At 35.0% G+C, this 230,686-nt stretch carries 180 protein-coding genes and 2 tRNA genes (1 of these 182 cut by a window edge); 82 read left to right on the plus strand and 100 right to left on the minus strand.

Translation table 11 applies throughout. From position 1 onward, the window contains the following. Positions 1 to 125: 125 nt before the first annotated feature. Positions 126 to 881, plus strand: a complete 756-nt coding sequence (locus ABID42_RS12955; RefSeq protein ID WP_367284008.1) for a hypothetical protein — start codon at positions 126 to 128, stop codon at positions 879 to 881. Positions 882 to 931: 50 nt separating this feature from the next. Here ABID42_RS12955 and ABID42_RS12960 read toward each other — a convergent pair whose 3' ends face one another. Then, on the minus strand, positions 932 to 4,711 hold the full coding sequence (locus ABID42_RS12960; RefSeq protein ID WP_323260699.1) for a DEAD/DEAH box helicase: 3,780 nt from the start codon (positions 4,709 to 4,711) through the stop codon (positions 932 to 934). Positions 4,712 to 4,856: 145 nt separating this feature from the next. Here ABID42_RS12960 and ABID42_RS12965 point away from each other — a divergent pair, with 145 nt between their 5' ends. The 10 genes from ABID42_RS12965 (at position 4,857) to ABID42_RS13010 (ending at position 15,624) form a co-directional block, all read left to right on the plus strand. Continuing rightward, positions 4,857 to 7,016, plus strand: coding sequence for a ComEC/Rec2 family competence protein (locus ABID42_RS12965; RefSeq protein ID WP_367284009.1), 2,160 nt, complete (start codon positions 4,857 to 4,859; stop codon positions 7,014 to 7,016). A gap of 108 nt (positions 7,017 to 7,124) precedes the next feature. Beyond that, the gene (locus ABID42_RS12970) at positions 7,125 to 9,686 is read left to right on the plus strand and encodes a zinc-dependent metalloprotease (protein WP_367284010.1); all 2,562 of its coding nucleotides are present in this window, start codon (positions 7,125 to 7,127) and stop codon (positions 9,684 to 9,686) included. An 86-nt stretch (positions 9,687 to 9,772) separates the two neighbouring features. Continuing rightward, the gene (locus ABID42_RS12975) at positions 9,773 to 10,681 is read left to right on the plus strand and encodes a DUF72 domain-containing protein (protein WP_367284011.1); all 909 of its coding nucleotides are present in this window, start codon (positions 9,773 to 9,775) and stop codon (positions 10,679 to 10,681) included. A 374-nt stretch (positions 10,682 to 11,055) separates the two neighbouring features. Then, the gene (gene hisH / locus ABID42_RS12980) at positions 11,056 to 11,640 is read left to right on the plus strand and encodes an imidazole glycerol phosphate synthase subunit HisH (RefSeq protein WP_367284012.1); all 585 of its coding nucleotides are present in this window, start codon (positions 11,056 to 11,058) and stop codon (positions 11,638 to 11,640) included. Between the two features lie 83 nt (positions 11,641 to 11,723). Further along, positions 11,724 to 12,086: a four helix bundle protein gene (locus tag ABID42_RS12985; protein ID WP_367284013.1), complete on the plus strand. Its 363-nt coding sequence runs from the start codon at positions 11,724 to 11,726 to the stop codon at positions 12,084 to 12,086. A gap of 100 nt (positions 12,087 to 12,186) precedes the next feature. Further along, entirely contained in the window at positions 12,187 to 12,909 is a 723-nt protein-coding gene (gene hisA, locus ABID42_RS12990) for a 1-(5-phosphoribosyl)-5-[(5-phosphoribosylamino)methylideneamino]imidazole-4-carboxamide isomerase (RefSeq protein ID WP_367284014.1), read from the plus strand. A gap of 176 nt (positions 12,910 to 13,085) precedes the next feature. Further along, positions 13,086 to 13,856, plus strand: a complete 771-nt coding sequence (gene hisF, locus ABID42_RS12995) for an imidazole glycerol phosphate synthase subunit HisF (RefSeq protein WP_323260685.1) — start codon at positions 13,086 to 13,088, stop codon at positions 13,854 to 13,856. A gap of 27 nt (positions 13,857 to 13,883) precedes the next feature. After that, positions 13,884 to 14,483, plus strand: coding sequence for a bifunctional phosphoribosyl-AMP cyclohydrolase/phosphoribosyl-ATP diphosphatase HisIE (gene hisIE, locus ABID42_RS13000; protein ID WP_323260683.1), 600 nt, complete (start codon positions 13,884 to 13,886; stop codon positions 14,481 to 14,483). A 35-nt stretch (positions 14,484 to 14,518) separates the two neighbouring features. After that, the gene (locus tag ABID42_RS13005; RefSeq protein WP_323260681.1) at positions 14,519 to 14,863 is read left to right on the plus strand and encodes a phage holin family protein; all 345 of its coding nucleotides are present in this window, start codon (positions 14,519 to 14,521) and stop codon (positions 14,861 to 14,863) included. Between the two features lie 266 nt (positions 14,864 to 15,129). Next, on the plus strand, positions 15,130 to 15,624 hold the full coding sequence (locus tag ABID42_RS13010; protein WP_323260679.1) for an energy transducer TonB: 495 nt from the start codon (positions 15,130 to 15,132) through the stop codon (positions 15,622 to 15,624). A gap of 1 nt (position 15,625) precedes the next feature. Here the strand turns inward: ABID42_RS13010 and ABID42_RS13015 are convergent, their stop codons facing one another. The 5 genes from ABID42_RS13015 to ABID42_RS13035 all read right to left on the minus strand — a co-directional run bounded on the left by ABID42_RS13015 (position 15,626) and on the right by ABID42_RS13035 (position 21,279). Continuing rightward, positions 15,626 to 16,012, minus strand: coding sequence for a hypothetical protein (locus ABID42_RS13015; protein WP_367284015.1), 387 nt, complete (start codon positions 16,010 to 16,012; stop codon positions 15,626 to 15,628). A gap of 192 nt (positions 16,013 to 16,204) precedes the next feature. Further along, on the minus strand, positions 16,205 to 17,350 hold the full coding sequence (locus ABID42_RS13020; protein WP_367284016.1) for a methionine aminotransferase: 1,146 nt from the start codon (positions 17,348 to 17,350) through the stop codon (positions 16,205 to 16,207). A 160-nt stretch (positions 17,351 to 17,510) separates the two neighbouring features. Then, positions 17,511 to 18,644 (minus strand): N-acetylglucosamine-6-phosphate deacetylase, encoded by a 1,134-nt coding sequence (nagA, locus tag ABID42_RS13025; RefSeq protein ID WP_367284017.1) that lies wholly within the window; start codon positions 18,642 to 18,644, stop codon positions 17,511 to 17,513. 118 nt (positions 18,645 to 18,762) lie between these two features. Next, positions 18,763 to 19,617 carry a YybH family protein gene (locus ABID42_RS13030; RefSeq protein ID WP_367284018.1) on the minus strand — a complete coding sequence of 285 codons (855 nt, stop codon included), beginning with the start codon at positions 19,615 to 19,617 and terminating at the stop codon, positions 18,763 to 18,765. A 3-nt stretch (positions 19,618 to 19,620) separates the two neighbouring features. After that, the gene (locus ABID42_RS13035) at positions 19,621 to 21,279 is read right to left on the minus strand and encodes an amidase family protein (RefSeq protein WP_367284019.1); all 1,659 of its coding nucleotides are present in this window, start codon (positions 21,277 to 21,279) and stop codon (positions 19,621 to 19,623) included. 207 nt (positions 21,280 to 21,486) lie between these two features. On the opposite strand from ABID42_RS13035, the gene ABID42_RS13040 reads away from it, so the two are divergent. Next, positions 21,487 to 21,924, plus strand: a complete 438-nt coding sequence (locus ABID42_RS13040; RefSeq protein ID WP_323260667.1) for a hypothetical protein — start codon at positions 21,487 to 21,489, stop codon at positions 21,922 to 21,924. A 375-nt stretch (positions 21,925 to 22,299) separates the two neighbouring features. Next, positions 22,300 to 22,809: a D-glycero-alpha-D-manno-heptose-1,7-bisphosphate 7-phosphatase gene (locus ABID42_RS13045; RefSeq protein ID WP_323260665.1), complete on the plus strand. Its 510-nt coding sequence runs from the start codon at positions 22,300 to 22,302 to the stop codon at positions 22,807 to 22,809. Positions 22,810 to 22,848: 39 nt separating this feature from the next. On the opposite strand, the gene ABID42_RS13050 is transcribed toward ABID42_RS13045, so the two are convergent. The 3 genes from ABID42_RS13050 to ABID42_RS13060 form a co-directional block, all read right to left on the minus strand. Then, complete coding sequence (locus tag ABID42_RS13050) at positions 22,849 to 25,233, minus strand: ribonuclease R family protein (protein ID WP_367284020.1); 2,385 nt, start codon at positions 25,231 to 25,233, stop codon at positions 22,849 to 22,851. Positions 25,234 to 25,356: 123 nt separating this feature from the next. Beyond that, positions 25,357 to 26,226 (minus strand): transglutaminase family protein, encoded by an 870-nt coding sequence (locus ABID42_RS13055; protein ID WP_367284021.1) that lies wholly within the window; start codon positions 26,224 to 26,226, stop codon positions 25,357 to 25,359. Further along, entirely contained in the window at positions 26,216 to 28,789 is a 2,574-nt protein-coding gene (locus ABID42_RS13060) for a circularly permuted type 2 ATP-grasp protein (RefSeq protein ID WP_367284022.1), read from the minus strand. The genes ABID42_RS13055 and ABID42_RS13060 overlap by 11 nt, the downstream gene beginning before the upstream one ends. Before the next feature lie 273 nt (positions 28,790 to 29,062). Here ABID42_RS13060 and ABID42_RS13065 point away from each other — a divergent pair, with 273 nt between their 5' ends. From ABID42_RS13065 to ABID42_RS13075, 3 genes are read left to right on the plus strand one after another with little or no spacing between them, the layout of a single operon-like run. Then, positions 29,063 to 30,286 (plus strand): AAA family ATPase, encoded by a 1,224-nt coding sequence (locus tag ABID42_RS13065; protein WP_367284023.1) that lies wholly within the window; start codon positions 29,063 to 29,065, stop codon positions 30,284 to 30,286. After that, positions 30,276 to 31,313: a hypothetical protein gene (locus ABID42_RS13070; RefSeq protein WP_367284024.1), complete on the plus strand. Its 1,038-nt coding sequence runs from the start codon at positions 30,276 to 30,278 to the stop codon at positions 31,311 to 31,313. The genes ABID42_RS13065 and ABID42_RS13070 overlap by 11 nt, the downstream gene beginning before the upstream one ends. Then, positions 31,310 to 32,974: a DUF262 domain-containing protein gene (locus tag ABID42_RS13075; protein WP_367284025.1), complete on the plus strand. Its 1,665-nt coding sequence runs from the start codon at positions 31,310 to 31,312 to the stop codon at positions 32,972 to 32,974. The genes ABID42_RS13070 and ABID42_RS13075 overlap by 4 nt, the downstream gene beginning before the upstream one ends. Positions 32,975 to 33,586: 612 nt before the next feature. Here the strand turns inward: ABID42_RS13075 and ABID42_RS13080 are convergent. The 7 genes from ABID42_RS13080 to ABID42_RS13110 form a co-directional block, all read right to left on the minus strand. After that, a complete protein-coding gene (locus ABID42_RS13080; RefSeq protein ID WP_367284026.1) occupies positions 33,587 to 36,895 on the minus strand; it encodes a caspase family protein in 3,309 nt (1,102 codons plus the stop codon). 38 nt (positions 36,896 to 36,933) lie between these two features. Then, positions 36,934 to 38,514 (minus strand): C1 family peptidase, encoded by a 1,581-nt coding sequence (locus tag ABID42_RS13085; protein WP_367284027.1) that lies wholly within the window; start codon positions 38,512 to 38,514, stop codon positions 36,934 to 36,936. Between the two features lie 231 nt (positions 38,515 to 38,745). Next, complete coding sequence (locus tag ABID42_RS13090) at positions 38,746 to 39,132, minus strand: MerC domain-containing protein (RefSeq protein ID WP_323260653.1); 387 nt, start codon at positions 39,130 to 39,132, stop codon at positions 38,746 to 38,748. 179 nt (positions 39,133 to 39,311) lie between these two features. Beyond that, the gene (locus ABID42_RS13095) at positions 39,312 to 40,250 is read right to left on the minus strand and encodes a glycoside hydrolase family 43 protein (protein ID WP_367284028.1); all 939 of its coding nucleotides are present in this window, start codon (positions 40,248 to 40,250) and stop codon (positions 39,312 to 39,314) included. Between the two features lie 24 nt (positions 40,251 to 40,274). Then, positions 40,275 to 40,928 (minus strand): HAD family hydrolase, encoded by a 654-nt coding sequence (locus ABID42_RS13100; RefSeq protein WP_367284029.1) that lies wholly within the window; start codon positions 40,926 to 40,928, stop codon positions 40,275 to 40,277. Between the two features lie 185 nt (positions 40,929 to 41,113). Beyond that, positions 41,114 to 41,242, minus strand: coding sequence for a hypothetical protein (locus ABID42_RS13105; protein WP_323260648.1), 129 nt, complete (start codon positions 41,240 to 41,242; stop codon positions 41,114 to 41,116). A gap of 307 nt (positions 41,243 to 41,549) precedes the next feature. After that, positions 41,550 to 43,031 (minus strand): type III PLP-dependent enzyme domain-containing protein, encoded by a 1,482-nt coding sequence (locus tag ABID42_RS13110; RefSeq protein WP_323260646.1) that lies wholly within the window; start codon positions 43,029 to 43,031, stop codon positions 41,550 to 41,552. A gap of 252 nt (positions 43,032 to 43,283) precedes the next feature. On the opposite strand from ABID42_RS13110, the gene ABID42_RS13115 reads away from it, so the two are divergent. The 3 genes from ABID42_RS13115 (at position 43,284) to ABID42_RS13125 (ending at position 45,739) form a co-directional block, all read left to right on the plus strand. Continuing rightward, positions 43,284 to 44,645, plus strand: coding sequence for a UDP-N-acetylmuramate--L-alanine ligase (locus ABID42_RS13115; RefSeq protein WP_367284030.1), 1,362 nt, complete (start codon positions 43,284 to 43,286; stop codon positions 44,643 to 44,645). A 113-nt stretch (positions 44,646 to 44,758) separates the two neighbouring features. Continuing rightward, on the plus strand, positions 44,759 to 45,538 hold the full coding sequence (gene trpA, locus ABID42_RS13120; RefSeq protein WP_367284031.1) for a tryptophan synthase subunit alpha: 780 nt from the start codon (positions 44,759 to 44,761) through the stop codon (positions 45,536 to 45,538). A 30-nt stretch (positions 45,539 to 45,568) separates the two neighbouring features. After that, positions 45,569 to 45,739, plus strand: a complete 171-nt coding sequence (locus ABID42_RS13125; RefSeq protein ID WP_367284032.1) for a hypothetical protein — start codon at positions 45,569 to 45,571, stop codon at positions 45,737 to 45,739. A gap of 39 nt (positions 45,740 to 45,778) precedes the next feature. Here the strand turns inward: ABID42_RS13125 and ABID42_RS13130 are convergent, their stop codons facing one another. The 3 genes from ABID42_RS13130 to ABID42_RS13140 form a co-directional block, all read right to left on the minus strand. Next, entirely contained in the window at positions 45,779 to 46,792 is a 1,014-nt protein-coding gene (locus tag ABID42_RS13130; RefSeq protein WP_367284033.1) for a hypothetical protein, read from the minus strand. Between the two features lie 267 nt (positions 46,793 to 47,059). Then, positions 47,060 to 47,737, minus strand: coding sequence for a hypothetical protein (locus tag ABID42_RS13135; protein WP_367284034.1), 678 nt, complete (start codon positions 47,735 to 47,737; stop codon positions 47,060 to 47,062). 797 nt (positions 47,738 to 48,534) lie between these two features. After that, positions 48,535 to 52,701 (minus strand): T9SS type B sorting domain-containing protein, encoded by a 4,167-nt coding sequence (locus tag ABID42_RS13140; protein WP_367284035.1) that lies wholly within the window; start codon positions 52,699 to 52,701, stop codon positions 48,535 to 48,537. Positions 52,702 to 53,112: 411 nt separating this feature from the next. Here ABID42_RS13140 and ABID42_RS13145 point away from each other — a divergent pair, with 411 nt between their 5' ends. After that, entirely contained in the window at positions 53,113 to 54,207 is a 1,095-nt protein-coding gene (locus tag ABID42_RS13145) for a PorP/SprF family type IX secretion system membrane protein (RefSeq protein WP_367284036.1), read from the plus strand. Between the two features lie 68 nt (positions 54,208 to 54,275). Here ABID42_RS13145 and ettA read toward each other — a convergent pair whose 3' ends face one another. Continuing rightward, positions 54,276 to 55,946 carry an energy-dependent translational throttle protein EttA gene (gene ettA / locus ABID42_RS13150; protein WP_323260635.1) on the minus strand — a complete coding sequence of 557 codons (1,671 nt, stop codon included), beginning with the start codon at positions 55,944 to 55,946 and terminating at the stop codon, positions 54,276 to 54,278. A 555-nt stretch (positions 55,947 to 56,501) separates the two neighbouring features. On the opposite strand from ettA, the gene ABID42_RS13155 reads away from it, so the two are divergent. Next, positions 56,502 to 57,782, plus strand: a complete 1,281-nt coding sequence (locus tag ABID42_RS13155) for a DUF349 domain-containing protein (protein WP_323260633.1) — start codon at positions 56,502 to 56,504, stop codon at positions 57,780 to 57,782. A 158-nt stretch (positions 57,783 to 57,940) separates the two neighbouring features. On the opposite strand, the gene ABID42_RS13160 is transcribed toward ABID42_RS13155, so the two are convergent. Next, positions 57,941 to 60,982, minus strand: coding sequence for a serine hydrolase domain-containing protein (locus ABID42_RS13160; RefSeq protein WP_367284037.1), 3,042 nt, complete (start codon positions 60,980 to 60,982; stop codon positions 57,941 to 57,943). Between the two features lie 368 nt (positions 60,983 to 61,350). Between ABID42_RS13160 and ABID42_RS13165 the strand changes: the two genes are divergently transcribed. Further along, complete coding sequence (locus tag ABID42_RS13165) at positions 61,351 to 63,366, plus strand: TonB-dependent receptor plug domain-containing protein (RefSeq protein ID WP_367284038.1); 2,016 nt, start codon at positions 61,351 to 61,353, stop codon at positions 63,364 to 63,366. Positions 63,367 to 63,696: 330 nt separating this feature from the next. On the opposite strand, the gene ABID42_RS13170 is transcribed toward ABID42_RS13165, so the two are convergent. Together ABID42_RS13170 and ABID42_RS13175 are read right to left on the minus strand one after the other, a co-directional pair. Beyond that, positions 63,697 to 66,168, minus strand: a complete 2,472-nt coding sequence (locus ABID42_RS13170) for a beta-propeller fold lactonase family protein (RefSeq protein ID WP_367284039.1) — start codon at positions 66,166 to 66,168, stop codon at positions 63,697 to 63,699. Positions 66,169 to 66,418: 250 nt separating this feature from the next. Next, positions 66,419 to 69,643, minus strand: coding sequence for a TonB-dependent receptor (locus ABID42_RS13175; RefSeq protein WP_367284040.1), 3,225 nt, complete (start codon positions 69,641 to 69,643; stop codon positions 66,419 to 66,421). Between the two features lie 328 nt (positions 69,644 to 69,971). On the opposite strand from ABID42_RS13175, the gene ABID42_RS13180 reads away from it, so the two are divergent. Continuing rightward, on the plus strand, positions 69,972 to 70,424 hold the full coding sequence (locus tag ABID42_RS13180) for a hypothetical protein (RefSeq protein ID WP_367284041.1): 453 nt from the start codon (positions 69,972 to 69,974) through the stop codon (positions 70,422 to 70,424). Between the two features lie 384 nt (positions 70,425 to 70,808). Here ABID42_RS13180 and prfB read toward each other — a convergent pair. Beyond that, positions 70,809 to 71,883 (minus strand): peptide chain release factor 2 gene (gene prfB, locus ABID42_RS13185; RefSeq protein WP_323260623.1). Its coding sequence is split into 2 segments (ribosomal slippage): positions 70,809 to 71,822 and positions 71,824 to 71,883, totalling 1,074 coding nucleotides; the frame shifts between segments, so codons are not numbered across the junction. A gap of 167 nt (positions 71,884 to 72,050) precedes the next feature. Beyond that, positions 72,051 to 72,974, minus strand: coding sequence for a class I SAM-dependent methyltransferase (locus ABID42_RS13190; protein ID WP_323260621.1), 924 nt, complete (start codon positions 72,972 to 72,974; stop codon positions 72,051 to 72,053). Positions 72,975 to 73,189: 215 nt separating this feature from the next. Between ABID42_RS13190 and lpdA the strand changes: the two genes are divergently transcribed. The 5 genes from lpdA (at position 73,190) to ABID42_RS13215 (ending at position 77,761) form a co-directional block, all read left to right on the plus strand. Then, the gene (lpdA, locus tag ABID42_RS13195) at positions 73,190 to 74,584 is read left to right on the plus strand and encodes a dihydrolipoyl dehydrogenase (RefSeq protein ID WP_323260619.1); all 1,395 of its coding nucleotides are present in this window, start codon (positions 73,190 to 73,192) and stop codon (positions 74,582 to 74,584) included. Between the two features lie 156 nt (positions 74,585 to 74,740). Next, complete coding sequence (locus tag ABID42_RS13200; protein ID WP_367284042.1) at positions 74,741 to 75,337, plus strand: hypothetical protein; 597 nt, start codon at positions 74,741 to 74,743, stop codon at positions 75,335 to 75,337. A 254-nt stretch (positions 75,338 to 75,591) separates the two neighbouring features. Continuing rightward, entirely contained in the window at positions 75,592 to 76,329 is a 738-nt protein-coding gene (gene lipB / locus ABID42_RS13205) for a lipoyl(octanoyl) transferase LipB (RefSeq protein ID WP_367284043.1), read from the plus strand. 69 nt (positions 76,330 to 76,398) lie between these two features. Beyond that, positions 76,399 to 76,806, plus strand: a complete 408-nt coding sequence (locus tag ABID42_RS13210; protein ID WP_367284044.1) for a hypothetical protein — start codon at positions 76,399 to 76,401, stop codon at positions 76,804 to 76,806. A 232-nt stretch (positions 76,807 to 77,038) separates the two neighbouring features. Further along, positions 77,039 to 77,761, plus strand: a complete 723-nt coding sequence (locus ABID42_RS13215; RefSeq protein WP_367284045.1) for a 3'-5' exonuclease — start codon at positions 77,039 to 77,041, stop codon at positions 77,759 to 77,761. On the opposite strand, the gene ABID42_RS13220 is transcribed toward ABID42_RS13215, so the two are convergent. Further along, positions 77,758 to 78,213: a sterol desaturase family protein gene (locus tag ABID42_RS13220; protein ID WP_367284046.1), complete on the minus strand. Its 456-nt coding sequence runs from the start codon at positions 78,211 to 78,213 to the stop codon at positions 77,758 to 77,760. The genes ABID42_RS13215 and ABID42_RS13220 overlap by 4 nt on opposite strands. A gap of 214 nt (positions 78,214 to 78,427) precedes the next feature. Between ABID42_RS13220 and ABID42_RS13225 the strand changes: the two genes are divergently transcribed. Next, positions 78,428 to 78,922, plus strand: a complete 495-nt coding sequence (locus ABID42_RS13225; RefSeq protein ID WP_367284047.1) for a hypothetical protein — start codon at positions 78,428 to 78,430, stop codon at positions 78,920 to 78,922. A 4-nt stretch (positions 78,923 to 78,926) separates the two neighbouring features. Beyond that, positions 78,927 to 79,415, plus strand: coding sequence for a GAF domain-containing protein (locus ABID42_RS13230; protein WP_367284048.1), 489 nt, complete (start codon positions 78,927 to 78,929; stop codon positions 79,413 to 79,415). Positions 79,416 to 79,423: 8 nt separating this feature from the next. On the opposite strand, the gene ABID42_RS13235 is transcribed toward ABID42_RS13230, so the two are convergent. Beyond that, positions 79,424 to 79,777 (minus strand): YraN family protein, encoded by a 354-nt coding sequence (locus ABID42_RS13235; protein ID WP_367284049.1) that lies wholly within the window; start codon positions 79,775 to 79,777, stop codon positions 79,424 to 79,426. Between the two features lie 85 nt (positions 79,778 to 79,862). After that, entirely contained in the window at positions 79,863 to 82,814 is a 2,952-nt protein-coding gene (locus ABID42_RS13240; RefSeq protein ID WP_367284050.1) for a M16 family metallopeptidase, read from the minus strand. Positions 82,815 to 83,152: 338 nt separating this feature from the next. On the opposite strand from ABID42_RS13240, the gene ABID42_RS13245 reads away from it, so the two are divergent. The 4 genes from ABID42_RS13245 to ABID42_RS13260 all read left to right on the plus strand — a co-directional run bounded on the left by ABID42_RS13245 (position 83,153) and on the right by ABID42_RS13260 (position 88,595). After that, positions 83,153 to 84,532 (plus strand): monooxygenase, encoded by a 1,380-nt coding sequence (locus ABID42_RS13245; protein ID WP_367284051.1) that lies wholly within the window; start codon positions 83,153 to 83,155, stop codon positions 84,530 to 84,532. Between the two features lie 215 nt (positions 84,533 to 84,747). Continuing rightward, entirely contained in the window at positions 84,748 to 86,676 is a 1,929-nt protein-coding gene (locus ABID42_RS13250; protein ID WP_435521477.1) for a KUP/HAK/KT family potassium transporter, read from the plus strand. 23 nt (positions 86,677 to 86,699) lie between these two features. Then, the gene (locus tag ABID42_RS13255; protein WP_367284053.1) at positions 86,700 to 87,761 is read left to right on the plus strand and encodes an NAD-dependent epimerase/dehydratase family protein; all 1,062 of its coding nucleotides are present in this window, start codon (positions 86,700 to 86,702) and stop codon (positions 87,759 to 87,761) included. 168 nt (positions 87,762 to 87,929) lie between these two features. Continuing rightward, entirely contained in the window at positions 87,930 to 88,595 is a 666-nt protein-coding gene (locus tag ABID42_RS13260) for a hypothetical protein (protein WP_367284054.1), read from the plus strand. Here ABID42_RS13260 and ABID42_RS13265 read toward each other — a convergent pair. Beyond that, entirely contained in the window at positions 88,592 to 89,287 is a 696-nt protein-coding gene (locus tag ABID42_RS13265; RefSeq protein WP_367284055.1) for an AlbA family DNA-binding domain-containing protein, read from the minus strand. The two genes, ABID42_RS13260 and ABID42_RS13265, sit on opposite strands and share 4 nt — an antisense overlap. 304 nt (positions 89,288 to 89,591) lie before the next feature. Between ABID42_RS13265 and ABID42_RS13270 the strand changes: the two genes are divergently transcribed. From ABID42_RS13270 to ABID42_RS13280, 3 genes are all read left to right on the plus strand, one after another. Continuing rightward, on the plus strand, positions 89,592 to 90,281 hold the full coding sequence (locus tag ABID42_RS13270; protein ID WP_323260589.1) for a phosphoadenylyl-sulfate reductase: 690 nt from the start codon (positions 89,592 to 89,594) through the stop codon (positions 90,279 to 90,281). Positions 90,282 to 90,427: 146 nt separating this feature from the next. Continuing rightward, positions 90,428 to 91,369, plus strand: a complete 942-nt coding sequence (cysD, locus tag ABID42_RS13275) for a sulfate adenylyltransferase subunit CysD (protein WP_323260587.1) — start codon at positions 90,428 to 90,430, stop codon at positions 91,367 to 91,369. 97 nt (positions 91,370 to 91,466) lie between these two features. After that, positions 91,467 to 92,711, plus strand: a complete 1,245-nt coding sequence (locus ABID42_RS13280; protein ID WP_367284056.1) for a sulfate adenylyltransferase subunit 1 — start codon at positions 91,467 to 91,469, stop codon at positions 92,709 to 92,711. 75 nt (positions 92,712 to 92,786) lie between these two features. Here the strand turns inward: ABID42_RS13280 and ABID42_RS13285 are convergent, their stop codons facing one another. Both ABID42_RS13285 and ABID42_RS13290 read right to left on the minus strand, forming a co-directional pair. After that, positions 92,787 to 93,665, minus strand: coding sequence for a hypothetical protein (locus ABID42_RS13285; RefSeq protein WP_367284057.1), 879 nt, complete (start codon positions 93,663 to 93,665; stop codon positions 92,787 to 92,789). Positions 93,666 to 93,720: 55 nt separating this feature from the next. Next, the gene (locus ABID42_RS13290) at positions 93,721 to 95,289 is read right to left on the minus strand and encodes a P-loop NTPase fold protein (RefSeq protein WP_367284058.1); all 1,569 of its coding nucleotides are present in this window, start codon (positions 95,287 to 95,289) and stop codon (positions 93,721 to 93,723) included. A gap of 518 nt (positions 95,290 to 95,807) precedes the next feature. Here ABID42_RS13290 and ABID42_RS13295 point away from each other — a divergent pair. Continuing rightward, positions 95,808 to 96,512 carry a hypothetical protein gene (locus ABID42_RS13295; RefSeq protein ID WP_367284059.1) on the plus strand — a complete coding sequence of 235 codons (705 nt, stop codon included), beginning with the start codon at positions 95,808 to 95,810 and terminating at the stop codon, positions 96,510 to 96,512. A 188-nt stretch (positions 96,513 to 96,700) separates the two neighbouring features. On the opposite strand, the gene ABID42_RS13300 is transcribed toward ABID42_RS13295, so the two are convergent. Both ABID42_RS13300 and ABID42_RS13305 read right to left on the minus strand, forming a co-directional pair. After that, the gene (locus ABID42_RS13300; RefSeq protein WP_367284060.1) at positions 96,701 to 97,837 is read right to left on the minus strand and encodes a Calx-beta domain-containing protein; all 1,137 of its coding nucleotides are present in this window, start codon (positions 97,835 to 97,837) and stop codon (positions 96,701 to 96,703) included. Between the two features lie 360 nt (positions 97,838 to 98,197). Continuing rightward, on the minus strand, positions 98,198 to 98,659 hold the full coding sequence (locus ABID42_RS13305; protein ID WP_323260573.1) for a GyrI-like domain-containing protein: 462 nt from the start codon (positions 98,657 to 98,659) through the stop codon (positions 98,198 to 98,200). Positions 98,660 to 98,967: 308 nt separating this feature from the next. Between ABID42_RS13305 and ABID42_RS13310 the strand changes: the two genes are divergently transcribed. After that, positions 98,968 to 99,960 carry a YhdH/YhfP family quinone oxidoreductase gene (locus ABID42_RS13310; RefSeq protein ID WP_367284061.1) on the plus strand — a complete coding sequence of 331 codons (993 nt, stop codon included), beginning with the start codon at positions 98,968 to 98,970 and terminating at the stop codon, positions 99,958 to 99,960. A gap of 76 nt (positions 99,961 to 100,036) precedes the next feature. Here the strand turns inward: ABID42_RS13310 and glpK are convergent, their stop codons facing one another. The 5 genes from glpK to gldB all read right to left on the minus strand — a co-directional run bounded on the left by glpK (position 100,037) and on the right by gldB (position 108,963). Continuing rightward, positions 100,037 to 101,527 (minus strand): glycerol kinase GlpK, encoded by a 1,491-nt coding sequence (gene glpK, locus ABID42_RS13315; protein WP_435521478.1) that lies wholly within the window; start codon positions 101,525 to 101,527, stop codon positions 100,037 to 100,039. A 153-nt stretch (positions 101,528 to 101,680) separates the two neighbouring features. Beyond that, entirely contained in the window at positions 101,681 to 104,881 is a 3,201-nt protein-coding gene (locus ABID42_RS13320; RefSeq protein ID WP_367284062.1) for a S41 family peptidase, read from the minus strand. Between the two features lie 549 nt (positions 104,882 to 105,430). Then, positions 105,431 to 105,856, minus strand: coding sequence for a Fur family transcriptional regulator (locus ABID42_RS13325; RefSeq protein ID WP_367284063.1), 426 nt, complete (start codon positions 105,854 to 105,856; stop codon positions 105,431 to 105,433). Next, positions 105,853 to 107,769 (minus strand): ABC transporter ATP-binding protein, encoded by a 1,917-nt coding sequence (locus tag ABID42_RS13330; protein WP_367284064.1) that lies wholly within the window; start codon positions 107,767 to 107,769, stop codon positions 105,853 to 105,855. The genes ABID42_RS13325 and ABID42_RS13330 overlap by 4 nt, the downstream gene beginning before the upstream one ends. Before the next feature lie 159 nt (positions 107,770 to 107,928). After that, positions 107,929 to 108,963 carry a gliding motility lipoprotein GldB gene (gene gldB, locus ABID42_RS13335; RefSeq protein ID WP_367284065.1) on the minus strand — a complete coding sequence of 345 codons (1,035 nt, stop codon included), beginning with the start codon at positions 108,961 to 108,963 and terminating at the stop codon, positions 107,929 to 107,931. Between the two features lie 75 nt (positions 108,964 to 109,038). On the opposite strand from gldB, the gene ABID42_RS13340 reads away from it, so the two are divergent. Then, the gene (locus tag ABID42_RS13340; protein ID WP_367284066.1) at positions 109,039 to 109,803 is read left to right on the plus strand and encodes an outer membrane beta-barrel protein; all 765 of its coding nucleotides are present in this window, start codon (positions 109,039 to 109,041) and stop codon (positions 109,801 to 109,803) included. Here ABID42_RS13340 and ABID42_RS13345 read toward each other — a convergent pair. Beyond that, positions 109,800 to 110,297 (minus strand): SixA phosphatase family protein, encoded by a 498-nt coding sequence (locus ABID42_RS13345; protein ID WP_367284067.1) that lies wholly within the window; start codon positions 110,295 to 110,297, stop codon positions 109,800 to 109,802. The genes ABID42_RS13340 and ABID42_RS13345 overlap by 4 nt on opposite strands. Positions 110,298 to 110,442: 145 nt before the next feature. Beyond that, complete coding sequence (gene sppA / locus ABID42_RS13350; protein WP_367284068.1) at positions 110,443 to 112,218, minus strand: signal peptide peptidase SppA; 1,776 nt, start codon at positions 112,216 to 112,218, stop codon at positions 110,443 to 110,445. A 223-nt stretch (positions 112,219 to 112,441) separates the two neighbouring features. Between sppA and ABID42_RS13355 the strand changes: the two genes are divergently transcribed. Further along, a complete protein-coding gene (locus tag ABID42_RS13355; RefSeq protein ID WP_367284069.1) occupies positions 112,442 to 114,322 on the plus strand; it encodes an ABC-F family ATP-binding cassette domain-containing protein in 1,881 nt (626 codons plus the stop codon). A 156-nt stretch (positions 114,323 to 114,478) separates the two neighbouring features. Here ABID42_RS13355 and ABID42_RS13360 read toward each other — a convergent pair whose 3' ends face one another. The 3 genes from ABID42_RS13360 to hpt form a co-directional block, all read right to left on the minus strand. Then, positions 114,479 to 116,047: a glycerol-3-phosphate dehydrogenase/oxidase gene (locus tag ABID42_RS13360; RefSeq protein WP_367284070.1), complete on the minus strand. Its 1,569-nt coding sequence runs from the start codon at positions 116,045 to 116,047 to the stop codon at positions 114,479 to 114,481. A 332-nt stretch (positions 116,048 to 116,379) separates the two neighbouring features. Beyond that, positions 116,380 to 117,462, minus strand: coding sequence for an alpha/beta hydrolase (locus ABID42_RS13365; protein WP_323260551.1), 1,083 nt, complete (start codon positions 117,460 to 117,462; stop codon positions 116,380 to 116,382). 286 nt (positions 117,463 to 117,748) lie between these two features. Then, entirely contained in the window at positions 117,749 to 118,288 is a 540-nt protein-coding gene (gene hpt, locus ABID42_RS13370) for a hypoxanthine phosphoribosyltransferase (protein ID WP_367284071.1), read from the minus strand. 192 nt (positions 118,289 to 118,480) lie between these two features. Between hpt and ABID42_RS13375 the strand changes: the two genes are divergently transcribed. Further along, positions 118,481 to 119,719, plus strand: coding sequence for a tetratricopeptide repeat protein (locus ABID42_RS13375; RefSeq protein WP_367284072.1), 1,239 nt, complete (start codon positions 118,481 to 118,483; stop codon positions 119,717 to 119,719). A 253-nt stretch (positions 119,720 to 119,972) separates the two neighbouring features. After that, positions 119,973 to 122,909: a DEAD/DEAH box helicase gene (locus ABID42_RS13380; RefSeq protein WP_367284073.1), complete on the plus strand. Its 2,937-nt coding sequence runs from the start codon at positions 119,973 to 119,975 to the stop codon at positions 122,907 to 122,909. Here the strand turns inward: ABID42_RS13380 and ABID42_RS13385 are convergent. Further along, complete coding sequence (locus ABID42_RS13385) at positions 122,901 to 123,164, minus strand: hypothetical protein (RefSeq protein WP_323260544.1); 264 nt, start codon at positions 123,162 to 123,164, stop codon at positions 122,901 to 122,903. The two genes, ABID42_RS13380 and ABID42_RS13385, sit on opposite strands and share 9 nt — an antisense overlap. A 58-nt stretch (positions 123,165 to 123,222) precedes the next feature. Next, positions 123,223 to 123,789, minus strand: coding sequence for a hypothetical protein (locus ABID42_RS13390; RefSeq protein WP_323260541.1), 567 nt, complete (start codon positions 123,787 to 123,789; stop codon positions 123,223 to 123,225). Positions 123,790 to 123,990: 201 nt separating this feature from the next. Here ABID42_RS13390 and uvrA (ABID42_RS13395) point away from each other — a divergent pair, with 201 nt between their 5' ends. Further along, complete coding sequence (gene uvrA / locus ABID42_RS13395) at positions 123,991 to 126,876, plus strand: excinuclease ABC subunit UvrA (RefSeq protein WP_367284074.1); 2,886 nt, start codon at positions 123,991 to 123,993, stop codon at positions 126,874 to 126,876. 45 nt (positions 126,877 to 126,921) lie between these two features. Here uvrA (ABID42_RS13395) and ABID42_RS13400 read toward each other — a convergent pair whose 3' ends face one another. Then, positions 126,922 to 127,194, minus strand: coding sequence for a hypothetical protein (locus tag ABID42_RS13400; RefSeq protein WP_367284075.1), 273 nt, complete (start codon positions 127,192 to 127,194; stop codon positions 126,922 to 126,924). A gap of 152 nt (positions 127,195 to 127,346) precedes the next feature. On the opposite strand from ABID42_RS13400, the gene ABID42_RS13405 reads away from it, so the two are divergent. The 4 genes from ABID42_RS13405 (at position 127,347) to ABID42_RS13420 (ending at position 132,230) form a co-directional block, all read left to right on the plus strand. Next, on the plus strand, positions 127,347 to 128,546 hold the full coding sequence (locus ABID42_RS13405; RefSeq protein ID WP_367284076.1) for an MFS transporter: 1,200 nt from the start codon (positions 127,347 to 127,349) through the stop codon (positions 128,544 to 128,546). 175 nt (positions 128,547 to 128,721) lie between these two features. After that, positions 128,722 to 130,089 carry a sigma-54-dependent transcriptional regulator gene (locus tag ABID42_RS13410; protein WP_367284077.1) on the plus strand — a complete coding sequence of 456 codons (1,368 nt, stop codon included), beginning with the start codon at positions 128,722 to 128,724 and terminating at the stop codon, positions 130,087 to 130,089. Positions 130,090 to 130,153: 64 nt separating this feature from the next. Continuing rightward, positions 130,154 to 131,356 (plus strand): anhydro-N-acetylmuramic acid kinase, encoded by a 1,203-nt coding sequence (locus tag ABID42_RS13415; RefSeq protein WP_367284078.1) that lies wholly within the window; start codon positions 130,154 to 130,156, stop codon positions 131,354 to 131,356. Between the two features lie 166 nt (positions 131,357 to 131,522). Then, on the plus strand, positions 131,523 to 132,230 hold the full coding sequence (locus ABID42_RS13420) for a head GIN domain-containing protein (RefSeq protein ID WP_367284079.1): 708 nt from the start codon (positions 131,523 to 131,525) through the stop codon (positions 132,228 to 132,230). A 57-nt stretch (positions 132,231 to 132,287) separates the two neighbouring features. Here ABID42_RS13420 and ABID42_RS13425 read toward each other — a convergent pair whose 3' ends face one another. Continuing rightward, positions 132,288 to 133,277: a toxin-antitoxin system YwqK family antitoxin gene (locus tag ABID42_RS13425; protein ID WP_367284080.1), complete on the minus strand. Its 990-nt coding sequence runs from the start codon at positions 133,275 to 133,277 to the stop codon at positions 132,288 to 132,290. Positions 133,278 to 133,466: 189 nt separating this feature from the next. Here ABID42_RS13425 and fcl point away from each other — a divergent pair, with 189 nt between their 5' ends. Further along, positions 133,467 to 134,408, plus strand: a complete 942-nt coding sequence (fcl, locus tag ABID42_RS13430; RefSeq protein ID WP_367284081.1) for a GDP-L-fucose synthase — start codon at positions 133,467 to 133,469, stop codon at positions 134,406 to 134,408. Positions 134,409 to 134,470: 62 nt separating this feature from the next. Here fcl and ABID42_RS13435 read toward each other — a convergent pair whose 3' ends face one another. From ABID42_RS13435 to ABID42_RS13445, 3 genes are read right to left on the minus strand one after another with little or no spacing between them, the layout of a single operon-like run. Continuing rightward, positions 134,471 to 135,103 (minus strand): NeuD/PglB/VioB family sugar acetyltransferase, encoded by a 633-nt coding sequence (locus tag ABID42_RS13435; RefSeq protein WP_367284082.1) that lies wholly within the window; start codon positions 135,101 to 135,103, stop codon positions 134,471 to 134,473. Between the two features lie 27 nt (positions 135,104 to 135,130). Continuing rightward, complete coding sequence (locus tag ABID42_RS13440; protein WP_367284083.1) at positions 135,131 to 136,405, minus strand: M14 family zinc carboxypeptidase; 1,275 nt, start codon at positions 136,403 to 136,405, stop codon at positions 135,131 to 135,133. Positions 136,406 to 136,424: 19 nt separating this feature from the next. Continuing rightward, positions 136,425 to 137,663 carry a voltage-gated chloride channel family protein gene (locus ABID42_RS13445; RefSeq protein WP_367284084.1) on the minus strand — a complete coding sequence of 413 codons (1,239 nt, stop codon included), beginning with the start codon at positions 137,661 to 137,663 and terminating at the stop codon, positions 136,425 to 136,427. Between the two features lie 377 nt (positions 137,664 to 138,040). On the opposite strand from ABID42_RS13445, the gene ABID42_RS13450 reads away from it, so the two are divergent. Further along, the gene (locus tag ABID42_RS13450) at positions 138,041 to 138,568 is read left to right on the plus strand and encodes a YceI family protein (RefSeq protein WP_367284085.1); all 528 of its coding nucleotides are present in this window, start codon (positions 138,041 to 138,043) and stop codon (positions 138,566 to 138,568) included. Positions 138,569 to 138,720: 152 nt separating this feature from the next. Beyond that, a complete protein-coding gene (locus tag ABID42_RS13455) occupies positions 138,721 to 139,461 on the plus strand; it encodes a pirin family protein (RefSeq protein WP_367284086.1) in 741 nt (246 codons plus the stop codon). 117 nt (positions 139,462 to 139,578) lie between these two features. Here the strand turns inward: ABID42_RS13455 and ABID42_RS13460 are convergent, their stop codons facing one another. The 4 genes from ABID42_RS13460 to ABID42_RS13475 form a co-directional block, all read right to left on the minus strand. After that, the gene (locus ABID42_RS13460) at positions 139,579 to 141,051 is read right to left on the minus strand and encodes a DUF4301 family protein (RefSeq protein WP_367284087.1); all 1,473 of its coding nucleotides are present in this window, start codon (positions 141,049 to 141,051) and stop codon (positions 139,579 to 139,581) included. An 85-nt stretch (positions 141,052 to 141,136) separates the two neighbouring features. Then, positions 141,137 to 142,393 (minus strand): metal-dependent hydrolase family protein, encoded by a 1,257-nt coding sequence (locus tag ABID42_RS13465; RefSeq protein ID WP_367284088.1) that lies wholly within the window; start codon positions 142,391 to 142,393, stop codon positions 141,137 to 141,139. A gap of 203 nt (positions 142,394 to 142,596) precedes the next feature. After that, positions 142,597 to 143,325 carry an SIMPL domain-containing protein gene (locus ABID42_RS13470; protein ID WP_367284089.1) on the minus strand — a complete coding sequence of 243 codons (729 nt, stop codon included), beginning with the start codon at positions 143,323 to 143,325 and terminating at the stop codon, positions 142,597 to 142,599. A gap of 259 nt (positions 143,326 to 143,584) precedes the next feature. Continuing rightward, positions 143,585 to 144,934, minus strand: coding sequence for a glycoside hydrolase family 88/105 protein (locus ABID42_RS13475; protein ID WP_367284090.1), 1,350 nt, complete (start codon positions 144,932 to 144,934; stop codon positions 143,585 to 143,587). 130 nt (positions 144,935 to 145,064) lie between these two features. Between ABID42_RS13475 and ABID42_RS13480 the strand changes: the two genes are divergently transcribed. The 5 genes from ABID42_RS13480 to ABID42_RS13500 all read left to right on the plus strand — a co-directional run bounded on the left by ABID42_RS13480 (position 145,065) and on the right by ABID42_RS13500 (position 152,901). Beyond that, on the plus strand, positions 145,065 to 147,278 hold the full coding sequence (locus ABID42_RS13480) for an alpha-galactosidase (protein ID WP_367284091.1): 2,214 nt from the start codon (positions 145,065 to 145,067) through the stop codon (positions 147,276 to 147,278). A gap of 203 nt (positions 147,279 to 147,481) precedes the next feature. Next, complete coding sequence (locus ABID42_RS13485) at positions 147,482 to 148,813, plus strand: sensor histidine kinase (RefSeq protein WP_367284092.1); 1,332 nt, start codon at positions 147,482 to 147,484, stop codon at positions 148,811 to 148,813. A gap of 193 nt (positions 148,814 to 149,006) precedes the next feature. After that, a complete protein-coding gene (locus ABID42_RS13490) occupies positions 149,007 to 150,539 on the plus strand; it encodes a M20/M25/M40 family metallo-hydrolase (protein ID WP_367284093.1) in 1,533 nt (510 codons plus the stop codon). Positions 150,540 to 150,872: 333 nt separating this feature from the next. Beyond that, positions 150,873 to 152,102, plus strand: coding sequence for an MFS transporter (locus ABID42_RS13495; protein ID WP_367284094.1), 1,230 nt, complete (start codon positions 150,873 to 150,875; stop codon positions 152,100 to 152,102). Between the two features lie 94 nt (positions 152,103 to 152,196). Continuing rightward, complete coding sequence (locus ABID42_RS13500) at positions 152,197 to 152,901, plus strand: sulfite oxidase-like oxidoreductase (protein WP_367284095.1); 705 nt, start codon at positions 152,197 to 152,199, stop codon at positions 152,899 to 152,901. A gap of 205 nt (positions 152,902 to 153,106) precedes the next feature. Here ABID42_RS13500 and ABID42_RS13505 read toward each other — a convergent pair whose 3' ends face one another. Next, positions 153,107 to 153,685: an NADPH-dependent FMN reductase gene (locus ABID42_RS13505; protein ID WP_323260494.1), complete on the minus strand. Its 579-nt coding sequence runs from the start codon at positions 153,683 to 153,685 to the stop codon at positions 153,107 to 153,109. A gap of 188 nt (positions 153,686 to 153,873) precedes the next feature. Between ABID42_RS13505 and ABID42_RS13510 the strand changes: the two genes are divergently transcribed. From ABID42_RS13510 to ABID42_RS13525, 4 genes are all read left to right on the plus strand, one after another. Further along, positions 153,874 to 154,311: a Dabb family protein gene (locus tag ABID42_RS13510; RefSeq protein ID WP_323260492.1), complete on the plus strand. Its 438-nt coding sequence runs from the start codon at positions 153,874 to 153,876 to the stop codon at positions 154,309 to 154,311. A gap of 158 nt (positions 154,312 to 154,469) precedes the next feature. Then, entirely contained in the window at positions 154,470 to 155,894 is a 1,425-nt protein-coding gene (locus ABID42_RS13515) for an MFS transporter (RefSeq protein WP_323260490.1), read from the plus strand. Positions 155,895 to 155,900: 6 nt separating this feature from the next. Beyond that, the gene (locus ABID42_RS13520; protein WP_367284096.1) at positions 155,901 to 156,692 is read left to right on the plus strand and encodes an alpha/beta fold hydrolase; all 792 of its coding nucleotides are present in this window, start codon (positions 155,901 to 155,903) and stop codon (positions 156,690 to 156,692) included. 117 nt (positions 156,693 to 156,809) lie between these two features. Beyond that, entirely contained in the window at positions 156,810 to 157,895 is a 1,086-nt protein-coding gene (locus ABID42_RS13525; RefSeq protein WP_367284097.1) for a type III polyketide synthase, read from the plus strand. 7 nt (positions 157,896 to 157,902) lie between these two features. Here ABID42_RS13525 and ABID42_RS13530 read toward each other — a convergent pair whose 3' ends face one another. Both ABID42_RS13530 and ABID42_RS13535 read right to left on the minus strand, forming a co-directional pair. Further along, positions 157,903 to 159,294 (minus strand): hypothetical protein, encoded by a 1,392-nt coding sequence (locus ABID42_RS13530; RefSeq protein WP_367284098.1) that lies wholly within the window; start codon positions 159,292 to 159,294, stop codon positions 157,903 to 157,905. A 55-nt stretch (positions 159,295 to 159,349) separates the two neighbouring features. Beyond that, positions 159,350 to 159,901 carry an RNA polymerase sigma factor gene (locus tag ABID42_RS13535; RefSeq protein WP_323260483.1) on the minus strand — a complete coding sequence of 184 codons (552 nt, stop codon included), beginning with the start codon at positions 159,899 to 159,901 and terminating at the stop codon, positions 159,350 to 159,352. A gap of 179 nt (positions 159,902 to 160,080) precedes the next feature. Here ABID42_RS13535 and ABID42_RS13540 point away from each other — a divergent pair, with 179 nt between their 5' ends. Then, the gene (locus ABID42_RS13540; RefSeq protein ID WP_367284099.1) at positions 160,081 to 160,740 is read left to right on the plus strand and encodes a phosphatidylserine decarboxylase family protein; all 660 of its coding nucleotides are present in this window, start codon (positions 160,081 to 160,083) and stop codon (positions 160,738 to 160,740) included. 99 nt (positions 160,741 to 160,839) lie between these two features. After that, positions 160,840 to 162,372 (plus strand): FG-GAP repeat domain-containing protein, encoded by a 1,533-nt coding sequence (locus tag ABID42_RS13545; RefSeq protein WP_367284100.1) that lies wholly within the window; start codon positions 160,840 to 160,842, stop codon positions 162,370 to 162,372. A 79-nt stretch (positions 162,373 to 162,451) separates the two neighbouring features. On the opposite strand, the gene ABID42_RS13550 is transcribed toward ABID42_RS13545, so the two are convergent. From ABID42_RS13550 to ABID42_RS13570, 5 genes are all read right to left on the minus strand, one after another. Beyond that, positions 162,452 to 163,444, minus strand: a complete 993-nt coding sequence (locus tag ABID42_RS13550) for an aspartate-semialdehyde dehydrogenase (RefSeq protein ID WP_367284101.1) — start codon at positions 163,442 to 163,444, stop codon at positions 162,452 to 162,454. A 40-nt stretch (positions 163,445 to 163,484) separates the two neighbouring features. Continuing rightward, positions 163,485 to 163,982 (minus strand): hypothetical protein, encoded by a 498-nt coding sequence (locus ABID42_RS13555; protein WP_367284102.1) that lies wholly within the window; start codon positions 163,980 to 163,982, stop codon positions 163,485 to 163,487. Between the two features lie 201 nt (positions 163,983 to 164,183). Then, entirely contained in the window at positions 164,184 to 164,756 is a 573-nt protein-coding gene (locus ABID42_RS13560) for a 5-formyltetrahydrofolate cyclo-ligase (RefSeq protein ID WP_367284103.1), read from the minus strand. A 168-nt stretch (positions 164,757 to 164,924) separates the two neighbouring features. Beyond that, positions 164,925 to 167,477, minus strand: a complete 2,553-nt coding sequence (locus ABID42_RS13565; RefSeq protein WP_367284104.1) for a M14 family metallopeptidase — start codon at positions 167,475 to 167,477, stop codon at positions 164,925 to 164,927. 197 nt (positions 167,478 to 167,674) lie between these two features. After that, positions 167,675 to 168,067, minus strand: coding sequence for a TraR/DksA family transcriptional regulator (locus ABID42_RS13570; protein ID WP_184130671.1), 393 nt, complete (start codon positions 168,065 to 168,067; stop codon positions 167,675 to 167,677). A gap of 420 nt (positions 168,068 to 168,487) precedes the next feature. Between ABID42_RS13570 and ABID42_RS13575 the strand changes: the two genes are divergently transcribed. Next, the gene (locus tag ABID42_RS13575) at positions 168,488 to 169,762 is read left to right on the plus strand and encodes a Glu/Leu/Phe/Val family dehydrogenase (protein WP_323260467.1); all 1,275 of its coding nucleotides are present in this window, start codon (positions 168,488 to 168,490) and stop codon (positions 169,760 to 169,762) included. Positions 169,763 to 169,809: 47 nt separating this feature from the next. Here ABID42_RS13575 and ABID42_RS13580 read toward each other — a convergent pair whose 3' ends face one another. The 4 genes from ABID42_RS13580 to ABID42_RS13595 all read right to left on the minus strand — a co-directional run bounded on the left by ABID42_RS13580 (position 169,810) and on the right by ABID42_RS13595 (position 172,783). Then, a complete protein-coding gene (locus ABID42_RS13580; RefSeq protein WP_323260465.1) occupies positions 169,810 to 170,574 on the minus strand; it encodes a phosphoglycerol geranylgeranyltransferase in 765 nt (254 codons plus the stop codon). After that, on the minus strand, positions 170,552 to 170,950 hold the full coding sequence (locus tag ABID42_RS13585; RefSeq protein ID WP_367284105.1) for a hypothetical protein: 399 nt from the start codon (positions 170,948 to 170,950) through the stop codon (positions 170,552 to 170,554). Before ABID42_RS13585 ends, ABID42_RS13580 begins: the two co-directional genes overlap by 23 nt. Positions 170,951 to 171,090: 140 nt before the next feature. Beyond that, positions 171,091 to 171,444, minus strand: a complete 354-nt coding sequence (locus ABID42_RS13590; RefSeq protein ID WP_367284106.1) for a phage holin family protein — start codon at positions 171,442 to 171,444, stop codon at positions 171,091 to 171,093. Positions 171,445 to 171,472: 28 nt separating this feature from the next. Continuing rightward, a complete protein-coding gene (locus ABID42_RS13595; RefSeq protein ID WP_367284107.1) occupies positions 171,473 to 172,783 on the minus strand; it encodes an Nramp family divalent metal transporter in 1,311 nt (436 codons plus the stop codon). 247 nt (positions 172,784 to 173,030) lie between these two features. Here ABID42_RS13595 and ABID42_RS13600 point away from each other — a divergent pair, with 247 nt between their 5' ends. Further along, positions 173,031 to 173,696 carry a metal-dependent transcriptional regulator gene (locus ABID42_RS13600; protein ID WP_323260705.1) on the plus strand — a complete coding sequence of 222 codons (666 nt, stop codon included), beginning with the start codon at positions 173,031 to 173,033 and terminating at the stop codon, positions 173,694 to 173,696. Between the two features lie 416 nt (positions 173,697 to 174,112). Here the strand turns inward: ABID42_RS13600 and eutC are convergent, their stop codons facing one another. The 6 genes from eutC to ABID42_RS13630 form a co-directional block, all read right to left on the minus strand. Beyond that, on the minus strand, positions 174,113 to 174,868 hold the full coding sequence (eutC, locus tag ABID42_RS13605; protein ID WP_367284108.1) for an ethanolamine ammonia-lyase subunit EutC: 756 nt from the start codon (positions 174,866 to 174,868) through the stop codon (positions 174,113 to 174,115). A 130-nt stretch (positions 174,869 to 174,998) separates the two neighbouring features. Next, positions 174,999 to 178,145 carry a WD40 repeat domain-containing protein gene (locus ABID42_RS13610; protein WP_367284109.1) on the minus strand — a complete coding sequence of 1,049 codons (3,147 nt, stop codon included), beginning with the start codon at positions 178,143 to 178,145 and terminating at the stop codon, positions 174,999 to 175,001. A gap of 3 nt (positions 178,146 to 178,148) precedes the next feature. Next, positions 178,149 to 178,910: a toll/interleukin-1 receptor domain-containing protein gene (locus ABID42_RS13615; protein WP_367284110.1), complete on the minus strand. Its 762-nt coding sequence runs from the start codon at positions 178,908 to 178,910 to the stop codon at positions 178,149 to 178,151. Between the two features lie 14 nt (positions 178,911 to 178,924). After that, complete coding sequence (locus tag ABID42_RS13620; RefSeq protein ID WP_367284111.1) at positions 178,925 to 179,890, minus strand: hypothetical protein; 966 nt, start codon at positions 179,888 to 179,890, stop codon at positions 178,925 to 178,927. Between the two features lie 2 nt (positions 179,891 to 179,892). Further along, complete coding sequence (locus ABID42_RS13625) at positions 179,893 to 181,119, minus strand: toll/interleukin-1 receptor domain-containing protein (protein WP_367284112.1); 1,227 nt, start codon at positions 181,117 to 181,119, stop codon at positions 179,893 to 179,895. Further along, positions 181,103 to 183,013 carry a toll/interleukin-1 receptor domain-containing protein gene (locus ABID42_RS13630; protein ID WP_367284113.1) on the minus strand — a complete coding sequence of 637 codons (1,911 nt, stop codon included), beginning with the start codon at positions 183,011 to 183,013 and terminating at the stop codon, positions 181,103 to 181,105. Before ABID42_RS13630 ends, ABID42_RS13625 begins: the two co-directional genes overlap by 17 nt. Before the next feature lie 585 nt (positions 183,014 to 183,598). On the opposite strand from ABID42_RS13630, the gene ABID42_RS13635 reads away from it, so the two are divergent. Further along, a complete protein-coding gene (locus ABID42_RS13635) occupies positions 183,599 to 183,772 on the plus strand; it encodes a hypothetical protein (protein ID WP_367284114.1) in 174 nt (57 codons plus the stop codon). Between the two features lie 8 nt (positions 183,773 to 183,780). Here the strand turns inward: ABID42_RS13635 and ABID42_RS13640 are convergent, their stop codons facing one another. After that, complete coding sequence (locus tag ABID42_RS13640; protein ID WP_367284115.1) at positions 183,781 to 183,921, minus strand: hypothetical protein; 141 nt, start codon at positions 183,919 to 183,921, stop codon at positions 183,781 to 183,783. Positions 183,922 to 184,094: 173 nt separating this feature from the next. Between ABID42_RS13640 and ABID42_RS13645 the strand changes: the two genes are divergently transcribed. Further along, positions 184,095 to 184,304 carry a hypothetical protein gene (locus ABID42_RS13645; RefSeq protein WP_367284116.1) on the plus strand — a complete coding sequence of 70 codons (210 nt, stop codon included), beginning with the start codon at positions 184,095 to 184,097 and terminating at the stop codon, positions 184,302 to 184,304. A 116-nt stretch (positions 184,305 to 184,420) separates the two neighbouring features. On the opposite strand, the gene ABID42_RS13650 is transcribed toward ABID42_RS13645, so the two are convergent. Beyond that, the gene (locus tag ABID42_RS13650; RefSeq protein ID WP_367284117.1) at positions 184,421 to 185,797 is read right to left on the minus strand and encodes an ethanolamine ammonia-lyase subunit EutB; all 1,377 of its coding nucleotides are present in this window, start codon (positions 185,795 to 185,797) and stop codon (positions 184,421 to 184,423) included. Between the two features lie 199 nt (positions 185,798 to 185,996). Here ABID42_RS13650 and ABID42_RS13655 point away from each other — a divergent pair, with 199 nt between their 5' ends. From ABID42_RS13655 to ABID42_RS13685, 7 genes are all read left to right on the plus strand, one after another. Next, positions 185,997 to 188,804: a M16 family metallopeptidase gene (locus tag ABID42_RS13655; RefSeq protein WP_367284118.1), complete on the plus strand. Its 2,808-nt coding sequence runs from the start codon at positions 185,997 to 185,999 to the stop codon at positions 188,802 to 188,804. 237 nt (positions 188,805 to 189,041) lie between these two features. Further along, positions 189,042 to 190,322, plus strand: a complete 1,281-nt coding sequence (locus tag ABID42_RS13660) for a hemolysin family protein (protein ID WP_367284119.1) — start codon at positions 189,042 to 189,044, stop codon at positions 190,320 to 190,322. Between the two features lie 181 nt (positions 190,323 to 190,503). Next, positions 190,504 to 193,341, plus strand: a complete 2,838-nt coding sequence (uvrA, locus tag ABID42_RS13665) for an excinuclease ABC subunit UvrA (RefSeq protein ID WP_367284120.1) — start codon at positions 190,504 to 190,506, stop codon at positions 193,339 to 193,341. Positions 193,342 to 193,395: 54 nt separating this feature from the next. Then, on the plus strand, positions 193,396 to 193,680 hold the full coding sequence (locus ABID42_RS13670) for a hypothetical protein (RefSeq protein ID WP_367284121.1): 285 nt from the start codon (positions 193,396 to 193,398) through the stop codon (positions 193,678 to 193,680). An 89-nt stretch (positions 193,681 to 193,769) separates the two neighbouring features. Next, positions 193,770 to 194,654 (plus strand): PPK2 family polyphosphate kinase, encoded by an 885-nt coding sequence (locus ABID42_RS13675; protein ID WP_367284122.1) that lies wholly within the window; start codon positions 193,770 to 193,772, stop codon positions 194,652 to 194,654. 53 nt (positions 194,655 to 194,707) lie between these two features. Beyond that, a complete protein-coding gene (locus ABID42_RS13680; RefSeq protein ID WP_367284123.1) occupies positions 194,708 to 195,427 on the plus strand; it encodes an RluA family pseudouridine synthase in 720 nt (239 codons plus the stop codon). A 28-nt stretch (positions 195,428 to 195,455) separates the two neighbouring features. Then, positions 195,456 to 195,527: transfer RNA gene (locus tag ABID42_RS13685), tRNA-Arg, on the plus strand. A 126-nt stretch (positions 195,528 to 195,653) separates the two neighbouring features. On the opposite strand, the gene ABID42_RS13690 is transcribed toward ABID42_RS13685, so the two are convergent. Next, complete coding sequence (locus ABID42_RS13690) at positions 195,654 to 196,175, minus strand: GNAT family N-acetyltransferase (RefSeq protein WP_367284124.1); 522 nt, start codon at positions 196,173 to 196,175, stop codon at positions 195,654 to 195,656. Then, on the minus strand, positions 196,175 to 196,339 hold the full coding sequence (locus tag ABID42_RS13695; RefSeq protein WP_367284125.1) for a hypothetical protein: 165 nt from the start codon (positions 196,337 to 196,339) through the stop codon (positions 196,175 to 196,177). Before ABID42_RS13695 ends, ABID42_RS13690 begins: the two co-directional genes overlap by 1 nt. A gap of 249 nt (positions 196,340 to 196,588) precedes the next feature. On the opposite strand from ABID42_RS13695, the gene ABID42_RS13700 reads away from it, so the two are divergent. Beyond that, positions 196,589 to 196,777, plus strand: coding sequence for a hypothetical protein (locus ABID42_RS13700; protein WP_367284126.1), 189 nt, complete (start codon positions 196,589 to 196,591; stop codon positions 196,775 to 196,777). Positions 196,778 to 196,877: 100 nt separating this feature from the next. Here ABID42_RS13700 and ABID42_RS13705 read toward each other — a convergent pair whose 3' ends face one another. The 6 genes from ABID42_RS13705 to ABID42_RS13730 all read right to left on the minus strand — a co-directional run bounded on the left by ABID42_RS13705 (position 196,878) and on the right by ABID42_RS13730 (position 202,768). Next, positions 196,878 to 197,498, minus strand: coding sequence for an ABC transporter ATP-binding protein (locus ABID42_RS13705; RefSeq protein WP_367284127.1), 621 nt, complete (start codon positions 197,496 to 197,498; stop codon positions 196,878 to 196,880). Positions 197,499 to 197,573: 75 nt separating this feature from the next. Next, positions 197,574 to 198,350, minus strand: coding sequence for an acyl-ACP--UDP-N-acetylglucosamine O-acyltransferase (gene lpxA / locus ABID42_RS13710; protein ID WP_323260429.1), 777 nt, complete (start codon positions 198,348 to 198,350; stop codon positions 197,574 to 197,576). 38 nt (positions 198,351 to 198,388) lie between these two features. Further along, positions 198,389 to 199,783, minus strand: a complete 1,395-nt coding sequence (locus ABID42_RS13715; RefSeq protein WP_367284128.1) for a bifunctional UDP-3-O-[3-hydroxymyristoyl] N-acetylglucosamine deacetylase/3-hydroxyacyl-ACP dehydratase — start codon at positions 199,781 to 199,783, stop codon at positions 198,389 to 198,391. Next, on the minus strand, positions 199,776 to 200,810 hold the full coding sequence (lpxD, locus tag ABID42_RS13720) for a UDP-3-O-(3-hydroxymyristoyl)glucosamine N-acyltransferase (RefSeq protein WP_367284162.1): 1,035 nt from the start codon (positions 200,808 to 200,810) through the stop codon (positions 199,776 to 199,778). Before lpxD ends, ABID42_RS13715 begins: the two co-directional genes overlap by 8 nt. Positions 200,811 to 200,864: 54 nt before the next feature. Further along, complete coding sequence (locus tag ABID42_RS13725; RefSeq protein WP_367284163.1) at positions 200,865 to 202,097, minus strand: HD domain-containing protein; 1,233 nt, start codon at positions 202,095 to 202,097, stop codon at positions 200,865 to 200,867. A gap of 242 nt (positions 202,098 to 202,339) precedes the next feature. Beyond that, positions 202,340 to 202,768 (minus strand): DUF4890 domain-containing protein, encoded by a 429-nt coding sequence (locus ABID42_RS13730; protein ID WP_367284129.1) that lies wholly within the window; start codon positions 202,766 to 202,768, stop codon positions 202,340 to 202,342. A 135-nt stretch (positions 202,769 to 202,903) separates the two neighbouring features. On the opposite strand from ABID42_RS13730, the gene ABID42_RS13735 reads away from it, so the two are divergent. Further along, positions 202,904 to 202,977 (plus strand) — tRNA-Ile (locus tag ABID42_RS13735). Between the two features lie 100 nt (positions 202,978 to 203,077). Here the strand turns inward: ABID42_RS13735 and ABID42_RS13740 are convergent. The 11 genes from ABID42_RS13740 to ABID42_RS13790 form a co-directional block, all read right to left on the minus strand. Beyond that, complete coding sequence (locus ABID42_RS13740; RefSeq protein WP_367284130.1) at positions 203,078 to 203,509, minus strand: hypothetical protein; 432 nt, start codon at positions 203,507 to 203,509, stop codon at positions 203,078 to 203,080. 146 nt (positions 203,510 to 203,655) lie between these two features. Continuing rightward, the gene (locus tag ABID42_RS13745) at positions 203,656 to 204,711 is read right to left on the minus strand and encodes a hypothetical protein (RefSeq protein ID WP_367284131.1); all 1,056 of its coding nucleotides are present in this window, start codon (positions 204,709 to 204,711) and stop codon (positions 203,656 to 203,658) included. Between the two features lie 75 nt (positions 204,712 to 204,786). After that, positions 204,787 to 205,149: a helix-turn-helix domain-containing protein gene (locus tag ABID42_RS13750; protein WP_367284132.1), complete on the minus strand. Its 363-nt coding sequence runs from the start codon at positions 205,147 to 205,149 to the stop codon at positions 204,787 to 204,789. Beyond that, positions 205,139 to 205,444: a type II toxin-antitoxin system HigB family toxin gene (locus ABID42_RS13755; protein ID WP_367284133.1), complete on the minus strand. Its 306-nt coding sequence runs from the start codon at positions 205,442 to 205,444 to the stop codon at positions 205,139 to 205,141. The genes ABID42_RS13750 and ABID42_RS13755 overlap by 11 nt, the downstream gene beginning before the upstream one ends. A gap of 278 nt (positions 205,445 to 205,722) precedes the next feature. Further along, entirely contained in the window at positions 205,723 to 208,860 is a 3,138-nt protein-coding gene (locus tag ABID42_RS13760) for an efflux RND transporter permease subunit (RefSeq protein ID WP_367284134.1), read from the minus strand. Then, positions 208,861 to 209,163 (minus strand): DUF190 domain-containing protein, encoded by a 303-nt coding sequence (locus ABID42_RS13765; protein WP_323260418.1) that lies wholly within the window; start codon positions 209,161 to 209,163, stop codon positions 208,861 to 208,863. It abuts the gene before it with no gap. 11 nt (positions 209,164 to 209,174) lie between these two features. Then, complete coding sequence (gene mgtE, locus ABID42_RS13770) at positions 209,175 to 210,548, minus strand: magnesium transporter (RefSeq protein ID WP_367284135.1); 1,374 nt, start codon at positions 210,546 to 210,548, stop codon at positions 209,175 to 209,177. A 282-nt stretch (positions 210,549 to 210,830) separates the two neighbouring features. Continuing rightward, positions 210,831 to 211,880 carry an efflux RND transporter periplasmic adaptor subunit gene (locus tag ABID42_RS13775; protein WP_367284136.1) on the minus strand — a complete coding sequence of 350 codons (1,050 nt, stop codon included), beginning with the start codon at positions 211,878 to 211,880 and terminating at the stop codon, positions 210,831 to 210,833. 128 nt (positions 211,881 to 212,008) lie between these two features. Next, complete coding sequence (locus tag ABID42_RS13780) at positions 212,009 to 213,268, minus strand: TolC family protein (protein ID WP_367284137.1); 1,260 nt, start codon at positions 213,266 to 213,268, stop codon at positions 212,009 to 212,011. A gap of 120 nt (positions 213,269 to 213,388) precedes the next feature. Beyond that, the gene (locus tag ABID42_RS13785; protein WP_367284138.1) at positions 213,389 to 214,597 is read right to left on the minus strand and encodes an NADH-quinone oxidoreductase subunit D; all 1,209 of its coding nucleotides are present in this window, start codon (positions 214,595 to 214,597) and stop codon (positions 213,389 to 213,391) included. Between the two features lie 146 nt (positions 214,598 to 214,743). Continuing rightward, positions 214,744 to 215,298: a DUF4833 domain-containing protein gene (locus ABID42_RS13790; RefSeq protein ID WP_323260403.1), complete on the minus strand. Its 555-nt coding sequence runs from the start codon at positions 215,296 to 215,298 to the stop codon at positions 214,744 to 214,746. Positions 215,299 to 215,680: 382 nt separating this feature from the next. On the opposite strand from ABID42_RS13790, the gene ABID42_RS13795 reads away from it, so the two are divergent. Both ABID42_RS13795 and ABID42_RS13800 read left to right on the plus strand, forming a co-directional pair. Continuing rightward, positions 215,681 to 216,361, plus strand: a complete 681-nt coding sequence (locus ABID42_RS13795; RefSeq protein ID WP_367284139.1) for a response regulator transcription factor — start codon at positions 215,681 to 215,683, stop codon at positions 216,359 to 216,361. Next, the gene (locus ABID42_RS13800; protein ID WP_367284140.1) at positions 216,358 to 217,725 is read left to right on the plus strand and encodes a HAMP domain-containing sensor histidine kinase; all 1,368 of its coding nucleotides are present in this window, start codon (positions 216,358 to 216,360) and stop codon (positions 217,723 to 217,725) included. The genes ABID42_RS13795 and ABID42_RS13800 overlap by 4 nt, the downstream gene beginning before the upstream one ends. Before the next feature lie 42 nt (positions 217,726 to 217,767). Here ABID42_RS13800 and ABID42_RS13805 read toward each other — a convergent pair whose 3' ends face one another. Genes ABID42_RS13805 through ABID42_RS13830 form a run of 6 tightly spaced genes read right to left on the minus strand, consistent with a single transcriptional unit; the run spans position 217,768 to position 221,844 of the window. Next, on the minus strand, positions 217,768 to 218,379 hold the full coding sequence (locus ABID42_RS13805; protein ID WP_367284141.1) for a hypothetical protein: 612 nt from the start codon (positions 218,377 to 218,379) through the stop codon (positions 217,768 to 217,770). 15 nt (positions 218,380 to 218,394) lie between these two features. Further along, positions 218,395 to 219,687: an LVIVD repeat-containing protein gene (locus tag ABID42_RS13810; protein ID WP_367284142.1), complete on the minus strand. Its 1,293-nt coding sequence runs from the start codon at positions 219,685 to 219,687 to the stop codon at positions 218,395 to 218,397. Positions 219,688 to 219,736: 49 nt separating this feature from the next. Further along, positions 219,737 to 220,126: a hypothetical protein gene (locus ABID42_RS13815; protein WP_367284143.1), complete on the minus strand. Its 390-nt coding sequence runs from the start codon at positions 220,124 to 220,126 to the stop codon at positions 219,737 to 219,739. 4 nt (positions 220,127 to 220,130) lie between these two features. Continuing rightward, on the minus strand, positions 220,131 to 220,670 hold the full coding sequence (locus ABID42_RS13820; RefSeq protein WP_367284144.1) for a hypothetical protein: 540 nt from the start codon (positions 220,668 to 220,670) through the stop codon (positions 220,131 to 220,133). A gap of 5 nt (positions 220,671 to 220,675) precedes the next feature. Then, a complete protein-coding gene (locus tag ABID42_RS13825) occupies positions 220,676 to 221,311 on the minus strand; it encodes a hypothetical protein (RefSeq protein ID WP_367284145.1) in 636 nt (211 codons plus the stop codon). Positions 221,312 to 221,313: 2 nt separating this feature from the next. Continuing rightward, on the minus strand, positions 221,314 to 221,844 hold the full coding sequence (locus ABID42_RS13830) for an RNA polymerase sigma factor (protein ID WP_367284146.1): 531 nt from the start codon (positions 221,842 to 221,844) through the stop codon (positions 221,314 to 221,316). A gap of 320 nt (positions 221,845 to 222,164) precedes the next feature. On the opposite strand from ABID42_RS13830, the gene gatB reads away from it, so the two are divergent. The 5 genes from gatB to ABID42_RS13855 all read left to right on the plus strand — a co-directional run bounded on the left by gatB (position 222,165) and on the right by ABID42_RS13855 (position 230,335). After that, the gene (gene gatB, locus ABID42_RS13835; RefSeq protein ID WP_367284147.1) at positions 222,165 to 223,622 is read left to right on the plus strand and encodes an Asp-tRNA(Asn)/Glu-tRNA(Gln) amidotransferase subunit GatB; all 1,458 of its coding nucleotides are present in this window, start codon (positions 222,165 to 222,167) and stop codon (positions 223,620 to 223,622) included. A gap of 32 nt (positions 223,623 to 223,654) precedes the next feature. After that, complete coding sequence (locus ABID42_RS13840) at positions 223,655 to 224,794, plus strand: redoxin domain-containing protein (RefSeq protein WP_367284148.1); 1,140 nt, start codon at positions 223,655 to 223,657, stop codon at positions 224,792 to 224,794. Between the two features lie 154 nt (positions 224,795 to 224,948). Further along, on the plus strand, positions 224,949 to 225,749 hold the full coding sequence (proC, locus tag ABID42_RS13845; RefSeq protein ID WP_323260383.1) for a pyrroline-5-carboxylate reductase: 801 nt from the start codon (positions 224,949 to 224,951) through the stop codon (positions 225,747 to 225,749). 361 nt (positions 225,750 to 226,110) lie between these two features. Next, positions 226,111 to 229,542, plus strand: coding sequence for a transglutaminase family protein (locus tag ABID42_RS13850; protein WP_367284149.1), 3,432 nt, complete (start codon positions 226,111 to 226,113; stop codon positions 229,540 to 229,542). Positions 229,543 to 229,642: 100 nt separating this feature from the next. Continuing rightward, complete coding sequence (locus ABID42_RS13855; RefSeq protein WP_367284150.1) at positions 229,643 to 230,335, plus strand: alpha/beta family hydrolase; 693 nt, start codon at positions 229,643 to 229,645, stop codon at positions 230,333 to 230,335. 81 nt (positions 230,336 to 230,416) lie between these two features. Here the strand turns inward: ABID42_RS13855 and ABID42_RS13860 are convergent, their stop codons facing one another. Beyond that, on the minus strand, positions 230,417 to 230,686 hold the final stretch of the coding sequence (locus ABID42_RS13860) for a YifB family Mg chelatase-like AAA ATPase (protein ID WP_367284151.1). It continues 1,269 nt past the right edge of the window; the window shows 270 of its 1,539 coding nt (coding positions 1,270-1,539); its start codon lies beyond the right edge, outside the window — the gene reads right to left on this strand; it ends in the stop codon at positions 230,417 to 230,419.

Raw genomic sequence — 230,686 nt, forward strand, 5'->3', positions numbered from 1 at the left:
TCTTGATAGTAATATCAAGAACCTTTTTGCGTTTGAAAGATATTGGGAAACTTGATTTTGTAAAAGAGAAGAATTATCTTTAAAAGTAAAAAATCTCTACAATGAAAAGAAAACTACACTTAATCATGATATACTTCAGCTATATCATCCTCCCCTGCAATGGATTTGCACAAAAACAATTTAGATATATTGATGGATATTCTATTAATACTTCTTTAGGAATAGCTACTACTATTGGAGAATTAGGTCATTTAGGTACGTTCAATCCTGTCATATCTATTGCAGTTGAGAAAGGAATCTCACAAAAAATCAATCTTATGTTTGAAAGTAATTTTGGAAATTTATCTGGTTATGAAAACGAACCATATTTTTCAAGGTTCAAGTGTGAATTTTTTCAATCAAATCTGTTGGTATCTCTCAATTTAAGTAGGCTTTTTGAGGAAAGTAGAAGAACTTCGATTTTTAGACCTTACTTAGGTATAGGAATGATTTGGTTTCACACAGATGTTTATGATTTAAAATCTGGAGCTTTTTTGAGAACTACAGCTGATGGTACGACTAGACATACTTCAATTTTTCAACAGGCTGGTATTGGTGTTGGTAGCAAAGGAATATATTATACCAGAGAATTAGTAGTTCCGTTTGGTTTTATGACAGAACTTTGGCTTAGTAAACGTCTTTCAACCGTTTTTGACTTGCGCTATTCTTGGATTTATAATGATAAATTAGATGCTACAACTGCTTATAATCTGACTACTCCACATAAAATTGGGGGAGTAAACTCTTATAGTGATACTGCAAATGATGCTTGGATTAATCTTTCGGTAGGCTTGAAGTATAAGTTTGTTTCACTCAGAATTATGAAACAGAGAGGTATTTGATAGAATACTTTCCTAAGCCCATTGTTGAACTTAGGAAAGTGTTAATGAGTTTATGAGAATAAATCTATAATATCGTCTTGTGAAAGTTTCTTCAAGAAACCGTCTTCAGTACTGATTATATCTTTCGCAATATCTCGTTTTTTATCTTGAAGCAATAATATTTTCTCTTCGATAGTGTCTTTACAAATCATTCTATAAGCAAAAACACTCTTTTTCTGCCCAATTCTGTGCGTTCTGTCGATTGCTTGTTGTTCTACTGCTGGATTCCACCAAGGATCAACTAGATAGACGTAATCGGCTTCTGTGAGGTTAATACCAACACCACCTGCTTTTAAACTCATTAAAAATACTCTACAAGTTTCATCATCTTGAAAATGATTTACTCTATCAGCTCTGTCAGTCGTTTTGCCGTCTAAATATTCGTATTTGATATGATGTTTTTCGAGATGTTGTTTGATTAAATCTAGCATTTTTAAGAATTGGCTAAAAATCAAAATCTTATGATTGCCTGCATTCTCTTCAATTTCCCGAATGATTTCCTCAAGTTTGGCAGAGTTGGTATCATACTCTGTATCATCGTTTAGTAGCGCTGGACTATCACAAATCTGGCGAAGTTTTAATAAACCTTCCAAAATTAAGAATGCAGCTTTTTCTCTTCCATCTGTGGACATTTTATCAACCAATTTCTGGCGATAAATTTCACGGAAAGTATCATATACTTTTCGCTGTTTTTTGTCCATTTCACAGTAAATAATACTTTCTGTTTTTTCTGGTAAATCTTTCGCTACTTCCTCTTTGGTTCTTTTCAACATAAAAGGATACACAATTTTTCGTAATTGTGCCGCCTTTTCTTTGTCTTGATTTTTATCAATTGGGTTTGAAAACTCTGCTTTGAAAAACTCTCCGCTTCCCAACAAACCTGGATTGATAAATTCCATTTGAGAATACAAATCAAAAGTATTGTTTTCAACAGGTGTTCCTGTCATCACCAAACGATTCCGTGATTGAAGCAGTTTGACAGCTTTAGAAATCAAAGAATCAGGATTTTTGATTGCCTGAGATTCATCAAGAATAATATAATTGAAATTAAAGGCACGGAAAAGCTCAATATCTGAGCGAACCATTCCGTATGTCGTTAAAATAATGTCGTATTCATGCCAATGTTCGTTAATTTTTTGGCGAGTTCCACCACGATGAACGAACAGTTTTAAATCTGGACAAAATTTAGCTGCTTCAGCTTGCCAGTTGAAAATCAAAGTAGTAGGTAAAACAACAAGATTTACTGCATCAGGTTTACGATTTTGTTGTTCTTGTAAGAAAGTAAGCATTTGAAGCGTTTTCCCAAGCCCCATATCGTCAGCAAGAATTCCACCCCACGAAAATTCATCTAAGAAATTCAACCATTTAAACCCTTCCACTTGATAGTCACGCAATTGTGCATTCATATTTTGCGGTAAAGCAATTTCTGCCATTTCTTTGAAATTCAGCAGTTTTTGCTTTTTCTCGAAAAGTTCTTGCTCGAATTCAAAACTATCAATGTCTTTGCTCAATTCGTCAATTAACGAAAAGTGCATTTTAGAAAGTTGTAATTGGTCACCTTTTACTTTCCCGAGTTTCAGTACATTTTCGTAGCGTTTTAGCCATTCTTCAGGCAACATTCCAAGCGAACCATCTTTTAATTCAACATAGTTTTGTTTCTTTAAAACGGCTTTTTGAATTTCCTTAATGCCAATCAATTGGTCACCAAATTGTACTTCAATTTTCATATCAAACCAGTCGATTCCTGAACCAGCTTTGATATTAAATTCTGCTTTGTGCGGGTTATATCTGAATTTCTTTAAATCTTTAAAGCCCAAAATCGTAATATCATGCGCTTTCATGGCTTCAAAAAACTTGTAAAGCCAACCGTCTTTCAATACATTATTGAAGGACAAGTAAAAGAATGGATATTGACTTTGGTTTTCGAAAGAAGGATGTTGTTCTTTTATGATTTGATAAAAGTTCTTCTCTGCTTCCGTGTTACGATGTTGAATGGTAATTTTCTCGTTTTCAAAATTGATTTTATTCGTTTTTTGATCGTGCGAAAATTCTATTTCATTTTCGTACTCATACATTGGCACGAAAAGTAAATTGCCATCGTCTTCTTTTAAGTAAATTTTTATTTGCTGAAAGCTGCTGTGCTGATGTTCAATTTCATGATTGATTTGTAAATCAACCGTAAATTTTTCGGCTAATGGTAAAACGAAATCTTGAAAGAAACCTGCAAAATTGGTTTTCCTTACTTTGATTACGCCATTTTTGGGAAGATAGCTCAACAAATTGGCTACTTCTGGATTTGCCAATTTATATAAAACATTACCAATGCTTCTAACCCAATAACTGTTTGGATTTGCTAAAGAAGCCAGTTTTGTCTTTTTCTGATTGATGGTCGTAAAACCTTCTAATACGATAAAATCGTCTTCTTCAGATAAGGTAAATGAAGGGAAAATACGTTCTTTGCCAATCGTAATTTCCTCAACATCAATTTGGCTACTCACAAAAGAAGTCTTACTTGTGTGTACTTGTTTATCAGATAAGAGATTGAAAATTCTGTCTAATTTCTTATTGATGTACTCTTCTACGATGGGCAAATCGTTGGCAGAAACTTCGTCACGGTTCAAATAATCATAGAAATATGGCAAACGCAAATCTTTTTTCTTACCAAAAGCTTTTAAACCATCGTCTTTAATGCTGTTGATTAAGCCAATTACTTGGCTGTCGGCATCGGTCAAAACAGGAAAACTATCGAAATCGCTGTCTTTCAACGAACGGATATAAGCCATTTTGCCGTTTGCTCCTGCTTTGTACGAATAAGTATCAATCGCTACGTCATTTACAAATTCTGTTCCTTTAAAACGAAGTACGTAAAGAATTTGACGAAGTTCACGTTCTACATCATCGTTATTAATTAAAAATGAATTTTCGGGCGTTCTGAAAATTCTATTATTGATATTTCTCCAGTTTTGAAATTGACTTAATTTCTGAATACTTTGGTCGAGGCGAAGTAACTGAACCGAGCCGTCTGACTTTAGTTTGAAATCAAATTTATCTTGCAAATCATCTTCTAAAGAAAAACCATATTCTGCCAGTAATTTATCTTTTTCAACAGTATAATCACGCATTCTATCGAATGGATTGTTGGGTCCATAAGTATCACGAATGGCGATTAATGCTCCAATTTTATGAATACAAAGCTGATTTTCGATGTCCTGAGCGCAAGAACATGAAGTAGCCACTTCGCTGTTGAAACGAAGCTTTTCGAATTTTAAATGGAAAGTCTCTTTTTTGTATTCTACATCAACAATAGCAGTGCCATCAATCGCTGAAATAATTTGTACATTTTGAACACTTGCACGATTTTTCCAATCATCTAAACTTGAATGACTTTTCAAAGACCAATCATCGAAAGTACTTATTCTAATTATATGATATGAAGTTGGATATGTTTTCTTTAAAGGAAGCGATTGAATGACGCTTGGTTTGCGAGTAAGTAAATCTTGTTCTAAAAAGAGTAAAGCTGCAACACGGTGTTTGCAAATTCCGCCCCAATCGTAGTCGCATGAACAACTAGAACTTACAATAGCTGTATTCCAATTTTTGATAAGTACTGAATAAAATTTAGAACTAGAATCACTTTTTACTTTAATAGTTGCTTCGCCTTTGTCGGTATAAGATATTTTTTCAAATGTAGTTCCACCTTTTTGGTAAATGATTTTTCCACGAGAAACACTCTGTGGTAAAGCATTTGATTTAAGGTATTTTCTTAATTTTTCTGCAAGGATTATTGACATTTTTCTGAATGCTTTGTTTGAAATCGGCTAATCCGCAAAGATACAGATAATTGAACTGGAAAACTTAATTAAAAGAGAAAAGCTGAATAATTATGTTTTCAAAAATATTTCTTAATTTAGAATTCTATACCTTAAATGGCTCAAGATGAACTACTTCTCTCCGTTTCCATTTGTTCGTTTTACAATTGCCCTGATTTTGGGCATTGTGATTTACAATTTTTTTACTCCTTCCCATCTTCAAGCGATTTTTGTTGTTTGGTTGCTAAGTATTAGCATTTATATCGCTCTGTATATTTTCCGACAACGATTTAAAAACCATTTACTTATAGGTTTTGCAGGTTGTATGGTTTTATTATTAACAGGTTTATTGCGGACTTTCTTGGTAACAGAAAGTAATTTTCCACAGCATTATTCACAGTATGTTACAAAGCTTAGTCATTATGAAGTAATTGTGGATAACTTAGTTGAAGAGAAAGAAAATTCATGGAAATGTGTCGCTGAGATTCGTTCGGTCATTATCAATAATCAAATATTACCAAGTTCTGGAAAAATACATCTCTATTTTGATAATCATACTGTGGAAAAACCAAATTATGGAGATGTCTATTTGATTAAAGGAAATCCACAAGAAATTTCTGCTCCTAAAAATCCAGAAGAATTTGATTATCGGCAATACATGGCTTGGCAAAACATAGCTTTTCAGCAGTTTTGTCCTGCTTCAAAGATTGAAAAAATAGCAAATGAAAAACCAAATTTGATAAAAGCCACTGCATTAAGAACTAATACTGTTGCAGATTCTATTTTCACGACTTTTGTAGAAGGCAAACAAGAATATGGCGTAGCAAATGCCATGATTTTGGGACAAAGAGATGATATTGATAGCGAATTGATGCAGGCGTATTCAGCTGCTGGTGCTATTCATGTGTTGTCGGTTTCGGGTTTACATGTCGGAGTAATTTGTGCTGTATTGGTATTTTTACTTAGTTTTTTGAATAAACGGGGTAAATATGGAAAACTTGTAATGCTACTTATTATTTTAACATTACTTTGGTTTTATGCTTTTATCACAGGATTGTCTTCACCAGTACTTCGTTCTACATTTATGTTTTCGGTGATTTTGATTGCCAAAACCTTTCAGCGAAAAGATAACTCTTATAATACTGTCGCCTTTTCTGCATTCAGTTTATTGTTGATAAATCCTTATTTTTTATTCAATGTTGGTTTTCAATTATCTTATTTAGCAGTTTTTGGAATGATTTACTTTCAGCCCAAACTAAACCCATTGGTTGTGATTGATAAATCTAAAAGTTGGTTTCATTGGCTTGCCGACCGCACTTGGAAAGTAACCACAGTAGCGATTGCTGCACAAATTGCCACTTTCCCGATTACCATCTATTATTTTCATCAATTTCCCAATTACTTTCTATTTGCTAATCCGCTAGTAATTTTACTTTCTTCGGTTGTATTAATGTATGGTTTGGGTTTTGTGATACTTGCTAAAATATTGATGTATTTTAATCTTGAGACAATTCTCTATTTGTTAGGTCAAGGTTTGAAGTTTTCTATTTTCGCACTCAATAAAACAGTACTTTGGTTTGAAGCTTTGCCTTTTGCGATTACTAAGTTTTTGTGGATTTCAAAGGAGGAAATGTATTTGATGTATGCGCTAATTTTTACTTTGATGGTACTATGGAAAACGCAACAATATTATTGGGTAAAAGTAAGCAGTGTAATTGTTTGTGTCTTAATTGCCTTGACAATTACTAAAAAAATAAGACAAATGAATCAAGATTTTTTACTGATTCATTCAATTCCAAAGCATAGTGCATTTTCTGTAGTTAAAAATAAACGAGCGATGTTATTGGCAGATGATTCTTTTTTGAGAAGTAGAAAAGATATTGGTTTTCGGCTGAATAATTTTTGGGCGAAAGCTGGAGTAATTGATACTTTGAAAAGTGATTTGAATCAAAATCAAGCCTTAAAATCATTCGGAGTAATTGCACAAAGTAAAGATTCCGTCACCGTAATTGCTTGGAAAAATAAGACATTTTTATGGATTGGTAAAAATCTGAAAAGAAAAGAATTTGATGCTCAAAATCAGTTTTTTGATTATCTAATTTTAGCGAATAAATCAGTAAGCGATTTAGCACAAATTATAGGCAAAGTCCAATTCAAATATTTAATCATTGATGGTTCGTATTCGGATTGGTATGCTGATAAACTAAGTAATCAAGCGAAACTGTTGGGCTTGAATTGTATTAATTTACGAAAAGAAGGAGCTTATCTAATTACTGATTTTGACTAATTGCTGTCTTTAATAGGTAAAAGATTGCCATTCATCAAAAACTTTTCTGAAATAAAGCTTAATACATTAACTTAGACCGTTTATTTTTTCAACAATTTTTAAATCATCATGCTAAAAACTCAGACTAAAATTGCTCTTTTGGCTTTGTCGTGTTTTACTGTTTCTGTAAACGCACAAGATAAAAAAGGAGATACAAAAGCACCTGCAGCGGCAACACCTGCACCAGCGCCTAAACCAGCCGAAGCTCCAAAATCTGGACCACGACCTTACAAAGAAGTAATTACCGATAAAGCGAAAACTTCAAAAGGACTTTTTACGGTTCATAAAATTGATGAAAAGTTTTTCTTTGAAATTCCTGATTCAATCATGGGCAAAGAAATCATGAGTATTACTCGTTTCGCAAAAGTTGCTACGATTCCGGGTACTTATGGTGGCGAAATGTTGAACCGTCAGGTAATTCGTTTTGAAAAAGCACCTGAAAATAAAGTATTCCTTCGTGCAGTACAGTATATCAATGTTTCTCCAGATTCTGCTGCACCAATTTACAAAGCTGTTAAAAATTCAAATGTTGAGCCAATCGCTCAGGCTTTTGATTTAAAGGCTATCAAAAAAGATTCTATCAGTAAAACAAGTTCATCAGTTATTGAAGTAACGGAATTTTTTAAAGGCGATAATCAGATTTTCTCTTTGCCTCCTTACACAAAAACAACGTATAAACTTACTGCAATTGCTCCTGATCGTTCTTATATTCAGTCGATAAAATCGTATCCAATCAATACGGAAATCAGAACGGTTAAAACTTTCAATGCGATTCCGCCAATGCCAAGTTTTGGTGCGCCAACAATGCCTTCGGTTAATATTCCTGGAGCAGCAGCGGCTGGTGCAGTAACCATTGAGCTTAATACTTCAATGATTTTATTGCCAAGTACGCCGATGAAAAAACGTTATTTTGATAACAGAGTCGGATATTTTGCAAGTGGTTATACGGTATTTGAAGAAGGTGGACAGCGTACAGAAGACCAAACTTTTGCTGTTCGTTGGAGATTAGAGCCTAAAAATGCAGAAGATGCTGCTAAACAAAAAAGAGGAGAATTGATTGAGCCGAAAAAACCAATTGTATATTATATCGACCCAGCTACTCCTGAAAAATGGCGTAAATATTTGAAATTAGGTGTTGACGATTGGCAAAAAGCTTTTGAAGCGGCTGGTTGGAAAAATGCTATTCGTGGAGAAATCTTGACAGAAAAAGATACGACTATCAGTTTAGAAGATGCTCGTTATTCAGCAATTCGTTACTTCGCTTCTGATATTGAAAATGCTTATGGTCCAAACGTAAATGACCCACGTTCTGGCGAAATCTTGGAAAGTCACATCGGTTGGTACCACAACGTAATGAAATTATTGAAAAAATGGTATATGACGCAAGGTGCTGCGGTTGACCCACGTGCTAGAAAAAATAAATTTGATGATGAATTAATGGGCGATTTGATTCGTTTTGTATCATCTCACGAAGTTGGTCACACAATCGGTTTACGTCATAATTATGGTTCAAGCAGTACTGTTCCAGTAGAAAAACTTCGTGACCCAAAATGGATTGCAGAACATGGTCATACGCCTTCAATCATGGATTATGCTCGTTTCAATTATGTAGCTCAACCAGAAGATGGCGTGAAAGATTTGTATCCACGCATTGGTGAATATGATATTTGGGCAATTAAATGGGCATACCAAACATTGGATGGTGCTACGCCAGAAGATGACCAAAAAACATTGAGTAAACAGTATATTCAGGAATTTGCTAAAAATCCAAGAATTTGGTTCGGTACAGAAACTAATCCTTACGACCCACGTACACAAAGTGAATGTTTGGGAGACGACAATATGTTGGCAAGTGATTATGGTATCAAAAACTTGAAAAGAATTGTACCAAATTTAACTGAATGGACTAAAGAAGAAGCACAAGATTTTGATATGCTGACGGAGTCTTATAACGAAATTGTTACGCAATATCGTCGTTATATCGGTCATGTTTCAAAAAATATTGGTGGAGTTTATGAAACACCAAAAACAGCTGACCAACAAGGTGCCGTTTATGAACCAACTCCTAAGAGTGTTCAGAAAAGTGCTGTTTTATGGTTGAATCGTCAGGTTTTTGATACGCCATCTTGGTTATTAGACGAAAAAATTATCACTAAAATTCGTCCAGATTATGGTGTTGATGCAATCAGCCGTATTCAAGAAGCTACTTTGAATAATTTATTTACTTCAGACCGTTTACAACGTTTGGTTGAAATGAATGCTAAAAACCCAGCTTCATATAGTTTGGATGAATTATTTACAGATGTTCGTTCTTCAATTTGGTCGGAAGCTCGTACTCGTAAAGTAACAGATGCTACTCGTAGAAATTTACAGAAAGTATATGTAGAAAGAATGCTTACTATTTTAAATGGTACAGCTGTTGGTGGTCAAGGTGGATTTAGTTTTAGAGGAACTGTCGTTCCTGCACCAGTTGACCCACGTAAAACAGATATTACTTCGGTAACTCGTGGACATTTGTTGGCATTGAAAAGCGAGCTTAAAGCTGCTTTACCTTTAACAACTGATAAAATGACAAAATATCATTTTGAAGATGTATTATTCAGAATCGAAAAAGGTCTTGATCCAAAGTAATTTGTAGTCTGAACTTTGTGTAATAAAAATCCTGTCGGTAACGACAGGATTTTTTTATTACCTTTAAAAGATTAAAATCAAGAAAAATGGATTTCGGAAAACTTCCTATACACGAGTTAAGCAAAGTAGATTTTACTTTACAAGCTGATAATGCCTTTAACACGAAAGTATTATCGGGCATTCCTGTGAAAAAACCAAAAGTAAAAGTCGGTTGTCCAGAATGGGCGAATAAAGATTGGAATGGGAAAATTTATCCGCATAAAGTAAACAAGGGAGATTATTTAAGATTGTATTCAAAGCAATTTGAAACGATAGAATTGAATATTACTCATTATAAAATCCCGAACCAAGATGAAATGAAAGCGTGGAAAGAAGATTCGGCAGATGGTTTTACTTTCAATCCAAAATTTCCACAAGTAATTACTCATGATAATTTATTGCAAAAATCTGATGCCGTCACCAAAGTATTTTGTGAGAGAATTTTTGAATTAGAAGAAAAACTAGGCATTCCATTTTTACAATTAGCGCCTTATTTTATGCCGAAGCATTTTCATATTTTAGAAAAGTATCTGAAAACCTTGCCTACAAATTTGAAAATTGCCGTAGAGTTTCGTCATGAAGATTGGTTTAAAAATGAAAAAATCTGGCAACAGGCATTATCACTTTTACAAAGTTTCGGTCACGGAACGGTGATTACTGATGTTTCTGGTAGAAGAGATGTAGCACATCAAAGTTTGAGTAATAGCATCGCCATGATTCGTTGGACTGGCAACGAACATCCCTCAGATTATCCAAGAATTGATGAATGGATTCAGAAATTAAAAAGTTGGTTTGAAAAAGGAGTAGAGGAGGTTTATGTTTTTGTGCATGTTAACGATAAAGATTGTGTACCAGAATTGGCTTTTTATTGGATTCAGCAGTTTAATCTACATTTTGACTTGAATCTAAAAGAACCTAAATTTTTGCCAAAAGTAGAGCAGATGAGTTTGTTTTAGCTGTGAGTTTTTAGCTACGAGCCATGAGCAAATTGCTATGAGCTTTTTTCTTATCATATCAATAAAATCTCATAGCTCATAGCTCAAAGCTTATAGCTAAAACAAATAATTCTCGTTTTCTCACTAAATACCAAATCTTTACAAAGTAAATTTCAAAATAATAACTATTTTTGCATCATGATTTTCAAAGGCACACATCATAACCATCATTTCGTTTCCTAAACAGGAAAGGCTGATGAGTATTGTGCCAATAGCAACGACACAAGTATTCGATATAAATAGAAGCCTGATTCCTGAAAAGAGTCAGGCTTTTTTAATGCTTAATAGGGGGGGTGACGGTGAATTTCAAATTGTTTTTCTCTTAATTCTAAAAAATGAAAACAGTAATAATCAAATATAACGCAGGAAATGTGCAATCGGTAATGTATGCTTTGGACAGAATTGGCGTAAATTATCTTTGGACTGACGATGAGGCTGAAATTCGTTCGGCAGATAAAGTGATTTTTCCAGGCGTTGGCGAGGCAAGTACTGCGATGGCGTATTTGCGTGAAAAGGGTTTGGATAAAGTAATTCCTTCATTGAAACAACCTGTTTTGGGTACTTGTGTTGGAATGCAACTGATGTGTAAGCATTCGGAAGAAAATGATACTACTTGCATGGGTATTTTTGATATTAACGTAAAACGTTTTGATTCAAGCAATTTCAAAGTACCACACGTAGGTTGGAACAACATTTATAATCTTAAAAGCGAATTGACACAAGGCTTGAAAGAAAGTGCTTTTATGTATTTTGTGCATAGTTATTATGCTGAAATCAGTGCATATACAGTCGCCGAATGTGATTATGTACAACCATTTTCAGCGATGCTTCACAAAGAAAATTTCTACGCCGCCCAATTCCACACCGAAATCAGTGGAAAAGAAGGACAGAAGATTATTGAGAATTTTTTGAAAGTATAGATTTTGAGACTTTAGGACTGGAGGACTTTAGGATTTGAAGACTTGCGGACAGAAGGATGATAATTTTAAAACTTCTTTATTTTATGAGAGGACATAATTTTAGAGAATTGAATGTTTGGAAACAAGCTGTTGCTTTTGTGACTGAAATTTATGTTATCACCAAATTATTTCCTCAAGAAGAGCAGTACGGGTTAACTTCTCAGATTAGAAGAGCCTCGGTTTCTATTCCTTCAAACATTGCTGAAGGTTCAGGAAGAAGTGACAACGATTTTGCCCGTTTTATAGATATGAGTCTTTCATCGGCTTATGAAGTAGAAACTCAATTAATAATAGCTAAGAATTTAGGATATATTTCAGAAGAAGATTTTCAGTTTCTGATTGAAAATCTAAGAAGTATAGAAAATCAATTACATGGTTTATCAAAATATTTAAATAAGACTAAATGACTTTAAGATTTTAGGATTTGAAGACTTTAGGACTTGAGGATAAGTATTTTTACATCGTCCTAAAGTCCTAAAGTCCCAAAGTCCTAAAGTCCCAAAAACAATGATTCAAATTATCCCAGCCATAGATTTAATTGACGGAAAATGTGTTCGTCTTACGCAGGGCGATTATGCTCAGAAAAAAATCTATAACGAAAATCCTTTAGAAGTAGCTAAGTCTTTTGAAGATGCAGGTATTCAGCGTTTGCATTTGGTTGATTTAGACGGTGCAAAACAAAAACGCATCGTCAATCATAAAGTATTAGAATTGTTGGCAAGCAAAACTAATCTTCACATTGATTTTGGTGGAGGAGTACAATCAGATGAAATGATTGAAATTGCTTTTAATTCGGGAGCAAAACAAGTAACTGGCGGAAGTGTAGCGGTAAAAAATCCTGATTTATTTGAAGGATGGTTACAAAACTATGGCGGAGAAAAAATCATTCTCGGAGCGGATGCTCGTGATGAAAAAATAGCCATTTCAGGTTGGGAAGAAGCTACAACTACTTCTGTGTATGATTTTGTAGGAAATTATATCGAAAAAGGAGCGAAGTATGCTATTTCAACTGACGTTGCAAAAGACGGATTATTAGAAGGTCCAAGTTTTCAATTGTATAAAAATCTCCAAGACCAATTTCCAAACTTACAAATTATTGCTAGCGGAGGCGTTTCGGTAATGGATGATATTTTGAAATTAGACGAAATGAATATCTTCGGAGTAATCGTCGGCAAAGCGATTTATGAAGGTAGAATTACTTTAAAACAGATTGCAGATTTACATAAATAGGGACATTGGATGTCGGATTTCAGATGTCGGATTTCGGCAGTTTAAGGAAAATTAAAGTCTCAAAATCTTAAAGTATATAATAGTCTTGATTCTTGTATCTAAAACCTTGTGTCTCAAAATCCTAAAGTCTAAAAAATGGCTGAAAGCTCATCGCTGATAGCCGAAAGCTAAATACAATGCTTACAAAAAGAATAATTCCTTGTCTTGATATAAAAGACGGTCGCACAGTGAAAGGCACAAATTTTGTGAACCTTCGTGATGCTGGCGACCCCGTAGAATTAGGTGCAATTTACGCTGAACAAGGAGCAGACGAGTTAGTGTTTTTGGATATTACGGCAACCGTTGACAACCGCAAAACATTAATTGATTTGGTCAGAAACGTTGCTCGAAATGTCAATATTCCTTTTACCGTAGGTGGAGGAATTTCTTCTATTGAAGACGTTTCTGCTTTGCTCAATGCGGGTGCAGATAAAGTATCAATTAATTCCTCTGCTGTTCGCCGACCAGAATTGATTAATGAATTAGCCTTGCAGTTTGGTTCGCAATGTATTATTGTGGCGATTGATACTCGCTTTGTTGTTACCGAAAATGGTATTTCTGAACATATCGTTCACACACATGGCGGTAGAAAACCCACAGCTTTGCGCACTTTGGCTTGGGCAAAAGAAGTAGAAGAGCGTGGAGCAGGAGAAATTTTGCTGACTTCAATGGATACCGACGGCACGAAAGCTGGTTTTGCCAATGAATTAACTGCAGCAATTTCGGGAAATTCATCAATTCCAATCATTGCTTCGGGCGGAGCAGGAACAATGGAACATTTCAATGAAGTATTCACTGTTGGAAAAGCGGATGCAGGTTTGGCAGCAAGTATTTTCCACTTTAAAGAAATAGACATTATTGAATTAAAAGAGTATTTAAGAGAGAAGGGAATCTCTGTTAGACTATAATTTTTGCGAAAAATTAAAATCAAAAATATGCAAGTAGATTTTGAAAAACAGGGAGGACTAATCCCTGCTGTCATCCAAGATGCTAAGACAGAAAAAGTATTAATGCTTGGTTATATGAACCAAGAAGCTTTGGAAAAAACAGAGCGTGAAGGTGTCGTAACTTTTTTCAGCCGTTCTAAGCAACGTCTCTGGACAAAAGGCGAAACGTCTGATAATTTCTTGCACGTTGTAGAAATTTTGAAAGATTGTGATGAAGATACTTTGTTGATAAAAGTAAATCCAGCTGGCCCAACTTGCCATACTGGTGCAGATACTTGTTGGGGTGAAAAAAATGAACCGGGACAAGCTGGTTGGTTGAATCACCTAAAAGCAGTAATCCGTGATCGTAAAAATAACCCTTCAGAGAAGTCCTATACGGCTAGTTTATTTGAAAAAGGAACAAATAAAATTGCTCAAAAAGTAGGAGAGGAAGCGGTGGAATTAGTGATTGAAGCGATGGATTCGAACGATGAACTGTTTAAAGGAGAAGCAGCTGACTTATTATTTCATTATTTAGTCCTATTAGAACAAAGAGGACTTGATTTTGATGAAATTATTGATGTACTTCGCTCAAGACATTCACGCTAAAAATTAATTACAATTATAGAACAATAATTTGCGAAATGACAAACTTCATTATCAAATATTTAATCATTGCCATCGTGGTTATGTTTGGGTCAAAGTATATTAATGGCATTAGTATCGACGGCTTTCAAACGTCTATTTTGGTGGTATTAGCGATGGGCTTTGCCAATACATTTTTGAAACCTATATTAAAGCTCGTTAGCTTTCCAATTACGGTGCTTTCTTTGGGTTTATTCCTCTTGGTTATCAATGTAATCGTAGTATATATTGTAGATTACTTTATTGATGGCTTTCATGTTAATGGCTTTGTTCCTCCTTTGATTTTTAGTTTTGCTTTATCAATTACTTCAACTGTTTTGGGTTGGTTTTTTGATAAAGACTAAGTATTTTATACTAAATTTTAACGTTGCTAAGTGCTTGTTTTTCAATTATGTATAAATATTTTAATAAAAATTTACACATAATTGAAAAACTAAAAAAAACGATTACATTTGTACTTGTAATTTACCACAAGGTAATTTTTTAAATGTGCTATTTTCTACATGAGTTCAAAGTAGTATTTCATTTTGGTCGTTTGTTCATCATTTTTTCTAAGTAATTGATAGGTGTTACCCTGTTTTTGAATTTATAAAGTCCTAAGTAATAAATAATGAAAAATTTTACACTATTTGGCATCGTCCTTCTATTGGGGATGAATGCTAAAGCACAAAAAAGTACCATTTCGACCAATTCTTTTTCAGAAAAAGATAAAAATCTTATTGCAAGTGTTTTGGAAATACAAAGTCCTGTCAGTAAAAAAGACAAGGAGAAAAATTCCTTTTTCAAAGACATGACAATAGATTTGGATTCAACTTATTACGAAGTAGAATCGCCCGCAATGTTTTCGGAAGGACAGGATGGATTGAATAAATTTATCTATCAAAACTTGGTGCGTCCTAATGATACAAAAGGAGAGACTGTTTTGGTGAGGTTCAAAGTAGAACGCTTTGGTGAAATCTCTAAAATACATGTAATAGATAATAGAATTTCGCCCAAACTAAGTGCTGAGGCAATCAATCTTGTTAAGAAAATGAAAACTTGGATTCCTGCCAAGATACAAGGAATCCCCGTTGCTTCTTTTTATGTTTTACCGATAAAATTCTAATTTACTCTTCGGGCATTCCTCTTTGGAAATTTACTTCAGTTGCCATTCCCATGGCACTGAATCTAACTGCCATCATTTGTGCGTTCGATTTCTTTTTAACGTCCTCACAATGATTACCCGGTTCTAAAAAGTAAATGTAATATTCTTGACTTCGGTCGGCTAATTGCTGAATATCTGGCTTGCCTAAATAATCATCCAAATCGTTTGAACTTACTCCTTTGATTTCTTCTTTCAAAGATTTTAGTTTGTCAACCATTTTCAGCCTTTCGCCTTTACAGCCACCGAAATCATTTTTAAATTTTTCTAAATCTAACCCATCTAATTTTGGCTGTTTTGTGCAAGAAGCACAAGTAATCAATAAGAGTAAAATATAAATTGTATGTTTCATGTTTTTGGAATAAATCTAGTATTTAAGCGTGCAAATTTTAATTAAGTAGTGATTAGTAAATAGTAATTTGTGATTAGAATTGTAAGTTTCTAATTGTCAATTTTTTGCAAAAAAACGTCATTAAATTGTATTGACTACTTATTAAAAGGTTTTATTTATCAATCCAATATCCGAAATCAGACATCCAACATCCTAAAGTTTAGATAGTCTTTCTCCAGCTTTCTCTAAGGTTTCATCATCTTTTGCAAAACAAAATCTTAGAATTTTAAAGTCATTTTTTCGATGATAAAATACCGAAACTGGAATACTTGCTACACCAATTTCCTTCGTTAAGCGAATGGCTAAATCATAATCGTTTTCCACTGTAATTTTTTCATAATTTACACATTGAAAGAAACTGCCTTTTGCTGGCGTAAAGGTAAAGCGAGAATCTTGAATACAAGCCAAGAATTTATCTCGTTTTTCCTGATAGAACTTCGGAATGGAAAGATAGTTTTCTGGTTCTTGCAAGAAATCTGCTAAAGCATATTGAATAGGAGTGACCGTCGAGAATGTTAGCCACTGATGTACTTTCCTGAATTCTTCGCTTAATTGTTTTGGAGCGAGACAATAACCAACTTTCCAGCCCGTAACATGAAATGTTTTTCCGAAAGAACCACAAATAAAACTGCGTTCTTTCAAAACAGGGTTTCGAAGTAAAGACCAATGCGATAATCCATCAAAAATAATGTGTTCATATACTTCATCACCAATCAAGAAAATATTGGTGTCTTTCACAATATCAGCCAAGCGATTCAAATCTTCTTCCGAAAGTACAGTTCCAGTTGGATTATGAGGCGTATTAAGTATAATCAGTTTGGTCTTTTCTGTAATTTTTGATTTTACAATTTCCCAATCAATTTTATACTCATTTTCTGGCGTTAATGTTACATACACAGGAATTCCTCCATTTAAAGTAATTGCTGGCGTGTAAGAGTCATAACAAGGCTCTAATAGAATTACTTCATCGCCTTGGTGAACAATTGCTGTAATCGCTGCATAAAGTGCTTCCGTTGCGCCAGAAACAACGGTTACTTCGCTATCTGGATGATAATTTACTTGATATAAATCGCTTACTTTCTGGGCAATGATTTCTCGAAGAGATTGAATCCCTGCCATTGGAGCATATTGGTTCATCCCTTTCTTGAGGTAATGATTAACCAATTCGGACAGTTTAGGAGAACAATCAAAATTTGGAAAACCTTGTGATAAATTTAAAGCTTCGTGTTCAGAAGCTAATTTTGACATTACCGTGAAAATAGTAGTTCCTGTATTGGGTTGTTTAGAAATCAAATTCATTTTTAAATGCTTTCGGTATTCGGCTTTCAGATGTCAGATTTTATATATTGGTTATCTTAGGAATGTTATGCTTGTAAGAACAACTTACTTGAATTAATAACATTTTCCTTAATTCACTAACTCACAACTCACTCAATCACAATTATTCCTAAAACCATTCCTAAAACCATTCCAAACAGCCATTTTCAATTAAGCCTTTTATATTGAGAGAATCGTCGAAAATAAAGAGATTTGCCTGATAATCTTTTTGGATTTTACCCAAAGAATGTTCTAGCCCAAGTACTTCTGCGGGATAAGTTGAAGCCATTCTTAATGCTTCTGGCAAAGGAATATCTACTTTTTCAACACAATTTTTTACGGCTTGAAGCATCGTTAAAGCAGAGCCAGAAAGAGTACCTTTCGTATCTGTATAATGCGTGCCAGCATGGATAAATTTATAATCTCCCGAAACATCATTGGTTACTGCATCAGTAATGATAAATAGCCTTTTTCCCATGATTTTTTTAGAGATTTTTACACTGGTAAAATCCACATGAATACCATCAGGAATAATACTAGCCCAAGCTTCTGAATCATAAGTGGCACCCACTAAGCCGGGTTCACGTCCTTGAAAAGCCGACATGGCATTGAACAAATGAGTTACTCTTTTAATCCCTTTATCGAAAGCATATTTAGCTTGTTGATACGTAGCAGAACTGTGTCCTGCTGCAATTTTTATATCACTTTGTAAAAGTAAATCAAGTTGTTCGTCGGTAAATTCTTCAGGAGCGATGGTCATGTAGGTTGGTAAACCTTTGCATGCTTCAATAATGGTTGTTAATTCATCAATACTTGGTTTACGAATAAATTCAGCGACATGAGCCCCACGCTTAGGAAAACTAAAGAAAGGACCTTCCAAATGCAAACCAACTAAACCTTGTCCGCCGTTTTTAAGATAGCTTTTGGCTACTTCTATCGACTCTAAAATTTTCTCTAAAGGTGTTGATGAAAGCGTGATTTGAAAATGTGTTGTTCCAGCACGGCGAATTTCCAAATAAGTATTATGGATTGTTTCTTCTGTTGTTTTAGAATTGTACAAACTTCCGCCACCGCCATAAATTTGAGCATCAATTAAAGAAGGAGCAATATTATAGCCTTCTAAATCGATGATTTGAATATCAGGAAAAAGATTATCTAAATCTTCAATCTCATCATCATTAAGAATTTTAGCAATTTTAGTGCCTTTAATGACTAAGATTTTATGCGTAAGAATCTCTTCTGAGGTAAATATTTGGCAGTTTTTTAAAGCGTACATAATGCGATATCAGTGATTTGTAAATAGTGATTGGTGATTAGTTTTTTAAGCTGTTCATTATCAATTATTTGTAATAAATAAAATGTCACATCTATTGTATAGATTGAGATTACTTAAGTTAAATACTAACGATTTCGAGCGTGATTTTCCAGACACCTTTTGCTTCTTGTCGCCACATTCTTAAATAATTGCCTGTTTTCCCATTGCCAGAGATTGTGCCATAAACACAAGCTAAATCTCCAGAAGACGAAGCAATTACTTTTAAACCAGTGTAAATCAGTTTTTTATCATACGATTTTTTCAAAAACTGATTGGCGGCTTCTTTTCCAATAATGGGTAATTGTCCATTTCTGAAAATTCTTACATGTTGCGATAAATTAGCTTCAAAAGGATTGGGAGAATTCTTCGCATTTTTCCAATAAAAATGGTCGTTCATAAAAACAAAACGTTCGGCGAAGGTAGCGTTATTTTTTAATTCAGTGGGCTTATAAACTGGATAATTCTTGGTTACAGAGGCATTTTTGTTGGTATTTTCAGCATGATTCACCCCAATATCAACGGCTACTTTCCAATTGCCATCATCTTGTTTTTTCCAAAGCGAAACAAAACTGCCAAAAGCCAATGCTTTCGCTTGTGTTTTTGAATCGTAAATTTGCCAGTTGCCAGCAGTATAACCAAAATCACCAGAACCCGCTATTTCAGCAAAATAAGGCTGCCAATTTAAACTTTGATTGAACGTTATTTTTTGCCAATGTTCAATGCCATTTACGGGCATTCCTTTGTCAAAAACAACGGCATCTGTTCCTAAAAATGTTAGAAAAGCACTTTTGGTACTTTTGTCAACAGAAGTTTGAGCAAAGGCTTTTTCGCTTTCTACCATTTTTTGTAAAGCTTCTTCTTGCTTTACTTCTTGGGAAAAAGTAGCTAAGGGAAAACCCAAAGCTACTGATAATAGCAATTGTTTGAAGTACATATTTTATAATTTAGGATGCTTCAAATGGAAATCTGTGGCATCTTGATAAATTTTAGCTACTTGTAATAATTTGCCTTCGCCAAATAATTTCCCCATAAAAGTAATACTTGTTGGGCGACCTTCCGCACGAAATCCGTTTGGTAAAACCACGCAAGGATGTCCCGTTAAGTTGGTCATTGTTAAATTTCTACTGGCAAAGGCGGGTGATAAGTAAACGTCGATTCCTTTCAACCTATTGTTAAATTCCTGAATCAATAAAGTTCTGTGACGATTCGCCTGTAAATACTCTACTGCTGGAATAAACCTTGCCGCTCTGAAAGCATTTGGCCAAGCATTTTTAATTTGACGCACCATTAAATCATCTTTTCCTGAACGAGTCAATTCATCAAATGCTGCCGCAGATTCTACACTGAGTAAAAAACTAATATCGTTTGAAGGTAAATTAGGCAGTTCTAAAGGAATTAATTCAGCACCCAATTTTTTCATCGTAACTAAAGTGAGTGAATCTTGCGTTTTGTTGGGGTACTTTCCTTCAAAATCTTTTTTCAAATAAGCGATTTTGATTCCTTTTAAATCTTTTTTGTTACCATCGAATTGAAAAGGTGCGTCAATCACACTTGGGTCTTGTCCGTCTTTTCCTAAAATAGCATTAAAAACAATGGCGCAATCTTCAACCGTTCTACAAATTGGACCTAATTTATCCATACTCCAACTTAAAGCCATTGCGCCAGTTCTTGGTACTCGTCCAAAAGTAGGGCGCAAACCTGTATCACCGCATTCGGATGATGGAGAAACGATTGAACCCAAGGTTTCAGAACCAATGGCAAAAGGTAATAATCCAGCCGCTACTGATGAAGCCGAACCCGCCGAAGAACCTGAAGAACCACGTTTTAAATTCCAAGGGTTTTTGGTTGTTCCGCCAAACCAGACATCACCCCAAGCTAACTCTCCTAAAGTAAGTTTGGCACATAAAACAGCACCAGCTTTTTCTAATCGCTGAATTACAACGGCATCGTAATCTAAAACTTGGTCTTTATATGGCACAGAACCCCAAGTAGTTTTGTAGCCTTTTTTCGCTAATAAATCTTTGGCTCCGTAAGGAATTCCGTGTAATAAACCTTTGTATTTGCCTGCTGATATTTCTGCATCAGCTTTTGCGGCTTGTTGTAAGGCTAAATCTTCCGTGAGTGTAACGACGCAAGCCAATTGAGTATCGTATTTTTTCAGTCGTTCTAAAAAGAATTTCGTCAGTTCAAGCGAAGTGATTTTCTTGCTTTGAATTAAAGCCGCTAATTGTCTGACGGAGTAAAAAGCTAAATCATTTTTATCTTTTGGAAGTGAAATCATTGAAATACTTGAAGCTTTAAAGTAAGAAGAGCCCTTTTCAAATTCAAAACCTGTTGGTAATGGATTGAACACTAAAGCTGGTGCAACTTCGTTTTTGAGTTCTACTTTTCTGATTTCTTCAAAGCTTTTACGAGTATCATTAAGTTCAACTAACATAGAGTCTGCCTCTGCTTGCGTAAATTCTAAACCAATTATTTTTTCGGCTTTTTTTACGATGTCAATCGTAATGTTTTCGTTTTCTAGCTTTTTCGTGATAAATGCCCCGAAAGCCATACTTGCCAAACAGAGGGATGTGATGAGTAAAGTTTTTTTCATGATTTTTGTGGATGAAGTGATTGTAAGCTTTGAGAAATCAGCTTTGAGCTTTCAGACTTTTATTGGGATGAGTAAGTTGAAAATACTCATAGCTGGCTTCTCAAAGCTTATATGCTATAATGTTGATGTTTTTATAAAATTACACGATAAACGAAACCTTTGTTTATTATCTTTGAGAAAATATTGACAAATCAAAACCCAAAATTTATGTACGAAATTTTTCAACTAATTCATAAGACACTTTTCTTTGTCGTGATGATTCTAGGGCTTATTGTGATTGTCCGTGCGGCAATGGGTTTAAGTTCAAAAAGCGATTTCACTGAAACTGACCGTAAATTTGGTCTTTTCTTTCTAATTTCTAATCACACACAATTATTGATTGGCTTGGTTTTATACTTGTTCTTAAGTCCATTCGGAATGAAAGCTTTTACAGATTTCGGTTCTGAAGTAATGAAAATTGCAGAGTATCGTAAAATAGCAGTAGAGCATATCCTAACAAACATCATTGCGATTGCTTTGATTACAGTAGGGTATTCAAAGAACAAACGTGCTACAGATGCAATTGTTCGTCATAAAAATGCTTTAATTTTCTTTGGTTTAGGTTTGGTTTTATTATTGAGCCGTATTCCTTGGGATAAATTGTAGTTTGGGGTTGAGCTTTTGGACATCAGACATCAGCTTTCGGCTTTTTTGCTTGAACCTTATTCGGGTTCGTATTTATTTATAAATCAAAAATCTGAAATCCGACATTCAAAATCCAATATCTGAAATCCGTTTCCGAAATTTGATGACCGATAGCCAAAATCACAAATCCAAAGATTTTTAGCGAAAAACGCAGACTTGTCAGAAAGTCTGCGTTTTTTTGTGAAAAATCTGAATACTATTACCGTTAGATAAAAAAACAGAATAAATTGTACAAAAAAATAGCAAAATAGTTATATTGTACTGTGGTTTTAACTTTGAACCAAATTATTTTGCTTTTCAAAGTCGTTTTTTATCTATTGACTAAATTTATAAGTGATGAAGAAATGTATTTTTTTAGACCGTGATGGCGTATTGAACATTGATAGAGTTGATTATGTGTACCGACTTGAGGATTTGATTATTCCAGAAGGAGCGATTGAGGCGTTGAAAAGATTTAAGGCTGCGGGATACTTATTAATTGTAATTACCAATCAGTCGGGAATTGCCAAAGGAATTTATACTCGTGAGGATGTATGGAAATGTCACAACTATTTTCAAGAACAATGTGGGAATTTATTAGATGATATTTACTTTAGTCCACATCACGAAAAATTTAATTCAGCTTCATTGACTCGTAAACCAGATTCTTTGATGATTGAAAAGGCTATCGCCAAATATAAAATAGACCGTGATGCCTCGTGGATGATTGGCGATGCACATCGAGATATTAAAGCAGGAAAAAAGGCAGGTGTGAAAACCATTCATTTAACCGAAAAACCAGAAGAATCACTTTCAGAATTAACCACCAGTAATTTGCTAAAAGCAAGTGAACTGGTTTTACAATAAACAAAAAGAGGTAGCAATTTGCCACCTCTTTTTGTTTTATTATCTATCTCGTTTTTTAGATCTATCTCTACCTTCTGAACCTTTTGAGCGTCTATCGCCTCTTGGTGCTGATTTTGAGCTTTTAGATTTATGTCTCGAATCGCCACGGTGCGAAGGTTTTGTCTTTCTTTTGCCATCGCCATCATTTCCGACCAAAGTCAAATCCATACTTCTACGGCCTAAATTACATTCTTTTACTTTTACTTGTAATTTATCACCAAAAGTAAATACTCGTCCATTTCTTTGTCCGACAATTCTGTAATTATCACGGTCGTAATCATAGAAATCATCTTTCAAATCATTCATTCTGATTAAACCTTCCGAAGCAGTTTCTGTAATTTCTACAAAAATTCCGAATTCGGTAACGCCCGAAATAATTCCTTCCCAAACTTTGCCTTCTTCCATCAAGCTCATGTACTCTACTTGCTTGTATTTGATAGAAGCACGCTCTGCTTCGGCAGCCATTTTCTCCATTTCAGAACTATGCTTGCAACGAGCTTCCCAAGGAGCACGCTCCAAAGGTTGTCCGCCATCTAAATAATGTTGAAGCATTCGGTGTGCCATCATATCTGGATAACGGCGAATCGGACTGGTAAAATGCGAGTAAAATGGAAATGCCAAACCAAAATGACCAACTGGGTCGGTGCTATATTTTGCTTTCGACATTGTTCTTACCGCCAAATTTTCCAAAATGTTTTGCTCTGGTTTTCCTTCTACATCGTGCATTAAAGCATTGAAAGAAGTACTAATCTGCGAAACTTCTGTTTGTACATTATAACCAAAACGCTTGGCAAAAGTCGAGAAGTTTTTCAACTTTTCTGGGTCTGGTGCATCGTGAGTACGATACACCATCGTATTTCTAGGTTCCGTTTTACGTAAATTGAAGACATACTCTGCTACTTTTTTATTGGCAAGTAACATGAATTCTTCAATCAGTTTATGAGAATCTTTTCTGATTTTCTGATAAATTCCAAGTGGTTTTCCGTTTTCGTCTAAATTGAATTTTACTTCAACGGTTTCAAAATTTACGGCACCTTTGGCAAAACGTTCGTCACGAAGTTTGTGAGCTAATTGATTCAAGGTTAAAAGTTCTTTCGAGAAATTTGGAAGTATTGCTACTTCATCTGTTTTCTTTTTACGACCTTTTTTCTTGGGTTCTTCTTCTGCAATTTCAGTTGCTTTTACTTCTTCTGTTTCAGCATTGATGACTTCGCCATCTAATACTTCTTGTGCTTCTTCATAAGAAAATCTTCTATTTGAATGAATAACAGTTCTACCAAACCATTCGCCAATAACTTTGGCTTCTGGTGAGATTTCAAAAACGGCTGAAAAAGTTAGTTTATCTTCATTAGGACGAAGTGAACACAAGCCATTTGATAATTTTTCGGGCAACATCGGTACAACTCTGTCCACCAAATACACCGAAGTAGCTCTTTTGAAAGCTTCAGCTTCTAAATTAGTTTCTGGCAAAACATAATGCGTAACATCGGCAATGTGTACACCGATTTCGTAATTACCATTTTCTAAGAAAGTGAAACTTAAAGCATCGTCAAAATCTTTGGCATCGGCTGGGTCAATCGTGAAGGTCGTCGTTTCTCTGAAATCACGACGCTTTTTGATTTCTGTGGCAGAAATTTTAACTGGAATTGCTTCGGCTTCATCTTCAATCGCTTTTGGAAAATTGATTGGCAAACCAAATTCTGCTAAAATAGCGTGCATTTCGGTATTGTTTTCGCCAGCTTTTCCTAAAACTTCTATGACTTGTCCTTCCATTTTACGCTCTTTTTCTGCCCAACTCATAATCTTGATGATTACTTTGTCGCCATTTTGAGCATCGCCAATATCATATTTTGAGACGAATACATCTTGAAATATTTTCTTGGCATCGGGTGTTACAAAAGCGTAGTTTGGTAAAATTTCAATTGTACCCACTAATTCTTTTCTACCTCTTTCTATAATTTCTACAACTTCGCCTTCGGCTCTGGTTGTGCCTTTTTTACCTTTTGGAAAAACTAATACTTTTACGGTATCGCCGTCAACAGCGCCGTTGAGTTCACGAGTATTTACCCAAATATCGTCTTCTCGGTCTTCTACAACAATAAATGCAAAACGGGCATTTACATGGTCAACTCGTCCAACAACAAATTGTGTTACTGTATCAATAATATAACTTCCGTTTTGTTGACGGATAATTTTTTTGTTTTTGTGGAGGTCTTCAAGAAGTTCTCCGTACAAGGTTTTTGTACTGCGGTCACGAACGGCAAAAGCTTTATGTACTTGGTTGAGCGACCAAGCTGTATCTTCATTTAAGCGAAAAAATTCAAGTATTTCACCTTTAATTCTATCACGAAAAGTTTGTTCTTTGATTTGTTTTGGGTTAATCATTTAGGAATTAATATGTTATTTCTCAAATATAGGTAAAAAGCAACTGATTTCTTAGCTATTTAGTGAATGAGTGATTTAGAAATGAGTGAGGAATTAACAATTTAATACCAATATTCATTGTTGCTAAAGCAATGGAATTACATCTACCGAAACCGATAAAGTATGTTTTCCTGAACTAAAAATGATTCCTTTTAGTGGAGGAACATCGCTATAATCTCGTCCATAAGCCGTAATGATATGTCTTTCTTGGGGAACTAAATCATTGGTCGGGTCAAATTCGCACCAGCCAATGTTGGGTATAAATACTGAAATCCAAGCATGAGATGCGTCTGAACCTTGCAATTTTTTCTTTCCGGGAGGAGGTAGTGTTTCTAAATAACCGCTTACATAACGAGCCGCAAAACCTAAACTTCGCAAGCAAGCAATGGCTAAATGCGAAAAATCCTGACAAACTCCTTTTCGTTCTTTCAATACAGTTTTGATAGGTGTATTGATATTGGTAAAATTAGAAACGAAAGAAAACTGAGTGAAAATTTTATGACAAAGTGCTTTTACACTTTCATATAAAGAGCGTTCGTCTGGAAAGCAATCTTGTGCAAAAGCCTGAATTTCTTCATCCCAATAAATGAATGGACTAGGAAGTAAATATTGTAAAAGTTCTATTTTTAAGCTACTTGTATTCTTTACTTTTTCTCTGGCTTCTTTACAAGAAACAGAAGCCTCTGTATTAATTATTTTGGCAAAAGTTTCTACTTTACTTTCTGTTTTTACAATCAATTCTTGATGGGCTGACTGTATAGAAAAGTAATGAATATTATTCCCGAAAAAATCAGTCCTTTCTACAATTTCAGCAGGTTTGGGACTAATTTTAAGCGAAAAACTATGACATAGCTGTGAAGGTATCGTCTGTGGTTTCAGGCATACCAAGCTATGATAGCTATTGACAGGGTCAAGGTATTTATATGTTGTTTGGTGTGTGAGGTTATATTTCATTGGTATCACTATTTTCTGGATTTTCCATTAATGAGTGCTGTATGACGGTATGCGTAAAGTACAAATCTGTTAAACTTACTGTTACCGATGAAATTAAATCAAAAATATGGGCTAATAAGCTATCTAAATTTTCTCGGTATAAAGTTTCAGCGTCATAAGTACTCAAGGTTGAAATATCCGTTAATTTGATTTTCGTCGATGCTTCCAAAACCGCTTTCTCTGCTTTGGTTAATCTTTCATCTTGTGACGTTTTTGGTAATTTTGAAAGACATTCAGCCAAGGCATCTAATTGATAACTTAAAGAATATGGTAAATTTTCTTCAAGCAATACCATATCTAACATCGCTTCCAAACTTAAGTGCGATTTATATAATAAACGATAATGAACCAATAAATGATGATTAATTAATACGGCTTCAATTAAATCGTTTTCAACATTCAAATCATTTTTGAAACTAAAAGTAGAGCGAATAATGCTAATTCTTGAAAGAATTCTTTCTATCCATTTCCCTGATTCAAACAAATAGAAACCCTTATCTCTCGGCATTGATTCTGAAATAATTCCATAAAAAGTAAATAAACGAGTATGTAGTTTATCCAGTACTTTCTGGATGACATTCGGGTTGTTTACTTCTGGGTCAGAGCTTTTAATTTTCTTTAAGCTGTTTTCTATCAGGTTAATAATCCGCCAAGTATCATGGCTCCATTTATCGCTTACAGTAATTACGCCTCTTAAAAAAGATTCTACACTACAAGCAACAGTACCGCCTCTTTTAGAATTAAAAACTAAATCGTGAATTTCTTGATAAGGGTTTTTCAGAAGCACTGAATTTTCTTCATCAATAAAACCCGGATAAGTAAGCGTAAGATGCGTAAGTGATTTTAATAAAACATGGATATGCTCAGACTTTACCGAACCACCAAAGTTTACGTTTTCTTGTAAAGCATTAATCGTAATTTTCAAAAACTTGGTGGTTGCCATAGTTCTTTCGCAATAACGACCAACCCAAAAGAGGTTTTCGGCACTTCTACTTGGTAGCGAAGTGTGGTGGATTACTGAAGCCGTTTGCTGAACTACAATTTTCTGTGGAGTATCCAATACTTTATCAGAAACAATCCAAGTATCTTTTGAAAAACCACCATATTGATGCGAAATCTCAAAGCGATCTCTCACAGCTGAACTTCGGGTAAGTCCGCCTTCCATTACTTGATAATTCTTTCCGTCCGAAACCAAGTAAGCACGCAAAGCAGCAAAGCGAGGTTCTATTTTACCATTCACCAAAGCGGGTGTGGTAGAAAGACTTACTTCTTCTTGAGCAACAAATTCAGATGGGTTTCTGAGAATATCTTTTCGAAGCTCGTCTAATTCTTGATTTGATAAAGATTTACCATAAACAGACCTCAACTTTTGTTTACGATTGGTACTTTTGATTATCAGTTTTGGAAGATTCGCCAAAACATGATTCATCTCTTTGGCTTGTCCACACCACCAAGTAGCTACTGATGGCATAATTAGGGTTTCGCCTAAAAAGAAACGACAAGCGGCATTCATAAATGGCAATAAACCATTGCTTTCAAGTACGCTTGAGCCAGGAGGATTAATCACAGAAACATTTCCTAAGCGAATAGCATGCAATAAGCCTGGAATTCCTAAACGAGAATCCTGACGAAGTTCTAGTGGGTCGCACCAATCATCATCAATTCTTCGGATAATGACATCTACTTTTTCTAAACCATCTATTGATTTCAACCAAACGAAGCCATCACGTACCAGTAAATCATCACCTTGTACTAAAGTGTAACCCAAATAAGTTGCTAAATAGGCATGTTCAAAATAAGTTTCATTATTTGAACCCGGTGTTAAATAAACAATATTGGGATGGTCTTTGGCTTTGGAGGCTAAAGCAGAAACCGTTTGTTGAAAATTATTAAAGAAAGGAGAAAGCCTGCTTACAAACATACCATTGGTAAGTTCGGGCAAGATTTTACTCATCACACTTCTGTTTTCGAGGGCATAACCCATCCCAGAAGGTGCTTGTGTTCTATTGTCAAGTACCCACATTCTGCCGTCGGGACCACGAGCGATGTCGGCAGCATAAAGTGTTAATTGATTTTCCGAAGGGAGTTTTACATCATTACAAACCCTGAAAAAACCCGTATTGCCATAGACTAATTCGGGCGGAAGGATATTTTCTTTAATTAAACGCTGAGGTCCATAAATATCTCTGAGCATTAAATCTAATACTAAAGCCCTTTGTTTAAGTCCTTTAGCAATATTATTCCATTCTTGTTGTTCAATCAGAAAAGGGATAGGGTCTAATTGCCAAGGGCGATTTAAACTTCCTGAATTTTCATAAACATTATAAGTAACCCCATTTTCACGAAGCTTATTGATGATTTCAACATTGCGAGAATGGAGTTCCTTCATGCCAATTTTTTCTAAAGTATCAAAAAGGGCTTTCCAATGAGGCTTTACTTGACCGTTTGCTCCCAAGATTTCATCATAAGAATTGATTTCCTTTTGATAGGACTGAAGTAAATTAGGAGATATATCTGTAATCATCGCTCATTGATTGTAAATGAAGTATTTTAAAATTTATTAAAATTAAGGTTTTTGTCGCTAAACCTTATACTGTTGGCTATAAATTTCGATTGGGAGGTGGACGATAATTACTCCAAAGCCTTATAAATCTTAAGAGCGAAATAGCCCTGAAATCTATAAATATTTTAACTATGGGATTAAAATGTATGAAATAGGGTAATTGAGGCAATAAGGTTAAACTCTCTGCACTTTAGAATAAAGTGTATATTTGTATCATTATAAAAACAGAACATAATGGTAAATAAAATAACGTTTACAAATTATAAAATCTTCAACAGTGAACAATGTATTGAGCTTGCCCCAATGACTATTTTAATAGGGAAGAATAGTTCAGGTAAAAGTGCTTTTGCAAAGTTACCAACATTGATTGCAGGAAGTTTGAGTGGGAGTTTTAATGAACCTTTTCGTTGGGAAAATGAAGGAATTTTGTTGGGAAATAGCTATTTAGATTTAAACCATGAAAAAGATACTACTGGAGATTTTGAATTTAAGTTAGAACTAGAGAACAAAATATTTTTACATATCTATATCATATTTGGAGAAAACCAGCTGACTGTTCGCTCGTGGAATTATAATAATGAATTTAAAGCTCAATATCATTTTAAAGAAAAGCTCTATTCCATTAATGACAGCACACGGCTATATGACTGTAAGTTTAAAGGGTTTTTACTAGAAAGTATTGTTGATTTTGAAGGGGAAATTCCTAGTTTAACAGATTTCAGTTTTGAATTTGATTATGTATGTTCATACAGAGTAGAACCGAAAGATATTAAGGAAGACCAACCAAAAGAAAAAAATATCAAGAAAATTGGAATAGATGGTAAACATGCCTATGAAATATTAATCAATGATTATATTTATTCAGATGGTCAATTACTTAATAAGGTAAGTAATTGGTACAAAGAGGTATTTGAAAACTGGGAGGTTAATATAGACAGAGATACACAGCGTAATAAATTTTATTTTGAACTAAAACGTGAATTAAAACGAGAAACACCTCGTCTATTTACTACATCTTTAGACAATGTTGGACAAGGGATGAGTCAAATTTTACCTTTAATAACAAAGTCATTTATAGAGGAAGAAAAACCTTCCTTGACAATTATTGAAGAACCAGAATTACATTTACATCCATCTGCTCATGGTAATTTAGCAGAACGATTTGCTGAATCTTTAATAGATGCGAATAAAAGATATTTGATAGAAACGCATTCTGAAAACTTTATTCTAAGACTAAGACGTTTAATCGCTGAAAGTAAATACCCTTATTTTACAGAGCAAAATTTAAAGATTTATTATGTTGATTATGAGGAAGATTTAAATGAAAGTTTCTTGAGAGACATTAAAATTGACTCATTCGGTGAGGTATATGATTGGCCCGATGGTATTTTTAGTGATAGTTTTGATGAAGTTTTTGCAATAAGGAAAGCTCAAAAATTAAAGAAAGATGTTAGTTGAAATTCTACAAGATATTTTCAGAGACGAAGCTAATAATGAGCTATTAGACCAAATATATTTTCTGTTAGGAGAAAAACACAAACTGTTGATAAGAGAAGATGACGATATTGAAGCCTTAATGGAATCAAGTTGGTATAGCGGTTTGAAACCATCTTATCAGAAGACACTTGAGGAGACTATTGTATGGTCAATACATAACTCTACAAGAATACCTCAATGTATAATTTCTGGACAACCAAACGCAGAATATTTTGGATTGGCAGAAGCAATAAAATATTTAGAACAACCTTTTACTATTCTTATTGAAAATCGTTTGAATGATGCTCCATTTATTGATTGCTTGATAGAGCATTTTCCAAAAGAAAGTAAAAAGATAAGATTATTTAAAGATGAACGGTGGTTAAAATATGGAATGGGTGGAGGCAGCACTATTTTGCAAGAAATAGAAGCAGAGTTAAAAACATTTGATAACCCAGTTTTCATTAAACATAAGCATAAGTATCTACGGTATTTTGTACTTATTGATAGTGATAAAAAATATCCAGAAATGGATTTAAGTACTGGAAAATTGAATCATATAGCAGAACTTGATAAGTATCAAATTCCATATCACATTTTAGAAAAACGGGAAATGGAAAACTATTTACCCGATGAAGCTTTTGAGGAAATAACAGATAACCAAGATTTCATTAGAGCATATCTGGCTTTAACTCCGATGCAGAAAGATTATTTTGATATTGAGAATGGATTTAACAATAAAAAATTTGATAAACTTTTACCCGAAGAAAGGACATTTTATAAAGCATTGGATGATTCTCAAAAAAACATATTCCGAAATAGTAATCTAAAAAAAATAAATGGATCCGAGGTTGTGAACTTTAAAACAAGCTTTCCTAAGTTATTTTCTTCTTCAAAGGTCACTAAAATTAATTTGCTTAAAAGGTGTGAACACCATTCTGAGACTAATCACCCAAAAGACAAAAGAGAATTACCAAATTTGTTAAGTAAAATCAATCAATTACTATGAGTTCATTAATTAGCTTAAAACCATCAAATAATAACTTTGATACATATCTGGATGATATTAATTCGGGGTTATTGCTAATCCCAGAGTTTCAACGTGATTTTGTATGGGAACTTGACAATGTACTCAACCTATTAAATAGTATCAAAAAAAATTTCCCCATAGGGTCGTTTTTATTTTGGACACCAGAAACAGAATTTAGAATAGCGAAACAAGTAGGACCTTATACTATTAATGAATCTGTTTTTGAAGCTTTTGAAAAAAAGCAACGTAAATATATTCTAGATGGTTATCAGAGAATGTCTGCTTTGTTTGGCGTACTTTCTAATCCAGAAAAAATTAAGAACTTTGAGTTTAATGAGAAAGCATTTAACTCTACTTTTAATATCTACTATAATCTTGATAATGAAGTATTTGAGGTGTTTGGTCGTAATCTTGAACTGTATTGTGTACCAGCATATACCTTATTGGATTATGAATCTTTTTTAACTTACTCAGAAAAAATACAGCGAGAATACACTCCTGAAATATCAAAAAAATATACTGATAGACTAAAAAAAATAGTTACTACTTTTAGTAGATACCAAATGCCAGTAATTGAGATAGCTGGTGGAACTTTGGATGAAGCGATAGACATATTTACATTACTAAATAAAGAAGGTAAGCCAATAACGCCCGATTGGATATTGTCGGCTAAAACTTATACCGATAATTTTAGATTAGGACACAAAATAGATATAACACTTGATAAAATAGAGAAATATAATTTTGTTGATAAAAAACCAAGAGAAGTAGCGGTAAGAGATTTGGTTTTTAGAAGTATTCAAAGCTCGTTTGGCGATTTATATTTAGACAATAAAAAAACAGATATTATCTCCCTTTCTAAAAACCCAAACTTTCAAAGTCAAATAGAAATTACCGTAAAAAGTATAGAGTTTGTGGCTAAATTTTTATTTGAGGAACTATTAATTGTCGATAATAAACTGTTACCAGCTAATATCCAGTTTATCTTTTTGGTAGAGTTTTTTAACCACATTCCTGAACCTAATAATCAACAAATAAAAAAGCTAAAACAATGGTTTTGGGTTACTACGTATGCAAACTATTTTACCATTTTTAGCCCAAGTAAAAGAAAAACAGCATTTCAGCATTTTCAAAAATTTATAAAAAATGTCGAACTTAATCCTGTGTATAATGATAGGCTTGACCAACCATTTGTAGTGCCAGCATTGTCTGATAAAGTAAACTTGGGTTCAGTGCGTTCAAAAGCTCATATTTTGTTTATGTTGAATTACTCGAATAATTTTCAACCTGTAAATACAGAGTATATTGAAGACTATAAGGTTTTAAAACTCTTTGCAGAAACTAAATTTTCATCTGATTTAGGAGAAAGTGCAAATATGGTAGTATGTCTAAATAAAACTACTGACAATGTATTTATTCAGTCGGGTAAAAAAACTAACGACTTATCCTTCATGCTTGCTCAGGAAAATAAAGGTGAATATTCAGAGTATTTTATAACAGATGAAATGAGAGATGAATATTCAAAAGGTGATATTGAAAGGGTGCTTGAATTAAGAAAGAAATTAATTATTGATGAAGAACATACCTTTGCAGGGAATTTAGGGTTAGACTATTTTGGGTACTCTCAATTTTCTTTTTAGATAATAATAAGGAAGCGTTCGATTTGAAAAATCGAAAGACACTAAAACCAAATTAGGGAAAATCACCTGATTTAACCAGATAATTTTCCCTAATTTATCATTCATAACTCTTGCTTAATCTATCGTTTTCTGCCGTTGTTCGTGTCTCCACGAACAAAAAAAGTTTATGAATTAACGCAAAAATATATTAGAGAAAAACAAGCCGTTTAATTGTTCGTGAAGACACAAACAATGGCAAAAGAAGAAATTGAAAATGAACTAAAATCTAATTGATAAATATACAATTTGCGGTTTTCTTCGGTTTTTAAAAGCTGAATCTCTCTAAAAGATAGCTTTTTGATACTTTGAGTATATCGATTCCATCTAAATCACGCAATTTCCCGCAAAAAAGATAGATTTTTGATGCTTTTTACCGCAAAATCCCGCAAAAAAGATCCATCAACCTATCAAAAAGATAGGATTTTCCATCTTTTTGATAGGTTGATGGGTTTCAGAGATAGGTTTTTGATTCTTTGCAAACCTATAAGGATTTGCATAATTGAGAATAATAAGAGATTTACCCCCAAATCTTTATAGCTTTAATTAAATACTTACTTTCATCAAATATTACTTTTACTTCATCATTTCCACAGGGAAATCATTCCCAAAACCATAGCTTGCTGGATATTGTGGCGTTCCGCTGTATTTTTTCATGAGTTCAGGTACTTGTACTTGAATAAAGTTTTTGAGCCCGTTTACTGTAATCATTTTATTATTGGCTGCCTGTCCTTTCAGTGCTTGAAGCAATACATAAGTAAAAGCACCATGTCCGAGTGTAGCAAATTCATTGGCGAATTGCTTAGAACCCGATGCCGCCATCCAATGTGTTCCTGTACTTCTTGCTACCACGGCTAAACTTTTTTGTTGTTTCGCATCTGACGTCATTAATTGTTCAAATGCTCCTGCACTTTGGCACGCATCCAAAATAAATACCTGTTTTTGTGCCTGTATATTAACGGCATAAGCTTGTAATTGCTTCGAAGGAATTCCCTTTTGTAAAAGTATTTCATCTACATTTTTCAGGTCTGCTACATCGGTAGGCACTAAGTAAAATTCTTTGTTTTTATCAGAAATTACCCCGTGTCCTGCATAATAAAATACAAAGACATCTTGTGCTTTAGCTGTTTTTTGTACTTCTGTCAAAGCATTTACAATTCCATTTTTATCGGCTTTAGTATCGGTAACGAAATATGTTTTTACGTTAGAAATAACCGTTTTTGCATCTTTTTCGATTTCATCTTTAAAGGCAGTAGCATCTGCTAGGGCGTAGTTGAGCGATAATTTCTCATTCTGATATTTATTGATGCCAACTACCACCAAGTGGAGCGTTGCATTTTTATCAACGGGGTCGATAATGCCACCATCTTTAGCAATATTTGGTTTGTTAGTCGGTTGGTTTCCAGCTTTATAATTGACAATAATTTCATCGGGCTGACTTTCTGTTCTTTGGCTATTCAGGGCGATGGCTCTGAAAATATTCTGTCCTGCCAATAAATTGATGGTGTATTTCTTGGTATCTGTTCCTGTAGTATTATCGGTTACGAACAAGCCACGAGTGGCCAAATTCACAATTTTTCCGTTATGAAATAACCTGATTTCATCAATTTTATCATTTTCGGCAGTAGCATTTACTGTTATTTCTGCGAGTCCCGTTGTGTTTTCATAGCTTGGTTTTGTATCATCTTCCACGGTTAGGTTTCTTGTTTTTTGTTCATACGAAATCTTACAAATGGGCGCTTTGTGCAAATCATCAAAATCTGCATCTATGCTAGGAAAACGTTCGCCAGCTAAGAGACGAGCCAATAATTTGGGAGTATAATATTTTTCGTAGAGTATTTCTAAAGGGAAAGTATTAATGCCTTTTACGAAATAAAGGTCTTTTTGAGCATTCGCTGAAGCATCGAACTGACCATTTGGCGTGACAACCGCCCAATCGCTTGTGGATGGATTTGGATATAAAGTAGCTAATAATTCACCTGTTTGTAAATCCCAAAGTTTTACGTTGTTTTCTCTGGCATTTGTAAATAAATAACGGTTGTTTTTACTAACTGTTACGCCTGCTACGGGGTCGTTATAGGCTTTTATGGTTTTGGAAGAATCCCATCTTTGTTGTTGAATATTGTAAAAATGTAATCGACCTTCAAAATCGCTTGCGATTAAATATTGCTCATCCGCCGTGAAGGCGACTGAATAATATAGTTTTTTCCCATCTGGAAGTATCTCTGGGATTTCTATCGTTTTTTCTGTGCTGATTTCAACGATTAGATGTCCATTTCCTGATTGAAAAGCAAGGTATTTGTCATTAACAGAGAATTTTAAACTTTCGCCACTAACGTATTTTTTAGGTAAAGTAACTTTCTTGATTAAGTTTCCTGTTGCACCGTCCAATATATCAATACTGGTAAAACCTTTGAAGGAATTGATGGCTGCTAATTGTCGAGATGTATGTGCAAAAACTGCTTTGTCAATACCTTTTTTTCGCCAAATGATTTTCTTCGTTGTGACGTCAGCCACCACCAATTTATCTTGATTGATGCTGTATTTATCTTCAACATTAGGGTCTAAGTAATAACCAATATGGAAAAGATATTTATCATCAAAAGACAGACCCATGAATGATGGAGTACGATTGACATTACTAATTGAACCTTCATAAGGAAAATCTTTATGAGCATTGTTTGCTAAATCTATTTCAGTCCAAAAGTCATATAGCTTATTCCCTTTTTGGTTAAGTTGCAAATGATAGTCGAATGCAGGTTGAGTTGTCTGAATTACTTTACGCATTGCACCAGAAGATAAATCCCAGTTGACGGCTTTTTTATCTAATTCGATTAATAATTGATTAGATGATTCTGAGAGATGATGATAGAATACTTCTTCATTGGTTACTCCAAATAGCTTAGTGATGGTTTGTCCATTTTCAGCATTGAGGAGGCTTAGGTTTTTTAATGTTCCGAATAATATCTTTTTTCCATCATCAGAAAAACGGATTACTCCTTTTCGGCTACCGTATTCACTGATATAAAAACCACCTTGTTTAATTCGCCAAATATCTTTCTTGGTTTCAAGGTTGATTAAAATTATTTCATTTGTAGTATGGGCAAAGATTTTTTTACTATCAGGAGAAAAACCAGCAAGGTTTAACAATTTAGTTTTGTAGTCATTGGGATGAGTATATGAATAAATACTTTGACCAGTATTAATATCCAATACTTCTAATGAATTGTTGTTTCCTGCCATCAAGTAGCGTCCATCTGGAGAAAATCTGGTGAATTTAATATCAAGAATTGGAGCACTTGCATAATCGCTTTTAGCCAAATTGAAATTTAATACTTTTATGATTTCTCCACTTGGTACTTTACACAATGTTACATCGTTTTTGTTCGGAATTGAAATAATATTGCGTTCTTCCGAATAGTCTTGCTCAATTCCAAATTTATTGATTCTAATCGTTCCTCTGTATCCATTTTCACGAGTATAAATACTGGCATTATTTAATAACAAAGCTGATTTTCGGTAATACGACCAATTGAAACGATTGTTTTTATCGTTTCCAGTATTATTAATCGGGCTTTGGCTTATTACTTTTCCTGCATAGTCTATCGTTTGAAATTTATATTGATTCGTTACAACATCAATCGTTTTGTTGTCTAATCTAAAATCAGCCGCCATAATATTCGGAAAACTTTGTAGTTGTTTGCCTGTACTTAGTTCCCAAAGAATGAGTGTTTCGTTGACCTCAACCGTTAAACCAATTTTATTATCTGGCGAAATAGAAGCCATGATAAGCTCACTTTGTAAACCCGATTTGATGACTAATTGTGGTTTTTGAGCGAAAAATATGAATGGGAATAAGAGTAAAAAGATTAAGAACTTTTTCATGATGTTTTTGAGAATAAAATTTATAGAAATCAGCTATTTTAATTATGTTTTATTTCAACCATTAATGGTACAACACTGCCAGTAGTTGGCGTAGGAGGGGCATCATCCGCAACTGTTAAATTTCTGGTTGAATGTCCTTTTGTACTAAAAGCAACACGGCTTGAATCATAAGTAATTTTAGTTTTGTCAATCAATTTATTTCCTAACACAGCTTTGATTTTGGTACTCAAAGCACCTGTCATTCCATTCATTTTTTCGGCGATGGCTTTAGCATCTAGTTTTTCGGCAGCGTATAAAATCAAGAGATAATCAGTGCCTTTTTGGTTATCTAACTTTATAACTTTAGTATCCGAAGGAAAAGCGATGATACTGTTTGCGCCAACATGGGTTGAAGTATTATCATTAAAAGGTAAAATTCTATTTACTTGTCCAGTTAAATCTGTGGCAAAAGCATATACATAAGCTTCGGCGTCAACATTCATATAAAAGCGAAAAGCCGTTCCACTTGTGTAGGCATTTGCCATTGAGTAAGCTACTAAATCTTCTTTTGGACCTTGAAATTCTTCTTCAACGGTTAAGTTTCTGGTAGAAGTTTTTCCAACAGCCATATTTTCGCCAGTATTAAGTTTGAACTCAATATTGCCACTTAAACTAAAAGTCTGTTCGGGCTTAGGCTGTGGTTTGGGGTCTGGACTTGGTTGGGGTTTTGGTGGTGTAGGTTGTACTTCAACAGGTACTGGCGTATCAGTTCCTCCAAAAACCTGAATTGCCATTACACACCATTTGGCATAATCTTGGTATTTTATCCAAACATAACCGTGGTCTGCCCAGTCGGTTCCCCAGCTATTGAGTACTCTGAATGCTCCGCCAGCTTTGTTATCGTCGTAACCTACAATTGCCATGGCGTGTCCATTGTGTTTCCAATCATTCAACGCTTCGTTGGGAGAAGGCTCCCAAACATCAGACTTTATCTTGAAAAAGGTTTCAGGCAAATTAAAACCAGTAGAAACAGGCGAACCTTCCAAGAGTGCTTTCTTGGTTAAATCAATTCTGGCTTGTTCGGGTTTGTCATACTCTTTAATACCAGTAGCATAGAGAATCGCAGCATCGGCAATGCGATATTTAATGGCTTCTTTAGATACTTCTGGCGTGATAGGCAAACCACATTTGTAGGGAACATTCTTCATCAATGCTTCGCCTTTTTCAATCATCGTAAGAATAGCAGTGATTGGATCTGCTCCATTTTGGCAGTCAGCATCATCTGCTTTCTTGATTTGTTCATACAAGAAAGTAGGAGAGAAGGCATATTTATTAATCAGTGCTTTATCGGTAAGATTATGAGCTTTGGCATATAAAATAGTAGCAATGCCATAACCATTAGCAAATGCCACACAAGTACCATGATTACCTTGGTCGCCAGGCGTGGGACAATATTTTTCCAGCGAATGAGCTGTTGGCATCCCTCTAAAACTGCGTAAAGAAAGTTCTACTTTTTGCGGAGTAGCAGCAATTGTAGAAAGGTCGAAATTAGCACCAGTACCTTTTTTTTGCGAAAAGGCGTGATTGATTGTTGATGAGCAGAATGCTAAGAATACGATGAAGAAGTATCTCTTTTTCATGAAATGGAATGATTTGTTTTAAAAATAGAAGGCGATTAAATGCCAAGTTAAAGATGGGGAAAGGGAGAAGAGGAGGCAAATGGAATGAGTCCAGACTTATAAGTTTAGACATAAATAGCCTTTAAAGGTGTTTTAAAGGCATATTTACTTTTAATAAAGATATGATTTACAAACAAAAAATCCCTTCCAGCGACTGAAAGGGATTTTTATGTATGAGTATTTTTACAAATCTTAGCAATTGCAAGATTTTACTTTTGCTTTCCAATTGATATAATATGCTGAAGCAATTAATAAAGCACCTAAGCTACCAGTGATAAATTCAAAACTTTCTCCTAACCAAAGTACTTCAATAAGTTTAATAAGTAAACTTCCATTCAAGAGTAAAAGGGGAATCGCATTGACGTGTTTTCTATAGTCTATCCACAAAATGATTCCTGCTAACAAAATACTTCCACCAATAAACCATAATTCCCAAGAATGGTCAGCGATTAAGCTTCCACCCAAAAATGGAATAAGCGTAATTAATACTGGAGTAGCTATGCAATGTATCGCACAAAGAATAGAAAGGTAAAAACCAACCTTCTCTATTTTTAACGTATGACGATGTGTATGTTCCATTGTTGTAATCATGTTGCAAAAATAATACAATGCAACGTCATTGCAAATAAAAGTTTTGTTTTTATTTTTAGGGAGAATCATTCAAATTAATCTCTTACTTTTCGTAAAAGCAAAACGGTAACCCGAAAGAGTTACCGTTATATAATTTTCTGTATGACTTGGAAAGCCTTAGTTCAATTTTATTCCGCTATCAATTTATCATAAACTTCTTTTGATACTTCAAATACAGTTCCGTGACGAAGTCCTTTTGGAAAAACAGCTTTGTCAGAAACATCTTCCCAAGTTTTGTAGTCTTTAGAACGAATAGCACCATACTTATGCTCGGTATATTTATCGAAATACACATAAGTATATTCGCCAATTTTCACACTTGTTGGTCCTTCAGCCCAATATTTTCCAGTGATTGGAGCAGATACTTCAGTTGGATATGGCCCTTCTGCTTTTTTAGAACGAGTAATTCTAATATTTTTTTCTGCTGGTTTTGGGTTTTCATTTTTCACAAACATATAAAACCATTTTCCATCTTTCAAAATCGTAGCATCAATCGCACTAAAAGTAGGATTGAAAAACATTTTAGTTTCACTGAAAGTCTTAAAATCACGAGTTTTTACATAATAAATTCGGTGATTTAAACCTTTTTCACGCTCTGTTTCTCCAATTGCAGAGTGTCTTCCAGGAATGGTTGTAGCCCAAAAAATCAGGTAGTTTTTTGTCTTTTTATCATAGAATACTTCTGGAGCCCAAGAGTTTTTGGCAGTGGGTTCATGTTCCATTACAGGAATGGCTTGCTGTTCCGACCAATTGATTAGGTCTTTAGACGACGCATAACCAATAATTCTATCATTCCAACCACTTGTCCAAACCATTTTAAATTCGCCATCTGCTCCTTGAATAATACATGGGTCACGCATTAATTTATCTTTACCAACAGCAGGTTTCAAGAACGATTTTCCATTTTTTACTATATTCCAAGTTAAACCATCTGTACTTGAAGCAAAATGTAAACCGTCTTGTCCGTTATCAACGAAGTAAGAAAACAACAAAACTTTATCTTGAGCCTGTGTTTTAGAATAAACTATTGTAAAAAGGAGTACTAAACAAAAGATACTTTTTTTCATATTAGGTAATAATGCTAAAGGTTGTTAAAAAAGATTTTTTACTTGTTCAATCGTGAGGTGTTGGTAATCACTCAAAAATAATTTAATGTTCGAAAAAGCTTCAAATTCAGTTTTATCGTGCGTAGTTGTTAAGATAATTGTTTGACAACCCGCATTTACAGAAGTTTTAGCACCTGTTGGTGAATCTTCAAAAACGAGGCTTTTGTTCAATGAAACACCTAATTCTTTTGCTACTTTTTCAAATACTTCTGGATCAGGCTTGCCTTTATCGACTAAACCAGAATGTACGACTGACGAGAAGTAATGACGAATCCCTAAATTATCCAATACGAAATCTACATTTTCGGCGGGTGCTGCACTACCAATTCCTAATGGAATATTAGCGGCTTTTGCTTCGTCTAAAAATATTTGAAGTCCATCAATTAAACGAAGTTCATCTTTAAATACTTCTCTATATTGCTCTTCTTTCTCGAAAGAAACTTGGTAGCGTTCTTCTGGAGTAAAACGATTTGGAAATAATCTTTCAATGATTTCCTCATTTTTTCCGTGACAACGTTCTTTTACTTCTTCAAGGGTTAAATCAAGTCCTAATTCTTTTAATTTTAATTGCCAAGCACGGTGATGAACCATCATATTATCCACCATTGTGCCATCCATATCGAAAATAAATGCCTGCATAATTGTCTTTTTACTGTAAATGATTAATATTTTTTGAGGAGAATTGAATGAAAATATAAATCGTGTAAACTTAACACGATTTATTGAGTTCCGCAAAACCTTGTATGTTTTTCAGAAAATGAAAAAGCAACAACGAAGGAGAATTTCCTCTGTTGTTGCTTTTTTCAATGTGTTAGCGGAAAGTATTAATTTCTACCTTTATAGGTTGGTTTGTCAATACTTGTGCTTCCATAAGCAGGGCAATTATTTTTTCTTGCACAAGATGCTAAAGACAAAACTGCCAAAAAACCAATGATGATGCTAGCTTTTTTCATGATTAAAATTTGTATGTAAGTAGTCGTAAAGCGTTACTCTTACGTTAAATTACGAAAAAAAGAAATAAATATTGTTTCGCAATTGATTAATTTCCAAAGATTTACGAGTAAGTCTATCGGGTTTCGGTCATCAGATTTCGGATTTGAACAAAAAGCTAATCTGTGAAATGTATAGAGATTATCCTCTTTCATTTATAACGAGGGAATTAGCTCCCTCGTTAAAGATTTAGTATTTGTCTTTATGAATTCGAAATTAGTATTAACAAAATACTCCGCATTCCTCACTCAAAACTCCTCATTCAGAAAATCATTGTTCTACCATCGAAAGGTTTTCTGCCAAAGTCAATTCATCTTGGCTTAGGATAAATACTTTTTCTTCTTTGTCCTCTTTTTCTCCGTAGCCCAAAATCGTCATCATTCCTTCTTTGCCTTGTTCGTCTGCAAAAAGGCGAGTTGTGATTGTGCCATTTTCTAATCTGTCCACAATTACGTGTTTTGGAGCAGGAATTAAACAGTGTTGAATACCACCATAACCACCTAAAGATTCTTGATAAGCACCCGTATGGAAAAACCCTACAAACTGGCGTTCTTGTCCTTCTTCAAAAATTGGTAAGTACAAATCTGAACTGTGTGCTTCGGTATTATAAAAATCCATCGAGTCGCAAGTAAGTCCGCCTAAATTCACTTTTTGGTATGGACTTCCCCAGTTATTCACTGGCAACATGATGTATTTTTGGTTCATTCCCCAAGAATCTGGCAATTGTGTAATGAAAGAACCATTAATCATGTACCATAATTCTTTATCGTTTTGTAACTTCTGGTCGATGATTTCGTATAAAACAGCACCACTTTCACCAACGGTATATGAACCAAATTCCGTAAACAAATTCGGAACAGGTACGTTACTTTTATTACAAATCCATGAGATTGATTCAACGATTTCGTCAATCATAGCCTGATAATCATAATTGAATTGCAATGAAGTTTGGATTGGCAAACCACCACCTAAGTCGATAGAATCTAACTCTGGACAAACCTTTTTTAGCTCACAATATTTATAAATAAAACGGCTCAATTCCGACCAATAATAGGCACTATCTTTAATACCTGTATTGATGAAAAAGTGTAACATTTTTAATTTATAACGTTCGCTGTTTTGAATTTTGTTTTTGTACAAATCCATTACGTCTGAATAACGTAAGCCCAAACGAGAAGTATAAAAAGCAAAGTCAGGTTCTTCGTCTGTGGCGATTCTGATACCTAAATTTACGGTTTCAGTCGTTACAAATTTATCATAAAAGTCAATCTCTTTTAAGTTATCTAAAATTGGAATACAATTAAAGCCTTCGTTGATTAACTCGCTGATATACTGTGTATAAAGTGGTAATTTATAGCCGTTGCAAAGAATGTAATTCGACTTAGAAATCTTATTTTCTCGATACAAATCACGAATTAATGAAATATCGAAAGCAGAAGATGTTTCAAGGTGCACATTGTGACTAAGAACCTCCTCAACAATAAACTTAAAATGGGAAGATTTTGTACAATAACAATAAGTATAATTCCCCTTATAGTTGTACTTTTTGATGGCGTTCTTAAACATCCTTTTGGCATTCTCGATATGCTCGCCAACTTTGGGTAAGTACGTAATTTTCAAGGGTGTACCATATTGCTGGATAATGTCCATAAGTGGAACATTATTGAACAAAAGTTCATTGTCTTGGTCAATGTTGAATTCCAAGGTTGGGAACTCAATGGTTTGGTCAATTAGGTCAATGTAATTTTTCATCCTACTGCGAAAAGCATAAATGCGGGGTTTTGATTAAAAATACTTATATCTTCGTGAAACTTAATCTCAGAAGTTTTATTTAGTAAAGATAAGTTTTCGTTGTTTACTATTAACGAAAAGCTACAATAAAAAGCGTGCAAAAGTGCAATAAAAGTATGACCTTTGCAAGCATAAAAATTGGATTTATTCTATATTTAACGTTCCGTTTTTAGAATTAGTTTCTACGGGGATTACTTTCCGTAAACAGGTTTCATGAAAAAAATACATTTTATTGCTATTGGAGGTGCTGCCATGCACAATTTAGCCATCGATTTACATAATAAAGGCTATCAAATAACAGGTTCGGATGATGAAATCTATGAGCCTTCAAGAACTTTGTTAGGCGAAAAAGGTTTACTTCCTGCCGAAATCGGTTGGTTTCCATCGAAAATTACTAGCGATTTAGATTGTGTAATTCTAGGAATGCACGCTCGTGTGGATAATCCAGAATTAGCCCAAGCCCAAGCATTAGGCGTGAAAATCTATTCATATCCAGAATTTATTTACAGCCAAAGCTTGCACAAGCAGAGAGTTGTCATTGCTGGAAGTCATGGAAAAACCACCATTACTTCTATGATTTTGCACGTGTTGAAGTATCACAAACGCAAGTTTGATTATATGGTTGGTGCCAGAATTGAAGGTTTTGATACGATGGCAAGTTTGTCGGATGCTCCTGTAATTGTGATTGAAGGCGATGAGTACTTGTCGTCACCAATCGACCGCCAGCCTAAATTTTTGCATTATCATCCGCATGTAGTACTGATGTCTGGCATTGCTTGGGACCATATCAACGTTTATCCAGATTTCAACGATTATGTGCATCAATTTGAATTATTGGCTGATACTTTGCCCAAAGCAGGTAGTTTTATTTATGATGAAACGGATAAATTAGTCAATAAAATAGGAGAGAGGAACTTCGAGAGCGTTCGTAAGTTTCCATACAAAGCACACCCACATAAAGTAAAAAATGGTAAAACATTCTTGATTTTACCTGATAAAAAAGAATTAGAAATTGAAGTATTTGGAGAACATAATCTGAAGAATTTGAACGGGGCAAAATTGGTGCTTTCTCAAATTGGTATTGAGGAAGATGAATTCTACCAAGCCATTCCGTCTTTCAAAGGTGCAGCAAAACGGTTGGAATTAGTGGCAGAAAATGATGAAACAATCATTTATAAAGACTTTGCTCATGCTCCTTCTAAAGTAGAGGCAACGACAAAAGCGGTAAAAGCGCAATTCCCTAATCGTAAATTAGTGGCTTGCTTAGAATTGCATACTTTCAGTAGTTTGAATAAAGATTTCTTAGGAGAATATTCCAACAAATTGAATACTGCTGATGTTGCTATTGTATATTTCAGCCCGAAAACCTTGGCACATAAAAAGTTGCCAGCCATTTCGCCCGAAGACATTAAAAGCCATTTCAATAATCCGAATTTATTAGTCTTTACCGAAAGCGATTCACTTAAAACCTTTTTATTAGCAGAGCGATGGCGTGGCTGTAATTTATTAATGATGTCGTCAGGTACTTTTGATGGACTTGATTTTAAAGAATTATCTCAAGGAATTTTACAATAAAAAATAAAACCTCACCCCCAGCCCCCTCTCCTGTTGAGAGGAGGAGATACTCCCAAGTTTAATCTCCTCCTCTCAACAGGAGAGGGGGCTGGGGGGTGAGTTTCAACCATACAATGAATCGTATTACAGCACTTTTTTCAGAGAAAAAGAATAATAATCTAAACGTTTATTTTACAGCAGGTTTCCCAAAAATCAATGATACAACATTGATTTTGAAATCTTTACAAGAAGGAGGAGCAGATTTAGTCGAAATCGGAATGCCTTATTCAGACCCTGTGGCGGATGGTGAAACCATTCAACAAGCTAACCAAGTAGCTTTGGACAATGGCATGACGGTAAAGCTTTTGTTTGAACAATTAGCAGGTATTCGTGAGCAAGGAATTACTGTTCCCATTTTATTGATGGGTTATGTGAATCCAGTTTTACAATTTGGAGTTGAGGCTTTTTGTCAGAAATGTCAAGAAGTAGGGATTGATGGTTTGATTTTGCCCGATATGCCAGCAAGCGTTTATGAAGAAGAATACAAAGCAACTTTCGATAAATACGGTATTCTGAATATTTTCTTGATTACGCCACAAACTAGTGAAAGTAGAATCAAGCACATTGATGAAATATCGCATGGTTTTATTTACATGGTTTCGTCGGCAAGTACTACTGGGGCAAAATCTGGGATTTCAGATGTACAAGAAGAATATTTTGAAAGAGTAAATGCCATGAATTTGAAAAACCCAAGACTCATCGGTTTTGGTATTTCGGATAATGAAACTTTCAAAAAAGCATCATCTCATGCCGCAGGAGCAATTATCGGTAGTGCCTTTATCAAAATGCTAAGTACTTCCACCGATTTAGATGGCGATACAAAAGCCTTCGTAAAAATGGTAAAAGGACAGTAGTTCGGGTTTCCAACCCGAAAATAAAAAGCGTTGAAAACTTCAAATGGTTTTCAACGCTTTTTTATTTATCAAGCCTCACAATTCAAGCCCTTTATCAGTTTATACTTCTATGCCATTGCTCGTGCCTTCACGAGCATTTTGCAAGTACAGGCAGGTGAACAAAATATTGTTCGTGATGGCATGGGCAATGGAGTAAGATAAGTATATATTTTTAAAAGTTAAAAGTAGGTTTTAAAAAACTTAAAACTTATTTAGTTTCTCTTTCCATTTCTCTAAAATTGGATATGGATTATATAAATCAAAAGCTCCACCAAAATATTGAATCTTTTTATTGGAATTAATATATTCGAGAGCTTTCCCTTCCATTTTATATTTTTGAGCAAGTGTAATAACATCTCTTCTTTGTTTAGCTTTTAGGCTTTCAAAGAAATCTATAGCTTTGAGAAGAATTTCGTACTCTTGCTCTTTCCATTTTAGCTTTTTGTAAATAATTAAAAGTCTTTCAAATGGCTCTTTGCCTTCATAATCTTCAGCAATTAGTTCCAGATAAAATTCAATTGCTGTTTTTAAATCTCCACTATTTTCTGCAAGCTGAGCATTTGTAAGAATTAAATCAAACTTTTCTTTTAAAACCTTAAGCTCTTTTGATTTATTTAAAGATACAGGTCTATGAATTGCAATGTATTCAAATGTTTGCATATCACTAGGCATATCAAAATAAAAATTAAACTCTGGAAGTGATTTTTTTAAGTTATTAAGTTCTTTACCTATTGTTATATTTTTATTTATCGGTCTAATAATCTCATTATATTTTAAATCATAACTTGTTTGATTAGATAAATTATTGGTCAGTTTAGATAATCTTACTCTCCATAAACCTAAATCTTGAGAATTGGGGTATGTGTATATCACATTGTTTAAGAATTCTATTTCCTTTTCAACTTGCTTTGTCTTACTGTACAAAATAATTACTCTTTCTATATCATGCCCATAATTAGCAAAATTAAGTATGTCAGATTTTTTTCCAAAATCAATTGATTCAAGATATATCTCAATTGCTTTTTGATATTGTTGAGTTTGTTCAAATTGTTTTGCTTTTTCTCGAAGTGTAATTATGTGTTTAAAACTTTCTTCCCAAGCTTTATTTTTTTGTTTGAGTTCTTCTAATTCTTCATCAAATTTATTATTGTGAAGTTTATAAACCGTTGTTGCACTATTTACTTTATTGAGTTTTAAAAAATCGAATATTCCCATAGTTGTACTATTGTTATTTATTTTCTCTGTGCCGTTGTTCGTATCTCCACGAGTATTTTACCAGTTTAATATGCAAAGCAATGAAATATTGCCCGTGATGACACGGGCAACGGCGTAAGGTTGTCGTTTTTCTACGCTTACCGCTAACGTTTTGCAGCTACCCGAAGGGCGGGACTTTTACTACAAAACTTGATTTGAAATACTAATCATTGATTTACCACAAGACAGCATCTATAACTCTAAAACCCGCCTTTTGGGTAGGTGCTGTTATGCGTTGCCATTCTTTCCATTTAGATAATTATCAAAGTTAAACTGTCCATTATTAACATCGTCAATAAATTGTCTAACTGATTTATTAATTAGTTCAATTTTGTATGGGTCATGTAATAGTCCGAATACTTGTCCTTTGTTGTCAATTGCTATGTAGTTACCGTCTTCAAGGTCTTTTATTTGGTAGTAAGTCTTACCGTCAATATCAAACTCTCCAAGGTTTGTCAAATCAAGTTGTTCACAAGTCAGACCGCCAACGAGCTTTTTAATTTTTGTGTCTGCGGCAAACTTGCTTTTACTTTTTTTAAATGATGATAAGTCAATCTGAAAATTGTTGAAGTCCAAAATGTTTTTTTCAATTTCAAAACCTATCCAAAGTCCTTCGTGAATCGTAACGTTCAATGGGTATGCTTGTCCGTCCTGCTTAATAATGATATTTTCCAACTCAAACTGTTTACCCTTAGTAATAGACTTGTCGGATTGCGATGGGTCAAAGCCGATTGAATAAAAGTGCCCTTTCATTGCGTGGTTTACTGAAAACCTTCTGTAAAGTCCTTTGTCAAGTCCGTCAGATAGAAATTGAAAGTCAGACGGCAACTGCTTAAAAACTTGTCGGAAAAAGTCGAGTGCTTTTCCGTCAATTTTCCAACTTGTCTTTTTAAATAGTCCGAACATGTTTTTCTGTCGTTTTATGATTACACATAACGAATATATAACCGCCATAAACTATAAAAAAACATAACCTTATGGCGGTTATAATGTATGTATCTGAACTCGTTAGTTAGTCCACACTTTTTTAAAACTAAGTATTTATTTCTAAATATCCAATCTGTTTTTATTTGGTTGAAATGCCTCAAGTTTTTGTGCCATTGCTCATGTCTCCACGAGTATTTTGCCAGTTTAATATGCAAATCAACGAAATATTGCCCGTGATGACACGGGCAACGGCGTAGTGAATAGCTATCATCATTTAGATATATGTCAATTTCATTTAGTGAATAGCCATCATCATTTAGATATATGTCAATTTCATTTAGTGAATAGTCATCATCATTTAGATATATGTCCATTTCATTTAGTGAATAGCCATTATCATTTAGATATATGTCCATTACATTTAGTGAATAGTCATCATCATTTAGATATATGTCCATTACATTTAGTGAATAGCCATCATCATTTAGATATATGTCCATTACATTTAGTGAATAGCCATTAATATTTAGATATATGTTGTTTCGTTCCTCTTGTCTCCACGAGCTTAATAGGCAAATCAACGAAATATTTCCCTTGATGACACGGGCAACGGCGTAAGTTGTTTAATATAAGGCTTTCATCTGGCGTTATGTGGATTTTTTACTCATGGCATGACTTACAGTAATTTGTCAAACAATCCCATAGTCATGCCATGAGTTGTTTATCTAAAAACAAAAAAGCGTTGAAAACTTCAAATGGTTTTCAACGCTTTTCATTTACCAAGCTATCGTAACAGCACCTTGTTTTTTGAGCCTTCCTCTATCTGGGAAATATTCAGCCGTATAAGTAATTTCCCAAACGAATGAATCTGGTTTCAATAAAACGCCTTTATATTTGCCATCCCAAGGTTCATCTGTGCGTTTTGAAGTATATAGCAATTCGCCCCAACGGTTATAAATTTTTAAATCAAAATCCCTGATATGTGCCGTGAATACTTGAAACGAATCATTTTGGAAGTCGCCATTTGGCGTAAAAATATCAGGTACTAAAATACTTGGTTCGCATCTATCTACCACATTCGTACTTGCACGACTCGTACAGCCTAAAGTATTGGTTACTTCTACCGTATAAATTCCAATATTTGATACTGAAATTATTTGGCTATTTTGTCCACCTGGAAACCACTGATAAGTTAATCCTTCGCCAGCGCCAGCATCGAGTTTAATAGGTAAAGCATCTGGCACGCACAATGGTACTTCAGATTTTAATGGAATAAATGGTGAAGGCAATAAACGAATCACAATATCATCCGTCGTTCTACAATTACCCAAATTGGCATTTAGTGTAAATCGTCCTTGTTGAGTTGGATAAATAATATTGGTTGTTTGTCCAGTATTCCAGCGATAAGTAACACCAGTTTCAAGATTTGTACCGATGAAATCTATGCCATTTCTACAAACATCTCTATCCGCACCTAAATCTACTTTTGGTGATGGCGAAATTGTAATTGTTCTAGCAACTTTGCCTACACAACCATTTGCGCCTGTTAATTCATAACGAACATTATCATTTTGTGCTAATGACGGAGGAGTATAAAGCCCATTTGAACTAATATTTGAACCAAACCAAGTACCAGTTGCTGGACTAGCCGTAAATTGTACAGGACGAGTTCCAGTACAAATTTCGTTTGGAACATTTACATTAATCACTGGAAGTGGCTTGAACGAAACCAAAGAATTAGCCTTACTGATACATTTTCCTGTAAAATCAATTACTGTAACTGAATAAATACCTGCCTGTGTTACATTAATGCTAGGCGTTGTTGCGCCAGTATTCCATAAAATTGAACCAGCAGTATTAACGGCTTGGAGGACAATTGTTTCTCCCAGACATTCAATTGGTGGTCTTGAAATAGTGGTTACTGTTCTTGGTCTTACTGCAATAATCAGTGGGCTTTCAATGTGTTTACAACCCGAAGCATCTTCTAATTCCAAAGTATATGTTCCAGCACCCAATCCATTTATTAAGTAATTTCTTGATGAAACCAATATTGAACCAACCGAACCACTTTTAATAGTTACATCAGGATTACCATTGATTTTTAAATCAAAAGTAATTGGCTGAATACCACTATTTGCATTTACTGTAAAAGCTATTGAGCCATCGTTCAGTACATCACAATAAGTATCTGTTGGTCTTACTACGATATTAGGTTTGGTATTACCCAATGCTAATAATGGAATATTGAAAGTAGTATCACAAGCAATTCTACTTTGGATGGTTACACGATAATTGCCAGCATCTAAACCTCTAATGGAGTTTCTAGTTTGTCCAGCGATAAGTACGCCATCTTTATACCAAACAAATGTGTAATTATCTGTTGGCGATAAACTCTGAATGGCAATTTGTCCGTCTCTGATATTACAATTACTTGGCAGCGTTTTATTGACCACAAAAGTTGGTTTGGGCAATGCACTAACCACAACTTGGTCCCTTACTTCACAATTGGTTGTACTTTCTTTAACGATTACAGAATAAGTACCCGGACGAACTACTACAATACTTGGTGTCGTTTGTCCTGTATTCCATAAATATGTACTTGTGGGGCTACTACCCGCATTGAGTGCGGATAAAGTAAAAGAAGAATTCTGACAGATAGTTGTATCTGCTGGAAGATTAAATGGTTTTGCCGAAAAGAGATTTACTTTAACAGAGTCTTCTGCGATACAACCATTTTTTTCTACAAACACCGTGTATTTTCCAGACCTTGTTGCTGTTAAAGTTCTCAGCGTATCTCTTGGTAAATAGCTACCGTCAATCAACCAAAAGTAATGGCTATCAGGAAGTGTATTTCCCGAATTTAAAGTAGTTGTATTCTGGCAAAGATTAATATCATTGCCTAAATCTGCATTGGGAATGGCAAATATTTCAAACTCTTGCGGAGGAAGTAAAGAATCAGGTTTACATTTATTGCCCATGTTTACAAAAACATGGTATTTGCCCGGCGCAAGGAAAGTATAGGAAACTTGTAAGCCAGCATCTCCATCACCACCATTGACGGAATGAACGGGTGTTCCGACAGGGACGTATTCTCCCTTTGCGTTAGGTTGTGGTGCTGGTCCAGCATAAAATCGCCAATCAGTATGAGTATTTTTAAAAGTCTCTCCTTCACAAAGATGATTCGTCTGGAAATTTGAGGGAGAACCAAAACAAGTATCCGACGCCATAATACCTACTCCAGAACCTCTTGTAATTACTACCGTTGTAGTAGTTGGTAAACCCAATTGACTGGTTTTTCCATTTAAACTAAAAGCATCTCTTTGATAGTAAGCCGTATCTATTGCTACTTTAGTGGCATTGGTATAAGAAACAGTATCATTCGGTAATTTTATCACACCCAAAGTATCACTTCCTTGTACGGCTAAATAAATTCTTCCATCTGGACCTAGTTGTACAGAACCGTAATATTCTTTTTTTGATGAATCTAGCGTGATTTTAGATTTTGCCAAAGACACTTCATCTCCTTGTGTTAAGTCATAACGCAACAAAGAAGAATATGTACCCGGTTTTTTAATGGTATCAGCTTTCATCGTAACAAAGAGCGTTTTGCTATCTGGCGAAAACTCAACACCATAAACGGTTGGTGGGGCTGGTCCTAAATCAATTGTCTTTTTATTCGTAATCGCTCCTGTTGAATCTGCAAAATCATATAATTCCACAAGATTTCTTGTTCCACCGGGAATAGCAATGGCTAATTTTGTCGCATCTTGCGAAACCTTTAAATAGCCTTCTGCTTTTTCTGGAGAATCTATCGTTGAACCAATATTAATGGTTTTTGAAATAGAAATTCCATTTTTAGTAACACGATACATTCTATAAGTATTGTTACTATAATCATGAGAAATTACCCAATAAGTTGAGTCTTTTTTAACAAAAGTTGAGATTAGACTTTCGGTAGAAGAAACGTCATCTAAAGGTAAATTTTTGGCAATTACTTTCCCTTTCCCTTCATTCATTCGAATATCAACAATTGAATAGGTTAGTTTTTTTTGTCCATTAATTTCTGTCGTCGTAAAAATATAATAATAAGACTGGCAACCCTGACAACTAGGCTGTGGCACAATTACGGCAGATTGTGTTGAAAAGGAGCTTCCCTTCAAGGTATCAGTAGGAAATACGGCTTGCATTTCCGTCCCATCTTTATCATATACTTTTCGTCCATCTGTATAAAAAAGTAAATTACCATTTTGGTCAGCTATGGATGAAACTCCTTCTACCGTATTTAATTTTCCTTCAGTATCAGCCGTAGCCGAGCCATTTGAAAATTTAATACCAGCATTATTACCGAAGTACCAAGAGGTTTCGGCAGGTTTTGGCGGTGGTGGAATACAAAGCTGCACATTGATTTTATTTTGAGCAGAACAGCCCGTAATAGGGTCGGTTACTTGTACAGAATAACAGCTTGTAGTATCAGCGATTAGTGTTTGAGTAGTTTGACCTTTAGGAAACCAGATGTATTCATATTGTGGTTGAGCTCCTCCATTAGGGTAAGGGTTCAATGTAAGAACATCTCCGTTACAAATAGTGGTATCTTGCTGCGAAGGGTTTTTTCCCAAATAGAAAGCTTGCGGTGGCGCAAAAATTTCAAATGTTTTGGTATAAGTAACTGGCACACCACTTTCTGTACGAACAAGCGTTACGGTTTTTATGCCTGGAGTAGTGTATAAGTGTGCTGGATTCCTTAAAGTGGAAGTATTTTTTAGGGTACTGGCAGGGTCACCAAAATCCCATTGCCAAGCTGTAGCTGGAGTAGCAACCAAATCTTTAAAAACGGTTGCAGCGGTCGTATCTGAACATTCTGATAAACAAGTTTTTGCTACACTGAATTGAGCATGAGCCGTATTTGACCAAGCCCATGTTAAAAAAACAAAGGTGATGAGCAAAAAAAATCGTTGTATGCTACTAATTCTAAACATTCTTTCGTTATAAAAAATGAAAATACTCTTTGCTTCCGATATAGACAGCTATTATACCTAAAAGGTTGGATGTTAAAATACTTATTAAAAATATTGATTTTAATGACAAAATCTTCTTTAAATTTAGGCTCTTCTACATTAACATAAACAAAACCATTTGCTTCGTCCATGAGTTTTTAAAAATGATTTTACAATAGAGGTATTGATTATATCAACGTAATTTAGGGGAATGTAGCGCTTTTTTTAACGAAATTTACTGTTTAAAATTATAGAAAACATTAAATAGTACAGATTCGTGTTGGGAAAGTACATTTTGTAGGCTAATTGTTTTTTGGATAAAAATATTTTACTAATATTTAACAGTATGATTAATCGCTGATGAAGATACTCATAACCATTCCTAATTCCATGTTAAAAAGAAGTTTTCTGTTGATATTGTTCATTATTTTATCTTGGTCTTTTGCAAAGGCTCAAGATCCACAATATTCACAGTTTTATGCAGCGCCCATGTTTTTAAACCCTGCTTTTGCGGGTTCTGCAAAAGCTCCTAGAGTGAGTTTGAATCATAGAAATCAATGGCCATCATTAAGCGCTAATTTTGTTACTTCATCGCTTTCTGCTGATTTGTATTTGGAGAAATTGAAAAGTGGAGTTGGCTTATTACTTACTTCCGACCGTCAGTTTACTAATTTAACCACGACTGATATTGGAGCTTTTTACTCTTATCACCTCAAAATAAGTGATGGTCTAAGAGCCAATTTAGGGGTTCAAGGTTCGTATGTAACCCGTGGAGTAAACTTTGCAGATTATACTTTTGGCGACCAAATTAATACTTATCTGACTACTGGGGCTTATCCTCGTTACTCTTCCGACCAAATTTTACAAGGTGGAAATAATCTTACTCCACAATTGAAATACTGGGATTTTTCATCAGGAGCAATTGTTTATGGAGAACAATTTTGGGTTGGCGCATCTGTTCATCATATCAATCAGCCAAATCAATCTTTTTCAAATCAAAATGCAGTTTTACCTGTCAGAATTGGTATTCAAGCAGGTTTTAATATTCCTTTAGATGATTATATGTTAGGAAATAATTTAGGAGATGCCGTTGACAGAGAGAAAAGTATTACGCCCGTTGTTCATTATAGACGTCAGGGACAATCTGACCAATTAGATGTGGGAGCATACTTAACTTACTCGCCAATTGTCATTGGAGCTTGGTACAGAGGAATTCCGATTAAAACATATAAGAAAGATAACACAAGTATCATTAGTCACGATGCTTTAGTGTTTTTGGTCGGTTATCGACAAGATAATTTTTCGATTGGTTATAGCTACGATGCTACGATTTCAAGATTAAGTTCGACTGGTGGAGCGCATGAATTATCGATTTCATATACTTTCAGCGATTTAATTCAACCGAAGAGAAATGTCCGCCCAAGAAAAGGCGAATTGAAATGTCCGAAGTTTTAACATAAAAAAGCCATCAAAAATTGATTTTAAACAATTTTGATGGCTTTTTTGCTGAGAATAATGTTGAATTACTCTCCCAACTTCTTATAACGAATACGTTTTGGTGTTGCATCGTTACCTAAACGTTTTTTGCGGTTTTCTTCATAATCAGAGAAGTTCCCTTCAAACCAATATACTTGTGAATTCCCTTCAAAAGCTAAGATATGCGTTGCAATTCTATCTAAGAACCAACGGTCGTGAGAGATGACTACTGCACAACCTCCAAAGTTTTCAAGGGCTTCTTCTAAGGCACGCAAAGTATTTACGTCCAAATCGTTGGTAGGCTCATCTAGCAAAAGTAAGTTAGCACCTTCTTTCAACATCATCGCTAAGTGAACACGGTTACGTTCTCCACCCGAAAGATTACCAATTTTCTTTTCTTGATCAGCTCCGTTAAAGTTAAACTTACTTACATAAGCTCTAGCATTTACTTGTTTCCCTCCTAATAAAGTATGTTCTGTCCCACCAGAAATGGTTTCAAAAACAGATTTTTCACCTTTTAATTGGTTATGTTCTTGGTCAACATAAGCCATTTGTACGGTTTCACCTACTTCAAATGTCCCTGCATCTGGCTGTGCTTGTCCAGTAATCAATTTAAACAATGTTGTTTTACCCGCACCATTTGGCCCGATTACTCCAACAATACCCGCAGGCGGTAAAGAGAAAGTAAGATTATCAAACAATAACTTATCGCCATAAGCTTTCGTTACATTGTTTACTTCAATTACTTTATTTCCTAATCTTGGCCCAGCAGGAATGAATAATTCTAATTTATCTTCTTTCTGACGGTTTTCTTCCGACATCAATTTATCGTAAGCTTCCAAACGTGCTTTAGATTTTGCCTGACGTGCTTTCGGTGCCATGCGTACCCATTCTAATTCACGCTGTAAAGTTTTCTGACGACGAGACTCTGTCTTTTCTTCTTGTGCTAAACGATTTTGTTTTTGCTCTAACCAAGAAGAGTAATTTCCTTTCCAAGGAATACCTTCGCCACGGTCTAATTCTAAAATCCATCCCGCTACGTTATCCAAGAAGTAACGGTCGTGAGTTACGGCAATTACCGTTCCTTTATATTGACGAAGATGTTCTTCTAACCATAATACAGATTCAGCATCTAAGTGGTTGGTAGGTTCATCTAATAACAATACGTCTGGCTCTTGTAACAACAAACGACATAAAGCCACACGACGTTTTTCACCACCAGAAAGGTTGGCAACATTGGCATCAGAAGGAGGACAACGCAAAGCGTCCATCGCTCTTTCTAAACGAGTATCCAATTCCCAAGCATTGAAGTGGTCAAGTTTTTCTTGTACTTCGCCTTGGCGTTCTAATAATTTATCAAAATCAGCATCTGGGTCGCCAAAAGCTTCGTTGATTTCATCAAATTCTTTCAATAAAGCTACAATTTCAGCAACGCCTTCTTCTACTACTTCTTTTACAGTTTTTGTTGGGTCGAGTTCAGGTTCTTGTTCCAACATTCCTACAGAATAACCAGCCGAAAATACAATGTCGCCAGTGTAGCTTTTGTCTTTACCAGCAATGATTCTTAAAAGAGAAGATTTCCCTGAGCCATTTAGCCCTAATACGCCAATTTTTGCTCCGTAGAAAAATGATAAGTAAATATTTTTAAGTATTTGTTTTTGGGGTGGAACCGTTTTAGAAACACGTTCCATAGAAAAAATAATTGTTTCCTGACTCATTGGGTTAATTTATCGTTTAATATAATTAGTTGTCGTTTTATAAAAATTAATAGAATGATTTTGTTCTGAAAATAAAACCTTAATCATTCATTCAAAGATAGTATTTTTAATTAAAGCCTCCTTACCTTTCTTGTCAGGTAGTTTAATTATGAGGCTAAAATTCAATGAATTTTGGGCTGTAATGCTCTTAAAGATTTTTTTAATAAATAATTTAATGGTTTTGAGTGCAATTAATATTCAATTATCCTTTATTTTGGGCTTGATTTATGCGCTAAAATAAAAATTTACAGAATACATGGATTATGTGGATAAATCATTAGATTTTTTGCTGAAAATCAGTAAATTGCGGAAAATTTAGGTGTTAGAAGAGTTTTCATTTTCAAAATTTGTTAATTTTAGAATTTTGAAATTATTTTCAATCAGAATCGTTTCATAACAAATAAGTAAAATAGAATTTTAAACAATCACAAAACTACTAAAATAAATTCAACCTAAACCATGAATCTCTTAGAGTTATGAGCCTTGCCAGACACTCTAATCATGTAATGTAAACCAATGGAAAATACAGTTAAGAACTCCGCCGACTATGGCTATTGTAAAGATGGTAAGGTCTATTTAAAAGGATATTCAGAATATCCAGAACGTCAGATTGGTGTTGTTAGAAACACAGAAGAGGAGGCCCTACAATATTTTGTGAATCGTTTTACGATTGCCGAAAATAAAGTATCCTTACTTTTTGAACAAGTAGAAGAAGCTCAGAACAAAGGCTCTTATCTTACCAAACTACTTCAACTTCGCAAAAATCTCGTAGAATTTGATGGCTTAGGAAATTTTATGCCCTTGCTTGAACGCTTGGATGGCTTAGAATTGGAACTAAGAGAGCTTATTTTGCACAACCAAATCAAAAATCTTGAAATTAAAAGAGCTTTGATTGAAGAGTTGAGAGAAGCAAGCAAGAATGAAGATTGGGCAGTAACTACGGAAACCATTATGGAAATTAAAACCAAATGGTTGAAAACAGGACCTGTTGATAAATCTTTGCAAGATGGCGTTGAAGAAGAATTCAACGGTATTGTAGATGATTTCTTCGTAAGACGTCGTGAATATTATGCTGAGAAAAACCGCATCATCGACGAAAAACTTGCTACGCTTCAACGTATTGTTGACGAAGCTCGTAATTTACGTTATGAAAAAGATGTAGATGCTGGTTTCCTTAAAATCAAGGATTTGCAACGTGAATGGAAAACCATTAGTCAGGTGCCGCCTAAAAAGCAAAGCCAACTTTGGAAACAATTCAAACGTTCAAGCGATTTCTTCTTTGAGCGCTACAACCGTGAAAAAGGAATTGTATCAACACCAAGAGTTGATCCTAGAGTACAACAAATGAAGGATATGACTACCGAATTAGAAGGTTTGTTCAAACAACAAGATTTGATTCCACAAACTTCTGAAAAGGCAAAAGGATATTTAGTTAAATGGAAAGAGTTATCGGCTCTTGCCAAAAATGTTGATAGAAGTATTGCTGAACGTTTCAGAAATATCTGTGATAAGATTTTCGAAATGAATTACTTGTTGAGAGTAATTAGCTATCGTCATCCAGCTTTACATGAAAAGCCAAGAATTGAGCAATTGAAAATCATGATTAATCAAATGGATTACATGACTAAAAAAGAGAAAAATGAATTGGATTCATTCATCTCTGATGCCAATTATAATGGTCAAATGGGAGACAAATTGGTGATGAATAAAATCAACACTCAAAAACGTAAAATCTCGATGAAAGAAACATTATTGATTGAATTCAAGAAAGAACTTGAAATTTTGTTAGATCAATAGTTTTTTAGACTGAAAGATAAATGAAGCAAGAAATAAGACTTGTTTCTGAATTGTATAAAATGAAAAAGCCTTCTGATGTGAATCGGAAGGCTTTTTTCGTAGTACGAGTTTCCAACTCGTGAGTGGTTATTCTATTTTTTTACGAGTTGAAAAACGTATTACTGTTGTTTTTCAATTGATTTATAAACAACATCCATTACTTTTCGTCTGATTTTCAGTGCATTAATTTTATTATTACTTGCCGAAGGATGTACTCTGTTTGAAAGAAAAATAAAAACCAATTCCTTTTCTGGATCTACCCAAACCAAAGTGCCCGTATAACCTGAATGCCCATAAGAACTTGGCGAAACCGAAGCCGAAATATAATTACTTTCGCCATCCGCTGGAAGTTTATCCCAGCCCAAAGCTCTGTCACTTTTTGAAGAAATACTGTTGGTAAATGCGTTGATAGTTTCTTCACTAAAGAATTTTAGCTGATGAATACTTCCTTTTTCAAGATTCATCTCAAATAATTTTACTAAATCTGAGGCTGAACTAAACAAGCCTGCATGCCCTGACACGCCTCCCAACATGGCGGCGGTTTGGTCTTGAACGGTTCCTTGTAATTCTTTTCCTCGAAAAAGTCTATCATTTTCGGTGGGTGCAATTTTGGCTTTTTCTATTTTTTTCAAAGGATTAAATCCTGTTGTTTTCATGCCCAAAGGTTCATACAAGTATGAATTTGTGAAAACATCCAAACTTTGTCCAAGCATTCTTTCTACAAGATGTTGCATTATCATCAAGCCTAAGTCGCTATAAACATAGCTAAAGCTTCCGTCTTTATCTCGTTTATTGATTAATGGAGATTTGATGACCCACTTCCAAACAGAATCTCGAATAGCAGTTTTGGCAAACATGCCTTCGGCTACTTCTAATGGATATTCCAAAGACTGCGTATCGCTATAATATTCTTTTTTCCAGCCTAAAGGAATGCGTGTTTTTTCCCAAAAAGGAATATAAGCAACCAATCCTGCTTGGTGCCAGAGAACATCACGAATCGTCATGTTTTCCTTGTTTGTTCCTCTGAGTTCTGGAAGATAAGTAACGATTTTTTCGTCTAAAGCAATCTTCTTTTGGTCATAAAGGTACATTACAGCTTGGAGTGTTGCCGATACTTTGGTAACAGAAGCTAAATCATAAACCGTCTGATTCGTTACTGGTGGGCTTGTTAATTCATACGCAAGCTGTCCATAGTTTTTATTCAGAATGATTTTTCCTTTTCTGGCAACTAATACTTGGCAACCCGGAAATACTTTCTGACTAATTGATGAAGCAATAATTGGGTCGATGCCTTTGAGTACTTCTGGATTCATTCCAACGCTTTCAGGCGTGGCTTTTTCTAATTGGCCTTGTCTTTTAAGCGTAATTCCATCGCCAGCTTTGTACAGGTTTTCTACCGAAACTGGCAATTTACCAACGGCAGGAATTTGTCCAAAAAGTACTTTTGCCATGGCAGAATAAGCGGCATCGTCGTCTTCGTAACCACAAACTAGATTAGATACTTCAGGAAAGTATTTTAAACTATAAGGATTCCCAAATACGCAGACTACTACGTTGGCAGTTTTTTTCTCAAGTCTTTTGATAAAATCTTGTACGCCAAAAGTCAAATCTAATCTGCTAGCAGATTTTTTATTGATGTTATGAACACTTAGAATAACGGTTTGAGTTGAATCTACATTTTTTAATACTTCATTGAAAAAGCTTTCATCGTTTTTATTTACATTCGAATACTGTGGCATCGACGTAAAAGAAGCCAATGCTTGTTGAAAACGATTGTTTGAAGCAATATCCAAACTGACCGAAACCAATTTGTTATTTTCAGTTGAAAGCGGTAAAAGCTTTCTTGTATCTTTCACAACGGTAATCGCATTCTCAAATAATTCTTGCTTGATTTGCTGTGCCTCAGGCGTATGTAATTCTTGATATAAATTATTGGTTTCAATGTATTTGAAGCGATTCAAACCGACCCAATATTTAGCATGAAGTATTTTTTTGACACGGTTATCAATTTCGGTTTGTAGAATTACACCCGATTGAATGGCATCTTTAATCTTACTGATGCCCTCTGGAATATTTTCGGAGTACAATAAAATGTCATTTCCAGCGATAAATGCCTGTAAATCAATTTCTCCAGATGAAACTCCTTTGCCACTACGCACGCCTTTCATATTCAAGGCATCGGTAATGACCAAGCCTTTGAAACCCATTTCTTTTTTCAATAAATTGGTAATGATACTTTGTGAAAGCGTAGCTGGACGCCAGTCATAGAAAGGAATTTGTAAATGACCAACGATAACACTTTTGATAGAATCTTCAATGAGTTGTTTAAAAGGCACTAGCTCAATATCGTGCATACGTTCGAAACCATACGATACTTGTGGTAAAGTAAAATGCGAATCGCTATGCGTATCGCCATGACCTGGAAAATGTTTTGCACAAGCCAAAAGTTGATTGTTCTGCATGCCTTTCATATAGGCACTACTTTTGGCGGCAACATTTTCGGCAATTTCACCAAAAGAGCGGAAGCCAATTACTGGATTTTGAGGATTAGAATTAATATCAACGACAGGAGCAAAGTTTAGGTGAATCCCCAACCGTTTGCATTGACGGGCAATTTCTGTACCCATGTCGTAAATTAATGAATTATCCTGAATCGCCCCCAAAGTAATTTGTTTAGGGAAAGCCATTGTAGCGTTTACACGCATTGCCAAACCCCATTCTCCATCAATACCCACCAACAAAGGAATTTTTGTAGTTGATTGAAAACGGTTATTCAGGTTGGCATAAGAAGTGGGTTCGCCTTGAAAAAATATCAAGCCACCGATATAATTATGTTGAATTAGATTTTCGAGTTTTTTAAAATGTGCTTCTCCATGCGTTGGATTGACCGCCACCATGAAAAATTGACCAATTTTTTGGTCATTATCCATTGAAGTGAAAATACTATCAACCCATTGATTTTCTAATAACTGACTATGATTGATGAATTTAGGAGCTTGAAGTACACGAGTTTTTTTGACAATTTTCTTGTCATTCAACACCTTCTTTTCCGTTTTTGAAAAAGGCAAAAACGTATTATTTAAAGCTCCTATGGGTGAACTTTTGATGGCAAACCAAAGGAGTATAAGTGTGAGCAAAAACAATGAAAATTGCTTATACATTTGATGAATTAATGGTTGATATACAAGTAAAAAAGATACAAACTTACAATAAATTTAACGCTTATTAAACAGGAAGAGGAAATTTGGATTATATAAAAATCGCTTACATAAATAGTAAAAGAAGTTTGAGGAAGATGGGAAATTATAAATTGAAAATGTTTTATCATTTAAGATAATAACGAAGAATCGCTGTGTTTATTCGGAAAGATAATCTATTTAAGTTTGAGGGATAATAAAGAAGCTAAACCTTAATTATTTGATAAAAAGAATCAATAGGTATTTTAAGGAGAATTGTAAAAATTGAGGGTTCAAAAAATATCACATTAGGCCTCAAAGGATAATTATTATCAACCCGAAAAACAAACAAAATGTCAATTTTTACTTGTCTAGTACTGAGTCTCTCAATCGCTACGGATTCAACGATAAAAAAACAAAACTTCTTATTGGATGAAGTAACGATAATTGCTCAAAGAAGTGAGCAGAAGGTATTTAATACGATGGGTTCTGTAGCGGTACTAAATGCTAAAAACCTAAAGAATTATCAATACAGAAGTACTCCAGAAACTCTATTTGGTGCCAACGGCGTGTTTGTACAAAAAACAAATCATGGTGGAGGTTCTCCTTTTCTAAGAGGTTTGACTGGAAACCAAACGCTGATTTTAATTGATGGCATTCGTCTAAATAACAGCACTTTTCGTTATGGACCAAACCAATACTTAAATACGATAGACCCATTTCTAATTCAAAATGTCGAAATATACAAAGGCGGAGGTTCTGTACAATATGGTTCTGATGCCTTGGGCGGAACTTTGCAAATCAATACTGCCAGTCCTGTTTTTGCGATTGATAAACCAATGCTTAATGGAAATGCAGTATTGCGTTATGGTACATCATCCCTTGAAAAAACGGCTAGAACAGAACTCTCTTTCGCTACTCAGAAAATGGCAGTGAAAGCGGGTTTGAGTATCAGAAAGTTTGGTGACTTAATCGGTGGCGATACTACTGGAGTACAATCTCCTTCGGGTTATGATGAATTAGCGTTTGATGTAAAAGCTAAATTCCAGCTTTCAAAAAATATTTATTTAACAGCCACTCATCAAAATTTAAAGCAAAGTAATGTACCTGTTTATCATAAAGTAAAGCTTGAAAACTTTAAGATTAATGAAATGTCTCCACAGAAAAGAGCGCTTTCATATCTACAATTTGATATTAAAAGCGAAAACCGTTTACTGAAAAATTTGGCTTTCAATATTTCTTATCAAAGTACTGAGGAAGGGCGAAATTCTCAGAAAAATGGTTCGAATGTATATCGAATAGAAAACGATCAAGTAAAAACCTTTGGTTCTTTTATCAATGTACGTTCTGAAATTTTAGCTAATTGGGATGCTAGTTCTGGAATAGAGTTTTATGCTGATAAAGTAAACAGTACGAAACAAGATACAGATTTACAAAGCAATAAAACTACTTATAGCAGAGGTTTATATCCTGATGCTTCAAGCTTCAATAGTTATGGGCTTTATTCTCTTCACCACATTAATTTGAATAAATGGGATGTAAATTTTGGCGCTCGCTTCAATGCTTATTCTATCCATGTAAATGACCAAACTTTAGGAGAAGTAAATGTTTCGCCACAGGCTTTGGTGGGAAATTTAGCATTAGGTTATCATCTGGAAAATCATTCTATGACTTACTTATCGTTTAATACGGGTTTCAGAGCACCTAATATTGATGATATGGGAACTTTAGGGATTGTAGATTTTCGTTATGAATTACCAACAGCCAATTTAAAACCTGAAAATTCTTATAATGTTGAATGGGGCTATAAATTCAGAACGACTAACTTTTCTTCAAGTGTTGCTTTGTATCATAATCAGTTAAGAAATTTGATTGCTAGAGTAAAAGTAGAAGGACAAAAGATAAATGATTATCAGGTTTACCGAAAAGAGAATGTTGAAAAAGCCTATATACAAGGTTTTGAATGGGCAACGGAATGGATGGTTTTACCTGAAATTAAAATTTATACAGACTTAGCTTATACTTATGGACAAAATGAAACCAAGAACGAACCTGTAAGAAGAATTCCTCCGTTGTCGGGTAGAGTAGGAGTACATTATCAAGCCAATACTTCTTTTTTTGTAAAAGTAGAAGACATCTTTGCTGGAAAACAAGACCGATTGGCACAAGGCGATAAAGATGACAATAGAATTCCAAAAGGGGGAACAAATGGCTGGAATGTACTAAATATTTATACGGGTTACGAATATAAAAATGTTACTTTGATAGGTTCATTTCAAAATATTTTTAATGTTGATTACCGCACACATGGTTCAGGAATTAATGGCGTTGGTAGAAGTTTGATTGCGACTTTAATGTATCGTTTTTAAGAAGAGTTAAACAAAAATTATGAGATATGAAGTATGAGTTATGAATTTAAAATATTGATATATCTTACTTATTTTACAAACATGAGTCATCCCGAATTTTAAAATCACAAAAAAGCGGTCTAAAAACTAATTTAGACCGCTTTTTTATGATTGATGAGCAACGAATTCCTACTGTTTGAGCGAAGCGAGTTTAGGAATTCTTGATTTTTTTGTTACTTTTTGCATCAAGGCAAAAAGTAAGGACGAGAATAAATCCAAAAGATATTAAAACCTTTTAAACTTGCTTTTTTCAAGAGAAAATTCAGAAGTATCCAAGTTTAACAAAGTCAATTAATCATCATCATCTTCGTCTTCCTTTTCTGCTTTAGCAGGGATTTTCACAAAAGCACTTCTTTTTGGAGGAGGCATTTTGCTATTTTCTCCTCTCATTACTTTCCAAATGTCTTCGTTAAAAGCTAAATCTGGAGCAGCATCTTCGTGACTAAAATCAAAATTAGTTTTGCGTTTTCCTGTGTTGATAGCAAGATTTCTTTGGTTAATATCAACATTCGCTGGCAAAGCTTTAAAAGGTGTTAAGTCAATATTTTTGGTAAAACATCTAAACAATGGCGTTGCTCCTGCATCGTATTGACTCATTGGCGGTAAACCTAAAATCAATTCCATCGTTCTCAACATCCCCGAAGTAGAGTACATCGTATGATCTACAAATTTTCTTTTGGTATAAGGACTCACCACATAAGCCGTAGAACGGTGAGCATCAACGTGGTCTGAACCATTTTGTGCATCATCTTCCAAAATAAACACGACCGATTCTTTCCAGATTTTAGATTTTGAAAGATGTTCTATGAAATTTCCAACTGCTAAATCGTTATCGGCAATGGCTGCTTCTACACTAAATGCCCCTTTTCTTGAACCAGATGTATGGTCATTTCCCATTCTTAAACTGCTGAAACGAGGAACAGCATTGATGGCCAACAAAGAATCAAAATCTGCTTCCCATTGCTTTTCACGGTCAGAATCTTTGAAGTTCATGTCCCAACCTTTATAATTTCTACAAACATTTCCTTTTACACCTGCATAATTTCCTTCTGGGCCATCGGCAAATTCTCCATAAGTTCTAAAAGGAATATTGGCTCTTTTACAGAAATCCCAAATAAAACCATTTTTAGGATAAGCAATTTCTCGCTGACCTTCAAAATCGTAAGAACCACCTCTTCCTCCATAACTTGTTACCCAGTTTTTCTCTACATAGTCATTGGCATAGGCTGCGGTTGACCAGTTATGTCCGTCGGCGGACACTTCCGCATCCACATAAAAATTATCCAACAACACATAATCTCTTACAATTTTATGTTGATTAGGCGTTAATTTTTCAGGAAAAATACAAAGCGAAGGGTCGCCATTTCCTTCTTTTACATCACCCAAAACTTGGTCATAAGTACGATTTTCTTTGATGATATAGAATACATATTTAATTGGAGATTTTCCTCCGACTTTCATTGGAATTGGATTATCGCTTTCGCCCATCGCTAATTTTTCTACTGCTTTGCTATAAGGAGTATTTTGAAAAACTACTTGCGAATAACTCGCCAAAGTTTGCTCATTAGGAACATCAATGATTGACATCGTTCCTTTCAACAAACCCGCAATATATTCTACTACTTCTTTGTTGGCTTCTGGGTTTGCACCTACTTCTTGTGGTTTCTTTTTGGCTAATGGATTGGGCCCTTTTGGATTTGGTTTTGAACTAAAGCCTTTACCGTTAGTTACATAAATTTTATCTCCGATGGTTTTTACTGCGGTTGGATACCAGCCTGTTGGAATAAAACCTTTCGATAAACTTTTTCCTTTCTGACTAACATCAAAAACGGCTAAACAGTTATTATCAGCATTGGCGATGTAAAGTGTATTTTCGTCTGGCGAAAGTGCCACAGCATTGGGTGTTGAGCCAATCGGAGCGTTTGGATATAATGAGGCAGAAATGTGTTCAATCAATCTTTTGGTGGAAGTTTCAATCACCGAAACAGTATTATCATTTCCGTTAGGAACGAATAAATACTTGCCATCTTTTGTAAAAACCATATCGTTTGGATGACTATTCGTTGCAATTTCAGCCGTGATTTTCGACTGAGCTGGATTATAAACGATTACTTTTGCTCCTCCCCAAAGCGTAATGTATAACTCATTGCTGTTGGGTGCTAACATACAAGTATATGGTTCGGCACTTAGTTTTTCTTCTTTGATAACTTTTCTGGTAGCCAAATCACAGATAAACAAAGACTTTGAATCTTTAGCAACTACATACAAACGATTTGCATCCACACAAATGCCAGCAGGTGAAATTTTAGCTTTTGGAAAAGCTTCTCCTAAAGTAATTTCTCCGTCTTGAATCAGTTTTTGGTTTTCTATTTTATAAATCACCACTACGTTATCGTTGCCACCAGAAGCATACAAGTATTTTTCATCTTGACTGAACGCTAAACCTACCCAAGATTTTTTGATGATGACATCATCCAATACTTTTTCGGTAGCAGCATCAATCAAAGTAATACTCTGAGTACTTTGTCCGTTGTTGGTAACAGCCAATAGTTTTTGCGAAGGCGAAACCACTAAATTTAAAGGTAAATCATTTAATTGAATACTTTTGCCTACGGGCGTTAGTGACCAACCATTAGGAAGTGTAACTCTTTTTGCGACCAGACTTTCAAGAATGGGGTCTTTGCGATTTTGATTGGAGCTTTGTTTTGGATTACAAGCCAAACAGCATAAAATTATGCCGATGAAAAAGCTTACATGTTTCATTTGTTGAAATGGTTTGTTCAGAAAGTATGTGGAAATATGAGACTTTAATAACTATATTTTAGGAATTTGAATCGTGATAAGTAATTTTTAAATGACAAAAAACGGTTACATAAGTAACCGTTTTTTGAAAGGATAGTAAGTGATGGTTACAATTTAACTAACATTTTTTATCGTAATTTCTTGATAATTAGAGTCTTGGAATGCCAATCACCAATCACTATTTACTAATCACTATGAATAAAGAGATTTCTTAAAATGAATATCTTAAACCTAATTGGATTCTCCAAGGAGTACCGCCAGCAGTTGATAATTTTCTTCCTGCTCCAGTTTCTACATTGTAAGCATAATTTTTAGTAGCTTGGTCGAAGCCCGTCATCGAGACTAAGTTAACATTTCCGTGGTTATAACTTACGCCTAAATCTTTATTTAATAAATTCATAAAGTTGAAGCAATCAGCCGAAAGAGAAATGTTGTGTTTGTTCAAGAATCTAACATCTTTCGTCAAACGTAAATCTACAGTATAATAAAATGGATTTACACCACCATTTCTTTCAGCTACTTTACCGATATTTTCACGAATATAAGTTTTTACACTTGGAGTAACGTCTGGATTATCCAACAAACCTTGAATTCCTTTTCTGATGGCTTCTGGAACATTAGCACCATTTGGGTCAAAAACATAAGCCAAGTCGTTTGTTAATACAAAGTCGCCATTAATACTCTTGTTTCCACCTACTAAGAATGAGTAACGAGTACCGCCAACACCATTAAAAATTGCACCTAACTGAAAACCTTTTACCGTTGGAGTAGCCGCTGAAACGACTAATTTATCAGAGAATTGGTCGTCAGAATAAGAAACTGTTTGGTCACGTGGGTCATCAACAACTGGTCTGAAAGTAGAAGTATTGGCTACACAGCAGTTGAACGAGCTATTATCTTTGGTATCGTTTTTAGTATAGCTAATGGTAAAATATCCATCTCTACCAATTTTCATACTTGCATCAATGACTACCGCAATTTGGTCTAATTTTCCAGAAGATTCTAATTCTAATACTCTTCCTAATTCATCTGATTTTCTACCTTTTGTCCAGTCGGTAGAACCATTCGCTGGAATAGTATTGGCAGGAACATACACACCACGATTCGCTTCGTTGCTCAATGTAAAGTAAGGTTGGTCAACAATGTTTCTGTCGTAATAAACATAGTTATTAACTGTTTTAGACCATAACAAGTTGATACCCGCACGGAATCTTGCATTAAAGAAACGGTTGTAAGAGAAGTTGATTTTATAAATTGAAGGTACTTGGAAATCTTTACTTACGGCATTGATGGTAGAAATATAGCTTGAACCCGCTGGAATACCCGGAGTAGAAGCAGGATTATTACGATAAGCCGCAAAATCTGGACTTGGTACTCCTGTACCCGAAACGTCGATTGAACCTACAATTGTACCAGCGTTTTGGATGTTGTTCAATTGTAAATACGAAACTGGCTGCGCTGAGAAAATACCTCCACCAAATTTAATAATATCTTTCTGGCGACCATCCACATCCCAAGTCAATTGTAATCTTGGTTGAATATTGTTATAATCAGCTAAAGTATTATTGGTTTTAATGCCTAATTTGCTTTCTGTAAGTGGGTTAGCATCTCCTTGTTTAAAGAAAATTGTAGCATCATAACGCAAACCCGCCATTGCCGTTACGTTTTTGAAAGGTTCAAATTCTACTTGTGCAAAAAGGGCTAAATCTAACAAAGATTGTTTCACTGCTGGATTCACCAAAGGTACTTCACGAGCATATCTGCTTGGCTTTTTGTCAATAAAATCTTGTAAACTTGAAAAGAAGAAACGTCCATTCATTTCGTTTACGATTTTAGAATCCAAGAAAGTCAACATATTATCTGTTCCGAATTTGAAATTCAAATTACCTCTTCTTAAATAAGTTGTATTGGCTAATTGAATGGTTTTGTCTTTAGCGTATTCTGTACCAAATCTTTGTCCACCAAATTGTACTGTTCTAGTTTGTGTAGCATTCGGATTACTTTCTGTAGGAATTACCGACCTTACTGTGATAATGGCTCTTGGAATGTTTTCCGTTGGTAAATCTGAACTAACGATGTAATTACGAGAAACTGTTTGAAATTGGAATTTCAATTCGTTGGTTAAATCTGGCGCTAAATCAGAGCGTAAAGAAAGTAATGAGCTGTTTTCTGTAGATTTAAAGCCAATCCAGCTTTCTAATAAATTGATGTTAGAGTTATCACTTGTTGACATTGGGCTGTTCCAAGTAGTCAAGTTATTACGGAAAGTCAGTTTATTTTTTTCATTAATCTGCCAATCTAAACGAGCAAAAATAGCATTAGCCACCGTCTCTCTCGAAAAATCTCCATATTGTTGTGTATTTTTCATGCCATACTTTTCTCTAGCCACAGCAATTAACTGATCTAAATTAGCTTTAGTAATTCCGAAGTTTTGTTCTTGTAAAGCATTGTAAACAGGCGCAATTTGGAAAGGAATTGTTTCATTCTGGCGGTCGAAAGCAACGAAGTAATGAAGTTTATCTTTGATTAAAGCACCACCTAATGAGAAACCATACTGTTTTTGGTCGATATTAGTTGTTCTTGGTGTTCCGTTGGCATTGTATTCGCTATTTAATGGGAATAATTTGTTGCCAAATAACGAAGCCTGACTAGCACGCTGATAGAAAAAGGCTGAACCTTCCGTTGTATTTGTACCATTTTTAGTTACCGCATTAACAGAACCCCCACCTTGGCGACCTTGCGTAACATCATAATTGTTGGTAGAAACCTGAAATTCACGAATGGCTTCTTGCGAAATGGTATAAGGTCCATTTCCTACAGTACCGTTAGTGTACATGCTACGGGCATTTACACCATCCATTGTAACATTGGTAGATGAAGAACGCTGACCGCTAAAACTACCATTTTTACCTTGTAATGGAGATAAAGCCGTTAAAGCTGAAAAGTTTCTACCTTCCATTGGCAACTGTTTCATTTGTAAAGAAGTAACCGCAATAGCAGCACCAGCACGCTCAGTTTCTTTATTCACAAAAGAATTTGCACTAACAGTTACTTCTGATAATTGGGTACTTCCCTGAACAAGTTTGGTATCAATTTTCAATTTATCTCCTTGGTTCAAGGCATAATTTGAAAACTTTTGTGTTTGATAACCCACGAAAGAAAAGGTGATAGAATAGGGCTTTCCGAGGGGTAATTGTTGTAGATGATATTCGCCTTGCGTATTGGTAACTGTTCCTGTTTGAAAACCTGTAGATTCATTTTTAACACGGATAGAAACACCAGGCACAACTTCGCCTTTTTCGTCTAGCACTTTTCCAGAAATGGTAGCATCAGTACCTTGTCCGAAAGATATATTACCCAAAAGAGTAATAAAAAATAGTAAAAAGAGCTTTTTAAAGGGACTCTTTTTTGTGAAGTAAAGAGTAAGGATTTGCATGTTGAAGATGGATTAAGTGAATTGTTGAACACAAAATTATCTTCACTATTTTGCTCGAAACGGTTTTAAATATTACCAAATTATAACCAGCCTAAAAGTTAAAATAGGCATAATGTTAACTTTACACAAGTAGGAGAGAATAGCAGTTTTGATAATTGTTTATTATTATTTGATTAGCAATTTCTTTGAGGAGGAGGATAACTAAAAACAGAATGTCGCCATTTCTTTTAAGAAGTAAGGTGTGGTTTTGTATCTTTGACTATAGTAAAAACAGAATTTTACACAGTTCAAACTTTACCAGTGTAAATATTGATAACGCCATATCTTCATGACCAATAAAGAGAAAACAAAAGGGGTATCCTCTATATTAAGAGTAATTTTTAAAATAACGATAGGCTTGGTTGTAATAGGAATATTATTGTTTTTTATACCAACTACCTCAGATAAATTTGCAGTATTCAATATCAATGATATTTCAAAGCCAATTTCCTTTATTGATTCCGTTTCTGCTCCGCATCAGAAATACAATAATTTTATACTTATTAAAATTACGGGAGAAATTGATGCTGATGCTAAAGTTGCGTATGGAGCTAAAGAGGTTGTTTTAATAAAAGGAAAGAAAACGCCCAAATTTCAAATGCACACTTCTTTCCCTTTATCGAAAGGAAAGATTAATATTGATGTAAGACATGATTATTATAGTGGAGATACTTTACAAGTATTTTTCACCCCTAAGGGTAGTAACAAGGGTTGGTTGAAAATACAAACACAAATTAATTGAAGGCATTGAGGCTTGCTTTATGGTGTTTTTGCGGTTCTCTTCGGTTTTTAAAGTAAAAAAGATACTAAAAGTATCTCAATACATACTTCAAGTATATCAAGAGATACTTTTTACCGCAAAATACCGCAAAAAAGTATCTCGATATATTCTTTTAGTATGTCGAGAGATACTAAATCCCGCAAAATACCGCAAAAAAGTATGTCGGGAGATACTTTGAGAATGATTCGAGATGTTTTTAGATGAAAATTAGGATAAGCAGAGGTGTAAACAAAAAACGGTAACCGCAAGGGTTACCGCTCAATATGATGCTTAATATCTAATCTTTTTTCTCTACAGAAAGCAAAAAAATCTAAAGTCTTCAAGTCTAAAATCCTTCAGTTCTAATTAAGCTTCCATCAAATAAGCCTTGATAAACTCATTGATTTCACCATTTAGTACGGCATCAGTATTAGAAGTTTGATAATTCGTTCGGTGGTCTTTCACTCGTCTATCATCCAACACATAACTTCTGATTTGTGAACCCCACTCAATTTTCTTTTTACCTGCTTCTACTTCTGCTCTGGCAGCATTGCGTTTGTCAATTTCTATCTGATACAATTTCGATTTCAAAAGTCGTAAAGCTACCTCTTTGTTCATCAATTGTGAGCGTTCTTGCTGACAAGCAATGATAATTCCCGAAGGTCTGTGGGTTAAACGAACAGCCGTTTCTACCTTGTTGACGTTTTGTCCACCTGCTCCGCCCGAACGGAAAGTATCCCAATCAATATCTGCTGGATTTACCTCGATTTCGATAGAATCATCCGCCAAAGGATACACATAAACCGAAGCAAATGAAGTATGACGACGAGCGTTTGAATCAAAAGGAGAAATTCTTACTAAACGATGCACACCATTTTCAGATTTCAGGTTTCCGTAAGCATATTCACCGTCGATTTCCAAAGTAACTGATTTAATGCCCGCTACATCGCCATCGTTATGGTCGGCTTCTTTTACTTTGAAACCATTTTTTTCAGCCCACATAATGTACATACGCATCAGCATACTTGCCCAGTCTTGCGATTCTGTTCCGCCAGCACCTGCGTTGATTTCAAGTACTGCCGACATACTATCGCCTTCGTCAGACATCATTTTGCGGAATTCTAATTCAGCTAATTTCTCCTCTAATTTTGCTCCTTCGGCATCTACTTCAGCTTCGGTAGCTTCGCCCATTTCGTAAAACTCCCAAATGGTGTCAAGGTCGTCAACAAAAGTATTGAGTTGGTCGAAACCGATTGTCCAAAACTTCAAAGCTCTAATCTTTTGCATCGTCGATTCTGCTTTTTTAGAATCCGACCAAAACTCAGGGTCGAGCGTAATTACTTCTAATTCCTCAATCTGGAATTTCTTATTATCGTAGTCAAAGATACCCCCTCAAAGCCTCTACTTTGGCTTTCAGGTCATTGAACCTGTCTTTTGTCATGCGTTAAAGTATTTTAATTTCGTAAATGTCAGTTCTGAAGAGTAATTAAATCGAAGATGATTCATACAAAAACCATTTAGAAACTTCCATTGACAAAGATAGTTAGAAAAAACAAAGCCTTCTAAATTTTTGGATTAGAAGGCTTTGTCATGAAATGTTTCTTGCTTTTATAAATAAGGATTTTTAGGAAACTCGTAATACAAATATCCTTCATTTTTCAATTTTGTGATGGTTTCCTGAGTCGGTAAGGTTTTGAAAATAACTGCACTCAACACTTGGTAAGGCAAAATGCCGAGTTTACAAAGTAAATTATCTCTACGAAGTTTCGACTGGATTTTACGAAAAGCCGCCGAAGTATTATTGGCAATTTCGGTATCGAGACCAGCTTTCCAATAAGAATTATTAATTCCCTTGAAGGCGATAGCGGGTAAATTCATACCCATCGCTATTTTTTCCATTTCCCTGTCCGAAAGTTTAAAGACATAATTGCCAACTTCTTCAAAAGAGTAACGGTTTTTCCAGTACTTCTGTAAAATGGTGGGGTCGAAACGGTCGAGGATATTTTTAACCGCAAGCATCAAAGGCATTTTGGTCAATGGGTCTTGTGGTTCAGCCAAAATGATGGCTTTTTTGGCTACTCTAATCATTTCATAAACACCCAAATAAGCTCTTGGAAAATGGTGATAAGCTTCTTTACAAAAAACATAATCGAAGGAATTGTCGTCAAAAGAGAGTTTTTCAACGTTTTCTACCGAAAAATCATCAATCAATTTTTGTGCTTTTACTAAAGGCAAAAATGCTCCGCCGATATCTGTAGCCATTACTTTACATCCATTTCTAGCAAAATAATTTGCATCAAAACCGTAGCCATCGCCCACGGTTAGCCAATGGTCATTTGAATTAATTAAAGGATTGGCAAGGTCAAATAAACGTTGATGAAGCCAGTAATCTATCGTATTATCTTCAATACTTTTTTGCCATTTACGAATGGTATTCAAACGTTTTTCTTGATCGGGATACTGTTTGGCAAACCAAGATTCATGAGAGAGGTAACTGGTTTCTTCAAAAGAGCTTTTTGAAATATTTTCCATTGTTTCAATAGGGAATCAAAAAATAGTGTTTATCGTTAGACTAATGTAAGGAAAAATCTTGTTGGAGAGCATTTTTTTAAGACAAAACTTAGAGAGATAAAGTAGATGTACTGATACTTCGGCTAAAAACTTCTTGCTAAGCTCCTTTCAATTCCCCGCTTATCCTTATCTTTGTAGCATAAAATTTGAAATTACCCTTAAAAAATAAAAATTAAATGGCACAAGTTTATGATTTAATCGTGATTGGCTCAGGTCCTGGTGGATATGTAGCGGCAATCCGTGCTTCGCAATTGGGTTTGAAATGTGCGGTAGTGGAGCGTGAGTCTTTAGGTGGTATCTGTCTGAACTGGGGTTGTATTCCTACTAAGGCATTACTAAAATCTGCACAAGTATTTGAATACATCAAACACGCTGCCGATTACGGAATCACGGTTTCTGAATCTCATGCCGATTTTGGAGCAGTCATTAAGCGTTCTCGTGGTGTTGCCGATTCAATGTCAAAAGGTGTTCAATTCTTAATGAAAAAGAACAAAATTGACGTAATCATGGGTAACGGAAAAGCCTTGAAAAACAAAAAAGTTGAAGTAACGGCTGCTGACGGAAAAGTAACAGTTTATGATGCAAAAAACATCATGATTGCTACTGGAGCAAGAGCAAGAGCTTTACCAAATATTCCAATTGATGGCGTAAAAGTAATTGACTACCGCAAAGCGATGTCATTAGAAACACAACCTAAATCATTGGTTGTAATTGGTTCTGGTGCAATCGGCGTTGAATTTGCTTATGTATATGCCGCAATGGGAACGAAAGTAACGATTGTAGAATTTTTACCAAACGTTGTTCCTGTTGAAGACGAAGACGTTTCAAAAGAATTAGCAAAACAATATAAAAAATTAGGAATTGATATTCATACAAACTCTTCAGTTGAATCTGTTGATACTACTGGCGAAGGTTGTAAAGTATCAGTAAAAACACCAAATGGTAATATTACGATTGATTCAGACATCGTATTATCAGCAGCAGGTGTTATTTCAAACCTTGAAAATATTGGTTTAGAAGAAGTTGGTATTATTACAGATAAAGGTAAAATCTTAGTAAACCAATGGTATGAAACCAACATTCCAGGCTATTTTGCAATTGGTGATGTTACTCCTGGACCAGCTTTAGCACACGTTGCTTCGGCAGAAGGTATCATTTGTGTTGAGAAAATTTCAGGACATAAAGTTGAACCTTTAGATTATTCAAACATTCCGGGTTGTACTTATTGTACTCCAGAAATTGCTTCAGTAGGTTTAACTGAAAAGAAAGCGAAAGAAGCAGGTTACGAAATCAAAGTTGGGAAATTCCCATTTGTAGCATCTGGTAAAGCTACTGCGGCAGGTGCGAGAGACGGTTTCGTAAAAGTAATTTTTGATGCTAAATATGGCGAATTCTTAGGAGCGCACATGATTGGCTACAACGTAACTGAAATGATTGCAGAAGTAGTGGTAGCTCGTAAATTAGAAACGACTGCTCACGAAATCATGACAGCTATTCACCCACACCCAACCATTTCAGAAGCTATCAAAGGAGCAACTGAAGCAGCTTATGGTTGTGCAGTGGATTTATAAGAAAAATAAGTATAAATCAGATAGTCGAATCCCTTTTCTTTTGGAGAAGGGATTTTTTTGTAACACGAGTTTCCAACTCGTTATTATTCACGCACGAGTTGGAAACTCGTGTTACAGGGTTCAAATGCTAACATCTTACATTAAAATTTTAAAATCATGAAAAAACAATTTTTTTATCTAATTTTCTTATTCTTCACAATGTGGAATGTATCCAAAGTACAAGCACAATGTGATATTGCTCAATTAGCAATTACAGACTCAACAACGACAAAATCATTGAGAGGGTTTATCCAAAAGGTATATTCCCTTAATCCACAGATTATAGACAACCTTACCAATAAAAAAACTGCGATAGTTTTGCTTCATGAGTCCAGACGTGGAGTTGCTAAAGGACTAGAAGAAAAGATTTTTGAGGCGGCAATTTGTGAAAATAATTATTTTAAACATTACAAGATGTCTATAAATGGTTATTTTCAATTAGATAATGTTTTGTATTTGGTAACATCTCCACTTTTCGGTTCTTTCAAAACTGATAACTACGATTATGACAACCCTTGTCTTAGCAAAATTTTATCAAAACATTCTTTAAGAGAATTTAAAGCTTCAAAATGGGTAAAAAAGCAAAGAAATAATGTTGAAATAGAAGTGTTAGAGCAAGGAGATAAATTAAATATTTATGGATGTATAATAATACCAAACCTAAAAGGTAAGGGTAATGAGGGGGATTATAGTTTACTTTTCACTCTGGATTAATTATAGTTGTTTTTTCTCAAGCATCAAAAAAGGTCGTTGATATTGTATTCAACGACCTTTTTTGATGAATATTGATGAGTAGTTTTTGTGATTTATAAAGTATTAAAACAAAGAATTCCATTTATCTTGCTTTGAAAATGGAATTTAGGTATGTTTTTATGTAAAAGCGTAATTTTAAAGAAGTTTTTCAAGCGAAACCATAAGTGCTGAAAATGCGTTGATTAATCTTAGTGTGGATGATAAATTAGAAGAAAGTGATTCAGAATAAAAATGTAATTTTCCAGAATCTGGGATTAATAGATTACCAAACTGCATGGGATTATCAAGAGAAACTCCATGCAGAAATTGTTGCCATAAAACTAAACAATAAACATTTAGAGGTTGATAAACAGGAATTAACGCCCAATTACTTACTTTTCTGTGAACACCCACATGTTTATACTTTAGGCAAAAGTGGTAAGCCTGAACATCTTTTGTTAGATGAAAATACTTTGGAACAATACGAAGCCAAGTATTATAAAATCAATCGTGGGGGCGATATTACTTATCACGGGAAAGGACAATTGGTCGGTTATCCGATTTTTGATTTAGAGAATTTCTTTACAGATATTCATAAATACATGCGTTTTTTGGAAGAAGCCGTGATTCGTACTTGTTCGGATTTTGGTATTGATGCTGGAAGAATCCAAGGTTTAACAGGCGTTTGGGTTGACCATCTCGAACAGAAAAATCCAAGAAAAATTTGCGCAATGGGCGTAAAAGCTAGTCGCTGGGTAACGATGCACGGTTTTGCTTTGAACGTAAATACAGATTTGAATTATTTCAAACACATTGTTCCTTGTGGCATTGAAGACAAAGCCGTTACATCTATTGAACAAGAATTAGGAAAACCCCAAGATTTCCAAGCCGTTTCAGATAGAATGTCGAAACATTTAAAAGATATTTTTGAGATAGAAGCTTTGAGCTTGAGCGATGAGCTGTCAGCTTTTTGATTTTAAAATGAATACTGTATAGTAAAAAACTCATCGCTCATAGCTCAAGGCTCACAGCAAAATTAAAGAATGAAAAAAGATATAGAATTTCCCAATGTTGAAGGCGTAAAAATTGCCATTGCCCGTAAGATTAATGAATTGAATGAAGTAGAATGGGACGTATATTTAATCAATCGTTTATCTGTTCATTTAGAAACCGTTTTTGTGAATTCTCGTGGTTATGGAATTAATCCAGATGGAAAAGAAACAAAAACATCTCAACTTAGACATTTTTATAAAGAAGTACCTGCAAGAGAAATTATCAAAGTAGAAATTATCACGCCAGATGTATTTCATTTGAATAATGAATATTGGGTGAGTTATTATATTGGTAATCAGATATTTGATAAAAAATTCATTTTTGTGCCTGAATCTATCCGTGAGGAAAATTTAATGCTTATTAATCAATTGAATTTAGAAGGTGTTTTGCATGAGTAGTTTTTTTGGGGATTTGTTGACTTGAAGACTTTAGGACTTTAAGATTGAAGATACAAGAAGCAAGAGACAAGATATTTTTGATTTTTTGATTTTAAGACTAAAATACAAGTAATTGATAATTATAAATACTCAAAGCTGATAGCTCGTTGCTCACAGCTAAATTATTAACATCTACATTGCTCAAAGCTGATAGCTCATTGCTGACGGCTTAAGCTTATAACTCAAAGCTTATATGGACTTTCAGAAGTTTGCTAAAAACCTATTATTTATCGATATAGAAACGGTTTCTGCCGAAAGTAATTTTAATTTACTTTCCGACAGAATAAAAACTTTGTGGCAACATAAAGCCAGTTTTCTGATGAATCCAAATCAATTAAATGAAGAGGAATTTTACTTTGACCGTGCAGGAATTTATGCAGAGTTTGGTAAAATTGTGTCGATTGGTTTGGGTTTTTTCCATTGGAATGATGAGCAGGAAATTTGTCTGAAAGTAAAATCTATCAGCGGAGACGATGAAACGCAAATTTTGAACGAATTCAAAAATTTGATTGAAAAAAAATACAAACCCACTTTGGCTTTTTGTGCGCACAATGGTAAAGAATTTGATTATCCCTACTTGTGTAGAAGAATGTTAGTAAATGGTGTTGAGATTCCTAAAGCGTTACAAATTTCAGGAAAAAAACCTTGGGAGATTGCCCATTTCGATACTTTAGAAATGTGGAAATTTGGCGATAAAAAACACTACATTTCACTAGAATTACTGGCGTGTTTGTTCAATATTCCAAGTAGCAAAAGTGAATTGTCAGGAGATAAAGTGAACTTTACTTATCACAAAGAAAACGATTTGCCCAAAATTGCATCTTATTGTCGTGAAGACATTATCGTTTTAGCTCAAGTGTTTTTGAAGTACCAAAATATGGATTTGGTAAAAGAAGAAAATATCGAAAGAATTTAAGGTTTAACTTTAGTGTCTTCGTACTTTTTGGGAGCATACAAAAAACCAAACGCTTCAGCGCCTTCTCGCTCATGTACTTTGTGGTGAACGTAATGCGCTTTCATAATCCGTTTCATATAAGGATGTTTTGCCACAAATTTGATTTTGATTCTGCGATGAACAATTACATCATGGAAAATAAAGTAGAAAATTCCATATAAAGTAACACCCAGACCAATCCAAAATAAATACCAAAAATCTGGATTAAAATTCCCCAAGGCAATCGTAGCGATTGAAACCGCAGAAAAGACAACAGCAAACAAATCATTTTTTTCTAACACTTCATTATGATGCACATGGTGCGAACGATGCCAACGCCACATAAAACCGTGCATGATGTACTTGTGCGTAAACCAAGCCGTGCCTTCCATCAACAAAAAAGTACCGAATAATAGAGTAAGTTTGATAAGCATTTTGATTAAGTTTATGAGATGAATGCAGTATCCAATTCAATTATAGTCTTAACCAAAAGTACTAGAATTTTGTTTGCGATGTGCCTTATTTGAGAGATGATTACGAACAAAAGTAATTAATACTTAACTTTCACTAAATCGTTTCCTGCAGTTTTAGGAACTGATTTTACTTAAAATCCATTATCTGTTTAGTGAAAAAGAAAACACAAAAACTATGTTTATCCCTTTTGAAAAAATGCCAGATTATGCCCGTGTTTGGGTGTATCAAACTGATAAAAATTTAAGCGATGCTGAATTTATATATGTGCAAGAAACCCTTGAAGCACAAGTAAATCAATGGGCTGCGCATGGTGTGCCTTTGGTGGGTTCGGTAAAGATATTTCATAATCGCTTTATCGTTGTAGCGGTGGATGAAGTACAGAATCAAGCTTCTGGCTGTTCGATAGATGCTTCTACTCGTTGGTTAAAAGAACTTGGTGCTGAAATGAATATTAATTTCTTCGATCGTTCTATCGCTTTTATTCATGAAGATGCTATTCAAAGCGTAGAAATGTTGAAAATTAAAGCACTTGTAGCAGAAGGAATTATTCATCCTGAAACCTTAATTTTCAATAATTTAGTTGCCAATATTGGCGAGTTTAAAAATAATTGGCAAGTAAGTGCAGCTCAAAGCTGGATGAAACGTTACTTCTTAACAACGAGTGTTTAATACCATGTCTGAAAATTTATATCTTCCATCAACAACGAACCGTCAAGAAATTTATGAAAGCTTATTGCCACAAATCAAAGCTCTTACTTCTGGAGAAAGCGATTTGACGGCAAATCTTGCTAATATTTCAGCGGCTTTAAAAGAAGCTTTTAATTTCTTTTGGGTTGGATTTTATCTTAAAAAAGAAAATCAATTGGTGTTAGGGCCTTTCCAAGGTTCAATTGCTTGTACTCGTATTCATTTTAATAAAGGAGTTTGCGGACATGCTTATACGACCAAGGAAATTGTAATTGTGCCAGATGTAGAAGCTTTTCCTGGTCACATTGCTTGTTCTTCTGCATCAAAATCTGAAATTGTGTTGCCTGCTAAAGATAAAAACGGAGAAGTATTTTTAGTACTTGATGTGGATTCTGATGAGCTAAATGATTTTTCGGAAGTGGATGCAGAAGGTCTATCACAAATTATTCAATTGATTGAAGAAATGGCGATTTAGATTTCCAATCAATAAAAAGCATCTTCAAAATGTGATACTTCAACGGTGTTGTTTTTGAAAACGACTGCCACAATATCAAAACGAATTTGTTGATGCCAATTGTTTTTAAACACATAAAAGTCTGCGGCTTTGGTTACCATTGCTACTTTGTGTCTGTTTACTCCAATTTCGGGCATTCCGAATTTTAAATTGGTAAGAGATTTTACTTCGACGAATACTAAGAAGATTCCTTTGCGTACAATCAAGTCAATTTCTGCTCGACCGTAGCGATAATTTCTGTGGAGAATTTGATAGCCTTTTTCAATGAGGAAATTGGCTGCGATGTCTTCGGCTTTTTTGCCTGTTTCTAGGTGTTCTGCCATTGGTTTGTAGAGTTTTAAGCTATGAGCTATGAGCCGTGAGCTATGAGAAAAACTCAAGGCTCACTGCTCATAGCTCAAAGCTAAATTAATATCCAAATACGTCTTCTAAAGTCAATTTCTTCACTTCTCCGTATTTTTTCAAATCTTCTAAATTTACTTTTTTCTCAGAAGCTACGATACACATCGAATATGGTTTTTTCGCCAATAAAGTATCTTGAAATTTCTTTAAATCAGCCAAAGTTAGTTTATCCAATGCTTGGAAAATCGCCTGACGCTCATCTACTTTTACGCCTTTGTCAAGACCAGTCAGATAAGTATAAATGATATTGTCTTGCGTAATTCTTTCTGTCTGATAATTCTTTTTCATACTTGCAATGGCCGTTTCCAAATTCTTTTCAGACGAAGGGAATTCATTCAATAATTCATCCATTCCAGCAATTGACTCATGAATTTTATCTGCTTGTGTACCGATGTAAGCAATCATGCGATACTTCTCATCTTTAGTATTTGGCGTTTGATAAAAAGCATAAGTCGAATAAGCCAAAGCTTTAGATTCACGAATAGTTTGGAATACAATTGACGACATACCACCACCGAAGTAATTATTGTATAATTCTACAATTGGGGTTTCTGATGGACTAAACTGAATTGTTGGACGAACCCAGTTGATTTCAGCCTGAACCATATCGTAATCTGTAAATAATACTGCTGGTTTAGTTGGCGATTCCATTTTGAAATCAGCTACCAAAGGTAAATCAGCTTTGAAAGTAGTATTGATTTGGTGAACGCCTTTTAATGCTACTGCCAATTCTTCAACAGATTTTGGTCCATAATAAATTACAGAATGTTTGTACGAGAATAAATCGTGCAAGAAACTAATCAAGTCTTCTGATTTCAACGCTTTCAATTCAGCATCTGTGAATTGTAAAGTGTTTCTTGGGTTTTTAGCGCCATAAGATGCGTAAGTTGCTAAACCTTGTAAAATTGCTCCTTTGTTTAATTTAGCATCGCTTCTTTGCTTCAATAATCTGCCTTTAAGTAATTCTAAAGCGGCATCATCTTTTTTGCATTTAGTTAATAAATCTTCAAAAAGACTTACTGTTTTTGCAAAGTTTTCATTCAGACCCGACATCGCTAAAGTAATGTGATGGTCGGTATAAGAAGTATTAAAACTGCTTGCCAAACGATAAAATGCCGTACTGATTTGTTCTGCGTTCATTTTATCAGTACCTACAAACTGTAAATATTGTAAAGCAATTGGTAATACTTTACTATTCCAAGAACCCATATCAAAACGGTAGCTCAAACGGAAAAGGTCGTTATCAGTGTTTTTCACAGTAAGAGCCTCCAAAGTACCAACTTTACCTTTTTTGATGTCTTTATTGAAATCTAACCATTTTGGTTGGATGTTTGTCATCGGAGTTTCATTCACATCTTTTAAGAAATCTGACTGAGCTTCACGATTTACTTCTACTGGAGTGATGGCAGGTTTGTCAACTTTGGTGATATTTGGGTCTGTACCTTTGCGTTTGTAAACAATTACGTAACCATCGCCACAGTATTTTTTAGCGAAATCCATTACTTCTTGTTTGGTTACTTTACCCAAAGCGTCATTAATCGCTACATAATCAGTCCAATTATTAGATTTATCAGCCACAAAACTTTCAAGTAAACTATAAGCACGAGAAGAATTGTTTTCTAAACCTTGAATGGCATTCATTTTATAATTGGCGGCAATCGCTTTGATGATAGATTCATCAAAATTTCCAGATTTCAATTTATCTAATTCGCCTAATAATAATGTTTTTACTTCATCCAGTGTTTGGTCTTTTTTAGGCGAACCTGTCATTTGCCAAACAGCATAATCTTTGTTCCATTCTGGGCTACAGCTTGCTCTTAACACTTTTTGAGCTTTCACTAAGTTTAAGTCAATTAAACCTGCTTTTGAATTCGACATCAATTCATCTACAATTGTACCAATGATTTTCTCTTTGGCATTCAAAGAACCAGACCAACGCCAAGCAATAGTCAGGGCATCTGGAGTAGGACCAAATACTTCACGAACCAATGGTGCAGTAATCGGTGCTTCTGGTGCTGGCTTGTATTCTTGAACTGGTTTTGCAACCATGTATTTGAAAGAAGCCTCAATCTTTTTGATTAAAATATCTGAATTGAAATCGCCCACCATGATGATTGCCATGTTGTTTGGCACATAGTATTTTTTGAAGTAATTGCGAATTTCAACCAAAGAAGGGTTTTTCAAATGTTCAATCGTTCCGATGGTTGTTTGTTGTCCGTAATTATGTGTTGGGAACAATGCAGCGTTGCGAGATTCATAAACTTTCCAGCCATCGTTGTCAAGACTACGGTTTTTTTCTTCGTAAACTGCTTCTAATTCAGTGTGGAAAATACGAAGAATTGGATTGCGGAAACGCTCTCCTTGTAATTTTAAAAAGCGGTCGATAGCATTTGCAGGAATATCTTCTGTATAAACAGTTTGTTCATACGAAGTAAAAGCATTCGTGCCTTGTCCGCCCATCGAAGCCATCATTTTATCATACTCATTAGCAATAGCGAATTTGGCAGCTTCACCAGATACTCGGTCGATTTCCTTGTAAATAGCTTTACGGCGTGCTGAATCAGTAGTTTGGTTGTACTTTTCGTAAAGTGCATCAACTTGGTCAAGTAATGGTTTTTCTTTTGACCAATCCAATGAACCAAATTTGTCAGTTCCTTTGAACAACATGTGTTCTAAATAATGGGCAAGACCCGTATTGGTTCTTGGGTCGGTATTTGAACCTGCACGAGTAGGAATCAAAGCGGCGATTCGTGGTTCTTTGTGGTTTTCACTAAGGATAACGGTTAGTCCGTTAGCTAATGTGTAAAAACGAGCTTTCATTGGGTCGTTACTTACGTATTTGTAAGTATAGCCAGCAGCAGAAGCTGTTTTCCAATCAAAAGTTTTTTGAGCAAATGCTAGAGTGTTTAGAAGTAGCGATAACACAACTCCCAGCAGAGATAACCTAAGGTTTTTCATGCGAAGTATGGTGGATTTTAGAAAAAGAAACAATTAATAGATTTATTGACAAAGTAACTATTGTTTTTTGATAAACGGTATTGTTAGTTGAATGTTTTGAGCATTACGTTCAAAGATGTTGTTTCAGCGACAAAAGTTGCATGAGTATGAAGTGATGAGTTACTAAAAGCCTTTGGTTAATTATGCTTTTAAAAATGTTTTTACAAGAAATCTGTACCTTTTTGTATAATTTGTCGTACTTCACTTACGTAAACATTTCGTTCATTCGTTTATTTATTATCAAGCATGTTTATTCATGTCAAATCAGAAATTTTAGTGAAATCCAATACAAGCCGACTATGAAAAAGTACTTTTATTATAACATTATCTTATTGTCATTGAGCTGTTTAATGATGGCATCGTGTTCTAAAAATGCGGTAGATGATAAACAACCCGCCAACGAAACTTCAAGCTTTTCTTTACTTCAAGATAGAATTATTACGCCTACTTGCGCTACGGCAGGCTGTCATGCTTCTACTTCAGACGCCACTTATGCACAACATGGTTTAGTGTTAGAAAAATCGGTAGCCTATGCCAATTTGGTTGGAGTCGTGCCTAAAAATGAGCTTTCGAAAGCGGATGGACATCTCAGAGTAAAAGCCTTTAAATCTTTAGAGAGTTTGTTTTACCATAAATTGAATTGGGATGCCTCTCATCATGGAGGTAAGCAGTATGCTTCACCAATGCCTTTGGGTGGAAAGGCTCTTTCGGTTGGACAAATAGAATTTGTACGTCGTTGGATAGAAGCAGGTGCGCCCAAAACTGGCGATGTGGTGGATAAAACTTTATTGGACGATACAACGCCAAGTACTTCTACAAGCGATGATTTCAAAACCATGCAAACTCCACAAGAAGAAGGAGTAGCTGGTTACCAAATGAAGGTTGAAAAATTTACGATTCAACCCAATTTTGAAAGAGAACTTTTTATCAGAAAAACAATAGGTAATACTGTTGATGTATATGTGAATAAACTTAAATTTCAGTCTCGCCCCAATAGCCATCACATGGTTTTGTATGATTTTAGAGATAAAACGGCAAGTACTTTGCCAACCATTAATACCATCAGAGATTTGCGTAATGCAGATAATACATTGAATTTGGTGACTGCAATTCAAATGTCAAATCATGTTTTTTTAGGCGGAGGAACGAATGCTAGTCAGGAATATACTTTTCCAGAAGGAACAGCTTTAATGTTACCAGCAGGTATGACAATTGATTTGAATCCACATTATTTTAACAAAACTACAGATATTCATTATGGCGAGAATAATGTAAATCTTTATACGGTCGATAAATCAAAAGTAAAATATGTGGTAAAAACCATAGACTTTAATAATACCAATTTCAATTTACCTGCTAAAACGATTACAACAATCACGAAAGATTTTAAATTTAATACAGATGTAAAAGTGGTTTCATTGACTTCGCACAATCATAAATATGGACAGAAATTTGTGATTAAAATTCTGGGAGGTGCTAGAAATGGCGAAGTAGTTTATGAAAGTACCGACTGGGAACATCCAGCCATGATTAATTATTCAACACCCATTTCATTGAAAAAAGGAGAAGGACTTACATCCATCGTTACTTATAATAATACTTCAGATAAAACCATTTCGTTTGGATTAACTTCCGAAGATGAAATGGACATTATTTTTGGTTATTATTATGAAGAATAACGTAAAAAAGTAGAAAAAGGGGAACTAAAAAATGGAAAAGACTTCTAAGAAATTAGAGGTCTTTTTTTGAATGATGGAATAAATCCAGAAGAGGTATTATATTTGCTTGCAATACAGACAATAATCTGCCTTTTTTTGAATAAAATTTTACTTAACCAATAAAAAATTGTAACCATCGGTGTTATAATTGCTTCCTCTTTATGGAACATAAAAGTATGGACAAAGCCACTGCAGCGGGTCTGCTGGTAGCGATGGGAATTATTTATGGTGATATTGGTACTTCGCCACTCTACGTAATGCAGTCGATTATTGGTAGTGTGCCAATAGATGAGAGAACAGTTCTCGGCGGACTATCATGTATTTTTTGGACATTGACGCTGCAAACCACCTTCAAGTATGTAATCCTAATTCTTCGAGCAGACAACCGTGGTGAAGGTGGTATCTTAGCCCTTTTCGCATTGGTAAGACGTCATGCTAAATGGCTTACTTTTCCTGCTGTAATTGGTGCATCAACCCTTTTGGCAGATGGAGTAATTACTCCGCCAATCTCGGTAGCTTCTGCCATTGAAGGGCTTCTGAAAATTTATCCTGACCTTCAAACAGTTCCGATTGTACTCGCTATTATTACGGGCTTATTTATGTTCCAAATCTTTGGTACTAAAGTAGTTGGTAGAGCATTTGGTCCAATTATGTTGATTTGGTTTTCGATGTTGGCTTTCTTTGGAATTATTTGGATTGCACAAGACTGGACAGTTTTAAAAGCACTATCTCCATATTATGCTTACGATTTGTTGACGAATTCTCATGGAGGAGAAAGCGGTTTCTGGCTTTTAGGAGCAGTTTTCTTATGTACTACAGGAGCTGAAGCTTTGTATTCTGATTTAGGACATTGTGGTCGTGGGAATATTAGAATCAGTTGGATTTTTGTAAAAATTGCCTTGTTACTTCAATACTTCGGACAAGGAGCGTGGTTGATTTCACAAAATGGACAATTACTAAACGGACGTAAACCTATTTTTGAATTAATGCCAGAATGGTTCTTGATTTGGGGAATTGCCATTGCTACAGCGGCAGCAGTAATTGCCAGCCAAGCCTTAATTTCGGGTTCTTTTACTTTGGTTTCAGAAGCTATCCGTTTGAATTTTTGGCCCAAGGTTCGTTTGCATTATCCTTCAGACCAAAAAGGACAATTGTATGTGCCAAGCATGAATGTTTTCTTATGGTTGGGCTGTGTAGGTGTAGTTTTATGGTTTAAAGAATCAGCCAATATGGAAGCTGCCTACGGTTTAGCGATTACCATGACGATGTTGATGACTACTGCTTTAATGGCATATTACCTCCATACTCGGAAAATTGATATGTGGTGGGTTGTAGGATTCATCGTTTTGTATGTAGCGATTGAAGGCGCATTCTTGGTAGCAAACCTTCGTAAATTTGTTCATGGTGGTTATGTTTCATTGTTTATTGCAGCAGCAATTATTGCTTTAATGGTAATTTGGTTTAGAGCCAATATCATTAAAATGCGATTGACTGAATACGTAAAACTTGCCGATTATATTGAACCTTTGAAAGAACTAAGCCGAGACATGAGTATTCCTAAGTACGCAACGCACTTAGTATTTATGTCGAATGCGGCTAGAACTAGTGAAATAGAATCTAAAATTATTTACTCTATCTTCCAAAAACGTCCAAAAAGAGCAGACATTTATTGGTTTGTCCACGTTGATACCATGGATGATCCATATACAATGGAATATAAAGTAAGCGTTATAGAGCCTGACGATGTTATTAAAGTAAATTTCAGATTGGGTTTTAGAGTTGAACAAAGAATAAATCTTTACTTCCGAAAAGTAGTTGAAGACATGGTGAAAAAAGGAGAAGTAGATATTACCTCTCGCTATGAATCTTTGAATAAGCAAAATGTAATTGGTGATTTCCGTTTTGTGGTGTTAGAGAAATTTTTATCGTTCGATAATAAATTATCGCTTATTGAAGGTTTAATCATGAAGGCTTACTTCTTTATCAAAGATTTTACTCCTTCAGAAGATAAATGGTTTGGACTTGATACCAGTGCAGTAAAAGTAGAAAAAGTACCATTGATTATTCGTCCAGTAGAAAATGTAGTATTAAAAAGAGTAGATTAAACCTTAATTTATACATAAACATCTTGAAAATTCTTATCACAGGTGGAGCAGGTTTTGTAGGTTCTTCGCTCGCCATTAACATTAAAACTAATTATCCTTCTTACGAAGTAATTTGTCTGGATAATTTAAAACGTAAAGGCTCAGAATTGAATCTTCCTCGTTTAGCAAAAGCTGGTGCTATTTTCGTTCACGGGGATATTCGTAATAAAGAAGATTTTGATGCCTTGCCTGTAGTTGATTTCGTCATAGAATCTTCTGCTGAACCTTCCGTTTTAGCAGGCTTAGAAGGCACTCCAGATTATTTGATTAACACCAATTTAGTCGGTACAATCAATTGTTTGAACTATACTAAAAAGTGCGGAGCTGCTTTTATATTTCTATCTACCAGTAGAATTTACCCAATTAAAGCCATTGAAAAATTGAATTTTGAAGAAGCCGAAACTCGTTTTGTGCTTTCAGATGAACAATCAATTCCGGGTGTTTCTTCAAAAGGTATTGCAGAAAATTTCCCATTGGATGGAGCAAGGTCTTTATATGGTGCCACAAAATTGGCTTCTGAATTAATGATTCATGAATACAATGAATTTTATGGCATGAAAACCGTTATCAACCGCTGTGGAGTATTGACTGGTCCTTGGCAAATGGGTAAAATAGACCAAGGAGTAATGGTACTTTGGGTGGCAAAACATTATTGGCAACAGCAATTAGCCTACATTGGTTATGGTGGTTCAGGTCGCCAAACTCGTGATATGTTACATGTAAAAGATTTATATCGTTTGATTGATTTCCAATTACATAATATTGACAAAGTAAACGGAGAAATCTTGAATGCTGGTGGAGGAGTAGAAGTAAGTGCTTCTTTGCAAGAACTTACGCAGATTTGCCAAGAAGTAACAGGTAAAACCATTCCAATTAGCAAAGTAGCAGAAAACCGTGCGGCGGATATTCGTTTGTATGTAACAGATAATACAAAAGTAACGGCATTAACGGGCTGGAAACCTGAAATTTCAATGAAGCAAATCGTAACAGAAATCACAGAATGGATTGCAGAAAATGAAGAAGCCTTGGCTTATGTATTGAAGTAAAGGATTAACAGGTTTGTTGATAAGAAAAGCGTAAAAGGATTAAAAAACTTTTGCGCTTTTTTGTTTTTATAAATGTTCATCGAAAAACGCTTCAAATAATTGACTGTCAGAAAACTAGCAATATAAAAAAGTTGTATATTCGTTGATTATAAATAAACCGAACTGAATATGAAAAGACTGATACTTATTTTGATATTCTTCCCTTTTTTATTGCAAGCTCAAATTCAAGTAAGCACTAGTTTGAGCTATGTAACAGAACCAAGTTTTGGTGAAGACGGTGCTTATACGGGTTCGGGTATAGACATCAGTTTGCGTAAACATCTCACAGAAAAATGGAAACTCACAGCTTACTCTGGTATTAACAAAATGAGAGTAACCTTAGCTGTGCAATCTAGGTTTGATTATAGCACAAAAATTTATGGATATTATTACAAAGATGTTGTTCCTGTATCGTTCGGGGCGGAATATTACATCTGGAACAAAAAGTTTATTAAACCTTTTGTTGGATTAGAAACAGGGACATATTTTACGAGTTATCAAACACAAATAGACCCTAATTATCTTTCTTTTGCCAAAAATATACCAGCTGGAAGTTCTATCAATTGGGGGTTTTCTCCAAGTTTAGGAATTCAGTTTCAAGAAAATGCAGATAGATTGGGTTTATTTTTAAAAGTAAAGCACACAGGAATTGTATATGGCAATACAGGGCTGTCGAATATGTTAAGTTTTAGTGCAGGCTTTACTTTTAAATTTGGAAGAAAAATTATGTGGAGACCGCCCGTTATTGAAGTGCCAACGCAAGCACCATATTATGAAACAAAAGACTTATACTAAGCTACTGAGTAGTAATCAGCTGTTTCATGTGCTTGAATTTTCAGGACATTCGCTAGTACCAGTAAAACGAGTGTTCTTGACGCTAACCAAAGAGGAATATTGGCAATTTTAGCAAATTCAGCTAAGGTGATTTGTGGGTTTGCCGATAAATAAGTCATCAATACTTTTTCTTTTTCTCCGAAATTGAACTGAATACCTTCCTCGTTTTCTCGTCTCAAGATTTGTTTCATTTCTTTACTTGCTTGTACCGAACGGTCAGCGACCCGTACATAAGCTTTTCCCATTTCTTCGGTTTCTAGCTGTACATAATGAGGTTTTTTATTACTTTTAGGAATGGTGATGACTAATACTTCACGGTCGTCGGTCACACTGATGCGTTCAATATCGTAAGCAATAGGAGGGAAGCAGTTGCGTTCAATCGCTCGTACCAAAATGTACTCATCTTCATCTACGAATTTTAGTCCAGGAATACTTTTATCGTCTCCAACACCAATCAACAAGGTTCCTCCTTTTGTATTGGCAAAAGCAACAATTTCACGGATAATTTTTTCAGGGTGGTTAGCTTTCATCTTAAACTCAAGTTGAATACTCTCTCCCTGACGGACGAGGCTCTTTAAATCCTTTAAACTCATTTCCGACACACGACTGTGGTTTTCAGTCTTTTCAAAATAGGATACAAGTGCCTGATTCATACATATTTATGATTTAGGTATGCTTATAAACAAAGATGGATTTGTTTTAAAGATAACAGATTTAGAAATACATTATTTTTTTTACTTTAAAAATATTTTAGACAAAATCTACCCAATTAATAGACTTTATATGTTTTTTTTAAGAGACTTTGTCTAACTTTGCACTCCTAATAACTTAGCTACCAATAATTAAACTAAATGCTAAAGAATAAACAAGTCTAAAAGCTGAATAGTTTGCCAAGTGTAACTAAGCGAGATGAAATTTTGTTAAGCTCAAAATAGAGGATAAAATTCAGGATTGCTTATGTCAGATTTAAGTCAATTAAAACAAGCCTTAGAAGGTCTTTCACTTACAGAAGGTCTTAGTTACATGGCTGAAAACTACGGAAAAGTAGTTTTTTCTTCATCGTTTGGTCAAGAAGACCAAGTGATTACCGATGCGATTTTCAAGAATAATTTCAACATCAAAGTTTTTACCCTTGATACTGGTCGTTTATTCCAAGAAACTTACGAGTTGATGGATACTACCAAAAACAAGTACGGCAAAGAATTTGAAACCTACTTCCCGAATACAGCAAAAGTAGAAGCCTTAGTGAAAGAAAAAGGCTTCAACAGTTTTTACTTTTCTGTGGAAAACCGTAAAGAATGTTGTGGTATTCGTAAAATCGAACCTTTAAAAAGAGCTTTGGCTGGTGCTGAAATTTGGATTACAGGTTTGCGTTCAGAGCAATCTGAAAACCGTTCGGACATGGAAATTGTAGAATGGGATGCCAACAATAATGTGATAAAATTCAATCCATTAATTCACTGGACTTACGAAGACGTTTTGGCTTACTTAAAAGAAAATAGAGTACCTGATAGTCCTTTGCACAGAAAAGGTTTTATTTCTATCGGTTGTGCTCCATGTACAAGAGCTATTCAAGAAGGCGAACATCCACGTGCTGGTCGTTGGTGGTGGGAAGCTTCACAAAAAGAATGTGGATTACATAGTTAGTTAAGAGTTGTGAGTGATGAATTGTGGTTTTACTTAGTATAAAGTACAAAACCAAGATTGGTTAATAATGTATAATAAAAAGCTTACAGCTCATTGCTTATAGCTGATATAGCTTACAGTCAAAGAATTAATAAATATTAAAAAATATGGTTGATCATTTAAAAAATCCGAGTTCAGAAGTATCCACTCCGAAATTCGGTTTTTTCCCTCGTGAATTAGAAGACGAAGCAATCTATATTATGCGTGAAGTGGTTGCTCAGTTCGAGAAACCAGCACTTTTGTTTTCTGGTGGGAAAGATTCAATTACTTTGGTGCGTTTAGCCCAAAAAGCTTTTTACCCCGGAAAAATCCCCTTCCCATTACTCCACGTTGATACAGGACATAACTTCCCTGAAACCATTGAATTTCGTGATTGGTTAGCCAAAGAAACAGGTGCAGAATTGATTGTACGCTATGTACAAGATTCTATCAACCAAGGAAAAGTAAAAGAAGAATCAGGAAAATATGCTTCTCGTAATGCTTTGCAAACAGTTACTTTATTAGATGCTATCGAAGAATTCAAATTCGATGCTTGTATCGGTGGCGCAAGACGTGACGAAGAGAAGGCTCGTGCGAAAGAACGTATTTTCTCAGTTCGTGATGATTTCGGTCAGTGGGATGCAAAACGCCAACGTCCAGAATTATTTGATATGTTGAATGGTCGTATTGCGATTGGTGAAAACGTGAGAGTATTCCCAATTTCAAACTGGACAGAATTAGACGTTTGGAATTATATCAAAGAAGAAGAAATGGCAATTCCTTCTATCTATTATTCGCACAAACGCCAAGTAATTCAACGTGATGGTATGCTTTGGGCTGATTCTGAATTCTTGAATAAAGATGCAGACGAGATTCCTTTTGAAGAAACTGTTCGTTTCCGTACTGTTGGTGATATGACTTGTACTGCTGCCGTAGCTTCTGAAGCGATTGAATTAGATGATATTATCGGTGAAATTCTTTCTGCAGAAATCTCTGAACGTGGTGCCAGAATCGACGACAAACGCTCTGAAGCAGCCATGGAAAAACGTAAGCAACAAGGATATTTTTAATTAATTGTGAGTTAGTGAATGAGTGATTTAGTGATTTTTACTCTATGACTTCCTTTTATTCACTAATTCACAATTCACTCATTCGCTCAATAGAAAAATGGACATACTTAGAATAGCAACAGCAGGTTCGGTGGATGATGGGAAAAGCACCCTCATCGGACGACTTTTATACGAAACAAAATCAATCACTCGTGATAAAATTGAAGCCCTTGAAGCGGCTTCAAAACGTAAAGGTTTAGACTTTTTAGACCTTTCTTTATTAACGGATGGACTTATCGCCGAACGTGAACAAGGTATCACAATCGACGTTGCCAATATTTATTTCTCAACACCAAAACGTAAATACATCATCGCAGATACGCCTGGTCACTTTGAATATACTCGTAACATGGTTACTGGTGCATCAAATACTAAGGTTTCTATGATTTTGGTAGATGCTCGTAATGGTGTGTTAGAACAAACTTTCCGTCACTTTTTCATCTCATCAATGCTTCGTATTCCGAAAGTAATTGTTTGTGTTAACAAGATGGACTTAGTGGGTTATTCTGAAGAACGTTTCAACGAAATCAAAGATGCTGTTCAAGCTTTGGCTGATAAAGTATCTTTTGAAGGACAAGAAATTACCTTCATTCCGATGTCTTCTTTGTACGGACAAAATCTTTCTACGCAATCAACAGAAATGCCTTGGTTTACAGGAGCACCTTTGTTGGAAGAATTAGAAGAAACCAATTTCGACGAAATTAGAAAGCCAGCTCGTTTTCCTGTACAATTTGTGGTTCGTCCAAAGACAGAAGAATTCCACGATTACAGAGGTTATGCAGGTAAAATTAGCAGTGGAGTTTTCTCGGTAGGAGATGAAATTACTGTTTTGCCAACGGGACAAAACTCTAAAATTGCGACGATTGAAAAATTCGGTACGCAATTAGAGAAAGCAGGAGCGAAGGAATCAGTAGTAATTACTTTAGAGACTGACGTAGATGTTTCTCGTGGTAATATGTTGGTGAAAACAACTTCAACACTTGAACCATTGAAAGAAATCACGGCAAGAATTTGTTGGATGGATTCTAAACCATTGGTTTCAGGCAAAACATATATTCTTCAACACGGCATCAATGATTCAAAAGCGAAAGTAATAGCTTTGAATAATAAAATTGATGTAGTAAATCAAGACACAATTGTAGATGCCGTTTCGGAATTGAAATTGAATGAAATTGGAGAAATTATCTTGAAAACTGCGAAGCCAATTTTTGCAGATAAATACGAATACAACCCTGCAAACGGAGCCTTTATTTTAGTGGATGACCAAACAAACTCAACCGTTGGCGTTGGTTTTGTTTTATAGGAATAAAGATTTACTGATAATGAAAAAGCCCCATGAGATTGGGGCTTTTTCATTATCAGCAAATCGTATAGAGATTTATTCTTCCCATTTATCTATTAATTCAAATTGGTTTTCACGTAACATCGCCTTAAATTCATTCCTTGCTAAACTATCCGCTTGTCTGTAATGAAAGTGAAAATAACCAAATTCTAAGCTATGAAAATCTTTTGTTTGCTCGTATCCTAAGTCAATAATATTGCCAATAAATCCACTAAATACAGTTTCCTCTTTTGTAAATAATTGAATTTTTTTGTGGTCATCAAGTATCAAATTTGTTTCACCTAATTGTGAATGAACGACAATATTTAAAAAGCCATTTTCAAGTGTATTTATCTTTTGTATTTTTAAAAAATCAATCACTGTTTGTTTATCGACAAAATGTTTGGCAACCCAAAGTTCAGTTAATCCGTTTTCCCAATAACTTTTTATGTAAATCCAAAAGCCGTCAACTGAAGGTAAGAATTCGATAGCTTTCAAAAAAACATCTACTAAATTGTGTTTAGCAACAACTAATTCAAATTCAAACAATTCATTTTCATTCTGTCCATAAGCCACAAAGCTTTCTTTGATTAAATCATAATCCAATTCATTATCTGAAACGCCTTCTACTATACCTATTGGTGGAATGAACGGTGTATCAGTGTCATTTTCAATAATAAATGTAAAAGTATTGGTTCGCATATACACATCATTTGCAATGCTAAGTAATTCATGGTTATTTTCAATAAGGTCAAAATGCTCTAAAAGTGAAGCCTGTATCAGATGAGGGTTTGTGAAATGATGATATGAAGAAGCATTTATAACTTTCTTTAAAGCATCTCCCAAATGTTCTCCGTAGGCAAAAAAGTTTCCAACAATTCCTGTGTTAGCGTCTTTTTGACCTTCTATAAGTAAATACCAAAGTTCATTGTTCATGTAATGATTACTTGAATTATAAAATTGAGAAATAATTGATTTTAAGCCCCGTCAATCAAAAGTTTTTCTCAATAAACCTTTTGTAAAGTTTTTTAAAAGAGATGCCAGGCAGGGGTTCAATTGCATTTTGATTTTTCGAAATATTTTTAAGAGCAATAATGTCATCAGTAAGATTTAATGAATAGAAAATCTTGATATTCTCTCCAATATTGATACCATCAATTTCACAATGTAATGTTTCATTACTATGCTTTAATTTATCTAAATCTTTAGAATTAGTAATATCATGAAAGCTAAGTGCAATCATTTCCTCAAAAAGGTTCTTTAAGTTTATTCTAAAATAATTGTTATCGTTAATATTAAAATCTTTACTATTCTCCAGTGCTTTTAGGAGACCACCTTTCCCATCAAAGAAATCGATAAAAAAAATCGTCAATCTATAAATACGAGAATTCTTCAATATGGGTAAATAATCAAGATACTGTTCAATTTTGGGAAAATCTCTTTTTTGATTGATATTTCTAAAACTGACTTGGTTATTTTCTAAGAAATAGATTAAAAGCTCTTTTATAAATTCATCAGAAAATGTATTTGCCCTAAAATGATTTTTATACGTCGGGAAATTAATATTTGTGAGGAGGCTCTCATCTTTGATTTTATTATTATTATTGTAAAAAGAGTCTTGTTCTAATAATATCTTTTTTATGTCGAAGTGATAAATAGATTTAGAATAATATTTTGAAAAATAACCTTCAAAATCAGCTTTTTCACCGAATCTATGATGAAATACACTTTCTATATTTCTTACATCGCCAACTAAAATGACTTTACTAAAACCAAATTTATTTTCATTGGCATAATTAAGCTTATTGCCACTTGAGGGTGAGAAATGATTTCCAAACACATTTAATATCCTAAATAAATGGTCAGGGTCTAATCTATCCATATCATCAATTAATAATATGATTTCTTTGTCTGGGCTTCTCTTTGTTTTTATAGCTTTTAGTGCTTCTACAATTATTTTAGTAATAGGGTCCTCATCTCCATATTCTGCTTGATGTCCAAGAATCTGCATCATGAAATCATTTGCTCTTGAATCATCATCATTATTAACCTTAATAACAAATTCGTTATAGCCTTTTTTTGCTTCTTTATATATTGATATTAGTGTTGGCAAAATAAGACTGATTGTCGTATTATTTTCAGATAATGCAGAAACAGAAGACATTAAAGATAAGGAGCTATCAATGTTGCCAATAGAAAGTTTATCCTTCAAATACCACTGGAACTTGACAAAATCCGATAACTGAGGATTGTAGGCTATACAATCTGGATGATTTTTCATTAAGTGAAACAAAATGTCAAATTTAATAAGCTCAAAAATATCTTGATTTGAAGCCGTAGAGTAATTGACAGGATATAGCTTAATAACTTCGTATTTCTTTTTATTTTCATCAAAAAACTCTTCTAAAAAATAGCTTTTCCCTGAACCAAACTTCCCTGAAAAGAAGAGACGAAGGTTGTTTGGAATATTTTCTAAGTGATTTTCAAAGTCTTTAAAGACTGAATCAACAGGAATATGAAATTGAGCTCTATGACTTACTTCTTCTTGATTAGATGGCATTTGTGTAGGGGGAATAATAGTTATGATTTAATTATAAATGTAGTATTTATTTGATAATTAATACCCTGTTGTAGAATGAGAGTATGCCTTTAATTTTCCTCATCTGAGGTGATTATCTTCTTCGCAATTCACTTTAAAAGTGCACAATCCAAAAAAAATCTTCCGCAATAGCAATTTCATTTTCCGCAATTCATTTTAAAAAGTGCACAATTCAAAAATAATTTTCTACAATAGCGATTTCACTTTCCGCAATTCATTTTAAAAAGTACACAATTCAGAAATAATCTTCCGCAATTGTAATTTCATTTTCCGCAATTCATTTTAAAAAGTACACAATCCAAAAATAATTTTCCACAATAGATATTTCATTTTCCACAATGTCTTTTATATCAATATTTTAGCTAAAATAATATAGGCTTTTTTGTGAAATATTTTGATTAATTATATAATTTTATAGTAAACCGACACCGCTAATAAAGAATTTACATTATCTATTAATCTTTAAACAAATTTTACCTATGGCATCAACTTCAGAGGCTACCTACGGGGCAAAAATTGCTAATGCTGCTGCAATTGCAACCCATCTAAAAAGTTTTAACGGCTACATAGCACCAACAGCCGAAACGACTATCGCCAATTATGAGGCACTTATCACATCAATCAAAGTCGAGAATAATAATACTTCGCTTAAAAGAAGCGAATACTCGATGGCAGTTGAAACAAGACAAAAACATTTTGTTACTCATCCAAGCTCAATTGCTAAATTAATCAGTCCAATATCATCGGCAGTCAAGGCTAAATTGGGTAAAACTTCAAAAGAAGTTAACGATGTTGCTGCATTGATTACAAAAATCAGAGGAGAAAGAGCTACTAAACCCAAAGAAGGGGATACCAAAGAAAAGATTAGTCAGTCGGAACGTTCTTATGGAAGTATGACACAGAATTTTGCGGATATTGTTAGTACATTGGCAGGCTTGGGAGCTAATTATGCACCCGTAAATGAGTTAATCAAACTCCCAAATCTTCAAGCGAAGATTACTGAAATTAATCAAGCAAATAATCTTGTAACAAGTACTTATGGAGGTTTAAAAGTTAGTGCTGACCAACGGAATACTTTATATGAAACGCTTGCGGAAAGAACACAAAGGATTAAAGAATCCATTAAAAGCCAGTATGGCGTAAGCTCTACGGAATATAAATTGATAAAAGGTTTAAAAGTATAATTTTAGAAGAGATAAGTATGACTATCATTTATTACTAGGAAAAAAGTAAAAACGGCTGCCTAAAATTTAGACAGCCGTTTTTGTTTATTAGTCAAGGATGCCTTTTTTGACAATCCTTTTTTTGATAATGTATTAATTAAAATGCTAATCCCATTTTTGTTTCCTGAATATTGATTTTATATGAGATGCTAACCTACTTGAACTGGAGGAACAATTACTACATCACGTTTCACTATGGTAAAATTGAGACCTTGCTTGTAAATCAGTAATGCAACAGGGTCGTTTATGTCCTTAAAATCAAACTTGTATTTACCAACGGTCGTTATAGGTATCAATGTGGTATTTTGGGCTGTAATAGTAATGGGTACTGTCGCTGCCAATTGCTTACTTGCCTTGAGTCTTAGATAATAAGTACCGTCTTTCTGAAGATTCTGAACGCTAACTGAGCCTTCTTTGCTAGTTTCGTAATCGTATCTGTTACCATCCATATCTACAATTTCATAATAATCAATATCGGCGATGCCTTCCCAATCCACTTTCAAATGTAAGCCTTTATTAGCGTCGATAGTTTTGATGGCTATTTCACTCTTCACAGTATCAACGAGGACCTTATCATTATGAATATCCTTGATTTTTAAATTGTAAAGAAGGTTGCGTCCTTTCGTAGGGCGATAATCCATCAAGTTTAAAGAAACAATACTCTCTGTTGAACCAGCAGGAATCACAAAATACATTGAGTTTGTATTAATACTATAATAATGGTTGTCACTTTGCTTTTCTAAGAATACAACAAGGTCTTCATTGATGGGTTCGTTGATTTTAAGCTTTACTTTTACATCGCTAGATTCATCCACATTTAGCGTGCTGAACTCAAATCCGACTAAAGCTTTATCTTTAGCTTTGTTTTCATAAATTCCAAATTCAAAAGAACCGTTTTTGCCTAATTGAAGCGTACTACTTAATGATTTAAAGGTAACTATACAGTTTTCAATATCAGGCTCAACCGCTGAATCTTTGTTGATTCTTAGTTTGATAATTCCTGTCGAATCGCCAGCTTTGATGGTTAAAGGATTAGGAGTAATCAGTTGAAAGTCTTGTCCAAGAGTAGCCGAGCCATTAAAGCTAAATTCAATAACTTCATCTTTTTTAGATGGCTTATTCAAAGCAACTTTAATACTAAAAGTATCGCTTTTACTTTCCTCATAAGTAATCTTTGTAGAATTTGAAAACTGAATACTTGAAATTTCAGGATAAACGTTAACTTCTTCTTCTGCACATCCCCAAGTAATTAACAAGAGAGAGATGAATACACTAATTTGTTTCATTTTCATGATTGAGTTTAAAGGTTAATAATTTTTTCTTTTGAATTGATTTACAGGAAACTATGTAAGATTGAAAGCATAATTGCTACATTGCTTCGTACAACGATAGTACTGACACCAATAATGTTTTAGAGGTTGGAAAGGATGATTGAAAAAGGATAAATGGATTTTAAATAATGATGAGCGGTTGATGATTTAGAGAAAAAAGGAGCTTTCCTGAGCTTTAAAGGAGTGCTTTAATGTAGAAATACTTTTGTAAAGGAAATATATTAATTGAGTTGGAAGCTTGTATTATGATAAAAACGAAAGGTCGGGCATCAATACCCGACCTTTCGTTTTTAAAACAACCCCTATCCCAAATACTTACTCTATTCCCAATAAAATCTCTGTAACATTTTCAGAAGAAGTTAAATCCACCCAATTGATATAAACTTCTCTGGTTTGATTTGTTGGTTTGTGTCCTTGTGCGAATAATTGATTAAACAGCTCTTTATAAACAGGCATAATATTACTGAAATCACCATGATGTGTATAAGCAAAAGCCTTGAAAGAAGGATGTTCTAGCAATTCATAATGTGCAGGAATTGTTACTTCTTCATCACCCACAGGCAAGGCAATTTCTAAAATAAAAGGCTTTTCAACATCGCCCGTTGCTCCCCAATAAATAAACTCCATATTGCCAGCAATGCTTAATCCTAATTGTCCAACGGCAGTATAAAGGGCGTCAACTTCACGTTCTGCAATGGCGTTTACATTTAAAAGGGTAGTTTCTGTACGATAAATAAAATACTTTTGAGCGGGTACTTCTTTTACTTGCGTGTTCATTTGATTGTTGAGGTTTTATTATGATTTTTTTGATTAACGATACAAAGTAAATCTGGCTTACTGACAACAGTATGTCAGTGCAAAAAAGCTTTTTGATATTTAATTTTCATTAAGTATATAGGAATAAGTAAATTGAGAATATAAACCTATAAGGATTTGATGTTAAAGTTTTTATTATTAGATAATTATATGAATCCTTATAGGTTTAACTAAATTCTTGTAAGTATTCTAATCGCTTGACTTTCAATATTTTTTTATGGAGGTTTACAGCTTAAATATAGCTTGCTTCACAAAACAAACACAAAACCATGAGCCATTCTTTTAAAGCTTTGCAGATTATAGAAAGTGCTGAGAAACAATATACACGAGCGATTGTACAAAGAGAGATTGCAGATTTACCTGCGGGAGATGTTTTAATCAAAGTTCATTATTCAGCCTTGAATTATAAAGATGCTTTATCGTCAATTGGGAATAAAGGTGTAACAAAACAGTTTCCACATACGCCCGGCATTGATGCTGCTGGCATTGTAGAAGCTAGTGATTCTCCAGCATTTAAAGTGGGCGACGAAGTAATTGTTACCAGTTATGATTTAGGAATGAATACTTCGGGTGGTTTGGCTGAGTATATCTCTGTGCCTGCAAAATGGATTGTAAAATTACCCACAGGATTAAGTTTGAAAGAAGCCATGATTTATGGAACGGCTGGATTAACTGCTGGTTTATGTATCAATGCTTTAATCAATCATGGCTTAAAACCTGACCAAGGAAAAGTTTTAGTAACAGGCTCAACAGGAGGAGTTGGGACTTTGTCGATTGCCATTTTAGCAAAATTAGGTTTTGAAGTCGTAGCCGTAACAGGTAAACCCGAAGCTGTTGAATTCTTAAAACAAATTGGAGCAAGTGAAATTGTAAGTAGAGAAGCCTTAGATGACCAATCTGGTCGTCCATTATTGAAATCAATTTATGCAGGGGTAATTGATACTGTTGGGGGGAATATTTTAGCCACAGCCTTGAAGTCTTTAACTTATGGAGGTTCAGCTGCCATTTGCGGTTTGGTAGCTTCTGCGGAATTACACACAACTGTTTTACCTTTTATTCTTCGTGGAAATACTTTATTTGGGATTGATTCTGCCGAATGTCCGATGCTTTTACGTGAAAGTATTTGGAAAAAATTAGCATCCGATTGGAAACCAACAGATTTAACAATACTCGCTAAAGAAATTACTTTAGAAGAAGTACCCGCACAATTGGATTTGATGTTGCAAGGAAAAGCTTTTGGGAAGACAATTGTTAAACTATAATTTTATGAACCGTAGCACGAGTTTCTAACTCGTGTCATATTAATTTGACGAATTGAAAACTCGTGCTACGGATTTATTATTCTTCCCACTCAAAACTACGAGTAACGGCTTTTTTCCAATAATGATATAAGTTATCTCTTTTTGACGCTTCCATATCGGGTTTCCACGTTTGTGCGATTCCCCAATTTTGTTTTAAATCGTCTAAATCTTCCCAATAACCAATTGCTAAACCTGCTGCATAAGCAGCACCCAAAGCTGTTGTCTCAATCATCGCTGGACAAACCACAGGAACATCAACCATATCTGCTTGAAACTGCATTAATGTCTCATTGACTACCATTCCGCCATCTACTCTTAATGATGAAATCTCAATTCCTGCATCTTTTTCCATCGCTTCCAATACTTCTAAGGTTTGAAAAGCGGTAGCTTCTAAAGCTGCTCGTGCAATATGTGCTTTGGTGACATAACGAGTAAGTCCGACAATAACACCACGAGCATCCGCTTGCCAATAAGGTGCATACAATCCAGAGAAGGCTGGCACAAAATAACAACCGCCATTATCTTCTACCGAATTGGCTAAGGTTTCAATTTCTGCACTATTCTTAATAATTTCTAAATTATCACGAAGCCATTGTACTAAAGCACCTGTAATAGCAACAGAGCCTTCTAAAGCATATTGCACTGGTTGATTGCCAAACTGATAAGCAACGGTAGTGAGTAAACCATAAGTTGACGGCGTGATTTTCTCGCCTGTATTCATCAACATAAAACAACCCGTACCATAAGTATTTTTAGCTTCGCCTGCGGAAAAACACGTTTGTCCAACTAATGCTGCTTGTTGGTCGCCTAAATCTCCTGCTACTGGTACGCCCGAAAGTACGCCACGAGCTTCTCCATATACTTCACTGCTTGATTTAATAGCGGGTAGCATGGCTTTAGGAATATTCAGTTTTGTAAGAATATCATCATCCCAAGCTAAAGATTGCAGGTTCATTAACTGAGTTCTACTTGCATTGGTAACATCTGTAATATGTATGCCGCCATCTGTTCCTCCTGTTAAATGCCAAATGATAAAAGTATCAATATTACCAAAAATAGCAGTTCCTTCTTCTGCATCTTCCCGTAAGCCTTCTACGTTTTCTAAAAGCCATTTTAATTTTAATCCACTAAAATATGTTGCCAAAGGCAAACCTGTTTTTGCTCGAAAACAATCTGCTCCGCCTTCATTGGCTAATTCAGCTACCATATTGCCGACACGAGTATCTTGCCAAACGATGGCATTATAATATGGCTGACCAGTAAAGCGATTCCAAACAACGGTTGTTTCTCGCTGATTGGTAATGCCCACCGCAGCAATATCTAAGGGCGAAAGGTTTGCTTTGCCTAATGCTAAACCGATTACTTCTTGGGTATTGCTCCAGATTTCATCTGAATCGTGTTCCACCCAACCTGCTTGTGGATAAATCTGTGAATGTTCTTTTTGTCCGACAGAGATTTGATTGCCTTGTTTGTCGAAAATGATGAAGCGGGTACTAGTAGTCCCTTGATCGATTGAGCCGATATACATTTTTATGATTGCTTTTGATAGTTAAATTAGAGCGATTGTTTTAATCGAAATTTAGTGATTTCAGCAAACATTACCATTCATGAATGGAATTAATATCAGTCTTTTATTACTATTGAGAGAAATACTTCCCTCAATAGTAATCTTTAATGTATTTTACTTCTTAGCGTCAATATCTTTTAAAAGCGTATCTACTGCTACTTTCAATTGTTCATCTGTTCCTTTAGCAATCCAATCTGGTGTGTTTTCAACAATAATGTCAGGAACGGCAGCGCCTAGCTCTTGGTTTTTATCTGTTGTTTTGGTGTACCATCCTCTTCCCGGTAATCTTACAAAAGAACCATCCATTAAAGATTTTCCTCCTGTAGAAATTACTGAACCATTGGTTGGTAAACCTACTAATTTACCAATACCTAAAGATTTATACGCATGCGAGAAAATCTCTGCGTTGGAGTAACTTCCTTCATTACAAAGTGCAATCGAAGGTTTTGTCCAAGCGGCATAAACCAAACGCTCGCCGATTGGATAATACTCTCTGAACTTTTTCTTATCCTTTTCTAAATCGGTACTTGCTCCTCTTGGAATGGTATAAGCGTGTTGTTTGTAGTTCAGAATCGTCATTAAATAGTCGGTTGTTGAACCGCCACCATTGTAACGAACATCAATCAAGATTCCTTCTTTTCCATAACCAGCAGCAGTAAATTCTCTTTCTACTACTTCAAAACTTGGGAAATCCATTCCTTTGATGTGGATATAACCTAAACGACCATTAGAGAATTTCTCTACTAATTTCTTTCTGCTGTCAACCCATTCGTTGTATAAATTATCGCTGATACTTTGAGTAAGACGAACCACTACTTCTCTGTTTTTACCACTTGCATCGTTAACATTTAAGAGTACTTTTTCGTTAGCCAAGCCACTTAATAAACTATAAAAGTTCTCGCTTTCACTTACTGACTGTCCATTTACAGCCGTAATTACTTCTCCTTCGTTGATTAGGCTCTTACTTTTAGTCACTGGCGTTTCTGGAACTACGTGGTTTACCTTCATTCCTGTTGCCGTTGGAATCAATTCTGTTCCTAATAAGCCTGTAATTTCTTTTTGTGTTTCAGCACGGTCGGGTGCTGTTAAACCCATGTGGCTTGAGTTTAATTCACCCAATAGTAAATTAAACATATCTCTAAAATCATTGGAAGTACTGGCATTGATACAACGCTCTTTGTATTTATCATGCAATTGTAGCCAATTATTTCCGTGAAATTTAGGGTCGTAAAAACCATCACGAATGGTTCTCCACGCTTCTTCAAATACTTGTGTACGTTCTGCCAAATAATCAATTTTCATTTTGGCAACGAATGGTATCGGCTCTGATAATCCTGTTTTCACATCAACACGAGAAAGTCCACCGCCCATTTTTGTATAATAAATGTACTTGCCTTCTTTATCGAGTGTCAAACTATTTGGATTACTTCCACCTTTGGTAATTTCTTTTAATTCTTTGCCATCCCATTTAATACTGAATAAATCTCTTCCTTTTGCTGAACTACTTGTGGTTGTATAAAAGAAAGTTTCACCATCTTTTGAAATTACAAATTCACTTTCATTGCCGGGGAAGTTTGTTACTTGTACTACTCTTTCATGAATATTTTCAAAATCAATCACAATTGGTTTCACTCCTTTTTTGTCTGGTTTAGCATCCGCTGCTGGAGTTTCTTTTTCTTGCCAATCTTGTGTTTCTTTTTCCCAGTCTTCTTTTTTCAACCAAACAAACCAAACGTCTGCACTACGAGCAGCACTTCTTTGCGAAACAAATCCTAATTTAGAACCATCTGCACTCCAAAACGGATTTGCATCGCCACGTGGGTGCATTGATACATTAACAGGCTTGCTTGAATTATCAGCAGTTCTGATAAATACTTCTTGGTTAAAATATAAATCTTCTTGACTGTAAGCTAAATATTTGCTGTCTGGACTCCAAGCAATATCACTTGGATTATTCCAGCCATCGCTTAGAACTTTCTCATTCGTCAACTTCCCATCAGTACTGATGTCGGCTACTATAAAAGTTCCTCTGCCTTTAATGTAGGCTATTTTCTTATTATCTGGCGAAACCACTGGCGAAGATTCATCTTCCGTAGTTTTTGTGATTTGTGTTACTTGATGTTTCAACGATTTAAAAATATTACGTTCCGAAGCATCAGATGAATTCACCAAATACAAATCAAAATTGCCATTGTTTCTATCACTTGTGAATAAGAGTGTTGAATCGTTCAACCAAGTAGGAGTAATATCACGGAAAGCGTGTTGAGAAACATTGATGCTCTTTGTTTTTTCTTTGTCTGCTTCTTTGATAAAAATCTCACCACGAAGGCTATACGCTAGTAACTTTCCATTTGGCGATACTTTGTATTCTTCTAAGCCTGCGGCTAATGTTTTTTGTTCGGAAGCATCAAAACGTTCGTCAGCATTGATGTTTACATTGATTTTTGCAACTGAACCACTCGCTACATTGTAAGTAAAAAGTCCCATTTCTTTTTCAAAAACAATGGTATTGCCATCTTTTGAAATACTGAAATGACGAATTGATTCATCCTTGAATTGCGTTAACTTTTTAGGAGTACCTTCTGCTTTACCTTCGCCAGAAATTTTGATTTGATATAAATTATAAGCACCATCAACACTACTTAAAAAGTATAACAAGCCATTTTTTCCCCATTGTGGAATAATATCGTTGGTTTCAAAAAGAGCAATTTTGTTAAAACTTTTTGCTTTGGTACTATAAATCCAGATGTCTCTGTTCGAGCTTCCATTATAAGCCTGACGAGCAACAGGATTGATGTCTCCACGGACAAAAGCAAGCAAATTTCCATCAGGAGAAAGTACTGGGTCGAAGCCTACGGCGTCTAGCATTCTTGATTCAGTTCCTCCTTTAGCACTGATTGAATATACTTCTTGTGGGCGTTCGATTTGCTTAAATTCTCGACTTGTTGAGAATAAGATTTTATCTGCTTGCGTCCAACTTGCTACTAAATCCTGACTAGAATGAAACGTTAAACGCTTTGGTAAACCGCCCGTTGAAGGCATCACAAAAATATCATTATTGCCAAAGCGTGTGCCTGAAAAGGCGATTTGTTTGCCATCAGGACTAAAGATTGGATTGCTTTCATAAGCCTCGTGAATGGTCAATCGGGTGGCATTTCCTCCCGTACTTGGTACTGTCCAAATATCACCTTGATAAGAAAAGGAAACGACAGAACCATCATTGTTAATACTTGGCTGACGCATTAACAATGGACTTTGCGCCATTGCACTGCCTGCGGAAAGCATTGCAAAAAATAGAAAAAGATGCTTTTTCATGAATAAGAAATTGTTTGATGAAGATTTAAGCTACAAATAAGTAATAATTTGCTAAAATATTCAATTATCAAAAGATTATTCGCCAAACTGCATTTATAAAACTATGTTTGTTTAGTAATAATTTAACATGATGAATTTCAAAGCAAAATATAATATGAGTACAAAAAAAGTATTTTGCTTTATGGCTCTGTCTTTTTGCAGTTCTATAAATCTTTAAATCCTAAAATCCACGTAATTAAAGTCGAAAGGAAAGTTAAATATGAGGATAAAAAAATGGGCTATCCATCTCTGAATAGCCCATTGCTTAATATCTAAAGTATTGAAGTGCTTGAAACTATAATCTTGATTCTTTTGTCTTGCCTCTTATATCTTCAAATCCTAAAGTTCTCCCCCAAAAATCTTGCTTCTTGTGTCTTGTCTCTTCCGTCTTTTCTCTCAAAGTCCTTTAGTCAATAAATTCCCAAAGTCTTCAAGTTCAAAATCCTAAAGTTCTCCCAAAAATCTTGCTTCTTGTGTCTTGCCTCTTCTGTCTTCAAGTCCTAAAGTCCATTAACGATTACAGCCTTTACAAATCCCCTGTACCAACAAATTTGTTTCCACACGTTTGTAGCCTTCTGGAAGGATAAAATTAGGAATCACCACATGGTCTAAACAAGTAGTTAATCCACAAGCTGTACATTTAAAATGCACATGGTCGTGATGATGCGTATGATCTCCTACATGGCAATTATCCTTACAAAGTGCATACTTTACACCACCCTCATCATCCAATACTTTATGAATCAATCCTTTATCAACAAACGTTTTTAGCGTTCTATAAACCGTTACTCTATCAAATTGTTCCGTTAATTGCGCTTCCACGTCGGCATGAGCAAGAGCGTGTTCTTTACTCATGAAAACGTCCAGAATACCTTCACGACAATCAGTCTGGCGAAGGTTATATGTTTTTAATGTATCTTTTATGGCTGGTTTCATTCTATCATCATTGCATTGTCAAACTGCAACTTTACTAAGTTAGCATAAATTCCTTCATCAATCAAAACCAATTCATCATGCGTTCCTTTTTCGGCAACTCCGCCATCTTTCAATACATAAATGGTATCGACATTACGAATTGTAGCCAAACGGTGAGCAATAATAATGGTAGTACGGTCTTGCATCAAACGATCTAAAGCATCTTGAACCAATCTTTCAGATTCCGAATCCAAAGCACTTGTTGCTTCATCCAGCACCAAAATGGCAGGGTCTTTCAAAATAGCACGGGCAATTGCAATTCTTTGTCGTTGACCACCTGAAAGCTTCACACCACGTTCGCCGACGATGGTTTTAAATCCTTCTGGAAACGAATTGATAAACTCTAACGCATTCGCTTTTCTGGCTGCTTCAATCACTAAGGTTTCATCTGCTTCTGGATTTCCATAAGCAATATTTTCATAAATTGTTCCGCCAAAAAGCATTACTTCTTGTGGGACGATAGCGATGTTTTTTCTTAAATCAGTAATATCGAAAGTATTGATGTTTTTACCATCCACTAAGATTTCACCTTTTGCAAGATGATAATAGCGCATCAACAATTGTACAATCGTAGATTTTCCTGCTCCTGAATGACCCACCAAGGCTATTTTTTCACCTGATTTCACCGATAAAGAAATATCTTTTAAAACAGGCATATCTGGACGAGAAGGATATTGGAAAGCGACATTGCGATACTGAATCTTTGGTGTTCCAGTACTTGAAGTTTCTGTTTTAGTCACTTTGCTTGGAACGGTAATGTCAGTAATTTTTACTTCAGATTCTTCTCCTAAAATTTCTAAAATACGCTCAGATGCGCCTACTGTTTTTTGAATTTGTGCATACATATCGCCCAAACCACCCACAGAACCACCAATAAAACCTGTGTAAATAATGAACGTGAAGAGGTCTTTGAAAGCTAATTCGCCTTGTAAAACCAAGTTTCCACCATACCAAACTACGCCCACAACACCACCAAACAATACAAAGATGATAAAGGAAATAAAACCACCTCTGAATGTAGCGGCTTTCAAAGCATAATCAACTACTTTTTGTACTGATAAACCATAGCGATGTGCTTCAAGGCTTTCGTTAGTAAATGCTTTTACGACGTTGATAGATTGCAAGGTTTCTTCAACGATGATATTGGTAGCCGCTAATTCGTCTTGTACTTTCTTTGCATTTTTACGGATGAATTTTCCGAAAATAATCGCCGAAACAACTAAAAGTGGGAAAGTCAACAACATGAAAAGCGTGAGCTTACTTGATAAAAACGAAATCAAGATAATACCGCCAATCAATGTAAATATTTGGCGGAAAAGTTCTGCCGAAGTAATAGAAAGAATATCTTGTAATTGAGAAACGTCGGTAGTAATTCTACTCATTAATTCACCGACACGATTTTTCTCGAAAAATGGTACTGGCAAAGTAATAATTTTAGAATAAAGTGCATTGCGGAGGTCACGCATAGACTGCTCCGATACTCTTGTAAAAGTAATTACTCTAAAGAATGAGAATACCGATTGAAGAATCAACAGCCCCACAAAAATTAAGGTTACTTCATTTAAGGTGAACTTTGGTGCTTCATGAAAAACATTTTGCAATTTGTCTGCTACCATTCCGCCACTTATTCCTGTACTTGCATTTGCCATTTGGTCTGGTGAAACAATCGCCCCAACCATTTGCCCCATTAATAAAGGAATACTCATGGTGGTGATTTGAGAGAGTATCAAAAACACAAAACCTATGGCAAATGTGCCTTTATAGGGAAGGGTAAATCTGAAAATCTTTAAAGCTTTTTTGAAACCTTCTTTGCTTACTTTTTTCTTATCTTCTGGAGAAACTCCTGCTCCAAAACTGCTACTGCGCTTTGCCATTATTGGGTTTAATTATTAAAACCTGTTATTATTATCTAAAATATTTTATTTATACGCTGTGGTTTGTGTGTGATAAACCACGGAATAACTTTGTTGTGAGTAGTAGTTTGTGGAGACACAAACTACGTCATGAGAAAAATCCCAAATCCCAAATCAACATCATTCTTCGTCAGGTAATCCTTTATAATTTGATTGCTCAAAAATTTTCTGAGCATCTGTTTGCTTCATTAATTCTTGAATCGTCAGTTTTTCGTTTTCATCAAAGTACTTTCCAACAATTCGCCAACCTAACCAACGACCAATAGCACCGGGACAAGATGCTCCAATTTCTGCTGTTACTGGTCTTTCCATGATATACTTTGCTTTGATGGGTGCATCGTTGGTATAGAGTAATTTATTATCAATAAAATGCGCCCAAATATCTTTTTGAAAAGTATAGCAGTCAGTTAATTGTAAGTCAGAATAACCAATAAACAAACTATCTGCTTTAGAGGGCATCATTGTATGACCGAAAACATAACTTTTACCATACCAAACCATATCAGCCAATAACGATTTTTCAGAAGGTTTGGTTGCATTGTATTTGGCAGAAAGTAAAAGTACAGCTTGTGGCACAATGGCATTGGGTGCGGCTTTTCTTAATTGATAATCGTAGATGTCAGGAAGGAATTTACCCTTCTTCCCCATGAAATAATCGAGTCCAATAATAATTAATGAGTCCGAAATCATTAATTCAGGACTACTTAGTACATCTTGAGCAAAAAAACCTGTAAAAATTGTAATAATTTTAGGCTCTTTAAAGTCTGGGTAGTAATATTTGAGATGCTGAAAAGCTTCTTTGAAATCATCTTCGAGCTGAGTATTTCCGAAAAAAGCGGGTTCTTGAGATTGTTTATAAAAATCTTGAAAAGCTTGATTGGTAATAACTGGCAATAATCTTTCCGCTAATTTCTCAAAGTCTTGGGGTAAAACCTGAAAATAAGTACTGGTGAAGCTTTTGTGTGTATTGAAAAAATTTATGAGTTGATTTTTGTCTTTGCATGCAAGTAATTCTTTGTCAAGTCGTTGAATAGAAACATTTACTTGTACCTTACTTACATCAGGGTCAGAAGCTTCATTTCCTTCGGAAGAACAAGCAAAAGCCAGACTTAAGATGAAAATAGAGATACAATATATTTTTAATTTTAGAAGCATAAGCTTTTGGATTAATAGTTTTACCGCAGTCAGCCGTGTTTTAATTGAAAACAACTTATTTAACAATACAAAATTATGAAGAAAAACGCATTCTTAATCCTTTTTATTCTGTTGATGACCTCCAAAGCCTACACACAGAATTATGGATACGGTTCCAGATACAGCAGTGGCTACCGTAGTGGTTTGTATAAATTAAAAATTGGCTTTAAGTTTTCCCCGAATATTACGCTCAACGAAGTGGAAACTACTAAAGATTTCAGGGATTTAGAAGCTTCGGGCATTAACTTGAAAATGAGCTTAGGCCCAATCATTGATCTTTACTTTGCTGAGAAATACGCTTTTAGTACAGGTTTATGGTACACCGTTAAGGGCGAAAGCTATTCGGTAGGGAATAATTTTTATAATAATGACTTGTTTGCAGAATATCCACTCAGTACTGATGAACGTGTTGGCAATAAAGCTGCATTCAATTTACAATACTTACAAGTACCCGTAACGCTAAAAATCTTTAGTGATGGTGTTTTTTCAGATACGCCTGTGTACTTGCAATTCGGTGGAATATTTGATTTAAAAATCGCAGAAAAACCAATCGACAAAGCGAGTAATCCACTTTTTCAATATAGTCAAAGAGTAGGTAATCAACCCAGTATATTTAATATGGGCGATGTTGGTTTATTATTAGGTTTGGGATTTGAAAAAAGAATTAGCGGAGGAGACGATTCTTTTATTTTTGGCATACAATATCAAAGAGGACTCACAGAAATTAATAATACCAAAGCGTATAAAGATTTAATCACCAAAAACGGTTTAATCTTACTTGATTTAGGCTTGAAGTTTTAGAACTTTTCAGCCTTGAAATTAATTACTTTTTTACCTTTCATTTTTACAAGATAAAGATTGTCGTATTCTGTATCAGGAATGATTTTTAAATCAAATTTCACGCCTAAAAATCGAATAACTTCTGGAACAGTATTAGAATGACCAATGATTAAAATGTTTTTACCTTGCATGTTATCCTGCTTGATTTTATCGAAAAAGTAAGCAGTTTTAGCACTGTAAATAGCTGTATCTATTTTTTGATTGATTCTTAAAGAATCTCCAGTTTGTTGTACTCTTAAGTATTCTGTAGTGTAAATTTTAGCAATTTTTTCATTGGCTAATCGCTTGGCTAAAATTCCTGCTCGTTGATGTCCAGCAGTGTTTAAAGGGCGAAAATGGTCATCGCCTTTATACACTAAATCTTTCTCAGCATGACGCACTACAAAAATAGTAGCTTCTTTAGCACAAGAAGATAACAACAAGGCAATTCCAAAAAAGAGTATTAGTTTTTTCATTTTATCAAGCTTTATTGATTATTTATTCACAGATTTTCTTTTAATCCGTAAATAACAATTTAGATTGTCTGGAAAATATTTCAGCGTAAATCTACGGGAAATATTCCCTATAAATTTACGCTGAAATTATTATTGTAACCTGAAATTACTTAAATTCAATTACTTCTGGCATTAAAGTCATTAAGCCTTCACGAGCTTTCAAATCTTGAATTTGTTTTACATAAGGAGCTAATTCACCGAATTGTGCTTTCATGATTTTTGCTTGAACAGCATCCTCTTTTTTGTCGAAAATCTCTTCAAAGAAAGATTTTGGCTGAGGATAGAATTTTGCTTTATAATCTCCTTCTTTCAATTTTGCCTTTTTAGCCGCAATTTTAATAGCATCTTCTAAACCACCTAATACATCCACCAATCCATTTGATTTCGCTTCGATACCCGACCAAACGTGTCCGCCAGCTAATGTTTTCAGTTTTTCGATACTCATTCTACGTCCTTTCGCTGCTTTAGAAGTAAAGGTTTCGTAACCTGCATCGACGCTTCTTTGAAACCAATCTTTTTCAAAATCTGTCATCTCACGAGTAACAGTTGGGAAATCAGAGTGAGCGTTGGTATTTACACGGTCGTTAGTGATTCCCAATTTGTTTTTCAAGAAATTCTCAAAATTGAAAAACTGCGCAAAAATTCCGATGGAACCCGTAATCGTTGTTGGTTCAGCCACAATTGTATCCGCAGCCATTGCCATATAATAACCGCCAGAAGCCGCATAATCAGCCATTGAAGCGATTACAGGTTTTACTTTTCTCGCTAATTCTACTTCCCTCCACATCACATCAGAAGCCAATGAAGAACCTCCCGGACTATCAATTCTTAATACAATAGCTTTTACTTTTTTATCATCACGAGCTTTACGTAATTCAGCTACCCAATCATCCGAACCAATATTTCCTTTATCAGCTTTTGAACCAATAATAGCACCTTCACCAACAACTACCGCAATTTTATTTTGTGTATCGTTAAAAGGAATCGCAGATTCAGCTTTTAAGAATTTCGAAAGATTTACAAAATCAATTTTATCTTCTGATTCTTTCTTTAATTTCTTCTTGAAATCAGCTTCAAATTCATCGTAATAACCAACATCCGTTACCAATTTTGCCGCTAAAGCACCTTTAGGTTTATAAGCGATTAATTCATCTGCTACTTTTTTCAATTCAGCCACAGTAATATCACGAGAAGCAGCGATTTGTCCGAAAATATGGTCGTTGATACTATTTAACAAAGAAGAGTATTGCGCTTTGTTGGCATCACTCATATTTTCACGGAGATAAGGTTCAACGGCAGATTTGTATTCGCCTACTCTGAAAACAACAGGCTTGATGTCTAATTTATCCAAAGCACCTTTGTAGAAACTTACTTCTGCACTGATTCCGTTGAAATCCATTCCGCCAGCTGGATTCAAATAGATTTTATCAGAAACAGATGAAACATAATATCCTTTTTCCGTAAAAGATTCACCGTAACTATAAATGAATTTCCCAGATTTTTTGAAAGCTAAAAGTGCGTTACGGATTTCTTCAAGTTGAGCGTAGCCAGCTTGAGGATAATGTGCTTGTAAGTAAATTCCTTTGATATGACTATCAGCAGCGGCACGTTTTAGGGCTTCTCTGATTTGTACCATTCCGATACTTTCATTGTTATCCATGAATGGACCACCTAAATCTTTGAAAGGATTTTCTTCATCACTTACATTTTCTTCGATGGCATGATTGAGGTCTAATTTTAAGACAGAGTTATCTTTAAGAATTATGTCTTCTTGAGAAGCACCCACAGCCGCTGCAATACCAATAACAAGGATAAAGCTGACGATGGAGAAAACAATTAACCCAACAATAGTAGCTAAAACATATTTAAGAAATTGTAACATGAGTTTTAAGTTTTGGTTTTTTAACGCTTACAACTTACAAGATTAATCAAAATTCAGATAAGTCGTAAACCCAAAAATAATTTGACTTGTTTCCAAAAAAAAGTTTATGTGTTCAATGGAGAATTGACTTGATAGGAGGGAGTAATGTAAAGTATGCTATTTCCATAAGTTGAATTCTCCCAACTCTCTACCCTTTTACAGCTTTACTTCCTACCTTTGTGCTATGAATTATTTATCAGCAGAAAATATCTCGAAAAACTACAGCGAACGTTGGTTATTTCGTAACATAAATTTTGGTATCTCGAAGGGAGATAAAGTAGCATTAGTCGGACAAAATGGTGCGGGTAAAACTACTTTAATGAACATTTTAGCAGGTTTGATTCCTTCTGACGAAGGTACAGTAAGTATCCGAAAAGGTATTTCGGTTGGGTATCTTTTCCAAAACCCTGATTTTGACGAAAACCTTAGCGTAATGGATACGCTTTTCACTGGTGATTCTCCAGCCAACCAAGCCTTGAAAATGTATGAAAGGGCAATGGAAAATCCAGAAGATTCTGATTTACTGTCGGAGGCTTTGGAAATGATGGACAAACATGATGCTTGGGATTATGAAAGTAGAGTAAAACAGGTTTTGGGAAAATTGGGAATTCATGATTTTGAACGCAAAATTTCTCAACTTTCTGGTGGGCAACGCAAGCGTGTGGCAATGGCGAAAGTATTAATCGAAGAACCAGATTTAATGATTTTCGATGAGCCTACCAACCACTTGGATTTGGAAACTATCGAATGGCTGGAACAAACGCTTTCTGCACAAAATATTACTTTGCTTTTGGTAACGCACGACCGTTATTTCTTGGATAGAGTTTGTAATAACATTGCTGAATTAGATAACGGAACGATTTATCCGTATCGTGGAAACTATAGTTATTTCTTGGAGAAAAAGGCAGAACGTGAGGCTTCGGAAGCTGCAAGTATTGATAAAGCAAAGAATACTTTACGTACAGAATTGGAATGGATGCGTCGCCAGCCGAAAGCTCGTGGAACAAAAGCTCAATACAGAATTGATGCTTTTCATGAACTGAAAGAAAAGGCATCGCAAACGAAAGATGATTCTAAAGTAACCTTGAACGTAAAAATGTCTCGTCAAGGAAGTAAGATTTTGGAAATTGAAGGATTGAATAAAGGTTTTGGAAATCAAAAAATTGTAGAAGATTTTTCTTACATTTTTCAACGCAAAGACCGTATCGGAATTATCGGAAAAAATGGTATCGGGAAATCTACTTTCTTGAATATGATTACCCAAAATTTACAACCAGATTCTGGAAGTATTACCACGGGCGAAACCGTTGTGTATGGCTACTATACTCAAGGCGATTTGGACTTCAAACCTGGCGATAAAGTAATTGATGTTATCAAAGATATTGCGGAGGTTGTTACGGTCGGAACGGGCGAAACTATTTCAGCAAGTCAGTTTTTAACACACTTCAAATTTGAGCCAAAAGTACAATATGCGGCGGTTGATAAATTATCAGGGGGAGAAAAAAGACGTTTGCAATTGATGAAAGTACTCATCAAAAACCCAAACTTTTTGATTCTTGATGAGCCTACCAACGATCTTGATATTCAGACGTTGAATATTTTGGAAGATTTCTTAATTGCTTTTGGTGGTTGTTTATTGTTGGTTTCTCACGACCGTTACTTTATGGATAAATTGGTAGAACACCTTTTTGTTTTTGAAGGCGACGGACAAATTAGAGATTTCCCTGGAAACTATACCGATTACAGAGAATGGTTGGAAGAAAATGAAATTACTTTAGGTGAAAAACCAAAAGCGAAAAGCGAACCAGTTTCCACGAATAATCATAAATTAGAACCTTCTGTTCAGATTTCAACGACGAAAAGAAAGCTTTCTTTCAAAGAACAAAAAGAGTACGAGGATTTAGGAAAAGCCATTGAAAAATTAGAAAAGAAAAAAGCCGAACTCACTGAAAGACTCAATAATGGTGGTAGCTACGAAGATTTGGGAGCTTGGGCGAAACAAATCGAAGAAATCACCGGCGAACTTGACGAAAAAGAATTGCGTTGGTTAGAGCTTTCTGAGTAGTTTGAAGTATAAATAAAAGCTGTTTACATTTTTTCTATTAGCAAGTGGATTAATTCACTTGCTAATAGAAAATACTTTTTTTCAAAAGCTTGTTCTCATGTAAACAGCTTCATGGTTATCAATTTTAATGAGTGTTTCTTAGTTATTGTTTCTCACCTAAATTTCACGATTTAACGCTAAAAAACTTTCCACCATTTCCTCCGAATCTTTCGCCACTTTCGCATCTCTCAATGCTAATCCTAATCTTCTATCCAGAATATCTTTACTGGTCATTGCCATTTCTTCTTGAATTACATAGACAATTTCTGCTTTGATAAATGGATGATTTGGATGAATTAATCCTTTTAATTCAGGTTGATTGTCTGTCAGTTTTAATACTTTTTCAGCGAATACACCGTATTTTTTCATCAAATGCTGCGCAATTGCTGGTGATACTTGATATTGTGCTGAAAGTTTTTCCCAATCTTCAAAACAATAGCCTTCGGCTCCATGCAACAATTGATAATCTGAAGTACAAGCAACAGGATTTTGTTGCCAAAGATGTTCATAAATTTGGTCGATGGTGTCTTTTGCCATCAATCGATAAGTCGTCCATTTTCCGCCCATGATACTGACTAATTGACTGTTTTTATCAATTTCTACTTCATGGTCACGGACGAGTGATTTGGTATCAGAACTCTTTTCGGCCTTTCCCAACAATGGTCTTTGCCCAGCAAAACCGCTGGTAATTTCTGATGGACTTACTTCTTTTTCCAAATAACGATTTACGTAGCTTAATAAATAAGGTATTTCATATTGTTCTAAATCTGGATTTTCAGAAAGTTTATCTTCCTCATCGGTTGTTCCAACTAAAAGATGGTCTTGCCAAGGAATGATGAAAAGTACTCTACCATCATCTGTTTTTGGGACTAAAATGGCGGTTTCATTCTTCATCAAAGAAGCTGGGAGAACAATGTGCGCTCCACGACTTACTTTCATTCTTGGTTTTAATTTTGGATTTGCCATTTTACGAACATGGTCAGCAAATGGTCCTGTAGCATTGATAAATACTTTTGATTGAACGGAGAAAGTCTCACCATTTAAAGTATCCTTGAAATGAAGCTCCGTCAATTTTCCAAGACTATCTTTTTCAAAGCGAATGGCTTCGGCATAATTCAAAATTGTTGCCCCTAAAGTTTCTGCTTTTTGAAGTATTGCCAAACAGTAACGAGCATCATCCAATTGCCCATCATAATATAACACTGCCGAAGTAAGGTTTTCTTTCTTTAATTCAGGGATTGTTTTCAAGGCTTCTTTGCGAGATAGCCATTTACTTGCTCCAATGCCATGATTTCCCGCAATCCATTCATAAAGTTTTAGTCCGATAGTTAAATAAATGCCTTCTATCCAAGTATAACAAGGCGTTAATAAAGCTAATGGACGAGTAAGGTGTGGAGCGTTTTTTATCAGCGTATCTCTTTCGTGCAAACTTTTCTGTACCATTTTGTATTGTTCCCAATCCAATTTTTTAACAGCTTGCTCCAAGTAACGAACACCTCCGTGAATCAGTTTTGTGGACTTTGAAGTGGTTTGTCCAGCAAAATCATTTTTATCAATTAATAATACTTTTAATCCTCTCAGGCTTGCATCCAGCGCAATACCTGCTCCCGTTGCTCCTCCACCGATAATACATAAATCAAATTGTTCTGTAATCGAAATTTTTCTTAACTGTTCTTTACGATTCATAATGGAATTGTTACCTGATGATTCACAAATATACCAATAATTGCTAATGTCAAAGATTATTAAAAATATAAGATATTCAACGAAAAAAACGCTTTATTGAAGTATCATACCTTTGATAATATTCTCAAAATCAATAAAATTGATTTGAGAAAAACTAAAGTATAAAAACAAATAAAAGGCTCATCTACTTACAAAATTGTAAATAAATGAGCCTTTTACGAATAAAATTATTTTAACTAAGAAGTGATTGGTAAATAGTGATTAGTATTTCAAGGGTTTAATTATCATCTATTTACAACAAATAACAACTTAGCTTAAATTATATTGAGTGCTTATTGATTAAAAAATAACCATTCTATTGCTTTAGGAAATTCTTTGCCCCATTGATCTTCGTTATGCAAGCCTTCTGGTTCATAAGAAAGATTGATTTCCGTTTTTCTAATGCCTTGTCTTTGAAAGGTTTGTTTCAGTTTCTCAACATTCGGAAGCATCATTGTTCCTTCATCGCCACCAGCATAAATATAAATATTGGTTGGTAAATGAGAAATAAAATCAATGGCATCAAAATAAATATTGGGCGAAACCCAAAGCGACGGAGAAAATACCATCAATTTCCCAAATACTTCTGGAAACATCAAACCTGCATAAATACTGATTAAGCCACCTAAAGAACTTCCGCCAATGCCTGTGAATTCACGTTCTGGCAATGTTCTAAAATTGTTATCAATGTATGGTTTTAATGTTTTTGAGAGAAACTGTGCATATTTTCGTCCCTGACCTTTTCCCATTTTGGGGTTATTGTAAGGAGAATACTCTTGATAACGCTGTTCGCCACCATGTGCTACAGCCACAACAATCACATCGCCATGACCACGAGCAGCCAAAACGGCTAATTGTTTATCAATGCCCCAATTACCAAATTCAGAACCACCACCAAATAAATTTTGAGCATCTTGTAAATAAATTACAGGATAATGTTTTTCTGATGTTTCGTAATTATGAGGAAGTAAGATATAAACAGCACGCTTTCTATCAAACTGAGGAATTTCAAAAGCATCTGAAATTAAGCGAATTTCGGGCATTAAATCTCCAGAAAGATTTTCGCCGTCTAATCTCCAGTGTGGTACAAAATCTTTTAAAACGCCTGTTCTTACTTTGGCAATTCTGTTTGCTGTGGGTTTACCAAATTCATCTAATTCTACTTGATTCCATCCGCCTTTTGTATATTTATACTCAAAGCTTTCAGGCAATTTAATGGTATCTGGTAACTTCAATATGTATTTTCCGTCTTCAACTTTGTTTAAACGGAACTCTTCTTTATCTGGAAGCCATTCGTTGAAACTGCCTGAAATATAGACAGGGCGATTATCTTCAACGGGAGTGGTTAGTTCAAAATATAAAACACTTTTACTCATTCTTGAATTGTTTGTCGAACCGCAAATTTAACTAAATAAAGTATGATATTTAGCTTTCGAAGGACGGATTTAGAACATCTGTTCCCTTTTTTGTGTTGAATGGACACAAAATAAGTAAGAGTGATGAATTATGAATGATGATTTTTGAATTTAAAATATTGATATGCTGGTGGTTAATTATAAAAATGGCGCTTGATTTTCATTCACAACTTATAATAATAGCCAAGAAAATCGAAGTTGAAATTTTCATTTTATCCTAAATCAGACCGTTAAAACCCACAAAAACTTACTCACTCAACACATATAAATCTGCTAAATTTCTACCTAATCCATCGTAATCTAAACCATAACCCAACACAAATTTATTTTCAATCTCGAATCCAATGTATTCAATCTCAATTGGTTGTTTCAAAGCTTCTGGTTTTTGGAAAAGCGTTGCGATGGTCAAAGAACTTGGATTTTGTGCCAACAATTGCTTTTTGATTTCAATCATCGTCAAACCAGTATCAATAATATCTTCAATAATGATAATATCACGATTTTCGATGCTTTCTGACAAGCCCAAAATTTGATGTACTTTACCCGTAGATTCAGTTGCTTGATATGATGAAACTCTCAGAAAAGTAATTTCACAAGAAACTGTGATGGATTTCATCAATTCGGCGGCAAACATAAAGGAACCATTCAAAATGGCTAAAAACAAAGGTTGTTTTCCCGCATAATCTTGATTGATGGATGAAGCGAGTGCAGCGATTCGCTTTTCTAAAACACTTTGTTCAATGAATACTTCAAAATGTTTGTCGTGTACTTGTATCGTGGATTTCATAAATACTTGATTGCTAATTTGTAAAAATACGCTAATCTAAAGAGCTAGCCAAATTGTTTAGAAAGCATTAAGCCTTACCGAAAACAGAATATCTATGAACATAACACTTTTTAATAATGCTTTTCGTTGTATCATTCGTTAGAGCAATACTTAAAATTTCCTTAAATTTACATCCAGAAAAGACAATCATCCATGAAAAAAATATTTGATTTCTCGATTTATATAAAAGTATTCCTCTTGTGCTTTCTGATGTTTTCGCAACAGCAAATCGCCAATGCACAATGGTGGAAAGATACTGAAAAAGCAGAACAGGAGCGTTCAAAAGGAATGCTTTTGCTAACGGCTGAAGTTCAGATTGAAGCTACGCAGGCAATCAATCACATGTATAATTTTAAGTTTTACGAAGCCGAGCGTGAATTCAATTATTTGAAAGTAAAATATCCAGAACATCCACTGCCTGATTTTTTATTGGGTTTGATGGAATGGTGGAAAATCGTACCTAATACCGAAAATGTAATTTACGACGAACGTTGTATTGATTACATGGATAAGAGTATTGAAAAAGCAGAAAAAATTTGGGATGATTCTGAAAACCCAGAAGCGGCTTTCTTTATGGCAGCAGCTTATGCTTTTAAAGGACGTTTACATTCTGAAAGAAAACATTGGACGAAAGCTACTTTTGCTGCAAAAAATGCGCTGAAGTATCTCGACCGTTCAAGAAGTTTCTCTGATTTTAGTCCAGAATTAATGTTTGGCGACGGATTGTATAATTACTATTTTCATTATGTAAAAGAAAATTATGCCATGCTTCGTCCAGTACTTTGGTTGTTTCCAAAAGGTGATAAACCAAAAGGAATCAGTCAGTTAGAAAAAGTGAGCTATAATGCTTTTTACACACGTACAGAAGCCCGTTACTTTTTATTACAAATTTATGGCATGGAAAACATGAATGAAAAAGCCTTGAATTTGTCGAAATACACTTATGAAACTTATCCCGACAATCCGTTCTTTCAAAGATTTTATGCAAGAAGTGCTTTTGTAGCGGGTAGAGTAACGGAAGCCAAAACGATTGCCAAAAGTATTCTTCAAAAAATCGAAGAACATTATCCTGGTTACGAAGGCGTAAGTGGTAGATATGCTGCTTATATTTTGGGTTATTATGCCATGAATTATGATAGAGATGCCCAAGAAGCAAGAGCTTATTATCAAAAAACGATAGATTTTGCCAAACAAACAGGTTCTACCAATTCAGGTTATTATTGGTCATCAATGATAGCTTTAGGAAAACTCGCTTCGCAAGAACAAGATTATGATAAGGCAATTGAATACTTCAAACAAGTAATTGAAGATTCGGAACGTAAATCTTCGCAAAGAGAAGAAGCCAAAAAACTATTAACGGAAGCGAAAAAAGCGAGAAGAAAGAAAAAGTAATGATTCACTCATGATAAAATCTTTCATAGATTTACTACAATATAAAGCTCAGGCGCAAGTCTGGGCTTTTATTTTTTAATGCCTATTCCTCCAAATTTGTGATGAATTATTTGGGAAGTCTCATCATATTTGTCTATATTTAAAATTCATAATTATACAAATAAATGTACTTCTCGCTCTGTCCAGCAACTTTTATCGTTGAAAATTCATTACCTCTACTGTATTTCAAAACATTGAATCTATTTAACATATCATGAAAGTTTCTACTTCTCAACCATTTCAAATCATTTATTCGATACTCAGCCACGAGTACCTCGGATACCTCTTTGAAGCTTTTATTGTTCAGCTCGACGATAAAGAAGAACTAACTTTATTGAACCAAAATGTTTCAATAAAAAACATCAACGAGTTTGCACACGGTTTAGATAAAATTGATTTACAACTCGTAAAACTGATAAATTCTCTTCAATCAGAAAATATTTATAAAAAATTTGTAGGCTCAAAAAAACGCTCTGTCGTCGATTTTTTCTTGAAAGTATATGACCCACAAAAGGGAGAAAAAGCTTTGCAAGAAATGATTGCTGTTTATGTAGAAAAAGTAAAAGCAGAAATGTTGCCTTTGTTGCTTGGAAAAAAACTGTTCATCATGGGCAGTGATGGTAATCCGATTTGGCAACAAGTAGAAGTATTACCCGAAAAAGCAACCGTACTTTTTCATTTCATGAGAAATACCGACAATACACATTATTTCCCTACGATTAAATATGCGGGTTCTAAAGTGGATTTTCAATATAAAAATGCCTTTATTGTTTGCGATGAACCCGCTTGGATTATCATCGAAAACAAACTTTACCATTTTGCGAAAGAAGTAGATGGCAAGAAATTACGTCCTTTCTTACAAAAACGATTTATCGTTATTCCTAAAACGTTAGAAGAAGATTATTATCGAAAATTTGTTTCATCAATCATCACTATGTTTGATGTTTATGCAAAAGGTTTTGAAATTCGTTCAGAAGCATACTCAGGTATTCCAATTTTGAATCTTGCCGAAAATAAAAGCCTTCAAGCTGTACTAAGCGATAATGATGAAGCTGATTTTCAGAAAGATGAAGACATAGAATTATCAATAAGCTTGGCTTTTCAGTATGGAGAATATGCTTTTAAGTTTGATAGTTTTTCAACTGAAGTAAATGTAAGCATGGAAAAAAAGGGTGATGACTACGTTTTCCATAAAGTACGAAGAGATTTAACTTTCGAAAAATCTACTTTGGCAATGCTTGATACTTTGGGTTTAGAGCTTAAAAACGGTAAAATGATTTTACCAAAAAGTGAAGCTTTTGCTTGGATTCAGAAGAATTATCATGCCTTAACCGAAGCTGGTTTTGCCATAGAACAAAGTGTAGAAGACGATGGCAAAAAGTATTTCTTGGGTTATTCGAACATAGAAGTAAATATTACAGAAGGCAACGATTGGTTCGATATCAATGCCATTGTCCATTTTGGAGATTTTGAAATTCCTTTTCTGAAACTTCGTAATTTGATTTTACAGAAAAAGAAAGAATTTACCTTACCCAACGGTGAAATTGCAGTAATTCCCGAAGTTTGGTTTACACAATATTCCGAACTATTTGCTTTTGTAGAACATCACACAGAAAGAGACGGCTTTATTCTGAAAAAGCATCATCTTTCATTGGTGCAAGATTTACAAAGTGAATCGTTGGCGACGGCAGTACTCAGCAGGAAGTTAGAGAAATTAAGAGATTTCGATGAAATCCATGCTTATGATTTGCCGAAAGGTTTCAAAGGAAGTTTGCGTCCATACCAAAAAGCGGGCTACGATTGGATGCGCTTTTTGAACGATTACCATTTTGGAGGTTGCTTGGCAGATGATATGGGTTTAGGAAAGACCGTGCAAACTTTAACCTTATTGCAATCGCAAAAAGAGCAAAAAATAGCGCAACCAAGTTTATTGATTTTGCCTACTTCCTTGATTTATAATTGGGAAATGGAAGCCCATAAGTTCACGCCTGAACTAAAAATATTAACTTATACAGGTACTTATCGGGATAAAAACATTGAAGTATTTGATAATTATGATGTTGTACTGACAACCTACGGCATTATCAGGATTGATATTGATTTACTGAAAAACTACCGTTTCAACTATGTGATTTTGGATGAATCGCAAGCGATAAAAAATCCTTCTTCTTATATCACCAAAGCGGTAATGCAATTGAATTCAAAGAATCGCTTGGTACTTACTGGAACGCCACTTGAAAATAGCACGATGGATTTATGGTCGCAAATGACTTTCATTAATCCGGGATTGTTGGGTTCTCAGCATTTTTTTAGAAATGAATTTCAAGTTCCGATTGAAAAAAAAGGAGATGATACGAAAATCCATCGTTTGTATTCAATTATCAAACCTTTTATGTTGCGAAGACATAAATCGCAAGTAGCGACAGAATTGCCTCCGAAGATAGAGAGTATTCATTATGCACAAATGTCGGAACAACAAGAACGTGAATACGAAGAAGCGAAATCTTATTTCAGAAACTTGATTTTAGCACATATCGACGAGCAAGGAATGGCGATGTCGCAAATGATTGTGTTACAAGGTTTAACCAAACTGAGACAATTGGCGAATCATCCAAGAATGGTTGATACTGAGTATGAAGGAGATTCTGGGAAGTTGGAAGACGTAATGGATAAACTAGAATCTATTTTAGGAAAAGGACATAAAGTGTTGATTTTTAGTCAATTTGTAAAACATCTTGACCTTTTCAGAGAACGCCTCGATAAAGAAGCTCGTCCTTATGCTTATTTGGATGGAAGTACCCACGACCGACAAGCACAAGTAGAAAAATTCCAACAAAATGAAAACATACAGATTTTCTTGATTTCGTTAAAAGCTGGAGGTTTGGGACTTAATCTTACCGCTGCCGATTATGTCTTTATTTTAGACCCTTGGTGGAACCCTGCAATTGAGGCACAGGCCATCGACAGAGCGCATAGAATTGGGCAAGTAAATACAGTATTTACCTATAAATTCATCACAAAAAATACCGTTGAAGAAAAGATTTTGGCATTACAACAAAGCAAACAACGCCTTGCCAATGAATTAATTACAACCGAAGAAAGCTTTGTGAAATCTTTAACCAAAGACGATGTTTTGGCTTTGTTAGAGTAAATTTTTCTTTTTCTCCGAACTAACCAATTTGTCAAATTTCATTTTCATGAAATACGTTAAAATCGTTAAAATGATTGTGATAATAATTCCTTCTTCAAGATAATTAGCACTTGTATTGGCAGGTGCTGAATACCAAACATAAATTAAAAAGGCTATTAAGATAATTTCTGCAAAGAAAAACACAGATAGAATCCCGACGATAAGGGATAATAAAAGAGGTCTTAGTTTATCGAAAATTGATTTCTTTTTTTCCATTTTTCAAAAAAATAGGCGGATTGAAAACCCGCCTTATGTGATTGTAATAAAGTATTCTTTAGAAGAAAAATCCACCAACACGTAATACCAACGGACTGCCGTAAGGAGAATTATACTCTTTGTAAGTAAAATTGTATAAGGCTGTAATCTGAAAACCGCCAAAACCAACGCCAATTCCAGCTAAAGTTTGAACAGGATACTCATAAGAATTGCCAGCTTGTTTGTAATAATACTTTTGCAATTCTGCTTGAGCAAACATATTAGAGGCAATATCATCTAAAAAATGTAAACGATACTGTCCGAAAACTCTTGGCCCGTATTGATTTAGCGAAGCAAAGTTTCTTTGTTTGTAATATTGATAGTCAACCGCAACACCAACGATAAAATCATTAGTAGCTTGATAACCAACCATCGGCGAAATACCAATTACTGTTGGGTTTCCGAATTGCAACCCGCCAAGTCCGCCACCAAAACGTATTCTTTGGCTAAAAGGTAAATCTCTAACATCTTGTTCTTCGTCTAAATCTCGAACAGAACTATCTTGTTTAATAACAACAGGAGCTTGTGAATAAGAAGTAGTATAAGCAGTAATAGAGATTAGAATGATAAAAAGTAATTTTTGCATGGTTATATTTTATTTTTTCTTAGAAACGTTGATAGAATCTGCTAATTTAACGCAAAGATTATCTATTTTCTTGTAAAGCACGAAACAATCTTTTTAGAAAACTTGTCTCCAAGTAAATAGGTTTATTTTCTTGCCTCTTTTATCATTATTTGATTGTTGAAAAGCCAATTTTCACAGTTCAGAATTTCTTATCTTTGTTTCATGAACAATACCGAAATCATCAACCAGAATCATACTGCATTTGAAGACCTTGACCCTAAACGTTTTATCATCATCAAAGGGGCAAGAGTAAACAATCTAAAAAATATTGATGTTGCCATTCCTCGCAACAAACTGGTCGTGATTACGGGTTTGTCGGGTTCGGGAAAATCGTCCTTGGCTTTTGATACACTTTTTGCCGAGGGGCAACGAATGTACGTTGAAAGTTTAAGTTCTTATACTCGTCAATTCTTAGGGCGAATGGAAAAACCTGATGTCGATTACATCAAAGGGATTTCGCCAGCCATTGCTATCGAACAAAAAGTGTCGAGTAAAAATCCACGTTCTACCGTGGGAACAACTACCGAAATTTACGATTATCTCAAATTACTTTTTGCTAGAATTGGAACAACGTTTTCGCCTATTTCTGGAAAAGAAGTACGGAAAGACACCGTTACAGACGTCGTGAATTATTTGTTTACAAAAGACGAAGGACAAAGAGTAATGGTGTTGTCGCCATTGTATTTGAAAGAAGGACGCAAGCTTTCAGAAGAAATGAAAATTCTACTTCAAAAGGGCTATACTCGTATTGTGGTTGATGGTGAAACCAAATTTTTAGAAGAACTTTTGGACGATAAAGCAGCACTTAAAAATTTGCCTGCGATAGATTTATTCAGTAATAATTATAAAATCCTCATCGACCGTGTGGTGATAAAAAAAGAAGCCGACGGACAACCTGAGGAGGAAACGCAATTTCGTCTTTCAGATTCTATTCAAACGGCTTTTTTTGAAGGAAATGGTACTTGCTTTGTCGAAATTGTAGGTGATGAAACGAAAGTATTCTCCGACCGTTTTGAAGCCGATGGAATTGTTTTTGAAGAACCTTCTTTGAATTTACTCAGCTTTAACAATCCTTATGGTGCTTGTAAACGTTGTGAAGGTTTTGGTAGAATTCTCGGACTCGACCCTGATTTAATCATTCCCGATAAAGGTGTTTCGATTTATGAAGGAGCGATTGCTCCGTGGAGAACCGATAAAATGAGCGAATGGCTGATTCCATTATTGAAAAATGGTGCAAAATTCGATTTCCCAATTCATCGACCTTACAAAGATTTAACCGACGAGCAAAAGGAACTACTCTGGACGGGAAATGAATATTTTCAAGGTCTGGATGATTTCTTTGCGATGCTGGAAAAAGAAACCCACAAAATCCAGTACAGAGTAATGCTTTCACGCTATCGTGGGCGAACTACTTGCCCAGATTGCAAAGGTTCACGTTTGCGAAAAGATGCAGGTTATGTAAAAATCGAAGGAAAATCAATCATTGATTTGGTACTTATGCCTTTGAGTGATGTTAGTGATTTCTTCAAAAATTTAGATTTGCCTGATTATCAATATGGCGTTTCTAAAAGAATTTTAGTAGAAATAGAAACTCGTTTGGAGTACATGGAGAAAGTTGGTTTGGGCTATTTAACACTCAATCGTTTGTCTTCAACACTTTCGGGAGGTGAATTTCAACGCATCAAATTGGCTACTTCTTTGGGAAGTGCCTTGGTGGGGTCAATGTATATTTTAGATGAACCGTCTATCGGTTTGCATCCGAGAGATACGCAGAGATTAGTTTCAGTCTTGGAGTCTTTGCGAGACATGGGCAATACGGTAATCGTGGTGGAACACGAAGAAGAAGTAATGCGTGCAGCTGACCAAATTATTGATATTGGTCCAGATGCTGGGAGTAATGGTGGAAAATTGGTTTTTCAAGGAAACTGGGAAACTATTAATGATATTGAAGCGAAAGCAAAACCAGAAGCTGGGTTTTCGCACACGATTAATTTTTTAACAGGACACGATACCATAGAAGTACCCAAATTCCGTAGAAAATCAACCAGTTTTATTGAAGTAAAAGGTGCTTACGAAAATAATTTAAAGGACGTTAGTGTTAAGTTTCCTTTGGGAATTTTGACGGCTGTAACAGGCGTAAGTGGTTCTGGAAAATCTACGTTAATTCGTAAAATTTTATATCCAGCTTTGGGGCGTCATTTGGGAACTTATACCGATGAAGCAGGTAAATATGCCGAAATCAGTGGAAGTATTGGCAAGATTGAAGCCGTAGAAATGGTTGATCAAAATCCGATTGGAAAATCGTCTCGTTCAAATCCTGTTACATACATCAAGGCTTATGACCAAATTCGATTACTCTATTCTGAACAACCAATTGCTAAAGCCAGAGGTTATAAACCTGCTCATTTTTCGTTCAACGTAGAAGGTGGACGTTGCGAAACTTGTCAAGGAGAAGGTTTTGTGACGATTGAAATGCAATTTATGGCGGATGTAAAATTGAAGTGTGAGTCTTGCGGAGGAAAACGTTTTAAACAAGAAATTTTAGACGTAAAATTCAATGAGAAAGACATTGCAGATTTATTGGACATGACCGTCGATGAAGCGATTGAACTTTTCCAAAAAGACCAACCAAGATTAGCCGATAAATTATTGCCACTCCAAGAAGTAGGTTTGGGTTATGTAAAATTGGGACAATCTTCCAATTCACTTTCGGGCGGAGAAGCCCAAAGAGTAAAATTGGCAAGTTTCTTAGGAAAAGGCAATCCGAACAAAGGCAAAACGCTTTTCATTTTTGATGAGCCAACTACCGGTTTACATTTTCATGACATCAAAAAATTATTGAAAGCCATCAACGCTTTGGTAGAACAGGGCGATTCTGTCATTATCATTGAACACAATATGGAAGTGATAAAGTCATCAGATTATATCATCGACTTGGGACCAGAAGGAGGAGAAAAAGGAGGTTTTGTTACTTTTGAGGGAACACCCGAACAAATGACGAAGATAGAAGGGAATTATACGGCTAACTTTTTGAAAGGAAAAATCTGAACTAACTTACACATTGAAACTTTATGGCGGTAAAGTTAAAATGGATTAGTTGTTCTGTTGACTAGTGTTAATGAGTTGCTGTTTTCTGATTAATTTTTGATAGGTAAGTGTTCTAAGCATACCAATTTTAATCTTTCGTTTCAGTGCGTCTGTTTCTGATTTGTAAGTGTTTTGTCCTTTCAATAATTCTTCGACGATATTAGTTACTAAGACTTCAACGGATTCTGCTGTTAGCAAGAGAGGCTTTTTTTTCATCGTTTTTTGGGCTTGTCTAAGGTGAAATGCGTTTAAAGGCAATTTTCTATTAATTCTGAACATAAGTTAATATTTTTGTTTGACAAAAAAATAATTTCTCACTGTTTTTTGTCAAACAACACTTTTTTTATCGCTTAAAACAGGAATACTTGCAAAGAACATAAATTTATTCACCAATAATTTAGCTTCAGCTTCTAAAGCTTTCAACACAAACAATGTTTGCCAAATCCATACAATTATATAGAAATGCTTACTTAGGATTACCCAAATCTGTATGGTTACTTTCTGGTGTAATGTTTGTCAACAGAAGTGGCACAATGGTTTTGCCCTTTTTGTCGCTTTACTTAACACAGAAACTACATTTTAGCGTAACGGATGCAGGTATTGTGATGGGCGTGTATGGAACAGGCGCATTATGTGGTACTTTTTTAGGAGGAAGACTGACGGATAAAATTGGATTTTATTATATCCAATTTTTTAGTTTACTGTTCGCAGGAATGATGTTATTGATGATAATGCACCTCACTAATTTTTATGCCATTTGTACAGGAGTATTCATTTTTACTTTATTTGGAGATAGTTTTCGTCCAGCCAATGCGGCTGCTTTAGCGCATTATAGTGAAGCAGAAAACCGTACTCGTTCTTTTTCTTTGAATCGCTTGGCGATTAATTTAGGTTGGTCGATAGGTGGCGGAATGGGCGGAATTCTTGCTGAAATCAATTACGATTTACTCTTTTGGGCAGATGGAATTACTTGTATCGTAGCTGCTATTTTGTTAAGAGTTTTGCTAAAAGTACCTATTCAAAAAAGTAATAATCAATCTGAAATACAGTTAGCAAAACCATTGGTGCTTTCGCCTTATCTAGATAAAGTATATTGGTTTTTTATCGTTTGTGTTACGCTATACGCCATTTCATTTTTTCAATTATTCAGTTTAGAACCGCTGTATTTCCGAACGGTGTATCATTTACCCGAATCGCAAATTGGTTTATTGATGGTTTGTAATGGCTTGATGATTGCTTTTATAGAAATGATTTTGGTACATCAATTAGATGGGAAATTCTTGAAAACAAACCTGATTGCGATTGGAACAGCCTTGACTGCTTTATCTTTTTGGGTTTTTAATACCTATTTCTTTGTAGGAATACTCTGGATTTCTATCATTTTGAATACTGTAGGAGAAATGTTTGCCATGCCATTTATGCAAAGTTTTTCGATAGAACGTTCGGATGAATCTAACCGTGGACAATACATTGCGATGTACACCATGTGTTATTCTTTCGCTCAAATTTCATCGCCGACTATTGGCTCACAATTGGCAGAACACTTTGGTTTTACTACTTTATGGTACGTAATGGGAAGTTTTTGTGTATTATCAACAGCAGGCTTTTTGTATTTAAAAACTTTGAGATAAAATCTCATGCAACCTTTGTTGGTAAAATTGTATCTTTGAAAAAGCTGTCAGCTTTCAGTCATGAGCTTTGAGCTTTCAGTTTTTGAACTTTTTAATGTTGAATAAGTTTATAAACGATGCTCAATTCTGTTTAAAAAAGGCTTACATCTCAACACTCATAGCTTAAATCTCTAACATGTCTCTAAAAAACGCCAAAATACTTGCTATCGATGATGACCCAGACGTACTGGTTGCTGTGAAAATGTTACTTCGTCCTGAAGTAAAAGAAATCGTTACCGAAAAAAATCCTGAACGCATTCAATCATTATTGGCTCAAACTCAATTCGATTTGATTTTGCTGGATATGAACTACAAAAGTTCATTGAATACAGGAAATGAAGGTATTTTTTGGTTGAGAAAAATCAGAGAAATCAATAAATCTGTAGCCGTAATTATGATTACCGCTTATGGAGATATTGATTTGGCAGTCCGTTCGGTGAAAGAAGGAGCAACAGATTTTGTATTGAAACCTTGGCGAAATGAAAAATTATTAGTCACTATTGAAGAAGCTCTTGAAAAATCTGCTTTAGAAAATCCCATCTCAAGTAAAAATAAAAAAAGTGTAGCTCCGACCATTATCAATTCTTTACTTGGTAAAAGCGAAGCCATGCAAGATATTTTCTATAAAATCGAAAAGATTGCTCCGACCGATGCCAATATTTTGATTTTAGGAGAAAACGGAACAGGAAAAGGGGAAGTAGCAAAATTGATTCATCAAAAATCAATGAGAGCTGGAAAACCCTTTGTCCATGCAGACTTAGGTTCCTTAACGGAAAGTTTATTTGAATCTGAATTGTTCGGACATAAAAAAGGCGCATTTACCGATGCTCGTGAAGACCGTGCTGGTCGTTTTGAATCAGCCAATAAAGGCACTTTATTTTTGGATGAAATCGGCAATATTTCTTTGCCACAACAAGCAAAATTATTGACTGTTTTGCAGAATAGAGAAGTAACTCGTTTGGGAACAAATGCACCAGTAGCAATTGATATTCGTTTAATTTCTGCGACAAATGCACCAATCAAAGAAATGTCGGCACAAAATCAGTATCGCAAAGATTTAATTTATCGACTAAATACCATCGAAATTACTCTGCCTCCACTTCGTAGTCGTGGAGATGATGTCGTTTTACTGGCGGAGTATTTTACAAAGACTTACGCACAGCAATACCACAAAAATCTTCGTGAAATTGACGATAAAGCCAAAGATAAATTGCGTAAATATGCTTTTCCAGGTAATATTCGTGAATTGCAACATGCCATAGAAAGAGCCGTAATTATGTCGGATGAACAAATATTAACGGCTCGTGATTTGGACTTAAGTTCTTCCATCGAAAATCCTATTGCCATGAGTAATGAGCCTAATACTTTACGGATTGATGAAATGGAAAAATCAACGATTCTGAAAGCCATCGAAAGACATGACGGGAACATCACCAAAGCCGCTCGTGAATTAGGTTTAACCCGCACCGCTTTGTATAGACGTTTAGGGAAGTATGATATTTAATCAAATTTAAGTGATTAATAATATGTGAAAACACTGAACGGATACTCATCAATTAGACAAAAACATGAATAAAAACGTAGAAAAACTTTATCAACTAGCTGGAAAAACTTCTCGAAAAATTATTGGTTTGATGTCTGGTACTTCAATGGATGGACTGGATGTAGCCCTTTGTGAAATTTCAGGAAGTGGAGAAGACACCGTTGTTAAACTATTGAATTTCCAAACCGTTGATTATTCCGAAGCCATCAAAACGGAAATCAGAAAAGTATTTGCCAAAAAAACGATTGATTTTCAACACTTAGCTTTACTGAATGAATGGATTGGTTTACTACATGCTGAAATGATTTTGGATTGTCTAAAAAAGTGGGAAATTGCTACTGACGAAGTAGATTTGGTCGCTTCTCATGGGCAAACTGTGATGCACGCTCCTAAAATTTTGCATCAGCAAGAAATGTTTCCTAATGCCACTTTACAAATTGGCGACGGCGACCACATCGCTGTAAAAACGGGTATTATTACGCTTTCTGATTTCAGGCAAAAACATATTGCTGCTGGTGGCGAAGGTGCACCTTTAGCCGTTTATGGAGATTACTTTATTTTCGGAAAAAAGGGAGAAAACCGCATTATGCTCAATATGGGTGGTATTGCCAATTTCACTTTTTTACCTGCAAGTATGAATCCTGAAGAAGTATTTGTGACGGATACAGGAACTGGAAATACGCTGATTGATGCTTTCACAAGAGTTTATTTTCCAGATTTGGCTTATGATAAAGATGCAGCCATTGCCAAACAAGGGATTGTCAATGCAAGATTGTTAGAAGTACTAAAAGCAGATAATTTCTTTTTTGCTCCTTTCCCAAAAACAACTGGACCAGAATTATTCAGTATTGAATATGTCAAAAGAGCACAGGAAATCAGTAAAACAGAAAGTATTTCTGTGAATGATTTATTGGCGACTCTTACCCGATTCAGTGCAGAAACCATTTCAGAAGCCATTCATTGGGCGGTAGGCTCGCAATCGTTAGCAGATTTCAATATTTATCTTTCTGGTGGAGGAATGCACAATCCATTGTTGGTTCAATGGTTGAAAGAATTAATTCCTTCTAATTTCTTTAAAACAGACGATTTAGGTATTTCTGGCGATGCCAAGGAAGCAGTACTCTTTGCCATTTTAGCTAACGAAACCGTTGCTGGTGGAGGATCAGATTTTGGAACAAGAAAAGGAATTCCTTCGGTAGCGATGGGCAAAATTTCTTTTCCAAGCTAATGCAACCTTTAATTGCTCCTTTGCATCTAATGACAGAGTTGTAGAATTTCGGATTTTTGATGTCGGATTTCGGTGATTTTTAAATTGATTTCAAAGCCGTCATTCATTCAATCACTAACTCGCTCATTCACAATCAGATAATTATCACAATTAGACAATAGGTATCATGAAAAACATCGCTAAATCTCTTTCAATAGTATTTATTACGCTTTTTTCGGTAGTAACTACTTTTGCTCAACTTACTAAAGAAAACCGTTCGGTTGCTGGTTTTAAAACCATTCGTGTAACAAGTGGAATCGATTTGTATATCAAACAAGGAAATGTACAATCAGTTATCGTGAATGCGGACAAAGATAAAATCAATGACATCGTTACAGAAGTAAAAGATGGAGGCTTGAGTATCTATGTTGAAAACTCTAAATGGGGTTGGTTCAATTGGAATTCAAAACCTGTAAAAGTGTATGTTACCATAAAAGACTTAACTGGTATTTCTGCTACAGGAGGTTCAGATGTTTATTCAGAAAATAAATTAGATTTAATTAAACTAAACGTAAGTGCTACAGGAGGTTCGGATGTTAAATTAGAACTAGATGCCGACGAACTTACTTGCCAAACAACAGGCGGTTCGGATGTTACTTTGGTTGGAACGGCTACTGTTTTTAAAGCTTCATCAACGGGAGGAAGTGATTTGAAAGCTTCAGATTTAAGAACGAGTTTCTGTAGTGTTTCGTCAACTGGTGGTTCTGATGCCTATGTTTGGGCTGAAAAAGAAATTAGTATTACAGCCACTGGCGGTAGCGATGTATATCACAAAGGTAATGCAAGAGTAGTAAAATCAAGCTCTTCGGGCGGTTCGGATATTCATAAACGATAGATTTTGAATAAATAAAAAAGCGGTTGCTTCATTGGAACCAACCGCTTTTTTATTGTCCTAATTCTCCTCTTCATCCTCACTTTTCTTTTTTGCTTTGGGTGCTTCGTAAATGATTTTCCCTTTGTTGTCTCGCTCTTGCAGAACGACAGTTTCAGAAGTATCAAATTTGTCTTTTGGATAAAGCGTTTCCTTTTTTAAGCGTCCCATTGCTCCAAATTGATGATACTCTCGCCAACGACCTATTTTTACGCTATCATCAAATTTTCCTTCTTCTTTTAGCTGTCCACCTTCATAAAATGAGCGATATTCCCCCGTTACTTTATTGTATTTTACAGGAACTACTTCTTTGATTTTGGTTTCAGCTTTGTCGTAATAGCTAATTTTTGAATCAGCAAAAAAACCTTTTTTGTACTTTTCTTTTGTTAGCAAAATATACTCTTGATTGTAAGTTTCCCAACGTCCATCTTTTACACCAACATAAAAAAAACCTTCTTCTACTAACTCGTCGTTCACATATTTTTTATAAGGACCGTGACAAACTTCTCCGTAATTTTTATCTTTTCTAGGCACGTTGGTTACTCTTCTAAGTTTTGGGTCGTACCACCAAATTTCTTTAGCATAAATACTTGGTTCGGCTTCATCAGGATTTCTCAGTACATGAATTTCTTCAACGGTTAGCCTTGTTCCAGAACCATATTCGCCAATGCGTAACTCAAATTTTATGTCTTCGTAAGAATCTTTAGGCTGTTTTTTTACTTTACTTTTCTTTTTCGATTTATTGATTTTTAAGCCTAAATCAGCCGTTAAATCACTAGCATCGCTACTTAACCTCTTAAATTCATCTTGATTGTCTTTGATAGTTTTCTTAGCATTTTTTACATTGTCTAATAAATCAGACTGGATTAAGCCACCTAGAATTCCACCTTTTTTCTTAGCAGAAGTATCGGTTTTCGGTTTGGCATTCGTCTTGAATTCATCATTTTGTGCAAATGAGCATTGGGAAACGAACGAAAATATAAGTATTAAAAAGAAAACGATAGACTTCATTTTTATAGACGAAAAGATATTATGGAATCAAAAGAATCGAAAATCAACAGGTTTGCCATGTCAGATTTTCCTGTTATAAACTTGAAATGGTTACCTTTGTGAACGAAAATACGAATAATTTATTTTTATAAGTAAAGATAAGGAATTTCGTTCTATCACAAGAACAGAGCAAATTATACGATATATATCTTGGAAAAAGACGCTAAAATTTACATCGCTGGCCACAGAGGAATGGTAGGCTCAGCAATTCATAGAAAACTACAAGAAAAAGGTTTTACCAATTTTGTATTGAAAACCTCTAAAGAACTTGACCTTCGTAATCAGCAAGCTGTTGCCGATTTTTTTGAGAATGAAAAGCCTGAATATGTATTCTTGGCTGCTGCAAAAGTAGGAGGGATTATCGCCAATAATACTTACAGAGCCGATTTTTTGTTTGAAAATTTGTCGATTCAAAACAATGTAATTCATAGTTCCTTTGTAAACAAAGTGAAAAAGTTGATGTTTTTGGGTTCTTCGTGTATTTATCCAAAATTAGCTCCGCAACCTTTGAAAGAAGAATATTTGTTGACAGGCTTGTTGGAAGAAACCAATGAACCTTATGCCATTGCCAAAATTGCAGGAATTAAAATGTGTGAGTCCTACAGAAGACAATACTGCTGTGATTTTATTTCGGTAATGCCAACGAATCTTTATGGCCCGAATGATAATTATGATTTACAAAAATCGCACGTAATGCCTGCGATGATTCGTAAATTTCATGAGGCTAAATTAGCTGGAAATACTTCTGTAACGCTTTGGGGAACGGGTTCGCCAATGAGAGAATTTTTGCATGCTGACGATTTAGCAGAAGCTTGTGTTTTCTTGATGGAAAATTACAGTGAAGAAGAGTTTATTAATGTTGGAACTGGAACAGATGTAACGATTAAGGAATTGGCAGAAACCGTAAAAAAAGTAGTTGGTTTTACAGGAGAATTAATTTGGGATACTTCTAAGCCAGATGGTACGCCAAGAAAATTAATGGATGTTTCAAAACTTCATGCTAAAGGTTGGAAGCACACAATAGCACTAGAGCAAGGAATTGCTTTGGCATATCAAGATTTTTTAGTCCATCATGATACGTTAAGATTATAATGAAAAATTCTCTATTTAGGAAATGGACTTTTCCTAAATAGAGAATTTTTTAATACGTTGAATTATACTTTCTTCGCTGGGTTTCCGAAAACTGTTTCACGAGCTTTTACGCTTTCAACTACTACTGAACCTGCTCCAATTCTTGCTCCTTTTCCGATTTTCACGCCTCCAACAATTGTTACGCCTGAACCGATAAAAACGTTATCGTCAATCGAAACGCCAGCTCCGATGATACTTCCTGCTCCGATTTGTACGAAATCTCCTACTTTGGCATCATAATCGACAATCACACGACTGTGGAGTAAATTATGGTTTCCAATTTCTGCACGAGCGTTGATGATTGTTCCTGCTGAAATCAAATTTCCATGACCGATAGTGGCTGTTACGGCAATGGCAGTTTGCTCGTGGATAGCATTTACAGGTTGTACTTTTTTATCGTTATGCAACATTTCTACCAAATTCTGACGAACTTTTAATTCATCAATTGCGATAAATACTTCACATCTTTTTCCGATTAATTTGGTATAATCATCGTCGTCAGTACTTCCCATCACGATTACATCGTCGATTTCTGTATTGTGCAATTCTTTGTTATCGTCTAAAAAAGCATAGACCACAACATTATTTGTTTTGAAAATATCAAGGGCGACAGCTCCTAAACCGCCTGCACCTAAAATCATTACTGGATTCTCCATACATTTTTCTTGATTCTCAGAATCAAGTTACAATTTTACTCCGTTATTAATTTTATAAATTACTTTTCTGTCTTTTATTAATTCAAAATCAGCTTTTTGTCCCAATCCAATTTCTTTTTCTGCACTAAATGTTAAGCCTGTGGCATCAATTTCGTCTGTACCAAAAAACACCGACATGTCTCCAATTTCCTCAATTACAGAACTTTGCGTAAAATAGTCTCTGCCTTTTACTGGTCTTTCGTTTCTATTAATGGCAATATCGGCTTGGTAAGTGCTACTTCCTTTTTTGATAGTGGCATTTCTGATAATTAAATCAAAAATCACTTTATCATTTACAGGAATTGTATCGTACTCGTTGATATTTTCTTTTTCATACGATTTATCCGAAATCATTTTCAAACCTGTAAGTATCGAAACAAAATTCAGTTTTCGGATGTACTGTTTTTCTGGGTCGCCTTTGAAACCACCCGATTCTATCAAAATCAAGGTAGAACCCCATTTTTGAATATTATCGCCAAAAGCTCGTGGTTCAAAATCGGAAGGCCATTTGCCAACGGCATTCGGAATAAAAGGCTGTAAAGCATGATTCATTCCGACGATAATCAACATCGCTTTTTTTCGAGTTTCGTTTACTTCTTGGGCTTCGTTATAAGCCGTTGCCAAAAAAGAAATCGTAGCTAAATTGCCCGTTTTGCCAGCCGAATAACGTCTGCCTTTGTCGTGAAGATTGAATGAAAAATCTGGTTTTAAATCCAACACTAATTTTTTCAATAAACTTCCTTCTGGCGTTTGTGTTGCCAAAGCATCACGATTCATATCAACTCCCAAAGCCGTGTAGCGTGTCCACGCTTCTGCCCCGTCAGGATTCAACATCGGAACAAAATAAAAAGTGCATTCTTTCAACAAATCTATTCGCAATTGCGTCAGTGTTTGGTCTTCGTTGACGGTACTTGTCTTATTTTCCAAGAAATTAAAAATGTCCATCAAAGCCATTGTTGCCGTAGCTTCATCGCCGTGCATTTGCGACCAAAGGAGTACTTTGGTTTTTCCTGTTCCACATTTTATCAAGAAAATATCTCTTCCTTCACTCGACTGCGTAGCTTTTGACACTTCAAACAAAGGATTTTTCTTCATTTGTTCAATTCTATCTACCAAAGTTTGGTGTCCGAATCTACGTTTTGTAACCGTTGATTCACGGAAAATATCGTGATTTTCGTGAAGTGTTTTTCCTAAATCTTGAGCGTAATTTTCTGATATGGCATTCATCATAAACATCAATATAATTAATATAATCTTTTTCATCGGCTTCAGGTTGAAAGGTTTATAAAAACTCTTCGTCGGGTATTTTATGTTTTTCCACACCAATTTTCTGGGCTGAGTAAATCCCTGAATGACCTGAAAAAGAGTAAGCCATCACGCAAGCCAATGCTAAATAAATAGCAGATTCTGCTCCAAATAACTCAATTCCCATCAAAGTACAAGCAATGGGTGTGTTGGAAGCTCCTGCAAAAACGCCCACAAAGCCCATTCCTGCCAAAAGAGCTATCGGAAGCGGAATAAAATTCGTCAAAGCATTTCCCATCGTTGCTCCGATATAAAACAAGGGCGTTACTTCGCCACCTTTAAATCCTGAACCTAAAGTAAGCGATGTAAAAAATATTTTTGCTAAAAAATCATAAAAAGGTAGTTTTTCGCTAAACGATTCAACAATCACAGGAATACCCAAACCATTATATTTCGAAGTACCCACCGCAAAAAACAAAATGGCTAAAAGTACGCCACCGATTACTGGTCGCAAAGGTGGATAAGTAATTTTACTTTTGAATAAATTACTCCAAAAATGTGTGCTTTTGGCAAAAAGCATTCCGACTAAACCAAATAAAATTCCCGCTAATATCGCCCATGAAATAGCAGGAATAGCCAAATGTGGTACTTCTGGAATGGTATAATGTGTATGACCAACATGCCAAAGTTTCTGACAAGTATAATCGGCAAATAATGCCGAAAAAAGACTTGGCAGAATGGCTTCATAACGTACTTTACCGATAAAAGCGACCTCTAAAGCAAAAATTGTTCCTGCCAAAGGAGTACCAAAAACCGAAGCAAAGCCAGCACTTATGCCCATCATCAACAATATCTTTCGGTCTAAATCATTGAATTTTAAAGGTTTTGTAAAAAAATCAACGATTGCACCGCCCATTTGTACAGCCGTTCCTTCTCTTCCTGCCGAACCTCCAACCAAATGCGTGAGTAAAGTAGTCAATAAAATCAGCGGCATCATTTTAAAAGGAATTGTTTTTTCAGGATACTGAATTTCTTCAATCAATTGATTATTTCCTTTTGCTACGTCTTGCCCGAAGTAATGATAAATAGCACCAACCGCCAAACCGCCCAATGGCAAAAACCAAATCAACCAAGGATGATTTTCACGAAAATGAGTTGTCCAATCAAGTGAAACTAAAAAGAAAGCCGAAGCAGAACCAATTGCCAAACCGACAATGACTGCTATTAGAAACCACTTCAACGTAAATTTCAAAACAAAGATTTGTTGATTCATCATTTGTGTTGGTGAGTTAATCAAGTAAAATTACGGAATGTAATCCAATATAAGTAAGAGTGATAAATGGCGGATTTGAGATTTGGGATTTAGGATTAGTATTTACGAAGGATTAAAACTAAGTTGACGTAGTGGCAAACCCTTGCGGTTGCCGTTTTGAGTGCGGCAACTGCAAGGGTTTGCCGCTACAAAAAATTAAACTAATGAAATATTTTGAACAAATTAAATCATTCGTACAGCTCTAAGTTCGGATGTGTGAATTGGTGGTATTTTATTTTTTCAATTTTTTTTAATTCAATTGAACCTATTTTGTATTTTAATGTTATTACATTAAATGTATATACATTTATATTTTAATAATAAATAAACTAAACATAACAATGGCAACTGCAACTTGGGCAATCGACGCTTCACATTCAGAAATTCAATTTAAAGTAAAACATTTAGTAATTACTACAGTAACAGGAAACTTCAAGGAATTCAGTGGTTCGGTAGAAGCTGGGGATGATTTTGATGGTGCGTCAATTTCATTTGAAGCAAATACTGCTTCAATTAACACAAATAGCGAACAACGTGATGGACATTTGAAAAGTGCGGATTTCTTTGATGCGGAAACATTTCCAACATTATCTTTCAAATCTACTTCTTTCACAAAAGATGGTGACGATTTTGAATTAGTGGGCAATTTAACAATCAAAGATGTTACTTTACCAGTAACACTTGACGTAGAATATAACGGAACAGCTACTGACCCTTGGGGAAATGTAAAAGCTGGTTTTGAATTAAAAGGAAAAATAAATCGTAAAGATTTTGGTTTAGCTTGGAACGCAATCACAGAAGCAGGAAGTGCTTTGGTAAGTGAAGAAGTAAAATTAATTGCCAATATTCAATTGGTGAAACAAGCGTAATTTGAATTTTGAGTTGGGAGTTTTGAGTGCGGAGTTTGTAGATTTGAGATAGATTAGTCAACTTTTGTAAAGTTGACTAATCTTAAAAGTTAAAAATACAATCTCATGGCTGAAAGCTCACAGCTCAAAACTAATTGTTAAATAATAAAACAATGGAAACGATATTCGGAACAGCCTTCAAAAAAACTTTACATAAAGCTGGTACCCGTGGACAGGCTGACCACGGTTGGTTGAAAACTCGCTTAACATTTTCATTTTCGGGTTATCATGACCCTAAAAGAGTACATTTTGGCGTGCTAAGAGTATTGAATGATGACCAAATTGCTGGCGGAAAAGGTTTCGGAATGCACCCGCACGATAATATGGAAATCATTACGATTCCAACAGAAGGCGTGGTTGAACATAAAGATAACCAAGGCAATCACGGTATTATCACCAAAGGCGAAGTACAAGTAATGTCGGCTGGAACGGGCGTTTACCATTCAGAGTTTAACCATCAAAAAGACGAGACCTTAAAATTATTTCAAATTTGGTTGTTTCCGAATAAAGGAAATGTAACACCTCGTTACGACCAAATGAAATTTGATTTGGAAGCTCAACATAACAATTTTCAATTATTGGTTACGCCAATTGAAGCTAATATTCCAAATACTTTGGGTATTCATCAAGATGCGTATTTCAGTATGGGCAAGTTTGAAGCGGGGAAAGAGTTTACTTACAAAATCAATCGTGAAGGAAACGGTTTGTACATTTTTGTAGTAAACGGTAGCGTATATACAAGTGACGAAACGTTAGAATTACGTGATGGTTTGGGATTAGAAGGTACTTCGGAAGTAAATTTCAAAACTGAAAATGGTGTTGAATTATTATTAATGGAAGTACCGATGGAATAGTTTTGAGTGCTGAGTGAGGAGTTTTGAGTGAGGAGTATTTTTTTTAATTATTCCTCACTCAAAACTCCTCATTCACAATTCACTTTACTCCTCACTCTGCACTCAACATTCATCACTCTATTGATGTTCGTCTCTTAATAAATCGTTCACTGTTTTTACAGGATTGAAAGTAATTAAAGGAACTTCTACAAAAATAGTGTTCCAATCAGACATTGCACCGTTCCAAAGTCCTGGTAATTCTTGTGCTTTCAAGTCTTTACCATCTTTAGATTTTTGAGTAACAAAACCTGTTTTTGGGTCACGGAATTTCAATAAGTCGAATTTTTCGCCTTTGTTATTTTTCAAAGAACAAATCAAATCAACTGGATTGAAGTGTGTTGAGTTATTGAAAATAGCTTTTTGCTCTTCATCGTCTAAATCAACCTGAGCAGATTCTACAATTTGTAATGAAGTAGTTCTATCAGCATTTTTACACCAGAAAGGACCACCACCTGGCTCTCCAGTATTTTTTACTACGCCACAAACTCGTAATGGACGATTCAATTTCTTTAAGAAATAAGCTACTTTATCGTTGTGAGGCAAATCTGTAAACGTTGAATTTTGTAAGACACAAAGTTCTTTTTCAAAGAATTCTGTCAATTCATTAATCAAAGGTTGCGAAGCCCACTCTGTTAATTGATGTTGATAATCAAAAATCTTATCTTGATAATGAAGTAAAACGCCCGCCAAAGCTTTCTTATAATCATAAGTAGTTTGTTTGATGCGGTCTGGCACTACATTATCAATATTTTTAATGAACACAATATTGGCATCAATATCATTCAAATTAGCCAACAAAGCACCATGACCCGCTGGACGGAACAATAACGAACCATCTTTTTCACGGAATGGCGTATTGTCCAAATTCACGGCAATGGTATCTGTCGATTTTCTTTGCTCAGAAAAAGTAATGTCATATTTTACACCGTAGTCAGCTTCATAAGTAGGTAATACTGCATCTAAAAGTGCCTTGAAACGGCTTAAATGCTCTGGAGAAACGGTGAAATGTAATTTCACGATTCCGTCTGTATTAGCATAATTTGCGCCTTCTACTAAATGCTCTTCGATAGCGGTTCTGTTGGCTTTTTCGTATTTATGAAACTTCAAAAGTCCTTTTGGTAAAGTACCGTATTCTAAACCTTTGCTTGTTAAATAATAGTCAGCAATGGTTTTTTCATCGGCATTTTCAGGGAGAACTTTTTGTAAATCGTCATAAAATGCAAACTCAGATAATCGCTCAAAGAATTGATTCGTTGATTTATCTGATTTCCCTTCTTCCAAAAAGGCAAATAAAGACTTAAACATTCTTGAGGCTGCACCAGAAGCAGGAACAAATTTCAAGGGCGTAATGCTTTTTACTTTACTTTCATAAAGGGCTACATACTCTGCCAGTTTTTCTTCAGAAAGTTGCGTTACGCCATTTTCAGGAATAGCCGCTTTTTGAAGTTGCATAAATGGAAATCCATCTGTAAAATCTTGAATTTGTTGCTCAACGGTTTCTAAGTCAATGCCTAATTCCTGAATTTGATTGAGGTCGTTTTTAGTAAACATAGTAATTTGGTTTGCGGTAATCAATATATGCGCTTATTCTTTATTACAAATATATAAGTTAATCGTTGTCTTCAGCGGTTAGCATTTATTTTTTGTAGATAATACCATTTTTCATGACAAATATCACATTTTTCAGGCTTGAGATTTGCTTTTCAGGTTCTCCTTGAACGGCAATTATATCGGCTAAATAGCCTGTTTTGATATTTCCTAAATCTTTTAGTTTGAATACTTCTGCATTTATTGAAGTACTCGACTGTAAAACATTTATCGGTTTCATGCCATATTCTACCATCATTTCCATTTCACGAGCATTTTCTCCATGTGGAAAGACGCCCACATCGCCACCCATGCAAATTTTCACGCCAGTGGCTAATGCTTCTTTGAAACTTTTGCGTTTTAGTTGAATGCGCTCTGGCTCTGGTTCTTGTCCTTTTTTCCAACCTTTATATTGAGAAGTAGCATCGCCAGCGGCTAAAGTCGGGCAGAAACATACATCTTTCTCTTTCATCAATTTAAAAATCTCTGCGGTTGCACCATCGCCATGTTCAATCGTTTTTACGCCAGCCATAATTGCTCTGCGCATTCCTTCTGCTGTTGAAGCATGAGCAACTACATCACGACCAGAACTTTTAGCAATATCAACAACCAATTTTAACTCCGATTCTAAAAAAGTTGGTTGTGCATCTTTAAAAAGTCCCCAACGATAATCAGCATATACTTTTATTACATCAGCGCCTTTCCCGATTTGTGTTCTTACTGCTTTTGATAAATTATCTATGCCATCGGCTTCCTCCGCACCTTGAACAACCGTCACGTCCGACTGAAAGCCTTTTGGTCCATAGCTACCAGTAACTACCAAAGCACGACCAGCTACTAACATTCTTGGACCGGGAATAATACCTTTTTCGATAGATTGTTTCAACCCTATATCATCATAATCAGCTCCTTCACTTCCTAAATCTCTGACGGTTGTAAAACCTGCCATCAAAGTATTTTTGGCGTGAACAGTGGCTCTAACGATGCGTTCTGCCCTAGATTCTTTCAAAACTTGGTCGTCCCACGTGGTTTCGTTGTAAGGATGAAGTAATAAATGTGAATGTCCTTCAATCAATCCGGGTAATAACGTTGCATTGGGCAAATTGGTAATTTCTGTATTTTGAGGAATCTTTAGATTTTCGCCAACGGCAATAATTCTATCTTTTTGAACCAACACTTGCCAGTTTTCATGGATATTTTCTCCATCAAATATTCGTGCAGGTTTGAGCAAATAAATACCTTGTTGTGCAAAAGTCTGGACACTAAAAAGTAAAAGGACAGTTAATCTAAGTAAGGATATTTTCATGTTTGCTGAAGAAATGAGTTTATAAACAAAAATAGCACGATTCCGCAGAGTCGTGCTATTAATTGGAGGAAATTGTTTTATTGAGATTTAAGGACTTGAAGACTAGATGACTTTAGGATATGGGAATCTCTTATTAAAAGAAAAACGAAATTTTATTTCTTAATCTTTTTAAGTCCTAAAGTCTTAAAGTCTCTAACCTAACCCTACTTAATCCTAAAAACTGCCTTCACTTCATATCTCACTTTTATCTTCTGAACGTCGATAGTACTTTCAGGCATCACATCGGCTGACTCCGCTCTTGCCGATTTCATCATCATGTTTGAATACATCGGTGCTGGAGAATAACCATTGTCGATTTCGTAGATTTCTAATGCTTCGCCCAATTGTTCGCCAATTCCTTCTAATAAGTACTTCGCTTTTTCTTTGGCTGCTTGCAAAGCTTTAATTTTTACTTCTTTTCTCAACGCTTCTATTTTAGAATATTCGAAGCGACTGATATTTGTGGAAGCAACACCTTTATCATCTACACGTGCAATGATTCCATCAATTTTATACAAATTGGCTACTTTCACGATGTAGCTTTTACTTTCTAAAAAAGTCGTTGGTTTTTTCTTGCCAAACCATTCACGATAACCGTTGATATCGCCTACGCTGAAATTTTCTTTGGCAATGCCAGCTTCTTCAACAGCTTTTTGAAGTTGCTTTTCCAAAACCATAATATCAACTTTATTCTTGTTGTTATTATCTTTAAAATATTCTCTTAAAGTAATAGAAACATAGATTTCATCGGGTAATACTTCTTGTTCGGCACTTCCTGTTACTTCAATTTTTTTAGGTTGAGGTTTCTCTACGATTACTTGTTGAGCAGTACTTGCAAAAGCTCCTAATCCGAATGGGATAACAAGCATTAACATTTTCGCTAATTTTTTCATTTGATTGTTTAATTTGATTTGACAGAGAAACGTGGCTTTACTTTTAAAAGTATTACATTAACAAAAGATTAACATTCGTTCGTAAAACGAGTTTTCAACTCGTCAATAATTAAGAATTCTTTTCCAAATGCAATCTAAGCAAAAAAGCCATCATTTAGGAATTACCCAAATGATGGCTTTTTAGAATATTACTAAAGGATGGAGAGTTTAGTAGATTACTCACTAAATCACTGATTCACTAACTGACTAACTCACAAAATTATTTATTATACTGCAAAGCACTATCGTTCATAGAATACTTTCCAGATTTCATCAATTTCAGCATTTCTGCTCCTGCTAATAAAACTGGACCATAACCATGAGCCGCCAATACATTCACTGGGCGATAATAATAAAAAGCTGGGTCAAAGCCCATTCCTGTTCCTACACAAACGCCTTCTACTTGTCCGCCAGCATTTACTTTCGTTGCTACAGCATTCCAAGCCAATAAAGTAGCAGGACCATAAGCTTTTGCATCAAGCCATCCATTATTGATTGCTCTTGCAAAAGAATAAGCATAAATCGCTGTCGCCGAAGTTTCTAAATAAGAATCTGGACGGTCTAATAATTGATGCCAGAAGCCGCTTCCTGTTTGGTACGAAGCCAAACCTTTAGCATGCGCTCTCAACAATGCCAATACTTCTGCACGACCAGCATGGTTTTCAGGTAAAACATCTAATAATTCAACCATCGTCAACACTGCCCAACCATTTGCACGAGCCCAGTGAAATTCTGGATGAGTTTCCATATCTGCTACCCAACCGTGCATAAATACGTTTTTCTGGCTATTAAACATTCTTTTTGAAAACTGTGAAATCTGTTTTACCGCATCATCAAAGTAACGATTATCGCCTGTTAATTTACCCATTTGTGCTAAAGCAGGTACGCCCATGAATAAATCATCTAACCAAAGTGTATTCGCTTGTGGGCGGTTTCTAGCTAAAGTACCATCCGCAAAACGAAATTCTTTTGTACTGATATAATTCATGTAATTATCAATCAAAGGACGTAAATCTGTTTTCACAATATTACCTCTCGTCGCTTTAATCATAGCAGAACAAACTGCACCACAGTCGTCCAAAGCATGTGGCATAATTACTTGGCGAAGTCCTTTACTTTTTGGGTTTTGCTTCAATACTTCTTTGAAATAAGGTACTTTATCAGCCAAGAAAGTCATGCGTTTACGAGCATACTCATTGAAACGCTCATCGCCCGTTGCTTCACTTGCAGCTAACATTCCTGAATAAGTTACGCCCCATTCGTAGCTTGTTAAGCTGAATGTTCCTCTTTCTACAACCGCACTGGTATCTATTTTGCTAAAATCTGTAATTTCTTTTTTTGTCGTGTTGCTAATTACTTTCATTGGCGTAACAGCATCTAAATACTTGTGGACTCTATTAAGTACTTGTGTTACTTCTTCCACTTTTGGTGTAGTATAAGCCACTGGATAGTCTGGCTGTGCTGTGTGCAACATTTCAGAATGAAGCGGTTTCTGCTTTTGCTGTGCTAAAGTTGGTAAAGTAGCCAAACATAGCAACGAGAAGAAAGAGATTTGATTAATTTTTTTCATGCTTTAATTTTATTAAGAGTGATGAAAAGATAAAGACAATACTGTACAAAATCTAATCAATTCATGATAAGATTGGTTATTAAACTTCGTAAAAAGACTTATTTTGGCATAAATAATCTAAAAAAAGCAAATGTCCAATTACTCTCCAAAAACCTTCTATGTCATTTTAGGAATCTTTTTCATCAGCTTTGGTATCAATGCCCAAAAGCTGATTACCATTCCTATCGAAACTTCACAAAATGCTTTGGTCTTTCAAACCGATAAAGACAACCGTTTAGGAACTGTTTTCTTCGGGAAAAAACTAGCTCAATCGTCTGACTATGGCTTTATTACCAAAGAGTATAAAATCAATGATGAAAATTCAGGGATTTTTAATTCCGTTTACACGCCAAGTGGTACTTGGAATATGGTAGAACCAGCCATCGAAGTAAAACACGCCGATGGAAATTCTTCTTTGGAACTGAAATACGTTAGTCACGAAGTAAAGAAAATTGATGACAATGTTTCTGAAACGGTGATTGTACTAAAAGACCCAGTGTATGCCCTTGAAGTACGACTTTTCTATAAAGTTTATTACAAAGAGAACGTTATAGAACAATGGTCTGTCATCAAACATCAAGAAGCCAAAAATATTACTTTGCAGAAATATGCCTCTGCTAATTTGTATTTTATGGCAGACGATTATTACCTCAATCATTATCACGGTGGTTGGGCAAAAGAAATGAAACCCGAAGAAACTAAACTGACGGCGGGTATCAAAACGCTAGATTCTAAGTTGGGAACAAGAGCCAATTTATTTCAACCGCCAACCTTTATGTTGTCGTTCGATAAACCTGCAACCGAAGATGCTGGTAAAGTATTATTAGGAACTTTAGCTTGGTCGGGGAATTTTAAGATAGATTTTGAATTGGATACTTATCATAACCTTCGTTTGTTGGCTGGAATCAATTCGCATGCTTCTGAGTATTCGTTGGCAAGTAATCAAGATTTTAAAACGCCTTCTTTTATTTTTACTTTCTCGGAAAATGGCAAAGGCGAAGCCAGTAGAAATATGCACAATTGGGCAAGAAAGTATAGGATTTTGGATGGCGAAGGCTCAAGACTTACTTTATTGAACAACTGGGAAGCTACTTATTTTGATTTTGACGAACCCAAATTGACGAAACTTTTTAAAGATGGGAAAAAATTAGGCGTAGATATGTTTTTATTGGATGATGGTTGGTTTGCCAATAAATATCCAAGAAATGGCGATGCTGCAGGTTTAGGAGATTGGCAAGAAAATCGCAAAAAATTGCCCAATGGAATTGGTTACTTGGTAAAAGAAGCAACAAAAGCAGGCATTAAATTTGGGATTTGGGTTGAACCTGAAATGGTAAATCCGAAATCTGAATTATACGAAAAACACCTTGATTGGGTAATTCGTGAACCTCAGCGACCAGAACATTATTTCAGAAATCAATTACCCTTAGATTTGTCGAATCCAGAAGTACAAGATTTTGTATATGGCGTCATTGATAATCTTTTTACCAAAAACCCCGAAATAGCCTTTATCAAATGGGATTGCAATGCGGTTGTTTACAATGCTCATTCTGCTTATTTAGAGAAAAAAGGATTACCACAAACACATCTTTATGTAGAATATGTGCGAGGTTTATATAAAGTATTAGAAAAAATCAGAGCGAAATATCCTAAAGTACCGATGATGTTATGTTCTGGTGGAGGTGGTAGAGTCGATTATGAAGCCTTGAAATACTTCACTGAATTTTGGGTAAGCGATAATACCGACCCACTTGAAAGAGTATTTATGCAGTGGGAATATTCCTATTTTTATCCTGCCATTGCTCAGTGTAATCACATTACAGATTGGAGTAAAGTTGGCATTAAATACCGCACTGACGTTGCGATGATGGGTAAAATGGGTTACGATATTGTAGTCAGTCATTTATCAGAAAAGGAATTAGAATTTAGTCAGCAAGCATTGGCGAATTATAAAAGAATCAGCGATGTTGTTTGGCATGGCGATTTGTATCGTCTGAAAAATCCTTGGGAAAATCCTTATGCTTCTTTGATGTTTAGCAATGCAACACAAGACCACGCTGTGATGTTTTCTTATTTAACGACCAACCGTTACGATGGTGTTTACAGTGTTACTCCTGTAAAACTGAAAGGATTAGACCCAAAAAAGAAGTATAAAATTCAAGAAATAAATGTCTATCCTGATACAAAATCAAGCATTGCCAAAGACCTTGTGTATTCTGGAGATTATTTAATGACCATAGGTTTGAATCCTAATATTACTTTAAGAAGAACAAGTGTAGTGTTGGAATTGACGGAAGTGAAATAATTTTGTATTTTGAGTAATGAGCTAAAAATCATAGATTCACAATTGGATTAAGAATTGTCATCCTTAGCGGTTGCCTTTTGATATGCAGGCAACCGCAAAGGGTATCAACAATTAGAAAGAATATCTAGTAATCAATTATTTTAAACCGAATCGACTGTTCGCTCACAACTCATCATTCACAATTCACAACTTCTAAATCATTTATGTTCAAACTCAATCGCTATGAAGTCAGTCTGACGCTAAGGGTACTTTTACTTTTGGGAAGTATTACTTTGGCGGCTTTTTGTATCGTAAACGATAAGTTTACTTTACTCTTTTTTATCGGATTGGTGCTGTTTTTTCAGATTTTGAGTTTTGTTCAATTCATCAATAAAACCAATACCGAACTAACTCAATTTATTGAAGCGGTTCAATACAGAGATTTCTCCTTACAATTTGCCGAAAAAAATGCACCTGTTTCGGTTCGGCAATTGAGAAGAGCTTTCAACCAAATCAATGGTACTTTCAAACAACTTTCTTCTGAACGAGAAGAACAATATCAATATCTTCAAAAAATATTGGAGCTGGTGGATACTGGAATACTCTCTTATGACCAAAATGGAGAAGTAGGCTGGATGAACGAGGCTTTTAAAAAGATGTTAAGTATTCCTTATTTAAGAAATATTTCTTCTTTAGAAAAACGAAATCTTTTTGTTTTTCAGGCAATTGTTTCTTTAAAAAGTGGAGAGAATCAATTGGTGAAAATAGACCATAAACAGGTTTTGTTAGCCAAAACTACTTTTATGAACGAAGGGAAATTAACACATCTAATCGCCTTCCAAAACGTAAATGAAGCCATTGAAGATACCGAAGCACAAGCCTATCAGAAGTTATTGAGAGTAATGACGCACGAAATTATGAATTCTGTTGCTCCGATTGCCTCTTTGGCAGAAACGATGGAAGGACGATTGAAAAGTGGCGAAAATCCAAATCCAGCCAATAAACAATTATTAGAAGACATTACTTTGGGTGTTTCAACCATCAAGAAACGAAGTGCCAATTTGTTGAAATTTGCCGATACTTATCGACAATTAGCAAAGGTTTCTATTACTTCATTCTCCACTTTTTACATTCGAGATTTGTTTGAAAGTGTAGAGATTCTGCTTGAAAATCAGATTGAACAAAAGAACATTGAATTTGATGTAATTCTAAAAGATTTTGATTTACAAATAGAAGGCGATTTGGCTCTGATAGAACAAGTAATTATCAATTTGATGATTAATGCAATAGATGCTGTTAAAGAATCTGATAATCCACAGATTCAAATCGGAGCGTATTTGAACCCACAAGAAAAAGTAGTGATTGAAGTAAAAGACAATGGTATAGGTATGTCGGCAGAATTGATGGATAAAATTTTTGTACCATTTTTTACTTCAAAAACCAATGGTTCGGGCATTGGTTTAAGTTTGTCAAAACAAATTATGGCATTGCATAAAGGTAGTATCACGGTCAATTCAGTAGAAGGGCAGGGGACTATTTTTAGATTGGTGTTTTAATCTAAAGTACTCATAATTAGTCCTGCACTAAGGTTTAGCTTTGTCTTTAAAGCTGATTTGATGTAGCGGCAAACCCTTGCGGTTGCCGTTTTGAGTGCGGCAACCGCAAGGGTTTGCCGCTACAAAAATATTAATTTAAGAAATATTTGAACAAAATTAAATCCTTCGTACAATACTAACTCACACTTCATCCATGAAACGCTACTTTTTACTTATTTTATTATCAATCAATGTCTTAACGGTTTTTGCTCAAAGTACTTTGGTCGATAAAACTCGTTCATTTCGTCAAGCGAATGAGCATCAACTTCTTCATGAATTTATGGGTTTGTTGTCTATTCCCAATGTCGTTTATGATACTGTCGGTATTCAAAAAACGGCAAATTATATCGTGAAAATGATGGAAGACAGAGGCATTAAAACTCAAAAATTAGATGCCAAAACCAAAGGCGTTCCTCCAGCTATTTATGGTGAAGTAATCGTGCCAAATGCTACAAAAACCTTAGTGTTTTATGCACATTATGATGGTCAGCCAGTGAATCCTAATCAATGGGCGGAGGGAATAAAACCTTTTGAAGCGGTTTTCTTGGATGCTTCTTTAGAAAAAGGTGGTAAAATTATTGATGTTCCAAAAGCTTCTGAAAGCATTAATCCTGAATGGAGAATTTATGGTAGAAGTGCTTCAGATGATAAAGCGGGCGTGTTTACCATTTTATCGGCTTATCAAGCCATGACTAAAATGGGTATCAAACCTTCTGTAAATTTAAAGTTCTTTTTTGAAGGCGAAGAAGAAGCTGGCTCTACTCATTTAGAAGAAATTCTAGCAAAACATAAAGACAAACTCAATGCCGACCTTTGGGTTATTTGCGATGGCCCCGTTCATCAATCTGGACGAAAACAAGTAGTGTTTGGGGTACGTGGTGACGTAAATATGGAAGTAAAAGTATTTGCTTCGAAGCGCCCTTTACATAGCGGACATTATGGAAACTGGGCGCCTAATCCCGCTAATTTATTGGTGAATTTATTGGCAACGATGAAGGATACCAAAGGCAAAGTATTGATTAAAGGTTTTTATGATGATGTTACTCCTTTATCAGCTTTAGAAAAACAGGCTTTAGCCAACATTCCTCCGCCCGACGAGCAAATGAGAAATGAATTGGGTTTTGTGCGTGCCGAAGGCGATGGTAAATCGCTTGCTGAATTAATTAGTTTGCCTTCTTTAAATATCAATGGAATCGCTAGTGCGAACGTGGGTAAAATGGTGGCGAATATCATTCCTACTTCTGCAACGGCGGCTTTAGATTTGCGATTGGTATTAGGAAATGATGCTCAACGACAAGTTCAAAAGGTAATCGAACATATCAAATCTCAAGGTTATTATGTAACTACCAACGAGAGTATTACTGATGAAGAAAGATTAAAATATCCACTCATTGCTCGTGTACAAGCCAAAGATGGTTATAATGCTCAACGCACTAAAATGGATTTACCCATCGCACAGCTTATTATCAAAGCAGTACAAAGTACTTCTAAAGAAAACATCGTTTTGATGCCAAGTTCGGGGGGAAGTTTGCCTTTGTATTTATTTGATAAACATTTATCAACACCAACAATTACAGTTCCTATTGCCAATCATGATAATAATCAGCATGCTGAAAATGAAAATATCAGAATCCAGAATTTATGGAGTGGGCTTGAAACCTATGTTGCTTTGATGAGTATTCAATAAGATAAGAATGATGATACAAAGTGCATCATCGTTGATACAAATTATATAAAGCTTCATGCTTTGAGTATCATCGTTGATGTAAATTATATAAAGCTTCATGCTTTGAGTATCATCGTTGATATAAATTATATAAAGTTTCATGCTCTGAGTATCATCGTTGATGTAAATTATATAAAGCTTCATGCTTTGAGTATCATCGTTGATATAAATTATATGAAGCTTCATGCTTTGAGTATCATTAGTAATATCAAATTGTGTTTGGTTTAAATCATTACGATAGCATTTCCCTAAAAGAGTATTATCTTTAAACATCCAAAATCAAACCATCTAAATATGAAAAAGCGTCATCAAGTACTGCTTGTACTTGCTATTCTTTCTGTCATCACTTTCCTCGACCGAATCGCATTTTCCACCGCAGGCGAGCGTATCACTAAAGAATTAGGATTAACTGCCGTACAATGGGGTTGGATTTTGGGCTCTTTTACTTTGGCTTATGCACTTTTTGAAATTCCTACTGGTTTATTGGGCGATAGAATCGGGGCAAAATCAGTATTGATTAGAGTCGTTCTTTGGTGGTCTTTTTTTACGATATTAACAGGATTCTCTACAGGTTTTGCCATGCTTTTGGTAGTTAGGTTTTTGTTTGGCATTGGCGAAGCTGGAGCATATCCGAATATAGCCATTGCTTTAGCAAAATGGTTTCCTGCCAACGAACGTGGACAAGCACAAGCCATTATCTGGGGGGCTTCTCGCTTAGGTGCGGGCTTAACACCATTGGTCGTCATTCCGATTCAACAAAGCTATGGCTGGGAAGCATCTTTTTATGTATTAGGTTTTGTAGGTGTAATTTGGGTAATCTTTTGGCAGTTCTGGCATAAAGAAGAACCCACAGATGCTAAGGATATTTCAGCAGATGAATTAAAAGAAATTCTTGCCAAACGACAATTAGATAATCATGGAGCGAAGACTTCAATTTTCAAGTTATTACAAAACAAAAATCTAGGTTATTTAATGGCGATGTATGCCTGCTATGCCACAGGAGTATATTTCTTTCAAACTTGGTTGCCAAAATATTTACAACAAGGTAGAGGTGTCAGTGAAAATGAATTGAAACTTATCGGTTCAGCGCCGTTTTTATTGGCTGCTTTGGGTTGTTTCTTAGGTGGTTTTTTGAGCGATATTGCTGTAAAAAAGTATGGTAAAAAATGGGGAAGAAGAATTGTTCCTATCGTCGGTTTAGGTATTTCAGGAATATGTTTAGTTGTTTCTGCTTTAACGATAAATAATACGATAGCCATTATTTTACTCTCTTTAGGAATGGCTTTTATGGATGTTACTGCGCCCGTAGCATGGGCTGTTTCAATGGATATTGGTGGAACAAGAAGTGGTTCGATTTCAGGAGCAATGAATTCCGCAGGTTTACTCGCAGCCTATTTTAGTACAGTAAGTTTTGGCTATTTAGCGACTAATTTTGGCTATAATTTTCCTGTATTACTGTTAGGAATCATTGTAATGATTGGTGCATTTTTGTGGTTGAAAATTAATGCAGAAGAAACGATATAGCAGAAATCTTGATTATAATATCAGCGTACCTTTTCTGCGCAAATCAGTGGATTCAAAAACAGACAAAAAAGCTTAATGCTAAAAAAATACTAAGATGGAAAACGAACAAAACCAAGATAATAAACTTGACCGCATCATCGAGGCAAGAATGAAATTGAAGGCTCGTTTTGAAGAAAAAATGAAAGCGACGCCATCAATGGCTGATACAAAACCACAAGGAAAAGGACCAATCAACCGTCACGGAATGCCAACTACTCCAGTTGGACAAACTTTAACGACCAAATGGCCAGTACTTGATTTGGGCTACCAACCCAAAATTCCATTAGACAAATGGCGTTTGATTATCGACGGAGAAGTAGAAAATCCTGTAATATTAACATGGGAGGATTTCATGGCTTTGCCACAAACAGAAGATGTTTCTGATTTTCATTGTGTAACTACTTGGTCGAAATTAGATATGATTTGGAAAGGCGTTCGTTTGTTAGATTTAGCCGCTTTAGTACAACCTAAAGAAACAGCAACGCATATTATGTGTTATGGCTACGATACTTATACCACCAATGTTTCGCTAGAAGAAGCCCTAAAACCAGATGTATTACTCGGTCATACTGTTGACGGACAACCATTAGCCGTAGAACATGGCGGTCCACTCCGCATGATTACGCCACAGTTATATGCTTGGAAAGGCTCTAAATGGATAAAAAGAATAGAATTTATGCCTAAAAATAAATTAGGTTTTTGGGAAGAAAGAGGTTACTCCAATACCGCATATCCTTGGAGAAATGATAGATATAGCTGAGATAGTTGTGATTTAGTGATTGAGTGAGTTGTGAATTAGTGATTTTTAAAATTAAAATGAATTTTTTGGAACTCAATCTAAAAGAATCGCCTCCCCAATCACTAAATCACTAAATCACTAAATCACTAAATCACTAAATCACTAAATCACTAAATCACTAAATCACTAAATCACTAAATCACTAAATCACTAAATCACAATTTACTTACTTCACCCATCTTTTCGCCACAATCAAAGCATAATCAACAAAAGCCTTTACAGTATTTTCATAGATATGATTTCCTGTTGAATCTGCATGTTCATCCAAATTCTTAGCTGTTTCATGCGATTCATAGATTCTTGGAGAAATAACAGAATGCTGATTGGTGAAATTGATAATTTTATTAATAACAGTCGTCAATTCTAAACAAGGCACTTTACCACCACGTCCGTTAGAAACACCCGCCAAAGCAAATACTTTGTTATTGAAAAGGTGCACAAAATCTTTTGAACCCAACTGATGCAAAGCATTTAATAAATCTCCGTTAACCGTCCAATTATATTCTGGACTTACAAAAAACACCAAATCTGCTTTTTCCCAAACACCAATTAACTCAGCCTGAAAAAGAGTTAAATCATCTTTTTGTACCGTTCCTCTACCCACTGAAGGAATATCGAAATGATGAAAATCTACAATTGTACTATTCTCAAAGCCTGAAGCTTTTAGTACTTTTTGTAAATATTTAGAAAAACGTAAGGAATTGCTATTCTTTCTGGGCGAAGTGGCAATAATGGCAATATTCATATTTTATGTTTTAGGGAAATTTGTGTTAAGTAAACTTCAAATATATAAAAATGTTTGGTCGATAGCTTAACCGATATTTTGAATAAAATAGTTCACTGATATTTCATGATAGAGTTCCGCTAAGAAAAGATATATTTGTTGTTTATACTCTTCAAAATAGGAATAAAATCAAAATCTCTAATAAAATCATGCAAAAATCATCCAGAAGACAATTTTTAGAAAATTCAGCAACGGCATTAGCCACAGGAACAATTATGACAAGTATCGCAACGACAGATTCAACGGCAGCGCCAAAGGGCGAAAAACTTTCTTTTATTCACCACGTATATTTTTGGTTGAAAGACCCTAATAATAAAAAAGATCATGATCAATTATTAGCAGCCTTGAAAGCGTTGGGTAAAATAGAAGTGATAAAATCTGCACATATTGGTTTGCCGTCAATCAATGATTTTGACAAACCCGTTACTGATGCGTCTTACTCTTTTTCTGTCTTGTTGATTTTTGATAGCAAAGAAGACGAAGAGAAGTATTTGGTACATCCATTACACAAAAAATTCGGAGCAGAGAATCATCATTTATGGTCGAAAGTGGTGGTTTATGATTCAGCAGATATTTATGTACAATAAAGGAGTATCTTGATATTTTTCAAGAACAATCGGCAATATAAGTAAAGGTTCTGGTATTTTATCAATATAATTTTGACGAAACAATTAAAAAGTATTAGCTTTAAAGTAAAATTATCCTTTTTAATCAGTCTAAAAAATAACCCTAAAACACGTTTTCAATGACCACACAATCCAATCAGAAGTCCCATCTTTATACACTCATGACGGTATGGTTCTTCTGGAGTTTCGTTGCAGCCTCAAACGGTATTTTAATTCCTTTGTTTAAAGAAAAATTTGGTTTAGAACAATGGCAGGCGCAATTAGTTGATTTTGCCTTTTACATTGCTTACACAGTTGGTTCAATTTTATACTTTATTGTTTCAAGTGTAATCAAGAGTGATATTTTGAACAAAATCGGCTACAAAAACGGAATTGTGTACGGTTTAATTATTTCAGCTTTAGGAACATTGTTATTTTATCCAGCCGCTGAAATGAAATCTTTTCCATTATTACTTTCAGCGTTATTTATTGTTGGTTTAGGCTTTTCGTTACAACAAACGGCTACGCAACCATTCATGATTGCCCTTGGTCCACCAGAAACAGGTTCACACAGAATTAACTTGGGCGGCGCTGTTAATAACTTAGGTGGAACAATTGGTCCAGTTATTATCAGTTTTGCTATCTTTGGTTCAATCGCTGCGGATGCTGCTAAAAATGCAACAATCGAATCTGTAAAATTGCCTTATTTGATTCTAGGGGCACTTTTTGTATTATTAGCCATTTTCTTCAAAGTATCTAAATTACCAAGAATTACCAACGACGAAGAAGTAGAAATCGGAACTGGCGTTTTAAAATACCCACAATTAGTATTGGGTATGATTGCCATTTTTATGTACGTAGGTGTTGAAGTAACCATCGGAAGTAATTTAGGAGAATATTTAAAAGTAACACAAGGTTTAGATTCTTCACAAATTTCACATTACGTTTCGATGTTCTGGGGAAGTATGATGATTGGTCGTTGGACAGCCGCACTTAGTAATTTTGATGTAGCACCAGCTACCAAAAAGATATTAACCGTTGTTGTTCCTTTTGTAGCTTTTGCCATTGTTTTAGGTGTAAATACTTTGCACGGAAGCGATATGAGCGATTTATACGCTTATGCCATTTGTGTATTAATCATGATTGCGGCATTCTTCTATTGCGATGAAAAACCTGTTAGAACACTTTTAGTTTTCTCTGGAATGGGCGCATTGGCAATGGTAATTGGCGTATTGGGTAGTGGTGATATTACTCTTTTTGCTTTCATCAGTGGAGGTTTATTCTGTTCGGTTTTATGGCCATGTATTTTCTCTTTAGGAACGGCAGGCTTAGGAAAATACACCAACCAAGGTTCAGCCTATATGATTATGATGATTTGCGGAGGTGCAGTTGTTCCAGTACTTCAAGGAATTGTGGCTGATACAATCGGCATTCAACAATCATACTTTGTGCCAATTATTTGTTTTGCTTACTTGGTATTCTTTGGAATAAGAGTACAAGGTGTATTGAAAAATCAAGGAATTGACTTTGACAATGCTGTTGTAAAAGGCGGTAAGGGTCATTAATCATTCATGAAATTATATTTTCAAAAAATCGGAAACGGACAAAAAATCCTGCTCGCCTTTCATGGGATTGGGCAGGATTTTTTGTGTTTCCAACATTTTGCCGAAACCTTTGGCGACGTTTATACAATCTATGCTTTTGATTTACCTTTTCATGGAAAAAGTATTCAGGCAAATCAAGCCTCACAAAACGAACTAATTACAAAATCTATTTGGAAAGATTATCTCACAACATTTTTATCAGAAAATAAAATTGAAACCTTTTCTGTAATAGGTTTTAGCATGGGAGGAAGATTCGCTTTAGCCACTGTTGAAGCTTTTCCAAAACGCATAAAAAGCATGACTTTGGTTTCACCAGATGGTATTTCAGAACATCCGATTTACGCCTTTGCAACACGTTTCAGCCTTACTCGAAAAGTATTCAAATACGTTATTTTTCAAGAAGACAAATTTTTATCTTTCACGAAGTTTTTTGCCAAAATGCGTATTGTTCCAGAAAGTTCGATTCGTTTCGCACATAGAATGTTGGATACACCAACGAAGAAAAAACAAGTATTTCAATCGTGGACAGGCTTTCGATATTTAAAATTCAATTTGAAAAAACTAGCAGAGCAAATCAACAACGAAAAGATTAGCGTAACCATTTTTACAGGAAAATACGATACCATTTTACCTTCCGAAAAAGTGTTGCCTTTGGCGACAAAACTTCCCAACGTCCAATTAATCACTCTTGAAGCTGGACATACCAAAATTCTCGACAAGGTAGTGGAGTATTTAAAAAAGAATGATAAAATGCTATAAATTGACATCTTACTGACAGAAGAAAAACAATTTCGATAAGTATTTCGTATATCAATTAGAATACGCTTTAAAATACTTAGCTTTCGTTATCAACAAACAGTAAACCCGCAATCATTCATGAGTTTTATCAATGCAATAGGTACGGCTGTTCCTGAAAATTGTTTTCCACAAATGCAAATTGCGGAATTCATGGCTTCTGCCTTACAAATGAATGAATATGAACAAAGAAGATTAAAAGCCTTGTATCGTTCTACCAAAATTAACCAGCGTTATTCTGTATTATCTGATTATGGAAAAACCTTTTCTGACTACGAATTTTATCCTCAGACTTCTGATTTAGAACCATTTCCAAGTATTTCACAACGAATGCTTGCTTACAAGAAATACGCTTTACCTCTTTGCTTAAAAGCGATTGCTGAGTTGGGAGAATTACCCAACATTACGCACATCATCACGGTAAGTTGCACAGGAATGTACGCTCCTGGACTCGATATTGAAATAATTTCTTCTTTAGGATTAAGTACCAATATTCAGCGAACCGCCATCAATTTTATGGGTTGTTACGGCGCTTTTAATGGGCTGAAAATAGCAGATACTATTTGTAAAGCGAATCCAGAAGCAAAAGTATTATTGGTTTGTGTGGAATTGTGTACACTTCATTTTCAGAAGAAAATGGATGAAGATTTTCTGTTATCGAATGCGCTTTTTGCTGATGGAGCAGCATCGGTGTTAATCGAAGCAGAACCTTCTCAAAAAAATCTGTCTTTAGCCATGAAATCTTTCTTTTGTGATTTGTACTTTGAAGGGAAACAAGATATGGCTTGGCAAGTAGCCGATTTTGGTTTTGAAATGACGCTTACTTCGTATATTCCTAAATTAGTTAAATCTGGTATCAAAGCGTTGACGGACAAACTTTTTGCTAATTCAGGATTAACCAAGCAAGATATTTCATTGTACGCAATTCATCCGGGTGGAAAAGCTATTTTAGAAGCTATTGAAACAGCTTTAGAAATCAATACAAATGATAATCGATATGCTTATCAAATCTTGAGCAATTATGGGAATATGTCGTCAGCAACAGTACTTTTTGTATTAAAACAGATGTTGAAAGACACCGAAAACATCCATCAAAATCAAAATATTTTAAGCTGTGCTTTTGGACCTGGATTAACCTTAGAATCTATGATTTTAGAAATTGTCTAGCATTTTTCTAAAAACCATACTTCAAAGAAAACAAAATTCCACTGCTGTAAAGATTTACTTTTCCTCTTCCTACTTCTTTTAAGGGTGTTTTCAAGTATGGTTCTGCTTGAATAGCAATATGCTGATTGATGCGTTTTTCGAAACCAAAAGATAAATTCAAAGTACTCATGAAGTAATCGTCATCTCTTTTCCAAGATACATTTCGAGGGAAATTGGTAGGAACTGTAGCCGATTCTGGATAATAATATTCATAATTTTCGGTCAGCATCAGATAAGAAGAAACACCAGCACTTACAAACCAAGTATTTTTGGGCTTCATAAATACATTGTAACGAATATTGATTGGTATATCCAATATCTTACAATCGCCTGCAACGCTTGTTGGTAAAACTGGGCGATATGACCAATTTTTTGCCCAAGCATGATAATTCTCGATACCTGTAGTATATTGTTTATAAGTATAAATAGCCCCAGTTTGTAAGGTAAAGCGTTTAGTTAAATTGTATTCGAATAAAATTCCAGCTGATTTCCCAAAAGCAAAATCTCCCAAATTTTCAACAGCATTGGCATCAGGAGCAATGGCTAAACGAATACCAAAACGTGAATTTTTAAGTGTACTTACAATTGGATTGACTGTTGCTTCAGAATTACTTTCTTCAAATGCTGGTAAAACAATGTTAAAATTTGTCTTTAAAGCCTTCAAAGGTTTACTTGATAATAAGGCAAGTTTATAGGTTTGCTTACTTGCTAGATTATTAGACAAAGTCTTTTCAGTAGGAGATACTTCAATTGCTTTTTGTGCATTTGGAGTGATATTATGTGTGTTAAATATTGGCTTAGAGGTTTTTTTATGCTTTACTAAACTGACATTACTTTGCTTTTGTATCAGTTTTTCTGATTCATTATTTGTCTTTTGTTCCTCTATTTTTGCTACTTGTTTTTCAGTAATTCCAATTTTTTCACGCTTGGTATTTCTAGCTGATTTTTGTTCGACCAATTTTTCTTGAATACTGTTATGTTCTTTTGTAATTAACTTTTCTGTCGTTTTCTCTTTTGTAGAAAATACGTCTTCTGAATTTTCCTTAACAGTTGCTACAGATTGTTTTTGCTTATTTAATGTATTTTCTTTTTGATTTTTTTGACCCGTTAATTTTACTGAAACATTATCTTTGGTAAAGTAATATCCTATTCCTGCCCCTACGAAACAAAGTAAAAGCAATAGCAGTAGCCACCTTTCGTTTTTGAAACGAGTGGCAGGTACAATCACCGGCTTGGGGTCTATTTTTGCTTTTAATTTATCCAGAGACGATTGGTCAAACGGAATCTGCACCTTATCAGAGGCTTCTCTGAAAAGGTCATCCAGTTCGTCATCGGACATATCCCACCACTTATCTGACATTTTTTTGTTAAGATTCTATTAATTAGAACCTTGATTTTATACTTTTATGGATTAACTAAAAACGTTTACTGAGCATTTCCCTCAAATTAACCCTAGCACGGGCTAAATTTGATTTCGATGCACTTACTGAAAAACCTAACATTTTGGCTATTTCATCATGCGAATAGCCATCTATTGCATACAAACTAAAAACAGTACGGTAGGTTGGTGATAATCTTTGTACTAAAGCCAATAGTTCTTCATAAGAGAGATTGGCTGAAGCATCATCACTTCTATCACTCAAATGTTCTGCATATTCAATGTCATCTTGGTCATAATGCTTATGATTTTGGCGATAAAAATCTAAAGCTGTATTCACCATAATTCGTCTGAACCAATTTTTAAAAGACCTACTTAAATCAACTTTATCGGCATTGTTGAAAACCTTGATAAAGCCATCATTAACTACTTCAACCGCTTCATCCCGTGTTTTGGTATAACGTAAACAGACACTCATAGCATAGCCATAAAACTGCTTATAAAGCAATTCCTGACTTTTAGAGTCACCCTTACGGCACCCTTCAAGTATGGTTTGGAGGCTATTGTTTTGGTCTGTAATAATGGGCATTTTGACAACGTTTCAACATCAATACGGCTTTTCTGGAAAAAGGTTGCGTTAGAATATTTATAAAAAGTATTTTATTTCATGGAGTTGCTATTCAACAATTAAGATAACTATCCAAAGCCAAGAATTCATGATTTTCAAAGATTATTAGTTAACTTTGTTTAAATATACCCCTTAAACACATGACTATCCACAGAGAAAGCAAAGGTACTATTTTAGTTACGACCATTTTTTTAATCATTTTAAATAGTGCTGTTGCTTATTTTTTTGAAGAAAATGAAATTTTACGCAAAATTGTTATCGCTTTTAGCGTAGTTTTTGCATTGATTATTTTACAATTTTTCCGTGTTCCTGTTCGTACTACGGTTAAAAATCCAAAGCATATTATTGCTCCAGCAGATGGTAAAGTAGTAGTAATTGAAGAAGTTGTTGAAACTGAGTACTTCAAAGAGCCACGTCGCCAAGTTTCAATTTTTATGTCGCCAATCAACGTGCATATCAATTTCAATCCAATTGCAGGCATCGTTTCTTATTTCAAATATCATCCAGGAAAATACTTGGTAGCTTGGCATCCAAAATCAAGTACTGATAATGAAAGAACAACAGTTGTGGTAAAACACAATAATGGAACTGAAGTATTGTTCCGTCAAATTGCTGGTGCTTTAGCTCGTAGAATTTGTTGGTACGTAAAAGAAGGACAAACCGTAGAACAAGGTTCTGAATTTGGTTTTATCAAGTTCGGTTCAAGAATTGATATTTACCTTCCTTTAGATGCTAAAATTTTAGTAAACTTGGAAGATAGACCAGTAGGCGGCGAAACTGTGATTGCAGAACTAGCTTAATATTTATATAAATTGCATATTCAAAAAGGGAATTAAAAATTTTACGTATTTTTAATTCCCTTTTTTTGTTGATAACCATTTTTATAATAATCTTAAGAGATGTTAAATCGTTTATTCCTTTTGGTTTTAGCGGGTTTATTGTGGAATTGCTCAAATTCGAATAAATCTGAAACCTATACTCCTCCAGTTCCTTCTAACAAAAACGGTAAAGAATTAGCGCAAACCTACTGTGGTAGCTGTCATCAATTTCCTAGTCCCGATTTATTGGATAAAGCCACTTGGGAGAAAAGTATTCTACCCAAAATGTCAAATCGACTTGGTTTGGAGTCGGACATTTTCAAAGTATATGGAGGTATGAATCCAGAGGAATTACAGTTTCTTGCCGTAGCAGGAGTATTTCCTGAAAAACCTGTTATTGCCAAAGAAGACTGGGCGAAAATCATCAAATATTATATTGATAATGCTCCAGAAAAAGCAATTCCTCAAGCCAAAAAAGAAAAGATTTCGATTGGGTTAAGTAATTTTTCGGTGAAAAAAATCGAAGGAATTGCCAATAAAACACCCTATGTTACTTTCGTTAAGTTTAATCCTGCCCAAAAAAGCATTTATGCGGCTTGGCGTGGAGAGCAAAGTTTCTTGAAAAAATACGATTTGAATGGTGTAATGAAAGATTCTTTGGTAGTATCAAGCCCAATTGCTGATGTAGATTTTTCTCAAAAAAATCTCAGAGTATTGACGCTGGGTATAATGGACCCTAATGATTTTCGAAAAGGAAGTCTTTTAGAAATCACACCTCAAAAACAATCAAAACCTATTTTAGAATTTCTGCAAAGACCTGTTCAAGCTTCTTTTGGAGATTTGAATCAAGATGGAAAAGAAGATTTTGTACTTTGTAACTTTGGAAATGAACTAGGAAAATTGGCTTGGTACGATGGCGTAAATAGGAGAGAACATATTTTAAAAGAATTGCCTGGAGCCAGAAATACTTTTATCAAAGACATGAATGGCGATAATTTACCAGACATTGTGGTGCTAATGACACAAGCCCGTGAAGGTATTTTTATCTTTTACAATTCAGGTCATGGTACTTTTGAAGAGAAACAAGTACTCTCTTTCCCTTCTGTTTATGGCTCTAGTTATATGGATTTAGCCGATTTTAATAAAGATGGCTTCTTGGATATACTTTATACCAATGGCGATAATGCAGATTTATCTATTTCCTTTAAAAGCTATCATGGTATCAGAATTTTCATGAATGATGGCAAAGGGAATTTTAAACAAAGTTACTTTTATCCGATGTTTGGGGCTTCAAAGGCAATGGCGGCAGATTTTGATTTAGATGGCGATTTGGATATTGCTGCTATTTCATTCTTTACCGACCCCAAACAAAAACCACATGAAGGTTTTTTATTACTCGATAATCAAGGAAAGAATCAATTTAAAGTTTCAACATTTCCAGAAGCCAATCATGGTAAATGGATGGTGATGGATGTAGCAGATATGGACCAAGATGGCGACGCCGACATTCTATTAGGTTCATTTTTAAGAAGAGGCATGGTCGATATTGAAGAATTGCAGATGGAAAAGAAAATGCCTCCCTCTATGATTGTTTTGGAGAATAAGAAAAGGTAATATGAAATAGCCAACAAAAATAAAAAGCCGAGATAAGAATCTCGGCTTTCATTTTACTATCAAACAAACCTGTAAACTACTAAATAAGATTGTTTTTAGCCAAATACTCTACAATTTGCACAGCGTTTGTAGCAGCTCCTTTACGAAGGTTATCAGCTACAATCCACATATTGATGGTGTTTGGTTGAGTTTCATCACGACGGATACGTCCAACAAAAACTTCATCCTTACCATGTGCATTGATTGGCATTGGATATACAAAATTCTTAGGGTCATCTTGTAAAATGATTCCCTCTTCATTTGCTAAAATATTTTTTACTTCTTCTACATCGAAGTCGTTTTCAAATTCAATATTTACTGCTTCAGAGTGTCCACCAATTGTTGGAATACGGACTGTAGTAGCTGTTACTGCAATCGAATCATCCAACATGATTTTCTTGGTTTCATTCACCATTTTCATCTCTTCTTTGGTATAACCATTATCCAAGAATACATCAATATGTGGTAAAACGTTCAAGTCAATTTTGTGTGGATATACCGCAGGAACGTCTGTACGTCCTTCACGTTCTGCAAATAATTGATCAACCGCTGCTTTTCCTGTCCCAGTTACTGATTGGTACGTAGAAACAACTACACGCTTGATTTTATATTTTTTGTGCAAAGGATTCATTACTACAACCATTTGAATCGTAGAACAATTCGGGTTGGCAATAATTTTATCTTCTGCTGTTAAAGTAAAAGCATTAATTTCTGGTACTACTAGTTTTTTAGTAGGGTCCATTCTCCAAGCTGAAGAGTTATCTACTACTGTAATGCCTGCCGCTGCGAATTTAGGAGCTAATTCCAAAGATGTACCACCACCTGCCGAGAAAATCGCCACGTTTGGTTTCATCTTAATAGCATCATCAAAACCAACAACGGTGTACTGTTTACCCTTAAATTCTACCTGTTTACCTACTGAACGCTCAGAAGCTACTGGAATGATTTCTGTTACTGGGAAGTTACGTTCCGCTAACACTTTAAGGATTTCGCCACCGACCAAACCTGTGGCTCCGACTACTGCTACTTTCATTTTTAAAATTGATTATGAATTGATTTATATAAAAAAATGCTTAAAAATTATGTCTTAACCCTATCCCCACTACCGCTTGATGTTCGGGTGTGGTTTGAATATTCAAACCGATTTGGTTACTACTGATTACTTCGTTATACCGATTAATTGCCTTTGATAAATGTATGTTTGACTTTACATTTAAGTAGGAAGAAATCAATAAAGTACTCCCCACGGTTGACCAATAAAAGCCACTTGATACTTTATCTCTATTGAAAATCGTATAAAGTGAAAGTCCTGCGGGAACGATATTAATCAATTTTACTAACTTTTGTTGTTGTTTGTAAGTCAGAAATTCCAGATTTACTTTTGGGTCTCTTGCTTGCAACAATGGTATTTGTAGAGCCGAAGCATTGTCGATTATTTGTCGGTCATAAATGAATTTTACGCCAAATAATTGCCTTTTTACTGCAATCGGATACAAAGTTCTTTTTTCTTCCTGAGCAAAGGTTTTGAAACCTACAAACATCAAAAAGCCTATTAAAATCTTAGTTTTCATGGTTTCTTTCTTATGATTTATCCTTCAAATAAATCACAGGGTTGAATACTCTTCTGAATCGTTGAAATTTAATTTCCTTTAGAAGTCAGGGAAAATAAAAAGTTTGCAAAATTACTTGATAAAATTGGAAGAGAAAAGGAATATCGTGGGAATAGTAGAGTGAATATGTAGGAAATGTTGTTTTTTATTGAAATTTTGCTTTTATCCGAGCGAATAAAGTCGATTTGGCGTAATACAGTAGTCAATTTTGATGTCAAAGTCATTCATATCGTCGATTGTAGGAATTGCTTCTTCAAGACATAAACCAATTTTAATAAGGTCTTCAGAACAAGTTTGGAGGAAACGATCATAGAAACCTTTCCCATAACCCACACGATTTCCTTGCTCGTCGAAAATCAACAAAGGAACAAGTACCATCGATATTTCAGAAGGAGTAATTAATTCACCAGAAACAGGTTCTGGAATTCCCCATTTATTTTCAACAAGCTTTTCTTCGTTATATAGAAAATGTTCCATTTCGTAAGTATTCGGAATACATCTTGGCACAACAATTTTTACTTGTGGAAATTCATCTTGAATTCTTTTAATCAACAAAAAAGTATTGATTTCATTTTGCTTGATAATCGGCAAAAAAACATGCAAATATTTTACCGTAGAAAGATTGAAATGCTGAAAAAAAAGCTCAACAATCGCCTGACTTTTTTCATGAATAATTTCTTGAGAAAGAGCTTTTCGTTTGGAAAGGTAATATTTTCTGAGTGTTGGTTTGTTCATTTTAAAAGCTTTGAGTTATGAGCAATGAGCTTTTGTATTTTAATAAAATTTAATCAAAAAGCCCTTAAATTTCTAAACTACATTAGAAAATTTAAGGGCTAAATTGATAATAAATCTTAAGCTTTCAAAAACAGATTCCGAAACCCGAAATCACCAATCCAAAATGGATTAATCTTCATCTCCGCCACGCACTCCTGAAAGTATCGTTGAGCCAAAGAAAATAGCATTCAAGAATAATTTGTTTGTGCCGTACCAGAATGCTCTGAAATTTGGATTATCTGTCATCACAATTACTTTTCCCGCTCCGAAAGACGTTGCTACTACCGAAGGAGTATTTTTCATTAATTTCTTGTTTCTTTCGGTTACGTAACCACTCACAAGCGGGTCATTTGTATAAATCAGTGGCGCATTGTATGGGTCTTTAATTTTCTCTAAGTAAATATTATTGTCTCTGAAAACGCTTAAAGTTTGGTCTTTATAACCATAACCAATTGGGTGCGTCGGGTCTAATTTTACTTGGAAAATCGCACCACTTGTTTGTTGCGCACCTTTGTAGCGTTCAGCCAAAGCATAAGGTTTTGCAGTAGCTGTATCAGCAGGAATCGTTTTGATTTTTACAGGTGATAAACCTTTGGCAACAGCCCATTCTACAGCATCCGTCAAAGTAATCAACGTTCCGCCATTGCGTACCCACGTTTTGATTTTCTCTTCATTCAAAGTACTGTACTCTCCACTTGAAAGAATCAAAGTATTATACTTCTCTAAACTCATGCGGTTTACTTGCGTAATATCCGACATCGTTAATGGAACATTTACTCTGGTATCCAACAAATGCCAAATTTCTCCTGCATCGTTTGGATTCACCCCTGCGCCCGTCAGCATCAATACTTTTGGCTGACGCATCGGTGCGAAATAGCTACTTCCTAAATCAATTCCCGAAGGCGTTAGTCCCGTTTGCAAAGCATAAAAATCAATACCATCACGTTCGGCAAGTGTTTGTATCAAATTTTTTAAAGCGTTAAAATCAGCTTGTTGGTTTGAGCCAAAAGTGACTTCAACCGTTCCGTAGCTAAAGTTTTTCGTTCCGCCTTCAAAAACGCCCGTGAAAGGTTCTGTCGCTACTTTTAGTTTGTAACCTTTTTTCTGCAATTCATAAGCGGTTCTTGGAGCGAAGTATCCGTCCCACTCAAACACATAACCATAAGTAGTATTGCCAATGATTTTTCCTTTCGGGAAATCATTTTTGGTCAATTTATCACCTAAAGTAGGCGCAATTTTTGCTTCAGAATAAGGTACATTAAAACAATGTGGCATCGACCAAGCCGAAATATCATAAAAAAGCGAATCTTCAAAAGTTGTTCTTTTTTCAAAAATCCCTTGAACCAAACGGTACTGTGGTTGGCTTAATGGCACAACGAACGCTTCTCCTTTTTTGAAAGTTTTTCCGTCTAATACTTCATCTTTTGATACATTGAAAACATCAATTTCGTGTTGACGAAGAATGTTAATCATTTCCCAAACTTTTACTTTATCATTTCCTCCGCCAAAAACGAATGCTTTTGTTGCCGAAGTAGATTTTTCTTGATAGAAATTTCTTTGATAATCTAACAAATCCTGACGCAAAGCTTTAGCCGCACGCAAAGTAGAAAGTGTTGTTACAAACTGATTTCTTACAGTAAAAGCAAAGCTCATATTGCCATTTTGTGTTTCTTGCAAATGCCCACGAGAACTGGCTTGCTCAAACAAAATTCCGATACTTCCTTGAACGTCTGGAAAAGTAGAACCTTTTCCGTAATAAAAATCATCATAACCTTCTTTCGTAAAATACAATGAACCGATTTTATCTAAAGCCGTAGCATGAAATTTTCCGATTAATTCTGTTATATCAATATTTTTTTTCGGAGTAAGCGGATGTGTTCTCGCTGGAATGCCCGGTTGGAAAAAGAAAGAAGAGTTTGGACCCATTTCATGGTGGTCGGTCAGAATATTTGGTTTCCACTCATGGAACTTCTGAATTCTACCTTTACTTTCTGGATGTTGGGTGTAAAGCCAATCACGATTTAAGTCGAACCAATAATGGTTAAAACGACCGCCTGGCCACATTTCATTCAATTCACGGCTATTTGGGTCGGCCACTAAATTGTTACTTTTATTCGCATTTACCCAGCTTGAAAAACGTTCGCCACCATCTGGATTAATTCTTGGGTCGAGTAAAATCACCGATTCATTCAAAATAGAATCTATTTCAGCACCTTGCGCCGCCGCCAAATAATACAAAGCCAGAACTGAAGCATTTGTACCGCTCGCCTCATTACCGTGTACAGAATAGCCCATCCAAACTACGATAGGCATATTTTTAGTATCTAAACCAGAGGATTTATCAGGTTCAACCAATTTGTGGTGGTCGGCTTTGATTTTATCAACATTCGCAAGATTCTTTGGGGAAGAAATCGTCAGGAGTAATAATTGACGGTTTTCATAAGTACGTCCGTACTCGCTTAATTCGACTCTATCAGAAAGTTCAGCTAGTTTTTTCATGTAGCCCAAAAGTTGCTCGTGTTGAATGTGCCAGTCGCCTACTTGATAACCCAAATATTGCTGAGGGGTTGGAATCTTTGGGTCGTAGTTAATATTCTGAGGAAGAAAATAGCTGTTAGGTACTTGTCCGAAACAAGTATGAGCTAGCATAAAAAACAAAAAAGCGGCTAACCGCTTTTTCATTGAAATGTTGATAGGAGAATTGTTATTCATATTTATTAGTTTGATGATGATAATGCAGGATTGTAAAGGAGCTATGTTATTCACAGCTCAGAAGTATTTTAAATTTTTGAAGAGTAAAACAAAAGACACAAGAAATTTCGTTGAAGAGATTTTATAAAACCCTACAATCTTTAATGCTCAACTTACTTCTCAAAAAACTAGCGTTGTTTCATCAACTTAGCTTCAATCGTTTGTTGTGTATGAGGCACTGCTCTTAAGCGTTCTTTTGGAATTAATTTTCCAGTATCAATACATACACCATAAGTGCCATTTTTGATACGAATCAAAGCATTTTCTAATTGCGTAGAAAATTTTTGTAAACGTGCTGCTAATTGACTCATACTTTCTTTTTCTGAAGTATCAGCGCCATCTTCCATTGGTTTTGAGCTACCCGCTGTAACGTCAGTTCCTGGATCATTGCGTTTGTGCAATGCTTCACGAATGTAGTTTAGCTCTCCACGTGCGTCTTCAAGTTTGCTCGTGATAAGTACTTCAAATTCTTTTAGCTCTTCCTCAGAGTAACGAGTTTTTTCTTCTACAATAGTGTTCATATTCTAATAGGGCTATTTGGGTTGAAGATTTTAAATTAATAGCGTTTAAAATTTACGCAAAGATAAATGGTTCAAACTTAAATTTGCAATATTTCAAGAATAAATAAAATTTTTCTAAAATTTTATAATTCCTTAATTTTTGAAATTAACCAATGAATATTTGGCAAATGAACCTATCTTCCATAAAGTTAAAAAGCAAAACGCAAAAAAACCTCAAAATTATGTTTTTTGATTGAAAATCAGGTATTTCTACTTACGTTAAAAGTACTTGTTTTTGTTGTTTGAAGTGTGTTATGTTTGTGCATTATCAACAAAAACTAATCTCAAGCATTGATTACCATCCATTTAGAAAAAAACAGGAAATAGTATTTTCTTAATATTACTGTTTTCAGAAGGTTGGCAGTCGATGATATAAAGACAATGACTTACATAGAACCAGCTCCGATTAAGGACAAGGAAAATCCGCTAGAATCAATGATGCAACGCTTTGATAAAGCCGTTGAATTATTGGGAATCTCTGATGAAATGTATTACATCTTAAAAGTACCTGCTCGTCAGGTAACTGTAGGGTTGCCCATTACAATGGATAATGGAAGTATTAAAGTATTTGAAGGCTATCGAGTGATTCACTCTAATATCCTTGGACCGTCGAAAGGAGGTATTCGTTTTGACCCTGCCGTGAATATTGATGAAGTAAGAGCTTTGGCTGCTTGGATGACGTGGAAATGTGCCGTAGTGGATATTCCTTATGGTGGTGCTAAAGGCGGAATTGCTTGTAATCCTCGTGAAATGTCTGCTGGCGAAATGGAACGTTTGATGCGTGCTTATACGGTTTCGATGTTAGATGTTTTTGGCCCAGACAGAGATATTCCAGCACCAGATATGGGCACAGGGCCACGTGAAATGGCTTGGCTGATGGATGAGTACTCTAAAGCAAAAGGAATGACTGTAAATGCTGTTGTGACAGGAAAACCACTGGTTTTGGGTGGTTCATTAGGTAGAACAGAAGCTACAGGTAGAGGAGTAATGGTTTCGGCTTTAGCTGGAATGGATAAATTGAAAATTAATCCTTATAAATCATCTGCGGCTGTTCAGGGTTTTGGAAATGTAGGTTCGCACGCTGCTAATTTATTGCATGAACGTGGAGTAATGGTAAAAGCGATTTCTGATATTTCAGGAGCATATTATAATGAAAATGGGATAGATATTGAAGGTGCTATTAAATTCAGAGATTTGAACAAAGGTACTTTAGAGAATTTTCCAGGTGCTGAAAGAATCAGTCATGAAGAATTATTGACACTAGATGTTGATGTACTTGTTCCTGCTGCCAAAGAAGATGTTATTAACAATGAAAATGCACCTTATATTCAAGCCAAATTAATCGTGGAAGGTGCTAATGGCCCAACATCAGCATCTGCCGATGATATTATTAATGACAAAGGAATTTTGGTTGTGCCAGATATTCTAGCGAATGCGGGTGGGGTAACGGTTTCGTATTTTGAATGGGTTCAGAATAGAATGGGCTATAAATGGAATTTAGACCGTATCAATCGCCGTTCGGATAGAATTATGAAAGATGCTTTTGATAAAGTATTCTTGACTTCGCAACAATTTAAAGTACCAATGCGCATTGCCGCTTATATTGTAGCGATTAAAAAAGTAGCAGATACTTATAAATTCCGTGGTGGTTATTGATAAATGTTTAGGATTGTCAGCTTTTCAAAGTTGACAATCCTTTATTTTTAAGAATTAACAAAACGTTCATTAAAGCCTCTTACCGTTTTGGCAATTTCTTTAATTAAATCTACTCTTTCTTCAATGGCATTGCCTACAACAATTACGTCGGCACCAGCTTTTAAAGCATCTTGTGCTTTCTTCGCTGAATTAATTCCTCCGCCAACAATTAAAGGAACTTCAACAGATTGCTGTACGGCGGCAATCATTTCTGGTGAAACGGCATTATAAGCGCCAGAACCAGCATCCATATAAATCAATTTCAATCCTAACATTTCGCCAGCCATTGCTGTACAAGCTGCAATACTTGGTTTATCGTGCGGAATTGGCGTTGTATTTGAAATATACGAAACTGTTGTTTGGCGACCGCTATCAATAATCATGTAGCCTGTTGGTAATACTTCTATGCCACTTCTTTTAAGAATTGGGGCGGAGATTACTTGTTGTCCAATCAAATAATCAGGGTTTCTTCCTGAAATTAAAGATAAAAACAATACGCCATCTACTTGATTATTAAGATGTAAGCTATTTCCTGGAAATAAAATAACAGGAATGTCGCTACTTTTTTTAATTTCAATAATAACCTTTTCCATAATGTGGCTGGTAATTAAGCTACCGCCCACAAAAAAGAAATCTACCGCTTGTTCTTTACTCAAAGCTATTAAATGCGAAAAGCTGTCTTCATTGACTTTGTCGGGGTCAATCAAGACAGCAAATGCTTTTTTGCCTTGGGCTTTTAGCTCGTAAAATTTATTGAGAAGATTTCTCTGCATGATTTTCTTTTAAAATCGAAAGGGCTTCCATGACTTTATCTTTGGCAATTGCCATTAAAAATGACAGCATGTAACCTTTAATAGATGAAATAAGCCAAGATTCTTTCGTTTTTTCTTTTTTTACAACAACAGGCAGATTAGTATTTTCTGAAACCTTAGTTGTTACTTTTTTGTCAGAATCTGAACTGAAAAAACTAAATATCAAATAAGTGGTAGCCAAAACGCCACCCACAATCAGTGCGGTTGTACCGATACGAGTCGCCTCTGATTTAAGGTCACTTACTTGTCCGTCAATCGTTTCTTTATATGCTTTTGCTTCTAAATGTAACTCTCGTTTACGTTCAGAGATTTTTTTTGGGCTAACTACTGGAAACATAATCTTCACGTGGTTCTGTTATTGTACGAATAAAATTCATTACGAAACTTACTAATACAATAACTGTGTACGTCTCTAAAACTACTCAAAAGTAATAAAAATTGCTTTTTTGACTGAAAATTTAAAGAAAGAATTCTTTTTTAATTTTCTTGAAATACTGTTTCAGCTTCTTCTTCAATACTTTCTGTGATTGTATCAGGTTTAAGTAAGGTTTTTCCAAGATGGAAAACATAAGCGACAACAATTGCTAACAAAATTGTAACTGCAAGAAAACCAAGATATTCACTTTTGAAAACATGGTTTAAAAATAAAGCCAAAGTCAGCAATGAAAACATGAAAAGCATTCCCGCTGAAAGTACAAGGATTGCTCCGATAACCAACTTTTTAATCGTTTCTTGAACACGCTCTTCTACTTCAAGTTTGGCAATTTCTATGTGCGTTTGAACGTACTTATAAATATTTTCAATCAATCCGTTTGTCTCTGGTATTTTCATGGCTTACCTATTTTTTCAATACAAATAACTAAAAAATAGTATCCCAAAGCAAATATCCATTCAAGGCAATGATGATAATTGCTACAATCCAAGCGCAAATTTTCATCAATTTTGAATTCACAAATTCACCCATTTGAGTTTTATCACTTGTGAAAACAATCAAAGGAACCACTGCAAAACTAAGTTGTAAGGATAAAATTACTTGACTCAATACCAATAAATCTCCCGTACCTTTTTCTCCATAAATAATTGTAACAATCAGCGCTGGAATTACGGCTATTAAACGAGTAATGAGTCGTCTCAACCAAGGTTTTAGTCTTAAATTCAAAAAACCTTCCATGACAATTTGCCCAGCCAAAGTACCTGTTAAAGTAGAGTTTTGACCAGAAGCCAATAAGGCTACAGCAAAAAATATACCAGCGAATTTTACACCCAAAACGGGGTCAAGTAAATGATAAGCATCGTTGATGTCTGCCACATTTTGATTGCCAGTATTGTGGAAAGTTGCCGCTGAAATAATCAAAATAGCTGCATTGATAAAAAAGGCAAGTGATAAAGACAAGTTGGAATCTATCGTTGCAAAAAAGATGGCCGAACGCTTGCCTTCACTATTTTTTTCAAAATTACGAGTTTGAACAATGCTAGAATGTAAATACAAATTATGAGGCATTACTGTTGCACCCAAAATTCCAATGGCAACATAAAGCATTTCTGGATTGATGATGATTTGAGGTTTGGGTAAAATACCTCCCAAAATTTCATTTACTGATGGTTGTGAAACAAAAATTTCATAACCAAAACAGCAGAAAATCATGAAAATTAAACCAGCAACAATACATTCTAAAGCCCTAAAGCCTTTTCCTTGAAAGTATAAGAGTACTAAAACATCTAAAACCGTAATGACGACGCCTACTGTGAGGGGTAAGCCAAAAAGTAAATTAATGGCAATGGCTGAACCAATTACTTCTGCTAAATCGCAGGCAGCAATGGCAATTTCGCACAAAACCCATAAAGCAATGGCAACAGGTTTTGAATAAGCGTATCGACAAGCTTGTGCTAAATCTCGTCCAGTGGCAATGCCTAATTTTAAGGAAAGATGCTGAAGGAGCATCGCAAAAAGGTTGGAAATCAGAATTACGGAAAGGAGCGTATAACCAAATTTTGAACCACCAGCAATATCTGTCGCCCAGTTTCCTGGATCCATATAACCAACCGCTACCATTAAGCCTGGTCCTGTAAAAGCCCATAATTTTTTATAAAACGACCCCGTTTTAGGCACTTTTATAGAACCATATACTTCTGGTAATGAATGGTTTAAAATAGTGTTTTTTATATTCATATTAAATATGCTATGTAATTGTAAGGTTTGTCGATTGTAATAATCATTATTTCCTTTTTGTAATCAATTCATAAAGGATTTACAACGAAGGTTTAATGACTATAGTTACATAAGTGATGTAAATTTATTTTTTGTTAAGTACAATTCAAAATATTTTTTTAGATTAATCTAAAATTTAATTATTCGCTTATTAAATAATATCTTTGCATTGCAAATAATGCTCTTATTATCCCCAAAAATTGCCATCATGACTTCATTCACAGAAGAAAACTACCTTAAAATAATTTATAAGCTTTCTGCGGAAACCGACAGTGAAGTCAGCACGAATGCTGTTGCAGAACTGACACTTACCAAAGCGGCATCAGTTTCGGATATGCTTAGGAAACTTTCAGAAAAACAATTAGTTAATTATCAGAAATATCAAGGTGTTAGGCTAACTGAACTTGGCGAAGCTGTGGCATTGAAAGTTATCAGAAAGCACCGTTTATGGGAAGTATTTTTGGTAGAAAAGTTAGGTTTTAATTGGGATGAAGTACACGAAATTGCAGAACAATTAGAACATATTGATTCAGAAGAATTGGTTGAAAGATTAGATGAATTTTTAGGTTTTCCGAAATTTGACCCTCACGGTGACCCAATTCCTGATACTTTCGGAATTATGCCTGAATTGAGGTATCAGAACCTTTCAGAAATTACTGTTGGACAAAGTGTTGTGATGGTAGGCGTTTCTGAGCATTCGGCAACTTTTTTACAATATTTAGCCAAAATGGGTTTGACATTGGGTTGCCAAATTGTTGTGAAAGAGCTGAACGATTTCGATAAATCACTTAATGTAAATCTTGGTGACTTATCAAATCATTTTATTAGCCATGAAGTAGCCAAAAATTTACTGGTAAAAAGTATTAAAAACTAAGAACAAAAAAAAACCTAACAACGCCGCCACGTTGCTAGGTCTAAAAAATCTGCGTTACAAGAACGCAGTGCAAAGGTACAAAAAATGGAGTTTAAGTCAAGCATTTATTGAAAATTGCAAGTGTATTTCCTGAAATTTTGTACGAACTAAGATTTTTATTTGGTAAACACCAAGAATTTATTGACGAAACAAAAAATCCTCCCTTTACTTTTTTAACTAGTTTTTACTGAAATAAGCCTTTTTTTTATAGATTATCTTTCAACATAATACCGTTTTTTCTCAATATTAGGTCTTTTCTCTTTTTTGTTGATTTTAATATTTCAAGTAATTTGAATGATATATTCAACATTACATTCAAAATAAAGGAGATTGAATCGTTTGGCTTAAATGAAGACTAGCGATAAATACTCAATTTTTTAAAGTAGTTGTTTTTCTGCCATTTCATCCTTTAATTGTACGCCACTTATTTTTTTTACTTTTATTTCATTAAGTAAGTAGAAAATCTTTTCTGAAGCTAACTCATAATTTAATCCTTCTGGACGAATATTCGAAACACAATTTCTACTTTCGTCGGTCAGTCCTAATTGTGGTTGGTATGTAATATACGCACCCATACTGTCGGGAGATGTAAGTCCGGGGCGTTCGCCAATTAAAATGATTACAATATTTGCCTTTAGTAAAAAACCAATCTCATCTGCAATTGCTACTCGTCCTTGTTCAACAATACAAATCGGTGCGATTTCCCAGTTTTCAGTTTGAAGTTTAGGAATTAAATGATTCAAAAAAGGAAAAGCGTGTTCATTGACGGCACTTGCCGAAAGTCCATCGGCGATTACAAAACAAATATCTGATTCACTGGCATCTTCTTCCAATAAAATTTTTCTAGATGCTTGGTTGATTGTTCTTCCTAAATCGGGTCTTTGTAAATATTGTGAACGAGATTTTACTTCACTTTGTAGCCGTAATACTTCCAAATTAAAATGCAGTAAAAAGGACTGAAACAATTCCGCTACTTTTAAATCTGAATAAACTGCATCACGGGCTTGCGCATGGTCTGCTTGAAATTTCAACAATTCAGCCGTAGGCAAACTATGCCCAACCCGACCACGAGCAATGCGAGCGGGAGTATAATTTTGCAAAAATTGCCATTGGTCGGCTTTGTTGATTTCCATGTTGTGATTCATTGAGTGATTTAATGAATGAGCGATTTAGTGATTAATCAATTGAATTAAAAAATTGATTTTATTTTTGGCTAATTCTTTTCATTTTGATTATCGAAAAGAACAGCAAAAAACTCAACACTTAATCAACTCCATATTTCTTCTTTATCTCCTCATCCAAAGGCAAGAGGTATTTATCTCCAAAAGCCTTTATCCATTCTTGTATTTCCTCAAATTTATAATCTAACGCCTCACAATCGCCGTAACTCATTAAATTACCCTGCTGTGTTTGTAAATCTGTTTTAACAATGGCTTTACCAACGGTGACATAGAGATAGCGATTGCCTATGATTTGTACTTGTGTAGGCTCTTTATTTAACCATAAAGTTTGAATTAAAGTGTCGGAGATTATGTCGTATGTTTTGACATGATGGTTAGTGATAATAACATAAAAGGTACTATTAGGAGAGAGCTTGACTTTACTATTGTTATTAAAGACATGTTTCTGTTTTAAAAAATCATTCATTTTACCCGTTGCTACCTCCCATACTTTAGATGTATTATTTTTATACATTACTTTTAGCCATTTACCATTAGGAGAAAAATAGAACTTAATAATGTCTTTCTCTTGCTCTAAAAAACTATGTTTTTCCCCTGATGCTAAGTCCCATACTTTGAGACAATAATTTTTGTCTATTGTTATCAACCATTGTTCATTAGGCGAAAAATAGAACTTAACAATGTTTTTGTCTTGCTCTAAAAAACTATGCTTTTTTCCCGATGCTAAGTCCCATACTTTGAAACAATAATCTTTATTTTTTGTTATCAACCATTTTTCATTATGAGAAAATTTGAAATCAATAATATATTTCTCCTGATTTAAAAAATCTGGCAATTTCATAGTTGCTACATCCCACAAACTGTAAGTATCATTTTCACCTTTTGTTATTAACCATTCTTCATTAGATGAAAACTGGGCATATCTAAAGTCGTACTCCTGATTTAAAAAATGTAGCATTTTTCCTGTTGCGGTATCCCATACTCTGTATGTATTATTATTTCCTTTTGTTATGTACCATTTACTTTTAGGAGAAAAATTAATATCAAGATAGTCATCCTTTTGCCCGTAAACGTCATACGTTATTCCTGTTGCTACCTCTAATATTCTATACTTAGTATTTTTATAGCGTATTATCATCCAATTTTCATTATGGGAAAATTTAGCTTCATAGAGATCAATCCTATTCTTTGAAAAATCATGTATTTTTCCTGTTGCTACATCCCATACTTTGAATGTATTATTTTTATACTTTGTTATCAACCATTTATAGTTAGGAGAAAAATTAGCACTAATAATTTCTTCCTCCTGCTCTAAAAAAGTATGTATTTTCCCTGTTTCCAACTCCACTATTTCATAAGTGTCATTTTTATCTTTTGTTATCAACCACTTATCTTTAGAGTAAAATTGGGTACTAATAATATCTTTCTCTTGCTCTAAAAAAGCACGTGTTTTCTCTGATTTAACCTCCCAAGCTTTGTAAATATAATTGTTATCTCTTGTCACCAACCATTTGTCTTTTGAGGAAAAAATGGACTCACTAATGTCTTTCTCATGTTTTATAAAATCAAGTATTTTCCCTGTTTCCAACTCCACTATTTCATAAGTGCCATTTTTATCTTTTGTTATCAACCATTTATTATTAGAAGAAAATTTAGCGTAAATTAAATTTTTCTCTTGTTTTATAAAATCAGGTATTTTCCCTTTTGCTAAATCCCATACTTTGTATGTGTCATTATTATCTTTTGTTATTAGCCATTGATTATTAGACGAAATATTGACCTCACTAATGTCTTTCTCCTGCTTTAAAAAGTCGGGTATTTTCCCTTTTTCTAAATCCCATATTTTTTTTTCGAAAGTATCATTCCATCCACCTAAAGTAGGATCTATATATCGATGTTCTGTTATCAACCATTTATCATTAGAAGAAAATTTAGCTTCATAAATATTATTGTAATGATTAAAAAAGTCTAGCTTTTTTCCTGTTACAATCTCCCATATTTTGAGAGTATCCATCCTATCATTTGTTATCAACCATTGATCCTTAGAGGAAAAATAAGCATTTCTAATGTTGCACTCTTTTTTTAAAAAATCATGTATTTCCCCCGTTGCCATTTCCCATACTTTAGATTTGGAATCCTTATTGATGGTCATCAACCAATTATCCTTAGAGGAAAAATAGGCATCTCTAATGTCATACTCCTTTTTTAAAAAATCAAGTATTTCCCCTGTTGCTACATTCCATACTTTCGCTGAATCATTTTTATCTTTTGTTATCAACCATTTATCATTAGAGGAAAATTTAGCATAAATTAGGTTTTTCTCCTTTTTTAAAAAAACAGGGATTTTCCCTTTTGCTATATCCCATACTTTGGTATCATTATTAGTTTTTGTTATTAACCAATTATCCTTATAGGAAAAATAGGCATCTTTAATGTCACATTCCTTTTTTAAAAAATCAAGTATTTTCCCTGTTGTTACATTCCATACTTTCGTTGAATCATTTTTATCTTTTGTTATCAACCATTTATCATTAGAGGAAAATTTAGCATAAATTAGATTTTTCTCCTTTTTTAAAAAATCAGGTCTTTTCCCTTTTATTATATCCCATACTTTGTATGTATAATTATCACTCTTTGTTATTAGCCATTCATCATTAGAGTAATAATAGGTTTCTCTATTGGTAAAAAAAATACTTTTACAATGCCATTGATGAATATTACTCTGGTTAAAGATAGTTTCACTGGCTTGTTTGATAGTTTTTAAAACCCTTGTGTCTTTGGTTTTAGAATAAGCTTTTTCTAATAATCTCATGCCTTGTATAGGGATCAGCTTATCTGCTTCAGATGTCCAATAAAGGGCTTGAGCATTATTTTTTTCTATAATGGCTTGTTCTTTGGCTTTTTGCTCTCTGACTAAAGATTCTCTTACTTTAATAGTAGCTTTGTCTGCTAATTTCTTAGCAGAATCAATTTTATTGTAAATAATAATATTGAGTTGGTTGGTTTTTTTTCTAATAGAGTCTGCATCTTTATTTTTAAAACTCTCTAAGCATAAATAAATAGCATTGATTTTCTCTAATGCTTTTTGATAATTATAATTACCCTTAGCATCTTTGATTGTGTCTTTTTCAGCGGAGTAATATATATCCCAGCAAGGTGATTTTTGTCCTACTAATAGGATAGGATTAAAAAAAACTATAAAAAAGAGGAGAAAGAATATTTGTTTCATCTTTTATTTTGCTAAAGTTGATAGTCTTTTCATTTTGAACTGTACAGAGTCTCTGTCTTTGAAGTTCAGATAGTCAGCACTTAATTGAATTTTTTTTTGTAAAGAGTCTATGTAATGGGGGAATCCAATTTTTTTAAAAACTTCCGCTTTAGAAATAGCGTCGTTAATTTCTCTTATCAATACTTTTTCTTTTGAAGCCTCTTTATCTTGATAATTTATGTAAACATACCAGACCCCAAAAATCAATCCGATACAAATTGCAACTCCCAAAATAGCCATATTTTTGTTTACACTGTTAAAATTACGTTCCTTAACAATATCTTCAATTACGGCATTGGAAGGTTTAGAACCTCTAAGATTTTCAAGTGTTTCGGGAATGTAAACAAAACTGTAATTATTAGAAATTTTAGGGTTTTTAAACTTTGCTAAGGATTCATTGATATTAATTACAAGGATATTTTTAGAAAATGTTGTTATTTCTTCATCAATCCAATCTGTATTCCTAATACTTAAAGGTTCTGCCGCTTGTGGAGAAGCAATTAAAATCATTTTGCGGCTTCGCTTAAGTCCTGTTTTAATCTCTTTGGGCAAAGCATTACCGGGAAGAATCTCAGATTCATCTACAAAGCAATAAATCCCTCTGCTGTATAGGCTGGATTCCAATGATTTCATATACCCATAAGCATCCGCTCTACGATATGAAATAAAGTAATCCCAACCAAAAAGTTTTATTTTTAGGCGGTCAAAAAAACTGTAATTGTTCATAGTTTATAACTGATTTATAGACAATTTCTAAGCCCCTTCATTACCAAATATATAGCTTCCATCAGATGATTCGTTTGAAATAGTCTTAGATTTTCTTCTTCTGTAAGTCCATTATGAAGGTCTTTCCATGATAGATTTTGAAAGAAAGTATTGATTGCTTCAACTGATGGAATATTTGATGAGTCTTTTTCTTGATAGAGATGTTGTAAAGCCTTGTACTTTTCAGAAAAATAATCTTTGTGTTCGCTTGTAATTAATGTAGTCTTTTGGGTAATGCTCTGTATTAAACAACGAGTTGCTCCTCCGAACATTCCTATTAAATAGATTGGTTTTTGGGTTTTCAAACCCACGTAAGCCTCCTCTATTATCCCTGCACAACAACCTTTAAAACCTCCTAATTTGCCACCCATTAATATCAGAGCATCACTATTAAGATTCTTTTCTTTTCGCATTTTAGTTAAATTTTTTGCCCATAAAAAAGTATTCTCAATGGTATCAGGAGCAACAAATTGATAGTCTTTTTCATCAAGTGAGAAGATGGTATCTGGTTTAACCTTTACAATTTTTACTCTGTTTTTTTTAAATTTCACTTCTTGTTCTAAAGTAAGTGGACAATAGATTGGATATGAAAAATAGTTAATGAATGGGAAATATTGGGCATCGTCTTTTACTCGATATTGAAAAGATAGTTCTAAAAACTTTTCTAAAAAGCCATTTTCTCTTAAATCTCCACCATATACAATTGTTGCTCCTTGTACCAATAAGTGTCTTGTCAATTCAATAATAGAGTCTTGCAAATGTAATGATGACATTCCGAGTTCTGCTAAGTCCTCTGAATCTGAAATAGAGAAGGCTATTCTTTTTCGATTTAGGGCTGCATTGTTTGGACTAAGCGTGTTTAAATCTGTCTCAATCATTTCCAACAATTGCGTTGAAACCCCAGTTATATTGATTTCTTGCTTATCTAAATTAGTCTCCATCTTTATAAATATTGGAATGAGTGTGATGGTGTTACAAAATTGATGTCATTATTTACCTCATTAAGAATTTTTAGTTCCTCATTACCTAAAGGTGGGTCAGGATATAAAACCAAGACAGGCTTATCGGTATTTTCTTGACGAAGTTTTAAAATATCAAGGTAATTAAACAGCTCTGGGGGATTACTTAGAATATGACAATGATATTTTTTTTCTAAATTATAAAGAGCGATATGTTTTTCTAAAAACTTTTGAGCAAACAGATTTACCAATACTTGAATAATTGCTAAATCTATAATATCATTAAAACTACCATTCCATTTGATGGTGGGGACATTGCCTAAATAAGGAAAACTTCTTCTTTCTTGTTTCTGTATATGATGAACAACAACGATAGGACACTTTTTCCTTTTGGCAGTAGATACTTCAATCTGACACCATTCTCTTGTAGAATAAGCATCTGTAAGAAAGACTATCATAGCAGTATTTTTATCAATATTACGATTGATTTCATCAGAGAAATCATATCCATCTGCTATATCATTGGTATCAAAAAAGGTATTTACTTTTAAATTGTTTTCAATGTAATTCTTGAAACTAATTGCTAATTCTTCTCCATCTGCTTTGGCATGACTCAAAAAAAGCTTTACAGGTGGTCTTGGTGTAATTGTGGTGTTTGTGTTTACTACGTCATTGACAGATTGAAGGTCCAACATCATTCTGGTAATATCATGTAACAACCTACTTTTAAGTATTTCCCATTGTTTATCTAAATCATTAGTTTTCATCAAATTGATACTTTGGAAACGGGAAAAATTATTCTCTTCCAAAAAATAATTAGAGACAGAAGACAGTGCAATAGGATAAATACGATTATTATCGTCTAAATTCGGAAGAATATTTGATACATATTCTTCCCAAATAGCGTCATTAAACATATTATCGTCTATTAATAAAATAATGGCATTTTTATCTGACTCTTGAAAATTAATAGAAAGGATTTCATTGTTTTTATTAGCCTTATTTCTATAAAACACAGGGATATTTAAGTTTCTACTTAATACATAATCAGTATCTCTATTGAAGTTTTGATAGATTTTATTAGCAAAAAAAACGCCATCACTAAAATTAGGATGCCATAAGACATATATGGATAGTGGAGAAGAATACATTTTTTTGGCTGTTTTATTGATAATGAAATAAGCTAATATTTTTTTAAAATTTGGGGGCAATTTTTTGGGCAATGGATATGGCTAAATCTTTTATCGCTCTATCCCAGTTTCCATCTGATAAAACCTCAACTTTAATATCTTTGAATATTATAGGTAAATCTTCAACTTTTGTATTATCTATAATAAAAGGAATTATACCCTCTTTATTCTTTTTTAACATAATATCACACTCATCAGTAACCCAACCAGATTGTAATGAGTTTTCAGAAATACAAAGTAGAATATAATTACTATTGTCTACACCTTTTTTTACTAAATCAGGGATATTATCTCCAGCGGTTATTTTCATATCATCAAACCAAATGTCAAAAGGGATATAAGTTGATAACACCTTTTGAAATTCATAAATAAAGTAAGCTTCTAACACGACTTTATCCTTTGATGAATGAGAAAGGAAAATAGAAGGGAAAGGCTTAATATTCTTACTCCAAGTGTTTCCGTCACCTATTACCACATCCGAATTAATAAGATAAAAATCTCTACTATTAATTATACTATCATATAAACTTGGATGCACTAAATAAATATCCTTCTCGCTATTTCCAGTAATATGATAGTGTTGCCAATCAAATTCATGTGGTTTTTTAAAAACTTGAGTTATGTTACCATTAGAAACTGTGCTTCTATTTACTTTACCTATCAATCCAATATTATAAAGCTCACAAAAGGGATGACAGTCTTCCTGTGTAAAACCATTGTTTCCAGCAAATTGATTTTTTATTGATTCTATCATTTTACCATTTAATACATTTGAAGGTATCAAACTCAATATTGAAAATAAATTTTTTGTACTTTTAATATAATTCATCAAGAAGATTTTTTCTGTTGAGAGATAATCATCAATGATATTTTCAGAACCTGTTTTATTAATTATTTTTTTAAATTCTAATTCGGTCTTAGTATCAGATGATTCGTCTATTTCTCTACCAAATTTCATAATAGACCTTGGAGTATAAGTTGAATGACGATAAATGTATTCAAAAACATCTTCTTCTTGATTACAAAAACTATTCGTTACTTGTTTAAACCCTATAAATTCTTCAATTGAATTAAGTCCTGTATATTGTTTTATTGAAAGTTCAAATATAGATTTTAAATCGCTTTGTGAATATTCAAGAATTGTACTCAATCCTCTAATTACACTCTTTTGTTCATCCAAAAATCCTGCAAAAGCTTCTTGTCTTATACTCGTATAAACTTTAATATGAGGATTATACGAGTGCAATTTATGTACTGACTTTACCAAACCTAATTGCCCATTTTTCCAAATTTCAATATCTTCTTTAAAATTATCTGATAAAGTTTGATCAAAAGCATCTATAAAAACACATACAGAGTTTGTTATAAACCTATTTGATAATCTGTAAACGTCTGATGTATTTCTTAAGAACTGTTCTAATTTTTGAATTGTACATTCAGTTATAAATTTATTAAGAAAATAAGATGGGTCTATCCTTTGTGATTTGAGAATTCCTACTAGTATATATTCAGAAATGGCACGTGGTAATTCGAAGTTATCAATCATGATTTTTATTTCATCGTCAAACTCATCTTTCTTGCCAAACTTAGAGTAGGAAAAGATTGAAAACGTTATACACACTTCCCACAAAGATCTCCAAGATTCCAAAGACCTGATTACCTTCTTACTTGATAGTGTTCCAGTAAACTTAGGTTCATCATATTCTCTGCTTTGAGGAATGATAAGTGATCCACTTTTTTCATCTTCAATCATTTTCTTTTTAACTCTTAGGAGTAAAGTCTTTCCCATTCCTTTAGTTGCTACTAAAATTTGGCGATCACTATTTTGAAGAAAAGCATCTATTCTTTTTGTTTTTAAAATAACATTGGTGTCTACGTTAGAGTGAGACTTTCCGTCAAGGGGCCATTTTGTCATAGTTATTAATTATATAAGTGAAAGTATTGTAAACGTTGTTTTTGTGCCAATCAAAGAAGGTTTAAAAGATTATTTCCCTAATGATAAAGTCTATTGATGAATCTATACAAGAACATGTTAATTAGCGGATGATTAATAGATGAATCTACAAAAATGATTTTTCATATAAAATAATTATGTTCTAATTTTATTATACGGTAAAAGCAATGTATATCAAGGCTTTATAAAAACATTAAAACGAGTTTTAATCTAGTGATATGTCAATTGTATCTTGTGATACGAAGCTTTCATTTAGTGATATGTCAATTACATCTTTATATATGAGGATTTCATTTAGTGGTATGTCAATTACATTTTGTGATATGAGGATTTAATTTAGTGATATGTCGATTGAATCTTTATACATGATGATTCAATTTATTGATATGACAATAATATTTTGTGGTATGCCTTCTTCATTTATATAATTGAATAATTGTCAGTTATTTATCAAATAAAAATGCTATAATCGGTAGAAGTAATTTGCTCTTTTGTTAACTTTATGTATAGATAAATTAATATTTCCACCTTTAAATCATTCTACCAATGGCAACAACAACAGAGGCTACCTTCGGTGCAAAACTCGCTAACGCAATCACCATTTCAACACACTTAAAAGGTTTTACAGGTTATATTGCTCCAACATCCGAAATTACCATTGAGGCTTACGATGCTTTAATTGCTTCCACTAAAACCGAAAACACTAAGGTTATTACCTAGAGAGCCAACTACTCTACCGCAGTAGAAACAAGGCTTAAATTATTTGCTAACGAAACAAACTCCGTCGCCAAACTGATTAGTCCAATTTTAGCTACAGTTAGGGCTACATTAGGAAAAAATGCCAAAGAGGTATCTGATATTTCTGCCATTGCCGAGAAAATTAGAGGGAAGAATAGTCCTAAAGTAAAAGAAGGAGAAAATGTTAATACCATAAGTCAGTCAGAGCTTTCTTATGGAAGCAAAACCCAGAATTTTTCAGATTTAATCAGTATTTTAGTCAGTTTAGGAACTGCTTATAATCCCTGCCAATGAAAACGTAAAGTTGATTACTTTACAAGCCAAGCTTGAAGCAACCAACACGGCTAATATCAATGTTGCCACTAGGCTTGGTTCATTGAAAACAGTATCTGACCTCCGAAATACTTATTATGAAAAGTTGTCTGAAGTTACCCAACGTATCAAAGAGTCTGTAAAAAGCCAATATGGGGTAGCGTCTGTTGAATATAAATTAGTAAAAGGCTTGAAGGTCTGATTACATATTACGGTTGACAATGAGGGTTGAACATCCTGTAAGTTTTAAAAGCCATCAATGTTATTGGTGGCTTTTTTATGAATATCAGCATGGGCTTTTTATTACCTAAGTATAAATTACTCTAATCTAAACATTGCATTGAGTAGTTGCTGATTCCCCGTCCTTAACCTCATTTTCTCATCAAAAATATTCATTTTCATTAGCCATGCTTCAAACTCCGGGGCGGGGTGTAAGCCTAATAAATGTCTTACATAAAGGGCATCATGAAAAGAAGTGCTTTGATAATGAAGCATTACATCGTCTGCTCCGGGAACGCCCATGATAAAATTACAACCTGCCGTCGCCAACAAAGTAAGCAAAGTATCCATATCGTCTTGGTCGGCTTCGGCGTGGTTGGTGTAACAAACGTCAACGCCCATCGGTAGTCCTAAGAGTTTTCCACAAAAATGGTCTTCTAAACCTGCTCTGATAATCTGTTTGCCATTATACAAATACTCTGGACCAATAAAGCCCACTACTGTATTGACCAACAAAGGATTAAAATGCCTAGCCACGGCATAAGCACGGGTTTCGCAAGTTTGTTGGTCGAGTCCGTGATGAGCGTTGGCGGAAAGTGAACTTCCTTGACCCGTTTCAAAATACATCAGATTATTTCCTACAGTTCCTCTTTTTAGCGAAAGTCCAGCTTCATAGCCTTCTTGTAAAATATTTAGATTTACACCGAAAGAAGTATTGGTCGCTTCTGTTCCGCCAATGGATTGAAATACTAAATCGACGGGCGCATTTTGTTCAATGGCTTTTATCGTTGTGGTAATATGGCTCAAAATGCAGGATTGCATCGGAATATCAAACCGTTGACGAACGGCATCCAACATTTCAAGCAGACGAATAACGGTTGGAACATTATCTGTAGCAGGATTTATACCGATTACCGCATCGCCACTTCCATAAAAAAGCCCGTCAATCATACTAGCGGCAATTCCTTTAAAATCATCTGTGGGATGATTGGGTTGAAGGCGAGTAGAAAAATGTCCTTTCAAGCCAATTGTGTTGCGAAATCGGGTAATTACTTCACATTTTGAGGCAACTGTTACCAAATCTTGGATGCGCATCAATTTACTTACAGCAGCTACCATTTCGGGTGTTAAACCTTTTTGTAAAGCTTTAATAGTAAGCGTGTCAGTGCTTTCTTCCAGTAAAAAATTCCTAAAATCACCAACGGTTAAATGACTGATTGGGGCAAATGCTTTTTCATCATGCGTATCAATAATTAAGCGAGTAATTTCATCTTCTTCGTAAGGAATGAGATGTTCGGTAAGAAAGGTTTTTAAAGGAACATCCGCCAAAGCCATTTGTGCCGCTACTCTTTCCTCGGCAGTACTTGCCGCCACACCAGCCAATTCATCGCCAGAACGCAATGGACTAGCCTTTGCCATCAAGGTTTTTAGGTTGGGGAAATGATAGTTTCGGTTTCGGATGTTGGTTTGATACATGATGAATTGTCATTTACTTATACAAAGAAACAGTTTTTTAGCTATAATTTTCTTTCCTTCATACCCGTTATTTACACTAGTAATATTATCTTGTATTTTTATTTATTCAATCTACTTTTGTATCTGCAATAGCATAACCCCAAGATACAACAAACTTAAACAAACTTCCTCTCGGTGGGGTCAGAGAGTCCTCTTTATCATGAAAAAAGTTACTACCCTTATTGCCGTGGTTGTGCTGAGTTTTATCTCAGGCTTTTCGGTGATGGCTCAAGAAGATTTGAGCAAAAAACTTCTACCAATGGATCCTAAAGTAAAAACAGGAATCCTTCCAAATGGACTTAAGTATTATATCATGAAAAACGCTGAACCTAAAAATAGGGCTCAATTGCGTTTAATGGTAAAAGCGGGTTCTATTTTGGAAAATGACGAACAACAAGGCTTGGCGCACTTCATGGAACACATGAATTTTAACGGAACGAAAAATTTCCCGAAGAATGAATTAGTTAATTTTCTTCAAAAATCGGGTGTTCGTTTTGGAGCAGATTTGAATGCTTATACTGGTTTCGATGAAACGGTTTATATGTTGCCCGTTCCGACAGATTCTATCGAAGTATTCAAAAAAGGAATGCAAATTTTGGAAGATTGGGCACATAATGCTACGCTTGAAGCGTCAGAAATTGATAAAGAAAGAGGAGTAGTTTTGGAAGAATCACGTACTGGAAAAGGAGCGCAAGCACGTATGCGTGATAAGTTTTTCCCGATTATTCTTAAAAATTCGCAATACGCCAAACGCTTGCCGATTGGGAAAGATGACATCTTGAAGAATTTCAAATACGATGTTTTAAAACAATTTCATCAAGATTTTTATCGACCAAATTTAGAAGCCGTTGCTGTAGTGGGTGATGTAGATGTAGCGATGGTCGAGAAAATGATTATTGAAAAATTTAGCGGTATTCAGAATCCTGCCAACGAAAAGCCAAGAACAAAATATAGAATTGAGCTTACTGGCGGAACAGACGTAGCCATCATTACTGACCCAGAACAGCCTAATACGATTGTGCAGATTATGCACAAACAAGAAAAACGCAAAGACGTTACTTATCAAGACCGTCGTGATGGAATGGTTCGTTCATTGTTCAATCAAATGCTTTCGGCTCGTATTCAAGAGCTTACTCAAAAAGCTGATCCTCCTTTTCAATTTGGTTATGCGGGTTACGGTGGTTTCTTAGGTAATTTGGATGCTTTCAATTCGGTGGTTGTAGCAAAAGGTGGAAATGTTGAAAAAGGCTTAAAGGCGATTTTAGAAGAAGTAGCTCGTGCGAAGAAATTTGGGTTTACTGCTTCTGAATTACAAAGAGCTAAAACACAATATATGGTTGGACAAGAACAAGCTTTCAAAGAAAAAGACAAAACTGATTCGGAAGGATTGATTGAAGGTTTGGTGGGAGCTTTCTTGGAAGATGAAAACCTTACTTCAACAGAATTTAGCTATGAATTTACTAAGCAATATTTAGAAGGCGTAAAGCTTGAAGAAGTAAATGCTTTAGGTAATTTATTGATTACAGAAGATAATCGTGCGGTGATTTTGATGGCTCCAGAAAAAGACAAAGCCACTTTGCCTACAGAAGCACAAATCAGAGAATGGTTGAATGGAACTGGAAAAGACGTAACAGCTTATGTTGACCAAACCGTTGATAAACCTTTGATTGCGAAATTACCAACAGGTTCTAAAGTAATTGCTACCAAACAAATTCCAGAAGTAGGGCTTACAGAGTTTACTTTTGCGAATGGTGTAAAAGCTGTTTTGAAACCAACAGATTTTAAAAATGATGAAATCTTGATTGGCGGTTATAGTTTTGGCGGAACTAATTTGTACGGAGACAAAGATGCTGACAATGCAAGAGTAGCCTCTACAATTGCTTCGATTAGTGGTTTGGGAGAATTCTCAACTGTAAATCTTCGTAAAATGATGACGGGGAAAGTAGCGAGAATTAGTCCATATATTACAGGAATAAGTGAAAATATCACAGGTTCAAGTAGTCCAAAAGATTTTGAAACGGCTTTACAAATGTTGTACAGTTACTTCACACAACCACGTTTTGATGCCGATGTAGTGAAAGGCTTTTTAGCAAATCAACGTGACAATTTGATTAGTCAGCAAAAAACTTTGACACCAGAAAAAGTATATGGTGATTCGCTCAATGCTATTTTAAGTAATTATGCGCCAAGAAATTTACCAATGACGAGCGAAAGAATGGAAAAAATTGATGCTAATCGTGCTTTCCAAATTTATAAAGAACGCTTTGCTGATGCTTCCGATTTCACATTCTTCTTTGTCGGAAATTTCAAAAATGACGAAATTAAACCTTTACTTGAAAAATACTTAGGTGCTTTGCCATCAACCAAGCGCAAGGAAACGTATAAAGATTTAGGAATTCGTTCACCTAAAGGGAAAATTGAAAAAACAGTTTACAAAGGCACAGAACCAAAAGCAAGAGTAACATTGGTTTGGGCTGGTGATTTTGACGGTACAACAGAAAGTGAAACACAAGTAGAAGCTTTATCGGAAGTATTAGAAATTAAATTGATTGAAACTCTCAGAGAAGAAGAATCAGGTGTTTATGGTGTTGGTGTTAGTGGAAGTACTGCTAAAATTCCAGCGAAACGTTATACTTTCCGCATTGCTTTTGGTTGTGCGCCAGAGAATGTAGAAAAATTGGTAAACCGTACTTTGGCTGAAATTCAAAAAGTAAAAGACAAAGGTGCTGAACAAACGGATATTGATAAATTCAAAGCAGAAACTAAACGCCAAACAGAAACACAATTGCGTGACAATGGTTTTTGGGTAAATTATTTACAATCTCAATACCAAGAAGGCGATGATGTAAAATACATTTTGAAAGAAGAAGAAGCCTTGAAAAAAGTAACGGTAGAAAGTACCAAAACGGCAGCCAAAAAATACTTTGCTGACAATCAGATTAAAGTAATTTTATTGCCAGAGAAGTAAAATTGAGATTTTTAATACGAAAGAAGGCTTGGGAACTTTATGTTTTCAAGCCTTATTAATTTTTACAGGTTTTATACTTGTTCAGGGAATTTATCTTACGAAGTATAAGTATTTGATAAAAGGAATCAACCAATATTTACCACATTCCATATAAATTTGTCTTTTAATCTTTAACTTTAAAAGATATATACCACAGGTAGTCTTGAAGGACATGCCTTGAGTCTACTTTCCCAAATTATGGAACTCTTCATCATATTTGTTTTAATATTAATCAATGGTATTTTTTCGATGTCCGAAATAGCATTGGTTTCCTCACGAAAAGCTCGCTTGGATGCTTCTGCCAAAAAAGGAGATAACAATGCGAAAATCGCTTTAGAAATTGCCAACGACCCTAATAAGTTTTTTTCTACTGTACAAATCGGCATTACTTTAATTGGTATTTTAACAGGTATTTACAGTGGCGAAAAAGTAACTAATGATATTGAAGCTTTTGTAGCTCGCTTTGCTTTACTTGTACCTTATCAGCATAGCATCGCAGTTGCGATTGTGGTGTTGTTAATTACTTATTTTTCTTTAGTTTTTGGTGAATTAGTGCCGAAACGAATCGGATTAACCAATCCAGAATTTATCGCCAAAGCCGTTGCTCGTCCGATGAATATGTTATCTACACTTACTTCTCCTTTTGTATGGTTGCTTACTTTTTCTTCTGATTTACTGATTAAAATTCTGAATATCAAACCTTCTACCGATAGTAAAGTAACTGAAGAAGAGATTAAGGCGATTGTTCAAGAAGGGGCAGATAGCGGTGAAGTACATGAAATAGAACAAGATATTGTAGGCAGAGTTTTTAGCTTGGGCGATAGAAAAGTTTCGTCTTTGATGACGCACCGCAATGATTTGGTTTTTATCAAAGCATCGTATTCTGTCGAGAAAATTGTTGAAGTAATTAGCGAAGAACTGCATTCACTTTATCCTGTTTATGATAAAGACAAAGACCACATTATTGGCATTGCTAGGCTGAAAGACTTGTTTTTACCACTTAGTCAGGCAGATTTTAATTTACAATCTTACTTACAAGCGCCACAGTTTATTATGGAAACGGCTTCGGCTTATCAGGCTTTGCAACGTTTTAAAGATAGTAGAGTTCATTACGGCATCGTGATTGACGAATACGGACAAACGCAAGGAATTGTTACGCTGAATGATTTGCTGGAAGCTTTGGTAGGAAATGTTTCAGATTTCGACCACGAAGGTTATCGCCTCGACCAGCGTGCAGATGGTACTTGGTTAGTCGATGGACAATATCCTTTAGCCGATTTTCTTCAATATTTTGAATTGAGCGAATACATCAGTGAATATCCTTTTAATACTTTGGCAGGCTTACTTTTGAACGAGCTTGGACAAATCCCACAGCAAGGCGATACCATCGTTTGGCAAAACTTGATTTTTGAAATTATCGACATGGATGGCGCTAAGTTGGATAAGGTTTTGGTGAAAAATAATGTAGATACAGAATAGCTGGACATCTCTTTAAAATTGTAGTTTTGGTAATAATCTGCCATAACTAATTCTTCTTTTATTCATAAAACCAAGCAATAATCTTTATTGAATAGCGGTCTTTTTTGGTAACTTTATAAGATACTTTGTTGTTAAAATGAAGACTGTTTCATTTGCTTACTCACAAACTTGAAATTTATCCATGCCCAATCATACAAAATCTGATATTACAGGTTACGAACAAATTGAGATTCTCGGTGCAAGAGAACATAACCTTAAAAATATTGATTTAATCATTCCTCGCAATAAACTTGTAGTCTTCACTGGAATTTCTGGCTCTGGAAAGTCATCTTTAGCTTTTGATACCATTTATGCCGAAGGGCAGCGTCGTTACATGGAAAGCTTTTCGGCTTATGCTCGTAGCTTTTTGGGGAATATGGAACGCCCCGATGTGGATAAAATCAATGGACTTTCGCCCGTAATTTCTATTGAACAAAAAACTACTTCAAAAAACCCTCGCTCTACGGTTGGTACGGTTACTGAAATTTACGATTTCATGCGTTTATTGTTTGCTCGTGCAGCGGAGGCATTTAGCTACGTAACGGGCGAAAGAATGATAAAGCAGTCTATCGACCAAATCATTGAAGTAATCCTGCAAGATTATCAAAATCAGAAATTGATTTTGCTCGCTCCAGTCGTGAAAGGTAGAAAAGGACATTACCGTGAACTCTTTGTGCAAATTGCCAAATTGGGTTATACCAAAGTAAGAGTGGATGGTGTAGTGATGGACATTCAGCCAAAAATGCAACTCGACCGTTTCAAAATTCACGATATTGAAATTGTTGTTGATAGAATTATCGTAAAAACCGAAGAACGTTTTCGTTTGTCGCAATCTGTTCAAACAGCCTTGAATCAAGGAAAAGGTTTGATGATGACTCGTGATGAAAAAGGAGAAGTACGTAATTTTTCAAAGTACTTGATGGACCCAATTTCAGGAATTTCTTACGACGAACCTTCGCCAAATAATTTCTCTTTCAACTCGCCTTATGGCTGGTGTCCGAGTTGCCAAGGTTTAGGAAAAGTGGAAGAAATTACGGAAGAATCTATCCTGCCAGATAAAACCCTCAGTATTAGCAAAGGAGCAATTGCACCTTTAGGCGAGTACCGTGATATGTGGATTTTCAAGCAATTAGAGGTATTGCTAAAACCATACAAAGTAAATTTGACGACTCCCTTAGAAAAGTTTCCAGAAGAAGCCATCAAAATCATGTTGTATGGAACAGACGAACCTGTGCCAGTCCCCTCTAAAAAATACGAAGGAACAGACTGGAATACCAAATACGAAGGCATTATTGTTTTCTTGAAACGTCAGCAAGAAACAGGTTCAGAGAAAATACAAGAGTGGTTGAAAGACTTTATGGTCGTGAATACTTGTCCAGATTGTAAAGGATTACGTTTGAAAAAAGAATCTCTTCATTTCAAGATTGATAAAAAAAATATTGCCCAATTAGCAGAATTAGACATTGCTGAATTGGCGGAGTGGTTTGTAGGTTTAGAAAACCGCATGAACGAACGCCAAAATGTGATTGCGAAAGAGATTTTGAAAGAAATCAGAAAAAGAATTGGTTTCCTAACGGGCATTGGATTGGAGTACTTAACGCTGAATCGTTCACTAAGAACTTTGTCGGGTGGCGAAGCACAACGTATTCGTTTGGCAACGCAAATCGGTACGCAATTGACCAACGTTTTGTACATCATGGACGAGCCAAGCATTGGTTTGCATCAGCGAGACAACGTAAAATTGATTCAAGCCTTGAAAGATTTGCGAGATTTAGGCAATTCAATTTTAGTCGTTGAACACGATAAAGACATGATGTTGGCTTCTGATTATGTGGTGGATATTGGACCAGGAGCGGGTCGTCATGGTGGCTCGATTGTTGGACAAGGAACGCCCGAAGAATTTTTAAAGAATAATTCAACAACAGCTAAATTCTTGAGCGGTGAAATTGGGATAGAAGTACCCAAACAGCGCAGAAAAGGCAATGGCAATTTCTTGACCATCAAAGGAGCAACTGGAAATAATTTAAAAAATGTTACGCTGAAATTACCACTTGGGAAAATGATTTCGGTAACGGGAGTAAGTGGTTCGGGGAAATCTTCTTTGATTCACGATACCATGTACCCGATTTTGAATCGTCATTTTTTCAATGCTAAACGTGAACCAATGCCTCATAAATCGGTAGAAGGTTTAGAGCATTTGGATAAAGTAATTGAAGTTGACCAGTCACCAATTGGTAGAACGCCACGTTCAAATCCCGCTACTTATACAGGAATGTTTACTGACATTCGCACACTTTTTGCTGAACTACCTGAATCAAAAATCAGAGGCTACAAAGCCGGGCGTTTTAGTTTTAACGTAAAAGGCGGACGTTGTGAAGATTGTGAAGGAGCAGGCATGAAGAAAATCGAAATGGAATTTTTACCAGATGTACACGTAGCTTGCGAAACTTGTAAAGGAAAACGTTTCAATCGTGAGACTTTAGAAGTACGTTTCAAAGGAAAATCTATTGCGGACGTATTGGATATGACGGTAGAACAAGCCGTAGAATACTTTGAAAACCAGCCAAAAATTGCTCGAAAAGTGCAAATGTTGAAAGAAGTAGGTTTGGGATATATTACAATTGGTCAGCAAGCGACAACACTTTCGGGAGGAGAAGCGCAAAGAGTAAAATTAGCGGAAGAACTTTCAAAAAGAGATACAGGCAAAACCATGTATATTTTGGATGAACCCACTACGGGTTTACATTTTCAAGATATAAAAGCTTTAATGGAAGTACTCGATCGTTTGGCGGATAAAGGCAATACCGTGTTGATTATCGAGCATAATTTAGACGTTATCAAAGTCTCAGACCATATCATAGACGTTGGTCCAGAAGGGGGACAAAAAGGTGGTCAAATCATTGCCGAAGGCACACCCGAGCAAGTAGCAAAAGTAAAAGGAAGCCATACCGCTAGATTTTTGAAAGATGAGTTGGTTTGAGTGAGAAGTGTTCACAGATTCGCTGTGGGCTGTGTCTTCACAGCCCACAGTTTTATGAATAGTGAAACTGACATTAATTGTAAAATAATTTTAATAAATATGTTCAACGATAGAGCTATACTTATAAAAAAGAAAATGAAAGATGCCATCATTGACAGGCTATTAGTAAACTATAAAAAAGTTACAATTGGAATTTTATATGAATCTCTCCAATATGTAAGCAATGATTTCTATAAAAATGAAGAACTCTTTTATGAATGTTTAGATGAATTGAAAAGTGAGAATAGAATAAACTTTAAAGATATTGAAGACATTTATTGTATAGTTTATCCTGTTTGAAAAACATTGCTGTCGTTTGTGTTGGTGGTAGGCTGTGAAGACGCAGCCCACGGCGAAAGCAAGATATTAACTCTCCCCCCAAAACAATCATGAAAATAGACATCAAAGATTTTGAATACAACGGTGAAAAGAAGTTTAAAATCAAAAACTCGGATACCAAAGTTAAAGATTTTTATGAATCAGCTGAGGAGTATGAGTTGATGATGGCGGAGATTAAAGAAGTAATTGATAAACGCCAAAGTTTGATGTATGCTGATAACCGTTATGCAATGTTGATGATTTTTCAAGCTTCGGATGCGGCGGGGAAAGATGGAACGGTGCGTGCGGTACTTTCTGGCATTAATCCAGCAGGGATTTCAGTGCATAGTTTTAAAAGACCAACTCAAGAGGAATTAGACCATGATTTCATGTGGCGAAATATGGTAAAAATGCCTGAAAGGGGGAAAATGGTTTTTCATAATCGTTCGTATTATGAAGAGCTATTGGTGGTAAAAGTACATCCCGAGATTTTATTAAAAAGTGAAAAACTTCCTATAGAATTTACCAAAGATTTAGATAAAGTATGGGAGCATCGTTATGAAGATATTCGTAATTATGAAAAATATTTGAATAGAAATGGTACGGTGGTGTTAAAATTCTTTCTGAATGTATCAAAAAAAGTACAGGCGGAACGCTTGATTGAACGCATAAAAGACCCGACTAAAAACTGGAAATTTGAAGAGGGAGATGTAAAAGAACGTGAGTTTTGGAATGATTACCAAGGGGCTTATGAAGAGGTGGTGAATCAAACTGCTGCTAAACATGCTCCTTGGTATGTTGTGCCAGCAGACGATAAAAAGAATATGCGATTGATTGTCAGTACTATTATTTTACATCATATCAAGGCTTTAGAGATGGAGTATCCAGAAGCAGATGAGGCTCGCCAAGCTACTTTGCTACAACTCATCAAGGTAATCGAGCAACAAAATGAATAAGCTAATGTGAAACTATTTTGGTAAATTGCAGGCTTAAAGACAAAAAGATTACCATGCGACTGAATTTCAAGGACTTAATTATATTTGAGAACGACGATTATATTGTTATCAACAAACCTCCATACATTGCTTCATTAGACGAACGTCAGGCTGATAATTCGCAGAGTATTTTGCGAATGGCCAAAGAGTATTCAGATGATGCCCAGTTGGCTCACCGTTTGGATAAAGAAACTTCTGGTGCTTTAGCAATTGCCAAAAATCCAGCGGCATATCGACATTTGGCTATGCAATTCGAGCACCGTCAGGTAGAAAAACGCTATCATGCTGTAGTAAATGGTGCGCATGACTTTGAAATGATTTCAGTCTATTTGCCCATCGCTCAGAAAAGAGATGGAACACAAGTAATGATTGACCGCCAGAAGGGAAAAGAGGCAGAAACAATCTTCAATACCATCAAAGTATATCGTAACCACACATTGGTAGAATGTATGCCTATAACGGGCAGAATGCACCAAATTAGGATTCACTTGGTGTGTTTGAAAGCACCAATTGTTTGTGACCCAACGTATGGCGGAGAGTTTATTTACTTATCTGATTTAAAAAGAAAATTTAATCTGAAAAAAGATACCGACGAATTGCCTTTGATGAAAAGAGTAGCACTTCACTCTCGATCTTTGACCTTTAAATTATTGAATGAAGAGGTTATTGCAGTAGAAGCGCCATATCCTAAAGATTTTGAGGTTTTGGTAAAGCAGTTAGAGAAGTTTTCGTAATTTTGCGCCCATCCAATTCAAGGCTCTCGGCTCCGTAGTTCAATGGATAGAATGTAGGTTTCCGGTACCTAAGATGAAGGTTCGATTCCTTCCGGGGCCACAAATAATCAGAACAAACCCTTAGCATTTAAAATGTTAGGGGTTTTGTTTTTAGAGAGAGGGTACATTGCGAGGTATTTTCAGAAACATAAAGGATAAAAAAGAGGCTTGTTAAACCTCTTCTTGCTTAAATAAAGTTCATTAAGTCGAAATACATTTGACGAGTATCTTCTTCTTTATCCTGATTTGTTAGAAACATAAAACCATTCTTTTCATAAAATGGTACAGAGTTTTTGTAGGCATCAACGGTTAAATATCTTGCACCAGTCGAAGCATTTTCTATAAACTTACCTTTTATTGCGTTCATTGCTAATGTTCCAAAACCTTGTCCCTTAAAGTGTTTATCAGTTCCGAATCGTCCTATTTTTATAGCTGGATAGCTGGTAAACCTTTTACCTTCTGGCATTAGGTCTTTAAAACGTTTTTTCCACTGATTACCACTTTCTAAATCTTTGACTGAAATTTTATCATTTAGTAAACTAAAAAAGAAGACTGTTCTATCTGATGTTTCCCCCATGTAAGTAACGGCAAGAAATTGACTTTGATAAAGTTTTGCATCTACCAAAAGAAACTCATTCAAATCTGAATCCTCACAGTCAAAAGGTTTTATTTCATGTGTTGTAGAAAGTTTTACAAACTGTATTTCCATTAAAAAATATTAGGGTCTTTACTCATTGACTTAAATGTTTGGTAAGCATCTGCTACAGCTTTTTTTTCTTCTGCTGTTGCCTTTTTAGGATTTTTTGTTTTTTCTAAAAACCTTATTGCGTCCTGACCTGTCAAGACTGGTGTTTCTGAGATTGGTCGTGCCATTGTCTTAAGCTTTTTTTGATTAAACAAAGTTACTATAAATAGCATTCCATTGTATTGATATAGCTTGATTTTCACCACTATAATCTACTCTTAATCAACTGGATAGAAGAAAACTGTTAATCCATTGTTTTTTTTATGATTGAAGGAAATAATGATGAATACTTAGAGGCTGTTGTGTGAAATTTGTCAGTTAATAGCAATCATAGGCTTTATAGTTTTAGAAAATAGTTTTGTCAATTGGATTTATTGATGTGGCATTTAGAATTAGAAGCTTGTCATTTGGATTTATTAGTGTGGCATTTAGAATTAGGAGCTTGGTATTTAGATTTATTGGTGTGGTATTTGGAATTAGGAGCATGGTATTTAGATTTATTGGTGTGGCATTTAAAATTAGGAACTTGGCGATTAGATTTATTGATGTGGCATTTAGAAATATAGGCTTGGCAATGATATAATTGCAAGAGGAGGAGAGGATTCAGCTAAGAGTATTAGGTAGATAATACTTGTCGAGAAGAAAATTGGGGAGTCGAAAACTAAATCAGGGTTTAAAATCATGAATACTGTAAATGTTACTACAGAATTCATATTCAGCAGGTTGATTAGAGCAGATGAATAACAAACGTTGCTTGGAGTATTCTTGTACATTCTTTAAGTACCAGTTACTAGCGTTGTTATCAAGATTAGAAGTTGGTTCATCAAGCATAAGAATCTCGCAGTCAGACAAGAAAGAGAGCCCTAGTTTTACCCTTTGCTTCATTCCAGACGAAAAATACTTTATCTCTTTGTTTTTAGCCTGCGGTAATTCTATAAAATCAATGAATTGACTGATGCTAAGTCCGTCTCTTAATGGTTTGAACTTGATATGAAAGGCTAGAAGCTCGCTTAAAGTGAAGTCTTCGATAAGTTCTAAGTAAGGAGCAGTAATGCTAATGTGTTGATAGAAACTATCGACTTCAAGGGTTTTATCGCCATCTTGAAAACTAACCGTTCCTTCGCTATGGGGCATAAAGCCCGAAAGTACTTGAAGTAAAGTAGATTTTCCACTACCATTCGCACCCGTAAAAGTATAGGAATTTCCAGCATGAAAGGTCAGATTTACGTTTCTGAAAATCCATTCATTTCTGAATTTTTTACCAAGATTTTGAGTGATGATATGCAATTTACTTGTGCTGATTAAATAAAAAAGGTTGATAATAAATGTATAATTTGTTTATTATCAACCTTTTCAAAAATATTAAGAAAGACCTTTCATGATACCTCTTTCAGAGTTACGGATGAAGTTTACAATTTCATCACGTTCAGAAGAAGCAGGAAGATTGATTTCAATTTGCGTTAAAGCATCAGTAGTATTTAAGTTTTTCAAATAAATATACCTGTATGCTTCCTGTATTTGCGAGATTTGTTCTTCCGAAAAACCACTTCTTCTTAGTCCAACCGAGTTAATACCTACATAACCAAGTGGCTCACGAGCAGATTTTGTATAAGGAGGAATGTCTTTTCTAACCAAAGCTCCACCTGAAATCATCACATGTTTTCCGATTTTTACAAACTGATGAACAGCAGCAGTACCGCCAAAACGAGCGAAATCTCCCACTTCTACGTGTCCAGCCATTTGTACGTTATTGGCAATAATTACATTGTCGCCGATGATACAATCATGAGCAATATGGCAATAAGCCATGATTAAGCAATTTTTACCAATTTGTGTTTTATACTTATCAACAGTACCTCTGTTGAGGGTTACACATTCACGAATTGTAGTGTTATCACCTACGATGGCAAGGGTTTCTTCGCCTTGAAACTTTAAATCTTGTGGAATAGCAGATATTACGGCACCCGGAAAAATACGACAATTTTTACCAATTCTTGCACCAGGGAAAATCGTTACGTTTGAGCCAATCCAGCTACCTTCACCAATTTCCACATTTTGATGAATCACCGTAAAAGGTTCTACGACCACATTCTGAGCAAGTTTGGCGTCGGGATGTATGTACGCTAAGGGTTGTGTCATATTTTTTATTGATAACAACGAATAGTTATTCGTAATAATTAACTCTTTCTTACTAAGCTTGCTGTCATGTCAGCTTCACAAACTACTTGCCCGCCTACATAAGCAACACCGTGCATTTTGGCGATACCTCTTCTGATAGGAGCCAATAAATCACATTTGAAAATGACAGTATCACCCGGTACTACACTCTTTCTAAAGCGACAGTTTTCGATACCTACCAAATATGGCCAGTAGTTTTCTGGGTCTGGAACAGAGCTAAGTACAAGAATACCACCTGTTTGTGCCATTGCTTCTACTTGCATAACGCCCGGCATTACAGGATTGTTAGGGAAATGACCCATGAAATAATTTTCATTCATGGTTACATTCTTGATACCAACTACACTTTGGTCGTCCAAATAAATGATTTTATCAACCATTTGAAATGGATAACGATGAGGAAGTAATTGATAGATTCTCTCGAAAGTAAAGATTGGTGGTTGCTTTGGATCGTACTGAGGTACTTTGTTTTTCTCAGTTTCCAACATCAACTTTTTGATTTTCTTGGCTAATTCAACATTGGCAGCATGACCCGGACGAGCGGCTAAGATTTGTGCTTTGATAGGGCGACCCACTAAAGCTAAATCACCAACCATATCCAATAATTTATGGCGAGCCATTTCATTATTGTAATACAATTCTAAATTATTAAGAATACCTTTTTCTTTAGAAACACTTACTTTTGGTTTGCCTAAAACCATAGCTAAATGGTTAAGTTCTTCTTCAGAATAATCACGGTCGGCAATGACGATGGCATTTGATAAATCACCACCTTTGATTAAATCTGCTTTGTATAAAGCTTCTAATTCATGTACAAAACAGAAAGTACGGCATTTAGCAAAGCTTTCATTAAACTGACTAATGGCAGTTAAATTAGCGTGTTGACTTGTTAAGAATTTAGAATTATAGTCAACCATAGCTGTTAAGCGGTAGTCGTTTAATGGCAAAGCCGCTAATTCAACACCTCTTTCAGCATCTTTATATCTTATTTCAGAAGGAATTTCAAAGAATTTACGATGTGCCTCTTGTTCTTCTAAACCAGCATCCAAAATAGCTTCTACAAATTTGATAGAACTTCCATCCATAATTGGCGGTTCTGGTCCATCTAATTGTATCAAAACATTATCAACCTGACAGCCTACCATTGCCGCTAATACATGTTCTACGGTATTGATTCTAGCTCCGTTATGTTCGATGGTTGTTCCTCTTGAAACATCAACAACGTGATCTACATCAGCATCAGCAATAGGCTGATTCGGTAAATCTATTCTTTGAAATTTGTATCCATGATTGGTAGGAGCTGGCAAAAATGTCATATTGGCTACAACACCTGTGTGTAAACCAACACCTGACATCGTAACCGATTTCTTGATGGTATGCTGTTTGTTATTCATTGCTTTTTAACTTATTTTCTAATTCTCTCAATCGTTTTTCTGTAGCAGGGAGTTTACGAATAAGAGCCTGTGTTTTCAAGTAGTCTATATTTTCTGTGGCTGGAGTTCCGCTTAAAATCATTCCTTCTTTACTAGGAGCTTTAGAAACACCTGATTGCCCCATTACGATGGTTTTATTAGGAACAGAGATGTGTCCATTAATACCAACTTGTCCGCCAATCATACAGTTCGCTCCAATTTTTGCTGAACCAGCAACACCTGTTAAAGCAGCAATTACTGTATTTTTCCCGATTTCTACATTGTGTGCAATTTGAACCAAGTTATCAACTTTTACACCTTCTCTTAGAATGGTCGAACCGATTGTGGCACGGTCAATGGTAGAATTTGCGCCAATACTTACGTAATCTTCTAATATTACATTTCCTAATTGGGGAATTGTTTGATAAGTACCGTCTGCTTGCGGAGCAAAACCAAAACCATCTGCGCCAACTACTGCATTGGCATGAATAGTACAATGATTGCCGATACGAGTATTTGGATAGATTTTCACACCAGAATATAGTGTGCAATTATCACCAATAATACTTGCTTCTAAAACCGTTACGTGGGGATAAATCTTTACGTTTTTACCAATTTTACAATTATCAGCAATATAGCTAAAAGCACCAATATATTCGCCTTCACCGATAGTAGCCGAACTACTGATGAATGAGGGCTGTTCTATTCCTTTTTTCTGATTTGCGATGAATTTTTGGTATTCTTGAAGAAGTGTAGTAAAGGCAGAATAGGCATTTTCAACTAAGATTAAAGTAGGAGAATATCCTTTTTTGGGCTCAAATGTTTTATCAACAATTACAGCAGTTGCCTGAGTAGTATATAAAAAATGCTCATATTTAAGATTTGCTAAGAAGGAAATACTGCCTTCAGTTCCATCTTCAATTTTGGCTAATTGGTTAACTTTAAGGCTTTTATCTCCTTTTACTTCTCCATTTAGCATCAGAGCAATTTGTTCAACGGTAAATTCCATTCTTGGGGTGGTGGTCGTTGGGGTTTGTTTTTGGACGGCTTCGCCTAACATATTTTACCGCAAATATACATTCTTTGCCCAACATATATAATATTTTTTGACGATGTTACTTAATGCCTTTATTGTAGGTAAATCAGATGCTTCGGCAATATCCAATACTCTTTTGTCTTTTGTCAGGATATTAATGTTCTGTTTGCCAGATACATAAGCAGCATTAGAAGTGTTCCCTTGGATAATTAAGTAAGGTAAATCACTTTCTTGAATACTTGGATTACTCAGCAAATCAATTTGAATTTTTTCAAGAAAAGATGCTTCGATAGGAGCGTCCGAAATATGAATTTTGAATAAATTTCTATCTAACAACATTTTACTGATGTTCGAAAGTAATTTATCTGGATGTTTTGCCCAGATTTTCACACAAGCCCAAATGTCATAATCGTCCATTTCTGCGAAGGCTTCTAAATAAGATTTATCGGCAGTAAAGTCTTCTAAACTTACTTCTTTTTTTAAGAAAATCATGAAAGCTGGTGTTGCAAAAACGTCTTCGCCTGCTCTGATTAATTCTCGGGCTCTGGTGATGATTTGTATCAACATTGTTTCGGCACAAATAGATGTTTTGTGCAAATACACTTGCCAGTACATCAGACGGCGAGCAGTCAGGAAGTTTTCGATAGAGTAAATCCCTTTTTGTTCAACGACTAATTGATTATCGACAATATCCAACATTTTCAGAATTCTGTCGGCGCCAATAAAACCTTCACGAACACCTGTGAAAAAACTATCACGATTTAAGTAATCCATTCTGTCAACATCTAATTGACTCGAAATTAATTGCGTGAAAAACTTTCGTTCATAATTACCCGTGAACATTTGTATTGCCAAAGTCAAAGCTCCACCTAATTGGCGATTCAATTCCTCCATCAATAAAAATGAAATTTGTTCATGTGGTACTTTATCTAAAATGACAGATTCTAAAACATGAGAAAAAGGACCGTGACCGACATCGTGCAATAAAATAGCAATCTGTGCTGCTTCTAGTTCAGCTTCTGAAATTTGGTGTCCTCTACTGCGTAAAGTCATTAATGCTTCGTTCATCAAATACATTGCCCCCAAAGCATGGTGAAAACGAGTATGCAAAGCACCCGGATACACATACTCTGCCATGCCCAATTGTTTGATTCTCCGCAAACGCTGATAGTAAGGATGTTCAATCAAATCAAAAATTAGCTCGGTTGGTATATTGATAAACCCATAAACAGGGTCATTTACGATTTTGCGCTTGTTCATGTGTTGTAGTTGTGAATGAGTGATTTTTGAATTAGTGAATACTTTCAAAATCTTACTTCTTGTTTCCTGCTTCTTTCGTTTTCTAGTCCTAAAGTCTATATCCAAATCTTGTCTCTTGCTTCTTCCGTCTTCCAATCCTCCAGTCCTAAAATCTTTCAGTCTCTCCCAAAGTCCTAAAAAACAAAAATAGCGATACAAAATCTGCATCGCTATTTTTTTCAATTATTTAGTCGTTAAAAATCTTAATTATTACCGCCATTGTTTCCGCCTCCTCTGCGACCACCACCATTTCCCATGCGGTCTCTTAATTCATCTTGTAATTCAGTGTATTTTGTCAATTGTTCAGCGGTGAAAATAGTTTTCAATTTTTCATCTTGCGCTTTAGTCAAATCACGTAATTCTTGCATCGCTGCACGTCTGTCAGAAGCATTTCTGATTGCCTCTCTTTTGGTGACTCTTTCCGTTAGTAAAGGCTTAATTTGATTGACTTGTTCAGTAGTCAAAGACAAAGCCTTTGTCCATCTTTTTAATTGAGCGTCAACTCTTTGCTCAGGCGTCATATCTTGACGTTGACCATTCGGTGCTTCAGCATTTTGTGCTACTGAAGTCTGAACATTCACGATAAAAGTAGCGGCTAATAAGCTCACTGCGAAGATTAATTTCCTTTTCATTGTTAAGATTTTTATTTTAAACGACGTTTAGATGAATAAGAATTGAAAAGGTTTAAACGTATTTTTAAAAAGATATTTTGTAAAAATGCTTTTAAAAATCTAATTTTGCACCACAAAGAACTCAAACGCTTTGTAGGGCCTATAGCTCATTCGGTTAGAGCAACTGACTCATAATCAGTAGGTGCTTGGTTCGATTCCAAGTGGGCCCACAAAAAATCCCTCATAATCAATTGATTGTGAGGGATTTTTGTTTTTAAATATGTTTTTTAGAACGCTTGTCTCATTGCAAGTATCTTTGTATTTGCATATTCAATAAGCATTTGGATTGATTTGTTTACGTTTCCATAAGTTGAACAAAGTTAATTGAAGTGAATATTTAGGAAATAATTTTTTGTTTGTTGTCAGATACCAAACAATACGACCTGTTATTTTGCAACGGTCTCTTTTAATCTGTTTCAATAATCCCATTCGTTCAAATTTTCGTTTATACCTTGTTACGCATTTTTGAGGTACTCCTGTAGCATTGGTAACCATACTCGCACTCGCCACATGAGTTTGCAAATAATCAAATACTATTTTTTCTTGTGTTTTGTGCCTGTTATCTTTTGAATGCCATGCAATCAAAGAATTTTTAGTGTTAGTAATTCTCATCTGTTGGTTATGAATAAGCTTTTCAACTAATACTTTTACTTCAAATATTTGTCCTTCAAGAACAGAAAAGGGGTTTGTGTTTCTCTCCATTTTATTGATATTTTTTTAATGATAGAGCAATATTAAAGAGAGATTTTTGATAAATAGTTACATTTTAACAAGCCGATAAACAGAAAAAGCGTCGAAATCTTAGTTTGACGCTTTTTGGTTGTAATTATCTTGTATTCAGGTATTTACTATTTGTTTTTGACGCTTTCTTGACGCTTTTTTATTACATCTAATTTGAGTAATATCTTTCTTATTTGGTCTATATTATCTTTTTCATTTTTTCCATTAACTTCTAAATCGTTTCTTCTTGCTAAATTGGCTAAAGCCGTTTGATGAGTCATTCTTGACTTTTTCATTTCATTTTTATATTCAGCCACAATTTTAAGGTGTTTCGGACTTGTATCTCTAATGTTTTTTGTTTTTTTACACTCTTTAAATTTAAAATCAAGAAGTCTTCTGATGATATTATCCAACGTATCCCTTCGTCTTTGAAATACTGATTGAAAATCACTCAAAAAATCAACAGTTACATAAACTTTCTCTCCTTGATTATTTTCAAAATACGGATTCACATAGTCATACTTAGGTTGCATCAAACCTCCATTCTTTAGTTCAAAATGTTCTGCTTCCAAAATACTCCACAAATCAGCTATTTTAAACTTATTCCTATATTTAGCCTCCTTCTTTTCAATATTGTCAGGGTTTGTTATCCATGTTCCACCAAGAGCTTGATGGTCTATCGCAAACTTATTACTAAGTTTCATTAAAGATAAAATGACATTATTCAAATCCGTTCTTCTAATTTTCAAGTAATTAAACCCATCTTTGTGAATACTTCTAAAGTCATTTACTACCTCATTTTCTAAGTTTTTCAAATATTCTACATAGCCGCCTATTGATTCATTTTTTAATAGAACACCTTTAATTTTAATTTTTTTCTCTTTCCAAGCATTATACTCAACGATCCTATTATTCAAAATATCACTAAAACGACGTAAATCCATAAAATGAGGTTTTACAGTCAAATATGTATTTGGGTCTGCTTGAGTATCACAATAATAAAAGTTTTCAAATTGCTCTTTTAAGCTATTGAATTTTACTATTGAAAAACTATAATGTTCATTTATAGGTTTTACATTGCAAAAACTATTTGTTTGACGATAATAGTCAATCCAATCCACCTCTTTATCTATCAATTCAATGCTATTAATTTCCTCAATAAGTACATTATAACTATCTTTCATAATCGCATTAATTTAAAAACCCTGTCTCGCTTTGGTTAGTGGACAGGGTTTTGTTTTAAAAAGGTTTAATCGTTTTTAGACTCCCGCAGTAATCAAAAAATTAATTGGAATATTTAAGCCTTCGCTCAAACGTCTAATCATTGATACGCTTAGCTCTTGCTTTCGATTCATTACTTTCGATACTTTCGTTTTATCTCCAATGAAAGGGATTAAATCACGTTGTTTTAGGTTATCTTGTTCCATCCTGTACTCCAAATATGCTATGGGGTCGCTGGCTTGCATTGGTACGTGTACGTCTTCGTATGCTTCTATCAAAGTGATAAGCATTTCCAACTCTTGTCCTTCTTCGCTTTCTTTTTCAGGTTTTAGTTTCATCAGTGCACGAACCTTGTTCAGTGCCATTTTGTGATATTTTTCGTTTTTGATATTATCCATCATATTCCACTGTTTTAACGTCTATTTTATCGTATTCTTTATGAGTCCCCACCCATAAGATAAAAACCATTTGATACTCATAATCTATTTCAGTAACCAATCTGTAATCATTTCCCTTGATATTGAATACTACTCTGTTATTTGAAATAATGCTGGCATTACCATAAGTTTGTTTTACATCGTTTGGCGTACTCCATTTTACTTGCTTCACGATATTGAACCAATCTAATAATGGAAACTCTGCTGGAGGATGAATTAACCAAAAGTCTCTTAATGTGCTTTTTGCAATGATTCTCATGTTCAAATATAACACATTGTTGCGAATATAGCAACTATTTGGTGTAAATCCTAAAAGGAATCTTCCCTCTATTTCTCGAAATTTCCAAGATAATTTTTAATAGTTAAAATTTGGGTATGTCCTCTTTCAGTTACTCATGAATGAGTCTAAAAAATGTTTCTTTTTGCAATTGTGTTTATTGTATTAAATCAACAAAAAGAGAGCGCCTTTGAAAGCGCCCTCCATATTATATAAAGCAGATTAGGATAAAAAAATCTTTGATAGCTTTGCTTAAAAGCTTATTCTTGTTCTTCGGGTTTGTTAATCTTTCTATTCTTTTCTGCCCATAAATAAAGCGAAGGCAAAATCAGCGGAGCAAAAATTAAAGTACTGGTTAGTCCGCCAATGATTACTGTTGCTAATGGTCTTTGTACGTCCGAACCAATTCCTGACGAAATTGCCGCAGGTACAAGACCAATAATAGCAACAACTAAAATGGATAATAGTGCTCTTAATTGCTCTTTTGATGATACTAAAACGTTTTGTTGTAGTTCAATGCCATTTTCACCTTTGGCTCGATTAATGGCTGAAACTAATAATACACCTGCCATTACCGAAATTCCAAAAATACTTACAAAGCCCACGCCAGCCGAAACGTTGAAGTAATAACCACGCATCAATAAAGCCACGATTCCTCCGCCCAAAGCAAATAAAATACAACTCATCGTCACTAAAGTATTGGGTAAATTCTTGAACAACATAAACAAGAAAAGAAACACCAAAAGTATCGTTAAAGGAATGGTGAAAGCCAATTGTTTTCCTGCACGTTCAAGGTTTTCGTATTGTCCACCGTAAATAATTTGATAGCCTTTCGGAACGTGTACTTTGGCATCAATTTTATCTTGCAATTCTTTCACAAAACTGCCTTGGTCTCTGCCTTTGATGTTCGTGCGAACAGTTACCATTCTTTTACTTCCGTAGCGGTAAATATTGGTTTGTCCTTCCACAAAATGAATATCTGCCAATTGACTCATCGGAATTAAAGCCCCATTTACCGAAGGCACAAGAATATCTTTGATGGCATCAATAGAGTTTCTGAACTGTGGCAAAAAGCGAATCACGATGTCGTAGCGTTTTGTGCCATCGTACAAAGTAGAAATCGTTTTTCCGCCAATTGCCGCTTCAATCATGTTTTGAATATCAGCTACATTGATTCCAAAACGAGCAGCAGATTCACGATTGATATTGATAGCCAATTGGTCTTGTGGACCTTCTTGCTCGATGTTTACATTGTCTGCTCCAGTGGTTTGTTTTACGATGGTGGCAATGCTATCGGCTTTTTGTCGCATCATTTTCAAGTCGTCGCCTACTACCGAAATCGCCAAATCTGCGGCACTTCCCGTAACAATTTCCATTACTTGGTCGATAATCGGTTGACCCGAAGAAAAGGAAACCGAAGGCAATTGCTGTTGTAAATCCTTCTTGATTTTATCTACCAATTCCTTTTTTGAAATGGTTTTACTCCACAAACTATAATCTTTTAAGCCAATCAAAATTTCATTTCTATTTGCTGGAAATGGGTCTGTTCCATCATCATTTCTACCTGTTTGTGTAATAACAAATGAAATTTGTGGATACTTGGCAATGGTACTTCTGATTTTAGCGGCATAACTGGCATTTTCCTGAATGGTAATTCCCGCAGGGAAATTTCCTCTAAGGAAAATAGAACCTTCATCCAAGGTTGGTAAAAATTCAGTTCCGAGTTTTATACCGCAGAAAATAAATGTTCCAACAATCGTAAAGCCGATGATTACGGTTCTTTTGTAATGATTCAATAATTTATCCAGCACATTTCCATAATGTTTCGACAGAAAATCCAGCACATAATTTTTATGTTCTTTCATCGGTTTGTCAAAATCAGCTAAGGCTTTTTTGTAACTGAATGAAATCAAGACTGGAATAAAAGTAAGTGCCGCCAACATCGAACCAATTACGGCAAAAGCCAAAGTAAGTGCCATTGGTGAAAACAATTTTCCTTCTACACGAGTCATCAATAAAATGGGCATATAAGCCAAAATGATGATGGTAACTGAGAAAAATATTTCACGACCTACTTCTTGTGCCGAAAGCAAAGTGATTCTGATAATGCCTTGTTTTTTCTCTTCAATGGTGGCAGTTCTGTACTTTCGGATTAAATGTTCTGCCATCAAACACGCTCCGTCAACAATAATCCCAAAATCGATAGCTCCCAAAGAAAGTAAATTGGCTGGAATGCCCGTCAAACGCATTAAAATAAAGGCAAACAACAATGAAAACGGAATTGTTAAAGCCACTACAAATGCACTTCTGATACTTCCCAAGAAAAATATTAAGAGAATCACAACGATTGAAATTCCTTCAAATAAAGTATGAGCTACGGTTTCCAAAGAATGGTCAATCAAGAAACTGCGGTCGTAAAGCGGACGCAAATGCACACCTTCGGGCAATTCACTGGCTTGTAAATCCGCCATTTTTTCTTTCAAAAGCTTCAATACTTCACTTGGATTTTCGTAACGTCTTAACAAAATAATGCCTTCTACGCCACTTTTTACATCCAATTTATCTTTTGTAACCGTGTAACCCAAAACCCCGCTGGCGGGCGGAGGGGTAATTTCTACAGTGGCAACATCTCTGATAAACACAGGCATTCCATTGTCAGATTTCAACACGATATTCTGAATATCTCGCTCTGTTTTAATCGCTCCTAAGCCACGAACTGCAAAACCTTGTCCACCACGAGCTAAGATATTTCCGCCTGTATTTTGGTTATTCACATTTACTGCATCCGTAACATTTTGTAAAGTAAGGTTATACTTTCTTAGTTTTTCGGGCGAAGTAATGATATGATATTGCTTCAAAGGACCGCCGAAAGTTACTACATCGGCAATGCCAGGTACTTGTAATAGAGCAGGTTTAATAACCCAGTCTTGTAAATCTCTTAATTGCGTTTGACTAAAATTCGCTGGTGCTTCTACCACATAGCGATAGATTTCTCCAACGGCAGTACTCATCGGTGCTAATTCTGGATTTACACCATCAGGCAAAGATGCTGAACTCAAACGTTCAATTACTTGCTGACGAGCGAAGTAATCGTCTGTGCCATCTTTAAAAGTTAATTGCACAACCGACAAACCAAAAATGGTACGACTTCTACGGTCTAATACATTGGGCGTATTTTGTAAAGCACGTTCTATCGGTACTGTTACTTGTTGTTCAACTTCTTCGGCTGCTCTTCCGTCGTATTGTGCTACTACAATCACACAAGTATCGGCAATGTCTGGATAAGCTTCAATTTTCAATTGTGTAAAGCACCAATAGCCTACCGCCATCAGCACAGTACTTATCGCAATCACAATCCAGCGATTACGAAGGCTGAATATTAATAAGTTCTTAATCATTTATTTCCACTGTTCTACTTGGTTCGTAATAATAAATCCACTTTTTACTTCTACTCTCAATGCTGTCAGCACAGCTTTTACTTTCTCGGTGTCGTCGATGAAAGTAATCAGAATGGGCGTTTCGTCGAAACTGAATAAATCATTTGGACGATGGAAATGATTGTTTGAACCAAAACCAGAAATGCCTTTAAAAACGGTTAATCCTTTGATTTTCTGAGCAATCAAAAACTGTACGATAAACTCATGTAAGGATTTTGTTCCAAAGAGTTCATCTTCATCTATAAAAATCTGAGCTTGAAGCATAGCCTTTTTTGTTAAAGCAACGTTCCTTTTAACAAGAATGCTGCGATGCTGAAATAAATGATAAGACCGGTTACATCCACTAAAGTAGCTACAAAAGGTGCTGATGAAGTGGCGGGGTCGAAACCTAATTTTTTTAAGACTATCGGTATCATTGAGCCACTCAAAGTTCCCCACATGACGATGCCGATAAGTGAGAAAAATATCGTTGTGGCTACCAATAAGTAATGTTCAGTATAATTAAACCAGTGAAATTGTTGCCAAAGAAGTATTCTGATAAAACCTATTGTTCCAAGAATAATTCCGAGAATAATGCCTGATGAAAATTCTCTTTTCATCACAAACCACCAGTCGCTAAAAGTAATTTCTTTCAAGGCCATCGCACGGATAATCAATGTTGCGGCTTGCGAACCACTATTTCCTCCACTTGAAATAATCAAAGGAATAAATAATGCTAAAACCACTGCTTTTGAAATTTCTTCATCGAAATAGCCCATCGCAGAGGCAGTAAGCATTTCGCTGAGAAAAAGTACAATAAGCCAACCAGCTCTTTTTTTGATGAGTGTAAAAATGGGAGTTTTCACATAAGGGAAATCCAAAGATTCTAAACCCCCAAATTTTTGAATATCTTCAGTATCTCTTTGTTCAGCAAAATCAAGTACATCATCGGCTGTCAATACTCCAATCAAAACATTTTTATCTGTCACCACTGGCAATACATCTCTGTCGTATTCTTTGAATTTATCAATGGCAATTTCTTTGGTATCGTCAATGGTCAAGCTTACACAAAATCCATCTAAAAGGCTTTCAATGGTTTTGAAAGATTCGTTCAGTACTAATTTTCTAATTGGAATATCATCGACCAATTTTCCTGTTTCATCAATGACATAAATCACATTGGCGGCTTCGGTGTCGTTTGGGTTATTCCTTAAATGTTCGATAGCTTCGCCAACAGTCATTTGTCTTGAAATCGTAGAAAAATCTGTATTGATAAGTCGGGCAACGCTATTTTCTGGATAACCGAAAAAATCATGAATTTCAGCTCGGTTTTTCTCAGAAAGGTATTCAATAAAGTACGATTGCTCTAAACCAATCAAATTTGAAAAAAACTCAAACCTATCATCAGAAGGCAGATTATTTAGAATGGCTGAGGCTTTCTCTTTAGAAATTCCTTTGATGATTTGTACTTGCCAGTCGAAATTGAGATAAGCAAATACTTTAGCTTGAGAGTTTTTGGGTAAAGAAATTAAAGATTCAGCAGCAACTTCCAAAGGCAAAGAACCAATCAATATTGCTACGTCATTTGGATGTACAAAATTTTTATTTTTGTCTAAACCTAAAAGTGCAGTAAAATCGCCCTTCAAAATTTTTGCTCTTACATCTTTCATGGCTTTTATTGGCTATCAGCTTTCGGAAGTCGGCTGTCAGGTTTTAATTTCTTAGTCTTTTACCTTCTCTGTTTTTCATGTACTCATGTCGTTCCTACGGAACTTGATTATGTACAATTTTCATGACATCATTGCTACCGATACATCGTCCCTGACGGGACTTGAGCTATAATTCTTCAAATCCATAAGTCCAAAATCCAAAAGTCCCAGAAAAAAATCTTGCTTCTTGTCTCTTCCATCTTCAAGTCCTAAAGTCCACAAATCCTAAAGTCCCGAAAGAAATCAATACCCAAAACTCAAACCCTTCAACTGCATTACTCCTTTAACAGCAACCGATTCTCCGTTTTGTAAACCACTAAAAACAACAATTCTATCACCAATCTGATTGCCAATATTTACTTCTCTACGTTCAAAAGTATTGTTAGCATTTTTTACAAAAACATAATTTTTACCTTGAACCGTCACCACTGCATTTTTATCAATATTGATATGAGAACCTTCGCTTACACCAAACAAAACCGTAGCAAACATTCCTGCTTTTAACTTTTGACTTGAATTGTTTAAGCTTATTCTCAGCTTCACCATTCTGGTCGATTCATCAATTACATCGGCAACTTCTTCAATTTTTCCTGTAAACTTTTCATTCGGGAAAGCCGTAAATTGTAAAGTGCAATTGCCGCCTTCTTTGATTTTCGTGATTTGATTTTCAGGAATATCACAAATGATAAAAGCCTTTCCAATATTTGAGTTTTTCAATGTTTCTGGATTAAAACCGCCTGTTTTTAGCTTAGTTTCATGCTCGATGATGGCTGTTTTTTCGTTGGCTAAATCGTTTTGTACGATTGCTAACTCTGTTTCAGCACTTAGTAAATCTACTTGTGCATTGGCTACGTCTTTCCCTGTTCCAGCTCCATTTTTTTGTAAATCTTCAAAACGACTTACCTCTACTTGTTTACGAGCAATGATTGTTTTCTTTTGCTGAATGATTGTCGCTTTCTGACGAATATTCTGCAAATGCTGTAAAAGCGAAGTATAATTGGTTGCCAAATCAGCATTTTCAAACAAAATAATATTCTGTGAAGCACCTTCTTGTGAAGAAACCACCGTTGCCGACACTTTGGCTGGAGCAGTAATTTCATCATTGAGCGAAGAGCTTCCCAAAGTTTCTGTAGCAAAAAACTGCATACTTGTTGAAGTTGGAAAAACGATTTTCATGCCATTCTCCTGTACTTTTGGCAATACATCAATCGGTTTTGTTGCCTGATTTTCTTTTCCTCCACAAGCGGCAAGAAGCCAGATAGAGAGCAGTGTTATTGTTATGTTATTTTTCATCGTTTTAAGAAATCTATACAATTTAAGCACCTATGAATTTGAAGTACTTTAACTTGGCTAAAACTCAGTGCAACCTATTTTAGGCAAGGACAACTCACAACTCATCATTCACAATTCAGCACTCATACTTATTGTGCCATTTGATTGATTAAACCAGAAGCATAAAGTAGTTTGATATAGCTTTGGCGATATTGTTGTAATGTGTCGTAATACTGTTGTTGTGTATCCAGCCAGCTTCTTTGGGCTTCTAAATAATCCACAATCGTAGTTCCACCGTGCAAGTAAGAATATTTTACGCTACTCAGAATACTTTCAGATTTCGAGAGTAAATCTTTGAATTGTTCTATATTCTGTTTCTGAGTTTGGTAAGTATTATAAGCCGTTGAAAGCTCAGTTTGTATCAATGTTTGGGTTGCTTGTAAACCTTTTTCAGCTTGTTGTTTTTGCAAATACGACTTTTTGATTTCGCCTTGATTTCTTGAGAAAAAAGGTAAATCTATCGATCCGAAAAAACCAATGTATGGAACTGTATTTTGTGGGTTGTAAATCATCCCTAAAGTTGGCTGTGGTGTTGCCAGTGATTTCTGTAATTTGATATTACTTTCTGCCGCTTGGATACTTGCCTTATAAGCCTGAACATCACTTCTTTCTCTTAATGCTTGTTGTAAAAGGGAATCTAATTTTGGAGTAAAAGCAAAAGAGAAATCATCTTTTACGTCAATGTCAATATTATCTTGGGTTCCCAACATGAATTTTAAATTCGATAATTCATTCAGGTAAACTCGTTCATTTGATTTAAGCTGTAAATCATATTGATTCGCTAATAAAGCTGTACGAGTAAGGTCGGTTGAAGTAATTACTTCTTTGCCCAATCTGATTTTATTAATGCTTACTAAACTATCCGTATTGGTTTTAGCAATCTGTAGAATATCTAATTGCTTACGAGCCGTCCACACATCCAACCATTTCAAAGCCACATCTTGTAAAACATTTCTTTCGGTTTCGACAAAGGCTTTTTGTGAAAGCACCGTGTTTTTCTGTGCTAAATCTATTTTTGCCTGACGTTGCGAAGGCAATTGAATTACTTTCGTCAATTGCCACCATACTTGCCGGTTTTGTGCGCTTGCCCAATCGGTATTAGCTGGATAAGCAGCAGGACGAGTAAGTACAAGTGTCTGGTTGTTCAAATTGAGATTTGGACGAAGTTGGGCACTTACAATGTCGGTTGCTGTAATACCAATATTAAGTTGCTGAGTAGTCAGCAAAGGATTATTCGCTTTGGCCACTTGTAATGCCTTTTGTAAAGTATAAATTTCTTGCGCTGAAGAAGGTTTATACATTAAAAAAACAAGCGTGATAATGAATGAAATTTCTCGGAGCCGCATCATCTTGTAAATCTTTAATTGATGTTACAAATGTGGAGGATTCAAGGGAGAAAGGCAGTTAGAGAGGTTTTAGAAAATTATTAGAAAATTATTAGAGAAGGAGATACGGGTTGGAAACCCGTTTTACCTATCTACTTCGCCCATTACCAAATCCATTGAGCCAATGATGGCTACTAAATCTGCCAACATTGCTCCACGACTGATTTCTGGAATGATTGATAAATTATGTAACGAACAAGCTCTGGCTTTTAAACGTACAGGAATATCCGAACGTCCGTCGGTGCGGAAAAAGAAGCCTAATTCTCCTTTTGGGTTTTCGGCACGAGTATATAAATCCATCGCTTGCGGACGAATCTTTTTTGGTACTAAAGCTTGTGGGTTGAATTCGGTAGTACGTTTATGGTCGTTCGTGAGCTGGATTAAACATTGCTCAATAATCTTGATAGATTCATCGCATTCTAATACTCTAACATAGTTTCTATCCCAACAATCGCCTACTGTTCCCATTTCGCCTTTGCCCACAGGAATATCAAAATCTAATTCTGGATAAACAGAATAGCCATCTACTTTACGCAAATCAACTTTTAGCCCCGAACCTCTTAAAACTGGACCAGTACAACCATAATTGATTGCCAATGCCATTGGCAATACACCAACGTTAGCAGTTCTTTGGATAAAGATTTTGTTTTCGATAATCAATTCTCTTAACTCAACCATTTTAGGTTTTAAGTAATTGATAAATTCTGTACAACGCTCCTCAAAACCAACGGGTAAATCATAAAACAAACCACCTACCCAAATATAATTATAGAGCATTCTTGCTCCAGTAATCCATTCTAATAATCGCTGAATATGTTCACGGTCACGCATTACCCACAAAAAAGCAGTATATGCACCAATATCCAAACCATAAGTACCCACAGCCACAAAGTGCGAAGCCAAACGATTTAATTCTGCCACTAAAACACGAATATATTCAATGCGTTTGGGAAGTTTTCCTTCTAAATCCAAGAGTTTTTCCACACCCATTACATAAGCATGTTCTGAATTCATGGCTGCCAAATAATCCATTCTATCTACATAAGGTATGATTTGATTGAATGGTAACGACTCTGCATGTTTTTCAAAACAGCGATGCAAATAACCCAAATGTGGCACAACATCCACCACCAATTCACCATCAGAAACCACTTCCATTCTCAAAACTCCATGCGTTGATGGGTGCTGAGGACCAAGTGATAAAATCATTTCTTCCGATTTCAAATCCTTTAACTGATGTTTGTTAGGATCAGAAAGCCGAAAGTTTTCGGGTTTATATTGATATTGAATCATTTTGAGTTTTGAATGTTGAGTTTTGAGTGAGGAGTTTTTTAGTTTGGAGTTTTGAATGCTAAATGAGGAGTTTTTTGAGTTTGGAATCGGAATATTACTCCACATTCACAACTCACAACTCAGCATTCACAACTCCTCACTCAATATTATGGTTTGAATTTCTCGTAAACTTCTTTGCCTGTTGCTGGGTCTTTTCCCCAAAGCTCAACATATACCACCGAAGGCATCATGCCACTTTCGTCAACTTTTACAAATACTTTTTTAAGAATTTGCATTTTCCCGTTAATCGGGAATAATGCTACTGGTTCGCCTTGAGGAGTAATTTTTACGACAAACTTTCTTTTGCGATACGCCAAAAAGTGTCCATCATAACTTTCTTTTTCCGTCTCAACTTCTTTGGTATATAAACCATAAGCAAGGGTTCGTTGAATATTAGTCAATTCTTGTTTGCGCCCACCTTCATTATATTTTATCCAATAAGTATGCACTGGACTTTTAGGATTTAGTTTTTTATCCGCCGTCAGGTTGGCATCATAAATTACTGTATTTGAATTAGAACTTCGCTGAATATAAAATAAACGAATATCTGTATCAGGGGGAGTTGGGAAAACATCGGTTGCAGGAACCGTCTTGTTTTTTTGAGCTAAACTATTGAATACAAATAGAATAGAGAGGATAATGATTGTTTTTGAAAATCGCATTAGTAAAGATATTGTTTCCTCTAATTTTCAATTTACACATCAGAGGACAAGCAGTTAAAATGTCTTGTTGATTGTTTTTATCCAATTTATTTTCTTTAAAAAGAGCTTTTGTCATTGGAAGGCTCAAAGGTAACAAAGCTTATCAAGATTTTTGTTCCTTAAAAAGTATTTTGCATAATTTTCTACGAAGGTATTTCATTTTTATTGTTTGAAAAATACTTAAATGAGTAAACGGTTATTTATTCAAAAAGATGTTTGAATAAAGGCTTCATCACAATTGTAATTTTGTATTTTTAACAGATTCATTTACGAACAACAATCGTCATCAATAATTCATCTAAATTTGTAAATACAGAATAAGTATTACCTCAAATATAAAATCATGAACATTCTCATTATTGAAGACGACGAAAGAATTGCCTCTTTGGTAAAACGAGGATTAGAAGAAAACGATTATAGCGTTACACTTGCCTACGATGGCATGATGGGACGAAAACTGGCTTTACAAAATGATTATGACTTAATCATCACGGATATAATTTTGCCGAAACTCAACGGATTAGAACTTTGTAAAGATATTCGTTCAGCCAAGCCAGAAACCTTAATTATTATGCTTACTGCTTTGGGAACGACTGATGATAAAGTAGAGGGTTTTGATGCTGGAGCAGACGATTACTTGGTAAAACCTTTTGATTTTAGAGAATTACATGTGCGTATTCGGGCTTTGATGAAACGCCAAAATGGCAAGACAAACCATCAAGGATTTATTTTGAAATATGATAATTTAGAATTGAACAACCAGACTAAAACCGTAAGTCGTTCTGGAATTGATATTAATTTAACCCCTAAAGAATTCAAATTACTAGAATACATGATGCAAAATGCTGAAAGAATTCTGAGTAGAACTGAAATCGCTGATAAAGTTTGGGATACGCATTTTGATACAGGAACTAACTTTATTGACGTGTATATCAATTACTTACGTAAAAAAATTGATAAAGATTTTGAACCTAAACTCATTCATACAAAATCTGGAATGGGTTTTATCTTTAAGGCAGAATGACAATCAGAGAAAAACTAAGTTTACTTTTTACTTTAATCACCGCAGCCATCTTGATGATTTTTGCGGCTTTGGTCTATTATGCTGCTTATCAAAATCGTGAAACAGAGTTTTACAACCGCTTGAAAAAAGAAGCAATAACGAAAGCCAATCTTTTTTTTACCGCAAAAGTAGAATCAAAAACACTTCAAACGATTTATAAAAATAACCGTGAAACTATTAATGAAGTAGAAGTAGCTATTTATGACACAAACTTCAAATTACGCTACCATGATGCTTTAGACATTGATTTTGTGAAGGAAACCAAGCAAATGATTGATGAAGTAAAGCAAAAAAATGAAGTGCGTTTTTATCAAGATAATTGGCAAGTTGTAGGCTTACTCTTCAGTATTGAAGGAGAAAAGCATATTGTGATGGCTGCCGCTTATGACCAATTTGGCTATAAAAAATTAGAAAATCTTAGAAATACCATTCTGATTATTTTCATTGCTTCAATCATTCTGATTTATGCGGCAGGTCGATTTTTTTCTAAAAAAGCACTCTCGCCCGTGACTGTCATTGTGAATAAAGTAAAGAAAATTACGGCTTCAAATCTAGACTTACGCTTGAACAATACACAAGGAAGGGATGAATTAGCTGAATTATCAAGTACTTTCAATGAGATGCTCGACCGTCTGGAAAAATCGTTTGATGCTCAAAAGCAATTTGTATCCAACATTTCACATGAACTTAGAACACCCCTTGCGTCGATGATTACTGAGTTGGAACTTTCAACACATAAAGAAAGAAGTACTACAGAATATCAAAGCGTTATTCAAAATACTTTAACAGATGCCCAAAAGCTCGCCCGACTTGCCACCAGTTTATTAGATTTTGCGAAAGCAAGTTATGACCCATCTGAGATTTCTTTCAGAGAAACTCGTTTAGACGAAGTACTTTTAGACGCCCGCCATCAAGTTCAACGCCAATACCCGACCTATTTGGTTGATATTATTTATAAAAACGAAGTTGAAAATGACGAAGAGCTTTCAATGAATGGCAATGAATATTTATTGAAAGTAGCATTTGCCAATTTGATTGAAAATGCCTGTAAGTTTTCAGATAATAAAAAATGTATTATTTCAATTGTTGTTCAGGAACAAAAAATAAAGCTTGGTTTTACTGATGAAGGAATTGGTATTTGTGAAGAAGAAATTGCTCAAATTTTTACTCCTTTTTTCAGAGGAACAAACAAAAAATATACAGATGGGAACGGCATTGGTCTTTCGCTTACACAAAAGATTGTCAAGCTGCATCATGGTGAAATTTCTGTTGATTCGACTGTTGGGAAAGGCACAACTTTCAGCCTAACATTTGAACATTTGTAGTGAAGTAAACATTTTAGAGTAAATTTTTAGCGCCTATTGACGCTAAAAATTTACTCCCAATCTAACAGCCATTCTATTTAATTCATACTCTTTCGTTGTTGTATAAGGATACTCCGATGTTCCCGAAGTGGTTACTGTTTTGAAAGCATTGTGTTTATAGCCGACACTCAATACAAAATTTGCTTGTCCGCCAGTTGGAATTAATAAACCAAGTACTGGAATAAGTGCCAAACCTCCAGTTGCTGTCTGATTATCAGATGCGTCATCATTCAACCAAGTAAAGCCGTAGCCAGCATCAACACCAATGTATGGTTTTACTTTTTTTGTATTTGCTTTTCCGTAAGTATTTCTGATACCGACTGATATTGGCACAATTTGCATGGCATTAAACCAATCTACGCCTACCGTTACACCAGCAGAAAGCTTATCAAAAATTTTATAGCCATTATATGACTGAATCGTGAAATTTGTCCTTCCATCAACAGGCGTGGCATACGCTTGTTGTGAAATTTGATAAGACTTGCCAAATAAGCCCCCGAATTCGGTGTAATTGACGTATTTATTTTGAAAAAAACGTTCGATTTTACTCGTTTTTTCCTGAGCAAAACTCACTGAAAAGAGGAAGCAAAACAATATAGTTAGTCTATTTTTCATGTTCTTTAAGGCTTATTAGTTTTCTTTTTTGACCAATATTTTACTTAATAATTTCAGATTATTTACATCTCTGTAATCGTATTGATACAAACCATCTTTACCAATAAGCATTAAAGTGCCGTTCAGTGGAATCACGTCAAAAGTATCCATTTCTTTAAAATGTTGGATTTGCTGAATATCCATAGGATTGGTTGCATTGAAAGTTTTCAGCCCGCCTCTGCCTTCACAGATAAAAAGCTTTTTGTTATCAATTCCCAAACCGTAAGGGCTTTCCATCGTGTATGATTTTTTCAATATCGGCGTGGCAGGATTTGATACATCAATCACATCCAACTGATTAGCATTAGCGGCGCCACAACGAGTAAAGTTGTTCACTGAACGAAGCGTCACGTAAGCAATGTCGTTTTCAACTACCACTGGGTCGCAAGCACGAACGTGGTCTAAACGAGATAAATAAGTAGGATTATTTGGATTTTCGTTATTCCAAATTTGCATTCCAGTAGTTGTTCCTAAGAATAATTTGTCTTTATAAGGAAAGATGGTTTCTATACCAAAACCTAATTTAATAGAAGCATCTTTTACAGGTTTTTCAGGATTTGCCAAGCTGAAAAGTTTCATTTCGTCGTTAGTAACAGCGTATAAATGATTATTCACGATGGCAAATCTTGCCGTTGAACCACCAACTCCAGCACCATTTGTTGCTGTAGCTTTATTACTACTTCCAGAATAAAAGCTTGATAGATTCCAAGAATCATACATCACAGGATAATAATAAGGTCTTGGGTCGCAAGCTACTTCTTGAGTGGTGGTGTACCATTTCCATTTTGAATCATAAATGGTTTGATTATTTGCGTTATAACTCCAAGAAATTCCATCAGCAGTTCCATAAGTAAATACTTCATTGACTCTTGATACTTCTTTAATTGCAGTAGGATTACTAATATCGAAGGCAACAAAATCCGTATAACTATCCACATATAGGATATTCCCTTGAACAGCGATGTCAATATTCCCTAACACTTGTATAAAAGCGATGGCTTTGGGTGAAGCAGGATTGGAATTGTCGATAACATGAAAACCTTTTTTTACTTCGTTGATAAACAAGTAGTTGTCTTTCACGTAAATCTTTCCGGGATTCACTAAATCTTGTGGAGCTAGTGTTTTTACACTCGTTCTGAGTTCATTTAATGAAATCATCACTGATTCATAACCTCTGTAAGTATTGGTTTCTACACAATTATCCTTACAAGAAGTAAAAGCAATCAACAAAGCAAAAAATGTGACTGCTCTAAGTAAAAGTTTTTTCATGAGCAATGTGCCTAAAAAGGCATTAAGAGGTTAAACATTCTAACACAAATTATTTAGCTGTACAAAGTCCATTTACACAATCAACGTTTGGGGGCAAAACCATTGCACATATTCCTACTCGTTTGTCCTTATATTTGATATTCATTTCCTTTTGGAAGTCGGTATATGCTTTTACCTTTTCAATCAATACTTTTTCATCCACTTTAGATAAAGAGTAAATCAAAAAGCCAGAAGGACCTCCACATGCTTGCGCACCAATTCCCATTACTTTACAATCATCACCAGCGCAAGCTCTGTTTTGTGCATACGTTTCCATTTCTGTGTATAGATTTGAAAGCTTTAAATTGTCTGCTTCTTCATCACCGAGTAAATCATTGTTCTTGCAAGAGAAAAACAGTACAAAAGCAAGAATAGGATAAATAATTCTGAATGCTTTCATCGCTTTATTTTACTTTTATGCTAGTATAAATTGTTCCTAATTTCTGACCAAAAACGGGTAAGTATTTAGGGAAAGGCTGATTCATAATATCTGTTTCACGATAAAAAATAGTATCGTCAATTCTCCAAGATTTAACAGCTTTTCCTTTCTCCTTTCTTTGCAAGAATAACATTCCTCCATCTGCACAACCAGGGCAACCAAATGTCTTGCTTTCAACACTTGAAAGCTCAGTCGGATATTCACTCAATACAGTTTTAACTTTATCGTATTCACTATCAGGTAGTTTAAATCCCGAAAATTGATATTGTTCTTGGTCTTTACAGAAAATATTACTGGTGTCTGCGTAAAGTTTTCCGTCGTTAATCATATAAATAGCAGAAGCTCTACAGCCCCAACCTAAGCCTACATGACCAAAAACTAGATAATCTTCAAGTGTTTCTGCACTTACTTTCTGTGAAGAATTAAGTACTTCTATTTCATTTTTTGAACAAGCTAACATTCCTAAAATCATTAGGAAAACGGATGATAAAATGAGTCTTTTCATGTTAATTATTGTTGATAGGTTCCTACTCCAACGGATACTTTTACATTTTTAAAAATTGACTTTTTTTGAGGTTTTGGTTTTGCTGGCTCATAATATGGCGTTGCTTCGACAGGCGCAATAATGCTAGGTTGTTGCCATTCACGAGTAACGCTTTTGGTTGATAAAGGTGTTAATTGCTCAATAGAATCTGCAAGTTTTGTACGTTCTAAAGGTTCTTCTTCTACAATTTTTAAAGGTTGCTCTTCCGATAATTCTATCGGAAGAGTCTTTGTTTTAAGGGGTAATTCAGGGACTAGAGGTTGAATATTTTTCTCAATTTTTTCATTGATGATAGGTGCAGGACTTTTCAACAATGTTTGTTTTTCTAACTTGATTTCCTCCTGTAGAATAGGTTGAATTTCATTACTAATGCTGGTATTGGCAATAAAAACCCAATAACCTATACCAAGCAATGCCACTAAAGCACTCCCTAAATAGTAGAATGGGAAAGTATTTTTGGGTGTTTGAGGCAACGATGGTGCAGCATCGACGCTTAAGCCTTGCTCTATCTTATCCCAAACGGCGTCAGATGGAGTCAAAGAGGCATCGTCAAAGGCATTTTGCCATTGTTCCTCAAATGAATTATTTGTAAAATCGTTCATCATTAGCTATTTACGGATAATTGACTTTGTAAAATGGCTCTAGCTCGTGCATATTGTGACTTTGATGTTCCTTCTGTAATATTTAACATTTCAGCGATTTCTTTGTGTTGATAACCTTCTATGGCATAAAGGTTAAAAACTGACTGACAACCTTTGGGTAATTTGCGAATCATTTCAATTAATTCTTTGAAATGAATGCCTTCGATACTTGTTAAACCATCGGTGAATTGATTTTCGTATTCTTGTACATCACTCATTCCTTGAAAATGCTGTTGTGCCCGAATATGATTGATGGCAACATTGATAACGATTCGCTTAATCCATGCGCCCAAGGTACTTTCTCCCCTGAACTTACTTAAATTCTGAAATATCTTAATAAATGCTTCTTGCAATACATCTTCTGCCTCTTCTTTATTTTGGGTATAGCGAGCACAGACCACCAACATTCTACCAGCGTAAGCATTGTATAGCTTTCGTTGGGCGTTTCGGTCATTTTGCAGACAGGCCTGTATGAGCTGTTCTTCGTTTTCCAAAATCTATTAATATTTAATTAAAGAGGCTTATGTAATGGTGAATTAGCGATTTTTGAATTGTGATTATCCTTTCTCAAGACTGGTGTCCTTTCCAGACCTCAACAAACTCTTGTCATTATTCCTATCTCTACGAATAATTTTATCTAATTCTGACAGAGCTAACCGCTACAATACAAAGACGTTAAAACGTTAGAAACAGTTGGAAAAGCTTGCAAAAAAAAATATATTTTTCTGTGTCTTTACTTACTTATCAACACTAAAGCCACTAACTATTGGCTTTTTATTATCTTTGCATTCTAAAATTTGAAATTTTACATTCTGTGAATCAAGAAATAAGAGACAAATACGAAGTCGTAATCGGCTTAGAAGTACACGCTCAGTTACAAACTGAGAGTAAAATTTTTGCGGCCGATGCTGCTTCATTCGGTGCTTCACCTAACACACATATTTCGCCCATTACACTCGGACACCCTGGTACTTTACCAAAATTAAACAAAAGAGCTGTTGAGTTTGCGATGAGAATGGGTATTGCGTGCAATTCTCAAATCACTGAAAATCAATATTTTGACAGAAAAAATTATTTCTATCCAGATCTTCCAAAAGGCTATCAGATTACTCAAGATAAAACTCCTATCTGTATGGGCGGTGGTGTTCATGTAAAGCTTTCTACAGGTGAAAAAACTGTTCGTTTTCATCATATTCATTTAGAAGAAGATGCAGGAAAGTCTTTGCATACCGACGGTTCAAGCGATAGTTTACTAGATTATAACCGTGCAGGAACACCATTAATTGAAATGGTGACTGAACCAGAAATTAAATCTGCCGAAGAAGCAGCAACGTTTATGACTGAAGTACGAAAACTAGTTCGTTACTTAGGTATTTGCGATGGAAATATGGAAGAAGGTTCACTTCGTTGCGATGTCAATATTTCTGTGATGCCTGTCGGAAGTAAAGTTTTCGGTACAAAAGTTGAAATCAAAAACATGAATTCAATGCGTTTTATTCAGAAAGCCATTGAATATGAAATTGTTAGACAAATTGATGCCGTAGAAAATAACGAAAAAATCATTCAGGAAACTCGCAGTTTCGACCCTGCCACTGGACGTACTTCAGGAATGCGTGAGAAAGAATCAATGAATGATTATCGTTACTTTCCAGAACCAGACCTTGTGCCTTTGGTCATTTCAGAAGAATGGCTTTCGTCGGTAAAAGCACAAATGCCAGCCTTGCCTTGGGAGCTTTTAGCGAAATTTACCAAAGAATATGGTTTGCCAGAATACGATGCACACGTTTTAACGGATTCAAGAGAAATTGCCGAATACTTTGAAGCTACTTGTAAGTTTACAAAGCATTACAAAGCTGTTTCTAACTGGATTATGGGAACGGTAAAATCATATTTGAACGACCACAATTTAGACATTACTCAGCTAAGTATTACTCCTGAACAATTAGCGCAATTGATTCAATTAGTTGATGAAGGAAAAGTAAGTAATTCAACGGCTTCGCATCAGATTTTCCCTGAAATGATTGCTGATAATACTAAAACACCTTTGCAAATTGCCGAAGCGAAGAATCTGATTCAACAAAGCAATACAGATACACTTCAAACGTTAGTTGATGAGGTTTTAGCCAATAATCCTGCCAAAGTAAAAGAATACAAAAATGGCAAGAAAGGACTTTTAAGTATGTTCATGGGTGAAATCATGAAGAAATCTAAAGGTTCGGCAGACCCTAAAGTAACCACAGCTTTATTGCAAAAAACCTTAGAAAATTTATAACTCGATTCATATCTTGTTATCATCCACAAATCATGAAAAAAATATCACTTATCGTTTTATTCGTACTGGTCAGTATTTACACTTTTGCCCAGACAAAAACGGTTGTCATCACAGGAAAAGTAATGAATGTTGTACCCGATAAAAAGGTGTTACTTCAAGAAATTAATGGTCGTGGAACTGCCATAACGATAGATTCTGTCCAAGTTGCTGCTGATAAATCATTCAAATTCAACAGTAAAATACCTGATGGCGGTGGATATTATTTAGTGAACTTCTTCGGAATGGACCTTAGCCAAAAAGTACTATTGATTCTGGAAGGTGGAGAAAATATCAATTTGGTAGCAGATGGAATGGATACGCCTGCGAAAAGAGGAAGTTTTCAGTTAACAGGTAATTCAAAAAACATTGAATACTTCAACCGCATTCTGAAAATTAGTCAGGAACTACAGACCAAAGTAGAATCTTGGAATATACAGGTAACTGCGGCGCAAGCGAAAAATGATAATACTACCATTCAAAGAATTCAGAACGAATTTCAGGCTGCCCAAGAAGCAAATATCAATAAAATTAAAGTGTTGATTCCTGAAATGGGAACAAATTTAGTAGCACTTTGGACGGCTGGAAACTTTTTGAATCCTGAAAATGATACAGAAACGTTATTACAAGTAGCCGAAAAGTTTAAGACAGAAAAAGGGAATTCGCCCAATGTACATATCAAAACTTTCTTGCAACAAGTAATGCGTTTGAAAGGAGTAAATGTAGGTTCGGAAGCACCAGAAATTGCGATGAAAACCCCCGATGATAAAGTATTAGCCTTATCGTCTTTACGAGGAAAATATGTTTTGCTTGATTTTTGGGCATCTTGGTGCGGTCCTTGTCGCAGAGAAAATCCAAATGTTGTAAGAATGTACAACAAATTCAAAGACAAAAATTTTGATATTTTTTCAGTAAGTCTTGACCAAGAAAGAGATTCTTGGTTGAAAGCCATCGAAAAAGATGGATTGGTTTGGAAACACGTTTCTGATTTACAATATTGGAATTCAGCAGCGGCTGTAGCTTATGGTGTACAAGGCATTCCTGCTACTTTTTTATTGGATAAAGAAGGGAAAATTATCGCCAAAAATTTAAGAGGCGAAGAGCTTGAAAGGAAATTAGAAGAAATTCTAAAATAAAGATTTTTCAAAATATTATTCTGCATATTTCAATCCCTGACATTTTTTATAAAACTGTCAGGGATTTTTCATGTAATTTTGTTCTTCCAAACAATCAAAACAGAATGTTGAGTAATACTTCTCAGAAATTCTATCACACAATCAATTTTTTGAAATGAAAGTAGCCATCATCGGAGCAGGAAATATGGGAATGGCATTTGCCAAGTCGTTTATCCAGTATGATTTAGTCAAAAAAGAAGACCTTTTCCTTATCGAAAAAAATGCAGAACGTGCAGAAGCATTGCGTCTGGAAAAAGCAGGAGTAGTTATTGATACGATTTCTTCAAAAATCGGAGAATATGATTTAATCATTTTGTCGGTAAAGCCACAAGATTTCCCGTCTTTGCAAGAAGAATTGCGTGCCGTAATTCAGCCAAAACAATTGATATTAAGTATCATGGCTGGGATTTCTATTGAAAAAATAATCAGTACGCTCAATCATCCTTTGGTAGTGCGAGCAATGCCAAATACACCTGCTTTGTTGGGAATGGGAATGACAGCTTTCTCGGCAGCAGGAGATATTACTTTGAGTCAATTGAAAAAGATTGAAAACCTGATTAACTCGACTGGTAGAGCGGTTTTCTTGGAAGACGAAAGTCTTTTAGATGCAGTAACAGCCTTGAGTGGTAGTGGTCCAGCTTACTTTTTCTATTTAGTAAAAGCGATGATTGAAGCAGGAAAGCAAATGGGTTTTGAAGAGTCGATGTCTGCTTTGTTGGTAAAACAAACGATGTTGGGTTCATTCCATTTAATTAATAATGCAGAGAAAAGTTTAGATGAATTAATCAAAGCGGTGGCTTCAAAAGGAGGAACAACAGAAGCGGCTTTAAAACGTTTTGAAGAAGGACTTTTAGCACAAAATTTACAAGAAGGTATTTTTGCCGCACAAAAAAGAGCGACAGAATTATCGAAATAATTTTCAGATGTCGGATTTCAGATTTTTATACTTTGGAATCCGACTATTAATCTTTTGAAATAAAATCTACACCAATATAATACTTGCAATGTTTAATGTTATCTTCATATCTCTCACCTTATTTTACTACAGATTTTAACATAAATCAACATTTCAAGTCCAAATATTCAAGCCAAAGGGCAATAAGAAAAAGACAATATCCGAAATCGGAAAGTCAAAATCCATTCACAGCTTAATTACTTTTACTTTAAAATACACTATTTCAAGCAAAAATATAATTTTACAGTTATCCCCTTTATTTTGACGCTAATTTTCGCTTTTTTTACATAAATCATTAAACTAACGTTCAAATTCAATCTATATGTCGATAAAAGTTGCCATTTCTCACAAGACGAAATACAAGTTTGATAGAAGCGTCAGTCTATCGCCACACATTTTTAGATTACGTCCTGCTCCACATTCACGGACAGCAATTGAAGGATATTCGTTTAAAATTTTCCCTGAAAATCATTTTATCAATTGGCAACAAGACCCATTTGGGAATTATCAAGCCAGAGTGGTTTTTCCTGAGAAAACAACTGAATTACACGTAGAGGTTGAGGTAATTGCCAAATTGCAGGTAATTAACCCTTTTGATTTTTTTGTAGAAGAGTACGCTGAAAAATTTCCTTTTCAATACGATGACCAACTAAAAAGAGAATTAGGTCCATACTTTGAAAAAAGAGAAGCTGGTGAAAAATTACTCAACTGGGTTGAAAACAATAAAGTTTATACAGACATTAATACGGTTGATTTTTTAGTACACCTCAATCAAAGAGTATTTAATGATTTACAATATAATATCCGTATGGAAACGGGGGTACAAAGTTGTGAAGAGACCCTTACCATTAAAAGTGGCTCATGCCGAGATTCATCTTGGTTATTAGTCCAAATTTTAAGACAACACGGTATTGCAGCAAGATTTGTATCAGGCTATTTGGTACAACTTACTTCAGATATAAAATCTTTAGATGGTCCTTCTGGTCCAGCAGCAGATTTTACAGATTTACACGCTTGGGTAGAAGCTTATGTACCGGGTGCTGGTTGGATTGGACTAGACCCTACTTCTGGGCTTTTCGCTGGTGAAGGACATATTCCTTTATCATGTACGCCAGATTACGTAAGTGCGGCTCCAGTAACAGGCGCAACAGATGTTTGTAATGTTACTTTTGAATTTGATAATCATGTAACCAGAATTCATGAAGACCCAAGAGTAACCAAACCCTATACCGACGAGCAGTGGAGTAATATCATGCAAGTGGGTTACGATGTTGAAAAAGATTTACAAGAAGGCGACGTCCGAATGACGATGGGTGGCGAGCCTACTTTTGTTTCAGTTGATGATTATGAATCTCCAGAATGGAATTCAACTGCTGATGGAACATTAAAACGTAAATTGGCGTATGATTTAGCTTTAAGATTAAAAAATCGTTTTGCTCATGGTGGTTTATTGCACTTCGGACAAGGAAAATGGTATCCGGGTGAATTAATTCCACGATGGCAATATGCGCTTTATTGGAGAAAAGACGGACAAACTATCTGGAAAAATGATGCTTTGGTAGCAAAAGAAAACGACCAAAAGTTTACTTTTCATGATGCCGAGAAATTTACGATTGAACTTACAAAATACTTAGGAATCAATACCAACAATATTATTCCAGCTTATGAAGACCCTATTTATTGGGCTTTAGAAGAAGGGAAAATTCCTGTCAATATCGACCCGCTTAAAGTAAATTTAAAAGATTCTGTTGAAAGACGTACTCTTGCAAAACTTCTTGAAAAAGGCTTAAACAATCCAACAGGCTTTGTTTTTCCTTTGAAATGGGCTAAAGAAACCGATACTTGGACAAGCTGTGCATGGACTTTCAGAAGAAACCATTGTTATCTGATTCCGGGGAATTCTCCTATTGGTTATCGTCTGCCATTAGATTCATTACCTGCACTTTCTGACGATAGAAAAGAGTTTCCGGCAGAGCGTAGCCCTTTTGAAGATTTACCAGCATTAGGTGATTTTAGTCAGGTTGTTGAAAAACGTTATGGAACGATTGCTCCAGACTACGAGCTTCCGCCTGCTAAAAAGAAAGTTGTTGACGAAGATGAAAAAGGTGATAAGAAGAAAGAAGAAGGTAACGAAAAGCAAATCATTTTCGAGATTCCTACTTTTACAACAGCGCTGACGATTGAAGAAAGAGAAGGGATTATCTATGCTTTCTTACCTCCAACCGAATATTTAGAGCATTATTTAGATTTAATTGCTTGTATCGAAGCAACTTCAGAAAAGCTTCAAATACCAATTCGAATTGAAGGTTATCCTCCTCCATCGGATTATCGTTTAGAGAAACTCAACGTTACGCCTGACCCCGGTGTAATTGAAGTAAATATTCATCCAGCGAAAAACTGGCAGGAATTAGTGGATAACATCAGTGCCTTGTACGAAGAAGCTTTCTTTTCTCGATTAGGTACTGAAAAATTCATGGTTGATGGCAAGCACACAGGAACTGGTGGCGGAAACCACGTAACCATTGGCGGAGCAAAACCAGAAGACAGCCCAATTTTACGTCGTCCAGATTTGTTGCGAAGTTTGATTACTTATTGGCAACATCACCCAGTACTAAGTTATTTATTTTCTGGACCATTTATCGGACCAACCAGTCAAGCTCCACGATTTGACGAAGGTAGAGAAGAGAGATTGTATGAAATGGAAATTGCTTTCGACCAAATTCCAGAAGGTGAAAATGTGCCGTTTTGGATGGTTGATAGAATTTTCAGAAACCTTTTGGTGGACGTTACAGGAAATACACATCGTACAGAATTCTGTATTGATAAAATGTATTCGCCAGATTCATCAACAGGTCGTTTGGGAATTTTAGAGTTCCGTGGTTTTGATATGCCTCCTCATAAACACATGAGTTTGGTTCAAAACTTATTAATTAGAGCTTTGATTGCTAAATTCTGGAAAGAACCATACAAGAAAAAATTGATTCGTTGGGGTACAGAATTGCATGATCGTTTCCTTTTACCGCATTATGCTTACTTAGATATGCTTGATGTGGTGAATGATTTGAAAGATGCAGGCTATAATTTCGATATTTCATGGTTTGATGCCTTCTTTGAATTCCGTTTCCCTTATTACGGCGGTATTACTGTTGACAATACTCAACTAGAAATCCGTTCAGGCATTGAGCCTTGGCACGTTTTGGGAGAAGAATTATCGAATGCAGGAACAGCAAGATTTGTGGATTCTTCATTAGAAAAAATTCAAGTAAAAGTAACGGGGTTCATTGAAGGGCGTCATATTTTAACTTGTAATGGATGTAGAGTACCATTAAGAAGTACAGGCGTAAAAAGCGAATTTGTAGCAGGCGTTCGTTACAAAGCTTGGAATCCACCTTCGGCATTGCATCCAACCATCGGAGCAGATGCACCTTTGGTTTTTGACATTTTAGATACTTGGAATAATAAAGTAATTGGCGGTTGTACTTATTTTGTATCGCATCCGGGCGGTAGAAGTTTCGATACTTATCCAATTAACAGTTACGAAGCAGAATCAAGAATGATTAGCCGTTTCTGGGGTTTTGGACATACACCAGATGCACCCGAAACACAAGATGCTGCGCCAATCAGAAATACGCCAACGATTTCGAGATTTGTGGCAGAAAACAAAAAAGAATTAAAAGCAGATACGCCAATAGAAGTAGTCAATCCAGAGTATCCAAATACTTTAGATTTAAGAAAATATTGGAAGAGAAGATAAACAAACAATACGATTTGTATTTCTGAGTAAATAATAAAATATTTGGGTAAGGTTTTCGGAGTTAATCCAAAAATCTTACCCATTTTTATTATTAATACCAATGTCAAAAAAGTCAAAGAATAGAGTATTTTTATTTGCCGGTCGTGACGATTGGCAAAAAGACACTGGACTAAATCATGTTTTAGTAAATTATTCTAAAAAGAAAAATTATAAGATTGTTTGGGAAGATCCTGCTGGAGGTTTTACTTACAAACTTCGCTTAATTGAAAGTCATTTTAAAAATATTCCTTCCATCATCAAAAAGCTAAATCTTAGGCTGTCTCAGATTCTTTACGCACTCATACATTGGAATTATTTTATTTATTTGTATGAACAAATCTCTAATCGAAAAGAAAAAGATTTAGTAAAACTGCGTTGTAAAAAATTAAAGAAAAGAATTCAAGAACTAAGTGTTGAAAACGAAGTAGTCATCATTTCAAGGTCTTCGGGAGGAAGAGTATCTTCTTTAATTGCGGATGAATTAAAAATCAAACATATCATTTGTTTAGGTTATCCTTTCCAGAATCCAGATAATGGCGTTGAGCCAGAAAGGTATCTACATTTAGAACATCTAAAAACACCCATGTTAATTATTCAAGGGATTGATGATGAATATGGAGGTAGTGAAATCAAAGAAAAGTATAAATTTAGCTCCAATATTGGTTTATACTTTGTTGATGCTGACCACAGTTTTAATGTTGATGCCAATACTTGGAATGAAATCTATCACCAAATTGACAACGCTATTGGATAGTTTAATACAAATATTTCATAATCATTAACGATGAAATACGAATGATTGATGAAATGAAAAAAGAACATTAAATCATCATCATCATCCCGCCCAATTCTCTCTATCCAAGCTTCTATATTGTATGGCTTCGGCAAGGTGTTCTGTGCGAATATCTTCTGTGCCTGCTAAATCAGAAATCGTGCGGGCTACTCTTAAAATTCTGTCGTAAGCTCGTGCAGATAATTGTAATCTTTCCATCGCTCTTTTCAATAAAGCTACGCCTGCTGTACTGATTTCGCAGACTTCTTTTACCATTTGCGAAGGCATCATAGCGTTAGAGTAAATCGCAGGATGGTCTTTAAAACGAATTGT

The sequence above is a fragment of the Arcicella rosea genome (assembly GCF_040543805.1).
GTDB classification, from domain to species: Bacteria; Bacteroidota; Bacteroidia; order Cytophagales; family Spirosomataceae; genus Arcicella; species Arcicella rosea.

What these genes read in the sequence shown, in the direction of transcription:
- ABID42_RS13610 (WP_367284109.1), bottom strand. Translation starts at nt 178,145, where the DNA reads ATGAAACAAATATTCTTTCTCCTCTTTTTTATAGTTTTTTTTAATCCT.
- ABID42_RS13850 (WP_367284149.1), top strand. Translation starts at nt 226,111, where the DNA reads ATGTCGATAAAAGTTGCCATTTCTCACAAGACGAAATACAAGTTTGAT.
- uvrA (WP_367284120.1), top strand. Translation starts at nt 190,504, where the DNA reads ATGCCCAATCATACAAAATCTGATATTACAGGTTACGAACAAATTGAG.
- ABID42_RS13245 (WP_367284051.1), top strand. Translation starts at nt 83,153, where the DNA reads ATGAAAAAGTACTTTTATTATAACATTATCTTATTGTCATTGAGCTGT.
- ABID42_RS13235 (WP_367284049.1), bottom strand. Translation starts at nt 79,777, where the DNA reads ATGGCAGAACACCTAGAAACAGGCAAAAAAGCCGAAGACATCGCAGCC.
- ABID42_RS13075 (WP_367284025.1), top strand. Translation starts at nt 31,310, where the DNA reads ATGAGTTCATTAATTAGCTTAAAACCATCAAATAATAACTTTGATACA.
- ABID42_RS13565 (WP_367284104.1), bottom strand. Translation starts at nt 167,477, where the DNA reads ATGAAAAAGCGGTTAGCCGCTTTTTTGTTTTTTATGCTAGCTCATACT.
- ABID42_RS13450 (WP_367284085.1), top strand. Translation starts at nt 138,041, where the DNA reads ATGGCAACTGCAACTTGGGCAATCGACGCTTCACATTCAGAAATTCAA.
- ABID42_RS13290 (WP_367284058.1), bottom strand. Translation starts at nt 95,289, where the DNA reads ATGCCATCTAATCAAGAAGAAGTAAGTCATAGAGCTCAATTTCATATT.
- ABID42_RS13555 (WP_367284102.1), bottom strand. Translation starts at nt 163,982, where the DNA reads ATGAAAACTAAGATTTTAATAGGCTTTTTGATGTTTGTAGGTTTCAAA.
- ABID42_RS13650 (WP_367284117.1), bottom strand. Translation starts at nt 185,797, where the DNA reads ATGTATCAAACCAACATCCGAAACCGAAACTATCATTTCCCCAACCTA.
- ABID42_RS13380 (WP_367284073.1), top strand. Translation starts at nt 119,973, where the DNA reads ATGAAAGTTTCTACTTCTCAACCATTTCAAATCATTTATTCGATACTC.
- ABID42_RS13640 (WP_367284115.1), bottom strand. Translation starts at nt 183,921, where the DNA reads ATGGCAGAAATATCAGATACCTCTTTGGCATTTTTTCCTAATGTAGCC.
- ABID42_RS12975 (WP_367284011.1), top strand. Translation starts at nt 9,773, where the DNA reads ATGGATTTCGGAAAACTTCCTATACACGAGTTAAGCAAAGTAGATTTT.
- ABID42_RS13550 (WP_367284101.1), bottom strand. Translation starts at nt 163,444, where the DNA reads ATGAAAGTAGCAGTAGTCGGAGCCACAGGTTTGGTCGGTGGCGAAATC.
- ABID42_RS13525 (WP_367284097.1), top strand. Translation starts at nt 156,810, where the DNA reads ATGAGTTTTATCAATGCAATAGGTACGGCTGTTCCTGAAAATTGTTTT.
- ettA (WP_323260635.1), bottom strand. Translation starts at nt 55,946, where the DNA reads ATGAGTCAGGAAACAATTATTTTTTCTATGGAACGTGTTTCTAAAACG.
- ABID42_RS13265 (WP_367284055.1), bottom strand. Translation starts at nt 89,287, where the DNA reads ATGAATCAGGCACTTGTATCCTATTTTGAAAAGACTGAAAACCACAGT.
- ABID42_RS13240 (WP_367284050.1), bottom strand. Translation starts at nt 82,814, where the DNA reads ATGAAAAACCTTAGGTTATCTCTGCTGGGAGTTGTGTTATCGCTACTT.
- mgtE (WP_367284135.1), bottom strand. Translation starts at nt 210,548, where the DNA reads ATGAAAGATGTAAGAGCAAAAATTTTGAAGGGCGATTTTACTGCACTT.
- ABID42_RS13715 (WP_367284128.1), bottom strand. Translation starts at nt 199,783, where the DNA reads ATGAATAACAAACAGCATACCATCAAGAAATCGGTTACGATGTCAGGT.
- ABID42_RS13330 (WP_367284064.1), bottom strand. Translation starts at nt 107,769, where the DNA reads ATGGCAAAGCGCAGTAGCAGTTTTGGAGCAGGAGTTTCTCCAGAAGAT.
- ABID42_RS13545 (WP_367284100.1), top strand. Translation starts at nt 160,840, where the DNA reads ATGTTAAATCGTTTATTCCTTTTGGTTTTAGCGGGTTTATTGTGGAAT.
- ABID42_RS13270 (WP_323260589.1), top strand. Translation starts at nt 89,592, where the DNA reads ATGTCAGATTTAAGTCAATTAAAACAAGCCTTAGAAGGTCTTTCACTT.
- ABID42_RS13310 (WP_367284061.1), top strand. Translation starts at nt 98,968, where the DNA reads ATGAGCCATTCTTTTAAAGCTTTGCAGATTATAGAAAGTGCTGAGAAA.
- ABID42_RS13180 (WP_367284041.1), top strand. Translation starts at nt 69,972, where the DNA reads ATGACCAATAAAGAGAAAACAAAAGGGGTATCCTCTATATTAAGAGTA.
- ABID42_RS13740 (WP_367284130.1), bottom strand. Translation starts at nt 203,509, where the DNA reads ATGGAGAGAAACACAAACCCCTTTTCTGTTCTTGAAGGACAAATATTT.
- ABID42_RS13680 (WP_367284123.1), top strand. Translation starts at nt 194,708, where the DNA reads ATGCGACTGAATTTCAAGGACTTAATTATATTTGAGAACGACGATTAT.
- ABID42_RS13635 (WP_367284114.1), top strand. Translation starts at nt 183,599, where the DNA reads ATGGCAACAACAACAGAGGCTACCTTCGGTGCAAAACTCGCTAACGCA.
- ABID42_RS13320 (WP_367284062.1), bottom strand. Translation starts at nt 104,881, where the DNA reads ATGAAAAAGCATCTTTTTCTATTTTTTGCAATGCTTTCCGCAGGCAGT.
- ABID42_RS13340 (WP_367284066.1), top strand. Translation starts at nt 109,039, where the DNA reads ATGAAGAAAAACGCATTCTTAATCCTTTTTATTCTGTTGATGACCTCC.
- ABID42_RS13515 (WP_323260490.1), top strand. Translation starts at nt 154,470, where the DNA reads ATGACCACACAATCCAATCAGAAGTCCCATCTTTATACACTCATGACG.
- ABID42_RS13630 (WP_367284113.1), bottom strand. Translation starts at nt 183,013, where the DNA reads ATGACAAAATGGCCCCTTGACGGAAAGTCTCACTCTAACGTAGACACC.
- ABID42_RS13490 (WP_367284093.1), top strand. Translation starts at nt 149,007, where the DNA reads ATGAAACGCTACTTTTTACTTATTTTATTATCAATCAATGTCTTAACG.
- ABID42_RS13750 (WP_367284132.1), bottom strand. Translation starts at nt 205,149, where the DNA reads ATGATGGATAATATCAAAAACGAAAAATATCACAAAATGGCACTGAAC.
- ABID42_RS13325 (WP_367284063.1), bottom strand. Translation starts at nt 105,856, where the DNA reads ATGAAACCAGCCATAAAAGATACATTAAAAACATATAACCTTCGCCAG.
- hpt (WP_367284071.1), bottom strand. Translation starts at nt 118,288, where the DNA reads ATGAAATCCACGATACAAGTACACGACAAACATTTTGAAGTATTCATT.
- ABID42_RS13260 (WP_367284054.1), top strand. Translation starts at nt 87,930, where the DNA reads ATGAAAAGACTGATACTTATTTTGATATTCTTCCCTTTTTTATTGCAA.
- ABID42_RS13015 (WP_367284015.1), bottom strand. Translation starts at nt 16,012, where the DNA reads ATGAAACATACAATTTATATTTTACTCTTATTGATTACTTGTGCTTCT.
- ABID42_RS13405 (WP_367284076.1), top strand. Translation starts at nt 127,347, where the DNA reads ATGTTTGCCAAATCCATACAATTATATAGAAATGCTTACTTAGGATTA.
- ABID42_RS13615 (WP_367284110.1), bottom strand. Translation starts at nt 178,910, where the DNA reads ATGAACAATTACAGTTTTTTTGACCGCCTAAAAATAAAACTTTTTGGT.
- ABID42_RS13130 (WP_367284033.1), bottom strand. Translation starts at nt 46,792, where the DNA reads ATGGGAATATTCGATTTTTTAAAACTCAATAAAGTAAATAGTGCAACA.
- ABID42_RS13280 (WP_367284056.1), top strand. Translation starts at nt 91,467, where the DNA reads ATGGACATACTTAGAATAGCAACAGCAGGTTCGGTGGATGATGGGAAA.
- ABID42_RS12960 (WP_323260699.1), bottom strand. Translation starts at nt 4,711, where the DNA reads ATGTCAATAATCCTTGCAGAAAAATTAAGAAAATACCTTAAATCAAAT.
- ABID42_RS13360 (WP_367284070.1), bottom strand. Translation starts at nt 116,047, where the DNA reads ATGAATCGTAAAGAACAGTTAAGAAAAATTTCGATTACAGAACAATTT.
- ABID42_RS13795 (WP_367284139.1), top strand. Translation starts at nt 215,681, where the DNA reads ATGAACATTCTCATTATTGAAGACGACGAAAGAATTGCCTCTTTGGTA.
- ABID42_RS13440 (WP_367284083.1), bottom strand. Translation starts at nt 136,405, where the DNA reads ATGAAAAAGATTATATTAATTATATTGATGTTTATGATGAATGCCATA.
- ABID42_RS13300 (WP_367284060.1), bottom strand. Translation starts at nt 97,837, where the DNA reads ATGAAACAAATTAGTGTATTCATCTCTCTCTTGTTAATTACTTGGGGA.
- ABID42_RS13585 (WP_367284105.1), bottom strand. Translation starts at nt 170,950, where the DNA reads ATGTTTCCAGTAGTTAGCCCAAAAAAAATCTCTGAACGTAAACGAGAG.
- hisA (WP_367284014.1), top strand. Translation starts at nt 12,187, where the DNA reads ATGATTCAAATTATCCCAGCCATAGATTTAATTGACGGAAAATGTGTT.
- ABID42_RS13560 (WP_367284103.1), bottom strand. Translation starts at nt 164,756, where the DNA reads ATGAACAAACCAACACTCAGAAAATATTACCTTTCCAAACGAAAAGCT.
- ABID42_RS13535 (WP_323260483.1), bottom strand. Translation starts at nt 159,901, where the DNA reads ATGCCCATTATTACAGACCAAAACAATAGCCTCCAAACCATACTTGAA.
- ABID42_RS13465 (WP_367284088.1), bottom strand. Translation starts at nt 142,393, where the DNA reads ATGAAAATATCCTTACTTAGATTAACTGTCCTTTTACTTTTTAGTGTC.
- ABID42_RS13165 (WP_367284038.1), top strand. Translation starts at nt 61,351, where the DNA reads ATGTCAATTTTTACTTGTCTAGTACTGAGTCTCTCAATCGCTACGGAT.
- gldB (WP_367284065.1), bottom strand. Translation starts at nt 108,963, where the DNA reads ATGCTTCTAAAATTAAAAATATATTGTATCTCTATTTTCATCTTAAGT.
- ABID42_RS13020 (WP_367284016.1), bottom strand. Translation starts at nt 17,350, where the DNA reads ATGAATTTGATTTCTAAACAACCCAATACAGGAACTACTATTTTCACG.
- hisIE (WP_323260683.1), top strand. Translation starts at nt 13,884, where the DNA reads ATGCAAGTAGATTTTGAAAAACAGGGAGGACTAATCCCTGCTGTCATC.
- eutC (WP_367284108.1), bottom strand. Translation starts at nt 174,868, where the DNA reads ATGGAAATCAACAAAGCCGACCAATGGCAATTTTTGCAAAATTATACT.
- ABID42_RS13210 (WP_367284044.1), top strand. Translation starts at nt 76,399, where the DNA reads ATGAAAAAAGATATAGAATTTCCCAATGTTGAAGGCGTAAAAATTGCC.
- ABID42_RS13445 (WP_367284084.1), bottom strand. Translation starts at nt 137,663, where the DNA reads ATGATGAATCAACAAATCTTTGTTTTGAAATTTACGTTGAAGTGGTTT.
- ABID42_RS13220 (WP_367284046.1), bottom strand. Translation starts at nt 78,213, where the DNA reads ATGCTTATCAAACTTACTCTATTATTCGGTACTTTTTTGTTGATGGAA.
- ABID42_RS12965 (WP_367284009.1), top strand. Translation starts at nt 4,857, where the DNA reads ATGAACTACTTCTCTCCGTTTCCATTTGTTCGTTTTACAATTGCCCTG.
- ABID42_RS13455 (WP_367284086.1), top strand. Translation starts at nt 138,721, where the DNA reads ATGGAAACGATATTCGGAACAGCCTTCAAAAAAACTTTACATAAAGCT.
- ABID42_RS13095 (WP_367284028.1), bottom strand. Translation starts at nt 40,250, where the DNA reads ATGAAAAAAAGTATCTTTTGTTTAGTACTCCTTTTTACAATAGTTTAT.
- ABID42_RS13480 (WP_367284091.1), top strand. Translation starts at nt 145,065, where the DNA reads ATGTCCAATTACTCTCCAAAAACCTTCTATGTCATTTTAGGAATCTTT.
- ABID42_RS13035 (WP_367284019.1), bottom strand. Translation starts at nt 21,279, where the DNA reads ATGAAAAAAACTTTACTCATCACATCCCTCTGTTTGGCAAGTATGGCT.
- ABID42_RS12955 (WP_367284008.1), top strand. Translation starts at nt 126, where the DNA reads ATGATATACTTCAGCTATATCATCCTCCCCTGCAATGGATTTGCACAA.
- ABID42_RS13500 (WP_367284095.1), top strand. Translation starts at nt 152,197, where the DNA reads ATGGAAAACGAACAAAACCAAGATAATAAACTTGACCGCATCATCGAG.
- ABID42_RS13050 (WP_367284020.1), bottom strand. Translation starts at nt 25,233, where the DNA reads ATGATTAACCCAAAACAAATCAAAGAACAAACTTTTCGTGATAGAATT.
- ABID42_RS13295 (WP_367284059.1), top strand. Translation starts at nt 95,808, where the DNA reads ATGGCATCAACTTCAGAGGCTACCTACGGGGCAAAAATTGCTAATGCT.
- ABID42_RS13375 (WP_367284072.1), top strand. Translation starts at nt 118,481, where the DNA reads ATGAAAAAAATATTTGATTTCTCGATTTATATAAAAGTATTCCTCTTG.
- ABID42_RS13820 (WP_367284144.1), bottom strand. Translation starts at nt 220,670, where the DNA reads ATGAAAAGACTCATTTTATCATCCGTTTTCCTAATGATTTTAGGAATG.
- ABID42_RS13510 (WP_323260492.1), top strand. Translation starts at nt 153,874, where the DNA reads ATGCAAAAATCATCCAGAAGACAATTTTTAGAAAATTCAGCAACGGCA.
- uvrA (WP_367284074.1), top strand. Translation starts at nt 123,991, where the DNA reads ATGAACAATACCGAAATCATCAACCAGAATCATACTGCATTTGAAGAC.
- ABID42_RS13505 (WP_323260494.1), bottom strand. Translation starts at nt 153,685, where the DNA reads ATGAATATTGCCATTATTGCCACTTCGCCCAGAAAGAATAGCAATTCC.
- ABID42_RS13815 (WP_367284143.1), bottom strand. Translation starts at nt 220,126, where the DNA reads ATGAAAGCATTCAGAATTATTTATCCTATTCTTGCTTTTGTACTGTTT.
- ABID42_RS13110 (WP_323260646.1), bottom strand. Translation starts at nt 43,031, where the DNA reads ATGAAAAATTACATTGACCTAATTGACCAAACCATTGAGTTCCCAACC.
- lpdA (WP_323260619.1), top strand. Translation starts at nt 73,190, where the DNA reads ATGGCACAAGTTTATGATTTAATCGTGATTGGCTCAGGTCCTGGTGGA.
- ABID42_RS13030 (WP_367284018.1), bottom strand. Translation starts at nt 19,617, where the DNA reads ATGTACTTCAAACAATTGCTATTATCAGTAGCTTTGGGTTTTCCCTTA.
- ABID42_RS13080 (WP_367284026.1), bottom strand. Translation starts at nt 36,895, where the DNA reads ATGAAAAAGTTCTTAATCTTTTTACTCTTATTCCCATTCATATTTTTC.
- ABID42_RS13040 (WP_323260667.1), top strand. Translation starts at nt 21,487, where the DNA reads ATGTACGAAATTTTTCAACTAATTCATAAGACACTTTTCTTTGTCGTG.
- glpK (WP_435521478.1), bottom strand. Translation starts at nt 101,527, where the DNA reads ATGTATATCGGCTCAATCGATCAAGGGACTACTAGTACCCGCTTCATC.
- ABID42_RS13285 (WP_367284057.1), bottom strand. Translation starts at nt 93,665, where the DNA reads ATGAACAATGAACTTTGGTATTTACTTATAGAAGGTCAAAAAGACGCT.
- ABID42_RS13800 (WP_367284140.1), top strand. Translation starts at nt 216,358, where the DNA reads ATGACAATCAGAGAAAAACTAAGTTTACTTTTTACTTTAATCACCGCA.
- ABID42_RS13045 (WP_323260665.1), top strand. Translation starts at nt 22,300, where the DNA reads ATGAAGAAATGTATTTTTTTAGACCGTGATGGCGTATTGAACATTGAT.
- ABID42_RS12985 (WP_367284013.1), top strand. Translation starts at nt 11,724, where the DNA reads ATGAGAGGACATAATTTTAGAGAATTGAATGTTTGGAAACAAGCTGTT.
- ABID42_RS13600 (WP_323260705.1), top strand. Translation starts at nt 173,031, where the DNA reads ATGACTTCATTCACAGAAGAAAACTACCTTAAAATAATTTATAAGCTT.
- ABID42_RS13230 (WP_367284048.1), top strand. Translation starts at nt 78,927, where the DNA reads ATGTCTGAAAATTTATATCTTCCATCAACAACGAACCGTCAAGAAATT.
- ABID42_RS13495 (WP_367284094.1), top strand. Translation starts at nt 150,873, where the DNA reads ATGAAAAAGCGTCATCAAGTACTGCTTGTACTTGCTATTCTTTCTGTC.
- ABID42_RS13215 (WP_367284045.1), top strand. Translation starts at nt 77,039, where the DNA reads ATGGACTTTCAGAAGTTTGCTAAAAACCTATTATTTATCGATATAGAA.
- ABID42_RS12970 (WP_367284010.1), top strand. Translation starts at nt 7,125, where the DNA reads ATGCTAAAAACTCAGACTAAAATTGCTCTTTTGGCTTTGTCGTGTTTT.
- lpxD (WP_367284162.1), bottom strand. Translation starts at nt 200,810, where the DNA reads ATGGAATTTACCGTTGAACAAATTGCTCTGATGCTAAATGGAGAAGTA.
- ABID42_RS13785 (WP_367284138.1), bottom strand. Translation starts at nt 214,597, where the DNA reads ATGATTCAATATCAATATAAACCCGAAAACTTTCGGCTTTCTGATCCT.
- ABID42_RS13060 (WP_367284022.1), bottom strand. Translation starts at nt 28,789, where the DNA reads ATGATTACAGATATATCTCCTAATTTACTTCAGTCCTATCAAAAGGAA.
- ABID42_RS13115 (WP_367284030.1), top strand. Translation starts at nt 43,284, where the DNA reads ATGAAAAAAATACATTTTATTGCTATTGGAGGTGCTGCCATGCACAAT.
- ABID42_RS13250 (WP_435521477.1), top strand. Translation starts at nt 84,748, where the DNA reads ATGGACAAAGCCACTGCAGCGGGTCTGCTGGTAGCGATGGGAATTATT.
- ABID42_RS13090 (WP_323260653.1), bottom strand. Translation starts at nt 39,132, where the DNA reads ATGGAACATACACATCGTCATACGTTAAAAATAGAGAAGGTTGGTTTT.
- ABID42_RS13765 (WP_323260418.1), bottom strand. Translation starts at nt 209,163, where the DNA reads ATGCTTCAAGCTCAGATTTTTATAGATGAAGATGAACTCTTTGGAACA.
- ABID42_RS13065 (WP_367284023.1), top strand. Translation starts at nt 29,063, where the DNA reads ATGGTAAATAAAATAACGTTTACAAATTATAAAATCTTCAACAGTGAA.
- ABID42_RS13660 (WP_367284119.1), top strand. Translation starts at nt 189,042, where the DNA reads ATGGAACTCTTCATCATATTTGTTTTAATATTAATCAATGGTATTTTT.
- ABID42_RS13470 (WP_367284089.1), bottom strand. Translation starts at nt 143,325, where the DNA reads ATGAAAAAATTAGCGAAAATGTTAATGCTTGTTATCCCATTCGGATTA.
- ABID42_RS13070 (WP_367284024.1), top strand. Translation starts at nt 30,276, where the DNA reads ATGTTAGTTGAAATTCTACAAGATATTTTCAGAGACGAAGCTAATAAT.
- ABID42_RS13780 (WP_367284137.1), bottom strand. Translation starts at nt 213,268, where the DNA reads ATGATGCGGCTCCGAGAAATTTCATTCATTATCACGCTTGTTTTTTTA.
- ABID42_RS13345 (WP_367284067.1), bottom strand. Translation starts at nt 110,297, where the DNA reads ATGAAAAAACTAATACTCTTTTTTGGAATTGCCTTGTTGTTATCTTCT.
- ABID42_RS13055 (WP_367284021.1), bottom strand. Translation starts at nt 26,226, where the DNA reads ATGAAATATAACCTCACACACCAAACAACATATAAATACCTTGACCCT.
- ABID42_RS13540 (WP_367284099.1), top strand. Translation starts at nt 160,081, where the DNA reads ATGACTATCCACAGAGAAAGCAAAGGTACTATTTTAGTTACGACCATT.
- ABID42_RS13755 (WP_367284133.1), bottom strand. Translation starts at nt 205,444, where the DNA reads ATGAGAATCATTGCAAAAAGCACATTAAGAGACTTTTGGTTAATTCAT.
- ABID42_RS13700 (WP_367284126.1), top strand. Translation starts at nt 196,589, where the DNA reads ATGTGGCATTTAGAATTAGAAGCTTGTCATTTGGATTTATTAGTGTGG.
- proC (WP_323260383.1), top strand. Translation starts at nt 224,949, where the DNA reads ATGAAAGTAGCCATCATCGGAGCAGGAAATATGGGAATGGCATTTGCC.
- nagA (WP_367284017.1), bottom strand. Translation starts at nt 18,644, where the DNA reads ATGTACGCTTTAAAAAACTGCCAAATATTTACCTCAGAAGAGATTCTT.
- ABID42_RS13805 (WP_367284141.1), bottom strand. Translation starts at nt 218,379, where the DNA reads ATGAAAAATAGACTAACTATATTGTTTTGCTTCCTCTTTTCAGTGAGT.
- ABID42_RS13170 (WP_367284039.1), bottom strand. Translation starts at nt 66,168, where the DNA reads ATGAAACATGTAAGCTTTTTCATCGGCATAATTTTATGCTGTTTGGCT.
- ABID42_RS13855 (WP_367284150.1), top strand. Translation starts at nt 229,643, where the DNA reads ATGTCAAAAAAGTCAAAGAATAGAGTATTTTTATTTGCCGGTCGTGAC.
- ABID42_RS13485 (WP_367284092.1), top strand. Translation starts at nt 147,482, where the DNA reads ATGTTCAAACTCAATCGCTATGAAGTCAGTCTGACGCTAAGGGTACTT.
- ABID42_RS13155 (WP_323260633.1), top strand. Translation starts at nt 56,502, where the DNA reads ATGGAAAATACAGTTAAGAACTCCGCCGACTATGGCTATTGTAAAGAT.
- ABID42_RS13175 (WP_367284040.1), bottom strand. Translation starts at nt 69,643, where the DNA reads ATGCAAATCCTTACTCTTTACTTCACAAAAAAGAGTCCCTTTAAAAAG.
- ABID42_RS13160 (WP_367284037.1), bottom strand. Translation starts at nt 60,982, where the DNA reads ATGTATAAGCAATTTTCATTGTTTTTGCTCACACTTATACTCCTTTGG.
- ABID42_RS13570 (WP_184130671.1), bottom strand. Translation starts at nt 168,067, where the DNA reads ATGAACACTATTGTAGAAGAAAAAACTCGTTACTCTGAGGAAGAGCTA.
- ABID42_RS13420 (WP_367284079.1), top strand. Translation starts at nt 131,523, where the DNA reads ATGAAAAACATCGCTAAATCTCTTTCAATAGTATTTATTACGCTTTTT.
- ABID42_RS13190 (WP_323260621.1), bottom strand. Translation starts at nt 72,974, where the DNA reads ATGGAAAATATTTCAAAAAGCTCTTTTGAAGAAACCAGTTACCTCTCT.
- ABID42_RS13595 (WP_367284107.1), bottom strand. Translation starts at nt 172,783, where the DNA reads ATGAATATAAAAAACACTATTTTAAACCATTCATTACCAGAAGTATAT.
- ABID42_RS13410 (WP_367284077.1), top strand. Translation starts at nt 128,722, where the DNA reads ATGTCTCTAAAAAACGCCAAAATACTTGCTATCGATGATGACCCAGAC.
- ABID42_RS13655 (WP_367284118.1), top strand. Translation starts at nt 185,997, where the DNA reads ATGAAAAAAGTTACTACCCTTATTGCCGTGGTTGTGCTGAGTTTTATC.
- ABID42_RS13225 (WP_367284047.1), top strand. Translation starts at nt 78,428, where the DNA reads ATGTTTATCCCTTTTGAAAAAATGCCAGATTATGCCCGTGTTTGGGTG.
- ABID42_RS13200 (WP_367284042.1), top strand. Translation starts at nt 74,741, where the DNA reads ATGAAAAAACAATTTTTTTATCTAATTTTCTTATTCTTCACAATGTGG.
- ABID42_RS13365 (WP_323260551.1), bottom strand. Translation starts at nt 117,462, where the DNA reads ATGAGTAAAAGTGTTTTATATTTTGAACTAACCACTCCCGTTGAAGAT.
- ABID42_RS13580 (WP_323260465.1), bottom strand. Translation starts at nt 170,574, where the DNA reads ATGCAGAGAAATCTTCTCAATAAATTTTACGAGCTAAAAGCCCAAGGC.
- ABID42_RS13790 (WP_323260403.1), bottom strand. Translation starts at nt 215,298, where the DNA reads ATGCGATTTTCAAAAACAATCATTATCCTCTCTATTCTATTTGTATTC.
- ABID42_RS13135 (WP_367284034.1), bottom strand. Translation starts at nt 47,737, where the DNA reads ATGTTCGGACTATTTAAAAAGACAAGTTGGAAAATTGACGGAAAAGCA.
- trpA (WP_367284031.1), top strand. Translation starts at nt 44,759, where the DNA reads ATGAATCGTATTACAGCACTTTTTTCAGAGAAAAAGAATAATAATCTA.
- ABID42_RS13415 (WP_367284078.1), top strand. Translation starts at nt 130,154, where the DNA reads ATGAATAAAAACGTAGAAAAACTTTATCAACTAGCTGGAAAAACTTCT.
- ABID42_RS13760 (WP_367284134.1), bottom strand. Translation starts at nt 208,860, where the DNA reads ATGATTAAGAACTTATTAATATTCAGCCTTCGTAATCGCTGGATTGTG.
- ABID42_RS13385 (WP_323260544.1), bottom strand. Translation starts at nt 123,164, where the DNA reads ATGGAAAAAAAGAAATCAATTTTCGATAAACTAAGACCTCTTTTATTA.
- ABID42_RS13775 (WP_367284136.1), bottom strand. Translation starts at nt 211,880, where the DNA reads ATGAAAAATAACATAACAATAACACTGCTCTCTATCTGGCTTCTTGCC.
- sppA (WP_367284068.1), bottom strand. Translation starts at nt 112,218, where the DNA reads ATGTTACAATTTCTTAAATATGTTTTAGCTACTATTGTTGGGTTAATT.
- ABID42_RS13425 (WP_367284080.1), bottom strand. Translation starts at nt 133,277, where the DNA reads ATGAAGTCTATCGTTTTCTTTTTAATACTTATATTTTCGTTCGTTTCC.
- ABID42_RS13005 (WP_323260681.1), top strand. Translation starts at nt 14,519, where the DNA reads ATGACAAACTTCATTATCAAATATTTAATCATTGCCATCGTGGTTATG.
- ABID42_RS13620 (WP_367284111.1), bottom strand. Translation starts at nt 179,890, where the DNA reads ATGGAGACTAATTTAGATAAGCAAGAAATCAATATAACTGGGGTTTCA.
- ABID42_RS13695 (WP_367284125.1), bottom strand. Translation starts at nt 196,339, where the DNA reads ATGGCACGACCAATCTCAGAAACACCAGTCTTGACAGGTCAGGACGCA.
- ABID42_RS13475 (WP_367284090.1), bottom strand. Translation starts at nt 144,934, where the DNA reads ATGAAAAAAATTAATCAAATCTCTTTCTTCTCGTTGCTATGTTTGGCT.
- ABID42_RS13460 (WP_367284087.1), bottom strand. Translation starts at nt 141,051, where the DNA reads ATGTTTACTAAAAACGACCTCAATCAAATTCAGGAATTAGGCATTGAC.
- ABID42_RS13840 (WP_367284148.1), top strand. Translation starts at nt 223,655, where the DNA reads ATGAAAAAAATATCACTTATCGTTTTATTCGTACTGGTCAGTATTTAC.
- ABID42_RS13675 (WP_367284122.1), top strand. Translation starts at nt 193,770, where the DNA reads ATGAAAATAGACATCAAAGATTTTGAATACAACGGTGAAAAGAAGTTT.
- ABID42_RS13670 (WP_367284121.1), top strand. Translation starts at nt 193,396, where the DNA reads ATGAATAGTGAAACTGACATTAATTGTAAAATAATTTTAATAAATATG.
- ABID42_RS13105 (WP_323260648.1), bottom strand. Translation starts at nt 41,242, where the DNA reads ATGAAAAAAGCTAGCATCATCATTGGTTTTTTGGCAGTTTTGTCTTTA.
- ABID42_RS13690 (WP_367284124.1), bottom strand. Translation starts at nt 196,175, where the DNA reads ATGGAAATACAGTTTGTAAAACTTTCTACAACACATGAAATAAAACCT.
- ABID42_RS13575 (WP_323260467.1), top strand. Translation starts at nt 168,488, where the DNA reads ATGACTTACATAGAACCAGCTCCGATTAAGGACAAGGAAAATCCGCTA.
- ABID42_RS13390 (WP_323260541.1), bottom strand. Translation starts at nt 123,789, where the DNA reads ATGCAAAAATTACTTTTTATCATTCTAATCTCTATTACTGCTTATACT.
- ABID42_RS13745 (WP_367284131.1), bottom strand. Translation starts at nt 204,711, where the DNA reads ATGAAAGATAGTTATAATGTACTTATTGAGGAAATTAATAGCATTGAA.
- hisH (WP_367284012.1), top strand. Translation starts at nt 11,056, where the DNA reads ATGAAAACAGTAATAATCAAATATAACGCAGGAAATGTGCAATCGGTA.
- ABID42_RS13730 (WP_367284129.1), bottom strand. Translation starts at nt 202,768, where the DNA reads ATGAAAAGGAAATTAATCTTCGCAGTGAGCTTATTAGCCGCTACTTTT.
- ABID42_RS13355 (WP_367284069.1), top strand. Translation starts at nt 112,442, where the DNA reads ATGAATTATTTATCAGCAGAAAATATCTCGAAAAACTACAGCGAACGT.
- ABID42_RS13145 (WP_367284036.1), top strand. Translation starts at nt 53,113, where the DNA reads ATGAAGATACTCATAACCATTCCTAATTCCATGTTAAAAAGAAGTTTT.
- lpxA (WP_323260429.1), bottom strand. Translation starts at nt 198,350, where the DNA reads ATGACACAACCCTTAGCGTACATACATCCCGACGCCAAACTTGCTCAG.
- ABID42_RS13590 (WP_367284106.1), bottom strand. Translation starts at nt 171,444, where the DNA reads ATGAAAATACCAGAGACAAACGGATTGATTGAAAATATTTATAAGTAC.
- ABID42_RS13520 (WP_367284096.1), top strand. Translation starts at nt 155,901, where the DNA reads ATGAAATTATATTTTCAAAAAATCGGAAACGGACAAAAAATCCTGCTC.
- ABID42_RS13010 (WP_323260679.1), top strand. Translation starts at nt 15,130, where the DNA reads ATGAAAAATTTTACACTATTTGGCATCGTCCTTCTATTGGGGATGAAT.
- ABID42_RS13725 (WP_367284163.1), bottom strand. Translation starts at nt 202,097, where the DNA reads ATGAACAAGCGCAAAATCGTAAATGACCCTGTTTATGGGTTTATCAAT.
- ABID42_RS13100 (WP_367284029.1), bottom strand. Translation starts at nt 40,928, where the DNA reads ATGCAGGCATTTATTTTCGATATGGATGGCACAATGGTGGATAATATG.
- ABID42_RS13400 (WP_367284075.1), bottom strand. Translation starts at nt 127,194, where the DNA reads ATGTTCAGAATTAATAGAAAATTGCCTTTAAACGCATTTCACCTTAGA.
- ABID42_RS13435 (WP_367284082.1), bottom strand. Translation starts at nt 135,103, where the DNA reads ATGGAGAATCCAGTAATGATTTTAGGTGCAGGCGGTTTAGGAGCTGTC.
- ABID42_RS13810 (WP_367284142.1), bottom strand. Translation starts at nt 219,687, where the DNA reads ATGAAAAAACTTTTACTTAGAGCAGTCACATTTTTTGCTTTGTTGATT.
- cysD (WP_323260587.1), top strand. Translation starts at nt 90,428, where the DNA reads ATGGTTGATCATTTAAAAAATCCGAGTTCAGAAGTATCCACTCCGAAA.
- hisF (WP_323260685.1), top strand. Translation starts at nt 13,086, where the DNA reads ATGCTTACAAAAAGAATAATTCCTTGTCTTGATATAAAAGACGGTCGC.
- ABID42_RS13825 (WP_367284145.1), bottom strand. Translation starts at nt 221,311, where the DNA reads ATGAACGATTTTACAAATAATTCATTTGAGGAACAATGGCAAAATGCC.
- ABID42_RS13305 (WP_323260573.1), bottom strand. Translation starts at nt 98,659, where the DNA reads ATGAACACGCAAGTAAAAGAAGTACCCGCTCAAAAGTATTTTATTTAT.
- ABID42_RS13530 (WP_367284098.1), bottom strand. Translation starts at nt 159,294, where the DNA reads ATGTCAGATAAGTGGTGGGATATGTCCGATGACGAACTGGATGACCTT.
- ABID42_RS13085 (WP_367284027.1), bottom strand. Translation starts at nt 38,514, where the DNA reads ATGAAAAAGAGATACTTCTTCATCGTATTCTTAGCATTCTGCTCATCA.